Genomic DNA, 230,686 nt, shown 5'->3' with positions numbered 1-230,686 from the left:
CTGTTGGATTTCTCCAGCGCCACCGCCAATTCCTGGCCGGAAATCGGCAAATCGTCCTGCCAGAACGGCGCAATGGCGTGGCGGGTGATGAAATCGGTCAGGTAGCTCTCCGGGCTGCCCTGCCAGTGCGGGTACAGGCGCGCGGCCAGCTCGGCCATCAGCGCGCGTTGCTGCGGCTGTTCGCTGGTTTCCAGCAGGGCGAGGAACGGCAGCAGCAGGCGGCCACAGACTTGGCCGTGGTGGTAGTCGCGCAGCGCGCCGATCTCGCCGGCGATGCCGTGAATGACCCCCAGCCCGGCGGCGCTCAGCGTCAGCCCGCCGAGGTACGAAGCTTGCATAATCGCTTCGCGCGCCGCATCGCTGCGGTTGAGCGCCGGCCAGGCGGCGAGGAAGTGGCGTATGCCGTTCAGCGACATGTCGCGCGTCATGGCGCCGGCGGTTTTCGACAGATAGGCCTCGAACAGGTGGGTGAAGGCGTCGATAGCGCAGTAGGCCAACACTTTGTCCGGCGCGCCCGCCAGCAGCTGCGGATCGAGAATGGCGGTATGCGGCACGAAGTTATTGTGGCGCAGCGAGGCCTTCACTTTGCTGACCTGGGTGTCGGTGATCACCGCGTTCTGCGTCACCTCGCTGCCGGTGCCGGCGGTGGTAGGAATGGCGATCAGCGGCAGGGTGGCGCCGCTGATTTTGCTGTCGCCCACCTTTTCCATATAGCGCAGCGTCGGCAGCGGATGCTCCACCAGCGCGGAGAACGCCTTGGCGGCGTCCAGCACGCTGCCGCCGCCGATGGCCACTACGCGCCGCGCCTGGCCGCGCCAGCGCGCCACCCAGGCGTCTATTTCCTGCGGCGACGCCTCGTGGCTGACGATCTCCGTGCCGATAAGCAGCGGCGTCAGCGCTTCGCGCAGGCCGGCATACACCGGGCCGTTGAGAAAAGATCGACAGCTGAACAGCAGCGTCGGCTGCGGGTCGGCAAGCAGCAGCGGCGGCAGCTGCTGGATGCTGCCGTGGCCGAACCAGGTCTGGCGATTGGCGATGATGTGGCTGACGGACATGAGATCTCCTTGACGACGTTGCAGAGCGCGATGCCACAGCATAAGCCAGCGGGCGCGGAGCGGCCACCGCTTTCCCCGCCGCGGCAACCTGTGAGTTGTTTAACATGTAAACGATCGCGTTCTTGCATTTCGGCGTTTTGGGTGCTTTTTTTAACAGTACCGGCCGTCGTGCGGCCAACCCCATCCGAAATCGGTAGATTGTTAATGTGTTAATAATGGCGAGGCGGGTATGGAAATTCAGGTTGAACGCTTGTCTGCGGTGATCGATGCGGTGGCTAGCCCGCGTTTTTATCCCAGCCTGTTGAATTGGCTGGAGGGATTTTTCGCCTTCGACAACGCCATCGTCTATGCCTTCGAACGCGGCCGGCCGCCGCGCTGCCTGATCAAAACCGAGCGGGAAAACAGCGATGCGGTCAATCAGATCTACCAACAGGGCGCCTACCTGCAGGATCCGTTTTACCGCGCGCTGAGCGACGGCGGCGAAGGCGAGGTGCTCACGCTGCGCCAGCTGGCACCCTGCGGGTTTTATCACAGCGATTATTACCGTAATTTTTATCGCAAGACCGGCTGGCACGACGAGGCCGGCGTGCTGCTGCAGCTGACGCCGGAGCGCGGGCTGGGGGTATTCTTCGGCTCGGTGCGCCGCACGGTGGCGGTACGCTATCCGCAGCGGGCGGATCTGCGCAGTGCGCTGACGCTGGTGAAAAGCGTGGCGCGGCTGCACGGCGAAGTGGTGGCGGCACCGGCCGAGGCCGCGACGGTGAACGATGACGGCGCCCAGGCGCGCTATCTGCTGACGCCGCGCGAGCGCGAGATCGTCGATCTGATCCTCGCCGGCTGCGGTTCGCAGCAGATTGCCGACCGGCTGTTCATCAGCCTCGGCACGGTAAAAAATCACCGCAAGAACATCTACGGCAAGCTGAACATCGGCTCGCAGGCCGAGTTGTTTAGCCTGTTGCTGACCGCCCCGCAGCGGCGCAGCGCGTGAATGTTAATTTTTTGTAGCGAATGTCCCTAAGGGGACATAGCGAACGATCCCACTGCTCCCGATAATCCGATGTCATGGCATAGGCAATCGGGAGTGCGGCAGTGAACAACGAAATCGAGTCCTTAACCTACTACGCGGCGACCAAAAAATACGATCTGCGCTTCCCGACGCTGGAAGAGGATCTGGACGTCGACGTGGTGATTATCGGTGGCGGCTTCTCCGGCATCAACACCGCGCTGGAGCTGGCGGAGAAGGGCATCACCAACATCGCCATTCTCGAAGGCCGCTATCTGGGTTACGGCGGCACCGGGCGCAACGGCGGCCAGGTGATGGCCGGCATCGGCCACGATCTGGAGAAGATCAAGCGCCACGTTGGCCCGGCCGGGCTGGAAACCATCTTCAAAATCAGCAACCTCGGCGCCGGCATTATCCGCGAGCGCATCAAGAAATATGACATCGACGCCGACTTCTGCTTCGGCTACGGCTATCTCGGCAGCAACGCGCGCCAGGAGAAGACCCTGCGCGGCTGGCTGAAGGAGTTCAAGGCGGTAGCGCCGCAGGAGGAGATTGAGCTCTACACCGGAGCGGAGGTGAAGCAGGTCGTGGGCTCAGACGCCTACACCTGCGCGCTGAAGCACATGGGCGGCGGCCACGTGCATTCGCTCAACCTGCTGCTGGGCGAGGCCAAGGCGCTGAGCGGCTACGGGGTGAAAATCTTTGAGAACAGCAGCGTGCTCAACGTGGAGTATGGCTCGCGCATTACGGTGCGCACCGCCATGGGCTCTGTGCGCGCCAACAAGATGCTGTGGGCCTGCAACGGCTTTCTCAACGGCATGGAGCCGCAGATCTACCGCAAGACCATCAATACCTACGCCTTCCAGCTGGCCACCGAGCCGCTGTCTGACGATCTGATCCGTCAGATCAGCCCGATCCGCGGCGCCTACAGCGACATCCGCCCGGTGATCGATTATTACCGGGTGACCAACGAGAACCGGCTGCTGTTCGGCAGCGCCACCCGCCTGATCGAATATTTCCCGTCGGATCTCAAGGCCTGGAACCGCAACCTGATGCTGAAGGTGTTCCCGTACCTGAAAGACGTGAAGATCGATCTGGCCTGGGGCGGCCCGCTGTGCTGTAGCGCCAACCTGTTCCCGCAGATCGGCACGCTGCCGGATCGCGACAACGTGTTTTACGTGCAGGGCTACTCCGGCTTCGGCGTGACGCCGAGCCACATCGTATGCAAGGTGCTGGCGGAGGGCATGAGCGAAGGATCCGATCGGTACGATCTGATGAGCTCGATCCCGCACGTCAACATCTTCGGCAAGGACAAGCTGCGGCGGGTGATGACCACCGCCGGTAAGGTTTGGCACCAGACATCCGGCTACTGGAAAGGCCGCCGTTAACCCTCAGAGGAGAATCACATGAAACCGTTATTGCTTAAACAACCGCTGCCGGAACTGCTGGAGATCGGCAGCGTCAGCAACCTGGGCGCCACGGTGATCGCCGGCACGCCGACCGTCGGCGTGGCCAGCATCTTCGGCGAACCGACCGACAACCTGAACTGCGGCGTGTTCAGCTGCACCCGCGGCAGCTTCGTGATGGAGTATCCGTTCGCCGAGCACGCCACGGTGTGGGAAGGCAGTGCGACCCTGACCAACGAACGCACCGGCGAATCGGTGCAGTATCAGGCCGGCGATTCCTGGTTCGTCGAGAAAGGCACCCCGGTGCGCTGGGACATCACCTCGGATCGCTTCGTCAAACACTACCTCGCCATCGTCGAAGGCTGACGCCGTCATGCCCCCCTCAGCAGGCTGAATGCAGAGGGGGAGCGCCTTAGCCTAACGCCCGCGTAATAAAATCAGTCACCCGCTTGAGGATCTGATCCTTATTGGTTTCGTTAAAGCTCTCGTGCCGCCCGCCCGCATTGATCATCCGTTCGAAATCGTCGCCGCGCAGACGATCGAGCGCGGTTTGCGTTTCGCTCATCAGCACCAGCCGATCGTCGTCGCCGTGGATCCATAGCGTGGGCAGCGCGCCGAAGCCCGGCCCGGCGTTGATGGCGGCGAGGATCCGCTGCATGGCGCGCAGGGTGGGACGCTTGAACGGCCCGTGCCACACCAGCGGATCTTCCTGATACGTCGCGCCAACCGCCGGATCGCGCGCCAGGGTCGCGGTATCCAGCGGCGCGTCGGGGATCGTCGGCAGTTCAGCCAGATCGGAAATCGCCGTTCTGTCGCCGAGCAGCGGGCCGGACAGCACCAGCGCGCGTACCTCCTCGCCATGGCGCTGCACGTAGCGGGTGGCGATCATGCCGCCCATCGAGTGGCCGATCACCACCAGCGGCAAGGTGGGGTATTGCTGCCGGAAATGGCTGACCACGCGCTGCACGTCGTCGACCACGGCGTCATAATCTTCGATCAGCACGCGCTCGCCCTGCGACAGGCCGTGGCCGAGATGGTCGGGGCCGAACACCCGCGCGCCCTGCGCCTGCAGCGTGCGCGCCACGTATTGATAGCGGCCGAGGTGCTCGCCGTAGCCGTGCACCAGCAGCGCCAGATAGCGCGGCTTGTCGTTTCCCCAGTCGTGCACGGCGATGTCGCCGTGACGGCCTTTGATAAAGCTGACGGTTTGTTCGGACATGTTATTGTTCTCATGGTGGTAGGGTTGCCCTTCAGCGTAGCGGCTGGCGGCGAGGTTGTCAGGGGCGCCGGGTGCGGCGCCCGCAGAGAGGGGATTACAGGCCGAACTGGCGCGCCAGCTCGTCGAGCGCTTCGCGCTGGAAGCGGTTGAAGGCGTCGCGCGGCTGCTGCTGTTGGATGAACGTCAGCAGCGGATCCTGCACTTCAGTGCGCACGCCGCTTAGCTGTTCCATCACCGCCAGCCCGCAGAACGGCACGTAGGATTCGGCGTAGCCGCCTTCATGCACCATCACCAGTTTGCCGCCGCACAGCCGTCGGCGGCCTCCTGCACCAGCGCGGTCATGGCGCGGAAGCTGTCGCTGTGCAGCTGCATGCGCGCCAGCGGATCGAGGGCGTTGGCGTCGTAACCGCAGGCGACGATGATCAGCTCCGGCTCGAATTTTTCCAGCGCCGGGATGATGAGGCGCCGCATGGCGTGCAGGTAGCCGTCGTCGCCGGCGCCGGCCAGCATCGGCACGTTAACGTTGCAGCCCGCCCCGTCGCCTTCGCCGCGATCCTGCTCGCCGGAATAGCCCGCCGGGAAGCAGCCGTCCTGATGCAGCGACAGCGTCAGCACGTCGCCGCGCTGCCAATAGATGTGCTGGGTGCCGTTGCCGTGGTGCACGTCCCAGTCGAGCACCGCGACTTTGCCGAGGCCGTAGCGGGCCTTGGCGCGCTCGATGGCGATGGGAATATTGGCCAGGAAGCAGAAGCCCATCGATTGATCCGGCAGGCAGTGGTGGCCCGGCGGGCGCGACAGCGCATAGGCATTATCCAGTTCGCCCTGCAGCACCGCCTCCACCGCCGCGCAGGCCAGCCCGGCGGAGAGTTTGGCGATTTCATAGCTGCCCGGCCCCAGCGGCGCTTCCTCCCCCAGCAGGCCGCCGCCGCTGTCGCTCACCTGTTTGAAGCGCTGCAGGTAGTGGGCGGGGTGGATGCGCAGCAGGTCTTCTTCCGTCGCCGGTTCGGCGCTCAGCAGGGTGAGCTGGCGCGACAGGCCGGATACGTCCATCAGGTTCTTCATACGCCGTTTGGTTTCCGGCGATTCGGCATGGCCGGCGCCCGAGGGCGGTTGCACCCAGCCGCCGACCGGCAGGGTGGTGGCGTGCAGGCCGGTGCTGTGCCAGAAACAGCGTTCATCAAACAAGAAACCGGTTGTTCTTTTCACCTTTCTCCTCCTGTTATACGGCGCGGTGCGCGCGGTGAAGCCAGCGAAATCAACAGCAGCGACAGCAGCGCGCAGCCCAGCGCGCCAAACAGCAAGGCGTTGAAACCGCCGGAAGATTCGATCAGAGAGCCGGCCAGCGTCGGGCCGATGGCCATGCCGCCGCCGATCACCAGGTTGATGCCGTTCATCAGCTTGCCGTCGTTATCCAGCCCGGCGACCCGCGCCAGAATGAACGGCAGCACGAAGGTCCAGGTGAATTTGAACAGCAGGGCGGCCAGGGCGAAGCGCAGGAGCAGGGGCTGGCCTGTCAGCAGCGCCACGCTGGCCAGCAGCAGGGCGTACCCCAGCACGATCAGGCGTCCGCCGCCGAAGCGCGCGCCGATCAGCGCCGCGGCCCCCGCGCCGACGATGCCGAGCAAGGTGGCGACGGCCAGCACCTGGCCGCTGTGGGCCGGCGACAGCCCGGCGCCGGCGGCGATGCCGCCGATAAAGGTCCAGACCGCGCTCAGGCTGATGTAAAAGGTCAGCACCGCCAGCACGGCGCACAGCTTGCGCGCCAGCGAGGCGGCGGGGCCGCTGCGGGCGGTGCGGGCGGCGGTGAAACCGTTGGGGAACGCCGGGATGAGCGGCAGGCAGCACAGCATGATGGCGGCCAAAATCAGGTAGACCGCCATCAGGCCGAAGTGCGCAAACAGCGGTGGCAGCACCAGCAGCCCGACCGCGCCCAGCGCCAGCTGGCCGAGCACCCAGAAGGCATAGACGCGGCTGGGATTGGCGGTGCCGGCAGCGCAGGTGATGCACAGGATCATCAGGGTGCCGCCCGCCAGCGAGGCGATAAAGCGCAGCGGTAGCAGCAAGGTAAAATCTTGTACCAGCGCCGAAGCCAGGTTGCCGGCGATAAACACCAGCGCCGACAGCGTAGCGACCCGCCGCCAGTTGATGCGCCCGATCCACCACCACGCCGGCAGCGTGGCCAGGCTCATGGCGCCGAGTTCGGTGGAGAACAGGTGGCCGATCTGCGCCGGGCCGAGCTGCCACTGAGTAGCGAGCTGGGCGGCCACGGCGGGGGCGGTCATCAGAATGCCCGGCGCGATGGCGGCGAAGACGATAATGGCGGTCAACAGCCGCGGCGGGCAGGGGAGCGCCGTGCCGACGGCGGGCGCGGAAACCGAATCACTGGACATAAACCTTTTCCCCGAGCGTTGAGTGACGATGAATTATCCCGCCCGGCCCGATTGCGGGCAGGGGGAGGCCGCGCCATAAATGGCGAATACGTTTTGGCGTTATTTTCCGGCCGTCGGCAGCGGCGGCCGTTATCGGGCGTTAACCGTGGGCGAGAAAGCCGCCGGCGACCAGCTCGGTGCGGTTCACCACGTCGGTTTTGGCGAAAATATTGCGCATATGGGTTTTCACCGTGGACAGCGAAATGCCCAGCTTTAGAGCGATGCGCTTATTGCTGGCGCCTTCGCGCACCAGGTTGACGATCTCTTGCTCTTTGGCGGTCAACAGCTGCGCCTCGCTGTCGGGCAGCAGATCGCGCGTCGCCAGCTCGATCAGCGGCAGCACCGCGCGCAGGCGGCCGCGCTCCACTTCGGTAAACGGCGTATCGCGGATCAGCGACACCCCGGCGACGATGCGCTTGCGCTGGCGGATGAAGATCTCCGTCATGTCGCGCATGTCGTTCGGCAACATAAAGTCGTGGTAATAGCGGCGGTTGCCGGCGATCGCCGCCGGGCTCATGCCGACCATGGTGATGTCCTGGCGATGGAAATTGGCCGGCTGCAGCGGGTCTATCTGTTGGAAGTGGTTCAGGTACTGCTGATGCGTTTTATCGGGCATGCCGTGCAGGATGTAGTGATCTGGCCGCAGGTCGCGATCGACCAGATAAAACACCCCGGCAGACACCGGGATCAGGTGCGTAATAGTCGCCAAACAACTGTTGATAAAGGCATCGGATGCTGTGCTGTGCATGATTCGTGTTCCTCCCTTTATCGTTCAATCTGGAGAATGTTGGCGGTCAATATATGAACGATACAAGCATAGTTGTAGCAATTTGGCAACACAATAAAAACATATTAACAACGTGAGGCCGATTGCAATAAAACACATAAATAACAAGATGACACTGCGTTAATCAGGGCTTTTCAGGGCGGATTTTCCGCGATTTTCATTAATAGGTTAATGAAATAATTCGCCGCTTTTCCCGCTGAATTTACAGCGCTTTTCACTGCTTGCCTGGACGAAGCCCTCGCCGCCCTGCGCGTGCTACAACCGGCACGACCGTCGCCGCCCCTCGTTCTTAAGAACGATAGCCAGGCTTTTCCACCGCTTCCTACACTGCGAATTGAAGATAGCGCCAGGCGGCGCCAAACGTATAAGACGAAAAAATGATGACCTTTCTCGGGCTGAGGCGTCGGGTTGTTCAGTCCACATGACCATACGGGGAACGAACGATGCAGAAAAAAACGCTGGTGGTGGCGTTGAGCGGTGCCTTATCGGGCCTGGCTCAGGGGGCGGACGCCGATCGCCCCAATGTGCTGATCATTCTGGTGGACGACATGGGCTATTCCGACATCAGCCCGTTCGGCGGCGAGATACCGACCCCCAACCTGCAGGCGCTGGCCGAACGGGGCGTGCGCATGAGCCAGTACTACACCTCGCCGATGTCGGCGCCGGCGCGGTCGATGCTGATGACCGGCAACACCAATCAGCAGGCCGGCATGGGCGGCATGTGGTGGTATGAGAGCACCGCCGCGCAGCCGGGCTATGAAATGCGGCTGACCGACCGCGTGACCACATTGCCGGAGCGTTTTCGCGACGCGGGTTACGCCACCATGATGGCGGGCAAATGGCACCTGGGCTATGTCGACGGCGCCAAACCGACCGATCGCGGCTTCGAGCGCGCCTTCGCCTTTATGGGCGGCGGCACCAGCCATTTCGACGATGCGAAACCGCTGGGCACCGTGGAGGCGTTCCACACCTTCTACACCCTGAACGGCAAACGCGTGCCGTTGCCCAAAGATTTCTACTCCAGCAAGGCCTATGCCGATCAGCTGGAACAGTGGATCCGCGATACGCCGCAGAATAAGCCCGTCTTCGCCTATCTGGCGTTCACCGCGCCGCACGATCCATTGCAGGCGCCGGATGACTGGATCGCCAAATTCGACGGCAAATACGACGCCGGTTACCAGCAGGCCTATCAGCAGCGCATTCAGCGCCTGAAAGCGCTGGGGTTGATTTCCGATCGCACGCCGATGCCGACGCTGGCGCTGGATAAGGCCTGGAACACGCTGACGCCCGAGCAGCAAAAATATGAAGCCAAGACCATGCAGGTGTACGCGGCGATGATTGCCTATATGGACGATCAGGTCGGCGCGGTGCTGAACACCCTGAAGCAGACCGGCCGCGACCAAAATACGGTGATCGTGTTCGCCACCGACAACGGCGCCAACCCGGCCAGCGGCTTCTACTACGGCTCGAAGCCGGAGTATTGGCGGCAGTTCGACAACAGCTACGCCAACCTCGGCCGCAAGGGATCGTTCATCTCTTACGGGCCGCACTGGGCCAACGTCAGCAATGCGCCGTACGCCAACTACCACAAAACCACCAGCGCACAGGGCGGCATCAATACCGATTTCATCATCTCCGCGCCGCGGCTGAAGGGGCGCGGCGGCATCGACCGCACGCCGATGGCGGTGTATGACATCGCCCCGACGTTGTATGACTATGCCGGCATCGACGCCAACAAACCGCTGAAGGCCAAACCGACGCTGCCGATGGTCGGCGTCAGCTTCAAGCGCTATTTCAGCGGCGAGGCCGACGGCGTGCCGCGCGCGACCTACGGCGTGGAGTTGCATAACCAGGCCGCCTATGTAGACGGCATCTGGAAGCTGCGGCGGTTGGTGAAGGCCGGGCCGACGGCGCAGATGGCACCGTGGGGGCTGTTCAACCTGCATGACGATCCGCTGGAAACGCGCGATCTGGCCGCCGCCAACCCGGAACGGGTCAAACGGCTGAGCGAAGCGTATCGCCGCTTTGCGCAGCAGAGCATGATTATTGAAGCTAAAGGCGCAGCGATCGACTATCTCGGCGTTGACGCCAGCACCGGTGACTACATCGGCCTGGATCCGCAGACCCACAAACCGTTGCCGCAGGCGGCACCATGAACCTGGCCCAGCTGCGTGCGCAGCAGATCCCGGTGGAGAGCGAACCGCGCGCGGCGGCGCCTTTTCATTTGCTGGTGAAGCCGATCGGCGCCGGCTGCAACCTGGGTTGCCGCTACTGCTACTATCCGCAGCGCCAGGAAGAACGGACGCGCAAGATGGACGACGACCTGCTGGCGGAATTTATCCGCAGCTACATCGCCGCCCAGCCGCGTTACAGCCGCGAGATCAACTTCGTCTGGCAGGGCGGTGAGCCGCTGCTGGCGGGGATCGGTTTTTACAAGCGGGCGCTGGCGTTGCAGCGCCGCTATGCGCCGCCGGGCGTGCGGATCAGCAACAGCCTGCAGACCAACGGCACTCTGCTGAACGACGCCTGGTGCCGGCTGTTCCGGCAACATCACTTTATCCTCGGCGTCAGCCTGGACGGCGATCGCGAGGTGCAGGACGCCCACCGGCCGGACAAGCGCGGCGGCGCCAGCTATGACGCCGCGCTGCGCGGCATTGCGTTGTTGCAGCGCCATCAGATCGACTTCAACCTGCTGATGGTGGTGCACGACGGCGTCGCGGATCGCGCCGAGGCGATCTACGATCATGCGGTGGCGATCGGGGCGCGTTATCTGCAGTTTCAGCCGCTGATGCTGGAAGGGGATGCGCCCACCGCCGGTTACGGACTGAGCGCCGCCAACTGGGGGCGCTTTATGCTGGCGGTATATCGCCGCTGGCGCAGCCGCGGGCATATCGGCCAGGTCTTCGTGATGAACATCGAACAGGTCTACGCGCAGTATTTCACCCACGTCAGCCCCAGCTGCGTGCACGCCGAACGCTGCGGCGGCAATCTGGTGATGGAGCCGGACGGGCGGCTTTACGCCTGCGATCATCTGATCAATGCGCAGCATCTGCTCGGCCATGCCGATCGCCACACGCCGCTCGCCACCCTGGCGGCAAGGGCGGCGGAGATGCCGTTCGGTAAAAACAAGAGCCTGCGCCGCGAGTGCCAACGCTGCAGCGTGAAAAGCGTCTGCCAGGGCGGCTGCCCGGCGCATGTGGGCGAAGATCGCTATAACCGGCTGTGTGCCGGTTATTACGCCTTCTTTTCCGCGCTGCTGGCGCCGCTGCGCGCCTACCCGCGCAGCCCGCAGGGGGCGATGCAATGGCGCGCCGCCGTGAGCGCCGCCGCAGGTTGAAACCGTCTCGTTCTTAAGGACGATAGTCAGCATTTTCCTTTCCTCTCTATAGTGAGATTACCGCCGCTGGCGGTGAAAAACCTGCAAGCACCTGCATGCATCAGGCCAAAACTATAAGAGGAAATAACCATGAACCTGTCGTCGCGGTTGCACGCCCACCTGGCTCGAGGCAAGGTCGGCTTTCCCACCACCCTGGCCAGTTCGGTCGGGGTGATCATGGCCAGCCCGGTGATCCTGACGGTCACCAGCGGCTTCGGCATCGGCGGCGACACCTTCGCGCTGGCGATGCTGATCGCCTTCATCATGATGCAGGCGCAGCTCACCACCTTCTCCGAAGCGGCGTCGCTGCTGCCGACCTCCGGTTCGGTTTACGACTACATCTCCTGCGGCATGGGGCGCTTTTTCGCCATCACCGGCGCGCTGTCGGCCTACCTGATCGTGCACATCTTCGCCGGCACCGCCGAGACCATTCTCTCCGGCATCATGGCGCTGGTGAACTTCGAGCACCTCAACACCCTGATGGAAAGCCACAATGCCTCCTGGATGGTCGGCGTCGGGCTGGTAATCGTGTTCGGCCTGCTCAACGCGTTCGGCATCGAGGCCTTCGGCAAGGCGGAGATCGTGCTGACCTTCGCCATGTGGAGCACGCTGGTGATTTTCGGCATCGTCGGACTGCTGTCGCCGCATGCGGTGCCGCTCGAGGGCTGGTTCGGCAGCACGCTGAGCCTGAACGATCCGTTCGCGGTGTTCAGCCTGATCGGCATGGCGATGTTCATGTTCGTCGGCTGTGAGCTGGTGACGCCGATGGCACCGGAGATCAAACGCTGCGATCGGGTGATCCCGCGCGCGATGGCGCTCGGGCTGTGCGGCGTGGCGGTGTGCATGGCGCTGTATGGCGCGGCGCTCAGCCATCAGGTGGAAAACGTGGTGATCGACGCCGCCAGCGGCACGCGCCTGCTGGAAACGCCGATGGCCATCCCGGCGTTCGCCGGCCAGGTGATGGGCCAGTTCGGCAAATACTGGCTCGGCGTCGGCCTGCTGTTGGCGGGCGCGGCGACCATCAACACGCTGATGGCGGCGGTGCCGCGCATTTTGTACGGCATGGCGCTGGACGGCGCGCTGCCGCGCATGTTCGCTTATCTGCACCCGCGCTTTAAAACGCCGGTGGTCGGCATTTTGGTGGCGGTCCTGATCCCCTGCGTACACGCCTTCGCCATTCAGGGCAACCTCGACAGGATCATTCCGCTGGTGCTGGCGGCGGTGTGCGCCTGGGGCGTGGCCTACCTGCTGGTGACCTGTTCGGTGGTGATCCTGCGCGTGCGCCGCCCCGACCTGCCGCGCGCCTATAAATCGCCGTGGTTCCCACTGCCGCAAATCGTTTCCAGCGTCGGCATCGTGCTGGCCATCGTCTACATCACGCCGCCGGGGATGAACCCGAGCGACATCTACATTCCCTTCGGCTGGATGATCGGCCTGACCGCCGCCTATGCGCTGTTCTGGACGCTGTGCGTGCAGAAAGTGAACCCGTTCAAGCCGGTGCCGGTCGAGCAGGTGCTGGAGAACGCATTTGCCAAGGGTGAAAACGAGGAGGCGCAGTTTGATCGGCTTACTTCCCTCACTTAATCGCGCCTGGCGGCGCGCGCCGTCGGGCTATCGGCCGGGCGCCGCGCTGGATCGTCTGGCGCGCAATCTGGAACCCTACGCGTGCGAACGCCTGGCGCCGGGCCTGCTGCGGCTGACGCTGCCGCAGGGGCCGCAGATCGAGATCGGCGAACAGGTGCAGGGGCTGTTTATGGCGCATATCGTCAGCCACCGTTTTCGGTTGCAGGGCGCATGCGCAGCGCAGCCTCCGCTGATGCTGGACGTGGTGACCGGCGGCTGGCTGCGGCGGCGCGGGGTGCGCTATCTGTTGCGCCAACGCCATGCAGCCGCGCAGCGAGTGCTGGAAGGGCTGCAGCGCTACCCGCAGATCGGCGAGACGCTGGCGCAGCTGGATTTTCGCCGCGTGCGGCTGACGGTGAACGACGGGCGCTGGCAGGTGGATATCGAGCATTTTGCCGCGTCGGAGGTGGTCAGCCGTTTGCCGGCCGGCCGCCGCTATCTGCGGCTGGATGCCGAACAGCGGCGGCTGCTGTTGAGCAGCCTGATGATGATCGGCCAACTGATGGAGAAGCTGAATCATGAATAGAGTGGTTGTGATTACCGGCGGCGGCACCGGCGTCGGCGCCGCCTGCGCCCGTCTGCTGGCGGCGCAGGGCGATCGGGTGTTCATCATCGGCCGCCGCCCGGAACCGCTGGCGGCGCTGGCGCAAGAGATCGGCGCGCAGGCGCTGGTGGGCGATGCCGCCAGCGGCGAGAGCTGGAACCACACGCTGCTGCCGGCGATTCTGCGCGACGCCGGGCGCATCGACTGCCTGATCGGCAGCGCCGGCGGCATGGGCTTCAAGCGCATCACCGAGATGACCGACGCGCAGTGGCAAGGGGCGATGGACAGCAACCTCAACAGCGCTTTCGCCAGTGCGCGCGCCTGCCTGCCGGAGCTGATTAAAAGCGGCGGCAACCTGCTGTTCGTGGCCTCGATCGCTTCGCTGGCCGCCGGGCCGGAGGTCTGCGGCTACGTTACCGCCAAACATGCGCTGATCGGGCTGATGCGCTCCATCGCCCGCGACTATGGCCCGCTGGGCGTGCGCGCCAACGCGGTGTGTCCGGGCTGGGTGACCACGCCGATGGCGGACGAAGAGATGCAACTGCTGATGGACGCCCATCAGATTTCGCTGGAGCAGGCCTACCAAATGGTCTGTCGCGACGTACCACTGCGCCGGCCGGCCAGCGCCGAGGAGATCGCCCGCGTCTGCCGTTTCCTCTGTTCCAGCGAAGCTTCAATCATAACCGGCGCGGCGCTGGTGGCCGACGGCGGCTCCACCATCGTCGATGTGCCGACCCTGGCTTTCACTTCCCTGTAAGGAGCATTTCCATGAGTTCAGAAGCGGTATTCATTCAGGTTGGCGCGCTGGCGGAAGGCTTTGCGCCGCACAGCAATACGTTGGAACGCCAGCACGGCCTGGCGGGCACCATGCTGACGCTGCGTTTTAGCGACGGTGCGACGCAGCGCTGTCGGTTTAGCGACGAGCAGACGCTGGAGTGGGGGGAGCGGCGCGGCGTCGCCTATCGCGCGACCAGCATTCGCCCTGGCGTGTTGTTCATCGATTTTCTCGATCCTGCCCGCGCTAACGCCAGCATTACGCTGGTATGCGACCGTAATCAAGGCAACTTCACTGCGGTATACGGCCAACTGCCGGACGAAGCGCAGACACGGCTCGATGCCTTCAGCCGGGTGGAGCAGGGGCTGCCGCTGACCGCGGTTGAGGCCGAATTCCGCTTCGGCACGCTGGACGACGCCGACGCGGCACCGCCGGGCTTTACCGACGAGCTGATCGGCATGCGCAATATGTACACCTACAGCCCGACCGAGCGGTACGAGCACATCTACCTGAACGACAACTTCTACGCCTGGCAGTGTCTGGACGGGGTGGAGAAAGGGCTGGCGGACGTCGATCGCTGCCACTACGTGAAGGTGGCGGAGCAGCTTTATCTGTTCGTCTGGCGCGAGAAGATCATCCCGACGCTGGGCGTGGTGATGATCGATCTGCAGGGCATGCGCACCGACGGCAAGATCCTCGGCTATCAGGGCAGCGATTTCAGCGCGCTGAGCAACTTTGCGGTCGGCGCCCACGCTCAGGTGCTGAACACCACGCACCACCCGCGAGGATAGGCCGATGAGCGCAACCTATGCGGCTGATGCCTTCGCGGGGCAGACGGTGCTGGTGACTGGCGGCGCTCAGGGCATTGGGCTGGCGATCGTCAGCGCCTTTGCCCGGCTGGGCGCCGAGGTGACGATCGCGGACGTACAGCTGCCGCAGGCGCAGGCGGCGGCGCAAACGCTGCGGGACGAAGGGCTGAGCGTACAGGCGCTGGCCTGCGATCTGGCCGAGCCGGGGCAGATTGCCGAGTTGGTGGCGGCGGTGGGCGAGCGGCACCAACGGCTGGACGTGGTGATCCACAACGCCGCCTATTTTCCGCTGACGCCGTTCGCCGCCATCGACGCGGCCCTGTTGCAACGCACGCTGAGCGTCAATCTGATGGCGCCGTTCTTTCTGGCGCAGGCGGCGCTGCCGTGGATGCGCCACCGGGGCGGGGGCTGCATTCTGGTGACCTCGTCGGTGACCGGCCCGCGGGTAGCCTACCCGGGGCTGGCGCACTATGCCGCCTCCAAGGCCGGGGTGAACGGGTTTATTCGCGCGGCGGCGCTGGAGCTGGCGGCGGAGAACATTCGCGTCAACGGCGTGGAGCCGGGGATGATCCGCACGCCGGCGATGGCCAACCTGGGCGACGCGCAGGTGAATCAGGCGATTGCCGCCTCAGTGCCGCTCGGGCGGCTGGGGGAACCGGCAGACATCGCCGCGGCGATGGTGTTTCTCGCCTCGCCGGCGGCGGCCTACATCACCGGCCAGACGCTGGTGGTGGACGGCGGCGCGCTGTTGCCGGAAACGAATTCTCTGCTTACTTGACGCTGCAGCGTTGTTGGCTGCAACGCCAATTAATTTGAGCATTCCGGTTGGTTAAATCACTGCTTGGCGGGATGCGCGGCGACGTTGGCAGGCAGGCTGTCACCCAGGGTGATCAGCTCGTCCAGCAACGTCATCAGCTGGTCCATTTTCTGCCGCGAGAAAGCGGCTTCAATCTCGGCGTAGCCCTGTTCCACCTGGTGGCGCGCCACTTCATACAGATCCTGGCCCTGCTGGGTCAGCGACACGTACAGCTTGCGCTGATCGTTAACCGGCTTGAGGCGGAAGATCAGCTTATCACGCTCCATGCGCGACAGAATGCCGGTCAGGCTGGGGCGCAGGATGCAGGTTTCCGCCGCCAGTTCGTGGAATTCGATCGAACGGCTGTTGGCCAGCACGCGGATGATGCGCCACTGCTGCTCGGTCAGGTTGTGGCTTTTCAGGATCGGGCGAAAGAACCCCATGGCGGTTTCGCGCGCCTGCAGCAGGGCGATGGTTAACGATTCATGCATAAGTTTGGCCTTAGCTATCAAGGTGTTCGTTGTCACGGCGCTTACCGCAGGGCTGTTACCCCGCCAGGCCCGATTTTGTTAATAACTTAATAGTAGCCAAAGTTACCCGCAGGGATAAAGCAAAAATGCGCGGGGCAGCGAAAAATGGCGATAAAAATGATTAATACGCTGAATAATCACGCTAATGTTCGTTGTTTGTGAATATTTTGTTATCACGATCACAAATCACTCCAAGCGCGTTGCGTAAAAGCTGCACAGCGTATAAAAGTAATCATTAATATATTAATGAATGCCGGTTGTCATGTTTTGCCATTGGAGGAGTTCGCATGAAAGGCACCGTATTTTCCGTTGCGCTGAACCACCGCAGCCAACTGGACGCCTGGGATCAGGCGTTTCACCAGCCACCGTATCAAACCCCGCCCAAAACCCCGGTGTGGTTTATCAAACCGCGCAACACCCACCTCGCCAACGGCGGGGCGATCCCGTTTCCGGCCGGTGAAACCGTGCAAAGCGGCGGCACGCTGGCGGTGATCATCGGCGATACCGTGCGCAAGGTGCCGGCGGCGCAGGTGAGCCGTTATCTGGCCGGTTACGCGCTGGCCAACGACGTCAGCCTGCCGGAAAGCAGCTTCTACCGCCCGGCGATCAAGGCCAAATGCCGCGACGGGTTCTGCCCGCTGGGGGAGATTGGCCTGCTGGAGAATGCCGATCGGCTGGAGATCGTCACCGAGATCAACGGCGTGGAGCAGGACCGCTGGTCCACCGCCGATCTGGTGCGCTCGGTGCCGGAGCTGATCGCCGCCATCAGCGACTTCATCACTCTGCAGCCGGGCGATGCGGTGCTGATCGGCACCCCGCACCAGCGGGTGGAGATCACACCGGGGGATGAGGTGACGGTGCGCGCCGCCGGCCTGCCCACTCTCACCAACCGCGTCACCCAGGCAGGAGCCGCATCATGAAACATGCCCGTATTCGCCATCATGGCCAGATCGTCAACGTTCAGGTGGACGACCAGCTGCGCGTCACGCTGCCGAACGGCGAGGTGCTGCAGGAGCGCGAAGTGGAATGGCTGCCGCCGGCGCAGGGCACGGTGTTCGCCCTGGGGCTGAACTATGCCGACCACGCCAGCGAGCTGGAATTCAAGGCGCCGGAAGAGCCGCTGGTGTTCCTCAAGGCGCCGAACACCCTGACCGGCCACCGTCAGGTGTCGGTACGCCCGGCCGGCGTGGAGTATATGCATTACGAAGCCGAGCTGGTGGCGGTGATCGGCAAGACCGCGCGCAACGTCAGCCGTGAGCACGCCATGGAGTACGTGGCGGGTTACACCTTGTGCAACGACTACGCCATCCGCGATTACCTGGAGAACTACTACCGGCCGAATCTGCGGGTGAAGAGCCGCGATACCCTAACGCCGATCGGGCCGTACATCGTCGATCGCGACGACGTCGCCGATCCGCACCGGCTGGCGCTCAGCACCTATGTCAACGGTGAGCTGCGTCAGCGCGGCAGCACCGCCGACATGATTTTCGACATTCCGTTCCTGATCGCCTACCTGAGCGAATTCATGACGCTGCAGCCGGGCGACATGATCGCCACCGGCACGCCGAAAGGGCTGGCCGACGTGCAGCCGGGCGATGAAGTGGTGGTGGAGATCGAAGGCATCGGCCGTTTGGTTAACCACATTATCAGTGAAAAAGATTACGAGGAAAGCCTGCGATGAAAACCATCAACCACTGGATTAACGGCAAGAACGTCGCCAGCAAAGAGTATTTCACCACCACCAACCCGGCGAACGGCGAGGTGCTGGCGGAAGTGGCCTCCGGCGGCCAGTTGGAGATAGACCAGGCGGTGGCCGCGGCGAAAGAGGCGTTCCCCAAGTGGGCGAATACGCCGATGAAAGAGCGCGCGCGCCTGATGCGCCGTTTGGGTGAACTGATCGACCAGAACGTGCCGCAGATCGCCGAAATGGAAACCGCCGATACCGGTCTGCCTATCCATCAGACCAAAAACGTGCTGATCCCGCGCGCCTCGCACAACTTCGAATTCTTCGCCGAGGTGTGCCAGCAGATGAACGGCAAGACCTACCCGGTGGACGACAAGATGCTCAACTACACGCTGGTGCAGCCGGTGGGGGTATGCGCGCTGGTGTCGCCGTGGAACGTGCCGTTCATGACCGCCACCTGGAAAACCGCGCCTTGCCTGGCGCTGGGCAACACGGCGGTGCTGAAGATGTCCGAACTGTCGCCGCTGACCGCCGATCGCCTGGGCGAGCTGGCGCTGGAAGCCGGCATTCCGGCCGGGGTGCTGAACGTGGTGCAGGGCTACGGCGCCACCGCCGGCGACGCATTGGTGCGCCATAAAGACGTGCGCGCGGTTTCCTTCACCGGCGGCACCGCCACCGGCCGGCGCATCATCGAAAGCGCCGGGCTGAAGAAATTCTCCATGGAGCTCGGCGGCAAGTCGCCGGTGCTGATCTTTGAAGACGCCGACATCGAGCGGGCGCTCGACGCCGCGCTGTTCACCATCTTCTCGATCAACGGCGAACGCTGCACCGCCGGTTCACGCATCTTCATTCAGGAGAGCATCTACCCGGAATTCGTCAAACGTTTCGCCGAGCGCGCCAACCGTCTGCGCGTCGGCGATCCGCAAGATCCCAACACCCAGGTGGGCGCGTTGATCAGCCCGCAGCACTGGGAAAAAGTCTCCGGCTATATCCGCCTCGGGGTGGAGGAAGGGGCGACCCTGTTGGCCGGCGGCCCGGATAAACCGGCCGGCTTGAGCCACGGCAACTTCCTGCGCCCGACGGTGCTGGCGGATGTCGACAACCGGATGCGCGTGGCGCAGGAGGAGATCTTCGGGCCGGTGGCCTGCCTGCTGCCGTTCAAATCAGAAGAAGACGGCCTGCGCATGGCCAACGACGTGGAGTACGGCCTGGCGTCGTACATCTGGACGCAGGATGTGAGCAAGGTTCTGCGCCTGGCCCGCGGCATTGAAGCGGGCATGGTTTTCGTCAACACCCAAAACGTACGCGATCTGCGCCAACCGTTCGGCGGCGTGAAAGCCTCCGGCACCGGCCGCGAAGGCGGGGAATACAGCTTCGAAGTGTTCGCCGAGATGAAGAACGTGTGCATTTCCATGGGTGATCACCCGATCCCGAAATGGGGCGTTTGAGCCTCAGGCCACAATAATAACGAAAGAGATGAGAACAATGACGACAAAACTTACCACTGATGCTGTCCCTGCTCCCGACGTCGTGCGCTGTGCCTACATGGAAATTCAGGTCACGAACCTTAAAGCCGCACGCGAATTTTACGTCGATATCCTCGGCCTGGTCGTGACCGCCGAAGAGGATAAAACCCTCTACCTGCGTTCGATGGAGGAGTTTATTCACCATAACCTGGTGCTGCGCGAAGGCCCGGTCGCCGCCGTGGCGGCGTTTGCTTTCCGCGTGCGCACGCCGGAAGACGTCGACCGCGCCGAAGCGTATTTCAAGGCGCTTGGCTGCCGCACCGAGCGTCGGGTGAACGGGTTCGCCAAAGGCATCGGCGATGCGGTGCGGGTAGAGGATCCGCTCGGTTTTCCGTATGAGTTTTTCTACGACGTGCAGCACGTCGAGCGTCTGGCCTGGCGCTACGATCTGTATACGCCGGGCGCGCTGGTGCGCCTCGACCACTTTAACCAAATCACCCCTGACGTGCCGCGCGCCGTGGAATACATCCAGGGGCTGGGCTTCCGCGTGACGGAAGACATCCGCGATGAAGACGGCGTGGTTTACGCCGCCTGGATGCGCCGCAAGGCGACGGTGCACGATACCGCGATGACCGGCGGCGCCGGGCCGCGCATGCACCACATCGCCTTCGCCACCCATGAAAAGCACAATATTTTGGCCATCTGCGACAAGCTCGGCGCGCTGCGCAAATCCGATTTGATCGAACGCGGCCCCGGCCGCCACGGTGTCTCCAACGCGTTCTATCTCTACCTGCGCGATCCCGATGGCCACCGCGTGGAAATCTACACGCAGGATTACTACACCGGCGATCCGGACAACCCGACCGTGACCTGGGACGTGCATGACAACCAGCGCCGCGACTGGTGGGGCAATCCGGTGGTGCCGAGCTGGTACACCGAAGGATCGCTGGTGCTGGATCTCGATGGGCAGCCGCAGCCGGTCATCGAGCGCAGTGCGCCCAGCGAAATGGCCGTCACCATCGGCGCAGACGGTTTTTCCTATACCCGCGAGGGCGATACGGAAAAAGGTTTCAAACTTGGCAATACGCTGTAAATGCCGCTGCGCGGGCCTTGCCCGCGCCTATGCGCCGTCTGGAGAACGCTATGCCCCATTTTTACGCTGAATGTACCGACAACATCCGCCGCGAGGCGGATTTGCCCACCCTGTTCGCCAAGGTCAACGAGGCGCTGGCGGCGACCGGCATCTTCCCGCTGGCCGGCGTGCGCAGCCGCGCCATCTGGCTCGATACCTGGCAGATGGCCGACGGCAAGCAGGATTACGCCTTCGTGCACATGACGCTGAAGATCGGCCACGGCCGCAGTCTGGAAAGCCGGCAGCAGGTGGGCGAGATGCTGTTTGCGCTGATCAAGGAACACTTTGCCGCGCTGATGGCGCAGCGTTACCTGGCGCTCTCTTTCACCATGGAAGAGCTGGATCCGGTGCTGAATTACAAACAGAACAATGTCCACGCGCTGTTCAACAAGGCGTGAATAAGGGGTCGTAAATGCTGGATAAAGAGCAGGTTAACCGCGCCGTGCAGCGCCTGCATCAGGCGGAAAAGAGTCGTGAGCAGATCCGCGCGCTGTCGCTCGATCATCCCGAGATCACCATTGAAGACGCCTATGCCATTCAGCGGCAGTGGGTGGCGCTGAAGATCGCCGAGGGGCGCACGCTCAAAGGCCACAAGATCGGCCTGACGTCGCGCGCCATGCAGGTGAGCTCGCAGATCACCGAGCCGGACTACGGCGCGCTGCTGGACGACATGTTCTTCAACGACGGCAGCGACATTCCGATCGACCGCTTTATCGTGCCGCGGGTGGAGGTGGAACTGGCGTTCGTGCTGGCCAAGCCGCTGCGCGGGCCGAACTGCACGCTGTTCGACGTCTACAACGCCACCGACTACGTCATTCCGGCGCTGGAGATCATCGACGCGCGCAGCCACAACGTCGATCCCGAGACGCAGCGGCCGCGCAAGGTGTTCGACACCATCTCCGACAACGCCGCCAACGCCGGGGTGGTGATGGGCGGGCGGCCAATCAAGCCGGATGCGCTGGATCTGCGCTGGATCTCCGCGCTGCTGTACCGCAACGGCGTGATTGAAGAGTCCGGCGTGGCGGCGGCGGTGCTCAATCATCCGGCCAACGGTGTGGCCTGGCTGGCCAACAAGCTGGCGCCGTATGAGGTGGAGCTGGAAGCGGGGCAGGTGATCCTCGGCGGTTCCTTCACCCGGCCGGTGCCGGCGCGGCGCGGCGATACTTTCCACGTCGATTACGGCCCGATGGGCTGCATCAGCTGCCGCTTCGTCTAATAAGCCGGCTCGGCGAACCGGGCCGCAATAATCGGGCGGGGGCCACGCGTCGCGCCCGCTTGTCAGGGAGAATGCGATGTTAACCAACCACTTCAAGCGAGCGCTGCAGGAAAAACGCCCGCAGATCGGGCTGTGGCTCGGGCTGTGCAGCAGCTACAGCGCCGAGCTGCTGGCCGGCGCCGGTTTCGACTGGCTGCTGATCGACGGCGAACATGCGCCCAACAACGTGCAAACGGTGCTGGGGCAGCTGCAGGCGGTCGCGCCTTACCCGAGCCAGCCGGTGGTGCGCCCGCCGTGGAACGACGCGGTGATCATCAAGCAACTGCTGGACGTCGGCGCGCAAACCTTATTGATCCCGATGATTCAGAATGCCGAACAGGCGCGCGACGCGGTGCGCACCACGCGCTATCCGCCGCACGGCGTGCGCGGCGTCGGCAGCGCCTTGGCGCGCGCCTCACGCTGGAACCGGGTGCCCGATTACCTGCAGCAGGCCGATGAGCAGATGTGCGTGCTGGTGCAAATTGAAACCCGCGAAGCGGTGAAAAACCTCGACGCCATTTTGCAGGTGGAAGGGGTGGACGGCGTGTTTATCGGCCCGGCGGATCTCAGCGCCGACATGGGCTTTGCCGGTAATCCGCAGCACCCGGAGGTGCAGCGCACCATCGACGACGCCATCGCGCGTATCCGCGCCGCCGGCAAGGCGCCGGGCATTTTGATGGCCAACAAGGTACTGGCGCAGCGCTATCTGGAGGCCGGCGCGCTGTTCGTTGCGGTGGGGGTGGATACCACCCTGCTGGCGCGGGCGGCGGAAGCCCTGGCGGACGAGTTCAAACAGGGCGGGGCGCAAGCGCCTTCATCGGGAGTCTACTGAACCATGAACCACGTCGATTCGCTGCCGCCGGCCAACCCGGCGCAGCAACATAAAGCGTTAACCGCCGCCGAGCAATCGGTGATTAAAAAGTTGTTTCGGCGCCTGATCATTTTCCTGTTCGTGTTGTTTGTTTTCTCTTTCCTCGATCGTATCAACATCGGCTTCGCCGGGCTGACGATGGGCAAAGATCTCGGCCTCAGCTCGACCATGTTCGGGCTGGCGGCGACGTTGTTCTATGTCACCTACGTGATCTTTGGCATACCGAGCAACATGATGCTGAGCCGGGTCGGTGCGCGGCGCTGGATCGCCACCATCATGGTGCTGTGGGGCATTGCCTCCACCTGCACCATGTTCGCTACCGGGCCGACCAGTCTGTACGTGCTGCGCATGATTGTCGGCATCACCGAGGCCGGCTTCCTGCCGGGCATTCTGGTGTACCTCACCTACTGGTTCCCGGCGTTTTACCGCGCCCGCGCCAACGCGCTGTTCATGATCGCCATGCCGGTGACCATGGCGATCGGCTCGCTGGTCTCCGGCTATATCCTGGCGCTGGACGGGGTGATGAACCTGAAGGGCTGGCAGTGGCTGTTCCTGCTGGAAGGCATTCCATCGGTGCTGCTGGGCGTGGTGGTGTGGTTCTATCTCGACGACACCCCGGCCAAGGCCAAGTGGCTGACCGACGAGGAAAAAGCCAGCCTGCAGGCGATGATGGAGGCCGACAAGCTGCAGCTGGTGCAGCCCAACGGGCCGAGCAGCCACCGCGCGCTGCAGCAGCGCAGCCTGTGGCGTGAGATCTGCACGCCGATTGTGCTGATGTACACGCTGGCCTATTTCTGCCTGACCAACACCCTGAGCGCGATCAACATCTGGACGCCGCAGATCCTGCAGAGCTTCAACCAGGGCAGCAGCAACGTGACGATCGGCATTCTGGCGGCGATCCCGCAGATCTGCACCATCGCCGGCATGGTGTGGTGGAGCAAACGATCCGACAGGCTGCAGGAGCGCAAGCATCACACCGCGCTGCCGTACCTGTTCGCCGCCGCCGGCTGGCTGTTGGCGTCCGCCACCGATCACAGCCTGATCCAGCTGCTCGGGATCGTGATGGCCTCGGTCGGCTCCTTTACCGCCATGGCGATCTTCTGGACCACGCCGGATCAGTCGATCAGCCTGGAAGCGCGGGCGGTGGGGATCGCGGTGATCAACGCCACCGGCAACATCGGATCGGCGCTCAGCCCGCTGCTGATCGGCTGGTTCAAGGACATGACCGGCAGCTTCAACTCCGGGCTGTATTTCGTTTCGGCGCTGTTGATCGTCGGCGCCGTGCTGGTGTGGCGCATTCCGATGAAGGATTCGCGCCCGAGAGCGACGCCTTGATGCGCAAGTGGGCATGATTGCAGGAGGTCATGAGGTGCGGAAAAGTACCGGCTTTATCGCCAACATCGATATTTGCAAAGAGTATGACGCGCGCTACGCCGCCGACGAGGTGCACTACGAAACCTTCGCCGGGCTGGCGGCATTCTTCGGCCGCGACATGCAGGTGCACTGGCACGACTGCTTCTTCCAGGTGCATTTCCTGGAGACCGGCAAGATAGAGTTGCAGCTCGACGATCAGCACTATTCGGTGCAGGCGCCGCTGTTCATCCTCACGCCGCCGTCGGTGCCGCATGCGTTCTTCACCGAACCGGACAGCGACGGCCACGTGCTGACGGTGCGCCAGGAGCTGATTTGGCCGCTGCTGGAGCGCCTGTACCCCGGCAGCAACCTGGCGCTGGACATGCCGGGCATCTGCCTGTCGCTGGCCGATGCGCCGCAGGAGCTGACGGCGCTCAGCCACTACTGGGCGCTGATCCGCCGCGAGTTCGCGCAGAACCTGGCCGGGCGCGAACAGACGCTGGCGCTGTTGGCGCAGGCGGTGTTCACGCTGCTGCTGCGCAACACCGCGCTGGAAGACAGCGCCAACAGCGGCGTGCGCGGCGAACTGCAGCTGTTTCAACGGTTTAACAAGATGGTGGACGAGCGTTTTCGCGAGCATCTGCCGGTGCCGGAGTATGCGCAGGCGTTGGGGGTGACTGAATCGCGGCTCAACGACCTGTGTCGGCGCTTCGCCAACCGGCCGCCCAAACGGCTGATTTTCGATCGGCTGCTGCGCGAGGCCAAGCGCATGCTGCTGTTCAGCGCCTGCACGGTGCATGAAACCGCTTACAGCCTCGGCTTCAAGGATCCGGCCTATTTCGCCCGTTTTTTCAATCGGCTGGAAGGCTGTTCCCCCTCGACCTACCGCGCGGCGCAACACGCCCTTTCGTAACCGCGATCACAGTTTGCCGCGAAAGCGGCAAACTGACCTGAAAAGTACCGGCGATTGCCGCAAAAGTCTCTTCTCGAAACCGGCTTTGGCAGCTTCAATTAAGCAACCAAAAGAAAACATTATTTTAACAAATGGCCGACTCCACGGCCTGAAAAATGCCGATGACGAGGAAGACCCGATGAAACCAGAAGACTTTCGTGCCGACAGCAAACGCCCGTTCACCGGCGCCGAATACCTGAAAAGTTTGCAGGATAGCCGCGAAATCTACATTTACGGCGAACGCGTAAAAGACGTCACCACCCACCCGGCGTTCCGCAATGCGGCGGCGTCGGTCGGCCAGCTGTACGACGCGCTGCACGATCCGGCCAGCCAGGATCGCCTGTGCTGGAATACCGACACCGGCAACGGCGGCTATACCCACAAATTCTTCCGCTACGCCCGCAGCCCGGAAGAGATGCGCCAGCAGCGTGACGCCATCGCCGACTGGTCACGCCAAAGCTACGGCTGGATGGGGCGCACGCCGGATTATAAGGCGGCCTTCGGCTGCGCGCTGGGCGCTTATCCGGAGTTCTACGGCCAGTTCGCCGATAACGCGCGCCACTGGTACAAACGCATTCAGGAAACCGGGCTCTATTTCAACCACGCCATCGTCAACCCGCCGATCGATCGTCATAAGCCGGTCAATGAGGTGAAGGACGTCTACATTCAGGTGGAGAAAGAAACTGACGCCGGCATCGTGGTCAGCGGCGCCAAAGTGGTGGCTACCAACTCGGCGTTGACCCACTACAACTTCATCGGCTTCGGTTCGGCGCAGGTGATGGGCGATAATCCGGACTTCGCGCTGATGTTCGTGGCGCCGATGGACGCCGAAGGAGTGAAGCTGATTTCGCGCGCCTCCTACGAGCTGGTGGCCGGCGCCACCGGATCGCCGTTTGACTATCCGCTCACCAGCCGCTTCGACGAGAACGACGCGATCCTGATCATGGATCATGTGCTGATCCCGTGGGAAAACGTGCTGATCTACCGCGATTTCGACCGCTGCCGCCGCTGGAGCACCCAGGGCGGTTTCGCCCGGCTGTTCCCGCTGCAGGCCTGCGTGCGCCTGGCGGTGAAGATGGATTTCATCACCGCGCTGTTGCAAAAGAGCCTCTCGTGCACCGGCGTGCTGGAGTTCCGCGGCGTGCAGGCCGATCTGGGCGAAGTGGTGGCCTGGCGCAACCTGTTCTGGTCGCTGAGCGACGCGATGTGCGCCGAAGCCACGCAATGGGAAAACGGCGCCTACCTGCCGGATTCCGCCGCGCTGCAAACCTACCGCGTGATGGCGCCGATGGCCTACACCAAGGTGAAACACATCATCGAGAAGAACGTCACCAGCGGCCTGATCTACCTGCCGTCCAGCGTGCGCGACATGAACAACCCGGAGATCGACAAGTACCTGGCGCGCTACGTGCGCGGATCGGACGGCATGGATCACGTCGAGCGCATCAAGATCCTCAAGCTGATGTGGGACGCGATCGGCAGTGAGTTCGGCGGGCGCCACGAGCTGTATGAGATCAACTACGCCGGCAGCCAGGATGAGATCCGCCTGCAGTGCCTGCGCCATGCGCAGGGATCCGGCAATATGGATCGCATGATGCAGATGGTCGACAAGTGCCTGGCCGATTACGATCAGCACGGCTGGAAGGTGCCGCACCTGCGGAACAATGACGATATTAATCAGTTGGATAATCTGCTGAAGTAATTCAGGAGGAGGTTGTATGTCTCAGGAAAATGAACAGCGGCTGCGCTTTCGCGACGCCATGGCCAGCCTGTCGGCGGCGGTGAATATCGTCACCACTGACGGCCCGGCGGGGCGCTGCGGCATCACCGCCACGGCGGTGTGCTCGGTAACCGATACGCCGCCGACGCTGCTGGTGTGCATCAACCGCAACAGCGCGATGAACCCGGTGTTTCAGGAAAACCGCAGGCTGTGCGTCAACGTGCTCAACCACGAGCAGGAGCTGATGGCGCGCCACTTCGCCGGCATGACCGGCGTCAGCATGGAAGATCGTTTCCGGCTGGAAGAGTGGCAGCTCGGCGCACTGGGGCAGCCGGTGCTGCGCAATACCCTGGCCAGCCTGGAAGGGGAAATCGAGCAGATCCAGAGCATCGGTACCCACCAGATGTACCTGGTGCAGATCAAGCAGATCGCGTTGAGCGAAGCCGGCAACGGCCTGATCTACTTCAAGCGCAACTTCCATCCGGTGATCCATCAGATGGCGGTGCTGGCCTGAGACGTGGGGGCGCAGCAGGCTGCGCCCCGCATATCAACTCTTGTTGGCCGCCAGATCGCTCACCAGGCGGTTGACCGGATCGCTCATGTTGGTGAACTTGCTCAGCTCCGAGCGGGTCACCACCACGAACACCCCGACATTTTTCGCCGGGATCATCGCCATGTAGGTAATGAATCCGCCGCCGCCGCCGGTCTTCTGAATGATGCCCGGCAGCCCGTCCTTCGGCGCCATATACACCCAGCCCAATCCTAATGCATCCGCTTGCCCCGGCACGTCCATGCCCTTCAGCGACACCAGATCGTGGCGCTGGAAGTACATGGTTTGTTCGCTGGCAGCGGTGGCTTTGCGCGGGCCGCTGGCGCTGGAGGAGAGGAACTGCTGCATCCAGCGCTGCATGTCGCGCGGGGTGGAGTAGACGCCGCCGCTGCCGGCCGCGGCGGTGGTGTCGCGGCAGGCGCTCGGGCCGGCCGCCGCCACCATCAGGCGCGAACACTGTTCAGGGCTCGGCGTCAGCGTGGTATCCACCATGCCGAGCGGCGCGGTGATTTTCTCTTTCAGCAGCGCGTTATAAGGCTTGCCCGCGGCGCGCGACAGCGCATCGGCCAGCAGATCGTACGCCAGGTTGGAATACGCGGCGTGCACGCCCGGCGGCGTCGTGATGTTGGCATGCGCCAGCCACTGCCAGCGCTGGGCCTTGGTCGGCCAGGTGAACACCGGCGTTTTCGGCGGCTTCTTGCCCGGCTGCTCGCGCGGCAGCGCGCTGGTGTGAGTGGCCAGGTTCAATAAGGTGATCGGCTGGCCGGCGTTGTAAGCCGGCACATAGGCGCCTTTGGGGGCGTACTTGCGCAGCGGATCGGTCAGTTTGACCTGGCCTGCCGCCGCCATTTTTACCATCACTTCGCTGGTCATCAGCTTGGTGATCGACGCGATGCGGATCAGCGAATCCGGGCGCGGGCGCAGGTTGTTGCCGGGCTTGGTGTCGCCGAAGCTGCGGTTAACCACCTGATTGCCGTCGATCACCACCAGCGCCATGCCGGTGGCGCCGCTGTTGTAGAAAATATGTTCGGCATACTGGTCGACGATTTGCGAAGCCAGCTGCGGGGGCGCGGCCTGCACGGCCAGCGGCGCGGCGCACAGGCCCAGCGCCAGCAATAAAGCGGAGACAGAGTTCTTCAACGGTCGTTATCCATTTAACAATGCAGCGGGGAAAGGGCTTATTCGTCGCCCAGTGTAATGCCCCCAGGCCCCGGCTGCATGTAGAAAAAAGAGCGGTGGCGATAAAATTTTTTCACCGCCGGCGGCCTACTGCGCGCGGGCGAAAATGGCGATCACTTCGTCCAGGTGCGCCTTCATCGCCTTGCGGGCGCCGCGCACGTCGCGCGCTTCGATCGCCGCCAGGATCGCCCGGTGTTCCAGCTCGGAGCGGTGCGGCATGTCGTCCGGCGTATAGTGGCGCTGCAGCACGCGGAACATGCTGCCGTAACGGTGGCCGAGCAGGTGGCCGATGATGAACGCATAGGCCGGGTTGCCGCTGGCCTGGGCGATGCGGATGTGGAACAGCCGATCGCCGGGGTGGGTGGCGGAACCGGCGCGGTTATCGCGGCAGTTCTGTTCATAGGCGGCGCGGATACCCGCCAGCTCTTCGTCGGTGGCGTGGCGCGCGGCCAGCGCGGCGGTCTCCGGTTCGATCAGCAGGCGGGTTTGCAGCAGAGAAAACGGCGGCAACTCGGCGTTGAAATCCAGCTCGATGTTCAGTTCGTCGTCGATCTCCGCCCACTGGTTTCGGCCGGCTTGGGCCATCACCGGCTCCTGCGACGGCGCCAGCGGCGTTGGCGAGCGCACGATCACCCCGTTGCCGACCTTGACGTCTACCAGGCCGATCACTTCCAGCGCGATCAGCGCCTCGCGCACCGACGCGCGGCTGACCTGCAATTGCTGGGCGAGATCGCGCTCCGAGGGCAGACGGCTGCCCGGCGGAAATTCGTTATTTTCGATCAGACGTTTGAGTTGGTCAGCTATCTGTCTGTAAATTCTTGGGTTTTCCAGTCGGGTAATCGGCATTTTTGACCTTTGACGATTCGGCGTTCAGTGATTTGGCGCACAATTATGCGATAAGGCGCTTGAGTAATCGTTATTCAAGTGTAAAAAAATGGTTAATTGAAATGCGGTTTCAAGGCTGTTTTTATTAACTTCTTCCCCCAACGATAACGCGTAAAGCGTCTTTTGTCATGTTAGAGGCCTGACCTTTAACCGCCTTTAGTGGCCTGACCATTAGACCTTTAGGCCGGGGAGTCAAGATGGATTTAACCGGGAAACGCGTACTGATCACCGCCGCCGGGCAAGGGATCGGATTCACCACCGCCAGGCTGTTCGCCGCCGCCGGCGCTGAAGTGATCGCCAGCGACATCAACCTCGAGCGCCTGCAGGGCTCCGCCGGGATCCGCGCGCTGACGCTGAACGTCACCGATCCGGCCGCCATCGCGGCGGCGGCGGAAGCGATCGGCCCGATCGACGTGCTGTTCAACTGCGCCGGCGTGGTGCACAGCGGATCGATCCTCGACTGCAGCGAAGATCAGTGGGCGTTCGCGCTCGATCTCAACGTCACCGCGATGTTCCGCATGATCCGCGCCTTCCTGCCGGGCATGTTGGCGCGCGGCAAAGGCTCGATCATCAACATGTCTTCGGTGGCCTCGAGCGTGAAAGGGGTGCCGAACCGCTTCGCCTACAGCGCCAGCAAGGCGGCGGTGATCGGCCTAACGCGCTCGGTGGCGGCGGATTACGTCACCCAGGGCATCCGCTGCAACGCCATTTGCCCCGGCACGGTGGAATCGCCGTCGCTGCGCCAGCGCATCGCCGAGCAGGCGCGCGAACAGGGGCGCAGCGAGCAAGAGGTGTATCAGGCGTTCGTCGCCCGTCAGCCGATCGGGCGCATCGGCACCACCGAGGAAATCGCCCAATTGGCGCTGTATCTGGCCTCCGACGCCAGCTCGTACACCACCGGCACGGTGCAGATCATCGACGGTGGCTGGAGCAACTGAGCTGCCAGTTTTGAGAGAGGAACGCATGAAACTTTTACGTTATGGGGAACCCGGGCAAGAGCGCCCCGGCATGTTGGATGAGCAGGGCCGCCTGCGCGATCTGTCGCAGCATATCGCCGACGTGGGCGGCGCCGCGTTATCGCCGGCGTCGCTCGCCAAACTGCGCGCGCTGGACAGCGCCGCGTTGCCGCTGGTCGAGGGGCAGCCGCGTCTCGGCGCCTGCGTCGGCGGCATCGGCAAGTTCATCTGCATCGGCCTGAATTACGCCGATCACGCGGCGGAGACCGGTGCGGCCATTCCTGAGGAACCGGTGGTGTTCAACAAATGGACCAGCGCGGTGGTCGGCCCCTATGACCGGGTGGAGATCCCGCGCGGATCGCAGAAAACCGACTGGGAAGTGGAGCTGGGCGTGGTGATCGGCCTGGGCGGGCGCTACATCAGCGAAGCAGACGCGATGCGCCACGTCGCCGGTTATTGCGTGATCAACGACGTCTCAGAACGCGAGTATCAAATTGAGCGCGGCGGCACTTGGGACAAGGGCAAAGGCTGCGACACCTTTGGGCCGATCGGCCCCTGGCTGGTGACCGCCGACGAAATCGCCGATCCGCACAGCCTGAACCTGTGGCTGGAGGTGGACGGCAAGCGCTATCAGGACGGCAACACCAGCACCATGATCTTCCGCATTCCACAGATCGTCAGCTACCTCAGCCGCTTTATGAGCCTGCAGCCGGGCGACGTGATCTCCACCGGCACGCCGCCGGGCGTCGGCATGGGGCAGAAACCGCAGCCCATCTACCTGCGGGCGGGCCAGACGATGCGTCTGGGCATTGAAGGGCTGGGCGAACAGCGCCAGCAAACCATACAGGCTTAACCGGGAGCGCCGCCATGACCACCATTACCGCACTGCGGGTTGAAGACATTCGTTTCCCCACGTCGCTGGGGCTGGACGGATCCGACGCCATGAATCCGGATCCCGACTATTCCGCCGCCTACGTGATCCTGGAGACCGATCGCGCGGATCTCAGCGGCCACGGACTGACGTTCACCATCGGCCGCGGCAACGAGATCTGCTGCGCGGCGATCCGCGCGCTGGAGCATCAGATCGTCGGTGAGCGGCTGGAGACGATCGCCGCCGATATGGGCGCCTTCTGGCGGCGCTTCACCAGCGACAGCCAGCTGCGCTGGATCGGGCCGGACAAAGGTGCCATTCACCTGGCGACCGGCGCGGTGGTCAACGCGGTGTGGGATCTGTGGGCCAAATCGGTCGGCAAACCGGTGTGGCGGCTGGTGGCAGAGATGACGCCGGAGGAACTGGTACGCTGCATCGACTTCCGTTACATCACCGACTGCATCACGCCGCAGGAAGCGCTGGCGCTGCTGAAACAGCGGGCCGAGGGCAAAGAACGGCGCCTGGAGCGGCTGCTGCAGGAGGGGTATCCCTGTTACACCACCTCCGCCGGCTGGCTGGGCTACCCGGACGACAAGCTGCGCCGCCTGTGCCAGGAAGCGGTCGACGCCGGTTTCTCCTACCTGAAGCTGAAGGTCGGGCGCGATCTGGAAGACGACATCCGCCGGGTGCGCATCGCCCGCGAGGTGATCGGCCCAGATCGCCGGCTGATGATCGACGCCAACCAGGTGTGGGAAGTGGACGAAGCCATTCCGTGGGTGAAGCATCTGGCGTTCGCCAAACCCTGGTTTATCGAAGAGCCGACCAGCCCGGACGACGTGGAAGGGCATCGCCGCATCCGCGAAGGGGTGGCGCCGGTCAAGGTGGCCACCGGTGAGATGTGTCAGAACCGCATCATGTTCAAGCAGTTCATCATGCGCGGCGCGGTAGACGTGGTGCAGATCGACGCCTGCCGTCTCGGCGGCGTCAACGAAGTGCTGGCGGTGATGCTGATGGCGGCCAAATACCAGCTGCCGGTCTGCCCGCACGCTGGCGGCGTCGGGCTGTGCGAGTACGTGCAGCACCTGTCGATGATCGACTACCTGTGCATCGCCGGCACCCACGAAGGCCGGGTGATCGAGTACGTCGATCATTTGCATGAACACTTTGTCGATCCCTGCGTGATCAACGGCGCGGCCTACATGCCGCCGAGCCGTCCCGGCTATTCGATCGAGATGCATCCGTCGTCGATCGAGCAGTATCGGTTCCGCGGGTGAGGCGGGAGGATCGCATGCCGCGCATCGACGCGCATCAGCACTACTGGCGCTATCACCCACGGCACTACCCGTGGATCGACGAGCGGATGCGGGTGCTGCGGCAGGATTTCGATCCGCCCCGGCTGCGGCCGCTGTTGCAGGAACACGGTTTCGACGGCGCGCTGGCGGTGCAGGCGCGCCCCAGCGAGGACGAGACGCTGACCCTGCTGGCGCTGGCTGAGCAGAGCGAGGGCGTATGCGGCGTGGTGGGCTGGCTGGATATCGCCGCGCCGCAGCTGGCGCAGCGCCTGGAGGCCTTGCGGCCTTACAGCGCGCTGCGCGGGGTGCGCCATCAGGTGCAGGACGAAGCGGATCCGGCGGCCTGGTTGGCGCGGCCGGAGGTGGAACGCGGCATGCAAACGCTGCAGCGCGCCGGGTATGTGTACGAGATCCTGGTGACGCATCGGCATCTGGCGGCCGCGGCGGCGTTCGCCGCCCGCCATGACGAACACTGGCTGGTGCTGGATCACCTCGGCAAGCCGGACATCGCGCGCGGCGTGCGGCACTGGGCGCAGCAAATCCGGCCGCTGGCGGCGCTGCCGCACGTGGCCTGCAAGCTATCGGGGCTGATCACCGAGGCGCCGGGCGGCCGGTGGCGGGCGGAAGAACTGCTGCCGTTCTTCGACGCCGCGCTGGAGGCGTTCGGCCCGGAGCGGCTGATGTTCGGCTCCGACTGGCCGGTGTGCCTGCTGGCCGGCGACTACCGCCAGGTGGTGCAACTGTGCGAACGGGCGCTGTCGACGCTGGGGGCCGCCGAGCAGGCGGCGATTTGGGGCGGCACCGCCTGGCGAATTTACGGTTTAACGGAGTCTGGTTATGGATCTGTATCTGCAAGATAAGGTGGTGCTGGTCACCGGCGGCGGTGCCGGCATCGGCGCGGCGATTGCTCATGTGCTGGCCGAGGAGGGGGCGATCCCGGTGCTGGTCACCAACGCCGCGCCGGAGGCGGCGCTGCTGGCCGATTTGCAGCGGCTGCAGCCGCGCACCGAGGTGATCCTCACCGAATTGTGCGACGAGGCGGCCTGCCGCCGGGCGGTCAGCCAGACGCTGGCGACCTTCGGCCGCATCGACGGACTGGTGAACAACGCCGGGGTCAATGACGGCGTCGGGCTGGAGGCGGGGCGTGAAGCGTTCGTCGGCTCGCTGGAGAAGAACTTGGTGCACTACTACCTGATGGCGCACCTGTGCCAGGCGGCGCTGCAGGAAAGCCGGGGCGCCATCGTCAACATCGCCTCTAAGACCGCGCTCAGCGGGCAGGGGGGCACCAGCGGCTACACCGCCGCCAAGGGCGCGGTGCTGGCGCTGACGCGCGAATGGGCGGTGTCGCTGCGCCATGACGGGGTGCGGGTGAACGCGGTAGTGCCGGCGGAGGTGATCACCCCGCAGTACCAGCGCTGGCTCAACACCTTCGCCGAGCCGCAGCGGCAGATGGAGAAAATCACCGCGCGCATTCCGCTCGGGCAGCGCATGACTACGCCGCAGGAGATCGCCGATACCGTGGCGTTTCTGCTGTCGTCGCGGTCATCGCATACCACCGGGCAGTGGCTATCGGTGGACGGCGGCTACCTGCATCTCGATCGGGCGCTGACGTGAGCGGCGCGGCGGCAGGGCGGCGCCGTTTCTGCCAGGCGCTCGATCTGATTGACTCACCGGCGCTGATTGCGGAGTACCAGCAGCATCATCAGCGCATCTGGCCGGGCATCGCCGCGCATTTGCGCAAGCACGGCATTCTGGACATGGAGATTTACCGGTTGGGCACCCGGCTGTTCATGATCGTGGAGGTCAGCGCCGATTTTGACGCCGCGCGTTTTGACGCCGCCAGCCTGAACAACCCCGAAGTACAGCGATGGGAAGCGCTGATGTGGCACTACCAGGCCGCCACCCCCTGGACGCCGCAGGGCGAAAAATGGGTGGAAATGGCGCGGATTTTCTCTCTGCAACAGCAATAACGCCAACATCATCATCGCCAGACGATACGAGGGTATCACCATGCTTGCTGAAAAAAGTGCGGCCTCCGCGCAGCCGGGCGTCCCCGTGACCGCCAATCTGCGCTGGGCCTTTATCCTGGTCACCAGCCTGTTCTTCATGTGGGGGCTGTCCTATGGCCTGCTGGACGTATTAAACAAACATTTTCAGGAGACGTTGCACGTCACCAAGGCGCAGTCGGGGCTGCTGCAGGCGGCCTATTTCGGCGCCTATTTCCTGGTGGCGCTGCCCGCCGGGTACTTTATGGATCGCAAGGGCTATAAGGCGGGCATTCTGGTCGGGCTGTGCCTGTATGCGCTGGGGGCGCTGCTGTTCGTGCCGGCGGCGTCGGCCAACAGCTTCGGCGTATTCCTGTTCGCGCTGTTCGTTATCGCCAGCGGCCTGGGCTGCCTGGAAACGGCGGCCAACCCGTACGCCACGGTGCTGGGCGATGCGCAGGGCGCCGAACGGCGGCTGAATCTGGCCCAGTCGTTCAACGGCCTCGGGCAGTTTATCGGCCCGCTGATCGGCGGCACGCTGTTCTTCTCCGCCAGCCAGTCCACCGGCGGCGGCGATCAGAGCGCGGTGAAGATGACCTATGTGGCGATCGCCGCGCTGGTGCTGCTGATCGCGCTGTTGTTCAGCCGCACACGGCTGCCGGCGATCCGCGAAGAGGAAAAACCGGTGCACGGCGTGATAGCGCAAGGATTGTGGCAGCATCCGCATTTCGTCGGCGGGGTTATCACACAGTTCTTCTACGTGGCGGCGCAGGTGGGCGTCGGGGCGTTCTTCATCAACTACGCCACCGAGCACTGGCGCGAGGTGTCTAACCAGAGCGCCTCTTACCTGCTGTCGATCGCCATGATCTGCTTTATGGTCGGACGCTTCTTCAGCACCTGGCTGATGGGGCGAGTCAAACCGGCGACGCTGCTGGCGGCCTATGCGCTGATCAACATCGCGCTGTGCGGCGTGGTGATGCTGAGCGTCGACGGCGTATCGGTGGTGGCGCTGATCGCGGTGTTCTTCTTTATGTCGATCATGTTCCCGACCATTTTCGCCCTGGGGGTGAAAAATTTGGGTAAACACACCAAGCGCGCCAGCTCCTTTATGATCATGGCGATCGTCGGCGGCGCCATCATGCCGTACTTTATGGGGGCGCTGGCCGATCGTTACAGCACCGCGATCTCTTATCTGCTGCCGCTGCTGTGCTTCGCGGTGGTGCTGGTTTACGGCCTGCGGCAGCGCCGCGCTTGATTCAACCCGGCGGCGAATCGGCCTTCGCCGCCGTTGCCAGCGTCTGCGGGCGGGTTCGTATCAGGATCGCCAACGCCAATAGCAGCACCATGCCGGACAGCACGCCGTTTATCGTCAGGCCTCCGGTATCCACCACCAGCCCACCCGCCAGCGAACCGCAGGAAATCGCCAGATTAAACAGCGCGATATACAGAGAAGAGGCGACCTCTACCGCGTCGGGGGCCGCCTTGAGCATCCATGCCATCAGTGAAACGGAAACGCCGCCGTAGGCGATGCCCCACAGCAGGAGGAAGGCACTGCCGCTCAGCGGCGCGTGGCCCAGCAGCGGCAGCAGCAGGACGGCGAGCGCCAGCCCGAGGGCGATCAGCGCCAGAGTGCGGCGCAGCCGTTTGGCGGCGGCCTGGCCGGCGATGAAATTCCCGGCGATACCGGCGACGCCGTAGGCGAACAGCAGCGGCCCCACCCAGCGGCCCTCGATGCCGGCGACCGTCTGCAACAGCGGGCGAACAAAGGTGTAAGCCATAAAGTGGCCGGCGACCAGCAGAAACGTCAGCAGCAGCCCAAGGAGCAGTCGGCGATTCGCGCGCTGCGCGGTGAACGACCGCCAGCTTATCGCCTGCGTGACCGGCAGCGACGGCAGCACGCACAGCAGCAACAGCAGGGTCAGCGCCGCCAGGACGGCGACGGCCAGAAACGCCATGCGCCAACCCAGCGCTTCGCCGAGGAGCACCCCGAGTGGCACGCCGAACACCGAGGCCGCCGCTACGCCGCCGAAGATGACGGACAGCGCCAATCCGACGGAGGCCGGCGGCACCAGGCGTTCCGCCAACCCGCCGGCGATGGCCCAGATACCGCCGATGCAAAAGCCTAGCAGGATGCGCGCGGCGAACAGCAGGGCCAGGGAGGTGGCAGCGGCGGCCAGCAGGTTAGCGGCGATCAGCAGCAGCAGAAAGCCCACCAACAGGCTGCGGCGATCCGTGCGCCGGGCGCCCAGCACCACCAGCGGGGCGAACAGCGCGGCGAACAGGGCCGGCAGGGAAATCAGCAGCCCGGCACGGCCTATCGATGCGTTCAAGGTGCTGACGATCGGAGTCAGCAGCCCGACGGGCAGCATTTCTGCGGTGACGACGGTAAAGGTGGACAGGCCGACCGCGAAGGTCGCCAGCCAGGGTTTTGCGCCGCCGTCGGCGTGTAAGGCATTCATAAGGATCCTCCCAACAGATGAATAACCTCAGTGTATCCGCGCCAAAATGGCTGATAAACTGGCCTGATTGCGCAACATTGGGGACAAGTCGTGGCTAATTTACCGTCTATGCCGTTGGATAACCTGACAGACCTGCTGGTGTTCATCCGCGTCGCCGACGCCTGCAGCTTCACGCTGGCGGCCGAGAGGCTGGGTATCTCCCGATCGGCGGCGGGCAAATGCGTGAACCGATTGGAGGAGCGATTGGCGACCCGGCTGCTGCAGCGCACCACGCGCAGCGTCAGCCTGACCGAAGACGGCGCGGTGTTTTACGAGTATGCGCAGCGCATCCTGTCGCAGGCCGAAGAGGCGGAAACGGCGCTCAATACGCGGCGGCAAACCCCGCGCGGGCGGCTGCGGTTGGATCTGCCGGTCTCGCTGGGGCGGTTGCATATCCTGCCGATTTTACGGGAGTTTTTGGCACAGTGGCCGGAGGTGGACGCCGACGTCAGCTTCTCCGATGAGTACAGCGATCTGGTGCGCGACGGCATCGACGTAGCTATCCGGGTCGGCGGCAGCGACGACAGCCGGCTGGTGCGGCGAGTGCTCGCGCCGCATCGCCTGATCACCTGCGCGGCGCCGGACTATCTGGCGCGCTACGGCACGCCTGCGAAACCGGAGGCGTTGGGCGATCACGAGACGCTGGTCTTCAGCCATCAGGGGCTGCCGGCGCCCTGGCGCTATTTGGTCAACGGCCAACTGCACGAACAGCCGGTGCGCGGCCGGATGCGTTTCAACAACGTCGAGGCCTTGCGGGATGCGGCCGTCGCCGGGGCGGGTCTGTGCCAAGTGGGGGCGTTTCTGGTCGGCGAGCAGATTGCGGCCGGCATGCTGGTGCCGGTGCTGGAGCGCTATTGTCGCCCGGGGCCGCCGATCTGCGCCGTCTATCCCAGCCGGCGCCATCTCTCCCCCAAGGTGAAACTGTTTCTGACGGCGATCGAACGGCGCTGGCAGGGCAAGGCGATTTGGGAAACCGCTTAGCGCGGGCGATTCACGCCGCTTTCAAGGCCAGCGTTCGCTGCATTAAGCGGTAGCCGCCGGCCGCCACCAGCAGTACGACCAGGCCGGCCGTGAGCGTGACGCCAAAGCCGGCCGTTATCCCCGCAGCGTCGATCGCCAGGCCCGCCAATGCGGCGCCGAGTGCCACGCCTATCCCCAGGCCGGTGACCATCCAGGTCAATCCTTCCGTCAGCCGGGAGGGCGGCACGATGTTTTCAACCAGCCCCATGGCAACGATCATGGTCGGCGCAAAAAACAATCCGGCGACAAACATCGACGCCGCCAGCGTTAAAACATTGTGCACCCACAGCAGCGGCAAGGTGGTGAAAGCGGTGGCGAACGCCGCGTATAAGAACAGACGAGGCAAGGGGACGGGGATCTTCATTGCGCCGAAAATCAGCCCGGCCAGGCAGGAGCCGAACGCGTAAACCGACAGTACGATGCTGGCGGCGGCCGGCTGCCCTTGCTGCTCGGCGAAGGCCACGCTGATGACGTCCACGGTGCCGACGATGGTGCCGAGGGCGATCAGCGCCAGCACCAGGATCTGCATCGACGGCATGGTCAGGATGGCGCGCTGCCGCTGGTTATTGTGGGCGTAAACCGGGGGCTGGGTGCTTTTTTGCGCGGCGAATGCCGCAACGCCCGCCACCAGAAGCAGCGCGGCCACCAGAGGGCCGGCCTCTGGGAAGAGTGAAACGCTAAGCCCCACGGCGATCGGTGGGCCGACGATAAAGGCCACCTCGTCCAATACGGACTCGAATGAAAATGCCGTGTGCAGCTGTGGCGTGCCGCGATAAATTTCGCTCCAGCGGGCCCTGACCATCGCGGAGATGCTGGGCATGCCGCCCGCGAGCGCGGCGAAGACAAACAGAGTCCAGTCCGGTGCCCGATAGTGGGTGCAGAACAACAGCAGCAGCAGGGCGATCGCGCTGATCCCGGTGGCATACGGCAACACGCGGCTTTGGCCGTGACGATCCGCCGCGCGCGCGATTTGCGGCGCAAGCAGCGCCATGGAAAAGGCGAACGTCGCCGCCACCGCACCCGCCAACCAATAGGAACCGCGTACCTGCGAGAGCATGGTGATGATGCCGATACCGGTCATCGAGACCGGCAGGCGCGCGATTAGCCCGGCAGAGGAAAACGCCTTGCTGCCCGGGGCGTTGAACAGTTTGAAATAAGGATTTGCCATGGAAAGGGCTCCGGAATGTTGGCGGCTCGGTATTCGCTCAATGTCCATCATTGACATACGCCACGTATGTTACGTTAATTGACATACATGGCGTATGTCAATTATAACGTCATCAATATGAGGCGGAGTGGACCCATGGCACGTAAAGCGCGCACCGAAATGATTGAAGAAACCCGACAAAAGCTGGTGGCGGCGGCCCGCCGGCAGTTTGGCAGCGTGGGGTATGCCGAGACGGTGATGGATGATCTCACCGCCCAGGCCGGCCTGACGCGCGGCGCGCTCTATCACCATTTTGGCGATAAAAAGGGGCTGTTCCTGGCGGTGGTGCAGGCGATAGACGCGGAGATGGATGCGCATCTGGCTGACATAACCGCGAGTACTGCGGATGACTGGGAGGCTTTTGCGGCGCGTTGCCGCGGTTATCTGATCATGATGACGGAGCCGCAAGCGCAACGCATTCTGTTGCGTGATTCACCTTCGGTGCTGGGAGCTGAATATCTGCGGGCCAGCAAGCTGGCGTGCATCAGCTGGATGACGGGCGCATTGCAGGCCTTGATGGCGCAGCGGCGCATCGCCGTCGCCGAGCCGGAATCGCTGGCGCATTTAATCAACGGCGGCCTGATGGATGCCGCGCTGTGGGTCGCCCATCATCCGGAAAAAGACGTGGGGCTGGAACAAGCCTTGGTCAGTTTGAATCTGTTGCTGAACGGGCTGCGTTCCACCGCCGTATAGCCGTATAAGTGTTGATGTCAGCCGCCGCGCCGTTACGGCGGCGGCTTAAGGGTGAACGGCGGCGGGCTCGACGTTTTGCGCCAGCTGAATATTGTTGCGGCCGCTGTGCTTCGCCAGATAGAGCGCGGCGTCGGCTGCGCCTATCGCCGATTCGATGTCCAGTTTTTCCAGCGCGGAGATGCCGGCGCTGAGCGTCAGCGTGCCGCTGTGCTGCGGACTGGCGCCGTGCGGGATGTTCAGCTCCGCCACGCGTTGACGCACCCGTTCGGCCAGCTGCGCCGCATAGCCTTCGTGCACGTTGGTCAGCAGCACCAAAAACTCTTCCCCGCCGTAGCGCACCACGATGTCGCGCGAACGTACCGCATCGCGAATGGCGACCGCTACCTGCACCAGCGCCCGGTCGCCCATGGCGTGGCCGTAGCTGTCGTTGTAGACCTTGAAGTGGTCGATATCCAGCAGCAGCACGTAGTGGCGGCCGGTTTGCGGTTCCAGCAGCATAGTGATCTTATTTTCCAGGCCACGCCGGTTATAAAGGCCGGTCAGGGGATCGAGCATGCTCAAATTATTGAATTTGTCCCGCTCGTTATACAGGTTGGCCACCAGCGCGTGGGTAAAGATTTCACTGCGTTTCAACATCAGGTGATGAATGGAGAAAGCGATAATAGGTAATAGCGTGGTGAATAATATCCGCAGGGTATTATGCATGCCGTCTAAAGCCAGGATCACCATTGCGGAAGGCACGGCGTGTAAACAAAAGGCGGTAAAGTTATCCGTCAGAGAAATAGCGCTGATAAAAAAGATGCTGAACAAACTAATTAATAAAAAATCTTGGTTATTCGGCAAGCAATATTGACTTTTAACGTAAATATGTGCGGCCCACAGCAGGCCAAGCACGCTGGAGAACAGGTTGAGTTTGCACAAATATTTACGTGGCGTTTGCAGAGAAAATAGCGCTGCTACCAGACAAAATAGCGGTATACATAATAAAGGTAGGGTAAATGCGGGCGTATCCCTAAAAGGGAACAATAATGTAAATACGGAAGAGGCGGCATTCATTATCAGAAAAAGAAATAATGCCAGGCGCTGCTTGCTGTTCAGTAATTCCTGATAAGAACGGGCGTTCATACGGAGGTCACTCTTTGCAAAGTCGTTCTGTCGAATAATTAAGGTTGAGAAGCATTCCCTTGGCGCGAATATCCACTTGAATTGCATGGTTGAGGATTGTGATTATTATCATGCAAACAGGACTAGGAATTTTCTTATGTCAAATTATCATTTTTTCCTGCTGGTGTCATCTGGGTTTGGTCACCGCAGTGAAAATGATGCGGCGGCCAAAAAAGTGTTATATGATATTGGTTATCATTATCACTTGAAGGGGGTTGTCATGCTCACTGCCATGATTGCCGCGTGTGGACTGTGGGGCGTCAGCTGGTGCCTCGGCGATCGCTTGGCCAGCGCCTGGGGCGTTTTGCTGCCGTGCGCGCTGATGCCGCTGTTGGCCTTGATCGATCTGAATATGATGCAGTTACGCACCCTGATTGTGATAGCGATGTTGGCGACGCTGGTGATGCTGTTCAACAGCCGGCTGCGCCACTATCTGCTGCTGCCTTCCTGCATGGCGCTGGCGGGCGGCCTGGCGGCAATCAGCCTCAACTTCAGCTTCACGTAAACGCCGGAAACGGCAAAACCACGCTTAGGCGTGTTGTTCATCAATGCGTTGGGATTTTTTCGAGGACACTACCGGAGAGATCATCAATTGGTGCGAAGAGAGGGACTTGAACCCTCACGTCCGTAAGGACACTAACACCTGAAGCTAGCGCGTCTACCAATTCCGCCACCTTCGCACAGTCGATGTTGTTGCTTTGATTTATATTACGTCGCCAGCGTGGTGCGAAGAGAGGGACTTGAACCCTCACGTCCGTAAGAACACTAACACCTGAAGCTAGCGCGTCTACCAATTCCGCCACCTTCGCATCGATGCTGAGTGCAATATAAATCATGTGGTTATTTGGTGCGAAGAGAGGGACTTGAACCCTCACGTCCGTAAGGACACTAACACCTGAAGCTAGCGCGTCTACCAATTCCGCCACCTTCGCGTACCAGAAACATTACCGGAGTAACGTTACCACGGAGGCGAATTCTAGAGATTTTGGCGGGCACGTCAACAGTTATTTCCCCGCTTTGCGGGTGTTTGCTGGAAAAACAGCCATATCGCCGCTTTTCTGCTGGTCAAACAGCCAAATCAGCCAATCAATCAACACCCTGACCCGTGGCGCCAGGAAACGGCCAGGCGGATACATGATGTAAATCGGCATCGGCGGGGGCGGCGTGTCCGTCAATACTTCCACCAGTTCGCCCTGTTCCAGGCAGGGGGCAAGCGAATAGCGCGCCGCCTGTATCAATCCCATGCCGGCTCGCGCGCCGGCGATATAGGCGTCGGCGCCGCTGACGCTCAGCCGGGCGGGGAGTTCGCGTAGTTCCAGCTTGCCGCCGCGGCAGAACTCCAGCGGGTAATCGCGGTTGCTGGCCAGCGAAAAATACCCCACCGCGCGGTGCGGCGCCAGGCTATCGATGTCGAGCGGCGTGCCGCAGGCCTGCAGGTAAGCGGGGGAAGCGCAGGTGATCTGTGGCAACTGGGCGATGCGCCGCGCCACCAGGCTGTCGTCTTCGGTTTCCCAGGCGCGCAGCACGCAGTCAACGCCTTCGCGCAACAGATCGACGTGGGTGTCGTTGGCACCCAGCGCCAGGGTGATGTCGGGATAACGCTGGTAAAAGTCGTCCAACGCCGGAATGACGATCTGGCGCGCCAGCGAATGGGGCATATCGATGCGCACCTTGCCGGACGGCTGCAGCTTATGGTGGCTGAACAGCGTGTCCGCCTCCTCCAGTGCCCCCAGCAACTGCACGCAGCGTTGATAGTAGAGGCTGCCTTCGCTGGTCACCTGTACCTGGCGGGTGGTGCGGATCAGCAGGCGAACGCCCAGCCGCTGCTCCAGCCGTTTTAACGCGTTGCTGACCGTGGCGCGCGGCAGCTGCAGGCGTTCGGCCGCCCGGCTGAAGCTGCCCAGTTCGACGATGCGGGTAAAAATGCGCATGGCTTGAACCTGATCCATGTCCACTCCGGATTGTTGGTGATTTTTGAACAGTGATGTGCAATCTGCATTATTTATCTTTGTAGTGTAAACAACCAGACTTTGCTGCGTTATCCATTCACCGCATGAGGGCAGCACAATGCAACAACGTAAACTGGGTTCCCACGGTCCCGTCGTCTCCGCCCTGGGGCTGGGATGCATGGGCATGAGCGACTTCTACTCCACCGGCGCCGATCGGCAAGAAGCCATCGCCACGCTGCACCGGGCGCTGGAGCTGGGCGTCACGCTGCTCGACACCGCCGACATGTATGGCCCGCACACCAACGAAGCGCTGGTGGGGGAAGCGATCAAAGGCAAACGGCAACAGGTGTTCCTGGCCACCAAGTTCGGCATCCTGCGCGATCCGGCGGATCCTTCGGCGCGCGGCGTCAGCAGCCGGCCCGAGTATATCCGGCGTTCCGTCGAGGGCAGCCTGCGGCGCTTGGGCGTGGAGGAGATCGATCTTTATTATCAGCACCGGGTCGATCCGCAGGTGCCGATCGAGGACGTCGTGGGCACGATGGCGGATCTGATCCGCGAAGGCAAGATCCGCCACATCGGCCTGAGCGAGGCGTCGGTCGCCACGCTGGAGCGGGCGCATAAGGTGCATCCGATCACCGCGCTGCAGACCGAGTATTCACTGTGGACGCGCGACGCCGAGCAGGGCGTGCTGGCGGCCTGTGAGCGCCTGGGCATCGGTTTTGTGCCTTACAGCCCGTTAGGGCGCGGTTTTCTTACCGGCGCTATCCGGCGGCCGGAGGATTTGGCCGAGGACGATTTCCGCCGCAGCAACCCGCGTTTCCAGGGGGAAAACTTCGCCCGCAACCTGGCGCTGGTGGAGAAGGTGGGTGAGCTGGCGGCGCAGAAGGGCGTCAAGCCATCACAGCTGGCGCTGGCCTGGGTGTTGGCGCAGGGTGAGCACATCGTGCCGATCCCCGGCACCAAACGCCGTCGCTATCTGGAAGAGAACGTCGCGGCGGCGGAGATAACGCTGAGCGCGGCTGAGCTGGCGGCGATCGACGCGGTGTTCCCACTGAGTGCGGCGGCCGGCGAACGCTACGGCGCCGAGTCGATGACCTACATCAACGGTTAAAAAAAAGCGCGGCCTCAGACCGCGCTCTGTCGTCTTCCGCCAACGGCGAATTATTTCTTCTTCGGCGCGCGCGGCGGGCGGCCGACGGTGGCCTGATACACCTTGAAGCGGCCGTTCTGCGCCAGCACTTCGTGGCTGCCGAAGGTAGCGTCCAGAATGTCCGGGTAGGGCAGGAAGGCGTTGGCGACGATGCGCAGCCGGCCGCCGATCGGCAGGTGCTTCACCGCGCCGCGGATCAGGGTTTCAGCAGCGGTCAGGCTGGTCTGCAGCCCGTCGTGGAACGGCGGGTTGGAGATGATCATGTCGAAACGGCCGGTGATGTCGGAGTAAACGTTGCTGACGATCACTTCGCCTTCGATGCCGTTGGCGGCCAGCGTTGCGCGGCTGGATTCCACCGCGGCGGCGTTGACGTCGCTGAGGGTCAGTTTCACCTTCGGCGACAGCTTGGACATTACCGAGGCCATGACGCCGGCGCCGCAGCCGATGTCCAGCACCTTGCCTTTCATGTGTTTTTCCAGCGTCGACAGCAGCAGCGAGCTGCCGACGTCCAGACCGTCGCGGCTGAACACGCCCGGCAGCGTTTTCACTTCCAGATCGTGCAGCTGATAGCTGTCCCACCAGTCGTTCAGGTCGAACTCGGTCTGCGCGTCCAGGCGGCCATGATACAGGCCGCAGCGGCGCGCACTGTCGATTTTCACCAGCGTGACGTGGCCTTCCAGCGTTGGCTCGGCGCTGCGCACGCCGCTGCGGTTTTCACCGACCACGAACACGTCCGCGCCCACCGGCAGCAGCGCCAGGAGGTTGCACAGCTGGAATTGCGCTTCCTGCTTGCTCTTCGGCCAGTAGTAAACCAGCGTGTCGCAGTCGGCGACGAAAGCGGGATCGACGGTCAAACCGAACTGCACGTTATCGCCCATCGTCCGGTTCAGTAACTGCCAGTGATGGTATTGCTGAGTGTGGACGCGCACGTCCGCGGCCTCGAATTGGGCCGGCAGGCTGTCCTGCAGGTCGCCGGCAAACAGCACGCGGCGTTCGATAAATTCATCACTGTGGCGCAGCATGACTTCACTGGCGGGGGTTAATGCAGACATCAGATATTGGCTCCTGGAAATGAGACCGGGGATTATAGAGCTTTGTGGCGATATGTTCGACGGGTTTGTTGGCGCGGGCTGCGCGGGTTTGTTAGCATAGCGCGGCGCATGGCAGGCATGGCGCACCACAACGGGTAGGAATCGGCATGGCATCAAAACGCGACTGGCTGTTACAACAACTGGGTATTACGCAGTGGACATTGCGCCGCCCGGGCGTGTTGCAGGGCGAAGTGGCGGTCAGTCTGCCGCCCGAGACGCGCCTGCTGGTGGTGGCGCAGACGCTGCCGGCGCCCGACGATCCGCTGTTTTGCGACGTGCTGCACAGCCTGGGGCTGACGCCGGCGCAAACTTACAGCCTGACGCCGGAACAGGCGGCGATGCTGCCTGAAGAGACCGCATGCAACAGTTGGCGGCTGGGCGTGGCGGAACCGCTTGCGGTCGCCGGCGCGCAGCTACACAGCCCGGCGCTGGCCGAGCTTTCCCAAGACGCGGGGGCCAAACGCGCCCTCTGGCAGCAGATTTGTCATCATGAACACGATTTCTACCCTGACGGCGGCCGATCTGGCCACGGCCTTCACCATTGAGCAAGCCAGCCACGCTTTTCCCTGGACGGAAACCACCTTCGCCAGCAATCAGGGCGATCGCTACCTTAACCTGAAGCTGAGCGCCGACGGGGCGATGGCGGGGTTCGCCATCACGCAGATCGTGCTGGACGAAGCCACGCTGTTCAACATCGCCATCCATCCGCAGTACCAGCGCCGGGGCTTTGGCCGCCTGCTGCTCAACGCGGTGATCGAACAGCTGGAGAGCCGCGGCGTGGTTACGCTGTGGCTGGAGGTGCGTGCTTCCAACCAGGCGGCGATCGCGCTGTATGAAGATCTCGGTTTCAACGAGGTCACCGTGCGCCGCAATTATTACCCGAGCGCCCACGGCCGCGAAGACGCGATCGTGATGGCGCTGCCGCTGGGGTAATCTAAAACATCCTGTTTATTGTTTGCATTCCCTTTTACAACTAAAAAGTTGTTTCTTCATTAATTTACATCAAAAAAGTTGTTTTTCACTGTCTCGACAACTAGTTTGTTGTTTATTGCTGGTGAGACAATCAATGCGTTGTTTGGAGGCGCGGATGAGAAAACTATCCGAAATATCAGCGTTGCTGAAAGAAAAACGCAGTGAGTTGGGTTGGAGTCAAAAAGACTTTTTAATGAAGATTGGCATGACCCAACAGCAATATCAGCGTATTGAAGCGGGGAGCGATCTGCGGGTAAGCACGTTGCTACGAATATTGGCGGCGATGAATTTGGAATATGTCATCGTGCCAAAAAAGTCTGCCCGTGATGTGGAGTGCCTGCTGCAACAGGAAGTGAGTAGCGCACCGGAAGTCGGTAAGCCGCAGGATTTTGAAAAAAAACTGAAAGATCTCGAGGACTAGCTGATGAAAGGGCTGCGACAGGTTGAATCGGTACAGGCATTAGCCTTGATATTGCATGGCGTGCGTGTTGGCGTGCTGGCGCATTACAGCGGCGGCAGAAACATCCTGACGTTTGATCCACACTACCTCGCTTTGCCGGAGCGTGTTCGTCCTTTGTTTACGCTCAGGCAGAAGGCGCACGCGGGGTATCTTGAGCAAGTTTTACAGTCATCGCAGCGTCTGCCGCCCGTTTTATCCAACTTGTTACCCGAAGGCGCACTGCGCGCTTGGGTGGCACAGTCGTTGAAAGCCCATGTGAATGAGGAGTTTCCTTTAATTGCCTGGGCCGGTGGAAACTTGCCGGGAGCGCTTGAAGCACGGCCGTTGGCTGCCAGTGACATACCCGCCTGGGCGTTAAGGTCGCGCGGCGAGTTGGAAGCCGTGCAAATTGATGTTGGGATGGAGGCGCAAAAGTTTTCTCTGGCAGGGGTACAAATGAAATTTTCCTCTGTGCGCAAAGAGGGCCGCTTCAACATTTCTTCTCAGGTGGACGCTGATAGCTGGATCATTAAAACGCCTTCAACGGTTCATCGTCATCTCCCTGAAAATGAATATACGGCAATGCGTTTGGCGCAAGCCATCGGCGTGGATATTCCTGATATTGCGCTGGTTGAACTGACACGACTTGAACACTTGCCTGATATTCGCTTGGCGGATGAACCCTATGCTTATGCCACCCGTCGTTTTGACCGCAGCGAAAGCGGGCGAGTGCATGCAGAAGATTTTGCCCAGATATTCGAGATTTACGCGCACGATAAATACCGCGGCAAAAATTACGATCAAATAGCGGCTTATCTCTATGAGTATGGCAGTGAATCTTTAGCGGATGTGCAGCAAATGGCGCGCCGTCTGTTGGCGAATATTTTGCTCGCCAATGGCGATGCGCACGTAAAAAATTGGTCCATGTTCTATCCAAACCAGACTGATATTCGGCTTTCTCCCGCTTATGACATCGTCACTACGTTGGCTTATATTCCTGGTGAGTCTGAGGCTGCGCTCAATATGGCGAAGGAAAAGCGCTGGGATAGGATCTCAATGCAAACCTTCGAACGCTGGGCTGAGCGGGTCGATATTCCCTGGTCTGCGATACGGGTGCACCTGGTGGATGCCATCGACAAGGCGCGAAATTTGTGGCCGGCCTTATTGGAAGAGCTGCCGATGGCGGACGATCACAAATCGGTATTGCGCCGGCATTGGGCCGCTTTGTCTCCCGATTTCCGCCTGCGTTAGCGGGAAATCGGATCCATTGATTGTCACCGGTTGGCAAATCGGCGAAAATGCCCGGCTGTTATCTTTTATTCACCGCTTTGCCCGGCGCCGCGATCGGCGCGTTCTGATGATGTCGCAGGGCGGACTAACCGTAGAACCTGAAAACCATGTCTCCTAGTGAATTTGCCCGCGAAGTCTCCAAAAGAAGAACTTTCGCCATCATCTCGCACCCCGATGCCGGTAAAACCACCATTACCGAAAAAGTGCTGCTGTTCGGACAGGCGATCCAGACCGCCGGTACGGTAAAAGGCCGCGGCTCCAGCCAGCACGCCAAATCCGACTGGATGGAAATGGAAAAGCAGCGTGGGATCTCGATCACCACCTCGGTGATGCAGTTCCCGTATCGCGACAGCCTGGTCAACCTGCTGGATACCCCGGGGCACGAAGACTTCTCCGAAGATACGTATCGCACCCTGACCGCCGTCGACTGCTGTCTGATGGTGATCGACGCCGCCAAGGGCGTTGAGGATCGTACCCGCAAGCTGATGGAAGTTACCCGTCTGCGCGACACGCCGATCCTGACCTTCATGAACAAGCTGGACCGCGACATCCGCGATCCGATGGAGGTGATGGACGAAGTCGAGCGCGAACTGAAGATCGCCTGTTCGCCTATCACCTGGCCGATCGGCTGCGGCAAGCTGTTCAAAGGCGTTTACCACCTGTACAAGGATGAAACCTACCTGTACCAGACCGGTAAAGGCCACACCATTCAGGAAGTGCGCATCGTCAAAGGCCTGAACAACCCGGAACTGGATATCGCCGTGGGCGAAGATCTGGCGGCGCAGCTGCGCGATGAGTTGGAACTGGTGCAGGGCGCTTCCCACGAGTTCGATCAGGAGGCCTTCCTGAGCGGCGAGCTGACGCCGGTGTTCTTCGGTACCGCACTCGGCAACTTCGGCGTGGATCATATGCTGGACGGCCTGGTGGCCTGGGCGCCGGCGCCGATGCCGCGTAAAACCGACACCCGTGAAGTAACGGCGGCGGAAGAGAAATTCACCGGTTTCGTGTTCAAGATCCAGGCCAACATGGATCCGAAGCACCGCGACCGCGTGGCCTTTATGCGCGTGGTGTCCGGCCGTTACGAGAAAGGCATGAAGCTGCGCCAGGTGCGCACCGGCAAAGACGTGGTGATCTCCGACGCGCTGACCTTTATGGCCGGTGACCGTTCGCACGTGGAAGAAGCCTACCCGGGCGACATCATCGGTCTGCACAACCACGGCACCATTCAGATCGGCGATACCTTCACCCAGGGCGAAGACATGAAGTTCACCGGCATCCCGAACTTCGCGCCGGAACTGTTCCGCCGCATTCGCCTGCGCGATCCGCTGAAGCAGAAACAGCTGTTGAAGGGGTTGGTGCAGCTGTCCGAAGAGGGCGCGGTGCAGGTGTTCCGCCCGATCGCCAACAACGATCTGATCGTCGGTGCGGTCGGCGTGCTGCAGTTCGACGTGGTCGTGGCGCGTTTGAAGAGCGAGTACAACGTGGAAGCGCTGTATGAGTCGGTCAACGTGTCGACGGCACGCTGGGTCGAGTGCGACGACGTGAAGAAGTTCGAAGAGTTCAAGCGCAAGAACGAGATCAACCTGGCGCTGGACGGTGGGGACAACCTGTCCTACATCGCGCCGACCATGGTGAACCTCAACCTGACGCAGGAACGCTATCCTGACGTGACCTTCCGCAAAACCCGCGAACACTGATAACTCTGCAGGGCGCCCGGTGCGCCCTGCCAGCTCCCCGTATTCTCACTCCGCTAATTAATAAAACTTCCTCATATTTTATCCTGCGAATCGACATCGCCAAGGCGAGACGCGATTGGCCTGCGTTTTCCGCCGCATGGTCTATCTTTAACGAGATGTCCGCACATTGCTTGAGAGTAAATCACTGCAATACGCTGATTGTTTGGTGAGTTATTCTGATGTGTTGCCGATAGGAGACAGTCTGTTTCCTTAAATATCAATGAGATGGCTATTTTACCGTTTCGTGTCACTTAGTCTGTCGTCAATAGGCGACAGTTTTTTGATTAAAAATCCGGCTCAACGCTTCTTTTGCTTGATTTTAAAGGTGTTTACTGAGTTGGCACGGCTGTTGCAATATTCCTATCGTGAACGCTTAATCGTATAGCGATGATGAAGTATTTACCGAGAGGCCGCGTGAAGGTGGCTGAAGGGTTCCGGCACTCTGGCGCTGCGGGCCCCCAACAAAAGGAAGAGATCGATGAAAAAGACCAAATTTGCACACTCGCTGATGGCTGTTGTTTTGGGTTCTGCTTTGGTGAGCGGCACTGCGCTAGCCGAAGACAGTCTGCTCAACAAGGCGTCTAACGCCGCGGACAGTGCCGGTGCCAAAATCGATAGCTCCATGAAAAAAGTTGACGGTTACATGGATGACAGCGCGATAACGGCTAAAGTTAAAAGTGCGTTGGTGGACGATAAGACCATCAAAAGCACTGACATTTCGGTGAAAACCGAAAAAGGCACCGTGATCCTGAGCGGGTTTGTCGGCAGCCAGGCGCAGGCGGAGCATGCAGTTGCGGTTGCCGGCAAGGTGGAAGGCGTCAAAACCGTTAGCGACAAGCTGCACGTGAAAGATGAAGCCAATCAATCGATCAAATCGTATGCCGGCGACACCGCCACCACCAGTGAGCTGAAAGCCAAGCTGCTGGCCGATGACATCGTGCCGTCGCGCAATGTGAAAGTGGAAACCACCGATGGCGTGGTGCAGCTTTCCGGTGAAGTGAAAACGCAGGCGCAGTCTGAGCGTGCCGAAAGCATCGCCAAGGCTATCGATGGCGTGAAAAGCGTGAAAAACGACCTGGTGGTTAAGCAGTAATCCCGCCAGGCGCCCGTAACAAGTAACAACAAGCCGCATCTGTCGGGCCGTCAAGGCGGCCCGACGTGTACCACCAAAAAAAGAAACTGATTTGCCGTCGATGTCCCGTTGTCGGGGCGGTAGACGGCAGCGAATTTTTTCACAATGGTAAGGAGAAGCTTATGTTTCGTTGGGGCATTATCTTTTTAGTTATCGCGCTTATCGCTGCGGCACTGGGGTTCGGTTCGCTGGCGGGCACCGCCGCCTGGGCGGCTAAAATCGTGTTCGTCGTCGGCATCATCCTGTTCCTGGTCAGCCTGTTCACCGGCCGCCGGCGCCCTTAGCCGGCCGGCATTTTCCCGTAAACTGTAACAAAGCTTAACTCCTTTTCTCACGTCGGGGAGGGCCGGACATGAACAGCGACATCATCGTCGGGCGCTGGAAACAGCTGAAAGGCCAGGTATGGCAGGCGTGGGCCGAATGGTCCGGCAGCGATTGCGCCTGGCTGGCCGGCAGCAACGATTTCCTCGCCGGCGTACTGCAAGAGGATTACGGAAGAGAGCGAGACGCGGTATCCTCGGAGAAAACGTCTCACTGAGGATGCCAAGTTGGGATACAGAATACCCATCACGCTCGGCAATATAGAACCGCTGGCGTCTAAACCCTTTCGGCCAGGCAAAATGGCGCTGGTCTGCGAAGGCGGCGGCCAGCGCGGCATTTTCACCGCCGGCGTGCTGGACGAGTTTCAGCGCGCGGGCTTTAACCCTTTCGATCTGCTGATCGGCACATCGGCCGGCGCTCAGAATCTGTCTGCCTATATCTGCGGGCAGATGGGCTACGCGCGCCGGGTGATCACCCGTTACACCACTTCGGCACAGTTCTTCAATCCGCTGCGCTTCGTGCGCGGCGGGCATCTGATCGATCTCGATTGGCTGGTTGATACGGCGGCGGCGCAGATGCCGCTGGCGATGGACGTGGCGGAACAGCATTTTACCGACGGGCGCGAATTCCTGCTGTGCGCCTGCCGCAGCGACGATTTCGAGCCGACCTATCTGCCGGCGCAGCGCGAACGCTGGCTGCCGGCCATCAAGGCGTCCAGCGCCATTCCCGGCTTCTACCGTCAGGGCGTGGAGCTGGACGGCGTCAGCTATCAGGACGGCGGCATCAGCGATGCGATCCCGGTGGAAGAGGCCTATCGCCGTGGCGCCGACACCATCGTGGTGATCCGCACCGTGCCTTCGCAAATGTACTACACCCCGCAGTGGATGAAGCGCATGGAGCATTGGCTGAGCGACAGCAGCCTGCAGCAGATGGTGCGCATCCTGCAGCATCACGAGCAAAGCTATCACCGCATCCAGCGCTTTATCGAAAAGCCGCCGGGCAAGCTGCGCATCTTCGAGATCTTCCCGCCGAAGCCGCTGGCCAGCAATGCGCTGGGCAGCCGATTGGGGGCGCTCAATCAGGATTATCACCTGGGGCGCCGCTGCGGCCGCTACTTCCTGGCCACCGTCGGCCAGTGGATGGCGCAGCAGGAGCCCGACGGCATGAAGGTGCGAAAAGCGTTGTCGCGCCGCCTGATCCAGCCGGAGAACGTCAGAATGCCTTCGCCGATCGTGACCGACATCGCCATGCCCACCGAGCGGGCGGCGCAGCCGGAGGCCGCGGTGGCGGCGCCGAAAATCATCCTGCCGGGCGATCTGCCGCCGGGTGAAGGGGGCGCGCTGTGAGTTACGCCTTTACTGACACCCACTGCCATTTCGATTTCCCGCCCTTTACCGGGCATGAGGCCGAGAGCCTGGCGCGGGCGGCAAGCGCCGGCGTAAAGCGCATCATCGTCCCGACGGTCACCGCCGATCGCTTCGCGCGGGTGTTGCGGCTGGCGCAGGAGCATGCGCCGCTGTTCGCCGCACTGGGGCTGCACCCGCTGTATATCGCGCAGCATCATGAGCCGCAGTTGGAACAGTTGGCGGCGCTGCTGGCCGAACGGCCGCACAAGCTGGTGGCGGTGGGGGAGATCGGGCTCGATCTGTATATGGATAACCCACAGTTCGAGCGGCAGCAAAGCGTGCTGCTGGCCCAACTGAAGCTGGCGAAACAGCATGACCTGCCGGTGATCCTGCATTCGCGCCGCACCCACGACCAGCTGGCCGCCGCGCTGCGGCGCATGCAGCTGCCGCGCCGCGGCGTGGTGCACGGCTTTGCCGGCAGCCTGTCGCAGGCGCAGGCGTTTATCCGCCTCGGCTATTACATTGGCGTGGGCGGCACCATCACCTATGAGCGGGCGCAGAAAACGCGCGCCGTGATGGCGCAGCTGCCGCTTGAGGCGCTTCTGCTGGAGACCGATGCGCCGGACATGCCGCTGGCCGGCTATCAGGGGCAGCCGAACCGCCCCGAGCGCGCCGCCGAGGTGTTTCACGCGCTGTGCGAACTGCGGCCGGAACCGGCCGACGAGATAGCCGCCCACCTGCAACGCAATACCCAAGCGCTGTTCGCCATGCCGAATTGAGGTCTGTATAACGTGACTTGCGTCACGTTATAAGATTTTCATTTGCGTCTCGTTGTATACATTTGTGACATAAATCGGTGCGAGGGTGACCTCGCTCAGTATAATCCCCCCCGAAACACTCCAATAGCAGACCTCTCTTCATGAGCAGGGATGTATTTTATTTTTTGCAACAGGGAAACTTTGCATGCAACTCATCATGAGTCTGGTCGGGATGGCGGTGCTGATCGCCATTGCGGTGCTGCTCTCCAGCAACCGTCGGGCCATCAAACTGCGCACCGTGGTGTGGGCGTTCATCATTCAGGTCGGTATCGGCGCGCTGGTGCTGTACGTGCCGCTGGGCCGCAGCATCCTCGGCAGTATGTCTAACGGCGTGGCAAACGTTATCGCTTACGGCAATCAGGGCATTTCGTTCATCTTCGGCGGGCTGGTGTCCGACAAGATGTTCGAAGTGTTCGGCGGCGGCGGCTTCGTGTTCGCGCTGCGCGTCCTGCCGGTGATCGTGTTCTTCTCCTCGCTGATTGCGGTGCTGTACTACCTCGGCATCATGCAGTTGGTGATCCGCGTGCTGGGCGGCGGCCTGCACAAGCTGCTGGGCACCTCGCGCACCGAATCGCTGTCGGCGACCGCCAACATTTTCGTCGGCCAGACCGAAGCGCCGCTGGTGGTGCGCCCGTATATCGCCACCATGAGCCAGTCAGAACTGTTCGCCGTGATGTGCGGCGGCCTGGCTTCGGTGGCCGGTTCGGTGCTGGCGGGATACGCGCAGATGGGCGTGCCGCTGGAATACCTGATCGCCGCGTCCTTCATGGCCGCGCCGGGCGGGCTGCTGTTTGCCAAGCTGATGGTGCCGGAAACCGAGCAGACCCACGATAAAGACGATGCGATGAAGCTGATCGCCGAAGAGGATCGTCCTGCCAACGTGATCGACGCGGCGGCTTCCGGCGCGGCTTCCGGCATGCAGCTGGCGCTGAACGTCGGCGCGATGCTGCTGGCGTTTATCGCGCTGATCGCCTTGCTCAACGGCATTCTCGGCGGCATCGGCGGTTGGTTCGATTACCCGCAGCTGTCGCTCGAGCTGATCCTCGGCTGGGTGTTCTCACCGATCGCCTTCCTGATTGGCGTGCCGTGGAGTGAAGCGATGACCGCCGGTTCGTTTATCGGCCAGAAGATCATCGTCAACGAGTTTGTCGCCTATATGAACTTCGGCGCCTATCTGCGCCCGGACGATGTGGTGGCGGCGGAAGGCCTGCAGGTGCTGTCAACGCACACCAAGGCGATCATCTCCTTTGCGCTGTGCGGTTTCGCCAACCTCTCCTCGGTGGCGATCCTGCTGGGCGGTTTGGGCAGCATGGCACCCAACCGTCGCCATGACATCGCGCGTTTCGGTCTGAAGGCCGTGGCGGCGGGCACGCTGTCCAACCTGATGAGCGCCACCATCGCCGGCTTCTTCCTGGCGCTGTAAGCCCTCGCTGAGCCCGCGCCGGCGCGACCGATCGCGGGACTCCGCCTATACTCTAAGCAACGCGGGTGTTCGCCGCACCCGCGATCTTCAGCCGCTTCTTTAGCGAATTTGTGAACGATATCGCGTTATTTTGTGATGTTCTTCACATATAATTCCGGTCTGTTACAGTGCTATTTCATATAGTGTGACGATGAACGCGAATCGCCCTCGGCATTCGTGTTCAAATAGCTATTACTGGCCGGCCGCAAGGCGGGTGGCCATGTGCGGTGAGAAGGATCTCAGTTGCCGCCGCGGGAACGCCGTTCCCCTGCGCTATCTTCATGGAACCAAGTCCGCTCGCCAACACCCAGGTACTCAGTTGGAGAGTTTTATGACCGAATTAACCGCAGCAGCGCAACGTGCGCTGAACTTGATGGATTTAACCACGCTGAATGATGATGACACCGACGAGAAAGTGATCGCCCTCTGTCGTCAGGCCAACAGCCCGGCCGGCCACACGGCGGCCATCTGCATCTACCCGCGTTTTATCCCGGTGGCGCGTAAGGCGCTGCGCGAGCAAGGCACGCCGGACATCCGTATCGCCACCGTGACCAACTTCCCGCATGGCAACGACGATATCGACATCGCGCTGGCGGAAACCCGCGCGGCCATCGCCTATGGCGCGGATGAAGTGGACGTGGTGTTCCCTTACCGCGCGCTGATCGCCGGCAACGAACAGGTCGGCTTCGAGCTGGTGAAACAGTGCAAGCAGGCATGCCAGGCGGCCAACGTGCTGCTGAAAGTGATCGTCGAAACCGGTGAGCTGAAGCAGGCCGATCTGATCCGCAAGGCGTCCGAGATCGCCATCAAGGCCGGGGCTGACTTTATCAAGACCTCCACCGGCAAGGTGTCGGTCAACGCCACCCTGGAGAGCGCCGAGCTGATGATGTCGGTGATCCGCGATATGGGCGTGGCGAAGACCGTGGGCTTCAAGCCGGCCGGCGGCGTGCGCACCGCGGAAGACGCGCTGCATTATCTGCAACTTGCCGATCGTATTCTGGGCGAGGGGTGGGCCGACGCGCGGCATTTCCGCTTTGGCGCTTCCAGCCTGCTGGCCAGCTTGCTGACTGCGCTGGGCCACCAGACCCAGACCGCCGGCGGCGGTTACTGATCGATTTCGTTGGCGGGCGCCAGGCGCGCCCGTCTGCACCGACTCTCGGCGACACAGGGGGATGCCTTGTTCCTGGCTCAAGAAATTATTCGTAAGAAACGCGACGGCCAGCCGTTAAGCGAAGCGGAAATCCGCTTCTTCATCAACGGCATTCGCGACAACGTGGTGTCGGAAGGGCAGATCGCCGCGCTGGCGATGACCATTTATTTCCATGACATGAGCATGCCGGAGCGCGTGGCGCTCACCATGGCGATGCGCGATTCCGGCACCGTGCTGGACTGGAAGAGCCTGGCGCTGAACGGCCCTATCGTCGACAAGCATTCGACCGGCGGCGTGGGCGACGTGACCTCGCTGATGCTCGGCCCGATGGTGGCGGCCTGCGGCGGCTATGTGCCGATGATCTCCGGCCGCGGCCTGGGGCATACCGGCGGCACGCTGGACAAGCTGGAAGCCATTCCGGGCTTCAATATTTTCCCGGACGATAACGCCTTTCGCAAAATTATTCAGGACGTCGGCGTGGCGATCATCGGCCAGACCAGCTCGCTGGCGCCGGCGGACAAACGTTTCTACGCCACCCGCGATATCACCGCCACCGTGGATTCGATCCCGCTGATCACCGCCTCCATTCTGGCCAAGAAGCTGGCGGAAGGGCTGGATGCGCTGGTGATGGACGTGAAGGTGGGCTCGGGCGCCTTTATGCCGACCTATGCCCTGTCGCAAGATTTGGCGCAGGCGATCGTCGGCGTGGCCAACGGCGCGGGCTGCAAGACCACCGCGCTGCTGACCGACATGAACCAGGTGCTGGCTTCCAGCGCCGGCAACGCGGTGGAAGTGCGCGAAGCGGTGCGCTTCCTGACCGGCGAATACCGCAACCCGCGCCTGCTGGAAGTGACGCTGGCGCTGTGCGTGGAGATGCTGCTGTCCGGCGGCCTGGCGCAAGACGAGGCCGATGCGCGCGCCAAACTGCAGGCGGTGCTGGACAACGGCAAAGCGGCTGAGGTGTTTGGCCGCATGGTGGCGGCGCAGCAAGGGCCGATAGACTTCGTCGAACGTTATGATAGCTATCTGCCGGCGGCAACGCTGAGCAAGCCGGTGTATGCTGAAAAGCCGGGCATCATCAGCGCCATGGATACCCGTGCGCTGGGTATGGCGGTGGTGTCGCTGGGCGGCGGCCGTCGCCGGGCAAGCGACGCCATCGACTACAGCGTTGGCCTGACCGAGGTGGCGCGCCTGGGCGATAAGGTGGATACCCAGCAACCGCTGGCGATGATCCACGCCAACGATGAAGAGAGCTGGCAGCTGGCGGCCGATGCGGTGCGCAGCGCAATGACGCTGAGCGACAAGGCGCCGGAAGCGACGCCGGTGGTGTATAAGCGCATCACGGAATAACCCAAGAATCAGGAACGACCGCGGCTTTTTCGCGGCCGTCCAAAGCGTGAGAACACGCAGGAGAGCACAGATGAAACGTACATTTATTATGGTATTGGACTCCTTCGGTATCGGTGCCAGCGAAGACGCCGAACGTTTTGGCGATCGGGGTTCTGACACCCTGGGCCATATTGCCGAAGTTTGCGCGCGTGGTGAGGCCAACGTGGGCCGCCAGGGCCCTCTGACGCTGCCTAACCTGAGCCGTCTGGGCCTTGGCAAAGCGGCGGAAGAGTCCACCGGCAACTTCCCGCAGGGGCTGGATCGCAACGCCGATATCATCGGTGCTTACGCTTACGCCAGCGAACTCTCTTCCGGTAAAGACACGCCGTCGGGCCACTGGGAAATCGCCGGCGTGCCGGTGCTGTTCGACTGGGGTTACTTCAAGGACGAGCACAACAGCTTCCCGCAGGCGCTGCTGGACAAACTGGTCGAACGCGCCAAGCTGCCGGGCTACCTGGGCAACTGCCACTCATCCGGCACCGTGATCCTCGATCAACTGGGCGAAGAGCACATGAAAACCGGCAAGCCGATTTTCTACACCTCCGCTGACTCGGTGTTCCAGATCGCCTGCCATGAAGAAACCTTCGGCCTGGATCGTCTGTATGAGCTGTGCGAAATTGCGCGTGAAGAGCTGACCGAAGGCGGTTACAACATCGGTCGCGTGATCGCGCGTCCGTTCGTCGGCGATAAGCCGGGCCACTTCCAGCGCACCGGCAACCGTCACGATCTGGCGGTAGAGCCGCCGGCGCCGACCGTGCTGAAAAAGCTGGTGGACGAGAAGGGCGGCGAAGTGGTGTCGATCGGTAAAATCGCCGACATCTACGCCAACGTTGGCATCACCAAGAAGGTGAAGGCGACCGGCATCGATGCGCTGTTTGACGCGACCCTGATTGAAATGGAAAAGGCCGGCGATAACACCATTGTGTTCACCAACTTCGTGGACTTCGACTCCTCTTACGGCCACCGCCGCGACGTGGCGGGCTACGCCGCCGCGCTGGAGCTGTTCGACCGCCGCCTGCCGGAGCTGCTGAAGCTGGTGAAAGACGAAGACATCATCATCTTCACCGCCGACCACGGCTGCGACCCAACCTGGCCGGGCACCGACCACACCCGCGAGCACATCCCGGTGCTGGTTTACGGCCCGAAAGTGAAACCGGGCTCGCTGGGCCACCGCGAGACCTTCGCCGACATCGGCCAGACCGTCGCCAATTACTTTGGCCTGTCGCCGATGGATTACGGTAAGACCCTGTTCTAAGCCCTGTCTTTCAAGCCGTAGCGTTGTTAGCTTCACGCGTGAACCCCAGTCGCTTACTCAAGTAAGCTCCTGGGGATTCACCCGCTAGCTGCCTGGCTGCAACTCGACATTCAAGGCTTAGATGTTTGACGTTTTTATTAAATAAGATTTCTAAAGGAAGAAAATTATGGCTACGCCGCACATTAATGCTGAGATGGGTGATTTCGCTGACGTAGTACTGATGCCGGGCGACCCGCTGCGCGCAAAATACATCGCCGAAACCTTCCTGGAAGGCGCGGTGGAAGTGAACAACGTGCGCGGCATGTTGGGCTTCACCGGCACCTACAAAGGCCGCCGCATCTCCGTGATGGGCCACGGTATGGGCATCCCGTCCTGCTCCATCTATGCGCGCGAGCTGATCGCCGAATTCGGCGTGAAGAAGATCATTCGCGTCGGTTCCTGCGGCGCGGTGCGTGACGATATCAAACTGCGCGACGTGGTGATCGGCATGGGCGCGTGCACCGACTCCAAGGTGAACCGTCTGCGCTTCAAGGACAACGACTACGCGGCGATCGCCGACTTCGACATGGTGCGCAACGCGGTCGACGCGGCGGCGGCGCAGGGCATCCCGGCGCGCGTGGGCAACATCTTCTCCGCCGACCTGTTCTACACCCCGGATCCGGACATGTTCCAGGTGATGAAGAAGTACGGCATCCTGGGCGTGGAAATGGAAGCGGCCGGCATCTACGGCGTGGCGGCGGAGCTGTACGAAGAGTTCGGCTGTAAGGCACTGACCATTTGCACCGTGTCCGACCACATCCTGCGTCACGAAGCGACCACGGCGGCGGAACGCCAGACCACCTTTAACGAAATGATCGTTATCGCGCTGGAATCCGTGCTGCTGGGCGACAAAGCGTAATACCGCGGCGGGCGTCGTCATGGCGCCCGCCTGTCAATCTATTCATTCCGCACGGCCATTTTTGGCTAACGCTTTACCTTTCAATTGGTTGTGGATCCCGTTGTTACGGACAATCTATTCACCGAAAGGACAAGAAAACGGCACGAACGCATTCAACGCCTGGCCTGAGTTATTCCTTCTTCGGCGCTTCCTGCTTTGTCTCCGGCGCATCCTCTTCGTCGTCTTCCACCGTATTGCCTTCTGCCAACGGCGTGTTGGCGGTCAACAGGTACGGCGACTGCTGCCAGCGGCTGCGGCGGTGTTGCAGCAGGGTGCGCGCCAGAATGATGCCGATCGCCAGCGCCAGCAGGATCATCAGGCGCAGCAGGTTGGTGGTGTTGTCCACCTGCTTGGATTCGGTCGCCAGCACGTGGGTGTCGAGGGTGATGCGGATAAAGCCGATCGGGCCGTCTTTGCCCTGAATGGATTCGACCAACTGGTGGTTGAAATAGCTGCCGGCGCGCTTGCCGTCGAGCGACAGGCGATCGCGTATACTTATCTGTTCCCCGGCGTGGGAGACCAGCGTGCCATCCTGCTGATACACGCTGACGTCGAGAATGCGGCTGTGATCGGTGAGCTGCTTGAGGATGGCGTCGATGCGCGGGGTGTTGCCGTCGTCGTCCAGCAGCGGCGCCAGGCTGTAGGCGACCTGTTTGGTCAGCGTCTGCGCCAGCTCTTCCACCTGCTCGGATCGCGCCATTTGGTGACTCAGGCTAAAATAAGAGGCGCCCTGCATCAGCAGCACCAGCAAAGCCAGGCAAATCAGGATAATAGCGGTGCGGTGCAGGCGAAATTTCAGTTTAGCGCGAGCCATGCAGGTTCCTTGGGCATCGGGGACACTTTATGTTGCCAGAACCGCTGGCGATAGGATAGCTTGATGCGTCGTTTTATCATGCAGCGTTTTTGTCCATTCAGGAGTCAATGATGTCAAACAGTCTGACCTATTGCGATCTTCCGGCGGAGATCTCTCAATGGCCGGGTCTTCCCCTTTCGCTCAGCGGCGACGAAGTGATGCCGCTGGACTACCGGGCGGGTAATACCGGGTGGCTGTTATATGGCAGAAAGCTGGACAAGGCGCGCATTACCCAATTCCAACGCAAGCTGGGCGCGGCGATGGTGATCGTCACCGCCTGGGGCGTGGACGATTATCAGGTGGTGCGGCTGGCGGGAACCTTGACGCCGCGCGCCAAGCTGCTGGCGGCGGAGAGCGGGCTGGATGTGGCGCCGCTCGGCAAAATCCCGCACCTGCGCACGCCGGGGCTGCTGGTGATGGATATGGATTCGACGGCGATCGAGATCGAGTGCATCGATGAGATCGCCAAGCTGGCGGGCGTCGGCGAGCAGGTGGCGGAAGTCACCGAACGCGCGATGCGCGGCGAACTGGATTTTACCGCCAGCCTGCGCCAGCGCGTCGGCACGCTGAAAGGGGCTGACGCCAATATCCTCAAGCAGGTGCGCGACGAACTGCCGTTGATGCCGGGGCTGACCAGCCTGGTGGGTAAGCTGCAGGCGATGGGCTGGCATGTGGCGATCGCCTCCGGCGGTTTCACCTACTACGCCGAATACCTGCGCAACCGGCTGCGGCTGGTGGCGGCGGCGGCCAACGAGCTGGAGATCCGCGACGGCAAGCTGACCGGCGAAGTGCTGGGGCCAGTGGTGGACGCACAGTTCAAAGCCGATACGCTGCTGCGGCTGGCGGAAAAGCTGGAGATCCCGCTGACGCAGACCGTGGCCATCGGCGACGGCGCCAACGATTTGAAAATGATGCAGGCGGCGGGGTTGGGCATCGCCTACCACGCCAAGCCGAAAGTGTATGAAAAAGCGCAGGTGGCGATCCGGCATGCGGATCTGATGGGCGTGCTGTGTATTCTCACCGGCAGCCTGAAACACGAAGTGCGATAACGAAAGATTGAGGTAAGACGTGGCAAAAGCGGCAAAACGGGCATTTGTGTGCAATGAGTGCGGGGCGGACTATCCGCGTTGGCAGGGGCAGTGCAGCGCCTGCCATGCCTGGAACACCATCACGGAAGTGCGTTTGGCCGCGTCGCCCGCAGCGGCGCGCAACGATCGCCTCAGCGGCTATGCCGGCGACGCCGGCGTCAGCAAGGTGCAGAAGCTGTCGGAAATCAGCCTGGAGGCACTGCCTCGCTTCACCACCGGCTTTCTCGAGTTCGACCGCGTGCTGGGCGGCGGCGTGGTGCCCGGCAGCGCCATTCTGATCGGCGGCAACCCCGGCGCCGGCAAAAGTACCCTGTTGCTGCAGGTGTTGTGCAAACTGTCCGAACAGATGAAAACCCTGTACGTCACCGGCGAGGAATCGCTGCAGCAGGTGGCGATGCGTGCTCACCGTCTGGGGCTGCCGACCGGCGGCCTGAACATGCTGTCGGAAACCAGCATCGAGCAGATCTGCCTGATCGCTGAGCAGGAGCAGCCGAAGCTGATGGTGATCGACTCAATTCAGGTGATGCACATGGCGGACATTCAGTCTTCGCCGGGCAGCGTGGCGCAGGTGCGGGAAACCGCCGCCTATCTGACGCGCTTCGCCAAGACGCGCGGCGTGGCGATCGTGATGGTCGGGCACGTCACTAAAGATGGCTCGCTGGCCGGGCCAAAAGTGCTGGAACACTGCATTGACTGTTCGGTGCTGCTGGACGGCGACGCCGATTCCCGCTTCCGTACCCTGCGCAGCCACAAGAACCGCTTCGGCGCGGTCAACGAGCTGGGCGTGTTCGCCATGACCGAACAGGGGCTGCGCGAAGTCAGCAACCCTTCGGCGATCTTCCTTAGCCGCGGCGATGAAGTCACTTCCGGCAGCTCGGTGATGGTGGTGTGGGAAGGCACCCGGCCGCTGCTGGTGGAGATCCAGGCGCTGGTGGATCACTCGATGATGTCCAACCCGCGCCGCGTGGCGGTGGGCCTGGAGCAGAACCGGTTGGCGATCCTGCTGGCGGTGCTGCACCGGCACGGCGGGCTGCAGATGTCGGATCAGGACGTGTTCGTCAACGTGGTCGGCGGGGTGAAGGTCAGCGAGACCAGCGCCGATCTGGCGCTGCTGATGTCGCTGGTCTCGAGCCTGCGCGATCGGCCGCTGCCGAACGATCTGGTGGTGTTCGGCGAAGTGGGGCTGGCGGGGGAGATCCGCCCGGTGCCGAGCGGCCAGGAGCGCATCTCCGAAGCGGCCAAGCACGGCTTCAAGCGCGCCATCGTGCCGCACGGCAATATGCCGAAGAAGCCGCCGGCCAACATGCAGGTGTTCGGGGTCAAGAAGCTGGCGGACGCGCTGGACGTGCTGGAAGAGTTTTATTAATGTCGCTGACGGCGAGCAAGATATGCTATTTTGTTTAGCATATTAAACGGAGGTGGCCATGCCGCAATTTGATTACCTGAAGACGTCCATCAAGCAAAAGGGTTGTACTCTGCAGCAGGTGGCGGATGCCAGCGGCATGACCAAGGGCTATCTGAGCCAGCTGTTGAACGACAAAATCAAAAGCCCGAGCGCGCAAAAGCTCGAGGCGCTGCACCGTTTTCTCGGGCTGGAGTTCCCGCGCAAAGAGGTTAAAGTCGGCGTAGTGTTTGGTAAATTTTACCCGCTGCACACCGGCCACATCTATCTGATCCAGCGCGCCTGCAGCCAGGTGGACGAGTTGCACGTTATTTTGTGCCACGACGAACCGCGCGACCGCGAGCTGTTCGAGAACAGTTCGATGTCGCAACAGCCGACGGTCAGCGATCGCCTGCGCTGGCTGCTGCAGACCTTCAAGTACCAGAAAAACATCCATATCCACTCGTTCGACGAGCAGGGCATCGAACCGTACCCGCACGGCTGGAACGTGTGGAGCGACGGCATGAAGGCCTTTATGGAACAGAAGGGCATCGTGCCGAGCTTCATCTATTCCAGCGAAGCGCAGGATGCGCCGCGCTACCGCGAGCATCTGGGCATCGAAACCATTTTGGTCGATCCCGAGCGGTCGTTCATGAACATCAGCGGCAATCAGATCCGTCAGGATCCGTTCCGCTATTGGGATTACATCCCGACCGAGGTGAAGCCGTTCTTTGTGCGCACCGTGGCGATCCTCGGCGGTGAGTCGAGCGGCAAGTCGACGCTGGTCAACAAGCTGGCCAACATCTTCAACACCACCAGCGCCTGGGAATATGGCCGCGATTACGTGTTTTCGCACCTGGGCGGCGACGAGATGGCGCTGCAGTACTCCGACTACGACAAAATTGCCCTCGGGCAGGCGCAATACGTGGACTTCGCAGTCAAATATGCCAACAAGGTGGCGTTTATCGATACCGATTTCGTGACTACGCAGGCGTTTTGCAAAAAATACGAAGGGCGTGAACACCCCTTCGTGCAGGCGCTGATCGACGAATACCGTTTCGATCTGGTGATCCTGCTGGAAAACAACACGCCGTGGGTGGCGGACGGCCTGCGCAGCCTCGGCAGCAGCGCCGATCGCCTGGCGTTCCAGCGCCTGCTGGAGGAGATGCTGCGCGCCAACAACATCGAGTACGTGCACGTTGAGTCCAGCGATTACGAAGAGCGCTTCCTGCGCTGCGTCGAGCTGGTGCAACAGCTGCTGGCGGCGGACGCCGGCCGGCTGGCGAATGCACCCGCCCATCGCCACGCCGCAGGCTGAGGGAAATTAGCGTAATGTGCGATCGCGGCGGCAGAAACGGCCGCCCGGGCGCACATTTAACGGCTTGTTTAAACATGGTTCATTCGACAGCGACTAAGTTGAGATTTTCTTTACAATAACGCTCAGAAGAAGTCATGTCTTATCGCTTACTCGCTCTCTGGTTGGTCTGCTATGCCGCAGCCTGGACGCTGCTGACCGTTCATCTCGATCCTACCCTGCCTTACGACGCCGTTGAGGCGCTCAATTGGGGCCTCAACGGCGAGTGGGGCTCACCGAAAAATCCTTGGTTGGTCGGTGCGGCGATGCAGCCTGCGATCTGGCTCTCGTGGCTGCCGCTGAACGTTTACTGGTACGGCGGCCACTTCATCGCCATCGCCATCGGCATGTTGGGCGTCTGGCTATTGGCGCGCCGCCTGAGCGGCAGCACCTCGCTGGCCTGGATGGCGCTGCTGACGCTCAACCTGTCCGGCATCATCAATTTCGACATCATTCCCTACAACGACAACTACCTGTTGGTGATGCTGTGGCCGTGGATGGCGCTGTTCTTCCACCTGGCGATCTCGCGTTCGGCCAACTGGTGGCCGGCCTTCGCATTGGCCGCCGGGCTGGCGATGATGGCGAAGTACTCGACCTTCGCCTTCGTCTATTTCGCGGCGCTGTCGACGCTGTTCGTACCGCAGATCCGCCGCTGCTACCGCCAGCCGCAGTTCTATCTGGCGGTGGCGATCTGGTTGGCGCTGGTGCTGCCGAACGTGTTCTGGCTGTGGAACCACGACTTTGCCGCCTTTAAGTGGGTGGATTCGCAGATCAAGATGCAGCTCAATCTCGACATGCTGCAGTCGCTGCTGCTGGTGTTTTATCCGTCGCTGGTGCTGTGGGGGATCCTGCGGCGCAGCGGGGCGGTGCTGGCCTGGCCATCGGCCTTGCCGATGCGGGTGTTGCTGTGGGTCTACCTGTTGCCGCTCGGCATCATTACCTTCTGGTTCTCTTTCAACGTCGGCGGCCGGCTGACCGAATGGCTGCAGCCGTTCTTCATGCTGGCGCCCGCGCTGCTGGTCGGTTGCGTGCGTCAGCCGCCGGTGCGTTCGCTGCGCGCGGCGACCCTCGGGCTGATGTGCGCAGCGCTGGCGGTCTATCTGGGGTATGCCGCGGTGATGCTGGGCAACGTGCGCAACGCCGGCCAGAAGATGGTGGGTATCAAGGCGTTCAGCGCCGGGGTGGAGCGGCTGTGGCAGGAGCGGTATGGCGTCGACCTACGCTACGTCGGCGGCGAATACCTGTCGCAGTGGATGACGGTGTACGCCGGTTCCCGGCCGCAGACCATTACGCGCTGGTCCAATCATACGCGGCCGAATATCTACAACGTCAACATCAGCTATCCGCAGATTGCGCAGCACGGCGTCGCCCTGTTCGGGCGGTTGGGTGAAGACTGCGCGCATAGCGATTTCGGCGGGGAGCTGGCCCACTGGTCGAAACTGCGCCTCGACTGGCAGCAGACGCTGACCTTCCGCGCCGATCCGCAGGCCGATGAGCAAACGCTGTGCGTCGGTTTCGTTCGTCCGCAATAACGGCGGCGCAGAACGCCGCCGCGATGCGAACTTAGTAAGCGATAACCAGCTTGCCATGCATGTGGCCGCCGAGTAGCTGTTGATGTGCGGCGGTCAGCGTGTCTACCGACAGCCCGTGCAGGGTTTCGCTCAGCGTGGTGCTCAGCTTGCCCTCGTCCAGCAGCTGCGCCACTTGCTGCAGGATCTTGCCCTGTTGCGCGATGTCCGGGGTGGTGAACATGCTGCGGGTGAACATGAATTCCCAGTGCAGTGCGGCGCTTTTCAGCTTCAGCGCGTTTTGATCCAACGGCTGCGCGTTCTCGACGATGGTGCAGATATGGCCGAGCGGCGCGACCAGCTCGGCCATCGCCGGCCAGTGGCCGTCGGTGTCGTTCAGACACAGGATGTAATCCACCTGCTCGATGCCCTGCTGCGCCAGGTTGCCCTTCAGATCGCGGTAATCCACCACCAGATCGGCGCCGCGCTCACGGCACCAGGCGGCGGATTCCGGCCTTGAGGCGGTAGCGATTACTTTCACCTTGCTGCGCAATGCGGCCAGCGGAATGGCCAGCGAGCCGACACCGCCGGCGCCGCCGATGATCAGCAGCGTCTTGTGCTCCGGCGCGTCCTGAATGTTCAGGTGTTCGAACAGCGCTTCCCAGGCGGTGAGGGCGGTGAGCGGCATGGCGGCGGACTCGGCCCAGTTCAGGCTGCGCGGTTTGTGCGCGGCGATGCGTGAGTCGATTAGCTGGTGGCTGCTGTTGCTGCCGGGCCGGGTGATGTCGCCGGCGTACCACACTTCATCGCCGGGCTTGAAGCCGCTGACGCTGCTGCCCACGCCCACCACGATGCCGCTGGCGTCCCAGCCAAGGACGCGTGGCTGCTGCAGGCCGCTTTTCTGCAGACCGGCGTGCACTTTGGTGTCCACCGGATTGACCGACGCCGCTTTCACTTCCACCAGCAGATCGTACTGACCGGGTACCGGCTTCTCCGGTGAGATTTCGATGAAACCGGCGGGGTTCTGCGGGTCTACGGCAATGGCTTTTATCGACATGATTGTACTCCTTTCAAATGATGCCTCCAGTGTAGACCCGCAGCAGTGGGGTGATAAGATGGACAATATCTAACGGAGTGTTCGTTTAAGGTGAACAATGGAATTCAAACAGCTGCAGGACATGGCGCTGTTCGCGCTGGTGGCGGAGTGCGGCAGTTTTACCGCCGCCGCGCAGCGCGTCGGGCTGCCGAAGTCCAGCGTCAGCCAGCGTATCAGCCAGCTCGAACAAACGCTGGGGCTGCGATTGCTCAATCGCACCACGCGCCAGCTGAACCTGACCTTCGCCGGTGAGCGTTATCTGGAGCATTGTCAGGCGATGATGTCCGCCGCCGAACGCGCCGATCTGGCGCTGCAGCGGCTGCGCGATAACCCGAGCGGCCGCCTGCGCATCTCGACGCCTGCCGGGCTAGGGGCAACCCTGGTGGCGCGGCTGGCGGCGGATTTTCAGCGCCAGTACCCGGACGTTTCGCTGGAGGTGTCGGTGTCCGACGCCATGGTGGATCTGGTGCAGGAAGGTTACGACGCCGCACTGCGTACCGGCAAGCCGCAGGATTCTTCACTGATCGGCCGCCGCCTCGGGTACGCGCCGCGCTATCTGTTGGCTGCGCCATCCTATCTGGCGCAGCATCCGCCGATCGAACACCCACAGCAACTGCAGCAGCATCGTTGCATCGCCCATCGGGCTTGGACGGCCTGGAACCTGCGCTGCGGCGACGATTATTACCGCTGGCAGCTGCCGCTGGCGCACACCACCGACAACCTGCTGTATGCACGCGAATGTGCCATTGCCGGTGCCGGCATCACGCTGCTGCCGGCGTTTCTCAGCCGCGAGGTGGTGGCGCAGAAGCTGTTGGTGGAGGTGTTGCCGGCGTGGCGTGCGGAAGGGAACGAGCTGTATCTGGTCTACCCGAGCCGCAAGCTGAATTCCCCGGCGCTGGCCTGTTTCATCGATGTGGTGCTGCAGCATCCGGCGTTCGACGACTACGCGCGCGAGCTGGCGCGGGAGTAAAAAAAAGGCGCCGCATGCGGCGCCTTGCGTATTACTTGGCGATCTTCTTGTACTTGATGCGGTGCGGCTCGAGCGCGTCGGCGCCCAGCGTACGCTTCTTGTACTCTTCGTACTCGGTGAAGTTGCCTTCGAAGAATTCCACCTTGCCCTCGTCCTGGTAGTCCAGGATGTGGGTGGCGATACGGTCGAGGAACCAACGGTCGTGCGAGATCACCATGGCGCAGCCAGGGAATTCCAGCAGGGCGTTTTCCAGTGCGCGCAAGGTTTCGATATCCAGGTCGTTGGTCGGTTCATCGAGCAGCAGCACGTTGCCGCCAACCTGCAGCAGCTTGGCCAGGTGCAGACGGCCACGCTCACCGCCGGACAGCTCGCCCACGCGTTTGCCCTGATCGACGCCCTTGAAGTTGAAGCGGCCGACATAGGCACGGCTCGGCATCTCGGTGTTGCCGATGCGCATGATGTCCTGCCCGCCGGAGACTTCTTCCCACACGGTTTTCGAACCGTCCATGCTGTCGCGGAACTGATCGACGGACGCCAGCTTGACGGTATCGCCCAACACGATGCTGCCGGAATCAGGCTGCTCCTGACCGGACATCATGCGGAACAGCGTGGATTTACCCGCGCCGTTCGGGCCGATGATGCCGACGATTGCCCCTTTCGGCACCGAGAACGACAGGTCATCGATCAGCAGGCGGTCGCCGTAGGACTTGCGCAGGTTGCTGACTTCGACCACTTTATCGCCCAGGCGTGCGCCAGGTGGGATGAACAGTTCGTTGGTTTCGTTACGTTTCTGGTATTCGGTGTTGTTCAGCTCTTCGAAGCGGGCCAAACGGGCCTTGCCTTTGGACTGACGGCCTTTGGCACCCTGACGCACCCACTCCAGCTCTTTCTCGATCGACTTGCGACGAGCGGCTTCGGCGGACGCTTCCTGCGCCAGACGCGCGTCTTTCTGCTCCAGCCAGGACGAGTAGTTGCCTTCCCACGGAATGCCTTCGCCGCGGTCCAGTTCGAGGATCCAGCCGGCCACGTTATCCAGGAAGTAACGGTCGTGGGTGATCGCCACCACGGTGCCTTCGAAGTCGTGCAGGAAGCGTTCCAGCCAGGCCACGGACTCGGCGTCCAGGTGGTTGGTCGGTTCGTCCAGCAGCAGCATGTCCGGTTTTTCCAGCAGCAGGCGGCACAGCGCGACGCGGCGGCGTTCACCCCCGGACAGGTGGGCGATTTTGGCGTCCCAGTCCGGCAGGCGCAGCGCATCGGCGGCGCGTTCCAGTTGAGCGTTGAGGTTGTGACCGTCGTGCGCCTGAATGATCTCTTCCAGGCGGCCCTGTTCGGCGGCCAGCTTGTCGAAGTCTGCGCCTTCTTCCGCGTACAGTGCGTACACTTCGTCCAGGCGTTTCAGCGCGCCGACCACTTCCGCCAGCGCTTCTTCCACCGATTCACGCACGGTGTGTTCGAGGTTAAGCTGCGGCTCCTGCGGCAGATAACCGATCTTGATGCCCGGCTGCGGGCGCGCTTCCCCTTCGATATCGGTATCGATGCCGGCCATGATGCGCAGCAGGGTGGACTTACCGGCGCCGTTCAGGCCCAGTACGCCGATTTTTGCCCCAGGGAAGAAGCTCAGGGAGATGTTTTTCAAAATATGACGCTTCGGCGGTACTACCTTGCCGACGCGGTGCATGGTATAGACGTATTGAGCCACGTTGCTCTAAGCCTCTCTATATCAGTATTTATAGGATGTCTGGCGGCATGAGTGTAGCCCGTTTCGATCTCGGATCCCAGACATCGCTCAGCGATCGCTAAGTATAACCGTTTATGCGCCGATAAAGGCGCATATTGGTGGCTTATGGCGTGACGACGATCGCGACGCGGCGGTTTTCCGCGCGGCCGCTGGAGGTGCGGTTATCGGCAACGGGGTCGCGTTTGCCCATGCCGCGAGTTTCGATATTGGCGCGCGGAATGCCGACGCTGGCCAGCAGATCGGCCACCGCATCGGCGCGGCGCAGGGATAGCTGGTCGTTGTAGCTGTCTTCACCGTAGTTGTCGGTATGGCCGTCCAGGCGGAACTTGGTGATGCCGACGCTCAGCAGCGCACGGCCCATCTTCTGCACCGTCTCGGTGCTTTCCGGGTTCAGCTTGCCGATATTGTTGCCGAACAGCACTTTATCCGACAGGCCGAACTCCCAGCCGTTATCGGTCAGTTTGAAGCCCTGCGATTGCAGCAGTGCAACCTGCTCGGGCGTCAGGCCCTGCGGTTTGCTCTGGCAGCCGGCGAGCGCCAGCAGGGCGACGAACGCCATCGCCAGCAGTGAAAAACGACCTTTAAACAGTTGCTGTATCATAGTCAAAATCCCTAGTTCAAGTGTTATAGCCGGGGCTCTTATTTATGTATAGCCAGCCGCCAGCCTCCGTTATAACGATGCTTTGCCTGATACATCGCATCGTCAGCTTCGTGCAAAAGACCCTGAGGCGTCGACGCGTGATCAGGGTACAGCGCAATACCGATACTCAGAGAGGTAATGACCGTCTCGTCGTTCGGCAAAATGACCGGTTGCGTCATGCAGTCGATGATGTTGTCAGCGATCTGCAAGACATCTTCCGTGCCGTGTACCGGCGCCAGCAGCACGGCGAATTCATCCCCTCCCAGGCGTGCGACCAGATCGGTTTCGCGCAGCTGCGCGCGAATGCGTCCGGCAATGGTGGTCAGCACCGCGTCGCCTGCGGCGTGGCCGTAACTGTCGTTCACCTCCTTGAAACGATCGCCGTCGATAAACAGCACCGCCAATTTCGCCGGCGATTCGATATCGCCCAGCGCCCGGCTCAGCCGTCCTTCGAAGAAGGCGCGGTTCGGCAAACCGGTCAGGCTGTCGTGCGTCGCCCGGTGCGCCAGCGAGTCGTTCTCCTGCTTCAGATGAGCCTGCCAGGCCTCCAGCTCGTCGAGCAAGCCGTTGAAATCGTTGCTGAGTTCATGCAACTCGGCGATAGGCGCCGACGGCACCCGCAGGCCGAAGGTGCGATCGCGGCGCACCGCATGCGCCACATTGGCGATGTCGTCCAGCGAACTGACGATGCCGACCAGCATACGGCGCGACAACACCAGGGCGCACAGGGTGCTGAGCACCAGGCAGGCGATCATACCGACCATGCCGCGCAACAGGAAACGCAGCAAGCTGCCGCCGTTACCGCTCAGCCAGACCTGACCGACCTGCTTGCCCTCGTGGGTGATAGGCAGAATGACCGGCTCGGGCAGCGCCCAGTGCGCGACGATCTGCTCAAGGCCATGCAGCGGCCCATCGGTGGGATGGCGCCAGTTGGCTAGCATCTTGCCGTTGTTGTCGAGGATCCGCACGTCCGATACCTCTTCGTTGGAGGCGATCAGCATCAGCGCCTCGCGCGCGGCAGTGCGATCTTCAAACACTACGGCGGCTTCGACGGTATAGCTGATGGAGCGCGCGATCAGGTGCAGGTTGTGATTGGCATAGGCGCGCAGCGCAAACAGCGCCACCAGCGTCAAAAAGATGCCGGCGGTGCCGACGGCGATCAGCGCCAGCCCAAGATGCACCCGCTGCAGCACTCGGCCCAGCGTCGGGCGCGCATTGCCGGAGCGGTTTCTACGCAACAGCCTCATAGCGGCGGCGCCTGTTTGCGTGCCAGCTGCAGCACGTTGGGGTGAACGCGCACGCCGCTGCGCGCCAGAGCGTCCAGGTTGACCTTGAAACTGGCCTGGTCCCCATCGATCTGCAGGCAAAAAGCGCTGCCGGCGGAGCATTCGCTATCGTTTTCGCTGATGCTGAGAATGGAGTTGCCGGAAATGCGCTGCATGAAATTTTGTCTCTGCGCGGCGGTGATGTTCCCTAAGTAGATGACATCGCAGCCGGTACTCAGCGTTGGGCTGTCGAACGGCACGCGCTCGGCTTTAATCGGGCGCGGCGCGCTCAGCAGGATCGGATCGAACAGCCCTTCGGCATACTGGGTGGGCGCGGTCACGCACAAGCGGATCGGATTGGGTTCACGCGACCAGCGGGCGTAGCTGATGATGCCTACCACCACGGTCGTCACGGCGTGCGTGCGCTTTTGATAGGGATCATCGGCGGCGTGCGCAGGCCCGGACAACGTCAGCAGCGCTAACAAAACGATCAGCAGCAGGCGACCGATATTCAGGCGTGCGCCAAGGAAGCCCGGCTCGGGGCTTTTTGCGCAACGCATTGCTATCGCGGTCTTATTCGCCATCTTCACCCGCCATTCCGGCCTGATCCACCGCCCGCAGGCCGTGGCCTGACAAGGAAAAATCCGGCCCGCTTGAAGGGACTATCGTTTTGCTGAAAGCTGTCAGTCGCACTGCCTAATGAACACTATCTAACCCATAATTGGCGCGGATTGTATTATAAGATGTCTTCGTTGGGCGCTTTATGTGCTGTTTTCTCGGAATTATCCTACTTATTTTTGATAGTATAAAAATGCCTACCCGGGTTTGCCACCGCTTTTCTGCAAAGTTGGCGCGTTTGGCCAGCTGTCAGGCGATTTGCGCAACGGCGGGCTCATATCTCAAATGAAATAATGTGATAGCTAATAATTAAAAAGCATTTTACTTCTTTCATAAACACCGGGCCGGTTAATAAAAATCCGGTGACTGGAAATATCCCTGCGACCTGATTTGTCAGTCAAAGTAAACGTTTTTTACCTGGCTCCCGTCATGGCGATACACTTCTTCTTCTACAGTATTGAATGGATAAGCGATTGCGCTGTCTATGGTAGATATCTGCGTCCGGGCCGTGCGCCCGGCTTTATTTTGTCCCGCGGCGCCGTGCGCGGCGGTCACCGGGGGGGCTGGGCGGCTCCCTCGGTACAACCAGTGAGGAAAGAGCGAGGATGGTCAAGGTGGACAAGCGACGGCTGTTGGCAATGGGGCTGTGCCTGACGGCGTTTTCAGGCGCGGCGCTGGCGGATTCTCTGGATGCGCAACGTCAGCGCTACCAGCAGATCAAACAGGCGTGGGACGGCAATCAGATGGACGTGGTGGCGCAGCTGATGCCGACGCTGCGTGATTATCCGCTTTATCCTTACCTGGAATACCGCGAGCTGACACAGGATCTTAGCCAGGCGGGGTTCTCCGAGGTGAACGACTTTATCAAGCGCAACCCGACGCTGCCGCCGGCGAAATCGCTGGCGCCGCGCTTCGTCAATGAGCTGGCGCGGCGCGAAGACTGGCGCACCCTGCTGGCCTTCAGCCCACAGCCGCCCAAACCGGTGGCGGCGCGCTGCAACTATTACTACGCCAAATGGGCTACCGGCGACCAGCAGGCGGCCTGGAGCGGCGCCGATGAACTGTGGTTGAACGGCAAAACGTTGCCGAGCGCCTGCGATCGGCTGTTCAGCGTCTGGCGCGGCGCAGGCAAGCAAACGCCGCTGGATATTCTGGCGCGTATGAAGCTGGCGCTGAAAGAGGGCAACAGCTCGCTGGTCAGCAACCTTTACAGCCAACTGCCGGCCGACTATCAAACCATGGGCAACGCCCTGGTGCGCTTGCAAAACGATCCGACCACCGTGGAAGCCTTCGCCCGCAGCGTAGGGCCGACCGACTTTACCCGTGCCGCCACCGGCATCGCCTTTGAACGCCTGGCGCGGCAGGATGTGGAAAACGCGCGGGCGATGATCCCGACGCTCGCGCGGCTGCAGAAAATGAGCGACGACGAGCGGCTGGGGCTGGAAGAGTCGGTGGCCTGGCGCCTGATGGGCAGCGACGCTACCTATGAACAGGCGCAGTGGCGCGATCAGGTGATTCTGCGCAGCCGTTCGCCTTCGCTGCTGGAGCGCCGGGTGCGCATGGCGCTGGGTAACGGCGATCGGCAGGGCGTCGCGACCTGGCTGGCCCGTCTGCCGGAAGCGTCGCGCAACAAGGATGAGTGGCGCTACTGGCGCGCCAGTCAGCTGATGGACGAAGGCAAACGCGCCGAAGGCGAGGAGATGTTGCGCAACCTGATGACCGAACGCGGTTTCTATCCGATGGTGGCGGCGCAGAAGCTGAACGCCACTTATCCGGTGATGGTGGCGGTGGCGGCCAAGCCGCGCACGTCGCTGGTCGACGGGCCGGAGGTCGCCCGGGTACGCGAGCTGATGTACTGGAATATGGACAACCTGGCCCGCAGCGAATGGGGCTCCTACGTCGCCAGCCGCAGCCGGCCGGAACAAGAGGCACTGGCGCGCTACGCCTTTGAGCAAAAATGGGCCGATCTGAGCGTGCAGGCGACCATCGTCGGCAAGCTGTGGGATCATCTGGAGGAACGCTTCCCGGTCGCTTGGCCACAGGAGTTCCGCCGCGCCACCGATGACAAGGGGATCACCAGCAGCTATGCGATGGCGATCGCGCGCCAGGAGAGCGCCTGGAATCCGAAGGCGCAGTCGCCGGTCGGTGCCGCCGGCCTGATGCAGGTGATGCCGCGCACCGCGCAGCATACGGTGCAGATGTTCAATATTCCCGGCTATGTCGGCCCGAGCCAACTGTTCGATCCGCAGACCAATATCACCATCGGCACCAGCTATCTGGAGTCGGTCTATCAGCAGTTCGGCCGCAACCGCATTCTGTCGAGCGCCGCCTATAATGCCGGCCCGTCGCGGGTGAATACCTGGCTGGGCAACAGCGCGGGGCGGATCGATCCGGTGGCGTTCATCGAAAGCATTCCGTTCTCTGAAACCCGCGGCTACGTCAAGAACGTGCTGGCTTATGATGCGTTTTACCGTTATCTGACGCACCGGCCGGCCAAGGTGCTGACCGACGCCGAGTGGCAGAGACGTTATTGATTTTGACGGCCCTATGGTATGCTGCTGTACTAGTTAAATAGTATGGTGGCTGCCATGACGCAATTATCGTTAAACGACCCCGCTCTTTCAGAACAAGGCAATGAGGATTGGCTGCGCTTCGTCGCGCTGCTGCAGAATTCGTTTGCGCAAGAACTTCATCAACCGCTGTTGCAGCTGATGTTGACGCCGGACGAGCGCACCGCGCTGGGCACCCGGGTGCGGATCATTCAGGAATTGATGCGCGGCGAGATGAGCCAGCGCGAGCTGAAAAATGAACTGGGCGCGGGGATCGCCACCATCACCCGCGGTTCTAACAGCCTGAAAGCGGCTTCACCCGCGCTGAAACAGTGGCTTGAGCAGCAGTTGCTGCACGACGCGCCCTAGCAGACTCAGCGTTATTGCTGATAGATGGCGTTGTGGAACGGCACCAGCGCCAGCAGCAGCGCCTGGTGGTAAACGCTGGTGCGGCTCAGCCGGCCGTCGGTGAAGACGCCGATGGCGCCGCCCTGACGTTTCACCTCGGCGTTGCCGGTGATCGCCGCCATTTCGCTGCCCAATTCGCGACCGGCGCGAATACCTTGTAAGATGACTTCCGGCAGCATCAGGCTCGCCGAGCGGGATTCGCCACGGATGTGCGGGTTCTCGATGGTCATCCAGGCGAAGGTCATATTCTCTTCAATCCCGGCTTCCACGCCGACCCAAAAATCGGCCTCGGGCCTGACCTGGCGCGCTTCCATGACGCGTTGACGCGAACCGGTGCGGGTTTCGTGGTTGCCTATCGGCTGCAGCGAGACGCCGCTGGCGACGTCAACGGATTCAATGCGGTATTGGCCCGCGCCAAAGACGTCATCGAAGGCGAGTTGAATAGCCTTGATCTTTGCCGGGTTGGTAGTTGCAGCGACAACATGGTACATAACGGGTTTGATATCCTTCTGGCCGATACGCCGGGCAGCGGCAAAAGCGCCGCCGGGCCGGGGATAAACGCAAATTTCACGCAGTATAACGGAAAACAAAAATGTTACAGGTATACCTCGTTCGCCATGGCGAAACGGAATGGAACGCGGCTCGCCGCATCCAGGGTCAGTCCGACAGCCCGTTAACCGCCATGGGTGAACACCAGGCCCGTCTGGTCGCCAGGCGGGTCAGCAAAGAAGGCATTACGCACATCATTACCAGCGATCTGGGGCGCACGCGCCGCACCGCGCAAATCATCGCCGAAGCCTGTGGCTGCGAAGTGATTGGCGATCCGCGTTTGCGTGAGCTGCACATGGGGGTTCTGGAAGAACGCCTGATCGACAGTTTGACGCCGCAGGAAGAGCAGTGGCGCAAACAGATGGTCGATGGTACTCCTGACGGCCGTATCCCTCAAGGCGAATCCATGGAGGAACTCGGCGAGCGCATGCGCGCCGCGCTGGAGAGCTGCCTGATGCTGCCGGAAGGCAGCAAGCCGCTGCTCGTCAGTCATGGCATCGCTTTGGGGTGTTTGATCAGTACGGTGCTGGGGCTGCCGGCCTATGCGGAACGCCGCTTGCGCTTGCGCAACTGCTCACTGTCGCGCGTCGATCATCAGCAGAGCCCGTGGCTGGCTTCCGGCTGGATCGTGGAAACGGCGGGCGATGTCACGCACCTGGACATGCCCGCGTTGGACGAACTGCAGCGTTAACGCCGAATCGGGATCAGGTAATCGCACTTGATCTCGATAGGCGCCTGATGCGGACGGCGCTCGCCTTTCGGGTAGAAGCGTTCGATGTCGTGCCCTTTGCGGCGCGTCAGCTGGAGCGCCGGCAGGCAGGTGCCGTACACCGTCAGAATAAAGTCTTGCAGGTTCTCGGTTGGCCCTTCGTAGCTGAACATCGCAAACTCACCGCCCGGCAACACCAGCGGCTGGCCTTCCTGTACCTTGTCAGGCACCTGATCCGGCTCCAGCGCCGTGGTATACAGCACTTCCTGTTCGTCGTCCTTCTCCTGGCTTGGGCGCGAGTGGTGCAGCCCGTACAGCACCGGCGGCAGGGTTTCGACGTCACCGAGGAACTGACGCCAGAACTGCGAGCGCAGTTCAGTGCGCACGGTGGTGATCTGTTCCAGCGTACAGGAGTAGCTTTGGGTCAGGCCGACCAGGTGTTTGTCTGGCAGCGAGACGAATTCCGGCTGCGGCAGAGTGAAGGCCCCCAGACGGATCGGCGGACAGATGCCGAACGCATTCCAGTCCTCGGCGCGGCGGTACAGCGCCGGCGTTTGCGCAAACTGTTTTTTGAAGGCGCGGGTGAAGGTCTGCTGCGAGTCGAAACGATATTGCAGGGCGATATCCAAAATCGGCCGGCTGGTCAGACGCAGCGCGACGGCGGCTTTGGACAGTCTCCTTGCCCGGATGTAAGCACCGATGGCATTACCGGTAATATCTTTGAACATCCGTTGCAGATGCCATTTGGAGTAGCCGGCCTTGGCCGCCACGTTATCCAGCGACAAGGGTTGGTCCAAATGGCTTTCCAGCCAGCTAAGCAGATCACGAATGATACCGGCTTGATCCATAGATCTTCCTCGTAAAGCTTGGGGGTAGGAACCCGAACTGTTGATTCGTCACGCTGGTGCTGCGCTATCAGACCGATCCATGAGCCATTATGCGTTGCACTCTTTGCCTCTGCTGCGCATGCCGCGCCAGAGTTGGATTGGGGTACACCGTAGTGGGCGCAAAGAAATAACGACGCCGCATCATAGCAACTTTTTTACTCCGCGACTCTCAAAGATTTTTGTCACGCTCTGTGCTAAAACGGACGGTGCGGACCCGTATAAAACCGATTCCGTGAGCTTAGACATAAATAATGGCGATCGCCGAACCTATTTTTGCGGCAAGGTTATATCGGAGTTAAGTAAATGAAAAAAAGCTGGATATTTTTATTCGGTTTGGTTTGCGCAACCGTGGGAAGCGCACAGGCGGAGCAAGTGGGCTCCGTTGATACGGTGTTTAAATTGTTGGGGCCGGACCACAAAATCGTGGTCGAAGCGTTCGACGATCCGGATGTTAAAAATGTAACTTGTTATATCAGCCGCGCCAAAACCGGCGGTATCAAAGGCGGCCTGGGGCTGGCGGAAGACACCGCCGACGCGGCCATTTCCTGCCAGCAGGTCGGGCCTATAGAGCTGAGCGACAAGATCAAAAACGGCAAGGCGGAAGGCGATGTGGTGTTCCAGAAACGCACTTCGCTGGTGTTCAAGAAGCTGCAGGTGGTGCGCTTCTACGACGCCAAGCGCAATTCACTGATCTACCTGAGCTATTCCGACAAGGTGATCGATGGCTCGCCGAAAAATGCGCTGAGCGCGGTGCCGATCATGCCGTGGGCTGAGACGAAATAAAAAAAACGGGGTTCAGCATGCTGAACCCCGTTTTCATGACGGCAGGCGGGAGTTACTCTTCCAGCTCGCCGCAGAAGCGGTAGCCTTCGCCGTGAATGGTGGCGATGATTTCCGGCGTGTCCGGCGTCGATTCGAAGTGTTTGCGAATGCGACGGATGGTGACGTCCACGGTGCGGTCATGTGGCTTCAGTTCGCGACCGGTCATCTTCTTCAGCAGTTCGCCGCGGGATTGGATCTTGCCCGGGTTTTCGCAGAAGTGCAGCATGGCGCGGAATTCACTGCGCGGCAGTTTGTACTGTTCGCCGGCCGGGCTGATCAGCGAGCGGCTGTTGATGTCCAGTTCCCACCCGTTGAACTTGTAGCTCTCGACCAGGCGGCGCTCTTCGCCCAGGCTGCCCAGATTCATGGTGCGCGACAGCAGGTTACGTGCGCGGATAGTCAGCTCACGCGGGTTGAACGGCTTGGTGATGTAATCGTCGGCGCCGATTTCCAGGCCGAGGATCTTATCCACTTCGTTATCGCGGCCGGTCAGGAACATCAAGGCGACGCTGGCCTGTTCACGCAGTTCGCGCGCCAACAGCAGGCCGTTTTTGCCTGGCAGGTTGATGTCCATGATGACCAGATTGATATCATTTTCAGACAGGATATTGTGCATCTCTGCACCATCATTGGCTTCATGAACAATGTAGCCTTCCGCCTCGAAAATGCTCTTCAGGGTGTTACGAGTGACTAACTCGTCTTCGACAATCAGAATGTGCGGGGTCTGCATATTTGCTACCTAAAATTGCCAACAAAATAGAAAATAGGAAGTACAGAAGTCTCTGTTTTCTTAGAGGAGGGCAGAGATAGCGCCACGTTCCCTCTCAGCAAATGACTAAAGTACGTAAACTCGTTCTTGATGCACTTTCCATCTCATGTCAACAAGATCGCTAGCCTGGTGGGGATGCTGTTCCCTACAACCCCTGGGGTGCCAAATCGGCGCATATCCTAACCCCATTAACAGCAATATAACAGCGCGTGCCGAATTCATCACCCAACAAAACTACGCTTTGTTGACATATATCAAATTCAATTGTAGCACGTTAACAGATTTGTGAAAAACACTTACAGAAATGCCAGTTTAAGTCACAGAACCTCAAATTCTGTGAACGATTCAGCATTATCGGGCCCGATAGGATACAATTATTCGCTTATTGATCATCGTCTTGTTTTAACTCATTGATAAATAAATACAGTAAAACATAAGCATGAATAATGACTGTTACGGCGGATTTATTAGCTCAACGAGCCGTTTAATCTTGTTTGTTGCTATTAACGCGTTTATTGTTACGCAATTGTAAATATAAGCGGGCGCTGCGATACCGTCAAAAGCGCAGGCCCGCCTTCGGTGGAAGAGTGATGCAGCTTCATATTGTTTTAGTGGCTCCGGCGCGGCCGGAAAACGTCGGCGCGGCGGCGCGCGCGATGAAAACCATGGGCTTCGCTTCGTTGCGCATCGTCGACAGCGAGGCGCACCTGCAGCCGGCTGCACGCTGGGTGGCACACGGGGCCGGCGAGATCCTCGACGGCGTGCAAACGTTCGCCACGTTGGAACAGGCGCTGGCGGATGTAGACTTCACGGTCGCCACCACCGCCCGCAGCCGCGCGCGTTTTCACTACTACTGCACGCCGCCTGAGCTGCTGGAACAGCTGAGTGAGCGTAAGCAGTGGGTCGGCCAGGCCGCGCTGGTGTTCGGCCGCGAAGATTCCGGCCTGACCAACGAAGAGCTGGCGCTGGCAGATTTGCTGACCGGCGTGCCGATGCAGGCGGACTACCCGTCGCTTAACCTGGGCCAGGCGGTGATGGTGTACTGCTACCAGTTGGCGAGCCTGATGGGCGTCAGCACGCCGCAGGAAAAGGTGGCGTCGGAAGGGCCACTCAAAGCGCTGCGCCACCGCGCCGATGCCTTGTTGAACGCTTTGGATGTCGGCGATGACCAAAAATTGCGCGATTGGCTGCATCAGCGCCTCGGGGCGTTGCAACAGCGAGACACGGCGATGTTGCATACGCTGCTGCACGACATCGAAAAAAAACTCGCCAAGTGATAGCGGCTCCATCAGACGGTTACCCAGCGTGATCCACTAGTAAATCGGCTTTAAGTTGTTTTTTTGTTCTGTCGTTTTGCTTTTCACCTCCGATATCGCGCAATGTCGCCGCTGAACGGAAAATAAGCAAAAAAAAGAAATAGTTTGACTTGGGATAGCGATTGCTTTAACCAATAGAGGGGACAGAGTATTTCATGAGACAGACAGACAACATGCGCAACATCAGCCTGAAAACCACAATTATTACCACCACCGATACCACAGGTAACGGGGCGGGCTGACGCGCACAGGAAACACAGAAAAAAGCCCGCACCTAATCAGTGCGGGCTTTTTTTTCGGCTTAAATTCGGAGAGATGACACATGCGAGTGCTGAAATTTGGCGGAACCTCGGTAGCGAATGCGGAACGTTTTCTGCGCGTCGCCGACATCATGGAGAGTAACGCGCGTCAGGGACAGGTAGCCACGGTCTTGTCCGCCCCCGCAAAGATCACCAACCATCTGGTGGCGATGATCGACAAGACGGTGGCGGGTCAGGACATTCTGCCGAATATCAGCGACGCCGAGCGGATCTTTGCCGATCTGCTGAGCGGCCTGGCGCAGGCGCTGCCGGGCTTTGAATACGATCGCCTGAAAGGCGTGGTCGATCAGGAGTTCGCGCAACTCAAGCAGGTGCTGCACGGTGTCTCGCTGTTGGGGCAGTGCCCGGACAGCGTGAACGCGGCGATCATCTGCCGCGGCGAAAAACTCTCCATCGCCATCATGGAAGGGGTGTTCCGCGCCAAGGGCTATCCGGTCACGGTGATCAACCCGGTGGAGAAGCTGCTGGCGCAGGGCCACTACCTGGAGTCTACCGTGGACATCGCCGAGTCCACGCTGCGCATCGCCGCAGCGGCGATCCCGGCCGACCACATCGTGCTGATGGCCGGTTTCACCGCCGGTAACGACAAGGGCGAGCTGGTGGTGTTGGGCCGCAACGGCTCCGACTATTCCGCCGCGGTGCTGGCCGCCTGCCTACGCGCCGACTGTTGCGAAATCTGGACCGACGTCGACGGCGTGTATACCTGCGATCCGCGCACCGTACCGGACGCCAGGCTGCTGAAATCGATGTCGTACCAGGAGGCGATGGAGCTCTCCTACTTCGGCGCCAAAGTGCTGCATCCTCGCACCATCACGCCGATTGCCCAGTTCCAAATCCCTTGCCTGATTAAAAACACCTCTAACCCGCAAGCCCCCGGCACGCTGATCGGTAAAGACAGCACCGATGACGCGATGCCGGTCAAAGGCATTACCAACCTGAACAACATGGCGATGATCAACGTCTCCGGCCCGGGCATGAAAGGCATGGTCGGCATGGCCGCGCGGGTGTTCGCCGTGATGTCGCGCGCCGGCATTTCGGTGGTGTTGATCACCCAATCCTCTTCCGAATACAGCATCAGCTTCTGCGTGCCGCAGGGTGAACTGCAGCGCGCCCGCCGGGCGCTGGAGGAGGAGTTCTACCTGGAGCTGAAAGACGGCGTGCTGGATCCGCTGGACGTCATGGAACGCCTGGCGATCATCTCGGTGGTCGGTGACGGCATGCGCACCCTGCGTGGCATCTCCGCGCGCTTCTTCTCCGCGCTGGCGCGCGCCAACATCAATATCGTCGCTATCGCCCAGGGCTCTTCCGAGCGTTCAATTTCGGTGGTGGTCAGCAATGATTCCGCCACCACCGGCGTGCGCGTTAGCCACCAGATGCTGTTCAACACCGATCAGGTGATCGAAGTGTTCGTCATCGGCGTCGGCGGCGTCGGCGGGGCGCTGATCGAGCAAGTCTACCGCCAGCAGCCGTGGCTGAAGCAAAAACATATCGATCTGCGGGTGTGCGGCATCGCCAACTCGCGCGTGATGCTGACCAACGTGCACGGCATCGCGCTGGACAGCTGGCGCGACGAGCTGGCCGGCGCGCAGGAGCCGTTCAATCTCGGCCGCCTGATCCGGCTGGTGAAGGAGTATCATCTGCTGAACCCGGTGATCGTCGACTGTACCTCCAGCCAGGCGGTGGCCGATCAATACGTGGACTTCCTGGCGGACGGTTTCCACGTGGTGACGCCGAACAAAAAGGCCAACACCTCGTCGATGAACTATTATCAGCAACTGCGCGCGGCCGCTGCCGGTTCGCACCGCAAGTTCCTCTATGACACCAACGTCGGCGCCGGTCTGCCGGTGATTGAGAACCTGCAAAACCTGCTGAACGCCGGCGATGAGCTGGTGCGCTTCTCCGGCATCCTGTCCGGGTCGCTGTCCTTTATCTTCGGCAAGCTGGACGAAGGGATGTCGCTGTCGGCTGCGACCCTGCAGGCCAGGGCCAACGGCTACACCGAACCGGATCCGCGCGACGACCTGTCCGGTATGGACGTGGCGCGCAAGCTGCTGATCCTGGCGCGCGAGGCCGGTTACAAACTGGAACTGAGCGATATCGAGGTTGAGGCGGTGCTGCCGCCGTCCTTCGACGCGTCGGGCGATGTGGATCAGTTCCTGGCGCGGCTGCCGGAGCTGGATAAAGAATTCGCGCGCAACGTGGCCAACGCCGCCGAGCAAGGCAAGGTGCTGCGCTATGTCGGCCTGATCGACGAAGGGCGCTGCAAGGTGCGCATCGAGGCGGTGGACGGCAACGATCCGTTGTATAAAGTGAAGAACGGCGAGAACGCGCTGGCCTTCTACAGCCGCTATTATCAGCCGCTGCCGCTGGTGCTGCGCGGCTACGGCGCCGGTAACGATGTGACCGCAGCGGGCGTGTTTGCCGATCTGCTGCGCACACTGTCATGGAAGTTGGGAGTTTAATATGGTTAAGGTGTATGCACCGGCCTCGATCGGTAACGTCAGCGTCGGTTTCGATGTGTTGGGCGCGGCGGTTTCGCCGATCGACGGCACGCTGCTGGGCGACTGCGTCAGCGTCGAAGCCGCCGAAACGTTCACTTTGCAGAATGCCGGGCGCTTCGTCAGCAAGCTGCCGGCCGAGCCGAAAGAGAACATCGTTTATCAATGCTGGGAGCGTTTCTGCCAGGAGATCGGCCGCGAAGTGCCGGTGGCGATGCGGTTGGAAAAGAACATGCCGATCGGATCGGGGCTGGGTTCCAGCGCCTGTTCGGTGGTGGCTGGGCTGATGGCGATGAACGAATTCTGCGATCGGCCGCTGGATAAAATGACGCTGCTCGGCCTGATGGGCGAGCTGGAAGGGCGCATTTCCGGCAGCGTGCATTACGACAACGTGGCGCCATGCTATTTGGGTGGCCTGCAGCTGATGCTGGAAGAAGAAGGCATCATCAGCCAGGAGGTGCCGTGCTTCGACGATTGGCTGTGGGTCATGGCCTATCCCGGCATCAAGGTGTCCACCGCCGAAGCGCGCGCCATTTTACCCGCACAATACCGTCGTCAGGATTGTATCAGCCACGGCCGCTACCTGGCCGGCTTTATTCACTCCTGCCACACCCGGCAGCCTCAGCTGGCCGCCAAATTAATGCAGGACGTGATCGCTGAACCGTACCGCACCCGGCTGTTGCCGGGCTTCGCCGAAGCGCGCAAGGCGGCGCAGGACATCGGCGCGCTGGCCTGCGGCATCTCCGGCTCCGGCCCGACGCTGTTCGCCGTCTGCAACGACGGCGCCACCGCGCAACGCATGGCCGCCTGGCTGCAACAACACTATCTGCAAAACGACGAAGGTTTTGTTCATATTTGCCGTCTGGATACCGCAGGCGCTCGACTACTGGGATAACGCATGAAACTGTACAACCTTAAGGATCACAACGAGCAGGTCAGCTTCGCGCAGGCGATCAAACAAGGCCTGGGCAAGCAGCAGGGGCTGTTTTTCCCGCTGGAGTTGCCGGCGTTCGAACTGACCGAGATCGACCAGCTGCTGGAGCAGGATTTTGTCACCCGCAGCAGCCGCATTCTGTCGGCCTTTATCGGCGAAGAGGTGCCGGAAGCGGCGCTGAAGAAACGCGTACAGGCCGCCTTTGAGTTCCCGGCGCCGGTGGCGAAAGTGACGGAAGACGTCTCCTGCCTGGAGCTGTTCCACGGCCCGACGCTGGCGTTCAAAGACTTTGGAGGCCGCTTTATGGCGCAGATGCTGGCGGAAGTGGCCGGCGATCAGCCGGTGACCATTTTGACCGCCACCTCCGGCGACACCGGCGCCGCCGTGGCACACGCCTTCTACGGCCTGAAAAACGTCCGGGTGGTGATCCTGTATCCGCAGGGCAAAATCAGCCCGCTGCAGGAAAAGCTGTTCTGCACCCTGGGCGGCAACATTCATACCGTGGCGATCGACGGCGACTTCGACGCCTGTCAGGCGCTGGTGAAGCAGGCGTTCGACGATCAGGAGTTGAAAGATGCGCTACACCTGAACTCGGCCAACTCGATCAACATCAGCCGCTTGCTGGCGCAGATCTGTTACTACTTCGAAGCGGTGGCGCAGCTGCCGCAGGAAGCGCGCAATCAGCTGGTCATTTCGGTGCCGAGCGGCAACTTCGGCGATCTGACCGCCGGGCTGCTGGCCAAGTCGCTGGGTCTGCCGGTGAAGCGCTTCATCGCCGCCACCAACGCCAACGACACCGTGCCGCGCTTCCTGACCAGCGGCCAGTGGCAGCCGCACGCTACGGTCGCGACGCTGTCCAACGCCATGGACGTCAGCCAGCCAAACAACTGGCCGCGCGTGGAAGAGCTGTTCCGTCGTAAGGTCTGGCAACTGAAAGAGCTGGGTCACGCGGCGGTCAGCGATGAGACCACCAGGGAAACGATGCGTGAACTGGCCGAGCTGGGCTATATCTCAGAACCACACGCGGCCATTGCCTATCGCGCGCTGCGCGATCAGCTGCAGGAAGGAGAGTTTGGCCTGTTCCTCGGTACCGCGCATCCGGCCAAGTTTAAAGAGAGCGTAGAAGCGATCCTCGGCCAGGAACTGCCGTTGCCGAAAGCGCTGGCGCTGCGGGCCGATCTGCCGCTGCTGTCGCACTCGCTGCCGGCCAATTTCGGCGAGCTGCGCAAGTTCCTGATGGGACTGCCGGCCTGAAGTTCAGCAGGCTAAAATGCGAAAAGCCGTCTTGCGACGGCTTTTTTTATGCCTGCTCCGGGCGTTTGAACACCAGTTCATTACCCTGCGAGGCGGCTTCGTCGAAGGCGTAGCCTTCCAGGTTGAAGTCCACCAGCTGTTCGCTACGCGTCAGGCGATTTTTGATGATAAAGCGGCTCATCAACCCGCGCGCTTTCTTGGCGTAGAAACTGATGACCTTGTACTTGCCGTTCTTCTCGTCGAGGAACACCGGTTTGATCAGCGCGCCGTGCAGTTTGGCCGGCTTCACCGCCTTGAAATACTCGTCGGACGCCAGATTGACCACCACGTCATCGCCCTGTTGCTCCAGCGCTTCGTTGAGCTTTTTGGTGATCTGATCGCCCCAGAAGCTGTACAGGTCTTTGCCCTTCGGGTTTTCCAGCTTGATGCCCATCTCCAGCCGGTACGGCATCATCAGATCGAGCGGGCGCAGCACGCCATACAGGCCGGACAGCATGCGCAGATGCTGCTGGGCGAAGTCGAAATCGGCTTCGTTGAAATCCTGCGCCTGCAGGCCGGTGTAAACGTCTCCCTTGAACGCCAGCAGCGCCTGACGGGCATTGTCCGGGGTAAATGTCGGCTGCCACTCGCTAAAGCGCGCGGCGTTCAGCCCGGCCAGCTTGTCGCTGATGCTCATCAGGCTGGCGATTTGCGCCGGCGTCAGCTCGCGGCAAATTTTGATCAGCTGTTTCGACTTGTCCAGCAGTTCGGGCTGCGTGAAGCGTTCTGTCGCCAGCGGGCTTTCGTAATCGAGCGTTTTTGCAGGGGAAATAATAACGAGCATGGCCAGATCCTGTTTATCCAAGTGCGGATACTGTAGCAAAAAGCGCGGGAAAAAGGGGCAATCGGTCCAATAGGCCGGGGCGCGTATCGCAGGCGCCCCGGAAAACTCAGCGCGGCGGCTTTTGGTCGTCCCACACGCCCGGCTCCAGCTGCGACTTCAGCTCCGGATAACGGGTGGCGTCGAAGGTTGGCAGCTTGCCCAGGCGGCGTTGGCGATGGTAGTCGTCGGCCAGTTTCAGCGCCACCCGCGACAGCAGCAGGATCGCCGTCAGGTTGGTGATCGCCATCAGGGCCATGGAGGTATCTGCCATTTTCCACACCAGCGGCAGCTCCGCCAGCGCGCCGAACATCACCATGCCCAGCGCCACGCAGCGGAAAATCAGCAGGCCGCCCGGGTGGTTGTGCTCGAGGAACACCAGGTTGCTCTCGGCATAGGCATAGTTGGCGATGATCGAGGTGAAGGCGAAGAAGAAGATGGCGATGGCGACGAACGGTGCCCCCCAACTGCCGACGGCGGTTGACAGCGCGCGCTGGGTCAGATCGATGCCGCTGATGCTGTCGGTCGGCTGATCGAGTATGCCGGAAGAGAGGATGATCGCCGCGGTGGCGCTGCAGATGACGATGGTATCGATAAACACCCCGAGCATTTGCACATAACCTTGCGAAGCCGGATGCGGCGGATAAGGCGAGGCGGACGCCGCCGCGTTGGGCGCCGAGCCCATGCCGGCTTCGTTGGAGAACAGGCCACGCTGCACGCCCTGAGTCATCGCCTGGGAAATACCGTAACCGACGGCGCCGGCCGCGGCTTCCTGCAGGCCGAAGGCGCTTTTGAAGATCAGCGCCAGGATCGCCGGCATGTGTTCGATGTTATGGCCAATCACCCAGAGAGCCAACAGCAGGTAGGCGCCGGCCATCAGCGGCACCACCAGTTCGGCCACTTTGGCGATGGAACGGATGCCGCCGAAGATCACCACGCCGCTCAGCAACACCAGGCCGATGCCGACGTGCAGCGGCTGCAAATGGAAGGCGACGGCGGAGGCCTGGGCGATGGAGTTGGCCTGCACGGCGTTGAATACCAGGCCGAACGCGATGATCAGGAAGATGGAGAACAGCACGCCCATCCAGCGCATGCCGAGACCTTTTTCCATGTAATAGGCCGGGCCACCGCGGTAGTTGCCGTTATCGTCTTTGGTTTTGTAGAGCTGAGCCAGCGAGCTTTCCACAAAGGAGGTGGCCATGCCGATAAACGCCACCACCCACATCCAGAAGATGGCGCCGGGGCCGCCGGCGGTGAGGGCAATGGCGACGCCGGTCAGGTTACCGGTGCCGACGCGCGCCGCCAGCGTGGTACAGAGCGCCTGAAAAGAGGAGATGCCGGCGCTGTCGCTTTTATTGCTGTTTTTCAACACCGAGAACATGTGGCTGAAGTGGCGAAGCTGGATAAAGCGGGTACGCAACGTGAAGTAGATGCCGGTGCCGAGCAACAGATAAATCAGCACTGACCCCCACAAAATGTTGTTTATAAAATTCATCAGGTCCGTCAAGGGATCCCTCCTCTTATCGAAATGTCATGCGCACCTGGCAGCATCCACCGCAGGTGAAAAACATTGGCCTATTTTTTACAAGAGCTTAGCTGGAATCGGTCCGGCGTCAGTCGATTAAGATTTTTCGCAGATTAGCGGACGAATTGCATCAATTTTTTCGAATTTAACATAATTTATTCGGGCGATAGCACGTTATTGCCTTCCCATCCGCTCGGTTATGGCGAAAGATATCGGCGTAAACGGTTGCTCGCCCAAGGATAAAACAGATGCTTGCGCGCCGCGGTTTTCCAGCCTTGCGCCGGGCTTGGCGCATGTTATTATCAGGGCAGGGCATGGTTGAACAATGCCAAAAGTTCATGCACAAACGATGAGATAATGCCAACATGACCGACAAATTAACTTCCCTGCGCCAGCTGACTACAGTGGTTGCAGATACGGGTGATATCGCGGCAATGAAGCTGTATCAACCGCAGGACGCCACAACCAACCCTTCGCTGATCCTCAATGCAGCCCAAATTCCTGAATACCGCAAACTGATTGACGAAGCCATCGCCTGGGCGCGCGGCCAGAGCAGCGATCGCGAGCAGCAGATCGCCGACGCCGCCGACAAGCTGGCAGTCAACATCGGTCTGGAGATCCTCAAACTGGTTCCGGGCCGCATCTCCACCGAGGTTGACGCGCGTCTGTCTTACGACACCGTTGCCAGCGTGGCCAAGGCCAAGCGCCTGATCAAGCTGTACAACGAAGCCGGCATCAGCAACGATCGCATTCTGATCAAACTGGCCTCGACCTGGCAGGGCATCCGCGCGGCGGAGCAGCTGGAGAAAGAAGGCATCAACTGTAACCTGACGCTGCTGTTCTCCTTCGCTCAGGCTCGCGCCTGTGCCGAAGCCGGCGTTTACCTGATCTCGCCGTTCGTTGGCCGTATCCTCGACTGGTACAAAGCCAACGGCGACAAGAAAGAGTTCGCCCCGCACGAAGATCCGGGCGTGATCTCCGTGACCGAAATTTACCAGTACTACAAACAGCACGGTTACAACACCGTGGTGATGGGCGCCAGCTTCCGTAACGTCGGCGAAATCATCGAACTGGCCGGCTGCGACCGCCTGACCATCGCGCCTGCGCTGCTGAAAGAGCTGGCGGAGAGCGAAGGCGCGCTGGAGCGCAAACTGTCTTACACCGGTGAAGTGAAGGCGCGTCCTGCCGCACTGACCGAACCTGAGTTCTACTGGCAGCACAACCAGGATCCGATGGCGGTTGAGAAACTGACCGACGGCATCCGCAAGTTCGCCGTAGACCAGGGTAAACTGGAAAAAATGATCGCCGACCTGCTGTAATTCCTGCAGATCGCGCAGTAAAAAGGTGGCTCAGGCCACCTTTTTTTATGCCCGACGCTCCCGCCGGCGGGGGAAGCCCTTATACTCTCGGCAATGACAACAGAACGGGAGACGAACCCGTTCGGACCCCATCAGGCTGTAGAGGTTACGCATGGATATTTTACGTATTGGTTTGGTTTCCGTTTCTGACCGCGCTTCCGGCGGCGTTTACCAGGATAAAGGCATTCCGGCGCTGGAGGAGTGGCTGGCCGGCGCGCTGGCGACGCCGTTCAAGCTGGAAACCCGGCTGATCCCCGATGAGCAGACGCAAATTGAACAAACGCTGTGTGAGTTGGTGGACGAAATGGGCTGCCATCTGGTGCTGACCACCGGCGGCACCGGGCCGGCGCGTCGCGACGTCACCCCCGACGCCACGCTGGCGATCGCCGATCGCGTGATGCCCGGCTTCGGCGAGCAAATGCGTCAGATCAGCCTACACTATGTGCCAACGGCAATTCTTTCTCGCCAGGTGGGAGCGATCCGCAAGCAGGCGCTGATCATCAACTTGCCCGGCCAACCGAAGTCGATCAAAGAAACGCTGGAAGGGGTAAAGGATGAGCAGGGCAATGCGGTGGTGCACGGCATCTTCGCCAGCGTGCCTTATTGCATTCAACTGCTCGACGGGCCTTACGTCGAAACGCACGCCGCGGTGGTAGCAGCATTTCGGCCAAAGAGCGCGCGTCGCGAGATAAACCTCTAAATTTCAGCGTTCTGCGAGATCGGCTTCAGCCCGTCTGGTGTGAAAATAATTTGCCGTTATAGTAAGGATTCTTTTACAGAAAGCCTGCGGCTTTTATTTTTACAGCCTTTACCGACGGTGCCCTATGCCTCACGACAATAATCGCCGGCTGAACCGGCAAGACTACAAAACGCTGACGTTGGCCGCGTTGGGCGGCGCGCTGGAGTTTTACGACTTCATCATCTTCGTGTTCTTCGCCGCCGTGGTCGGCGATCTGTTCTTCCCGGCGGACATGCCGGAGTGGCTGCGGCTGGTGCAAACCTTCGGCATCTTCGCCGCCGGCTATCTTGCCCGCCCGCTGGGCGGCATCGTGATGGCGCACTTCGGCGATCTGGTCGGCCGCAAAAAGATGTTTACCCTGAGCATTCTGCTGATGGCGTTGCCGACGTTGGCGATGGGTCTGCTGCCGACCTACGCCAGCATCGGCATCGCCGCGCCGCTGCTGCTGCTGTTGATGCGCGTGCTGCAAGGCGCGGCGATCGGCGGTGAGGTGCCGGGCGCCTGGGTCTTCGTCGCCGAACACGTGCCGCGCCGGCGCATCGGTTTCGCCTGCGGTACGCTGACCGCCGGGTTGACGGTAGGCATCTTGCTGGGTTCGGTGGTGGCGACGGTGATCAACACCACGCTTAGCCCGCAGAGCATCGCCGGTGGCGGCTGGCGTATTCCTTTCCTGTTGGGTGGCATGTTCGGCTTGGTGGCGATGTACCTGCGCCGCTGGCTGCAGGAAACGCCAATCTTTATCGAGATGCAGGCGCGTAAAGCGCTGGCCGAAGAGCTGCCGCTGAAATCGGTGGTGCTCAATCACAAACGGGAAGTGGTGGTGTCGATGCTGCTGACCTGGTTGCTCTCTGCGGGTATCGTGGTGGTGATCCTGATGACCCCAACCTATCTGCAAAAACAGTTCGCCATTGCGCCGGCTTTGACGCTGCAGGCCAACAGTATCGCCACCATCATGCTGATCGCCGGCTGCATTGTCGCCGGTTTGTCGGCCGATCGCTTCGGCGCCAGCAAAACGCTGGTGGTCGGCAGTGTGCTGCTGGCTGGCTGCAGCTGGCTGTTCTATCAAACGGTGGGTGTGCGCCCGGAAATGTTGTTCGCCTGCTATGCGCTGGTGGGCTTCAGCGTAGGCGTGGTGGGGGCCGTGCCGTATGTGATGGTGCGGGCCTTCCCGGCGGAAGTGCGGTTTACCGGCATCTCGTTCTCATATAACGTCTCGTACGCTATTTTTGGCGGTTTAACCCCTATTTTTGTGACGCTGATCATGAAATTGACCCCGTTAGCGCCCGCTTACTATGTGCTGGCGCTGTCGCTCATCGGGCTGCTGCTCGGCGTCTACCTGCATCGCGACCTGAACAGCGAAGCCGGCGAGCGGCGAGCCGATTCCTACAGCTAAAAAAAAGCCCTGCACTGCAGGGCTTTTTCGTCAGGGAAGGGCGATTACGCCGTGACCGGCGAGGCCGCGACGCGGGCCGGAGCCGGCTCGCCAATTGGCAGCACGGTGCGGCCGTATTGCTCGTTGAGCACTTCGGCCATCGCCAGGTAAATGGCGCTGGCACCGCAGATGATGCCCTCATAACCGGCGAAGGTCAGCAGTGCGTGGTTGCCGGTGATATTGCCGACGGCCAGCAAGGCGAACAGCAGCGTGAGGCTGGCGAACACGAACTGCAGCACGCGGTTGGCGGCCAGGGTGCCGAAGAACATGAACAGGGTGAAGACGCCCCACAGCGCCAGGTAGATGCCCAGCACGTGCGCCTCGGTGGCTTCAGCCAGGCCCAGACGCGGCAGCAGCAGCAGGCCGACCAGGCTCAGCCAGAAGCTGCCGTAGGCGGTGAACGCCGTCATGCCGAAGGTGTTGCCCTTCTTGTACTCCAGCAGACCGGCCAGGATCTGGGCCAGGCCACCGAAGAAAATCCCCATGCTGATGATGGCGGAGTTCAGTGGGAAAAAGCCCGCGTTGTGCAGGTTCAGCAAGACGGTGGTCATCCCGAAGCCCATCAGGCCGAGAGGGCCGGGATTCGCCAACTTGTTGGTGTGCATAAGTCCTCTGCGATAACAGAAAATTAACGGAAACAGCGAAGTAAAATCATAAATGGTCTGAATGGCCAAAAAATCGAAGTTTTCCACCAGAGCGCGCGCATCATAATGATCCCCGCAGCCGGAAACAATGATCTGAATGACGATAAAAAAAGAAATTTTTTTCGCCTTGCCCCTTGATGCCGGACGGGATGGCCCCATCTTATTTGCAACCGCAGCTGCTAACCGCGGGTCGCACTGAGATATCGGGCAGTTGAAAAGCAAAAAATCGCCCGCATATAGGTTAGCAACCTGACTGATTATGAATTTTTTAGTGGAGACGTTTAGATGGGCAAAATTATTGGTATCGACCTGGGTACTACCAACTCTTGCGTAGCAATTATGGATGGTGCCAAGGCACGCGTGCTGGAAAACGCCGAGGGCGACCGCACCACTCCTTCTATTATCGCATATACCCAGGACGGTGAAACTCTGGTTGGCCAGCCGGCTAAGCGTCAGGCAGTGACCAACCCTGAAAACACCCTGTTCGCCATCAAGCGCCTGATCGGTCGCCGCTTCCAGGATGAAGAAGCGCAGCGCGACAAAGCGATCATGCCGTACAAAATCGTCGAAGCCGACAACGGCGACGCCTGGCTGGAAGTGAAAGGCCAGAAAATGGCTCCGCCGCAGATCTCTGCGGAAGTGCTGAAAAAAATGAAGAAAACGGCGGAAGATTACCTGGGCGAACCGGTAACTGAAGCGGTTATCACCGTACCGGCTTACTTCAACGACGCCCAGCGTCAGGCGACCAAAGACGCCGGCCGCATCGCGGGTCTGGAAGTCAAACGCATCATCAACGAACCGACCGCTGCGGCCCTGGCCTACGGCCTGGACAAAGAAGTCGGCAACCGCACCATCGCGGTTTATGACCTGGGCGGCGGTACTTTCGATATCTCTATCATCGAAATCGACGACGTTGACGGCGAAAAAACCTTTGAAGTGCTGGCGACCAACGGTGACACCCACCTGGGTGGCGAAGACTTCGACAGCCGTCTGATCAACTACCTGGTGGAAGAGTTCAAGAAAGATCAGGGTATCGATCTGCGCAACGATCCGCTGGCGATGCAGCGCCTGAAAGAAGCCGCTGAGAAAGCGAAGATTGAACTGTCTTCCGCTCAGCAGACCGACGTTAACCTGCCGTACATCACTGCAGACGCGACCGGTCCAAAACACATGAACATCAAAGTGACTCGCGCCAAACTCGAGTCTCTGGTTGAAGATCTGGTTGCGCGTTCTATCGAGCCGCTGAAAGTGGCGCTGAAAGACGCAGGCCTGTCGGTTTCCGACATCCAGGACGTGATCCTGGTGGGCGGCCAGACCCGTATGCCAATGGTGCAGAAGAAAGTCGCAGACTTCTTCGGCAAAGAACCGCGTAAAGACGTGAACCCGGACGAAGCGGTTGCCGTAGGCGCTGCGGTACAGGGCGGCGTGTTGGCCGGTGATGTGAAGGACGTTCTGCTGCTGGACGTGACCCCGCTGTCGCTGGGTATCGAAACCATGGGCAGCGTGATGACGCCGCTGATCACCAAAAACACCACGATCCCGACCAAGCACAGCCAGGTGTTCTCTACTGCGGAAGACAACCAGTCTGCAGTAACCATCCACGTGCTGCAGGGTGAGCGTAAGCGCGCCAGCGATAACAAATCTCTGGGCCAGTTCAACCTGGACGGCATCCAGGCGGCACCGCGCGGCATGGCGCAGATCGAAGTGACCTTCGATATCGATGCTGACGGCATCCTGCACGTGTCTGCCAAAGACAAGAACACCGGTCGTGAGCAGAAGATCACCATCAAGGCATCTTCTGGCCTGAACGAAGACGAAATCCAGAAAATGGTGCGCGATGCCGAGCTGAACGCTGAAGCTGACCGCAAGTTCGAAGAGCTGGTACAGACGCGTAACCAGGCGGATCACCTGATCCACGGTACTCGCAAGCAGCTGGAAGAAGCGGGTGACAAACTGCCGGCGGAAGATAAAACGGCGATCGAAGCGGCGCTGAAAGATCTGGAAGCGGCGGTGAAAGGCGAAGATAAAGCCGAGATCGAAGCGAAGACTCAGGCGCTGGTGCAGGTTTCCGGCAAGCTGCTGGAAATGGCTCAGGCGCAGCAGGCTCAGCAGGGTGCTGACGCCGGCGCGGACAACGCGGCGCAGAAAGACGACGACGTGGTTGACGCTGAGTTCGAAGAAGTTAAAGACAAAAAATAATCGCCCTTAAGCGGGCACGGGGCGGCCGAGATGCCGCTACCGAAAACCAGCACGGGCGTCGAGGCAACTCTGCGCCCGTGCACGCATGTTAAGGGTAAGCGAAAGAATGGCGAAGAAAGACTATTACGAGATTCTCGGCGTCAGCAAGACGGCGGATGAACGTGAGATCAAGAAGGCGTATAAACGCCTGGCGATGAAATACCATCCTGACCGCAACCAGGAACAAGACGCCGAAACCAAGTTTAAAGAAGTTAAAGAAGCTTACGAAGTCCTGACCGACGACCAGAAACGCGCGGCCTACGACCAGTATGGCCACGCGGCCTTTGAACAGGGCGGCATGGGCGGCGGCGGCTTTGGCGGCGGTGCCGACTTCAGCGATATCTTTGGCGACGTGTTTGGCGATATCTTCGGCGGAGGCCGCCGTCAGCGCGCCAGCCGCGGTTCTGATCTGCGCTATAACATGGAGCTGACCCTCGAGGAAGCGGTACGTGGCGTCACCAAAGAGATCCGCATCCCGACGCTGGAAGAGTGCGACGTCTGCCACGGCAGCGGCGCCAAGCCGGGCAGTTCACCGGTCACCTGCCCAACCTGTCACGGTCAAGGCCAGGTGCAAATGCGTCAGGGCTTCTTCACCGTGCAGCAGGCGTGTCCACACTGCCATGGCCGCGGCCAGATCATCAAAGATCCGTGCAACAAGTGCCACGGCCACGGCCGGGTTGAGAAATCCAAAACGCTGTCGGTGAAAATTCCGGCCGGCGTCGATACTGGCGACCGCATCCGCCTGGCGGGTGAAGGCGAAGCCGGCGAGCACGGCGCACCGGCGGGCGATCTGTACGTTCAGGTGCAGGTGAAGGCGCACCCGATCTTCGAGCGTGAAGGCAACAACCTGTACTGTGAAGTGCCGATCAACTTCGCCATGGCAGCGCTGGGCGGCGAGATTGAAGTGCCGACGCTGGATGGCCGGGTGAAACTGAAGGTGCCTTCGGAGACCCAAACCGGCAAGCTGTTCCGCATGCGCGGCAAGGGTGTGAAATCGGTGCGTGGCGGCAGCCAGGGCGACCTGCTGTGCCGCGTAGTGGTGGAAACACCGGTCAATCTGAACGACAAGCAGAAGCAACTGCTGCGTGAGCTGGAAGAGAGCCTGGGCGGCCCATCCGGCGACAAGAACAGCCCGCGCTCGAAGAGCTTCTTCGACGGGGTGAAAAAGTTCTTTGACGATCTGACTCGCTAACCTTCTGTTTCTGTTGGTTTATGTTAGAACCCCGGGCATTTGCCCGGGGTTTTTATTTGCGTGCTACAACGCTCGTTCCCTAAGAATAATGTGATTTACTCGTGCTTTTGATCGGTTTTTTCGAGTTATTTAGCATTTATAAACTTATTTTTTCGAACTAAAACGCCCTCTATACTCACTTCATGACTGTGGTTCGCAGGGCGCTACGTCCTGCACAGATTTGGAGAGGCGTACTGTGACCAACATCATTCGTCAATTTTTACGTCAGGAAGCCGCGGGCGGCATCATTCTGATCGCGGCGGCGATCGTCGCCCTGATCATGGCCAACAGCCCGGCGCAGGGGATCTATCAGGCATTCCTTAACCTGCCAGTGATGGTGAAAATTGCTTCGCTGGAGATCGCCAAGCCGCTGCTGCTGTGGATCAACGACGGCCTGATGGCCATCTTCTTCCTGGTGGTGGGGCTCGAGGTCAAGCGCGAGCTGATGCAAGGCTCGCTGTCCGGGCGTGACAAGGCGGTGTTTCCGGCGATCGCCGCACTGGGCGGCATGCTGGCGCCGGCGCTGATTTACCTGCTTTTCAACGGCGCGGATGAAGTCACTCGCCAGGGTTGGGCAATCCCGGCGGCGACCGATATCGCCTTCGCGCTGGGCGTAATGGCGCTGCTGGGCAACCGCGTGCCGACTAGCCTGAAAGTATTCCTGCTGGCGTTGGCGATCATCGATGACCTGGGCGTGATTATCATCATCGCGCTGTTCTACACCCACGAAGTGTCGATGGTGGCGCTGGGCGTGGCAGCGGCGGCGACGGTGCTGCTGGCGGTGATGAACTGGCGTGGCGTGGGAAAAACCTCGCTGTATATGATGGTTGGCCTGGTGTTGTGGGTGGCGATCCTCAAGTCCGGGGTGCACGCGACGTTGGCCGGGGTGATCGTCGGCTTTATGATCCCGCTGAACGTCAAGAAGGGGCCATCGCCATCGGAAACGCTGGAGCATGAGCTGCACCCGTGGGTCGCGTTTATGATCCTGCCGCTGTTCGCTTTCGCTAACGCCGGGGTCTCTTTACAGGGCGTATCGCTGGAAGGATTGACGTCGCTGCTGCCGGTCGGGATTGCGGCTGGCTTGTTTATCGGTAAGCCGCTGGGGATTTTCCTCTTCAGCCTGCTGGCGGTGAAAATGGGCATCGCCCGTTTGCCTGAAGGCATCGGCTTCAAACAGGTATTTGCCGTTTCGGTGCTTTGCGGTATTGGTTTCACCATGTCGATTTTTATCGCCTCGCTGGCGTTCGGCGAGGCGGATATGGCGCTCAGCACCTATTCCCGTCTGGGGATCCTGTTGGGCTCGACGGCTGCGGCGGTGGTAGGGTATGGATTGCTGCGTCTGGCGTTGCCGCGCGTACGTTAATCCTGAATGTGCCCGGTAAGGGCACATAATAAAATGGCTGGTCGGAGCTGTACGGTATAAAATATGTGCAGCTTCGGCCGTTCTTCGTTGGGACTAATGGGGCTATACGTTGTCTGAAGCAGGGAAAGGAAGTTTGTCGCTCGTCACGGCACACCGTTTGCCGCTGCGAAACGTTGTTAAGGAGAGCCGCTCGTGAGGATGTCGCATATCAACTTTAATCACCTTTACTATTTCTGGCAGGTCTGCAAGGCCGGTTCCGTGGTCGGCGCCGCTGAAGCGTTGTTTCTGACGCCGCAGACCATCACCGGCCAGATCAAGGCGCTGGAAGAGCGGTTGGACGGCAAGCTGTTCAAACGCCAGGGGCGCGGGTTGGTGCCTTCGGAGCTGGGGCAGTTGGTGTTCCGCTATGCTGACAAGATGTTTATGCTCAGCCAGGAAATGCTGGATATCGTCAACTATCGCAAAGAGTCGAATCTGCTGTTCGACGTCGGCGTGGCGGACGCGCTGTCGAAGCGCCTGGTCAGCCAGGTGTTGGAAACGGCGGTGGTGGTGGACAACGAACAGATCCACCTGCGTTGTTTTGAATCGACGCACGAGATGCTGCTGGAGCAGCTCAGCCAGCACAAGCTGGATATGATCCTGTCGGATTGCCCGGTGGACTCCAGCCAGCAGGAAGGGCTGTTCTCGCTGAAGCTGGGCGAGTGCGGCATCAGCTTCTTCTGTCGCCAGCCGGCGCCGGAGTTGCCGTTCCCGGCCTGCCTGGAGCAGCGTAAGTTGCTGATCCCCGGCCGCCGTTCGATGCTGGGGCGCAAACTGCTCAACTGGTTCAATACACAGGGCATCCAGGTGGAGATTCTGGGCGAGTTCGACGATGCGGCGCTGATGAAGGCTTTCGGCATGTACCACAACGCGATCTTCGTGGCGCCGACGCTGTATGCGCAGGATACCTACAACGATGATAACGTGGTGGAGATTGGACGTATAGACAGCGTGCAGGAGGAGTATTACATCATCTTCGCCGAGCGCATGATCCAGCATCCGGCGGTGCAGCGCGTCTGCAACAAAGACTTCTCGGCGCTGTTTTCCTGCTAGCGGTTCACTGAACGCAGGGCGTAAAAAAACCGGCCTGAGCCGGTTTTTTTATCAAGCAGATAACGAAATGCTTACTGCATTGCGTTGATGCGTGCAGTCAGGTTTGACTTATGACGCGCTGCTTTGTTTTTGTGGATCAGGCCTTTAGCTGCCTGACGGTCCACCAGTGGCTGCATTACCAGGAATGCATTTTGTGCTGCTTCTTTGTCGCCAGCTGCGATAGCTGCGTCTACCTTCTTGATGAAGGTACGCACCATTGAGCGACGGCTTGCGTTATGCTTGCGGCGTTTCTCAGACTGTACGGCGCGTTTCTTAGCTGATTTGATATTAGCCAAGGTCCAACTCCCAAATATATTCTATTGAGGACAATTCAAAGGCCGAGGAATATGCCCTTTTAGCCTTCGTTTGTCAATGGATTTGTGCAAATAAGCGCCGTTTGTACAGGCGGCACTCGCTACGTTGTGATGGCGCAGGATTTTACCAGCTTCGCTCTTGGGAATACAGTGTTTCGCGAGAAAATTCGCCAATGATTTGCCGCGGCGGGCGCAAGCCGTTGGCCGCGGTCGAGAATCGGCCCGGTGGCGCCGGATAAACTGCGGTGAAGCCGTTTCACGCGCAGATTATCTCCGGTATGGTATGTCTATTACATAAAGGCACCAATCGCGGGTTAACCTTACCGGCTGTACAAGGTATAATCCGCCGATTTCCACTGTTTTGAGCCAGCTATGGAGCTAATTCGCGGCATTCACAATATCCGGGCGCGCCACCATGGTTGCGTGCTCACCATCGGCAACTTTGACGGCGTACACCGCGGTCATCAGGCGCTGCTGGAGCAGTTGAAGCAACAAGGGCAACGCCTCGGGCTGCCGGTGATGGTCATGATCTTTGAGCCGCAGCCGCTGGAGATGTTCGCCGCAGACAAGGCGCCGGCCCGTTTGACGCGCCTGCGCGACAAGGCCAACTACCTGGCGCAGGCGGGCGTTGATTACCTGCTGTGCGTCAAGTTCGATCCGCGTTTTGCCGCCAACACCGCGCAGGCGTTCGTCGCCGAGCTGCTGGTGGAGAAGCTCGGCGTCAAATTCCTGATGGTGGGGGATGATTTTCGCTTTGGCGCCGGGCGTCAGGGCGATTTTCCGCTATTGCAGCAGGCCGGAAAAGAGTACGGCTTCGACGTGGTCAGCACCCCGACCTTCCGCGAAGGCGACCGGCGCATCAGCAGTACGGCGATCCGCACTGCGCTGAGCGAGGACGATCTGCCGCTGGCGGAGACCCTGTTGGGCCACCCGTACAGCATCTCCGGGCGCGTGGTGCACGGCGATGAGCTGGGCCGCACCATCGGCTTCCCGACCGCCAACCTGCCGCTCAAGCGCCTGGTGGCGCCGGTGAAAGGGGTGTATGCGGTGGAGGTGTACGGCCTGGGGCCGCAGCCGCTGCCGGGCGTGGCCAACATCGGCACGCGCCCGACCGTCGCCGGCGTGCGCCAGCAGCTGGAAGTGCATCTGCTGGATGTCACAATGGATCTTTACGGGCGCCATATTGAGGTGGTGCTCCGCGCAAAATTGCGCAATGAACAACGGTTTGCTTCGCTCGATGCCCTGAAGCAGCAAATCGCCAATGATGTGGTGACGGCCCGGAAGTTCTTCGGGCTACAGACACCGGTTTAATCTCTATAGCCGAAAACGGAACCGAGAATCTAATGAGTGACTACAAGAATACCCTGAACTTGCCGGAAACAGGGTTCCCGATGCGCGGCGATCTCGCCAAGCGCGAACCTGGCATGCTGCAACGTTGGTATGAACAGGATCTGTACGGGATTATTCGTACTGCCAAAAAGGGCAAAAAAACCTTCATTTTGCATGACGGCCCTCCGTATGCGAACGGCAGCATTCACATTGGTCACTCGGTTAACAAGATTCTCAAAGACATTATCATCAAGTCGAAAGGGATGGCCGGCTTCGACTCGCCTTATGTGCCGGGTTGGGATTGCCACGGCCTGCCGATCGAACTGAAGGTGGAGCAGCTGTACGGCAAACCGGGCGAGAAGCTGACGGCGGCCGAGTTCCGCCAGAAGTGCCGCGAGTACGCGGCCGAGCAGGTTGAAGGTCAGAAGAAGGACTTCATCCGCCTGGGCGTGCTGGGCGACTGGGATCGTCCGTACCTGACGATGGACTTCAAAACCGAAGCCAACATTATCCGCGCGCTGGGCAAGATCATCAGCAACGGCCACCTGCTGAAAGGCGCCAAGCCGGTTCACTGGTGCACCGACTGCGGCTCATCGCTGGCGGAAGCGGAAGTGGAGTACTACGACAAGACTTCGCCGTCGATCGACGTGACCTTCCATGCGGCCGACGCGGCTGCCGTGGCGGCCAAGTTTGGCGTGAGCCACTTCAACGGCGCCATCTCGCTGGTTATCTGGACCACCACCCCGTGGACCCTGCCAGCCAACCGCGCGATCTCGCTGCATCCGGACTTCACCTATCAACTGGTGCAGGTTGACGGCCAGTGCCTGATCCTGGCGGCCGAACTGGTGGAAAGCGTGATGAAACGCGCCGGCATCACCGAGTGGACGGTGCTGGGCAGCTGCAAAGGCGCCGATCTGGAGCTGCTGCGCTTCAAACACCCGTTCATGGACTTCGACGTGCCGGCGATCCTCGGCGAGCACGTGACGCTGGACGCCGGTACCGGTGCGGTGCACACCGCGCCAGGCCACGGCCCGGACGACTTCGTGATCGGCCAGAAATACGGCCTGGAAGTGGCCAACCCGGTAGGGCCGAACGGCTGCTACCTGACCGGCACCTACCCGCTACTGGACGGCAAGTTTGTTTTCAAGGCTAACGATCTGATCGTCGATCTGCTGCGTGACAAAGGCGCGTTGCTGCACGTCGAGAAGTTCCTGCACAGCTATCCGTGCTGTTGGCGCCACAAGACGCCAATCATCTTCCGCGCCACGCCGCAATGGTTCATCAGCATGGATCAGAAAGGCCTGCGTCAGCAGTCGCTGGAAGAGATCAAGGGCGTGCAGTGGATCCCGGATTGGGGCCAGGCGCGCATCGAAATGATGGTGGCCAACCGCCCTGACTGGTGCATCTCGCGTCAGCGCACCTGGGGCGTACCGATGTCGCTGTTCGTGCACAAAGAGACCGAGCAACTGCACCCACGCACCGTTGAGCTGATGGAAGAAGTGGCCAAGCGCGTCGAGCAAGACGGCATTCAGGCCTGGTGGGATCTGGACGCGGCCGACATCCTCGGCGCGGAAGCCACCGACTACGTGAAAGTGCCGGATACGCTGGACGTGTGGTTCGATTCCGGTTCTACCCACGCCTCTGTTGTCGATGTGCGCCCTGAATTCAACGGCCACGGCGCCGACATGTATCTGGAAGGCTCCGACCAACACCGCGGCTGGTTCATGTCATCGCTGATGATCTCCACCGCGATGAAGGGCAAGGCGCCTTACAAGGAAGTGTTGACTCACGGCTTCACCGTCGACGGCCAGGGCCGCAAGATGTCCAAGTCGATCGGCAACACCGTCAGCCCGCAGGACGTGATGAACAAGCTCGGCGGCGACATTCTGCGTCTGTGGGTGGCGTCGACCGATTACACCGGCGAGATCGCGGTATCCGACGAGATCCTCAAGCGTTCCGCCGACTCTTACCGCCGCATCCGCAACACCGCGCGCTTCCTGCTGGCCAACCTGAACGGGTTCGAGCCGAGCACCGACTGCGTGGCGCCTGAAGACATGGTGGTGCTGGATCGCTGGGCGGTCGGCCGCGCGCTGGCGGCGCAGCAGGATATCGAACAGGCTTACGCCAACTACGATTTCCACGAAGTGGTGCAGCGCCTGATGCAGTTCTGTTCGGTCGAGATGGGCTCCTTCTACCTGGATATCATCAAGGATCGTCAGTACACCGCCAAGAGCGACAGCGTCGCCCGCCGCAGCTGCCAGACCGCGCTGTATCACATCGTGGAAGCGCTGGTGCGCTGGATGGCGCCGATCATGTCGTTCACCGCAGACGAGATCTGGGGCTTCATGCCGGGCAAACGCGCGCAGTACGTGTTCACCGAAGAGTGGTACGACGGCCTGTTCGGGTTGGCGGAAGGCGAGCCGATGAACGACGCTTTCTGGGCTGAGCTGCTGAAAGTGCGCGGCGAAGTGAACAAGGTGCTGGAGCAGGCGCGTGCCGACAAACGCCTCGGCGGTTCGCTGGAAGCGGCGGTGACGCTGTATGCCGACAGCGAGCTGGCGGCTCGCCTGAACAGCCTGCAGGATGAGCTGCGCTTCGTGCTGCTGACCTCTGCGGCAAGCGTTGCGCCATTGGCGGATGCGCCGGCCGACGCGCAGGCCTCCGAGCTGCTGAAAGGGCTGAAGATCGCCTTCAGCACGGCGCCGGGTGAGAAGTGCCCGCGCTGCTGGCATTACACCACCGATATCGGTCTGGTGGCGGAGCACGCAGACATCTGCGGCCGCTGTGTGAGCAACGTCGCCGGTGACGGCGAGAAGCGTAACTTTGCCTGAGAACTCGCGCCTGATGAGTAAACCAATTTGTTCGACCGGCCTGCGTTGGCTGTGGGTTGTAGTGGCGGTGCTGGCGCTGGATTTCGGCAGCAAGCAGTGGATCCTCGCTAACTTTACGCTGGGCCAGTCCCAGCCGTTGATCCCGTCGTTCAACCTGTTTTACGCGCGCAACTACGGCGCTGCGTTCAGCTTCCTGGCCGATCACGGCGGTTGGCAGCGCTGGTTCTTCGCCGGCATCGCCATCGCCATCGTCGCGGTGCTGCTGGTGATGATGTACCGCAGCGCGGCGCAGCAGAAGCTGAACAACATCGCCTACGCCTTCATCATCGGCGGGGCGTTGGGCAACCTGTTTGATCGCCTGTGGCACGGTTTTGTGGTCGATTTCATCGACTTCTACGTCGGTGACTGGCACTACCCGACCTTCAATCTGGCGGACAGCTTTATCTGCGTGGGTGCGGCGATGATCGTGCTGGAAGGTTTCCTGTCGCCGGCGAACAAAGGCGCAAAGAGTAAAGGTGAGTAACATGACGGCTCAGATTATCAGTGACAGCGCGGTGCTGGTTCACTTTACGCTGAAACTGGAAGACGGTTCGACCGCCGAATCTACCCGCAGCAGCGGCAAACCGGCGCTGTTCCGTCTGGGTGACGGCAGCCTGTCGGCGCCGCTGGAAGCGCAGCTGCTCGGCCTGCGAGCGGGCGACAAGTGTGCCTTTACCCTGCAGCCGGAAGCGGCGTTCGGCGCGGAGAACCCGGATCTGGTCCAGTTCTTCTCGCGCCGCGACTTCGCGGAAACCGGCGTGCCGGACGTGGGTACCATTATGCTGTTTACCGCCATCGACGGCAGCGAAATGCCGGGCGTGGTGCGCGCGGTGGCGGAGGATTCAATCACCGTCGATTTCAACCATCCGCTGGCGGGCCATCCGGTGACCTTCGACATTGAAGTGCTGGAGATCGATCCGCAGCAGGAGGAGACGCATGCAAATATTGCTGGCTAACCCGCGTGGCTTCTGCGCCGGGGTTGATCGTGCGATCAGCATCGTGGAACGTGCGCTGGAGCTGTATGGCGCGCCGATCTACGTACGGCATGAAGTGGTGCACAACCGCTACGTGGTTGACAGCCTGCGTGAGCGGGGCGCCGTGTTTATCGAAGAGATCGCCGAAGTGCCGGACGGTTCTATCCTGATCTTCTCGGCGCACGGCGTGTCTCAGGCGGTACGCGCCGAAGCCAAGGCGCGCGATCTGACCATGTTGTTCGATGCCACTTGCCCATTGGTGACCAAGGTGCATATGGAAGTGGCGCGCGCCAGCCGCCGCGGCACCGAAGCGATTCTGATTGGCCATGCCGGTCATCCGGAGGTGGAAGGCACCATGGGCCAGTACAGCAACCCGAAGGGCGGCATGTACCTGGTCGAATCGCCGGAAGACGTGTGGAAGCTGCAGGTGAAAGACGAAAGCAATCTGTGCTTCATGACGCAGACCACGCTGTCGGTTGATGATACCTCGGACGTGATTGACGCGCTGCGTCAGCGCTTCCCGAGTATTATCGGTCCGCGTAAGGATGACATTTGCTACGCCACCACTAACCGTCAGGAAGCGGTGCGTAACCTGGCCGGCGATGCGGATGTGGTGCTGGTGGTGGGGTCAAAGAACTCTTCCAACTCTAACCGTCTGGCTGAACTGGCGCAGCGCGTGGGCAAACCGGCTTATCTGATCGATTCGGCGGCGGATATTCAGGAGAGCTGGCTGAGCGAAGCGCGCAATATCGGCGTTACCGCCGGCGCCTCGGCACCGGACGTGCTGGTGCAGGAGGTGATCTCTCGCCTGAAAGCGCTGGGCGGCCTGGACGTGCATGAAATCAGCGGGCGTGAAGAGAACATCGTGTTTGAAGTGCCTAAAGAGCTGCGGGTGGACGTTCGTCAGATTGACTGACATGCGCCGGCGGATGACAGCGGGGAGCTTAGGCTTCCCGTTTTTTTTGGAATCGTGCCGCGTTAAAAATAACATGCCATGCATATTCAAATTTTCTGCTAACTAAAGTCAAATTTATTCTGAGTATTTGAAATAACGTCGATGTAATTAATTATAAAGGCTGGCGAAAAGTCATTAATCAGAATATCATTAGGCTGCAATCTAAATGAGGCCCGGTGTTGGCAAAGTGATTACAATAATTACAATAATGGACGTTGCAGATGTTTCTTATTTTATTCCTGTCGAATATGTTCTACGGCCGTTAATCCCTTCTCCTGCAAATAGAGTTTCATATGTTCCAGCAACCGTCTGACTTTTAATGGCTGGATCTCCCTGCGCGGCATAATGGCATAGCAATTAATTTCCGGTAACCGCCAATCAGGCAATATTTCAATCAGCTCACCGCTGCGCAATTCACGTTCAACGTTGGCGAAGAAATTGCGAATGATCCCCTTGCCGGTCAGCGCCAACTCTTTCATCGCCATACCGCTGTTGGTGAACAAACGCCCCGTCATACGCATGCGGTGTTCGCCGCCGTCGCGATGGATAAGACGGACAAACTGCGGGTTGCCGAGCGGTGTAAAGGTGACCCAGTGGTGATGGCTCAGCGCCTGCGGTGAATCCGGCACGCCGTGGTGTGCCAGGTAGGCCGGTGAGGCGCATAACACTTCACGGCAGCGCGCCAGCCGCGTGGAAACGTAGCTGGAGTCGGCCAGCACGCCGCCACGTATCGCCAGATCGATGCGTTGCGTGATGAGGTCTATCTTCTCATCGTGGATTTCCAGTCGCAGCGTAAGCTGCGGGTGTTCATCGAGGAAGCTTTGCAGCGCCGGCACCAGATAGTGGGTGGCGAATTCAGTGGAGGTGGCGACACGCAGTTCGCCGACCAGCTCGCCACGCAGCGCGGCGATCCGTTGTTGGCCACGTTCGGCTGCGTGGATCATCAGCAGGCAATCTTCATAAAAACACAATCCTGCTTCGGTCAGACTCAATGAACGCGTCGATCGCAACAGTAATTGAATGCCCAGATGTTCCTCCAGCTGGCGAATATGTTGGCTGACGGCGGAGGTCGTCATGCCCAATTCTTTTGCCGCCATGCTGAATGCGCCGCAATCGACCACTTTTGAGAAAATGGCCATGCGTTTTAAAATATTGCTCATAGTTTGTTAAGCACAACTTAACCAAGATTGTGAATTATACGGGCTAATAATATAGCACCATCTCTTCTATATTGCCTGAAGCATATAAACGCCGGGCTGATTATTATTTTGCAGAGATTTTTTCTCTTTTTGATAAATCTTATTGCGCTTATCAATAATACACCCGCGCCACATCGCAACAGGAGCTCATTGTGGACAGCGCTCAGAAAGAAGAAATATCGTTAAAGATCCTACGTGAATTATTGCAATACCGCCGCCGTTTCCCCGGCGACGACACCTCGATCGCCGAAGAAGAACGGCGGGTCACTCAGGTGCAATTGCCGCGTATTCGGGCATTCATCGAAAACGAGCAACGTATCGAATTCGTGCTGCCGGCCTTCCCGACCAAGTCGCCCAACACCAACAAGGTGATCGGTGCGGTGCCGGACATGGCGGAGCGGCTGTCGCTGATCTTCCTCAACTCGCTGTGCCAGCGCATTCAGCTCTATTACCCGCCGGGGGCGCATATCGTTATCTGCTCCGACGGTCACGTGTTCGGCGATCTGATCCGCGTCAGCGACGACGCGATCAACCACTATCAGCGCGAGATTGAAAGCCTGCTGCATGAAGTGGGCGCGACATACCTGAGCGTGTTCAACCTCGGCGATGTCAAAGGCCTGGCGGAGCATACCGATGATTATGATCTGCTGCGCCGATTGTTGGTGGAGGGCTATGCCGAATCGGAAGAGGCGATCAAACAGCAACTGATGCAGGACGAACAGGGCCTCTTGCTGTACCGCGCCATCACGCGCTTCCTGTATGAAGACAGCCAACTGCCGGGCTACAGCGGTTCCAACGCCGCGCTGCAGAAAGACGCCAAACAGCGCGCTTGCGGCGTGATCCAGCGCAGCTGGGCCTGGGGCAATCTGCTGGCGCAGCACTTCCCGGCGGCGATCCGTCTGTCGATTCACCCGCAGCCGGTCGACAGTCTGAAAATGGGTATCCACATGATGCCGACCAAAGACGACTGGCTGACGCCGTGGCACGGCGTGGCAGCCAACGTGAACGGCCAGTTCGTGCTGATGAAACGTAAAGACGCGCAGAGCCTGGACGGCGAGCTGGTAGAGATCCGCGGCACGCCGAGCCATTACCTGATCGAACAACCGCAGATGGCCTGAGGCCGCTGCATGCTTTTGCGCCCGAAATCCTGACGGGCGCGTTTTTGACGGCACGTTGCCGTGTGAGCAGCACATTCGATGCAAGGAGAATACTGATGAACAACCAACCGCTTAATTGCCATATCCAACCGAATACCCCGTTCGGCGCGATCCTGACGCCGCAGCATCCGGGGCAAAAGATCGGCGAGCTACCGGTGGCGGCGCTGCGAGCGCTGGCGCAGGAGCACCACTTGCTGGTGCTGCGCGGATTCGACTCCGGTTTCAGCGATGGGGAGGTTCTGACGCGCTACGCCGAGCAGTGGGGCGAGATCATGATGTGGCCGTTCGGCGCGGTGCTGGACGTGAAGGAACATCCTGACGCCAAGGATCATATTTTCGACAGCAGCTACGTCCCGCTGCATTGGGATGGCATGTATAAGCCGACCATCCCCGAGTTCCAGCTGTTCCACTGCGTGGCGGCTCCGTCGCAGGACGAAGGCGGGTGCACTACCTTCGTCGATACCACGCGGCTGCTGGCCAATGCGGACGAAGCGTTGCTGGATCAGTGGCTGTCGGTGTCGATCACCTACCGCATCAAGCAGGTGGTGCATTACGGCGGAGAAGTCTGTTCGCCGTTGGTGGTGCAGCACCCGAACGGCAGGGGCTTGATCATGCGCTACAATGAACCGCCGACGGAGGGGAAAAAATTCCTCAACCAGCATGCGCTGGAATATCACGGCGTGCCGGAACAACAGCAGGAACAGTTCCATCACACTCTGCAGCAGCACCTGTACGATCCGCGTCACTATTATGCCCATCAGTGGCAACAGGGCGACGTGGTGGTGGCGGACAATTTCTCGCTGCTGCACGGCCGTGAGGGCTTTACCGCCCGTTCCGCGCGTCATTTGCAGCGCGTGCATATTCAGAGCAACCCGGTGTGCGCCAATCTGGCGCTGAAGCCGGCAAACGCAGAAGCGTAAAGGAGCATTATGGCAAGGATACTGATGGCGGCGGTCGCCACTCCGGGGCACGTCTACCCGATGTTGGCCATCGCTCGCCACCTGATTGCCCAAGGGCATCAGGTGCGGGTGATGACCGGCGCGCTGTTCCGCGAACGCGCCGAAGCGGCTGGGGCGAGCTTCGTGCCGTTCGACGCGCAGGTGGATTTCGACTATCGCCACCTGGAGGAGCATTTCCCCGAGCGCGCCGCGCTGCCGCCGGGCAATGCGCAGATGGCGCTGGCGCTGAAAGATTTCTTCGCCGCGCCGATCCCGCTGTTGGATCGTCAGCTGCGTGCGGCCATCGCCGCCGAAAAGACCGATCTGCTGATGGTGGAGAACTGCTTCTACGGCGTGCTGCCGCTGCTGCAGTCCGCCGAACGGCCGCCGGTCTTCGGGATCGGCGTCACGCCGCTGTCGTATTCTTCGCGCGACGCCATTTTCTATGGCCCGCGCATCCCGCCGGCGCTGCTGCCGCGGGCGCTGACCCGCGAGCAATTGGTGGATGAAGCGACGCGGGTGTTGCTTGATGAGGTGCAGCAAAGCTTTGATGCCGCGCTGGTGCAAGCGGGCGGGCGGCCGCTGAATCGCCCGTTTACCGATGCGCTGATCGGCGGCTGCGAGCGTTTCCTGCAGTTGGCCACCACGGCGCTGGAATATGAGCGCGACGACCTGCCGAGCGGTGTGCGCTTCGTCGGGCCGCTGCGCAGCGGTGGTCAACCGGCCGCGGAAGAGGCGCTGTGGGAGGAGGACGATCGTCGGCCGCTGGTGATCGTGTCTCAGGGCACGCTGGCCAATGTCGATCTGCATCAGCTGATCGTGCCGACGCTGCAGGCGCTGGCGCATCTGCCGGTGCGGGTGTTGGCCACCACCGGCGGGCGAGCGACCGAAGGGCTGATGGACGCGTTGCCGGACAACGCCCGAGTGCGGGCGTTCATCTCCTTCGAACACTGGTTACCGCAGGCGGCGCTGCTGATCACCAACGGCGGTTACGGCTCGATCAACTATGCGCTGGACAGCGGCGTGCCGCTGATTGTCGCCGGCACCGGCGAGGACAAGCTGGAGGCGGCCGCGCGCGTGGTGGCCGCCGGCTGCGGCATCAGTCTGCACACCAGCACGCCGAGCGCAGAACAGATCCTGGCGGCGGCGTCGCGTATTCTGCAGCAGCCGATCTATCGGCAACGCGCAGCGCTGGTGCGTGAGGACTATGCCCGCCACGATGCGCTCACGGCGATCGCCAACGAAGTGGCCGCCATTACCGCCTGACCTCGCAGTGTTCCTTTCCCCAGGCGCCGTTTTCGGCGCCTTTTTTCTGCATTTTCTTGCCATGGAAACTGCATGATTATGTACAATCGTCGCAGGCCGCCAAATCGGTTGAATGTTAATCTCACGACAGCGCCGCTGATGAAAGCGGGGGAATATCATAATTTTCTAATTATGAAATGAATCCTCTGGCGACGCTGAAGTGGGACGGTTACCCTGAATCGATAGCCTAATGGGATAGGCGTCAAAACAAGAAGAGAGCAAGCATGAGTGATTCACAAATCCGCATTGCGATTGCGGGCGCCGGCGGCCGGATGGGCCGTCAGTTGATCCAGGCGGTGCAGCAGGCGGAAGGCGTGGTGTTGGGAGCGGCGCTGTCGCGCCCGGGTTCAAGCCTGATCGGCGTCGACGCCGGCGAGCTGGCGGGCATCGGCGCGCTGGGCGTCAAGGTGAGCGACAGTCTGGATAACGTGGCGAGCGAGTTCGACATTCTGATCGACTTCACCCGCCCTGAAAGCACCCTGGGCTACCTGGAATTTTGCGTGGCGCACCATAAGGCGATGGTGATTGGTACCACCGGCTTTGATGACGCCGGCAAGCAGGCGATCCGCGATGCGGCGCAGCATATCGGCATCGTGTTCGCCGCCAACTTCAGCGTCGGCGTCAACCTGGTGCTGAAACTGCTTGAGAAGGCCGCGCAGGTGATGGGCGACTATACCGATATCGAAATCGTTGAGGCGCACCATCGCCACAAAGTGGATGCGCCGTCGGGCACGGCGTTGGCCATGGGCGAAGCGATCGCCGGCGCGCTGGGGCGCGATCTGAAAAGCTGTGCGGTCTATGCGCGCGAAGGCCATACCGGCGAACGCGATCCGAAAAGCATCGGCTTTGCCACCATTCGCGCCGGCGACATCGTCGGCGAGCACACCGCGATGTTCGCCGACATCGGTGAACGGGTGGAAATCACCCATAAGGCCTCCAGCCGTATGACTTTTGCCAGCGGCGCGGTGCGCGCGGCTTCCTGGTTGCATAACCGGGATAAAGGCCTATTTGATATGCGCGATGTGCTAAGTTTGGACCAGATATAACTAAATTGAATACCATCGTGATGTGGTTGTGTTGATCATAATGCTATGATAATAGGGCAATAATTTTATTGTCCTTTTTTTTAACATGATAAATATTATGTTTTGTTTGCTTTGTCATTGAAGTGGTTGTTTTTATGTGTTTATCCTGCTGATTACCTCCGTTTTTTCCGCTTACAGCTTTTTTAGCGTCTTTTTCGTCCCATTCTGGCCGCGTTTTCCGTCATTCTTCCCCGCAACCGTTTCCTAGCCCCGGTTTTCTGTGTTTTTATCGCCGCTCACGCCGCATGAGCGCCGAGAACTGCAAAAATAAAACAAAAAATGGCGGTTTGGGTAGACAAGCCAGGCACTCATCATTAAAATGCGCCCAATTTGCCAAAAATTGGCCTCGCGGACGGTTTTTGCATTGATTTAGATCGCGATATCTGAATTAATATGCAAATATTGTGATTGATTATTCCTCGGAGGATGTTTTGATAAAGTCAGCGCTATTGGTTCTGGAAGACGGAACCCAATTCCACGGTCGGGCCATCGGGGCAGAGGGAACGGCAGTGGGGGAAGTGGTCTTCAATACGTCGATGACCGGTTATCAAGAAATCCTCACTGATCCTTCCTATTCCCGCCAGATCGTTACTCTTACTTATCCTCATATCGGCAATGTCGGCACCAATGCTTCCGACGAAGAATCCTCCGCAGTACACGCCCAAGGCCTCGTCATTCGTGACCTCCCGCTGATCGCCAGCAACTACCGCAGTGAAGAAAGCCTGTCCGACTACCTCAAGCGTCACAACATCGTGGCGATCGCCGATATCGATACCCGTAAATTGACCCGCCTGCTGCGCGAAAAAGGCGCCCAGAACGGCTGCATCGTTGCCGCCGATTCGCCGGACGCCGCGCTGGCCCTGGCCAAGGCGCAAGGCTTCCCGGGGTTGAAGGGCATGGATTTGGCGAAAGAGGTCACCACTCAAGAGGCCTACAGCTGGCAGCAAGGCAGCTGGACGCTTGAAGGCGATCTGCCGGAAGCCAAAACCGCCGCGGAACTGCCGTTCCACGTGGTGGCTTACGACTACGGCGCCAAGCGCAACATCTTGCGCATGCTGGTGGATCGCGGCTGCCGCCTGACCGTGGTGCCGGCGCAGACCCCAGCCGACGAAGTGCTGAAAATGAATCCGGACGGCATCTTCCTGTCCAACGGCCCGGGCGACCCGGAGCCGTGCGACTACGCCATCGCCGCCATCAAACAGTTCCTGGAAACCGACATTCCGGTGTTCGGCATCTGCCTGGGCCACCAGCTGCTGGCGCTGGCCAGCGGGGCGAAAACCATGAAGATGAAGCTCGGCCACCACGGCGGCAACCACCCGGTGAAGGATCTGGACAACAACACGGTGATGATCACCGCGCAGAACCACGGCTTTGCGGTAGATGAAAACAACCTGCCGGCGAATCTGCGCGTGACGCACAAATCGCTGTTCGACCACACGGTGCAGGGCATTCACCGCACCGACAAGGCGGCGTTCAGCTTCCAGGGGCACCCGGAAGCCAGCCCAGGCCCGCACGACGCCGCGCCGCTGTTCGATCACTTTATCGAACTGATTGAGACTTACCGTTCTAACGCCAAATAATCAGGAGCAGTAAAAAATGCCAAAACGTACAGACATAAAAAGCATCCTGATCCTCGGCGCGGGTCCGATCGTTATCGGCCAGGCGTGTGAGTTCGACTACTCGGGCGCCCAGGCGTGTAAAGCGCTGCGCGAAGAGGGCTACCGCGTCATTCTGGTCAACTCCAACCCGGCGACCATCATGACCGACCCGGAGATGGCCGACGCGACCTACATTGAGCCGATCCACTGGGAAGTGGTGCGCAAGATCATCGAAAAAGAGCGCCCGGATGCGGTGCTGCCGACCATGGGCGGCCAGACGGCGCTGAACTGCGCGCTGGAGCTGGAGCGTCAGGGCGTGCTGGCCGAGTTCGGCGTCACCATGATCGGCGCGACCGCCGATGCCATCGACAAGGCCGAAGACCGCCGCCGTTTCGACGTGGCGATGAAGAAAATCGGTTTGGATACCGCGCGTTCCGGCATCGCGCACACCATGGAAGAAGCGCTGGCGGTAGCCGCTGACGTCGGCTTCCCGTGCATTATCCGTCCTTCCTTTACTATGGGCGGCACCGGCGGCGGCATCGCCTACAACCGCGAAGAGTTCGAAGAGATCTGCGAACGCGGTCTGGACCTGTCGCCGACCAACGAGCTGCTGATCGACGAATCGCTGATCGGTTGGAAAGAGTACGAGATGGAAGTGGTGCGTGATAAGAACGACAACTGCATCATCGTTTGCTCCATCGAAAACTTCGACGCCATGGGCATCCACACCGGCGACTCGATCACCGTTGCGCCGGCCCAGACCCTGACCGACAAGGAATACCAAATCATGCGCAACGCCTCGATGGCGGTGCTGCGTGAGATCGGCGTTGAAACCGGCGGCTCCAACGTGCAGTTCTCGGTTAACCCGAAAACCGGCCGCCTGATCGTCATCGAGATGAACCCGCGCGTGTCGCGCTCTTCGGCGCTGGCGTCGAAAGCCACTGGCTTCCCGATCGCCAAGATCGCCGCCAAACTGGCGGTGGGCTATACCCTCGATGAGCTGATGAACGACATCACCGGCGGCCGCACTCCGGCGTCGTTCGAGCCGTCCATCGACTACGTCGTGACCAAGATCCCGCGCTTCAACTTCGAGAAGTTCGCCGGCGCTAACGATCGCCTGACTACCCAGATGAAGTCGGTCGGCGAAGTGATGGCCATCGGCCGCACCCAGCAGGAGTCGCTGCAGAAAGCGCTGCGCGGTCTGGAAGTGGGCGCCACCGGCTTCGATCCGAAAGTGAGCCTGGACGATCCGGAAGCGCTGACCAAAATCCGCCGCGAGCTGAAAGACGCCGGTTCCGACCGCATCTGGTACATCGCCGACGCCTTCCGCGCCGGTCTGTCGGTCGACGGCGTCTTCAACCTGACCAACGTCGATCGCTGGTTCCTGGTGCAGATTGAAGAGCTGGTGCGCCTGGAAGAGCAGGTAGCCGAAGCGGGCATCAATGGCCTGGACAAAGACTTCCTGCGCACGTTGAAGCGCAAGGGCTTCGCCGATGCGCGTCTGGCCAAGCTAGCCGGTGTCGCCGAGAGCGAAATTCGCAAGCTGCGTCACAGCCACGGTCTGCATCCGGTGTACAAGCGCGTGGATACCTGCGCGGCGGAATTCGCCACCGACACCGCCTACATGTACTCCACCTATGAAGAAGAGTGCGAGTCCAACCCGACCAACGACCGGCCGAAAGTGATGGTGTTGGGCGGCGGGCCGAACCGTATCGGCCAAGGCATCGAGTTCGACTACTGCTGCGTGCACGCCTCTCTGGCGCTGCGCGAAGACGGTTACGAGACCATCATGGTCAACTGTAACCCGGAAACCGTCTCCACCGACTACGACACCTCGGACCGCCTGTACTTTGAGCCGGTGACCCTGGAAGACGTGCTGGAAATCGTGCGCATCGAGAAACCGAAAGGCGTTATCGTACAGTACGGCGGCCAGACCCCGCTGAAGCTGGCGCGTGAGCTGGAAGCCGCAGGCGTGCCGATCATCGGCACCAGCCCGGACGCCATCGACCGTGCCGAAGACCGCGAACGCTTCCAGCAGGCGGTCAACCGCCTGGGCCTGAAGCAGCCGGCCAACGCCACCGTTACCGCCATCGAGCAGGCGGTCGAGAAGGCGGCGGGCATCGGCTATCCGCTGGTGGTGCGTCCTTCCTACGTGCTGGGCGGCCGGGCGATGGAAATCGTCTATGACGAAACCGACCTGCGCCGTTATTTCCAGACCGCAGTCAGCGTGTCCAACGATGCGCCGGTGTTGCTGGATCGCTTCCTGGACGACGCGGTGGAAGTGGACGTCGATGCTATCTGCGACGGCGAGCGCGTGCTGATTGGCGGGATCATGGAGCACATCGAGCAGGCGGGCGTGCACTCCGGCGACTCCGCGTGCTCACTGCCGGCGTACACCCTGAGCCAGGAAATTCAGGACGTGATGCGTCGCCAGGTGGAAAAACTGGCGTTCGAACTGCAGGTGCGCGGCCTGATGAACGTGCAGTTCGCGGTGAAAGACAACGAAGTCTACCTGATTGAAGTCAACCCGCGCGCCGCGCGTACCGTGCCGTTTGTGTCCAAAGCGACCGGCGTGCCGCTGGCCAAAGTGGCCGCGCGCGTGATGGCGGGCAAAACGCTGGTTGAGCAGGGCGTGACCGAAGAAATTATCCCGCCGTACTACTCGGTGAAAGAAGTGGTGCTGCCGTTCAACAAATTCCCGGGCGTCGACCCGATTCTGGGGCCGGAAATGCGCTCTACCGGGGAAGTGATGGGCGTAGGCCGCACCTTCGCGGAAGCCTTCTCCAAAGCGATGCTGGGCAGCAACTCGGGCATGAAGAAGCAGGGCCGTGCGCTGTTGTCGGTGCGCGAAGGCGATAAAGCCCGCGTGGTCGATTTGGCCGCCAGCCTGCTGAAGCAGGGCTTCGAGTTGGATGCCACCCACGGCACCGCGGTGGTGCTGGGCGAAGCGGGCATCAACCCGCGTCTGGTCAACAAGGTGCACGAAGGGCGTCCGCACATTCAGGACCGTATCAAGAACGGCGAGTACACCTACATCGTCAACACCACGGCAGGCCGCCAGGCGATTGAGGACTCCAAGCTGATTCGCCGCAGCGCCCTGCAGTACAAGGTGCACTACGACACCACGCTGAACGGCGGCTTTGCCACCGCGATGGCGCTGAAAGCGGATCCGACCGAGCAGGTGACTTCGGTGCAGGAAATGCACGCGCGTATCGGTAAGTAACCGCGCGAGAACGTTATGCCAGGGCGCTGCAGATGCAGCGCCTTTTTTTATTCAGCGAATTTGTCGGCTGGTGTTAAAAATTTCCGCTATCAATCAGTGGGCAAACTGTCACTCTGTGTGATTGGTATATGCTTGGTGTATTGGCAAGAAACGAAGGAACGACGATAACAATGATTCTGATAATTTATGCTCACCCGTATCCCCGGCATTCGCATGCCAATCAGCGCCTGCTGCAGGCGGTGAGGGATCTCCCCGAGGTAGAGGTGCGCTCGCTGTATGAGCTGTACCCCGATTTCAATATCGATATCAACGCCGAGCAACAGGCGCTGGAGCGCGCCGACCTGGTGGTGCTGCAGCATCCGATGCAGTGGTACAGCTTCCCGCCGCTGTTGAAGCTGTGGATCGACAAAGTGCTGGAGCACGGCTGGGCCTACGGCCACGACGGCAATGCGCTGGTGGGTAAAGACTGCCTGTGGGCAGTGACCAGCGGCGGCGACGAGCACCACTTCGAGCTGGGCGACTTTCCTAACTTCGCTACGCTGGCGCAGCCGCTGCAGGCTACGGCGATCTATTGCGGCATGAACTGGCAACCTTATTTCGCCGTGCACAACACCTTTACCTGCAACGAGCCGGCGCTGCTCGCCGCCGGCGAAGCCTACCGCCAGCGGTTGGTTGACTACCTGATGGAACATGCTGAAGCGGAAACCCGGGAGGCCAGCCATGGATAACCATCACATGATGATCGAGGGACTGATCTACCTCGGCTCCGCGGCGCTGTTCGTGCCGATCGCGGTGCGACTGGGGCTGGGCTCGGTGCTTGGCTACCTGATCGCCGGCTGTATTATCGGCCCCTGGGGGCTGAAGCTGGTGTCGGATGCCGAGTCGATCCTGACCTTCGCCGAGATCGGCGTGGTGCTGATGCTGTTTATCATCGGCCTGGAGCTGGATCCCAAGCGGCTGTGGACGCTGCGCGCCTCGGTGTTCGGCGGCGGCAGCATCCAAATGGTGGGCTGTGGCCTGGCGCTGAGCGCCTTCTGTTACTTCCTCGGCCTCAACTGGAAGGTGGCGCTGCTGATCGGTTTGACGCTGGCGCTTTCATCTACCGCCATCGCCATGCAGGCGATGAGCGAACGTAATTTGACGCCGTCGCCAATCGGCCGCAGCGCGTTTGCGGTGCTGCTGTTCCAGGATATCGCGGCGATCCCGCTGGTGGCGATGATCCCGCTGCTCGCCAGCAGCGGCGCCACCACCACGCTGGGCGCTTTCGTACTGTCGGCGGCCAAGGTGGTGGGCGCGTTGACGATGGTGGTACTGCTCGGCCGCTACGTCACCCGCCCGCTGCTGCACTTTGTCGCCCGTTCGGGCATGCGCGAGGTGTTCAGCGCCGTGGCGCTGTTCCTGGTGTTCGGTTTTGGCATCCTGCTGGAGATGGCCGGACTGTCGATGGCGATGGGGGCGTTCCTCGCCGGGGTACTGCTGGCGAGCTCGGAATACCGTCACGCGCTGGAGAGCGATATTCAGCCGTTCAAGGGGTTGCTGCTGGGGCTGTTCTTTATCGGCGTTGGCATGTCGATTGACTTCGGCACCCTGTTCCATCACCCGCTGCTGATCGCCTCGCTGCTGCTGGGCTTTATGTTGATCAAGGCGGCGCTGCTGTGGCTGATTGGGCCGCTGCTCGGGGTGCCGAAGCGCCAGCGCGGCCTGTTCGCCATTCTGCTGGGCCAGGGCAGTGAGTTTGCCTTTGTGATTTTCAGCGCCGCGCAGCTGGCCGGCGTATTGCCGGTCGAATGGGCCAAGTCGCTGACGCTGGCGGTAGCGCTGTCGATGGCGGCCACGCCGCTGTTGTTGGTGATCGCCGCGCAGCTGGAAAAAAATGCGCCGAAAGAGGAGCGCCCGGCTGACGTCATCGACGACGAGAATGCCAGCGTGATCATTGCCGGCTTCGGCCGTTTCGGCCAGATCGCCGGCCGTTTGCTGTTGGCCAACGGCGTGCACACCGTGGTACTGGATCACGATCCGGACCATATTGAAACGCTGCGCAAATTCGACACTAAGGTGTTTTACGGCGACGCCACGCGGGCCGATCTGCTGGAGGCCGCCGGCGCCGCTCACGCCAAGGTGCTGATCAACGCCATCGACGATGTGGAAGACAGCCTGGCGTTAACCGAGCTGGCCAGGCAGCACTTCCCGCATCTGAAGGTGGTGGCGCGGGCGCGCGACGTCGATCACTGGTATCAGCTGCGGCAGCTGGGGGTGGAAAAACCGGAGCGCGAAACCTTTGAAAGCTCGCTGCGCATCGGCCGTGAAACGCTGGAGCTGCTGGGGCTGGACGCCTATGAGGCACGCGAGAAGGCAGACACGTTCCGCCGCTATAACCTGAAAATGCTGGAAGACACGCTGGAGAATTATCAGGACACCGAGTTCCGCATCGCCAGCCTGCAGCGGGCCAAAGAGATGCTCAGCGCGGCCATCGAGCAGGATCAGAATCGGCTGTCGCGGGTGCAGCAGACCGGCTGGCGCGGCAGTATCGACGGCAAGGCGCCGGAAGATGAGGTGGTGGAAGCCAAAGGATAACAGCAGGGGCGCCGTAATGGCGCCCCGTTTTTTTGCTTAGCTCAACGCGACCTTGATCCCTAAGGCGATCAGCATGCCACCGAGCAATTTGTCGACGACCTTCTGCGTCTTTTCCAGCCCGCGGCGCACCGGCCCGCTTTGGATCAGGAACACCAGCAGCGGCCACCAGATGACCGACAGGCCGAGAATAATCCCCGCGTACCACAGCTTGTCGCCCAGACCGGAATCGATCTGCAGCACCTGGGTAAATACCGCCAGGAAGAACAGGGTGGCTTTCGGGTTCAGCAGGTTGCACAGGTAGCCTTGCGCAAAGGCGCTCTTCAGGCTGACCTGCTGCTGCGGCAGATTGCTGACGTTCATTTTGCCGCCGCCGCGCGACAGCAGCGCCTGGATGCCGATCCACACCAGATAGACCGCCCCGGCGTATTTCAGCAGGTTAAACAGCCACGGCGTGGTGGTGATCACCACCGCCAGCCCGGCGACGCAGTAGGACATGTGGGTGGCGACACCGCATATCACGCCGAATGCGGTCATCATGGCGGCTAGCCGAGGATAGCGGGCGGCGTTTTTGATCACCAGGAAAAAATCCGGGCCGGGGGAGAGCATGCCGAGGGCGGCAATGCCGGCGACGAACAGCGAAGTTTCAAGCATGGGAGCGTCTCGCGCAAAAGACAGAGTTCTGGCGATAATAACGCCGCTTCCTCTGATGCGCATCAACCCAATGAGGTATTGTTAGGCTCTATGATAATAATTCATCTACCGCCAGCGACGGAGCACCATGCAGCAGACTACCGCCACAGAGAGGCCGGAGCCGCACCGGCAACAGCGTGAAATTACCCGCTTGTGCATTCAATGCGCGCTGCTGCTGTTGCAGCACGGCGCCGAGAGCACGGTGGTGGAACAGCTGTCGACCCGCCTGGGGTTGGCGCTGGGGATGGACAGCGTGGAAAGTTCAATCTCCGCCAATGCGGTGGTGTTGACCACCCTCAGCCACGGCGCCTGCCTGACCACCACCCGCAAGAATGTCGATCGCGGCATCAATATGCAGGTGGTGACCGAAGTGCAGCATATCGTGATCCTCGCCGAGCATCGCCTGGCGGATGCGCACGACGTGGCGCGTCGCTTTGAAAGGATCCGGCCGCTGCGCTACCCGCGCTGGCTGGTGGTGCTGATGGTGGGCCTGTCCTGTGGATGTTTCAGCATGCTCAACGGCGGCGGCGGCGACGCCTTTTTGGTGACCTTTATCGCCAGCGGCGCGGCGATGCTGGTGCGCCAGATCCTCACCGCCCGCCAGATGAATCCGCTGATCAATTTTTGCCTGACGGCGTTTGTCGCTACGTCGATATCTGGGCTGCTGCTGCGCCTACCGGTGTTTAAAGAGACCTCGAGCGTGGCGATGGCCGCCAGCGTGCTGTTGCTGGTGCCGGGCTTCCCGCTGATCAACGCAGTGGCCGATATGTTTAAGGGGCACGTCAACACCGGGCTGGCGCGCTGGGCGATGGCCAGCCTGCTGACGCTGGCGACCTGCATCGGGGTGGTGATGGCGATGTCGCTGTGGGATCTGCGGGGGTGGTCATGAATCTGCTGTGGGCATTGTTGCAGGAGATGCTGTTGGCGGCGGTACCGGCGCTGGGCTTCGCTATGGTGTTCAACGTACCGCTGCGCGCGCTGCGCTATTGCGCGTTGCTCGGGGCAATCGGGCGCGGCTCGCGCATGTTGATGATGCACGCTGGCATGAATATCGAGTGGGCGTCGCTGCTGGCGGCGATCCTGATCGGTATCATCGGCATCTACTGGTCGCGCTGGCTGTTGGCGCATCCGAAGGTATTCACCGTGGCGGCGGTGATCCCGATGTTCCCCGGCATTTCCGCCTATACCGCGATGATAACTGTGGTAGAGATCTCGCATCTTGGCTACAGCGAAGCCTTGATGGAGACCATGATCACCAACTTCCTCAAGGCCAGTTTCATCGTCGGCGCGTTGTCGATCGGCCTGTCGTTACCGGGCCTGTGGCTGTATCGCAAACGCCCCGGCGTGTGAAATTTCCCGGCGGGCGATCGTTGGTTATTAGATATGCTGATAAGAGCTATCTTATATATTCATCTTGCTTGATTAGCCTATCGACGGCACTCAGGCCTTTACGTATAGTGTCACCAATTTTGCTGCCTACACAGGGTTAAACAATGATTATCAGCCTGATCGCTGCCTTGGCGGCGGATCGCGTTATTGGCATGGAAAACGCCATGCCGTGGCACCTGCCGGCGGACCTGGCGTGGTTTAAACGCAACACGTTGAATAAGCCGGTTATTATGGGCCGCAAGACCTTCGAGTCCATCGGCCGCCCGCTGCCGGGCCGCCACAATATCGTTTTGAGCAGCCGCCCAGGTAATGCCGCCGGGGTGACCTGGGTGACCTCGCTGGATGAGGCGCTGGCCGCCGCGGGTGAGGTGGAAGAAGTGATGGTGATCGGCGGTGGGCGCATCTATACCCAGCTGCTGCCGCGCGCCGATCGCCTGTACCTGACGCACATCGACGCCGAAGTCGGCGGCGATACTCACTTCCCGGATTACGAGCCGGACGAGTGGGAAACCACGTTCAGCGAATTCCACGACGCCGACGAGCTGAATTCGCACAGCTACTGCTTCGAAATCCTGCAGCGCCGCTGATTTCAGCGCGTTAGCCAGCTATCCCCGGGGGCGCAAGCAATTGCGCCCCCGGTCTTTTTGCGCCGGTCATTCGTAACCTTTCCGTCACATTACCTGATTAGTATGAAGCCCAACTCCGAGCGCCACGGCAACTCTGGTGAATCTTGACCGCGGCGCCATAACTAAAAAGGTAACCACGTTATGACCAAGCAAATTGAGCAATTAGACGCCGACCGCCTGATCGATCCCACTCGCCGCAAGCTGCTGCTCGGCAGCGCCGGCGCCGTCGGCCTGGCCGGTTTTCTCGGCGGCGGCATCTGGTCGGTCTCCGCCGAGGCGTTAGCCGAGGATCTGCCGCCGAACACGCTGCTGGGTTTCCGGGGCATCGCCGCGTCTACCGCCGATGAAGTGACGATAGCGCCAGGCTACCGCGCCGAGGTGCTGATCTCCTGGGGCGAGCCGCTGGTGGACGGCGCGCCGGCCTTCGATCCGCAGGGCAACAACAGCGCCGCCGATCAGGAAAAACAGTTTGGCGACAACAACGATGGCATGAGCTTCTTCCCTATCGATGACAATCACGGCGTGATGGCCATCAATAACGAATACGTTAACGAGCAGTACCTGTTCGCCCACGGCGGCGCCAAGGCCACCAGCCTGGAAGAGGTGCGCAAATCGCAGGCGGCGCACGGCGTCTCCATTGTCGCGGTCAAGCGGGTCGGCGACGGCCAGCGCTGGGCGGTGGAGCGCCCGTCGCGCTATAACCGCCGCATCACCGCCAACAGCGAGATGCAATTCAGCGGCCCGGCCGCCGGACATCCGCTGTTGCAGACCGCCGCCGATCCGAGCGGCCGCAAGGTGCTGGGCACGTTCGGCAATTGCGCCAACGGCAAGACGCCGTGGGGCACCTACCTGACCTGCGAGGAAAACTTCGACACCTATTTCGGCACCCGTCAGGCCGATTATCGAACCACGCCGGAACAGAAGCGCTACACGCTGAAGGTCAACGAACCGGAGCGCAACTGGCCGGACTATGACGAGCGCTTCGATGTGGCGAAGAATCCCAACGAATTCAACCGCCACGGCTGGATCGTCGAGATCGATCCGTTGAATCCGACCTCGACGCCCATCAAGCACACCGCGCTCGGCCGCTTCAAACATGAAAACGCGGCGGTGACCGTGGCCAAAGACGGCCGTCTGGTGGTGTATATGGGCGACGACGAGCGCGGTGAACATATCTATAAGTACGTTTCCAAAGGCGTGGTCGACGCCGCCAATCCGGCCAACAATCGCACGCTGCTGGACGAGGGAACGCTGTACGTGGCGCAGTTCGACGGCGACGAAGCCGGCACGCCGCTGAAGGGCAAAGGGCGCTGGATTGCGCTCGAGTTCGGCAAGAACGGCCTGACGCCGGAGAACGGCTTCCGCGACGAGGCCGAAGTGCTGATCTTCGCCCGCAAGGCGGCGCAGCAGGTCGGCGCCACCAAGATGGATCGCCCTGAGTGGATCGCGGTCAACCCGCATGACGGGCGCGCGTACTGCACGCTGACCAACAACAGCAAGCGCGGCGAGGAAGGGATGCCGTTGAACGCCGCCAACCCGCGACCGAACAATATCTACGGCCAAATCATTCGCTGGGACGAGGGCGGCGACGCCACCGCCGACGTCTTCGCCTGGGACATCTATGCGTTGTGCGGCAACCCGATCGCCCACCCCGAAGGCGTCAACCGCGGCACGCCGAATATCACGGCGGAAAATACCTTCAACAGCCCGGACGGGCTGGGCTTCGATCGCGCCGGCCGCCTGTGGATCCTCACCGATGGCAAGTACAGCAACAAGGGCGATTACGTCGGGCAGGGCAACAACCAGATGCTGGTGGGCGATCCGGTCAGCGGCGAGATCCGCCGTTTCATGGTGGGGCCAAAGTCCTGCGAACTGACCGGCATCACCTTCACCCCGGACTACAAGACGATGTTCGTCAACGTACAGCATCCGGGAGAAGAGGGCGATTCGCACTTCCCGAACAACAGCCCGCGTCCGCGTTCATCGGTGTTGATGATTACGCGTGAAGATGGCGGGGTGATTGGGGCGTAAGGCAGTAAAGAGAACCAAGGCGGCCCTGGGCCGCCTTTATGTTTTCAGGATGCGGCCAGTCTGCCGGCGTGGTCAGGCGCCTCGCCACGGTTGGCGGGCTGCGTGAAGTAACGACGGTCTTCCCAGCGCAGCATCGTCAGATCGCCGCCCCAGCAGCAGCCGGTATCCAGCCCGATCACGCCCTCCGGCGTACCCTTGCCTTCCAGCGAGGCCCAGTGGCCGAAAATGATGGTGTATTCCGGATCCACCAGGCGCGGCAGTTCGAACCACGGCTTCAGCGGCGCCGGCGCGGTGCCCGGCGCATCTTTGCAGATCATGTCGAGCTGGCCGTTGGGGAAGCAGTAGCGCATACGCGTGAACGCATTGGTGCTGAAACGCAGGCGCGCCAGGCCGCTCAGCTCCGGCGACCAGTTGTTCGGCATGTCGCCGTACATGGCGTCGAGAAACAGCGGGTAGCTGTCGCTGCTCAATACCGCTTCCACTTCGCGCGCGCACATTTTCGCGGTGTCGATATCCCACTGAGGGGTGATACCGGCGTGCGCCATCACCAGCTTTTGCTCATCGTCCACCTGTAGCACCGGCTGGCGACGCAGCCAGTTGATCAGCTCGTCGGCGTCCGGCGCTTCCAGCAGCGGGGTGATGCGATCTTTGGGTTTGTTGCGGCTGATGCCGGCGTAGACCGCCAGCAGGTGCAGATCGTGGTTGCCCAGCACCATGCGCACCGCCGGGCCGAGCGAGCGCACGAAGCGCAGCACGTCCAGCGAGGCGGGGCCGCGTGCCACCAGATCGCCGGTCAGCCACAGCCGATCGCGCTCGGGATCGAAAGCAGCCTGAGCCAGCAGCGACTTCAGTTCATCGTAACAACCGTGAACGTCGCCGATAAGGTATGTCGACATAATTAATGGATCAGCGTTGGAATGGCTAAGCGAAACACGGGAATAGCGGTGCGGAATGGCTGACCCTGATGGTCCACCATTTCGTAATGGCCTTCCATGGTGCCCAGCGGCGTTTCCAGAATGGCGCCGCTGGTATACTGAAACTCTCCGCCGGGCGGAATGACGGGCTGTTCGCCGATCACGCCTTCGCCCTGAACTTCGGTTTGGCGGCCGTTGCTGTTGGTGATCAGCCAGTAACGGCCCAGCAGTTGCACGTCGGTCCGCCCCAGATTGCGGATAGTGATGGTATAGGCGAAGACGTAACGCTCTTCTTCAGGGATCGACTGTGATTCCACATAGATGCTCTGAACCTGAATACACACGCGGGGCGAATCAATCATGACAACAACTCCTTATTGCTGCGGCGTCGGATTGGCTGACAGCCAGTTCGCCAGCTTACAGTACTGCGCCACAGAAATATTTTCTGCTCTGAGCGAAGGATCGACGCCCAGCTCCGTCAGCTGCTCCGGCGTGAACAGGTCGCCCAGGCTATTGCGGATGGTTTTCCGCCGCTGGTTGAATGCCTGCGTGGTGATGCGGCTCAGCATGCGCACGTCGCCCACCGGGTTCGGCAGCTCGGTGTGCGGCACCAGACGCACCACGGCGGAATCGACCTTCGGCGGCGGCGCGAACGCGGTCGGCGGCACTTCCAGCACCGGAATGACGTTGCAGTAGTACTGCGCCATCACGGTCAAACGCCCGTAGGCCTTGCTGTTCGGGCCGGCCACCAGACGGTTGACCACCTCTTTTTGCAACATAAAGTGCATGTCGCGGATTGCCTGAGTATAGCTGAAAAGGTGGAACATCAGCGGCGTCGAAATATTGTACGGCAGGTTACCAAATACGCGCAGCGGTTGGCCAGCTTCCTCGGCCAGTTCGGCGAAATTCACCGTCATGGCGTCCTGCTGGTGGATGGTCAGCTTGTCTTTCAGCCGCGGGTGGTTCTCCAGCCGGGTGGCCAGATCGCGGTCCAGTTCGATCACCGTCATGCGGTCCATGCGCGCGCCGACCGGCTCGGTCAAGGCGCCGAGGCCGGGGCCGATCTCGACCACCGCTTCGCCCGGCTGCGGGTGAATGGCGGAGACAATGCTATCGATGACAAACTGATCGGTTAAAAAGTTTTGTCCAAAGCGTTTGCGGGCAAAGTGCCCTTGGTGGACTCTGTTATTCATTACAATTAATTATCATTTTAATGGCGAGATTCAGGGCCGTTTGGAAACTGCCGACATCGGCGGTGCCGGTGCCGGCCAGTTCCAGAGCGGTACCGTGGTCGACCGAGGTGCGTATGAAAGGCAAACCGAGGGTGATATTCACCGCGCGGCCGAACCCTTGGTATTTTAGCACCGGCAGCCCCTGATCGTGATACATCGCCAGCACCGCATCGGCATCTTGCAGATATTTGGGCTGGAACAGGGTGTCCGCCGGCAGCGGGCCGACAAGATGGATGCCGTCAGCGCGCAGCGCGTCGAGCGCCGGGATGATGGTGTCTATCTCTTCGCGCCCCATATGGCCGCCTTCCCCGGCGTGGGGATTCAGACCGCAGACGTAAATGTGCGGCTGGGCGATGCCAAATTTGGTTTTCAGATCGTGGTCGAGGATGCGAATGACTTCGAATAGGCTCTGCTGCGTGATGGCGCCCGGCACCGCCAGCAGCGGCAGATGGGTGGTCGCCAGCGCCACGCGCAGCTCTTCGGTCGCGAGCATCATCACCACGCGATCGCAGCGGCTGCGATCGGCAAAGAATTCGGTATGGCCGATAAACGGCACGCCGGCGTCGTTGATCACGCCCTTGTTCACCGGGCCGGTGATCAGCGCCGCGAACTCGCCGTTCAGGCAGCCGTCGCAGGCGCGCGCCAGGGTTTCCACCACGTAGGCGCTGTTGCCGACGTTCAACTCACCGGCGGTAACCGGGTGAGCGAGCGGGACCGGTAGCACGGTCAGCGTGCCGGCGCGTTGCGCTTCGGCCGGTTGCTGCGGCTGGTAGTCGCGCAGCGTCAGCGGCAGGCCCAAACGTTGGGCGCGTTCAAGCAGCAGGGCCGGATCGGCGCACACCACCAGCTCAACAGGCCAATCCTGTTGCGCCAGCGCGGCTACCAAATCCGGCCCCACCCCGGCGGGTTCGCCGGGGGTAATGACGACGCGTTTATTGCTGTGCATCGCTGCCATCGAGGATCTTCACGTAAGCCTGGGCGCGCTGTTCCTGCATCCAGGTCTGCGCTTCTTCAGCGAACTTACGGTTGAACAGCATACGGTAAGCACGGTCTTTTTGCGCAGCGTCGGTCTTATCCACCTGACGGGTATCCAGCAGCTGGATCAGGTGCCAACCGAAGGAGGAGTGGACCGGCGCGCTGATTTCACCCTTGCTCAGCTTCAGCAACGCATCGCGGAAGGCCGGATCGTAGATGTCCGGGGAAGCCCAGCCCAGATCGCCGCCCTGCATCGCAGAACCCGGATCTTGCGACAGCTGTTTGGCTTCGTCGGCAAACTTGGCGCGGCCGCTCTTGATCGCTTCCGCCACGGATTGCAGTTTGGCGCGAGCCTGGTCGTCGGTCAGCACCACCGAAGGTTTCAGCAGGATGTGACGGGCGTGCACTTCGGTGACCGACACCGACTGGCTGGCGCCGCGAATGTCGTTCACTTTCAGGATGTGGAAGCCGACGCCGGAACGGATTGGGCCGACGACGTCGCCTTTCTTGGCGCTCACCAGACGTTCCGCGAACAGGGTCGGGATTTCTTGCAGTTTGCCCCAGCCCATGTTGCCACCTTTCAGCGCCTGAGAGTCGGCGGAGTAGGTGATCGCCAGCTTGCCGAAGTCGGCGCCGCTGTTGATCTCACCCACCAGACGTTTGGCCAGCTCTTCGGCTTTGTCGACCTGCTGCTGCGACGGGTTTTCCGGCAGCGGGATCAGGATGTGGCTGATGTTCATTTCGGTGTCGCTGCCGTTCTGTGCGCCCACCTGTTTGGCCAGTGCGTCCACTTCCTGTGGCAGGATGGTGACGCGGCGGCGCACTTCGTTGTTACGCACTTCGGAGATCAGCATCTCTTTGCGGATCTGCGCGCGGTAGGTGTTGTAGTTCAACCCTTCGTACGACAGGCGGCTGCGCAGCTGATCGACGCTCATCTTGTTTTGCGCGGCGATGTTGGCGATCGCTTTGTCCAGATCGGCATCGGACACGGTGATGCCCATTTTCTTGGCCATCTGCAGCTGGATGTTATCCATGATCAGGCGTTCGATGATCTGATGGCGCAGCGTCTTGTCGTCCGGCAGTTGCTGGCCGGCCTGCTGGGCGTTGAGCTTGACTGACTGCAACAGACCGTTGACGTCGCTTTCGAGTACCACGCCGTTATCCACGACGGCGGCGACTTTATCCACTTCTTGGGGTGCTGCGAACGCGGCATTGGCGCAAACCACCAATCCGAGAATAAGCGTTCTCCAGTTCTTCATACTTTTCCCATTATGTAATCCGCAAATGCGGGTGAAAGTTCTCGTTTTCAAAGTGTTGCAAAGCGTCAGAATGCGCGCTGATACGGCAGAATGCCGGAGCGCAGCATTTCTGCGGAGCCGAGACTATGATCGCTGCTCAGGCCGCGCAGTTCGACGTTGAACGAAACTCTGTTGTCGTAAACGCTGGTATTGTTGCTGTTGTTCCAGTCGGTGATCTTGCGCTCATAGCCCAGCGTCACCGCCCAGCAGCAGGTGTTGTACTTCAGCCCCACCAACTGATCGGCGGATTGTTTGGCGCGGGTGTCGTAGTAGTACGCCCCGACCACCGCCCAACGATCGGCGATCGGCCAACTGCCGGTGATGCCCACCTGCGAGATGCCGTCCTGGAAGGCCGGAACCGTTTTGGTGTTCAACGCCGTCTGGATATATTCCGGCGTGGCGTAACGGTAGTTCAACTGCACCACGCGCTCGGCGTCCTGGCGGTATTCCACCACGCCGTTGCCCAGCGAGACGCTGTTCAGGCGGGTGTCGTACTGCAGGCCGCCGCGCAGGCCCCAACGATCGTCGATTTTCCAATAGGTATCGCCGGCCCAGGCTACGCTGCCGGTATCGTCGTTGTTGTCGTAACCGGTCATCTGGTCACCGGTACGCGAACGGCTGAAGTAGTAGATTTGACCCACGGAAGCGTTAAAACGTTCAACCAGGGCGTCATCATAAATGCGGGTGGTCAAACCGGTAGAGACGCGGTTCTGCGAAGCGATGCGATCCAGGCCGCTGTAGGTGCGATCGCGGAACAGGCCGGAGTAGTCGGTCTGCAGCAGCGTGGTGTCGTAGGTGTAGATGTTGCTCTGGTCGCGGTACGGCACATACAGGTACTGCACGCGCGGCTCCAGCGTCTGGGTAGCGCCCTCGGCCCAGATCATCGGCCTCTCGAACACCAGCTTGCCGTCGACTTTGAACTGCGGCAGTACGCGGTTGACCGAATCATCGAGCTCCGGCGCGGCAGCGTTTTTGCGGCTCTGGTAGTTGGCCGCGAAACCGTCAGGAATATCCTGCTGGTAGTGGGTCGCCATCACCTTGGCTTCGGTGTTCAGGCTGGCCCAGCCGTTGGTGAGCGGCAGACTCAGCGTCGGCTCCATATGCAGACGGGTGGCGTCAGGGCTATATGGGTTGACGCTGGTGAACTTGGCCGCCTGGCCGTAAATATGGAAGTCGAACGGGCCGAGGTCGTTCTTGTAGTAGTTCAGGTCCAGCTGCGGCTGAACTTTATACGAGTCCGACTGTGAACGATCGGTGTCGTCGTAGATCTGGAACTGCTTGGAGCTCAGCGTGGCGTTCCAGTTTTCGTTGGCGTAGCCGAGGCTGAATTTCTGCGTGGCGTAGCCGTCGGTGGTGGAACCGTATTTGGAGTCCAGATCGGTGAAGTATTTGGAATCGCTGACCTTGGTGTAGTCGACGTTGAAGCGCCATACCTGATCCATGACGCCGTTATGGTTCCAGTAGAACAGCCAGCGTTTGTTGTCGTCATGATCTTTGCCGTATTCCTTGTCGTCCGGCAGCCAGTCGAACTCCATCAGGCCGAGGCCCGGCTGCACCAGATAACGGAACTCGGTCTGCCACTGCAGGCCGCGCTTGGACATATAGTGCGGTGTGATGGTGGCGTCGTAGTTCGGCGCGATGTTCCAATAGTACGGCAACATGAACTCGAAGCCATTGTTGCTGCCGTACTTGGCGTTCGGGATCAGGAAGCCGGAACGGCGCTTGTCGCCGACCGGCAATTGCAGGTACGGGCTGTAGAACACCGGCACGCCGCCGATGCGGAAGCGGGCGTTCCAGATTTCCGCCACCTGCTCTTCGCGATCGTGGATCACTTCGGAACCGACCACGCTCCAGCTGTCGTCGCCCGGCAGGCAGGAGGTGAAGGTGCCGTTTTCCAGGATGGTGTAACGGTTGGCGCCGCGCATTTTCATCTTGTCGGCGTCGCCGCGACCCTGACGGCCTACCATCTGGTAGTCGCCTTCATAGACGTCGGTATCTTTGGTATTCAGGTTCGACCAGGCCTTCGGGCCTTTCAGTTTGATCTGATTGTCGCTGTAGTGCACGTCGCCGGTAGCGGTGACGGTGCGCACCGGATCCGTCTGGCCGGGGTTTTCCGTCTGGTTTAGCTCAACTTCTTTGGCGGTCAGGGTGCTGTTACCCTGCTCGATATGCACGTTGCCGCTGAACAGGGCGCTTTTCGGGTAGTCGGCGCGCGAGTCATCGGCATTGATGGTCACCGGCTGGCTGTTCGGATCGCCGCTGACCAAAGGCTTGTCGTAAACGGGAACGCCAAGCATGCATTGCTCGGCCAGATCAGCCAGCGCATGCTGACTGTAGAGTGCCGTCCAAATCATCGTGGCCAGCAGTGTTGGGAAACTTTTTTTCATACGCGGTTTTGGTGTTCCGTCATCAGAGGCGTCGTGTCCGGCAAACGGTCAGAGACTATATTACTCATCTGCGTTGCGCTAGTGCTAAATCCAGCCGTTTACTTGCGTCGTCGTTAGGCGCAAAGATAAATGACAGGTATGATAATCCAAATTCTAGGAAAAATCGCCTGCGCCCTTTCCTGAAACGGAGGAGAGCGGGCGGCTTTCGGCATGATAATTGAGGAGTATATGCAGTATTGGGGAAAACTGCTCGGCGTCATCGTCGCCATCTGGTCTGGCGCGGGATTCTGGGGTGTAGTTCTGGGGCTGATTATCGGTCATATGATCGATACGGCGCGCAGCAACAAGCGCAGTCGGGGGTTTTTCACCGACCAGCAAACGCGGCAAACGCTGTTTTTCCGCACCACTTTTCAGGTGATGGGCCACCTGACCAAATCCAAAGGACGCGTCACCGAGGCGGATATTCAGATCGCCAGCCTGTTTATGGATCGCCTTCAACTGCACGGCGAAGCGCGCACCGCGGCGCAGCAGGCGTTCCGCGAGGGCAAACAGAGCCAGTTCCCGCTGCGTGAGACGCTGCAGCAGTTCCGCAGTATCTGTTTCGGCCGCTTCGATCTGATTCGGATGTTTCTGGAAATTCAGATTCAGGCGGCGTTCGCCGACGGCTCGCTGCACCCGAACGAACGTCAGGTGCTGTATGTCATCGCCGAAGAGCTGGGCATTTCGCGCGCGCAGTTCGATCAGTTCCTCAGCATGATGGAGGGCGGGCGTCAGTTCGGCGGCGGTCAGCAGGGCGGGTATTCGCAGGGCGGCTATCAGCAGGCTCAGCGCGGCCCGACGCTCGACGATGCGTGCAAGGTGCTTGGCGTGCGCAGCAGCGACGATGCCGCCACCATCAAACGCGCCTACCGCAAGCTGATGAGCGAACACCATCCGGATAAGCTGGTGGCGAAAGGCTTGCCGCCGGAGATGATGGAAATGGCCAAGCAGAAAGCGCAGGAGATCCAGGCGGCGTACGACCTGATCAAACGCGAGAAAGGTTTTAAATAAGCGATGCAAGCGGGCCCGGCATGCCGGGCCCGTTTAACATGGGGCTCAGAAATCCGGCTCGGCGCGAAAGTGCATCGGCGTCTGGAAGGCGGGGTGGGTGATGCGCAACTCCTGCGCGTGCAGCTGCAGCCGCGGCGCCATCGCTTTGGCTTCCGGCGGGGCATAGAAACCGTCGCCGAGGATCGGGTGTCCCAGCGCCAGCATGTGCACCCGCAGTTGGTGCGAGCGGCCGGTGATCGGCGTCAGCTTCACGCGGGTGCTGCCGTCGGCGTCGCGCGACAGCACCCGATATTCCGTCTGCGCCGCTTTGCCGGTATCAAAACACACTTTTTGCAGCGGCCGGTTCGGCCAGTCGCAGATCAGCGGCAAATCCACTAACCCTTCATCATGCGCCATATGTCCCCAAACGCGGGCGATATAGGATTTCTTCGGTTCGCGTTCGCGAAATTGACGCTTTAGCTCACGCTCGGCGGCCTTGTTGAGCGCCACCACGATCACCCCGCTCGTGGCCATATCCAGCCGGTGCACCGATTCGGCGGCCGGATGATCGGCCTGAATGCGGGTCATCAGGCTGTCTTTGTTTTCCGGGGCGCGGCCGGGTACCGACAGCAAGCCGCTGGGCTTGTTGACCACCATGATGTGTTCATCCTGATACAGGATGTGCAGCGGGTCCTGCGGGGGATTGTAGGGTTCCATCTTGGCTCCGCGAAAAGGGCCGAACGGGGAGACGGTGGCCTCCCCGCATCGCGCCGGTTATTGGTGGGTGACCACCACCAGTCGAATGGCGTCGAGACGCCAGCCGGCTTCATTGAGGTTGGCCAGCACCTGACGGCGGTTGAACTCCAGCGTCTCGACTTCGTCGTCGCGGATGTTCGGGTTGACCGCCTTCAGCGCTTCCAGACGCGCCAGCTCGGCGCTCAGCTTGTCGTCCGCCTCTTGCTTCGCCTGTTCGATAAGCTGGCGCGCCTGCGCTTCCACCAGGCTTTCCGCCTGCTGCAGCATGGCGTGCACGTCTTGTTGCACGGCATTGACCAGCTTGCTGGAGGTGTGGCGGTTGACCGCGTTCAACTGGCGGTTGAAGCTTTCAAACTCGACCTGCGCCGCCAGGTTGGTGCCCTTGCGGTCCATCAGCATGCGGATCGGCGTCGGTGGCAGGAAGCGGGTCAGCTGCAGGTGTTTCGGCGCCTGGGCCTCCACCACATAGACCAGTTCAACCAGCAGGGTGCCAACCGGCAGCGCTTTGTTTTTCAACAGGGACACCGCGCAGCTGCCGGTATCGCCGGACAGGATCAGATCCAGGCCATTGCGGATGATCGGGTGCTCCCAACTGACGAACTGCGCGTCTTCGCGCGACAGCGCCTGATCGCGGTCGAAGGTGACGGTGCAGCCGTCCTGCGGCAGGCCAGGGAAGTCCGGCACCAGCATATGATCGGACGGCGTCAGCACGATCAGGCTGTCGCTGCGGTCTTCCTGATTGATGCCGACGATGTCGAACAGGTTGAGCGCGAAGCCCACCAGGTTGACGTCGTTATCCTGCTCGGCGATGGCGGCGGCCAGCGCCTGGGCCTTGTCGCCGCCGTTGGAGTGCATCTCCAGCAGCCGGTCGCGGCCCTGTTCCAGCTGCGCTTTCAACTGATCGTGCTGCTGGCGGCAGGCGTGGATGAATTCGTCGAAGCCTTCCTGCTCGGTCGGCGCGGCCAGATAGCCGATCAACTGCTCGTAGCAGCTGTCGTAGATGGTGCGGCCGGTCGGGCAGGTGTGTTCGAAGGCGTCCAGCCCCTCGTGGAACCAACGGCCCAGCACCGCCTGCGCGGTGTGCTCCAGGTAAGGCACCATGATCTGGATATCGTGCATTTGGCCGATACGGTCCAGACGGCCGATACGCTGTTCCAGCAGATCCGGGTTGAACGGCAGATCGAACATCACCAGCTGGCTGGCGAACTGGAAGTTGCGGCCTTCGGAGCCGATCTCGGAACACAGCAGCACCTGCGCGCCCTCCTCTTCGGAGGCGAAGTAGGCGGCGGCGCGGTCGCGCTCGATGATCGACAGCCCTTCGTGGAACACCGCGGCGCGGATCGCTTCACGCTCGCGCAGCACCTGCTCCAGCTGCAGCGCGGTGTCGGCTTTGGCGCAGATCACCAGCACTTTTTCGTTACGGTTGGCCAGCAGGTAGTCCAGCAACCACTCGACGCGCGGGTCGAAGTTCCACCAGGTGGCGTTTTCGCCTTCGAATTCCTGGTAGATCTGCTCCGGGTACAGCATGTCGCGCGCGCGCGCTTCGACGGACTTCTTGGCACCCATGATGCCGGAGACTTTGATCGCGGTCTGATACTGGGTCGGTAATGGCAGCTTGATCTGGTGCAGGTTGCGGTGCGGGAAGCCCTTCACGCCGTTACGGGTGTTGCGGAACAGCACGCGGCTGGTGCCGTGGCGATCCATCAGCATGGAAACCAGCTCCTGGCGCGCCTGCTCGGCGTTGTCGCCTTCGCTGTTGGCCGCTTTGAGCAGCGGTTCGATGTCCTGCTCGTCGATCAGCTCGCCCAGCAGGTTCAGCTTGTCGTCGGCCAGGCGTTCACCGCTCAGCAGCAGGGTGACGGCGTCGGCCACCGGACGGTATTTCTGCTGTTCGGCGACGAACTCGCCGTAGTCGTGGAAACGGTTCGGATCGAGCAGGCGCAGGCGCGCAAAGTGGCTCTGTTGGCCCAGCTGCTCCGGGGTGGCGGTCAGCAGCAGCACGCCGGGGATATGCTCGGCCAGCTGTTCGATCACCTGATATTCGCGGCTCGGCGCTTCTTCACTCCAGGCCAGGTGGTGCGCTTCATCGACCACCAACAGATCCCACTGGGCGTCCGCCAGCTCTTCCAGGCGCTGCTTGTTGCGGCGCACGAAGTCCAGCGAGCAGATCACCAGCTGTTCGGTCTCGAACGGGTTGCTGCTGTCGAGCTTGGCTTCGGCGTAGCGGCTGTCGTCGAACAGCGAGAAGTAGAGGTTGAAGCGGCGCATCATCTCCACCAGCCACTGGTGCTGCAGCGTTTCCGGCACCACGATCAGCACGCGTTCGGCGCGGCCCGCCAGCAGTTGCTGGTGGATGATCATGCCGGCTTCGATGGTTTTGCCGAGGCCGACTTCGTCCGCCAGCAGAACGCGCGGCGCATGGCGCTGGCCGACTTCATGAGCGATGTGCAGCTGGTGCGGGATCAGGCTGGCGCGCATGCCGCGCAGGCCGGCGAACGGCAGCCGATACTGCTCGCTCTGGTATTTGCGCGCGCGGAAACGCAGCGCGAAACGGTCCATGCGGTCGATCTGGCCGGCGAACAGACGATCCTGCGGTTTGCTGAAGGTCAGCTTGCTGTCCAGCAGCACTTCGCGCATCGCCACGCCGCCTTCCTGGGTGTCCTGGCGGGTGCCGATATAGGTCAACAGACCGTTTTCCTCTTTCACCTCTTCCACCTGCAGCTGCCATCCCTCGTGGCTGCTGACGGTATCGCCCGGGTTGAACATCACGCGGGTGATCGGCGAATCATTTCTGGCATAGAGGCGGTTTTCACCGGTGGCGGGGAAAAGCAGGGTAACCATGCGCGCGTCCAGCGCCACGACGGTGCCCAGTCCTAATTCGCTTTCCGTATCGCTGATCCAGCGTTGACCAAGAGTAAAAGGCATATATTGTCGGCTCGATTCTTTGTAAGTAAGTCTTGTTACCGGGCGGGAAGGGCCGCGGCACCTGTACTGAACATCGGTTAATCCCGGTTTGTTTTAAATTTGACGGGCAATAGCCGTTCACGCCATGCAGACGTCGCGAGACGGCAGGGCTAAGCGTGGTTCAGTTTTGGGAAGGGCGCTATGGTAATGGAAGGCGGCGCGTTCGTCACCTGCAAAACCGGATGATTTTTCTTAACCTGGCGCAATCTCAAAACAGCCCCATCTGCCCGGTGACCAGCGTAGTGAAATCGTCGTGCAAGAAAGGGAGTATAGCGTCTGCCACCGGTTGCAGCTGGCGTTCGAGGTAATGCTGATAGTCGATGGGCGAATGGCGGGTTTCCAGCGGTTCCGGCCCGGCGACGGTCATCACGTAGCTGATCCAGCCGCCGTTCTGATACTGCAGCGGCCGCCCCTGGCTGCGGTTGTAGTCGTCGGCGATGCGTGCGGCGCGGGCGTGCGGCGGCACGTTGCGCTGATAGTCGTCGAGCTTCCTGCGCAGCCGTTTGCGGTACACCAATTGATCGTCGAAGTCGCCGTTCAGGGTTTTGCCGACGTAGTCGCGCACGTAGTCCTGGTAGGGTTGCCGTTTGAAGATGCGCTGATAGAGCTGCTGCTGGAACTCCTGCGCCAGCGGCGTCCAGTCGGTGCGCACCGTTTCCAGGCCTTTGTACACCATTTCTTCCTGGCCGTCGGCGCGCGCGATCAGGCCGGCGTAGCGTTTCTTGCTGCCCTGCTCGGCGCCGCGAATGGTCGGCATCAGGAAGCGGGAATAGTGGGTTTCGAACTCCAGCTCCAGCGCGTTCTCCAGCCCGAACTGCTGCTGCAGATGCTGTTGCCACCAGGCGTTGACCCGTTGCACCAGCGCCCGGCCGATCTGCGCGGCCTGCTGCTCGTCATGCGGCTGTTTCAGCCAGACGAAGGTGGAGTCGGTGTCGCCGTAAATCACCTGATAGCCTTCGGCTTCGATCAGCTCGCGGGTTTGGCGCATGATCTCGTGGCCGCGCAGGGTGATCGACGACGCCAGCCGCGGATCGAAGAAGCGGCAGCCGCTCGATCCCAGCACGCCGTACAGCGCGTTCATGATGATCTTCAACGCCTGCGACAGGGGCTTGTTGTGTTGGCGCTTGGCGGCCTCGCGCCCCTGCCAGATCTGCTCGACGATCGCCGGCAGGCAGTGTTTGCTGCGCGAGAAGCGGGCGTTGCGAAAGCCGGGCACCGAGTCGGCGTCGCTGGGGTGGCGCATGCCTTCCACCAATCCTACCGGATCGATCAGGAAGGTGCGGATGATCGACGGGTACAGGCTTTTATAGTCCAGTACCAGCACCGAATCGTACAGGCCGGGCTGGGAGTCCATCACAAAGCCGCCGGGGCTGTGCTCCTCCGGCTGTTCGCCGAGGTTGGGGGCAACAAAGCCCAGGCGATGCATGCGCGGCATATAGAGGTGGCTGAAGGCCGCCACCGATCCGCCGCTGCGATCGGCCGCCAACCCGGTGACGGTGGCGCGCTCCAGCAGGAAGTTGAGCAGATCGGCCTTGGCGAAGATGCGCGTCACCAGCTCGCAGTCCTTCAGGTTGTAACGGGCCAGCGCCGGCTTGTCTTCGGCGAAGCGTCGGTCGATCTCCGCCATGCGCTGATAAGGGTTGTCGATAGCCTTGCCTTCGCCCAGCAGTTCCTGCGAAACGTATTCCAGGCTGAAGGAGGGAAAATTCCAGGTGGCGGATTTCAGCGCCTCGATGCCGTCGATGATCAGGCGGCCGGCGGCGGCGGCGAAAAAGTGATTCTGCTTGAAGCCATGCTCGCGCCACTCCAGCAGGTTGCCGCCGCGCCCCAGCCGCAGCGGGATTTGGTAGCGTTCGGCGTGCTTTTGCAGCACCCGCAGATCGAACTGTACCAGGTTCCAGCCGATGATGGCGTCGGGATCGTGACGCTCCAGCCACGCGTTCAGCCGTTCCAGCAACTGAGGACGGCTGGCGCAGTATTCCAGATCGAAATCCAGGGGCTCATCGCCGCCGTTGGCCGGCCCCAGCATGTAGACCTGCCGCTGGCCACAACCTTCCAGCGCGATGGAGTAAAGCTCGCCGTGGGCGGTAGTTTCGATATCCAGCGACACCAGCCTGAGCGCCGGGCGGTAGTCCGGTGCCGGCTTCATCTGGCCGCTGAGCAACGGCCCATCGCCGTTGCCCTGGCCGTTGAACCACACCGGCGCGGTAATGAAGCGTTCCATCAGGTAGCGCTCGGGCGGGCGAATGTCGGCCTCGTAGACCGCAACGCCGCCTTCCCGCAGCAGCTTTTCCAGCTTGATGAGCTGACGGTGCTGGCGGCAGTACAGCCCCAGCATCGGGCGGTGATGAAAATCCGTCAGCGCCAGCGGTTTCAGTTCCACCTGCCGCTCTTCACGCAGCAGCAGTTCCGCGCGCTGCCTTTGTTCGGCGGGGATAAACGCCACCGAGGTCTGCGGCGGCAAGCGCAGTTGGCGCGGGCCTGCGTCGGTCGCCAGCCAAAATTCGACCTCGGTGCCGGCGGGCGTGTCGCGCCAGTGGCGAGTGAGCAGGAAACCCTGTTGCAGTGCTGTCATAACCCCTTCGTTTTCCACCGGGCGGCGTGTGCGACGTTCAGCGTGATGTCGGTTTTGGCGCTAATATAGATATATTATAGTATGGGTTTTTATACAGTGATTGTCCATCGCCGCGCGCGTTGCCAAATACGCATACAATTCATCGATTGACTCGCCAGCGGCGGCGCTGGAAAATCCTCCGCCCCGTTTGGCCCGAATAATCCGCAGAGGTGTAATGGAAGCCTATTTACAAGATTTGATCACCCAGTCACTGGCTTTCACCCTGATGGTCGTTCTGCTGGTCGCTTTTCTCGAGTCGCTAGCGCTGGTGGGGCTGCTGCTGCCCGGCACGGTGATGATGGCCAGCATCGGCGCGCTGATCGGCAGCGGCAAAGTGGACTTTTACTACGCCTGGGCGGCGGGGATCGTCGGCTGCCTGCTTGGCGACTGGATCTCCTATTTCGTCGGCCGCGCCTTTAAGGGGCCTTTGCACCGCTGGTCGTTCCTGAAAAAGAACAAAGCATTGCTCGACAAAACCGAACATGCCTTGCACCAGCACAGCATGGCGACCATTCTGATCGGCCGCTTCGTTGGCCCGACGCGCCCGCTGGTGCCGATGGTGGCCGGCATGCTCGATTTGCCGCCGTACAAGTTCGCGTTGCCGAACATCATTGGTTGCCTGACCTGGCCGCCGGTCTATTTCTTCCCCGGCATCCTGGCGGGCGTGGCGATCGACATTCCCGCCGGCGCCAACAGCGCGATGTTCAAGTGGTTGCTGCTCGCTGCGGCGCTTACCCTCTGGCTGGCGGTGTGGCTGAGCTGGCGCTGGTGGCGTGAGGGCAAGCGCAACGCCGATCGGCTGAGCCGTTGGCTGACGCCGCTGCGGCTGCGCGTGGTGTGCGGATTGAGTTGGCTGGCGGCGTTGGCGGTCGGCTATCTGCTGAGCCAACAGCCGCTGATGCCGGTGTACCGGCACCTGCTGTGGAAAGTGCTGGCCGGGCAATGATTGCGGGGGCGTAAGCCCCCTTCGTATCACTGGAAGAAGGCTTCCAGCTGTTCAAATACCCGCACGTCTTCGCTGTGGCGCTTCACCTGCAGCACGTCTTCCAGCTTTTCTACCTGGCTTATCATTTGCTCCAGCCGCTGATCGTCGGCGACCAATAGCCAAATGCGGCTCTGCTGGCCGTCCTTCAGCGGCAGACACAGAATGCCTTCGACGTTGAACGCGCGGCGGGCGAACAACCCACAAACGTGCGACATGACGCCGGGATGGTTGCGCACGGCCAGCTCCAGGATCACCTGGGGTTTATCTTGTGGTTGCAGCATGGCTTATTCTCCAATCATGTCGATGTTGGCGGCGCCCGGCGGCACCATCGGGAACACTTTTTCGTTGATGTCGATCAGCGCGTGGATCAGGCAAGGACCCGGGCGTTGGATCGCTTCGGCCAGCGCGGCCTGCGGATCTTCCGCGGCGTTCAGATCGCAGGTATCCAACCCGAATCCGGCGGCGATCTTCAGAAAGTCGGTGCGCTTCGGATAGGCGGCGGCGAAGATGCGCTGCTGGTAGAACAGGGTTTGCTGCTGGTGCACCAGCCCCAGCGCCTGGTTGTTCATCAAAATGATTTTCACGTCCAGATCGTGTTCGACGGCGGTGGCCATTTCCTGAATGTTCATCATCAGGCTACCGTCGCCGGAAAAGCACAGCACTTTACGCTCGGGCTCCGCCAGCGCCGCACCGATCGCCGCCGGCAGACCGAAGCCCATGGTGCCCAGGCCGCCCGACGTCAGCCACTGGCGCGGCCGGCTCAGCGGATAGGCCTGCGCCACCCACATCTGATGCTGGCCCACGTCGGTGGTGATAATGGCGCTGTCGTCCAAGCAGCGCGCGGCGGCCAGCACCAGGCCGTAATGGCTCAGCGGATCGTCGGCGTTCGGCATGTTGAACGGGAATTCGCGTTTCAGGTCGTTGACGGTGTTCAGCCATGCGCTGCGTGGCTGCGTGTCGATCTGCGGCAGCAGCTGTTCCAGCACCTGGCCGACGTCGGCATGGATTGCCACGTTGGCCTGTTTGACCTTGCCCAGCTCGGCGCGGTCGATATCCACGTGAATGATGGCGGCGTTAGGGCAGAACTGCTCGGTTTTGCCGATTGCCCGATCGTCGAAGCGTGCGCCCAGCACGATCAGCAGATCGGCCTCCTGCAGAATGAAGTTGGTGCTGCGCGCCGCGTGCATGCCCAGCATGCCCAGCGACAGCGGGTGTTCCACCGGCATCGCGCCCAGCGCCATCAGCGTCATGGTGGTAGGCAGACCGGCGCGCTCGGCCAGTTCCACCGCCTGGCGGTGAGCGTCGGCGCAGATGATGCCGCCGCCCAGGTAGAGGATCGGGCGTTTCGCCTGGTTGATCATCGTGGCGGCCTGAGAAACCAGCGCCGGATCGAAGCTCGGAGCGGCGTCCGGCACGGCGATCGGCGGCAGTTCTTCCAGGGTAATGGTGGCGGTTTGCACGTCTTTCGGCACATCGATCCAGACCGGGCCGGGGCGGCCGGACTCGGCGATGCGGAAGGCGTCGCCAATCACCTGCGGCAGTTCGCGGATATCGCGCACCAGATGGTTGTGCTTGGTGATCGGGATGGAAATGCCGTAGGTATCCACTTCCTGGAAGGCGTCAGTGCCGATCATCGAGGAGGGCACCTGACCGGTGATGCACACCAGCGGAATGGAGTCGAGCTTGGCGTCGGCGATAGCGGTGACCAGGTTGGTGGCGCCCGGCCCGCTGGAGGCGATGCACACCGCCGCCTTGCCGTTGGCGCGCGCCATGCCTTGCGCCATAAAGCCCGCGCCCTGTTCGTGGCGCGCCAGCACGTGGTGAATGCGGGTGCTTTGGCTCAGCGCGTCATACAGCGGCAGCGCCGCACCGCCGGGGATGCCGGCGACGGTGGTGATGCCCTGACGTTCCAGCAAATGAACGATCAATTGTGCGCCGGTGAAGCGGGTACTCGATTGAGGCGTGCCCGAAGTTGCCATGTTCCTGTCCTTTCTCAAGGCCGGTGAGCTTTGCTGGGCAGGGTGCTAAAACAAGAAACCCCGCCCGGTTTGCGCCGGCGGGGTTTGGGAATCGATGCGTTGATTCGGACCCTACGGCGCATTGCCGACGACCACCACCACACGCACGACGACCACCGCGGCTGGTAGCGCGGTAACTAGTAGGGTCGAAGTCAGCGAGGATGCGATCACAGGGAACCTTATCATCAGTAAAAAAAGTCAGGTTTTTATAAAAACACAGGCGCAAAATTCGCACAACAGGTTTATTGGCGCAGCATAAAAAACGCGCGTCAGATCACGCTTTACCCGAAATGCCCAGCACGCGCGCTTCCGGTGCGCTGCCGTCCAGCAGGGCCTGCGTCGGGCCGTCGTAGTAGATGCGGCCGTCGACCACCAGCAGCGTGCGCGGTGCGATGCGTGCGGCGTCGTCGAGATTGTGCGACACCATCAGCAGCGTCAGATTACGCTGTTCGCACACCGTCTGCAGCAGCTGCAACATCTCGTTGCGCAGCGCCGGATCGAGCGCCGAGAAGGGCTCGTCGAGCAGCAGGATCGGCCGTTGGCGAATCAAACAGCGCGCCAGCGCGGCGCGCTGACGCTGGCCGCCGGAAAGCTGCGACGGCAGGCGCTCCAGGTGCTCCTCCAGGCCGACCTGACGGGCGATATGCGCCCGCTGTTGGCGCTGCTGTTCAGTCAAGTGCAGACCGGGATCCAATCCCAGCCCGATGTTCTGCGCCACCGTCAGGTGCGCGAACAGGTTGTTCTCCTGAAACAGCATCGACACCGGCCGTTTGGCCGGCGGCGTTGCGGTATGATCTTCGCCGTTCAGCAGCAGCCGGCCGCTGGCCGCCGGCAGAAAACCGGCGATCAGGCTCAGCAGGGTGCTTTTACCGGCGCCGCTGGGGCCGAGCACCGCGACGCGCTCGCCCGGCTGGATGCGCAGATCAAAGCGCATCGGCAGGTGTTCATACAGGTAGGTCAGTTTTTCAAGCGTCAGCATGGCGCCCCGGTAAGCGTTCGATCAGGGTAAACAGCAGGAAGCACAGCAGCAGCAGCAGCAGCGCGGTCACCGCCCCGTCGTTGCTGCGGTAGGCGCCAATCTGCTGATACAGGTAAAAAGGCAGGGTACGGAAATGCTCATTGCCAAACAAGGCGACCACGCCGAAATCGCCGATCGACAGCACGCAGGCGAAGGCCAGCGCCTGCGCCAGCGGGCGGCGCAGGGCGCGTAGTTCGATCAGCCGCAGCCGCTGCCAGCCGCGGATATCCAGCGACAGGCACAGCGGGTTGTAACGTTCGGCGAGGTCGCGCATCGGGTTCTCCAACACCTTCAGCGCATAGGGCACCGCCATCAGCGCATTGGTGAGGATCACCAGCGCATAGGGCGACTGCGGCAGCCCGATCGTATCGCTCAGCAGCAGGAAGAAGCCAGTGGCCAGCACGATGCCCGGCATCGCCAGGATCACCATGCCGCTCAGCTCCAGCGCCTGGCCGCCGCGCAGTTGCTGTCGCAGCTTCAGCTCGCGGCTGCTCCACAGCAGCATCATCGTGAGCGCCACGCACAATAGCCCGGCGCCGAGGGCGATGCGCAGCGACGTGAACAGCGCCTGCCACAGCACCGGCTGGCGCAGCACGCTGACGACGGCCTGATTGGCGCCGTCGGCAATCACCGCCAGCAGGGGCGGCAGCAGCAGCAGCAGCGCGGCGGCGATCAGCAGAAAATCGCTGATGCGCCGCCACCGGCTGTCTTCCGGGTTGCGCCAGCGCTGGGCGTGGGTATGCCCTACCGGCAATGCCTGGCTCAGGCGTTGGCTGATCAGCACCAGCCCCAGACAACAGCCCAGTTGGATCAGAGCCAGCAGGGCGGCGCGGCCCAGATCGTAGTCGTAACTCAGCGCCTGGTAGATCGCCAGTTCGATGGTGGTGGCCTGCGGTCCGCCGCCCAGCGACAGCACGGTGGCGAAGCTGGCGAAACACAGCATGAAGATCAACGCGCCGCTCGGCAGGATCTGGCGGCGCAGCGCCGGCCATTCGACGAAGCGGAACTGCTGCCAGCCGCTCATACCCAGTTGGGCGGCCAGTTGGCGCTGCTCCACCGGAATGTTCTCCAGCGCCTGCAGCAACAGGCGGGCGGCCAGTGGCAGGTTAAAGAACAGGTGCGCCAGCAGAATGCCCTGCAGCCCGTAGGGCGAGAAGCCATATTCGACGCCCAGCCAGCCGCACAGCGTCGCCAGCCAGCCCTGGCGCCCATAGACGCTGAGCAGGCCGAACACCGCCACCAGCACCGGCAGCACCAGCGTCATGGCGCACAGCCGCAGCAACAGCTGCCGGCCGGGGAAACGGCGGCGATAGAGCGCGCGCGCCAGCAGAACGGCGGGCAGCACCGAAATCAGCGCTGACAGCAGCGCCTGCCAGAAGGTGAAGCGCACCACGTGCCACAGGTAGCTGTCCTGCCACAGGCCGCGCCAGTCGCTGTCCGGCGCATGGCGCCACAGCGAGCCCATCGCCAGTGCGGCGACCAGCAGGATCACGCCGGCGGCCAGCAGCCCCGGCCAGAGCCAGCGGGGGATCAGCGGCTGACGGCGGTTTGCCATGCCCGGATCCAACCGCCGCGTTGTGTGGCCACCTCTTCGGCGCTGTATTGCAGCGCGGTCTGCGGCACGTTCATCTGCTCAAAGCCGACGGGCAGCGGGGTGTTGATCACCGGATACATCCAGTTGCCGGTCGGGATGGTGTTCTGGAACGCCGGCGTCACCATGAACCGCATGAAACGCTCGGCCAGCTCAGGCTGTTTGGCGGCCTTCAGCTTGCCCGCCACTTCCACCTGCAGGTAGTGGCCTTCGCTGAACGTGGCGGCGGCGTAAAGGTCTTTTTTCTCTGCGATCAGGTGATAGGCGGGAGAAGTGGTGTAGCTGAGCACCAGATCGCCTTCGCCTTTTAGGAACAGGCCGTAGGCCTCGCTCCAACCTTTGGTGACGGTGACGGTCTTCTTCGCCAATTGCTGCCAGGCGGCCGGCGCCTTGTCGCCATACACTTTTTGCATCCACAGCAGCAGGCCGAGGCCCGGCGTGCTGGTGCGCGGATCTTCGTAAATCACCTTCCAGTCGCGATCGCTGCTGATCAGCTCCTGCAGGCTCTTCGGTGGATTCTTCAGTTTTTCTTTGTTGTAGACGAAGGCGAAGTACCCGTAGTCGTAAGGCACGAAGGTCGTATCCTGCCAGCCGCCCGGCACCGTCAGTTTGGCGGTGTCGACGCCGCTCGGCGCGAACAGGCCGGTTTGCTGCGCCGCCTGCAACAGGTTGTTGTCCAGTCCCAGCACCACGTCGGCGGCGCTGTTCTTGCCTTCCATGCGCAGGCGGTTGAGCAGTGAGACGCCGTCTTCCAGCGCCACGAACTTCAGCTCACAGTCGCACTCGGCTTCGAAGGCTTTTTTTACCGCCGGGCCAGGGCCCCAGTCGGCGGCAAAGGAATCGTAGGTGTAAACCGTCAGCGTCGGCTTGGCGAACACCGGCGCAGCGCATAGCAGCAATAAGCAGGGCAGATATTTTTTGACCACGTTGCACTCCTGAAAAATAAGGGGGCAAGGGTATCTGAGGGGGCGAGGCGGCGTCGCCGGTTCGCTGGGCTCAAATCCCTCCGCCGGTATTGACCGGATCAGGTTCGACGGGTGTGCTCTCAGCGGAAAATCGGGCTTATGCACACGGCCCGACTCACCGCACCCCGTTGAGACGGCGCTATTGTAAAGATTAACCGACCCGGGCGAAAGGCGCTTATGCCTCCGGCGGGGCAAACCAGGCTGACTTGAAGTCGAACCAGCCGAGGGTGTTCATTCGCACGCCGCGCATGCTGCGCTGGCCGTGCAGCTGCAGCCAGTGGTGGAACAGCGGATGTAGCTGGTGGTTGCTGACTAGCCGCTGGCAAAACTCCGCCAGCGGCAAGCGGTTGGCGCGCCATAACTCCGCGTCCTGCGCCAGATCCTCGTTCATGCAGTGCTGCATCAGCGGCAGTTCGTACAGCGTGGCGAACAGCGAAAACTCCAGCGGCAGATAGAAGTTGGCGCTGCCGAGCCACAGATCGCTGCGCGCGTCGCCCTGGTGCCAGGTGGCGTAATCCACGCTTTGTACGATCAGGCGGATGCCGTGCTGCGCCAACAGCGGTTCGATCGCCTGGCGAATGGCGTGAAACTCCGAATGCTCATTGAAGTGGGTCATCGTCAGTTCAGTCAGCCCCGCCGGTTTGGGTTGCTGCGCCAGCGTGCGGTTGTGGTGCCAGCGCGGCAGCAGGCCGTATGCCGGCGACCAATAGCGCTGGTAGAGCGGCCCGGCGTGGCTCAGCAATGAAATGGGGTTGATCAATTCGCACAGCCAGCTGCGAATGGCGGGGTCGGCGGCCAGCGGGGAACGCTGATCGAACAGCAAGAAATAACAGCCCTCTTCCAGTCGGCTTTCCAGTTCGTTTTTGCCGGTTTCATCGCCCTGCAGCTGCACGCCGGAGTGCACCAGCTCTTCGGAGAACTCCGGCAGCACCCAGATGTTCACCTCGTCGATCAGCGCCCGGTAGCCGAAATAGTCGTCGAAGGCGTGGATCTTCATCTGGCTGGGAAGATTGCGCACCACGCGGTAGGGGCCGGTGCCGACCGGATGGCGGGCAAAGTCCGGCAGTTCGCGCCATTCGCGCGGCAGGATCATGGCCTGCACGCTGCCCAGCAGCCAGGGTAGCCAGTGGTCGGGGCTGCGCAGATGCACGTCGATAACGAACGGCGTCGGCGAGGTGACGCTTTCGATATGTGAGAACAGCGGTTGCGAGGTCAGACGCGAGAGGGAAGTGATGACGTCTGCCATCTCCAGCTCACGGCCGTGATGAAAATGGATCGCCGGGCGCAGGTAAAACCGCCAGTGCAAGGGCGTCAGCGCCTGCCAATGGTGGGACAGATCGGACTCCAGTTCCCCGTTTTCCTCATTTATGCGCGTCAGGCCGTTGAAGATCTGGCGCGCCAAATGGGTTTCCGAACGCCGCAGCGCCGAGCCGGGCAGCAGGTTGTACAACTGCCGGTAGTAGAGCACCCGCAGGATGTGTTTACCCTGGCGGAAGCTACGCCCCAGCTGCGACAGCAGCATTTGGCGCACCACGTTTTTGTCGCCCACCAGCTGCACCAACTGATCGATGCGATCCTGTTCCAACAGCTCCTCGGCCCGCTGTTGCTGCAGCGCCAGGCCGGTGTAGTGGAAGGTTAACCGTGAACGCTTGCCGCGCCCCGACTCCGCCTGCCAGGTGAGCCAGCCTTCCCGCTGCATGGCGCTCAGCAGGGAGCGCACGTGGCGCCGCGAGCAGCTGAGCACCTCCGCCAGATCCTGCAGGGTGGTGTCGGTGGTTTCACCGTGGCAGCGCTGCCACAGGCGGATGAACTGTTGCTGCAATCTGGACGTGGACATAAAAGAGGAACGCTCCCGCCTCAACTCGTCAATTTTTCTTTCCCTATATTACGCCGATAATATTCATCAATGAAAGGGGAGGGCGTAATCATGAAAGCTTTCTTATACAAACAGTTCTATCAGCGCTATTTCAGCGCGGTGCGCCGTCAACGCGCCGACTGGCTGAGCGTGGTGCCCGAACAGGCGCGGCTGGCGATGCTGGCACACCTGACGCAATGGGACATCAAAGAGATGACCGATAAGCAATATCGCGAGCACCTGTAGGGGCTGCGGCAACAAGTTTCTGAGTAATGGTGCTGTTTCACCAGCCAGTGGGGCAACCCACTGGTTTTTTTATGCATGGACATGGCGATGCGCTTGCATTTTTCTTGCCGTGGCCTAAGGTTCTTTCTTCTGCTTTGAGGTCAGGGAAGACGATATGCAACGCCTGAGCCGGTTGTCACTGCGCATTAACCCCATCTTTGCCGCATTCCTACTGATCGCTTTTCTCTCCGGCATCGCCGGCGCATTGCTGACGCCGACGCTCAGCCTGTTTCTGACCACCGAAGTTAAGGTGCGGCCGCTGTGGGTCGGGCTGTTTTACACCGCCAACGCGGTGGCCGGCATCGTCGTCAGCTTCCTGCTGGCCAAACGTTCCGACACCCGCGGCGATCGCCGCAGGCTGATCCTGCTGTGCTGCCTGATGGCGGTCGGTAACTGCCTGTTGTTCGCCTTTAACCGCGACTACCTGACGCTGATCACCGCCGGGGTGCTGATGTCCGCCGTTGCCAACACCGCCATGCCGCAGATCTTCGCGCTGGCGCGGGAATATGCCGATAGCGAGGCGCGTGAAGTGGTGATGTTCAGCTCGGTGATGCGCGCCCAGCTTTCGCTGGCGTGGGTGATCGGCCCGCCGCTGTCGTTTGCGTTGGCGCTGAACTACGGATTCACCGTGATGTTCCTGATCGCCGCCGCCACCTTCGCGGTTTGCGTGCTGCTGGTGGGGTTTATGCTGCCTTCGGTGCCGCGCGCGGCGGAAAATGAGGGGCTGCAGGGTGGGGTGTCTGCGCCGATCGCGCCCGCCAGTGCCTGGCGCAATCGCGACGTGCGGCTGCTGTTCATCGCCTCAATGCTGATGTGGACCTGCAACACCTTGTATATCATCGATATGCCGCTGTATATCACCGCCGATCTTGGCCTGCCGGAAGGGTTGGCCGGGGTGTTGATGGGCACCGCCGCCGGGCTGGAGATCCCGGCGATGCTGCTGGCCGGTTACTACGTCAAACGCTTCGGCAAGCGCAACATGATGCTGCTGGCGGTGGTGGCAGGCGTGCTGTTTTACCTCGGGCTGACGGTACTGGAGAGCAAGCCGGCCCTGATCGCGCTGCAGCTGCTCAACGCGGTGTTTATCGGTATCGTCGCCGGTATCGGCATGCTCTATTTTCAGGATTTGATGCCGGGCCGACCGGGCGCCGCCACCACGCTGTTCACCAACAGCATCTCGACCGGGGTGATCCTGGCCGGGGTGCTGCAGGGCGCGCTGGTGGAGAACCTCGGTCATGGCTCGGTGTATTGGATGGCGGCGCTGTTGGCGCTGGCGGCGCTCGGGATGAGCGCCAAAGTGCGTGAAGTGTGAGGTTAAACGACGGCATTCTTGATGCAAGTCATTGAGAAGGCTGATGCGGACGCCCAAGCTGAAGGCATATGGAGCGCGATCGTTGCGCCCACGCCCGTCTCGCTATTGAGATGCCGCCTTGTTGTTTAGAACAGTGGGAACGTTATGGATAAACTCACACCGCTCAAACCGCTTCCTTCCTTGTGCGCCCTGGCCGCCACGCTGATTATCTGGTTCCTCATTCCCGTGCCGGAGGGCGTTGCGCCCAACGCCTGGCAGCTGCTGGCGCTGTTTATCGGCACCATCATCGCCATTATCGGCAAAGCGATGCCGATTGGCGCGGTCTCGGTGATCGCCATCGCCCTGGTGGCGGTGACCGGCGTCACCAATCCCGGCAAGCCGGGGGCCGCGCTGGACGATGCGCTCAGCGGTTTTTCCAACCAGCTGATCTGGCTGATCGGCTTTTCGATCATGATCTCCCTCAGCCTGAACAAAACCGGGCTGGGCGCGCGCATCGGCTACTATTTTATTTCGCTGTTCGGCAAAAAAACGCTGGGCATCGCCTATGCACTGACGCTGGCGGAAACCACGCTGGCGCCGGTGACGCCGAGCAACACCGCGCGCGGCGGCGGCATCATTCACCCGATCATGAAATCGATCGCCGACAGTTTCGGTTCAAAACCGGAGCTCAATACCTCCGGCAAGATCGGCCGCTACCTGTCGCTGGTGAACTACAACATCAACCCGGTCACCTCGGCGATGTTTATCACCGCCACTGCGCCTAACCCGTTGATCGTCAGCCTGATCGCCAAAGGCACCCATGGCAGCTTCGAGCTGTCCTGGTCGATGTGGGCGATTGCCGCCCTGGTACCTGGGTTGTGTTCGCTGCTCGTGATGCCGCTGGTCATCTACCTGCTGTATCCGCCGGAGGTGAAAAGCACCCCGGACGCGCCGCGCTTCGCGCGCGAAAAACTGCAGGCGTTGGGGCCGGTGACGCTGCCGGAAAAAATTACCCTCGGGGTGTTCGCGCTGTTGCTGATACTGTGGGCCGGCATTCCGGCGATGATCTTCGGCCCGGCGCTGGCGGTCAATCCCACCACCGCGGCGCTGATCGGCCTGGCGGTGTTGCTGGCCACTGGCGTGCTGAGCTGGGAGGATGTGCTGAAGCATAAAGGGGCCTGGGACACCGTGGTGTGGTTCTCGGCGCTGGTGATGATGGCCAGTTTCCTCGGCAAGCTGGGGCTGATCGGCTGGCTGTCGCAGACCGTGGGCAACGGCATTGACCATATGGGTATGAGCTGGGTGGGCGGTACGATCTTGCTGACTCTCATCTACTTGTATTCGCACTATTTCTTCGCCAGCACCACCGCACACGTGACGGCGATGTTCGCCGCCTTCTTCGCCGCCGGCATCGCGCTTGGCGCGCCACCGGCGCTGCTGGGCCTGATCCTGGCGTTTTCTTCTTCGCTGATGATGTCGCTGACGCATTACGGCACCGGCACCGCGCCGATCATCTTTGGCTCCGGCTATGTGACGCTGGGAGAATGGTGGAAAGCGGGATGGGTGATGAGTGTGGTTAACCTGCTGATCTGGATGCTGATCGGCGGGGCGTGGTGGAAGCTGCTGGGCTACTGGTGAGGAAAAAATTCACCCGCCGGGCGGCGGGTGAAGGGGATTAATTCAGAAACGCCGGCTGCTGCGCTTCGTAGCGGGAGATGTCCACTTCGTGCTGCAGCGTCAGGCCGATGCTGTCCAGCCCGTTGATCATGCAGTGGCGGCGGAAGCTGTCGATTTCGAACGGATAGCTTTTGCCGCCGGCGTTGACCGTCTGGTTCTCCAGATCCACCACGAACTCCGTCCCTTCGTTGGCGTCTACCAGTTTGAACAGCTCATCCACCTGCTGCTCGCTCAGCGTTACTGGCAACAGCTGGTTGTTAAATGAGTTGCCGTAGAAGATATCGGCGAAGCTCGGCGCGATCACCACTTTGAACCCGTAGTCGGTCAGCGCCCAAGGGGCGTGTTCGCGCGAGGAGCCGCAGCCGAAGTTCTCCCGCGCCAACAGGATGCTGGCGCCTTTATAGCGCGGTTTGTTCAGCACGAACGCCGGGTTCGGTTGCTGGCCGGCATCGTCGAGGAAGCGCCAGTCGTTGAACAGATGCTGGCCGAAACCGGTGCGGGTGACCTTCTGTAAGAACTGCTTGGGAATAATGGCGTCGGTGTCGACGTTGGCCGCATCCAAAGGCACCACTAAGCCGGTATGTTGAGTAAATTTAGCCACGTTAGCCCCTTAGTGAATATCACGGATGTCGGCGAAGTGACCGGCGACGGCGGCCGCGGCGGCCATCGCCGGGCTGACCAGGTGGGTGCGCCCACCGCGGCCCTGACGCCCTTCGAAATTACGGTTGCTGGTGGATGCGCAGCGCTCGCCCGGATTCAGACGGTCGTTGTTCATCGCCAGACACATTGAGCAACCCGGCAAACGCCATTCGAAACCGGCTTCGATAAAGATTTTGTCCAACCCTTCGGCTTCCGCCTGGGCCTTCACCGGGCCGGATCCCGGCACCACGATGGCCTGCACGCCGCTGGCGACCTTGCGCCCTTTGGCGATCGCCGCTGCCGCGCGCAGATCTTCGATGCGGGAGTTGGTGCAGGAGCCGATGAACACTTTGTCGATCGGCACGTCGGTCAATTTGATGCCCGGCTTCAAATCCATGTAGGCCAGCGCTTTCTCGGCCGAGGCGCGCTCGACCGGATCGTTGAACGATTCCGGCGCCGGGATCGCTTGATTGACGGCGATCACCTGGCCGGGGTTGGTGCCCCAGGTGACCTGCGGCGCGATCTCTTCGGCGCGCAGCGTCACCACGGTATCGAACTGGGCGTCGGCGTCGGACTTCAACGTGCGCCAGTAAGCGACCGCCTGCTCCCAGTTTTCGCCGGTTGGCGCGAACTGGCGCCCCTTCAGGTAGGCGAAGGTGGTGTCGTCCGGCGCCACTAAGCCGGCTTTGGCGCCCATTTCGATCGCCATGTTGCACAGGGTCATGCGGCCTTCCATGCTCAACGCTTCGATCGCCTTGCCGCAGAACTCCACCACGTGGCCGGTGCCGCCGGCGCTGCCGGTTTTGCCGATCACCGCCAGCACGATGTCTTTGGCGGTGATGCCCTCGGCGGCGTCGCCGGTGACTTCAATCTTCATGGTTTTGGCCCGGCCCTGCTTCAGAGTCTGGGTCGCCAGCACGTGTTCCACTTCGGAGGTGCCGATGCCGAACGCCAGCGAGCCGAAAGCGCCGTGGGTGGCGGTGTGCGAGTCGCCGCAGACGATGGTCATGCCCGGCAGCGTCATGCCTTGCTCAGGCCCGATCACGTGCACGATGCCCTGGAAGGGGTGATTCAGGTCATACAACGAAACGCCGAATTCCGCGCAGTTCTTGATCAACTCCTGCATCTGGATACGTGCCATCTCGCCGCTGGCGTTGATGTCTTTGGTCTGGGTCGACACGTTGTGATCCATGGTGGCGAAGGTTTTGCCGGGCTGGCGTACCTTGCGGCCCATGGCGCGCAGGCCGTCGAACGCCTGCGGCGAGGTGACTTCGTGCACCAGGTGACGGTCGATATACAGCAACGGCGTTTCGTTCGGCGCTTCGTATACCACGTGGGCGTCGTACAGCTTCTGATATAAGGTCTTGGCCATGTTATGCCCCCTGAGCTACAAAGCGAGCGATGATGTCGCCCATTTCATCGGTGCTGACGGCTTTGCCGTCACCGGCCAGATCGGCGGTGCGGTAGCCCTGTTCCAACGCCTGGTTGATGGCGCGCTCCACGGCGTCGGCCGCTTCATCGGCGCCCAGGCTGTAACGCAGCAGCAGGGTGGCGGACAGGATCTGCGCAATTGGGTTGGCGATGCCTTTGCCTGCAATATCCGGCGCGGAACCGCCCGCCGGCTCGTACAGGCCGAAGCCTTGCTCGTTCAGGCTGGCGGATGGCAACATGCCCATCGAGCCGGTGATCATCGCGCATTCGTCGGACAGGATGTCGCCGAACAGGTTGGAGCACAGCAGCACGTCGAATTGGGACGGATCCTTGATCAGCTGCATGGTGGCGTTGTCGATATACATGTGCGACAGCGACACGTCCGGGTAATCCTTGGCAACCTGATTGACCACTTCACGCCACAGGATGGAGCTTTGCAGTACGTTGGCCTTGTCGATCGACGTCACCTTGTGGCGGCGCTTGCGGGCGGATTCGAAGGCGATGCGTGCGATGCGTTCAATCTCGAAACGGTGATACACCTCGGTATCGAAAGCGCGCTCCTGCATGCCCTGGCCTTCGCGGCCCTTCGGTTGGCCGAAGTAGATGCCACCGGTCAGTTCGCGCACGCACAGAATGTCGAAGCCGCGGGCGGCGATGTCGGCGCGCAGCGGGCAGAATGCCTCCAGCCCTTGATACAGGCGGGCCGGGCGCAGGTTGCTGAACAGTTTGAAGTGCTTGCGCAGCGGCAACAGCGCGCCGCGTTCCGGCTGCTCGGCCGGCGGTAGGTGTTCCCATTTCGGGCCGCCCACCGAGCCGAACAGGATGGCGTCGGCCTGCTCGCAGCCGGCGACGGTCGCCGCCGGCAACGGGCTGCCGTGGCGATCGATGGCGATGCCGCCGACGTCGTACTCGGCGGTGGTGATGCGAATATCAAAGCGTTGACGCACCGCGTCCAATACTTTGCGCGCCTGAGCCATTACTTCCGGGCCGATGCCGTCTCCGGGCAAGACGGCAATGTGATAAGTCTTCGTCATGTTCACACCGTTTCCTGATTATTTTGATGTTTGTTTTGCTGCAGGCGCTGCTTTTCTTTTTCTACCTGCTGTGAGCGCCAAATATTGTTCAACACGTGCACCATTGCCTTGGCAGAGGATTCGACGATGTCGGTCGCCAGGCCTACGCCGTGGAAGCGGCGGCCGTTGTAAGAGACGACGATATCCACCTGGCCCAGCGCGTCGCGGCCATGGCCCTTGGCGGTCAACTGGTACTTCACCAGCTCGATCGGGTAATCGGTGATGCGATTGATCGCCTGATAGACCGCATCGACCGGGCCGTTGCCGGTGGCGGCTTCGGCTTTCTCTTCGCCGCCGCAGATCAGTTTCACCGAGGCGGTGGCCATGATGCTGCTGCCGGACTGCACGCTGAAGTAGCCCAGGCTGAAGTGCTCCGGCTCTTCCTGCTGTTTATTGATGAAGGCCAACGCCTCCAGGTCATAGTCGAACACCTGGCCTTTTTTGTCGGCCAGCTTCAGGAAGGCGGCATACAGGGTATCCAGGTTGTAGTCCTGCTCCTGGTAGCCCATCTCTTCCATGCGGTGTTTCACCGCCGCGCGGCCGGAGCGGGAGGTCAGGTTCAACTGCACGTCCTTCAGGCCGATCGACTGCGGGGTCATGATTTCGTAGTTTTCGCGGTTCTTCAGCACGCCGTCCTGGTGAATGCCGGAGGAATGGGCGAAGGCGTTGGCGCCGACGATCGCCTTGTTGGCCGGAATCGGCATGTTGCACAGCTGGCTGACGATCTGGCTGGTGCGGAAGATTTCCTGATGATTGATGTTGGTGTGCACGTTCATGATGTCCTGGCGCACTTTAATCGCCATGATCACCTCTTCCAGTGAACAGTTGCCGGCGCGCTCACCGATGCCGTTCAGGGTGCCTTCCACCTGACGGGCGCCGGCCTGGACCGCGGCAATGGAGTTGCCGACCGCCATGCCCAAATCGTCGTGGCAGTGTACGGAAATGATGGCTTTGTCGATGTTCGGCACGCGGTCATACAAGGTGGTGATGATGCCGCCGAACTGGTTCGGCGTGGTGTAGCCGACGGTGTCCGGAATATTGATGGTGGTGGCGCCGGCGTTGATGGCGGCTTCGACCACGCGGCACAGATTGTCGATCGGCGTGCGGCCGGCGTCTTCACAGGAGAACTCTACGTCGTCGGTGTAGTTGCGGGCGCGTTTGACCGAGCGCACCGCCATCTCCAACACTTCGTCGAACGAGCGCTTCAGCTTCGATTCGATATGCAGGGTGGAGGTGGCCAGGAACACGTGGATGCGGAACGCTTCAGCGACGCGCAGCGCTTCGGCGGCCACGTCGATGTCTTTGTCCACGCAGCGGGCCAGGCCGCAGACGCGACTGTTCTTGATCTGGCGCGCGATGGTTTGCACCGATTCGAAGTCGCCCGGCGAAGAGACCGGGAAGCCGACTTCCATCACGTCAACGCCCATTCTTTCCAGCGCCAGCGCAATCTGAATCTTCTCTTTTACGCTCAGGCTGGCCTGCAATGCCTGTTCGCCGTCACGCAGCGTGGTATCGAAAATAATGACTTGTTGGCTCATCGGTGCATTCCTTATCGTGTTGATTTCACGCTAAGCGGGCAAAAAAAAACCCGCGCAGTAGCGCGGGTTTCTTATGGGTGATCGGCTGAGTCAGCTCCGAACTTCATCCACAGGCATACCGCGCAAACAAGATGCGTTGAGTAGTAGGCCTAGTAGACGGTGGGTACGGATCATAAGGGTTCAGCTTCTCTTAAATTGGGTGTCTGCCTAATTTGATACGTGATTGGCCTGGCGATGTCAACACCTGATTGAATGCGGGGACAATGCACCGGCTAAGTGGCCAAACAGAGGAACATTCGGTAAAAATGCGGTGCTCTAGAGAAAAAGTGGGGCGCAGTTTGCGTGTTGCTTAGCATAAACGAATCGAATAGAGACTGCGCTAATTGCTTCTGGATTTTGTTGGGTTAAGATTTGTGATGAAAATTAAGAGAGATTAATCACGGGAGGCAACAAAATAACATTTTTAATTCAAATGATTGAAATTGGATTCATATGATTAATTGATTGTTTTAGTCATAATATAACAAAATAATGCGATTTTACACAAAGTGAGCGGTGTTTTTAGATGGTTTGATTGCTTATGATGTGTTTTTATAGTTTGTCTCATACAGTGCGGTTACGTTGTTTAATTGTATTAATCATTGTTAATACCTAATTGTTGGTACCACCCAGGTAGCATTCTTCCTGCTGACGGGATAAGTGACTGACATGCATTCCATATACGACTTATATCGTGTCGATAACACGAGGTTTTTTATCGGCTCATGACGGTAATAGCAGGATTTGTCGTGCAAAGATAAGACAATGCGGCGTTTCATTGTTTTTCGAGCATAAGGATTAGATTATCTACACAGGATTTAGTGGAGTGAAATATGGCTGAATATGATTCAGAAATCGCCATGGTCAAAGAGCCGGCGGACATCCATTTGCGCAGCGTCGATCTTAATTTGCTGACGGTGTTTGACGCCGTGATGCAAATGCAAAATATTACGCGAGCCGCTAATTCGTTGGGGATGTCGCAGCCGGCGGTGAGTAACGCGGTGGCGCGCCTGAAGGTGATGTTCAACGATGAACTGTTTGTGCGCTGCGGGCGCGGGATTCAGCCCACTATGCGCGCCAGGCAGCTGTTCGGGCCGGTGCGGCAAGCGCTGCAGCTGGTGCAAAATGAGTTGCCGGGATCTGAGTTTGAGCCGCTGACCAGCACGCGAGCGTTCTCCTTGTCGCTGTGCAGCCCGCTCGATTTACGTCTGGGCGCTGGAATAATCAATCACGTCAAACAGATCGCGCCGCAGCTTAACCTGCAAATAAAGTCATACATTAACAATAATATCGAACATCAATTGCGTTATCAGGACGTCGAGTTTGTCATCGGCTACAGCCGTTTCGAGTCGGCGGAGTTTCGCAGCCTGGCAATGTTCGACGACGAATTAGTGCTGGCGGTCGCGCAGGCGCACCCGCGAATAGGGGAGGAGGTGACGCCGGAGAAAATGTTGGCCGAACAGCACGCGGCAGTTTCTCTGGAAAGTTTTGGTTCTTTCAGTAAACCTTTTTATTTAGAGGAACCGATGCTGCGCACCGTGACACAACAGTGCACGGATCTCTACAGCGTGTTGAATATGGTGTCGCAAACGGACATGGTGGCGATTGCGCCCGCCTGGCTGGTGCGGCAACAGACGGAAGCGTTGAAAATAAAGTCGGTTCCTTTATGTGGCAACGATAATAAAGCCACTTGCTATCTCTCCTGGCATGAATCCTCCGAGCGGGATAAAGGCCACCAGTGGATGAAATCCGTTCTGATTGAGGCCGGTAACCCAAAGTAACGCGATAAAAAATGGGGTCATACAAAAATAATATTCAACTGATCGTTTTTTTCTCATGATAAAAGCTAAGAACTATCTGGGTTTTTATTAAGATGTTTCTTGGTTTTACGGCGATAAAATAACTTATTTTCAGGGTGGGCTGGTTCGTTTACCAAAAATAATTAATATAAATTAATATTCTGATTTTTACTTTTCGGCTGGTATTTTAAACTAATTCGATGCGGCGGCCCGGATGGGCCGCGTTTTATTGCTGCCACCCAACCTTTTCCTTCCCGTTCTGTCCAACCCATGAAAGCGCGAAAGCCGGCCTGAGTTTTGGCTCACACTTCTACGCTGAAATCACTTTTCCCTCTGCCTGAGAGTAGGTAGACTGCGCGGAAAAAAGTAAACACGTGTAAGCTGAGATGAGGGCCGCAAGGCGTCGTTCAGGCTTAACTGTATGATTCATTTCAGGCTTAGAGCACTATGATCACTAATCTGCTGCAATACCATTTGATCCATCGTATACAGCATCAAATCACCCATCGAGCCGATCGCACAGCTTTTCGCCAATGGTCGCCCAACGGCGAGTTTCAACTGACCTGGGGAGAGGCTGCCACCCGCATCGATCGCATTGCCGCCGGGCTGTTGGCCCTTGGGGCCGAAGTGCAAGAGCGCATCGGTATATTCGCCAATAACGGCATAGCCTGGTCGTTGGCCGATCTCGCTATCCTGCATCTGCGCGGCGTCAGCGTGCCGCTGTATTCCACCAATACGCCGGCGCAGGCGGCATTCGTCACCAACGACGCCGACATCCGTATACTGTTCGTCGGGGAGCAGGCGCAGCTTGACGCCGCCATCGCGCTGCGCGGCGTTTGCCCACAGCTGCGCCATATTATCGTGTTTGACGAGGATGCCGATCTGCGCGGCTGCGAGATCGCACAGCATCTGAGCGCCTTCGAGCGTGCCGCCGATCCGGCGGCTTTTATCGTTCAACGTCGGCAGCGCATTGAAGAGTGCGACCTTCAGGATCTCTTCACCCTGATCTATACCTCGGGCACCACCGGTGAGCCTAAGGGGGTGATGCTGGACTACCGCAATCTGGCGGCGCAGCTCTACCTGCATGATGAAAGGCTGACGGTCGGCGAAGAAGATGTGTCGCTCAGTTTCCTGCCGCTGTCGCACGTGTTCGAGCGTGCCTGGAGCTTCTTTGTGATGCATTCCGGCGCGCAGAACGTCTTCCTGCCGAACACCGACTGGGTGCGGGAAGCGATGGGGCAGGTCCGCCCGACGCTGATGTGCGCGGTACCGCGTTTCTACGAGAAGATTTTCAGCGCGGTGCATGAAAAAGTGGCGCGGGCCCCTTGGCTGCGCCGCGCGCTGTTCCACTGGGCGATCGTCTGCGGGGAGCGCAAGTTCCTGCAGGAGCGGGCCGGCAAACCGTTGGGCAAACTGTTCGAACTCTCCCATCGCTGGGCCGACAAGCTGGTATTGAGCAAGCTGCGCGGTATCCTCGGCGGCCGGGTGCGCTTTCTGCCGGCGGCGGGTGCCAAGCTGGATGACAATGTGATCCTGTTCTTCCAGGCGATGGGCGTCAACATCAAGTACGGCTACGGCATGACCGAAACCTGTGCGACCGTGTCCTGCTGGGAAGAAGGGCATTTCCGTTTCGGCTCCATCGGCAAACCGCTGCCGGAGGTCGAGGTGCGCATCGGTGAAGAAAATGAAATCCAGGTGCGAGGGCCGATCGTGATGCGCGGCTATTTCAACAAGCCATTGGAAACCGCCGCGACCTTTACCGCAGACGGCTGGCTGAAAACCGGCGATGCCGGGGCGATCGATGAAGAGGGCAATCTGTTCATCACCGAGCGCCTGAAGGATTTGATGAAAACCTCCGGCGGCAAATACATCGCGCCGCAGATGCTGGAAGGTACGCTGGCGCAGGACCGTTTTATCGAACAGGTGGCGATCATCGCCGATGCGCGCAAGTTCGTTTCCGCGCTGATCGTGCCGTGCTTTGAGTCGCTGGAAGAGTACGCGAAGTCAGTCAACCTGAAGTACCAAGATCGTCTGGAACTGCTGCGCAACGGTGAAATTCTCGAGATGTTCGAAAAGCGTCTGCGCGAGATGCAAAAGGAGCTGGCGCGCTTCGAACAGGTGAAGAAGTTCACTCTGCTGCCGGCGGCCTTTTCCATGGAGCTGGGAGAGCTGACGCCAACGCTGAAGCTGCGCCGCAAAGTGATCCTGCAGCGCTATCAGCGTGAAATCGACTCAATGTACCAGGAACAGGCTTGACGCCGCCGCCGGATCGCGCGTCCGGCGAAAAAAACGGCATATACCTCGCCTGATTTAGTTCTGTAATTTTCCCTCTGTTCGAAACAATGCCTAGCCTGACGCCTCTGGGGCTAGCGCATTGTTTTTATAAAGCCGCGATCTCCAGCCGCTTGGCAATAACCCCGCCACTGTTAAGCCATTTTGCCGTTTGCCTGCCCCATCTTCTGACGTTATGTTAATTCGATAGCGACAACCCATAAAAATTTAGGGGCATTGCCCCGCAGCAGGCGCTACGTTCCGGCGCCAGAGAAGAATAAGCAAGCCTGGAGGCAAACCCATGGAGATGTTGTCAGGAGCCGAGATGGTCGTCCGATCGTTGATCGATCAGGGCGTTAAGCATGTATTCGGCTATCCCGGCGGGGCGGTGCTCGATATCTACGACGCCCTGCATACGGTCGGAGGGATCGATCATATTCTGGTGCGCCACGAGCAAGGTGCGGTGCACATGGCCGACGGTTACGCGCGCGCCACCGGTGAAGTGGGCGTGGTGTTGGTGACCTCAGGCCCCGGCGCCACTAATGCCATTACCGGTATTGCCACCGCCTATATGGATTCGATCCCGATGGTGGTGCTGTCGGGACAGGTGCCCAGCTCGCTGATCGGCTACGACGCCTTCCAGGAGTGCGATATGGTGGGGATTTCGCGTCCGGTGGTGAAGCACAGCTTCCTGGTAAAACGCACCGAAGACATCCCGGCGGTGTTGAAGAAGGCGTTCTACCTGGCCTCCAGCGGCCGCCCCGGCCCGGTAGTGATCGATCTGCCGAAAGATATTGTCGGTCCGGCGGTGCGGATGCCTTATGCCTACCCGCAGGACGTGAGCATGCGTTCTTATAACCCGACGGTGCAGGGCCACCGCGGGCAGATCAAACGCGCGTTACAAACCATTCTGGCGGCCAAAAAGCCGGTGATGTACGTCGGCGGCGGCGCGATCAACGCCGGTTGTGAAGCTGAATTACTGTCGTTGGCGGAGCAGCTGAACCTGCCGGTAACCAGCAGCCTGATGGGATTGGGCGCTTTCCCCGGCACCCATCGTCAGAGCGTCGGTATGCTCGGCATGCACGGAACCTATGAAGCCAACAAAACCATGCACCATGCCGACGTGATCTTCGCCGTAGGCGTGCGCTTCGACGATCGCACCACCAACAATCTGGCTAAATACTGCCCGGACGCCACCGTGCTGCACATTGATATCGATCCGACTTCGATCTCCAAAACGGTGGACGCCGATATTCCGATCGTCGGCGATGCCAAGCAGGTGTTGGTTCAAATGCTGGAGCTGCTGGCGCAGGATGAGAAAGCGCAGGATCACGATGCGCTGCGCGACTGGTGGCAGTCTATCGAGCAGTGGCGTGCCCGCGACTGCCTGGGTTACGACAAGCACAGCGGCACCATCAAGCCGCAGGCGGTGATCGAAACCCTGCACCGCCTGACCAAAGGCGACGCCTACGTCACCTCGGACGTGGGCCAGCACCAGATGTTCGCCGCGCTCTATTATCCGTTCGACAAACCGCGCCGCTGGATCAACTCCGGCGGCCTCGGCACCATGGGCTTCGGCCTGCCGGCGGCATTGGGCGTCAAGCTGGCGCTGCCGGAAGAAACCGTGGTGTGCGTGACCGGCGACGGCAGCATTCAGATGAATATTCAGGAGCTGTCCACTGCGCTGCAATATAACCTGCCGGTGGTGGTGGTGAACCTCAATAACCGTTATCTGGGCATGGTGAAGCAGTGGCAGGACATGATTTATTCCGGCCGCCATTCGCAGTCTTACATGGATTCGCTGCCGGACTTCGTCAAGCTGGCCGAGGCTTACGGCCATGTCGGCATCGCCATCCGCACGCCGGATGAGCTGGAAAGCAAGCTGGCGCAGGCGCTGGCGGAAAAAGAGCGGCTGGTGTTCGTCGACGTGACCGTCGATGAAACCGAACATGTTTACCCGATGCAGATCCGCGGCGGAAGCATGGACGAAATGTGGCTTAGCAAAACGGAGAGGACCTGATCATGCGCCGTATTTTATCTGTCTTGCTGGAAAACGAATCCGGCGCCTTGTCGCGCGTGGTCGGGCTGTTCTCCCAGCGCGGTTATAACATTGAAAGCCTGACGGTGGCGCCGACCGACGATCCGACGCTGTCGCGCATGACTATCCAGACCGTCGGCGACGAGAAAGTGCTGGAGCAGATTGAGAAACAGCTGCACAAGCTGGTGGACGTGCTGCGCGTCAGCGAGCTGGTGCAAGGCGCTCACGTCGAGCGCGAGATCATGCTGGTGAAGCTGCAGGCCAGCGGTTATGGCCGTGAAGAGGTGAAACGCTGCGCCGACATTTTCCGCGGCCAGATCGTCGATGTGACGGCGACGCTGTACACGGTACAGCTGGCCGGCACCAGCGACAAGCTCGACGCCTTCCTGAGCGCGGTGCGTGAAGTGGCGGAGATTGTGGAAGTGGCGCGTTCCGGCGTGGTCGGCGTGTCGCGCGGCGACAAAATCATGCGCTGAGCGCGGTTTAGTGGCGAATAATCGGGGCGCGGCATGGCTGCGCCCTTTGTTTTTCGGCATTTTTTTGCCCAATTGCTGGCACCTTTCGGCAAAAGCGGTTGCTAGGTAGTGTTTTCTGCTGTTAGATCGCAGAGGCTGGATTGAATAACCGCACGGGATGTCATGGTTAATCCGAGCACAGCCTTCACTTCTATTTTCAGCGTCATTAAGGGGTTAATGTGAAACTGGATGAAATCGCGCGTCTCGCGGGCGTTTCGCGCACGACGGCCAGTTATGTCATCAACGGCAAGGCGAAGCAGTATCGTGTCAGCGATAAAACCGTCGAGAAAGTGATGGCCGTGGTCAGGGAGCATAACTACCACCCGAATGCCGTCGCGGCAGGGCTGCGCGCTGGGCGCACCCGTTCTATCGGTCTGGTGATCCCGGATCTGGAAAATACCAGCTATACCCGTATCGCCAACTACCTGGAGCGTCAGGCGCGCCAGCGTGGTTATCAATTGCTGATCGCCTGCTCCGAAGATCAGCCGGACAACGAAATGCGCTGTATCGAGCACTTGCTGCAGCGTCAGGTGGACGCCATCATCGTTTCCACCGCCTTGCCGCCGGAGCACCCCTTCTATCAACGCTGGGCCAACGATCCGCTGCCGATCATCGCACTGGACCGCGCGTTGGATCGCGAGCATTTCATCAGCGTCGTCGGGGCCGACGAGGAAGATGCCTTTGCGCTGGCGCAGGAGCTGCGCACCTTCCCGGCGGAGTCGGTACTGTACCTGGGCGCCTTGCCGGAGCTTTCGGTCAGCTTCCTGCGTGAGCAGGGCTTCCGTCAGGCCTGGCAAGAGGATCCTCGCCATGTCGATTATCTGTACGCCAACAGCTATGAGCGTGAGGCCGCCGGCGCGCTGTTTGCCGAATGGCTGAAAACGCACCCGATGCCGCAGGCGCTGTTCACCACGTCGTTCTCTTTATTGCAGGGCGTGATGGACGTGACGCTGAAGCAACGCGGCCGTTTGCCGACCGATCTGGCGATTGCCACCTTCGGCGACCATGAGCTGTTGGATTTTCTGGAGTGCCCGGTGCTCGCGGTAGCGCAGCGCCATCGCGACGTGGCCGAACGCGTGCTGGAGCTGGTGTTGGCCAGCCTGGACGAACCGCGTAAACCCAAACCGGGACTGACGCGGATCCGCCGTAATCTGTTCCGCCGCGGTAGCCTGAGCCGCAAATAGGCCGCTCTACAGGAGCCCGCGTTGTCGGGCTCCTGGTTTAGACGTAACCCGCCACCCGAAACAGCCGTCGGCAATATTCCAGGAAATAGCCATACACCACGCCCATCGCCATGGAGACCAGCGCATTGCTGGTCACCGCCGCCAGCATTTGTTGGCCGTCGGCGCCCACGCTCCACAGAATGGCGGCATAAACCGGCGACTGGAAACTGACGTAAGCCAGCAGATCGGCGAGGTTGCGCAGTAGGAATTGGCCGCGTGGGCAGCGGCGTGCCGTGCGGATAAACAGATCGCGATAGCGGCCGTAAGGCCAGGCGATCAGGATGTTGACCGGGATCGACAGCAGGCGCGAAGAGAGGGATTGCTGGAAGCTCATGCCGGAGATCAACACTTCTATCGCCATGCCGGCGATAAAGCAGTACACCACCAGTGCGAACGTATCGGCAGCGGCGCTACGCCAGTGAGCGGCGGGCGAAAGCATGTGTTATCCCTCCTGGTTAAAATGCTGTTAAATTATTAATAATTGGGTGTTAATTCTGGTTTTTCGCATTATTGTTAGTTTACTAATCTGTATTGTGTTTTTTAACTAGATTTATATTTTTATTTTTAACATTTGTTCGGTTTTTGTCCCGTAGAACGGAGGTTCAGGATGGGGCGGAGAGATTAAAATCGGCATTTCTAAATAAATCGATAAAAAACATGCAGTTGCGATTTTTGGTGTTTGAAGAGGTTTTTTTCCGGCAAAAATTGTGGAAATAAAGGTGTAAGAAAATGAAACCATAATTGTAAACAGGTATTTTGGGAATAATCTTACCAAATTGATTTAAATCGAAATTACTTCTGCTCGTAATATCCGAGCCATTTATTTTTATCGTGCTCTCATCATGGCGGGACAAATTGAAGTAAAATAGCGCGCAGTTTCACGGTGAATAACGATTGAGCGTTATTAACTCAAGGGGTTATGGCCTTATTCTTCGGTCGATTCGCCAGGCGCTGAGCCTTGGCGGGCGCGGGGCGGCAGCGGTTACAGCCCTGAGATTGCCGAGCTGAAAAATGAGACATGGCTTGCAGAAGGAAGTAATGAGTTAATTAATCGCCAGTTCGTCAGGTTTTTAATCAGATTCTTTCCGCTTAGAAAATTCTCTCCGTTTATCATGGTGTTAATTTTTAATCGTCGAATAATCAGAGTTTCTTTCGCGAGTCAGCTCCCAAAATGACCAGAGAAATATTGCCAAAGCGCTGGCGCTCTGGCTTGACAAGGTTTTCATACCCTCCGTAAACTCCATTGTGTGGGAATTTGTGGGGTAAAGTGGTGAAAACGGTCACTAAGGGGTAGCTCAGGAATGTTCCGTGGAGCGACGATGGTCAACCTCGACAGCAAAGGGCGGCTCGCCGTACCTACCCGATATCGGGAATTGCTCAACGAGGAATCGCAAGGCCAAATGGTCTGTACCATTGACCTCCATCAGCCCTGCCTGCTGCTTTATCCTTTGCCCGAATGGGAAATTATTGAACAAAAATTATCACGTCTGTCGAGCATGAATCCCGCCGAGCGCCGCGTTCAGCGCCTGCTGTTGGGGCATGCCAGTGAGTGTCAGATGGATAGTGCCGGTCGTTTGCTGCTTGCCAATACGCTGCGGCAACACGCCGGGCTCACAAAAGAAGTGATGCTGGTCGGTCAGTTCAACAAGTTTGAACTGTGGGATGAACAGACCTGGTATCAACAAGTCAAGGATGATATTGACGCTGAACAGTCGACTCAGGAACCGTTGTCTGAGCGGCTACAGGACTTGTCGCTATAAGCATGTTGGAAAACTATAAACACACCACCGTCCTGCTGGACGAAGCCGTCAACGGCCTCAACATCCGCAGCAACGGCATATATATCGACGGTACTTTTGGTCGCGGTGGCCATTCTCGTCTGATTCTGTCCCAGCTGGGGCCGGAAGGGCGCTTGCTGGCAATTGACCGTGACCCTCAGGCGATTGCAGCCGCCAAATCTATTGAAGATCCTCGTTTCACCATCGTACACGGCCCATTTTCCGAGTTGTCGCACTATGTGCGGGAGCGCGAACTGGTCGGCAAGATCGACGGCGTTCTGCTCGATCTGGGCGTTTCCTCGCCGCAGCTTGACGACGCAGAGCGCGGGTTCTCCTTCATGCGCGACGGTCCGCTGGACATGCGCATGGATCCGTCCACCGGCCTGTCCGCCGCGGATTGGCTGATGAAGGCCGAGGCGGACGATATCGCCTGGGTGCTGAAAACCTTTGGCGAAGAGCGTTTCGCCAAGCGCATCGCACGCGCCATCGTCGAAAGAAACCGCGTGGAGCCGATGACGCGCACCAAAGAGTTGGCGGATCTGATTGCCGATGCCAGCCCGTTCCGTGAAAAGCACAAGCATCCGGCGACGCGCAGCTTCCAGGCGATCCGCATCTATATCAACAGCGAGCTGGAAGAGATCGAGCGTGCGCTCGACGGCGCGCTGGAAGTGCTGGCCCCACAGGGCCGTTTGTCGATCATAAGTTTCCACTCGCTGGAAGACCGCATCGTCAAACGCTTTATGCGTCACCACAGCCGCGGCGCTCAGGTGCCGGCGGGCATTCCGTTGACCGAAGAGCAACTGCGCAGCATGGGCGGACGAACGCTAAAAGCGCTGGGCAAAATGATGCCATCGGAAGCGGAAGTGGCGGACAACCCGCGTGCGCGCAGCTCGGTGCTGCGTATTGCTGAGAGGATGCCCGCGTGATCGGCAACGAACGTCACGGCCTGGTCGGGGTGATTGGCGGCGATCTGCTGCGCAACGCCAAGATCCCCATGATTTTACTGATTGCGTCACTGGTCTCCGCGGTTTTCGTGGTGACCACCGCGCACCGCACCCGCCTGCTGACCGCCGAGCGCGAACAGCTGGTTCTGGAGCGTGATGCGCTGGATATCGAGTGGCGCAACCTGATTTTAGAAGAGAACGCCCTCGGCGATCACAGCCGGGTTGAACGTATCGCGACAGAAAAACTGCAGATGCAACATGTTGATCCATCGCAGGAAAATATCATCGTTAAACAATGAATGGTTTAACCGGAATAATGACACGGAGTAGAAAGGAAACGCATGAAAGCAGCGCGCCCCGGTAAGTTGAGACGCCAGGAAGATCAGGCCAGCTTTGTCAGCTGGCGTTTTGCGTTGCTGTGCGGCTGCATTTTGCTGGCGATGGTTGGCCTGATGCTGCGCGTCGCGTACCTGCAGGTCATCAACCCCGATCGTCTGGTGAAAGAAGGCGACATGCGTTCGCTGCGCGTGCAGGAAGTGCCGACCGCGCGCGGCATGATCAGCGATCGCGCCGGCCGTCCGTTGGCGGTCAGCGTGCCGGTCAATGCGGTGTGGGCGGATCCGAAAGAGCTGAACGAGCGCGGCGGCATCACCCTGGACAGCCGTTGGAAAGCGCTTTCCGATGCGCTCAACATCCCGCTGGACCAGCTTTCCAACCGCATCAACGCCAACCCGAAAGGGCGCTTCGTTTATCTGGCTCGCCAGGTGAACCCGGCGATTGGCGACTACATCCACAAACTCAAGCTGCCGGGGATCTATCTGCGGCAGGAATCGCGCCGTTACTACCCGGCTGGGCAGGTGACGTCGCACATCATTGGCGTGACCAACATCGACGGGCAAGGCATCGAAGGCGTCGAGAAGAGCTTCGACCGCTGGCTGACCGGGCAACCGGGCGAAAGAACGGTGCGTAAGGACCGCTTCGGCCGGGTGATCGAAGATATCTCCTCCGTCGACAGCCAGGCGGCGCATAACCTGGTGTTGAGCGTCGATGAGCGCCTGCAGGCGCTGGTGTATCGCGAGCTGAACAACGCCGTGGCGTTCAACAAGGCCGAGTCAGGCACCGCGGTGCTGATCGACGTGAACACCGGCGAAGTGCTGGCGATGGCCAACAGCCCGTCTTACAACCCGAACAATATGGCCGGTACGCCGAAAGAAACCATGCGTAACCGTGCTATCACCGATATTTTTGAACCCGGTTCAACCGTGAAGCCGATGGTGGTTATGACCGCGCTGCAAAACGGCGTGGTGAGAGAAAACAGCGTGCTGAACACCATCCCGTACCGCATTCAGGGCCACGAGATCAAAGACGTGGCGCGGTACTCGGAGCTGTCATTGACCGGGATCTTGCAGAAGTCGAGTAACGTCGGTGTTTCAAAGCTGGCGTTAGCGATGCCGTCCTCAGCGTTAGTAGATACTTACTCTCGTTTTGGGCTGGGAAAAGCGACCAATTTGGGGCTGGTCGGAGAAAGCAGTGGCATATACCCAAAAAAACAACGGTGGTCTGACATAGAGAGGGCCACCTTCTCTTTCGGCTACGGGCTGATGGTAACTCCGTTACAGTTGGCGCGAGTCTATGCAACGATCGGCAGCCTGGGCGTGTATCGCCCATTGTCGATCACCAAGGTTGACCCTCCGGTCGCCGGCGAACGCGTTTTCCCTGAACCTCTGGTGCGCACCGTGGTGCACATGATGGAAAGCGTGGCCTTGCCGGGCGGCGGCGGCGTGAAAGCCGCCATCAAGGGGTACCGTATCGCCATCAAAACCGGTACCGCGAAAAAAGTGGGCCCGGACGGCAAATACGTCAACCGATATATCGCTTATACCGCCGGCGTCGCGCCGGCAAGTAACCCCCGTTTTGCCCTGGTGGTCGTCATCAACGACCCACAGGGTGGGAAATACTATGGTGGCGCAATCTCCGCGCCGGTGTTCGGCGCCATCATGGGCGGCGTATTACGCACCATGAACGTCGAGCCTGACGCGTTGCCTACCGGTGACAAAAGCGAATTAGTGATTAACAAGAAAGAGGGTTCAGGTGGCAGATCGTAATTTGCGCGACTTACTCGCCCCGTGGGTGCCGACGGCACCCGGGCGCGCGCTGCGGGAAATGACATTAGACAGCCGTGTGGCGGCTGCCGGGGATCTGTTTATCGCCGTTGTCGGCCATCAAACGGATGGACGCCGCTATATTCCGCAGGCCATTGCGCAGGGCGTCGCCGCCGTGATCGCCGAAGCTGACGGTCAGGCCGAAGACGGCGCCATCGTTGAGATGCACGGCGTGCCGGTGATCTACCTGAGCCAACTGAACCAGCGCCTTTCCGCGCTGGCAGGGCGTTTTTACCATCAGCCGGGTGAGCGTCTGCGCCTGGTCGGCGTGACCGGCACCAACGGCAAAACCACCACCACGCAGCTGCTGGCGCAGTGGAGCCAACTGCTGGGCGAAACCAGCGCGGTGATGGGCACCGTCGGCAACGGCCTGCTGGGCCAGGTGTGTCCGACGGAGAATACCACCGGTTCTGCGGTGGATGTTCAACACGTATTAAACGACTTGGCGGAACAGGGCGCGACCTTCGCCGCGATGGAAGTCTCATCCCACGGTCTGGTGCAACACCGGGTGGCGGCGCTGCCGTTCGCTGCGGCGGTTTTCACCAACCTGAGCCGCGATCACCTGGATTACCACGGTGACATGGCCAATTACGAAGCGGCCAAATGGTCGCTGTTCGCCGCCCATAGCGTAGGGCAGGCAATCATCAACGCCGACGATGAAGTCGGCCAGCGCTGGCTGAGCAAGCTGCCGGATGCGATAGCGGTGACGATGCAGGACAACCTGCAGCCGGGCTGCCACGGCCGCTGGCTGAAAACCACGGCGGTCGATTATCACGACAACGGCGCCACGGTTCGTTTCAGCTCCAGCTGGGGCGACGGCGAGATCGAAAGCCGCCTGATGGGCGCGTTCAACGTCAGCAACCTGCTGTTGGCCTTGGCCACGCTGCTGTCGCTGGGCTACCCGCTGGAGGCGCTGGTGGAAACCGGCAGCCGTCTGCAGCCGGTCTGCGGCCGCATGGAAGTGTTTAACGCGCCGGGCAAACCGACGGTGGTGGTGGATTACGCCCACACGCCGGATGCGCTGGAGAAAGCGCTGGAAGCCGCGCGCCTGCACTGCCAGGGGCAGCTGTGGTGCGTCTTCGGCTGCGGCGGCGATCGCGACAAGGGCAAGCGTCCGCTGATGGGCGGTATTGCCGAGCAGTTCGCCGATCGCGTGGTGATCACCGATGACAACCCGCGTACCGAAGAGCCGCGCGCAATTATCAACGACATCCTGACCGGATTGCTGGACGCCGGGCAGGCGCTGGTGATCCACGGCCGCGCCGAAGCGGTAACCAGCGCCATCATGCAAGCGCAGGCGCAGGATGTGGTGTTGGTGGCGGGCAAGGGCCATGAAGATTATCAGCTGGTGGGCAACCGCCGCCTGGATTACTCCGACCGCACGACGGTCGCCCGACTGCTGGGGGTGCTGGCATGATCCCTGTCTCTCTTCAGACACTGGCTGAGGTATTGAGCGCTGAACCGATCGGCGCCGATTGCCAAATTGTCGAGGTGACGACAGACACCCGCAAGGTGACCGCCGGTTGCCTGTTTGTGGCGCTGAAAGGTGAGCGTTTCGACGCTCACGACTTCGCGGCGGATGCCGTAGCCGCAGGCGCCGGGGCGTTGCTGGTCAGTAAGCGCTTATTGGTGGACGTGCCGCAGCTGGTGGTGGAAGACACCCGTTTGGCGCTGGGGCAGCTTGGCGCCTGGGTGCGTCAGCAGGTGCCGGCGCGCGTGGTGGCGCTGACCGGCTCCTCGGGCAAGACATCGGTGAAAGAAATGACCGCCGCCATTCTGCGTGAATGCGGCGAAGTGCTGTATACCGCCGGTAACTTCAATAACGACATCGGCGTGCCGCTGACGCTGTTGCGTCTGGAGCCGCAGCATGATTTTGCCGTGATAGAGCTGGGCGCTAACCACATTGGCGAAATCGCTTACACCACCGCATTGACGCGTCCGCAGACCGCTTTGGTGAATAACCTGGCGGCGGCGCACCTGGAAGGCTTCGGCTCGCTGGCCGGCGTCGCTCAGGCGAAAGGTGAAATCTTTACCGGCCTGCCGGCCGACGGCGTGGCGATCATCAACGCCGATAACAACGATTGGCCGCACTGGCAGAGCATGCTGGTCGGCAAAACCGTCTGGCGCTTCTCGCCGCAGGCCGCCGAAGGTGTGGACTTCTTCGCGGACAACGTGCGGGTGAATGGCGCAGGTACGCAGTTCACGCTGCACAGCCCGTTCGGCACCGCCGAGATCGCACTGCCGCTGCCGGGGCGCCACAACGTGGCCAACGCGCTGGCGGCCACGGCGCTGGCGATGTCGGTGGGCGCGACGCTCGAAGCGGTGCGTCAGGGGTTGAAACAATTGCAGGCGGTGCCGGGGCGCTTGTTCCCGGTGGCGCTGGCCGAAGGCAAGCTGCTGCTGGACGACAGCTATAACGCCAACGTCGGGTCGATGACCGCGGCGGCGCAGGTGCTGGCGGAAATGCCGGGCTACCGCGTGATGGTGGTCGGCGATATGGCCGAGCTGGGCGCAGAAGCGGAAGAGTGCCACCGTCAGGTGGGTGAAGCCGCCCGCCTGGCCGGGGTCGATAAAGTGATCAGCGTCGGCGGGTTGAGCCGCGTGCTGAGCGAAGCGTCCGGCAACGGCGAACATTATCAGGACAAGACAGCAGTGATCGCGCGCGTGGCGGAATTACTGTCGGAACATGCGGTCATCACCGTGTTAATCAAAGGTTCACGTAGTGCCGCAATGGAGCAGGTAGTACGCGCGTTACAGGAGAAAGCACCATGTTAGTTTGGCTGGCCGAACATTTGGTCAAGTATTACTCAGGCTTCAACGTCTTTTCTTATCTGACGTTCCGAGCCATTGTCAGCCTGCTGACCGCGCTGTTCCTGTCACTGTGGATGGGCCCGCGGGTGATCAAGCGCCTGCAAGAAATGTCCTTCGGTCAGGTGGTGCGCAACGACGGCCCCGAGTCGCACTTCAGCAAGCGCGGCACGCCGACCATGGGCGGCATCATGATCCTGACCTCCATCACCATTTCGGTGCTGATGTGGGCCTACCCGTCCAACCCATATGTCTGGTGCGTGCTGTTTGTGCTGGTGGGTTACGGCATCGTCGGCTTCGTCGATGACTACCGCAAGGTGGTGCGTAAGGACACCAAAGGGCTGATCGCCCGCTGGAAGTATTTCTGGCAATCGGTGATTGCGCTGATTGTCGCATTCGCCATGTACGCCGTAGGAAAAGACACGCCAGCCACCGAGCTGGTTGTGCCGTTCTTTAAGGACGTGATGCCGCAGCTGGGCCTGCTGTACATCCTACTGGCCTATTTCGTCATCGTCGGCACCAGCAACGCGGTCAACCTGACCGACGGCCTGGACGGCCTGGCAATTATGCCAACGGTATTCGTGGCGGCCGGCTTCGCGCTGGTGGCCTGGGCGACCGGTAACATGAACTTCGCCAACTACCTGCATATTCCGTATCTGCGCCATGCCGGTGAGTTGGTGATCGTGTGTACCGCCATCGTCGGCGCCGGCCTCGGGTTCCTGTGGTTCAACACTTACCCGGCTCAGGTGTTTATGGGCGACGTCGGTTCGTTGGCGCTGGGCGGCGCGCTGGGCACCATTGCGGTGCTGCTGCGCCAAGAGTTCTTGTTGGTGATCATGGGCGGCGTATTCGTGGTAGAGACGCTGTCGGTGATCCTGCAGGTGGGATCGTTCAAGCTGCGCGGGCAACGCATTTTCCGCATGGCGCCGATTCACCACCACTATGAATTGAAAGGCTGGCCGGAACCGCGCGTGATCGTGCGCTTCTGGATCATTTCGCTGATGCTGGTGCTGATTGGCCTGGCAACGCTGAAGGTGCGTTAATCATGGCAGACTATCAGGGTAGAAAAGTCGTCATCATCGGGTTGGGCCTCACCGGCCTGTCCTGTGTCGATTTCTTCATGGCGCGCGGCGTGACGCCGCGCGTGATGGATACCCGTATCGCGCCGCCAGGGTTGGACAAACTGCCTGAAAGCGTGGAGCGCCATCTGGGCGATCTGAATCAAGACTGGCTGCTGGCGGCGGATCTGATCGTCGCCAGCCCGGGCGTCGCGCTGGCGACCCCGGCATTGAGCGCCGCGGCGGAAGCCGGCGTGGAAATCGTCGGCGACGTCGAACTGTTCTGCCGCGAGGCGCAGGCGCCGATTGTGGCGATTACCGGCTCCAACGGCAAGAGCACCGTCACCACCTTGGTGGGCGAGATGGCGAAAGCTGCCGGTTGGGCGGTGGGCGTGGGCGGCAATATCGGCCTGCCGGCGCTGAGCCTGTTGCGCCAGGAATGTCAGCTTTACGTGCTGGAGCTGTCCAGCTTCCAGCTGGAAACGACGTATAGCCTGCGGGCGGCGGCGGCGACCATCCTGAACGTGACCGAAGATCATATGGATCGCTATCCGTTCGGTCTGCAGCAGTATCGCGGTGCCAAGCTGCGCGTGTATGAAAACGCCGCGGTGTGCGTGGTGAACGCGGACGACGCGCTGACCATGCCGGTGCGCGGCGCCGACGAACGCTGTGTCAGCTTCGGCGCGGACGTAGGCGACTATCACTTGAACCGCCAGCAGGGGGAAACCTGGCTGCGGGTGCGCGGTGAGAAGGTGCTGAATACGCGCGAAATGAAGCTGACCGGCCGCCACAATTACACCAACGCCCTGGCGGCGCTGGCGTTGGCGGATGCGGTCAATATCCCGCGTGCGTCCAGCCTGAAGGCGCTGACCACCTTCACCGGCCTGGCACACCGCTTCCAGCTGGCCTGGGAGCACAACGGCGTGCGTTGGATCAACGATTCCAAAGCCACCAACGTCGGCAGCACCGAAGCGGCGCTGAACGGCCTGCAGGTGGACGGCACGCTGCATCTGCTGCTGGGCGGCGACGGCAAGTCCGCCGATTTCTCGCCGCTGGCGCGCTATCTGCAGGGCGACAACGTGCGTCTGTATTGTTTTGGCCGTGACGGCGCTCAGCTGGCACAGCTGCGGCCGGAAGTGGCGACGTTGACCGAGACCATGGAGCAGGCGATGCGCACCATCGCCGGCCGCGTACAGCCCGGCGATATGGTGCTGTTGTCGCCGGCCTGCGCCAGCCTCGATCAGTTCCGTAATTTTGAAGTGCGCGGCGATGAGTTCGCCCGCCTGGCGCAGGAGCTTGGCGGATGAAACTACGCTTGCCGAACTTCGGGCTGACAGAACGGCTGAAAGACTGGGTGACCGGCGCGCGCGACAACGACGCGGTCAACATGGTGCTGTACGATCGCACCCTGCTGTGGTTGACCTTCGGCTTGGCGATCATCGGCTTCGTGATGGTGACCTCGGCCTCGATGCCGATCGGCCAACGCCTGGCGGACGATCCGTTCCTGTTCGCCAAACGTGACGCGCTGTACCTCGGCCTGGCGTTCGGCCTGTCGCTGGTGACGCTGCGCATCCCGATGGAAATTTGGCAGCGCTACAGCAACGTGATGCTGCTGATGTCGATCGTGATGCTGCTGATCGTCCTGGTGGTGGGGAGCTCGGTAAACGGGGCCTCGCGTTGGATCGCACTCGGCCCGCTGCGTATTCAGCCCGCGGAGCTGTCCAAGCTGTCGCTGTTCTGCTACCTGGCGAGCTATCTGGTACGCAAGGTGGAAGAGGTGCGCAGCAACTTCTGGGGCTTCTGCAAGCCGATGGGCGTGATGGTGGTGCTGGCGGTGCTGCTGCTGGCGCAGCCGGATCTCGGCACCGTGGTGGTGCTGTTCATCACCACGCTGGCGATGCTGTTCCTGGCCGGCGCGAAAATGTGGCAGTTCCTGGCGATCATCGGCTCCGGCGTGTTCGCCGTGGTGCTGCTGATCATCGCGGAACCGTACCGTATGCGCCGCGTGACGTCGTTCTGGAACCCGTGGGCCGACCCGTTCGGCAGCGGCTACCAGCTGACCCAGTCGCTGATGGCGTTCGGCCGCGGCGAGTTCTGGGGGCAGGGGCTCGGCAACTCGGTGCAGAAACTGGAGTATTTGCCGGAAGCGCACACCGACTTCATCTTCTCCATTTTGGGTGAAGAACTGGGCTATATCGGTGTGGTTTTAGCCCTGTTAATGGTATTCTTCGTCGCTTTTCGCGCGATGTCCATCGGGCGCCGCGCGCTGGAGATCGACCAACGCTTCTCCGGCTTCCTGGCCTGCGCGATCGGCGTGTGGTTCAGCTTCCAGGCGCTGGTTAACGTCGGCGCCGCCGCGGGCATGCTGCCGACCAAAGGTCTGACGCTGCCGTTGATCAGTTACGGCGGTTCGAGCTTGCTGATTATGTCGACGGCGATCGTGCTGTTGCTGCGAATTGATTATGAAACGCGCCTGACCAAGGCTCAGGCGTTTGTGAAGAGGTAAGGGATGAGCGGGAAACCTAAGCGTTTAATGGTGATGGCAGGCGGTACCGGTGGGCACGTGTTCCCGGGGCTGGCGGTCGCGCATCATCTGATGGCGCAGGGCTGGCAGGTGCGCTGGCTCGGAACCGCAGACCGAATGGAAGCCGATCTGGTGCCGAAGCACGGGATCGAGATCGATTTTATCCGCATCTCCGGCCTGCGCGGCAAGGGCCTAAAGGCTCAATTGACCGCACCGCTGCGGATCTGGCAGGCGGTGCGCCAGGCGAAAGCCATTATGCGCAGCTATCAGCCGGATGTGGTGCTGGGAATGGGCGGCTACGTCTCCGGTCCCGGCGGCCTGGCAGCCTGGCAGTGCGGCATCCCGGTGGTGCTGCACGAGCAGAACGGCATCGCCGGTTTGACCAACCGCTGGCTGGCGCGCATCGCCGCCAAAGTGATGCAGGCCTTCCCCGGCGCGTTCCCGAACGCCGAGGTGGTGGGCAACCCGGTGCGTACCGACGTGTTGGCGCTGCCGTTGCCGGCAGAGCGGTTGCAAGGGCGCGAAGGCCCGATCCGCGTGCTGGTGATTGGCGGAAGTCAGGGCGCCCGCGTGCTGAATCAGACAGTTCCTGAAGTCGCGGCGCGTTTGGGCGATAGAATTACGCTCTGGCATCAGGTTGGCAAGGGCGCGCTGGAAACGGTGCTGCGCGACTACGAAAGGGTAGGGCAGACGCAGCACAAAGTGACCGAGTTCATCGACGACATGGCCGCCGCCTATGCCTGGGCCGACGTGGTGGTCTGCCGCTCCGGCGCGTTGACCGTCAGTGAAATCGCGGCGGCAGGGCTGCCGGCGATCTTCGTGCCGTTTATGCACAAGGATCGTCAGCAGTACTGGAACGCGCGTCCGCTGGAAGAAGCCGGCGCGGCGAAGATTATCGAACAGCCGCAGTTTAACGCCGATGTGGTGGCCGAACTGCTGGCGAGTTGGGATCGCAAGACGCTGCTGGCCATGGCCGAGAAAGCGCGTGCGGTCGCCATTCCGGATGCCACCGAGCGCGTGGCGGCGGAGCTGGTGCGGCTCGCCAAGTAACGAGTGCAGGGGTTCGGTGCGCCGAACCTGAATAAAAGCAATGTGATGTAGGGCCGGGGTACCGGATCCGGATTAGAGAGAGTGATGAATACACAACAACTGGCGAAACTACGTACTATCGTGCCCGAGATGCGTCGCGTCCGGCACATTCACTTTGTCGGCATCGGTGGTGCCGGCATGGGTGGTATCGCCGAAGTGTTGGCAAACGAAGGGTATCAGATCAGCGGCTCCGACCTGGCGCCGAATCCGGTCACCCAACAGTTGAGCGCGCTCGGGGCGACGATTTATTTCAATCACCGTCCGGAAAACGTGCTGGATGCGAGCGTGGTGGTGGTGTCTACCGCCATCTCCGCCGACAACCCGGAGATCGTCGCCGCTCGTGAAGCGCGCATCCCGGTGATCCGCCGCGCTGAAATGCTGGCGGAGCTGATGCGTTTTCGCCACGGTATCGCTATCGCCGGCACGCACGGCAAAACCACCACCACGGCGATGGTCTCGAGCATTTACGCCGAAGCCCGCCTGGACCCGACCTTCGTCAACGGCGGGCTGGTGAAGGCGGCGGGGACCCACGCACGACTGGGGTCCAGCCGTTATCTGATCGCGGAAGCGGATGAGAGCGATGCGTCGTTCTTGCATCTGCAGCCGATGGTGGCCGTGGTCACCAACATCGAAGCCGACCACATGGACACCTACCAGGGCGACTTCGAGAACCTGAAGCAGACGTTTATCAATTTCTTGCACAACCTGCCGTTCTACGGTCGCGCGGTAATGTGCATCGACGATCCGGTGGTGCGTGAGCTGCTGCCGCGCGTGGGTCGCCACATCACCACCTACGGCTTCAGTGAAGATGCCGACGTGCGCATTGAAGACTACCGGCAGATTGGGCCGCAGGGGCACTTTACCCTGAGCCGTCAGGACAAACCGTTGCTGACGGTGACGCTGAACGCGCCGGGCCGCCACAATGCGTTGAACGCAGCGGCGGCGGTGGCGGTAGCGACCGAAGAAGGCATCGACGACGAAGATATCCTGCGCGCGCTGGCGGGCTTCCAGGGCACTGGGCGCCGCTTCGATTTCCTCGGCGAGTTTCCGCTGGAGCCGGTCAACGGCAAAGCGGGCAGCGCGATGCTGGTGGACGATTATGGCCACCATCCGACCGAAGTGGACGCCACGCTGAAAGCGGCGCGCGCCGGCTGGCCGGACAAGCGTCTGGTGATGATCTTCCAGCCGCACCGCTACACGCGTACTCGTGATCTGTACGACGATTTCGCCAACGTGCTGTCGCAGGTGGATGTGCTGCTGATGCTTGACGTGTACGCCGCCGGTGAAGCGCCGATCCCGGGCGCGGACAGCCGCTCGCTGTGCCGCACCATCCGCAGCCGCGGCAAGCTGGATCCGATCCTGGTTTCCGATGCCGATACCGTGCCGGAAACGCTGGCGCAGCTGCTGCAGGATGAAGACCTGGTGCTGGTGCAAGGCGCCGGCAACGTGGGCAAAATCGCCCGTAAACTGGCCGAGCTGAAGCTGCAGCCGCCGAAGAAAGAGGAGGAGCACCATGGCTGATAAAGTTGCAGTTCTGCTGGGCGGCACCTCCGCTGAACGTGACGTTTCTCTGCAGTCCGGCGCCGCGGTGCTGGCCGGGTTGCGCGAAGCCGGCATCGATGCGCACGGCGTCGATACCCGCGATTTCCCGGTGACCCAGCTGAAAGATCAAGGGTTCACCAAAGTGTTTATCGCGCTGCACGGCCGCGGCGGCGAGGACGGCACCCTGCAGGGGCTGCTGGAGTTCCTCGAGCTGCCTTATACCGGCAGCGGCGTGATGGCCTCGGCGCTGACCATGGACAAATGGCGCACCAAGATGGTGTGGCAGTCGATGGGCTTGCCGGTGGCGCCTTACGTGGCGCTGAATCGCCAGCTGTATCTCGGCGCCGAAAAAGCGGCGCTACTGGCGCGCGTGGCGGATCTCGGCCTGCCGGTGATCGTCAAGCCGAGCCGTGAAGGCTCCAGCGTCGGCATGAGCAAGGTCACCGAAAGCGCGGCGTTGGCAGCGGCGCTGGAAGAAGCCTTCCGCCATGACGACGATGTGCTGGTGGAGAAGTGGTTGAGCGGGCCGGAATACACCGTGGCGATGCTGGGCGACCAGGTGCTGCCGTCGATCCGTATCCAGCCGGCCGGCGTGTTTTACGACTACCAGGCCAAGTACATTTCGGACGATACGCAGTACTTCTGCCCGAGTGGTTTGAGCGCCGAGCAGGAAGCCGAGATGGCGGCGTTGGCGCTGCGCGCCTACCGCGGTCTGGACTGCAGCGGCTGGGGCCGCGTCGACGTAATGCAAGACAGCGATGGCAGCTTCTATCTGCTTGAGGTGAACACCTCTCCGGGCATGACCAGTCATAGCCTGGTGCCGATGGCAGCGCGCCAGTTTGGATTAAGCTTCTCGCAGCTAGTGGCGAGAATTTTGGAGTTGGCCGACTGATATGTCGCAAGCTGCCCTGAATGCGCGCGATCGCGAGGTGGATAACGGCCCGCGCCGCAGCAATGGAACCCAGTTGGCGGGAATGATTTTCCTGCTGATGGTGTTGGGAACGGTCGTGTGGAGCGGTTGGGCGGTGCTTGGCTGGATGAAAGACGCCAGTCGCCTGCCGCTCTCAAGGCTGGTGGTGACCGGCGAACGCCATTACACCACCAACGATGATATTCGTCAGGCGATCCTGGCGCTGGGCGCACCCGGCACCTTTATGACGCAGGATGTGGACGTCATCCAGCAGCAGATCGAACGTCTGCCGTGGATCAAGCAGGCCAGCGTGCGCAAACAATGGCCGGATGAGCTGAAGATCCATCTGGTGGAGTACGTCCCGGTGGCGCGCTGGAACGATTTGCACATGGTGGACGCCGACGGCAAAGCGTTCAGTGTGCCGGCGGAGCGGGCGGGCAAGCAGAAGTTGCCGCTGCTCTACGGGCCGGAAGGGAGCGAACAGGATGTGCTGGAGGGCTATCGGGCGATGAGCGCCACGTTGGCGGCCAGCAAGTATACGCTGAAAATGGCGGCGATGACCGCGCGCCATTCCTGGCAGCTGGCGCTGGACAACGATGTCCGGCTTGAGCTGGGGCGCGATGACCGCAACGGGCGTTTGCAGCGGTTTATCGAGCTTTACCCGGTATTGCAGCAGCAGGGTCAGGCGGAGAGCAAGCGTGTCAGCTATGTCGATCTGCGCTACGAGTCCGGCGCTTCGGTAGGGTGGGCTCCGGTGTTGGTCGATCCGCAGGCGCTTGGCGGTCAGCAAAACAGTAATCAGCAACAGAATCAGGCACAGGCAAAACAACAATGATCAAGTCGACGGACAGAAAACTGGTAGTTGGACTGGAGATCGGTACTGCAAAAGTCTCCGCATTGGTAGGGGAAGTTCTGCCCGATGGCATGGTCAACATTATCGGGGTGGGCAGCTGCCCGTCTCGCGGCATGGATAAGGGCGGCGTAAACGACCTGGAGTCGGTGGTGAAGTGCGTACAGCGCGCCATCGATCAGGCCGAGCTGATGGCGGACTGCCAGATCTCGTCGGTGTACCTGGCGCTGTCGGGCAAACACATCAGCTGCCAGAACGAAATCGGCATGGTGCCGATCTCGGAAGAGGAAGTGACGCAGGACGACGTGGAGAATGTGGTGCACACCGCCAAATCGGTGCGCGTGCGCGACGAACACCGCATCCTGCACGTGATTCCTCAGGAATACGCCATCGATTATCAGGAAGGCATCAAAAACCCGGTTGGGCTGTCCGGCGTGCGCATGCAGGCCAAGGTGCATCTGATTACCTGCCATAACGATATGGCGAAGAACATCGTCAAGGCCGTGGAACGTTGCGGCTTGAAAGTTGACCAACTTATTTTCGCCGGTCTGGCCGCGAGCTACGCGGTGCTGACCGAAGATGAACGCGAACTCGGCGTTTGCGTGGTGGATATCGGCGGCGGCACCATGGATATGGCGGTGTACACCGGCGGTGCGCTGCGCCACACCAAAGTGATCCCTTACGCCGGGAACGTGGTCACCAGCGATATCGCCTACGCCTTCGGCACGCCGCCGACCGACGCGGAAGCGATTAAAGTTCGACACGGCTGTGCGCTTGGGTCGATTGTTAGCAAGGATGAGAATGTAGAGGTGCCTAGCGTCGGGGGACGTCCTCCGCGCAGTCTGCAAAGACAGACGCTGGCTGAAGTCATTGAGCCACGCTACACCGAACTGTTGAATCTGGTTAACGATGAAATTTTGCAATTGCAGGAGCAACTGCGTCAGCAAGGGGTGAAGCATCATCTGGCGGCAGGTATCGTGCTGACCGGTGGCGCCGCCCAGATTGATGGCCTGGCAGCCTGTGCGCAACGGGTGTTCCATACCCAGGTACGCATCGGCCAACCCTTGAACATCACGGGTCTGACGGATTATGCGCAGGAGCCTTACTACTCGACGGCGGTAGGTCTGCTGCACTATGGAAAAGAGTCTCACCTGAGCGGTGAGACAGAAGTAGAAAAACGCGCCTCGGTGGGCAATTGGTTTAAACGCATCAATAGCTGGCTGAGAAAAGAGTTTTAATGTTTCAACAAAGAGATCATGCTGAGTAATCTTTTTATGATCTCGCAGCGACAGGCACAAAACGGAGAGAAACTATGTTTGAACCAATGGAACTAACCAATGACGCGGTGATTAAAGTCATCGGCGTCGGCGGCGGCGGTGGCAACGCCGTTGAACACATGGTGCGCGAGCGCATCGAAGGTGTTGAATTCTTCGCTGTGAACACGGACGCCCAGGCGCTCCGTAAAACGGCGGTTGGCCAAACCATCCAGATTGGTAGCGGTATTACCAAAGGTCTGGGTGCGGGCGCGAACCCTGAAGTGGGTCGCAATTCAGCGGAAGAAGACCGCGAAGCCCTGCGCGCAGCGTTGGACGGCGCAGACATGGTCTTCATCGCAGCCGGCATGGGCGGCGGTACCGGTACCGGTGCGGCGCCAGTGGTGGCTGAAGTGGCTAAAGATTTGGGTATTCTGACCGTGGCCGTGGTGACCAAGCCTTTCAACTTCGAAGGCAAGAAGCGCATGGCATTCGCGGAGCAGGGTATCGCTGAACTGTCCAAACACGTGGACTCGCTGATCACCATCCCGAACGACAAATTGCTGAAAGTTCTGGGTCGCGGCATCTCTCTGCTGGACGCGTTCGGCGCGGCCAACGACGTGCTGAAAGGCGCGGTGCAGGGTATTGCCGAGCTGATCACCCGTCCGGGCCTGATGAACGTCGACTTCGCCGACGTGCGCACCGTGATGTCCGAAATGGGCTACGCGATGATGGGTTCCGGCGTGGCTTGCGGTGAAGACCGCGCCGAAGAAGCGGCCGAAATGGCGATCTCCAGCCCACTGCTGGAAGACATCGACCTGTCCGGCGCGCGCGGCGTGTTGGTCAACATTACCGCTGGCTTCGACCTGCGTCTGGATGAGTTCGAAACCGTGGGTAACACCATCCGCGCGTTCGCTTCCGACAACGCTACCGTGGTTATCGGTACCTCGCTGGATCCAGAAATGAACGACGAACTGCGCGTAACCGTGGTTGCAACCGGTATCGGTATGGACAAGCGTCCTGAAATCACCCTGGTGACCAATAAGCAGGCCAGCCAGCCGGTGATGGATCACCGTTATCAGCAGCACGGCATGTCGCCTCTGCCGCAGGAAGTGAAACCTGCCGCGAAGGTGGTCAACGACCAAGCTGCGCAGCCGAATAAAGAGCCCGACTATCTTGATATTCCAGCCTTCCTGCGTAAGCAGGCAGACTAAGAATATCCTGAGAATTTGGAATCTCCGCTCTTTGTGCTAAACTGTCCCGCCAGCCATGCTGTATGCTTGGCTGGTAGGATGGATAACATTGCGAGATAAAACGATGATCAAACAAAGGACATTAAAACGTATTGTTCAGGCGACTGGCGTCGGTTTGCATACCGGCAAGAAAGTCACGCTGACAATGCGCCCAGCGCCGGCTAATACCGGGGTCATCTATCGTCGCACTGACTTGAATCCACCGGTTGATTTTCCGGCTGATGCAAAATCCGTGCGTGATACCATGCTCTGTACTTGCCTGGTGAATGAGCATGACGTGCGTATTTCGACCGTTGAGCACCTCAACGCCGCGCTGGCTGGGCTGGGCATCGACAACATCGTCATTGAAGTCGACGCCGCTGAAATCCCAATCATGGACGGCAGCGCCAGTCCGTTCGTGTTCTTGCTGCTGGATGCCGGCATCGAAGAACTGAACTCGGCGAAGAAATTCCTGCGTCTGAAAGAGACTGTGCGTGTTGAAGATGGCGATAAATGGGCCGAGCTGTCCCCGCATAACGGGTTCCGCTTGGACTTCACCATCGATTTCAACCACCCGGCTATCGACGCCAGCTCTCAGCGCTATCGCCTTGATTTCTCGGCTGAGTCGTTCGTGCGTCAAATCAGCCGCGCGCGCACCTTCGGGTTTATGCGTGACATCGAATACCTGCAGTCCCGTGGCCTGGCCTTGGGCGGCAGTTTCGATTGCGCCATCGTGGTAGATGATTACCGCGTGCTGAACGAAGACGGTCTGCGTTTCGAAGACGAATTCGTACGTCACAAAATGCTGGACGCCATCGGCGACCTGTTCATGTGCGGCCACAACATTATTGGCGCGTTCACCGCGTTCAAGTCTGGCCACGCGCTGAACAACAAACTGCTGCAGGCCGTGCTGGCCAAGCAGGAAGCGTGGGAATACGTGACCTTCCAGGACGAAGCCGAAATGCCATTGGCATTCAAGGCACCGTCTACCGTATTGGCGTAAGGTCTGAATTCCTCGCCTGCGAATAACGGCAGGCGCATCCCCTGAGAGCCTGAGAATTCAGGCTCGCGATGGTGTGATGCCGGCTGTCGGGTGTTTTGCAGTTCGTGTCGCTGATTACTTATCACGACTGGTTGTGTTGGTACCCTCTCCGGCCAATGCAGCCAGCCGTTCCAATATTTTGCGCAGCTTCTCCGGGCTACGGCTTGCCAATCCTCTCAGTTCCTCCGCACTTTCCAGACTCAAATGCCGCATTGGCACGGGTTTTTCCGGCGCTTTTTCGGCGTTTTGCACCTGGTTGCTGCCTTTCGCCATCAAGGCCGGATTAATCCTGATGTCGATCGACGACAATGATGGTAGAATTTGCGCTCGTAGTGCAGACAGCAAAGCGGGTTGTTCGTAGCGCAAGCGCATCATCCAACTGGCATTTGCCGTTTCGAGCACTAAAATACCCTGTCGGAAATTCGCGACGCGGCACCAGGGATGCAGGGGAGCGGGCAACAGGCCCTTCACTGCACGGTTAAGCTTGAGCAGCGCCACCGCGCGTTGCTGGACGTTTTGCAGCGTCCCTTTGCTGCCGGCAGACGCGTCGTCGAACAGGACATCTAATAATTGTGGACGGCTATCGCGCATAATGGGCTCCGGCGGATTATAAACTCGTGATCGGTATTCTAAATCGTTGGCGACAATTTGGCAGACGTTATTTCTGGCCCCATCTCCTGTTAGGGATGGTTGCGGCCACGCTTGGCGCACCTTCCAATTTGTCCGGCGCCCCCGATCAGGCCGCACTGCCGAGCACATCGTCCAGCCTTAACCGGCAAAATTCGGCCAACGGCACCTTCAACAGCCTGGCCCTGCTGCAGGACGCACATCGCCGTCCTACCTTCAGCGTAGATTATTGGCAGCAACATGCGCTGCGCACCGTCATTCGTCACCTCTCTTTCGCGCTGGCGCCGCAGGCGGTTTATGCGCGGGTGCAGGAAAGCGAAGCCGAAGCGGAACCCCCTTTGCAGGTAGCGCAACTGGCGCTGCTTTCTACTCTCAACGCGCTGCTGACGCACGAGCCGAAGCCGCCGACCATCATTCGCCACACCCACCTTGAGGTGCTGCCCACGCTGGCGCGCCACCAGACCGGCCTGTGGGTGGCGCAGGTGCAAGGCATTCGTGCCGGGCCCGCCGCACTCGTCTGACTTCGCCCTTCGGGCACAAAAACCATAAATAATAGCAAGTTGACTGCCGTGCTCGGCCGTCATGACAGAGATATCAAACATCATGTTAGTGAAATTATTAACCAAAGTTTTTGGCAGCCGTAACGATCGTACCCTGCGCCGCATGCGCAAAGTGGTTGAGCAGATCAACCGCATGGAACCGGACATGGAAAAACTGTCCGATGACGAGCTGAAAGCGAAAACCAACGAGTTCCGCGCGCGCCTGGAGAAAGGCGAGTCGTTGGACAGCCTGATCCCGGAAGCCTTCGCCGTGGTGCGTGAGGCGAGCAAGCGCGTGTTCGGCATGCGTCACTTCGACGTGCAGCTGCTGGGCGGCATGGTGCTGAACGATCGCTGCATCGCCGAGATGCGCACCGGTGAAGGTAAAACCCTGACCGCGACGCTGCCGGCTTATCTGAACGCCCTGAGCGGCCGCGGCGTGCACGTCGTGACCGTCAACGACTATCTGGCGCAGCGTGACGCCGAAAACAACCGTCCGTTGTTCGAGTTCCTCGGCCTGAGCATCGGTATCAACCTGCCGGGCATGCCGGCGCCGGCCAAGCGTGAAGCTTACGCCGCCGACATCACCTACGGCACCAACAACGAATACGGCTTCGACTACCTGCGCGACAACATGGCGTTCAGCCCGGAAGAGCGCGTGCAGCGCAAACTGCACTATGCGCTGGTGGATGAGGTGGACTCCATCCTGATCGATGAAGCGCGTACGCCGCTGATCATCTCCGGCCCGGCAGAAGACAGCTCCGAGATGTACATCAAGGTCAACAAGCTGATCCCTAAACTGATCCGCCAGGAAAAAGAAGACTCCGACACCTTCAAGGGTGAAGGGCACTTCTCGGTGGATGAGAAGGCGCGTCAGGTCCACCTGACCGAACGCGGTCTGATCCTGATCGAAGAGATGCTGGTGGAAGCTGGCATCATGGATGAAGGCGAATCGCTGTACTCGCCGACCAACATCATGCTGATGCACCACGTTACCGCCGCGCTGCGTGCCCACGTGCTGTTTACCCGCGACGTGGACTACATCGTGAAAGACGGCGAAGTGATCATCGTCGATGAGCACACCGGCCGTACCATGCAGGGCCGCCGCTGGTCCGACGGTCTGCACCAGGCGGTGGAAGCCAAAGAAGGCGTGGAGATCCAGAACGAGAACCAGACGCTGGCTTCGATCACCTTCCAGAACTACTTCCGTCTGTACGAGAAGCTGGCCGGGATGACCGGTACCGCCGATACCGAAGCCTTCGAATTCAGCTCGATCTACAAGCTGGACACCATCGTGGTGCCAACCAACCGTCCGATGATCCGTAAGGATATGCCGGATCTGGTGTACATGACCGAGAAAGAGAAGATCGGTGCCATCATCGAAGACATCCGCGAGCGTACCGCCAAAGGCCAGCCGGTGCTGGTGGGTACCATCTCAATCGAGAAATCCGAAGTGGTTTCCCATGAGCTGACCAAAGCGGGTATCGAGCACAAGGTGCTGAACGCCAAATTCCACGCCATGGAGGCGGACATCGTCGCCCAGGCGGGTCAGAGCGGTGCGGTGACCATCGCCACCAACATGGCGGGCCGTGGTACCGATATCGTGCTGGGCGGCAGCTGGCAGGCCGAAGTGGCGCTGCTGGAAGAACCGACAGAAGAGCAAATTGAAGCCATCAAAGCCGCCTGGAAAGTGCGCCACGACGCGGTACTGGCGGCGGGCGGTCTGCATATTATCGGCACCGAGCGCCATGAATCGCGCCGTATCGATAACCAGCTGCGCGGCCGTTCCGGTCGTCAGGGCGACGCCGGTTCATCTCGCTTCTACCTGTCGATGGAAGATGCCCTGATGCGTATCTTCGCCTCGGATCGCGTGTCTGGCATGATGCGTAAACTGGGCATGAAAGAAGGCGAAGCGATTGAGCACCCGTGGGTGACCAAGGCGATCGCCAACGCCCAGCGCAAGGTGGAGAGCCGCAACTTCGATATCCGTAAGCAGCTGCTGGAATACGACGATGTCGCCAACGATCAGCGCCGCGCTATCTACAGCCAGCGTAACGAATTGCTGGACGTGTCCGACGTGAGCGAAACCATCGCCAGCATCCGCGAGGACGTGTTCAAGAGCACCATCGACAACTACATCACGCCGCAGTCGCTGGAAGAAGAGTGGGACATTCAGGGGCTGGAAGAGCGCCTGAAGAACGACTTCGATCTGGAGATGCCAATTGCCCAGTGGCTGGACAAAGAGCCGGAGCTGCACGAAGAGACGCTGCGCGAACGTATTCTGGAGAACGCCAAAGAGCAGTACCTGCGTAAGGAAGACGTGGTCGGCAGCGAAATGATGCGCAACTTCGAGAAGGGCGTGATGCTGCAGACGCTGGATTCCCTGTGGAAAGAGCACCTGGCGGCGATGGACTACCTGCGTCAGGGCATCCACCTGCGCGGCTATGCGCAGAAGGATCCGAAGCAGGAGTACAAGCGCGAATCCTTCAACATGTTCGCCACCATGCTGGAATCGCTGAAATATGAAGTGATCAGCGTGCTGAGCAAGGTACAGGTGCGGATGCCGGAAGAAGTGGAAGCGCTGGAACAGCAGCGTCGTGAAGAGGCTGAGCGCCTGGCGCAGCAGCAACAGCTGAGCCACCACGACGAGAACGCGCTGGTGACCGAAGATCCGAACGCGCCGGCCACCGCCGAGCGTAAAGTGGGCCGCAACGATCCTTGCCCATGCGGCTCCGGCAAGAAATACAAGCAGTGTCACGGCCGCCTGCAGTAATGCCGGCCGCGGTTAACCGATAACACCCAGGGGTTCAGCTTGCTGAGCCCCTGTTTTTTGGCACCCATCAGGAGGGTGAGATGAAACATCTGAATATCGCCGTGGGCATCATCCGCAATGCTCAACGGGAGATCTTTATTACCCGCCGCGCCGCTGACACGCACATGGCCGGATTTTGGGAGTTTCCCGGCGGCAAGATCGAACCGGGTGAGACGCCGGAACAGGCCCTGAGCCGCGAGTTGCGTGAAGAGACCGGTATCGAAGCCGAACGTGCCGAACTGTTGGAGGTGGTGGAGCATCGTTTCAGCGATCGCATCGTGACACTGAATTTTTATCTGGTGGAGCGTTGGGCGGGCGAGCCGTTTGGCCGTGAAGGGCAGCCGATGCGCTGGGTAAAACAGGCCGATCTGCGTGAAGACGACTTCCCGGAAGCCAACGTCGGCATTATTCAACTGCTGGTGGCGCAGGCTAACGCCGCGCAATAACAAGATTGGCCTGGCGTCCGCCAGGCCTTCAACCGGCGGCTAGCGGTCGTCGAGTTCGCTCCAGTCTTCGCTTTCCGACAGATCGCTGTTGCTCGGAATGCGCTTCTCTTCATCGGCCCACTCGCCAAGATCAATCAGCTGGCAGCGCTTGCTGCAAAACGGCCGGAACGGGCTGACTTCACCCCAAACCACGCCGGTGCCACAGGTTGGGCATTTCACTACGGTCGTCATAACGGTTCCTTACGCCTTCTGTCAGTGCTGAGAAGGCTTGCTTTCATGAGTTCAACAACAGGCCAATTCGAACGTCAGGCGTTCAGGCACCACGCCATTTTCGCTGTCCAGCGGCAGGAAACGAATGGCATAACGCGTCTTGTGGCCAGAAATCTGCGGATAAAGCTGCGGCGCCAGATGGAGGCGCAGGCGTAGCAGATCCGCCCCTTCGGCGTTGTCCTGGAAAAAGCCGTTCAGGCTGATTTGATTGCGGAACGGCCCCGACTGACGGATCAGATCCAGCACCATGATCAGCGCCTGGTTCAGCGGATCCAACGATTGCAGCCAGGCGGCGACGTCGGCGTCGCGATCCTGCTGCGGCGCGTGCATCCACATGTGCAGGGTTGGCAGATCGAAGCTGCAGCAGCCGCCGGGAATGTTCAGCCGCTGGCGCACCAGGCCGATCAGCCGGTCTTCACGCAGCGCCTGACCGAGGCGCGGCGCCGCCATCAGCGCCGATGAGCGCGACTTCAACTGGCCGCGCAGCTGATCGATCAGCGCCATATCCACGCCCGGCACATCGGCCCAGGCCAACAGTTTTTGCTGCTGGCGCTCCAGCTCTTTGAGCAGTTCGGTGCGCACTTCGCCGCGCTCCAGCACGTCCAGCAGGTCGGAGACGGTGCGAAAGAAGGTAAGGGCGATGGCGGTTTCGCTCAGGGCGCGCTGGCCGTGTAGCTGTTGCAGCAGAAATTCGATGCGCAGCCAGGTGCGCATTTTTTCGTTAAGCGGGTGTTCAAAGAGAACGGTTGGGGAAACATCACTCATGCAGTTTAATCCTGTTGGGGCGCTGTTGCCGCCAGTTCAAGGTAGCGACGATGCAGTGCGGCGACCTGTGGCTCTATCCCCTGAGCGGCGCCGCTGTTGTCAATAATGTCATCCGCCACGGCGAGGCGCTGCTGGCGCGTGGCCTGGGCGGCGAGAATGCTCTGCGCTTGCTCGCGGCTGACGCCGTCGCGCGCGATGGTGCGAGCCAACTGGGTCTCAGCGTCGACATCGATCACGAGCACCCGATCGGCGCGATCCTGCAGGCGGTTTTCCACCAGCAGCGGCACCACCCACAGTGCGTACGGGCTGGCAGCCTGCGCCAGTTGGCGTTGGGTCTCGCGGTGTATCAGCGGATGCAGTAGTTGGTTCAGCCAGGTTTTATCATCGGGGTGGCTGAAGATGCGCTGACGCAGAGCAGCGCGGTTGAGCGCGCCGTCCGGCAGCAACATTTCATTACCAAATCGCTCGGCGATCGCGGCCAGAGCAGGGGTGCCCGGCTCGACGACCTGACGGGCGATCACGTCGGCATCGACAATGGCTGCGCCGTGGCGCGCAAAGGCGTTCGCAACGGTCGTTTTGCCGCTGCCTATGCCCCCGGTCAACGCAACAATGTAGGCCATGGTGTTAGGTGCATCCGATGTTCATAAAAAAATAATAGACGAATCATAAAGCGATCGCGCAGAAGTGCAAGTCGGCAGGCGGCGCTTGCGCGTCGGCCCCGTTCGGGCGGCGAGAAAAAGCGCAGCGGCACGGCAAAAATGAGCGGGCAATCACACTGCGATTATGCAGGTAAATTTGTCGGATTGTAGCGTAAATAAAGGCGAATTCGCAGTCTTGTTCGGCGATTATTAGCGCGTATTATAACGTCACTGGAACTGGCATTAATCTCGCCGCCGTCTTTTTGCGCCACTGGAAAGCCGTCGGGCAGAGGTTCGAACATCCTCCTTGCGATCCGTCGCCATTAACCAGGAAATCATAAGTCATGCGTATTGAAGAAGATTTGAAGTTGGGTTTTAAAGACGTGTTGATCCGCCCTAAGCGCTCCACGCTGAAAAGCCGTTCCGAGGTTGAACTGGAACGTCAGTTTACCTTCAAGCATTCAGGTTGCAGCTGGTCCGGCGTGCCGATTATCGCCGCCAACATGGACACGGTGGGCACCTTCCGCATGGCCGAGGCCCTGGCTTCTTTCGACGTTCTCACCGCCGTACACAAACATTACAGCGTCGAGCAATGGGCTGACTTCGTGCAGCGCATGCCGGAATCGGTGCTGCGCCACGTGATGGTGTCCACCGGCACCTCCGAAGCCGACTTCGCCAAAATGCAGCAGATCCTGGCCCTGTCTCCGGCGCTGAAATTCATCTGTATCGACGTGGCCAACGGCTACTCTGAACACTTCGTCGCCTTCCTGCAGAAAGCGCGCGAAGCCTGCCCGAATCACGTGATCTGCGCCGGCAACGTAGTGACCGGCGAGATGGTGGAAGAGTTGATCCTCTCCGGCGCCGACATCGTTAAAGTCGGCATTGGCCCGGGGTCGGTATGCACCACCCGCGTGAAAACCGGCGTGGGCTATCCGCAGCTGTCGGCGGTGATCGAATGCGCCGATGCGGCCCATGGGCTGGGCGGCCAAATTGTCAGCGACGGCGGCTGCTCGGTGCCGGGCGATGTCGCCAAAGCCTTCGGTGGCGGCGCGGACTTCGTGATGCTGGGTGGCATGCTGGCCGGCCACGACGAGTGCGAAGGCACCGTGGTGGAAGAGAACGGCGAGAAGTTCATGCTGTTCTACGGCATGAGCTCCGAGTCAGCGATGAAGCGCCATGTCGGCGGCGTAGCGGAGTATCGCGCGGCCGAAGGGAAAACCGTCAAGCTGCCGCTGAGGGGCGAGGTGGAGTTTACCGTGCGCGATATCCTCGGCGGCCTGCGTTCCGCCTGCACCTACGTCGGCGCCGAGCGTTTGAAAGAGCTGACCAAGCGCACCACCTTTATCCGCGTGGCAGAGCAGGAAAACCGCGTCTTCGGCAGCAAATAAGCCGCACCTTGCATTCGGGCGCAGCACACCGCGGCGCCCGCTATCCTCTTCCCTTTATCCCAACACGCTGCCCAGTTGAAAGATAGGCAGGTACATGGCGATCACCAAAGCGCCGACAATCCCGCCCACCACCAGCATCAGCAGCGGCTCCAGCGTTTGCGCCAGCGTATCGGCCAGCTCGTGCGTCTGCCGTTCATACCACTGCGCCAATTTATCCAGCAAGGCGTCCAGCGAACCGGACTCTTCGCCCACCCGCACCAACTGCCGGCACAGCGGCGGAAACAGCGGTTGCAGGCCCATGGCATGATGAAAGGCTTCTCCTTCGGCGATCTGCCGTCGCACCTGCTCCAGCGCCTGTCGGTACAGCAGATGGTCAGCCGCCAGCGCCGCCGCGCTCAAGCCTTCCACCAGCGTCAGCCCGGCGCGTTGGGTCATGGTCAGGATGCGAAATGTTTGGCTCAGCGCGCCGCCGCTCACCAGCCGGGCGATCAGCGGCAGGCGAAGCAAGAGTGCCTGTTCACGTCTGCGCCACGGCGGGCGCGGATGCAGCCAGCGGCAGTAGCCGAACAGCGATGCGCCGAGCAGCAGCGCCAAATAGGGGCCAACGGCGATCAGCAGCGCGGACAACTTCAATAGCCCTTGGGTAAACCAGGGCAGTGGCGCATCGAACGATTGATAAACCTTGGCGAATTCTGGCAGCACCATCACCAGCATCAGCACGCTGACCAGCAGCGCCACCGCACAGATGAAGAGGGGATACCGCAGCGCCTTGGTCACCTTGCGGCGCAGCAGCAGCTGGGCTTCTTGCTGTTGTGCCAGCTGCAGGCAGCAGCGATCGAGGTTACCGGTCAGTTCGCCGATGGCGATCAGCTGGCGGTAGATCAGGGGAAAAATCCCCGGTTGTTCGGCGAGGGTTTCGGAAAGCGGTTGCCCTTCGCGCACCTGGTCGGCCAGCTGGCGCAGCAGGCAGCGCCAGGCTGCCGAAGGATGCTCTGCTGCCAGCAACTGCAGCGCATTGACCAGCGGCAACCCCGCCTGCAGCAGAGTGGCGAGCTGGCGGGCGAAATGGATTAACGGTTCTCCACGCCATTGGTCGGGCGTAACGCGTTTGCCGTGCCCGATTCGGTACGGTTGCAGGCCTTGTTCGATCAGCAACCGGCTCACCTGCCGTTTTTCTTCGCTCATCAGTTCGCCGCGGCGTAAGGCGCCCTGTGCGTCGAAAGCCTGCCAAAGAAACAGCCGGCGCGCTTTCATGGCGCGGCTATGCCAGGCTGGACGACGTCGATCACGCGGTACAGTTCTTCCAGCGAGGTCGTGCCTTCGGCGGCCAGCGCCAGGCCCGCCTGCAGCAGCGAAAGCTGCCCCTGTTCGCGAGCGATATCCGCCAGCAGACTGGGAGTGGCGTTCGCCAGCAATGCCGCCTGTATTTCCGGCGTAATGGCTAACAGTTCATACACGCCGATGCGCCCATAGTAACCGCCGAAGCAATGCTCGCAGCCATCGGCGCGCCAGACGGTTAGCGGTTCCGGCCAGATCGCGCTGGGAAAATGCGTCGGCTGGCTTTGCGGATAGCGGCAGTGGCGGCACAGCCTGCGCACCAACCGCTGCGCGACGACCAGCTTCAGGCAGCCGGCGAGCAGGTAGCCGGGGATCCCCATGTGCATCAGCCGCGTCAGGGTTTCGCCGGTGGAGTTGGTATGCAGCGTCGACAGCACCAGGTGGCCGGTTTGCGCGGCCTTGACCGCGATCTCGGCGGTTTCCGCATCGCGGATCTCGCCGACCATGATGACGTCCGGATCCTGGCGCAGCAGGGCGCGCAGCACCCGGGCGAAGCTCAGCTCGGTTTTGGCGTTGATCTGGGTCTGATTAACGCCGAACAGCGGGATCTCGACCGGATCCTCGACGCTGCATAGGTTGCTCTGCGCATCGTTCAACTGGCGCAGACCGCTGTACAGCGTCACCGTTTTGCCGCTGCCGGTCGGGCCGGTCACCAGGATTAACCCTTGCGGGCAGGCCAGCGCCGTCGCGTAGCGCGCCAGATCCGCCCGGCTCATGCCCAACTGATCCAGCGGCAGTTCTTGTTGCTCGCCCTGCTGAACGCGTAGCACCACCTTTTCGCCGTGCAGCGTCGGCAGAGTGGCGATACGCATGGCATAGCGCGCGCTGTCCAGCGTCAGGCTGAGCTGCCCATCCTGAGGCTGACGGCGCTCGGCGATATCCAACTGGCCGAGGATCTTCAGCCGGGCGATGAGGCGCGCGGTCAGCTGCGGCGGCGGTGAGGCGAGGGTTTGCAGTACGCCGTCGATGCGCAGACGAATGCGAAAATGCTGTCGAAAGGGCTCGAAGTGGATGTCCGAGGCGCGGCGCTGGATGGCCAGGCGCAGCGTCTGGTTGATGAATTGCACCACCGGCGCATCGCCGTCGTCGGGGTAGGCGATGTCGGTTGTGTCCTCTTCGGCCGCCAGCGGCGCCGAGAGCGGTTCGTGGCGCTGGTTAAGCGCCAGCTCCAACCTGGCCGCCGGCCATTGTTCCAGATGGATGCGTTTACCGGTGGCGAAACGCAGCGCCGCCAGCAGCCCCTGCGGCGCTTCTTCGCTGAGCGCGACCGTCAGTGTGGTCGGGTCTTCGCTCAGCGCCAGCGCCTGATAGCGCCGACACAGGGTGTGAACCTCTTCGCTGATTTGCGCGTTCATCGCCGTTACTCCGCCGCGTCGTCGAAGCGGAAGACTTCCCGGCATACCTCAACCAGCGTCGCGTTTTCACTGCTGCACAGCCGGGTCCAGCGGGTCAGCCCATCGGCGTTCGACTTGGGGGTTAACGCCACTGCCAGCCCCTGCAGCGTTTGGGCGCCGGTCAGCGTGATGACGCCTTTAACGACTTTCACCCCGCTGACGTAACGCGACGCGCCGCCGGTGGGAATGCCTTTGCTGCCGGCTTCACAGCCGGCGGGCGCGCCTTCATCCAGTACGCACAACTCGACCGCCAGCTTATACGGCGCCATGGTTTGCAGCATGTCGGTCATCGCCGCTTTCTGGATGTAGCGCTGGTAGGCGGGAATGCCGATGGCGCTGAGGATGGCGATGATGGCGATCACCACCATCAGTTCGATCAGGCTAAAGCCGCGTTGCGTTTCCATGCGTTGTTTCCTCCATAAGGGTGTGGAAAACAACGGTAGCGGTTTGCGCGGGGGAACGGCGAGCGGGTTTTACGCGTTTCTCGGCGTACTTCCATCAGTATTGATGTCGTTTGCAGCGGAGGGAAAAACGGTGCGAGGGGCTTCGCAAATCTGCGGTAACGCCCCCGGCGGCGGCCGGGGGCGAGGGGATCATTTGAAGCGCATCGACAGATCGAGCGCGGTCACATGTTTGGTCAGCGCGCCGACCGAAATGTAATCCACGCCGGTCTCGGCGAAGGTGCGCAGCGTCTCGCTGGTGACGTTGCCGGATACCTCCAACTGGGCGCGGCCCTGGGTTTGGGCGACCGCCTGACGCATCATCTCGACGCTGAAGTTGTCCAGCATGATGATGTCGGCGCCGGCGTCCAGCGCCTGCTGCAGTTCATCAAGCGATTCGACTTCCACTTCCACCGGCACGTCGGCGTGCAGCCAGAAGGCTTTTTCCACCGCGTTTTTGATCGAGCCGGAGGCGATGATGTGGTTTTCCTTGATCAGGAAGGCATCGGACAGCCCCAGCCGGTGGTTGCTGCCGCCCCCGCACAGTACGGCATATTTCAACGCGGTGCGCAGGCCGGGCAAGGTCTTGCGGGTATCGAGCAGGCGAGTCTGGGTGCCTTCCAGCAGAGCCACATAGCGGCTGACCTCGGTCGCCACGCCGGAGAGCATCTGCACGAAGTTCAGCGCGGTGCGCTCGCCGGTCAACAGCACCCGTGCAGGGCCGCGCAGCCGGCAAAGCGGTTGGTTCGGTATCAGACGGTCGCCGTCTGCCACCAGCCACTCCACCTGCACCTGGTTGCCCAACTGAATAAAGACTTCGTTCAGCCAGCGGCGGCCACAGAACACGCCGGCTTCGCGGGTAATGACGGTGGCTTCGGCCTGCTTGTCCGCCGGTAACAATTGCGCGGTAATATCGCGCCCGGCGTCAACTTCACCTCCCAGGTCTTCGCGCAGCGCCTGGGCGACGGAATAGGGAATATCACTTTCAATACGTTCAAGAAGCTCGGTACGGCGACGGTCGGCACTGTAGCGGCGTGTCGGCATGGAAAACTCCGAAATGGACGGTTAGATCGTAGGGGAACATGCTACTCTGTTGCAGGAATAAGTACCACCGCAGAGAGGTGTCTGATGCAGTTGGAAAATGGCTGGATTGTCGGGGTGACGCGAGTGGTTTCGCCGCACTGCGATCGTCGCCCGGATGACGAGCCGCCCTCGCTGCTGGTCATCCATAACATCAGCCTGCCGCCCGGCGAATTCGGTGGCCCCTATATCGACCAGCTGTTCACCGGCACGCTCGATCCCGCGCAGCACCCTTATTTCGCCGAGATCCATCAGCTGCGAGTGTCTGCGCACTGCCTGATCCGCCGCGATGGGGAGATCGTGCAGTATGTGCCCTTCGACCAGCGCGCGTGGCACGCGGGCGTTTCTCTGTATCAGGGGCGCGAACGGTGCAACGATTTCTCCATCGGCATCGAGCTGGAAGGCACCGACCAGTTAGCCTACACCGAGGCGCAATATCGCACGCTGCAGGCGGTCACCGCGCTGCTGGCCGAACATTATCCGCCGTTGGCGGCGCATATCGCCGGGCATTGCGATATCGCCCCCGGCCGCAAAACCGATCCCGGGCCGGCGTTCGATTGGGATCGCTATCTGGCATCTCTGGAACAACGCGGCGCGCCTGCCGACGCTATGCTTGAGACAAGAAAAAGGGAGAGGAATCGCTAATGACGCTGTTTACGCTGTTGCTGGTTTTGGCCTGGGAGCGCCTGTTCAAGCTGGGGGAACACTGGCAGCTGGATCATCGCCTCGAAGTGGTATTTCAGCGGCTGCATCGGGTTTCGCTGGCGCAGACGCTGGCGATGACCGCCGCCTGGATGGTTGTCGTCTGGGGCGTTCTGTGGTTGTCGCACGGGTTATTCTTTGGCGTGGTGACGCTGCTGCTGTGGATCGTCATCGATCTGCTGTGCGTCGGCGCCGGCATCAAGCGCAAACACTACCGCGCCTACCTGAAAGCGGCGCGGCAGGGGGATACCCATGCCAGCGATCAGATGGCGGAAGAGCTGGCGTTGATCCACGGTTTGCCGGTGGACTGCAGTGAAGAGCTGCGTCTGCGCGAGCTGCAAAACGCGCTGCTGTGGATCAACTTCCGCTATTACCTGGCGCCGCTGTTCTGGTTCGTGGTCTTTGGGCCGTACGGGCCGATCGCGCTGGCGGGATATGCCTTCCTGCGCGCCTATCAAACCTGGCTGGCGCGCCACAATACGCCGCTGGAGCGTTCGCAGTCGGGCATCGATCACCTGCTGAACTGGCTGGACTGGATCCCGGTGCGTTTGGCCGGGGTGGCCTATGCGCTATTTGGCCACGGCGAGCGGGCGCTGCCGGCCTGGTTCGCCTCGCTGGGGGATCGGCATTCGTCGTCGTATCAGGTGTTGACGCGGCTGGCGCAGTTCTCGCTGGCGCGCGATCCGCATATGGATCCGGTGCAAACGCCGCGCGCGGCGGTGACGCTGGCGCGCAAGGTGACGATGATCATCGTGGTGGTGGTGGCGCTGTTGACCATTTACGGCACGCTGCTGTAAACCGCAGCGAAAAACAAAACGGGCGCCGAGGCGCCCATTTTTTTGGCCATCCGGCCGGGATTACAGCTTGGCGAAGCAGCGACGCGCGGCGTCGATGGTGCGCTGGATGTCTTCTTTGCTGTGCGCCACGGACATGAAGCCCGCTTCGAAGGCGGACGGTGCCAGATACACCCCTTCTTCCAACATCAGGTGGAAGAAGCGCTTGAAGCGTTCCACGTCGCACTGCATCACGTCCTGGTAGCAGGTGACCGCCGGCGCGTCGGTGAAGAACAGGCCGAACATGCCGCCGACGTTGTTGACCACCAACGGGATATTCTCTTCCTGCGCCGCATGCAGCAGGCCTGCGGCCAGCATCTCGGTCAGTTCGGTCAGCGTCTGGTGCACGCCAACCTGCGACACTTCGGTCAGGCAAGCGTAGCCCGCCGCCATGGCGATCGGGTTGCCGGACAGGGTGCCCGCCTGGTAGACCGGACCGGTCGGCGCCAGCGCCTCCATCACATCGCGACGGCCGCCGAAGGCGCCCACCGGCATACCCCCGCCGATGATTTTGCCGAGGCAGGTCAGATCCGGCTCAACGCCGTAATAGGACTGCGCGCCGGCCAGCGCCACGCGGAAGCCGGTCATCACTTCGTCGATGATCAAGAGCGCGCCGTACTTGTCGCACAGGGCGCGCAGGCCCGGCAGGAATTCCGGCAGCGGCGGCACGCAGTTCATGTTGCCGGCGACCGGCTCGACGATGATACAGGCGATCTCTGACGGGTACTGTTCGAAGGCGGCGCGCACCGAATCCAGATCGTTATAGGTGCAGGTCAGAGTGTGTTTGGCGAAGTCGGCTGGCACGCCCGGTGAGTTCGGCTGGCCGAGGGTCAGCGCGCCGGAGCCGGCTTTCACCAGCAGGCAGTCGGCGTGGCCGTGGTAGCAGCCTTCGAACTTGATGATTTTATCGCGGTTGGTGTAGCCGCGCGCCAGGCGGATGGCGCTCATGGTGGCTTCGGTGCCCGAGTTCACCATGCGCACCATATCCATCGTCGGCACCAGCTCGGTGACCAGCTGCGCCATTTTGACTTCCATCTCGGTCGGCGCGCCGAAGCTCAGGCCGCGCTGCGCCGCTTCGATCACCGCGTCGCGGATCGCCGGGTGGTTATGCCCCAGCACCATCGGCCCCCAGGAACCGACATAGTCGATATAGGCCTTGCCGTCGGCATCGAACAGGTAAGCCCCGTCTGCGCGCTCGATAAACAGCGGCACACCGCCTACGCCGGTGAATGCACGCACCGGAGAGTTTACCCCGCCGGGGATCAACTGTTGCGCCTGGGCGTACAGACTTTCGGACTTGCTGTGTAGGCTCATAAATCGGCTCCTGGATTCTCTTTTGAATGATTTGACCGCGCTATTCTAGAGGAGAGCGCCGCGTTATGAAACGATCACAGTCAGATACCATTAACGGCAGCGCCCGCCGCCGGGTTGGGGTAGAATTATCGCCCTGCCTATTTGTATTACAAATTACCTGACGAATTATTCGCGATGACAGAATCACACTCACAGCCCGTCGGGACGTTGAGCCCGCGCCTTAGCCGCAGCGATGCGGTGCGCCAGTTTATCCGCCGCGATAAAACGCCGGTGGCGATCTTGTTGATGGCCGCGCTGGTGGGGACGCTGGCTGGTTTGCTTGGCGTGGCCTTCGATAAAGCGGTGGAGTGGGTGCAGCAGCAGCGGCTGGCTTCGCTGGCGCAGGTCGCCGACTCCTGGATCCTGGTGTGGCCGCTGGCGTTTATCCTGTCCGCCGCGCTGGCGGCGCTGGGCTATTACCTGGTGCGGCGCTTTGCGCCTGAGGCGGGCGGCTCGGGCATTCCGGAGATCGAAGGCGCGCTGGAGGAGCTGCGGCCGGTGCGCTGGTGGCGCGTGATACCGGTGAAATTCATCGGCGGCATGGGCACGCTGGGGGCGGGCATGGTGCTGGGGCGCGAAGGGCCCACGGTGCAAATGGGCGGCAACGTCGGGCGCATGGTATTGGACGTGCTGCGCATTCGCGGCGCCGAGGCGCGTCATTCGCTGCTGGCGACCGGGGCCGCCGCCGGGCTGTCCGCCGCGTTCAACGCGCCGCTGGCCGGCATTCTGTTTATCATCGAAGAGATGCGGCCGCAGTTTCGCTACAACCTGATCTCGATTAAAGCGGTGTTTATCGGCGTTATCATGTCGAGCGTGGTGTACCAGCTGTTTAACGGCCAGGGCTCGGTGATCGCGGTCGACAAACTTTCTTCGGCGCCCATCAACACCCTGTGGCTCTATCTGGTGCTGGGGGCGATATTCGGCGCGGTGGGCGTGGGGTTCAACGCGCTGATCTTCCGCACCCAAGACATGTTCGCGCGCCTGCACGGCGGCAGAATGCGCAATATCTTGTTGATGGGTGGGTTGCTCGGCGGCGTGTGTGGCATTCTGGGGTTGATTCAGCCAGAGGCGGCGGGCGGCGGCTTTGGGCTGATCCCGATCGCCGCGGCGGGCAATTACAGCGTCGGCATGTTGATGTTTATCTTCATTACCCGCATCTTCACCACGCTGCTGTGCTTCGGTTCCGGCGCGCCGGGTGGCATCTTTGCGCCGATGCTGGCGCTGGGCACGCTGTTCGGCACCGCCTTCGGGCTGGCGGGGGCGCATCTGTTCCCGCAATACGGCATCGAAGCGGGCACCTTCGCCATCGCCGGTATGGGGGCGCTGTTCGCCGCCACGGTGCGGGCCCCGTTGACCGGCATCGTGCTGGTGCTGGAAATGACCGACAACTATCAGCTGATTTTACCGATGATCATCACCTGCCTCGGCGCCACGGTGGTGGCGCAGCTGCTCGGCGGCAAGCCGCTGTATTCGTCGATCTTGGCTCGCACCCTGCAAAGGCAGGAGGTGCAGCTGGCACGGGAAGCGGCGGAGAAAACAGGTAAGGAAAATACAACAAATGCGGTGAATACTTGAACGCAACACTCAGGTATCGGATAATCGTTAATATTAATCAGGCAGCCATAGTCGCGATCTGATGCTGAACAATGTTGGGAGTAAAGAGTATGAGTGATCAAACGGCACTGCCCCTGCAATTTACCGAGGCAGCAGCAAACAAGGTTAAGTTCCTGATTGCTGACGAAGAAAACCCGAACCTGAAGTTGCGGGTTTACATTACCGGCGGCGGCTGCAGCGGATTCCAGTACGGCTTCACTTTTGACGACAAGGTCAACGATGGCGACATGACCATCGAGAAGCAGGGCGTGGCGCTGGTGGTCGATCCGATGAGCCTGCAGTATCTGGTCGGCGGTTCGGTGGATTACACCGAAGGGCTGGAAGGGTCGCGCTTCGTGGTGACCAACCCGAATGCCAAAACCACCTGCGGTTGCGGTTCGTCGTTCAGCATCTGAGTTTGCCTGTCAGAACATCAACCCGCTCGCCTTACGGCCGGCGGGTTTTTTTATGTCTACCATTCCACGAGGATCACTTCCGCATTGCTTTCCTGCGCCGGTGGGGTGCGGATGATCTTCGGCTGCGCCGTCGCGTGGCTGCATTGGGCCTGGGGGACGGCGGCTTCGAGGCGCACGGCGCATTGCGGTTCAATGGTCAGGGTAACGCCGATCTGGCCGCTGACGGCATCGGCATACGCGGCGCCACTCAGCAGGGCGCCACAGCAGGCAAGCAGAATTTTTTTCATCATTGCGGGAATAGTCATCCGTAAGCCATCTTGTGATGACTTATCGGCAAAAAGTTAAAAAGTTTTAACAGCGTGGGGAAGGGATTAACCTGCGGGTAACAGAATTTCACATCGATACTACGCTATTTTTTGGACGAAAATAATACCACTAGACCCATTTTTAGTCTAATAAATCACCCGGTGCGGCGTTGCCACGCGTCGCCCCGCAGGGCGACGGCTCAGCGTTCGAGAATAAAGGCGGGCAGCTTGAGGTGCCAGCGGATGGCCGCCAGCCGAATGGCCAGCGTGATGACCATGCCCAGCATCATGGCCTGTTGCAGCGGCATGTGGAAGGTGTAAAACGCCGTAGCGTGCACGATGCCGCCGATGATGCAGGCGGTGGCGTAAATTTCGGTGCGCAGGATCATCGGGATCTCGCGCGCCAGCACGTCGCGGATAATGCCGCCGCCGACGCCGGTGATCACTCCCATGCAGATCGCCACCAGCGGGCCGGTGCCGGCCGCGAAAGCCTTGTTGACGCCGATGCCGACGAACACCGCCAGCCCGACGGCGTCGAGCACCGGCAGCACCCATTTCGGCAGGCGGCGCGGCTGGCGCACCAGCAGCAGCGTCAAGACGCAGGTGATCATCGCCACCACCAGATCGGTGGGATCCTTGACCCAGAACACCGGGCCGTTGGCCAGCGCCATATCGCGGATGGTGCCGCCGCCGACCGCGGTGACCACGCCCAATACCAGTACGCCGAACGGATCCATGCGCAGCTTGCCGGCTAACAGTACGCCGGAGACGGCGAACACCGCCGTGCCGAGAATATCCAACCAGAACACCAGCATTAGCGGATCTCCGCCAGCTGGCGGCACAGCTGCTGCGCCGCCAACAGCAGGCGCGGCCCGCCGCGATTGAACCAGTCTTCGTTCAGCGCGATCACCGGCACCTGCAGCTGCGGCGCCCAGAAGGCTTTCACATTGGCGGCCTCTTTCGCGCCGCCGGTGATGACGATGGCCTGGGGTTGACGCGCCAGCACCTGCTCGCGGCTGATCTGCGGCCAAGGGGTGCGGCTATCGGCGAAGACGTTCTGCCCGCCGCACAGCGCCAGCACCTGGCTTTGCAATGTGGCGCCGGAGCTGGTGAACAGCGGCTGGGTGCCGAACTGCAGCAGCACGCGCCGTGGTGAGTTAGCGGCGTATTGTTGCTTGAGAGCGGCGAACTGTCGGCGAAGGTCGTCTGCCGCCTGATGCGCCTGATCCGGGTGCGGGCTGTATTGCGCCAGCTTATCCAGCAAGCCGGCGATCCCCCCGAGGTTGTCGGCGTCCGCATAGAAGATCGGGATGCCGAACGCGGCGAGCTGATCCAGCACGCGCTGCGGATTGCCGCCGCGCCAGGCGAGGATCAGGTCCGGCTTGAGCGCCAGCACCCGCTCCAGGTTGATGCCCTGCCAGGAGGCCACCTGCTCCAGCTTGGCGGCCTGCGGCGGGTAATCGGAATAGGCGCTCGCCGCCACCAGCACCTCGCCCATGCCGGCGGCATAGGCGAGCTCGGTGGCGCTGGGCGCCAGGCTAATCACCCGCTGGGCGGCGCCGACCGGCAGGGCCAGCCAGAGCGCCAACAGACAGAGCATCGAGGTGAAGCGCAGCCTCACATCAACCGCGCTTGGCCAGGGTTTGCAGCATGGCATTGACCATCAGCGTAGACTGCTTGGCCGCTACCACCAGGAACTCTTCAAAGCTCATGTGCGACTCGCTGTCGGCGACGTCGGAAATGGCGCGCACCACCACGAACGGCGTGCCGAACAGATGGCAGACGTGGGCGATCGCCGCGGCTTCCATTTCCACGGCGGCGACGCGCGGGAAAGTGGCGCGGATGCGCGCCAGCGGCTCGGCGCCGTTGATGAAGGCGTCACCGCTGCAGATCAGGCCGCGCACCGCGTGCAGATCCAGCTGTTTGATGCAGCTTTCCGCCAGCGCGATCAGCGCGTCGTCGGCGACGAACGCCGCCGGGCAGCCGGCCATCTGGCCCGGCTCGTAGCCGAAGGCGGTGACGTCGGCGTCGTGGTAGCGCACTTCTTCCGACACCACGATATCGCCCACGCGCAGGGTGCTGGCCAGGCCGCCGGCGGAACCGGTGTTGATCACCAGATCCGGGCTGCAGTGTTCCAGTAGCAGGGTGGTGCCCATGGCCGCAGAGACTTTGCCGATGCCGGATTTCAGCAAGGCCACGTCAACGCCGCCGATCTGGCCGGTGTAGATTTCGCAGCCCGCGCGCTGGATGGTTTGACGGTTTTCGATTTGATCGCGCAGCAGGGTGACTTCCTGCTCCATTGCGCCGATGATGCCTACTTTCATAAATAACACTCGCTGATTGGCCGTGAGAATTGCGGCATAGTCTATCATGGCTGTGTATCAGAGATAATGCGTTGCATCCGCTGCCGGGAATTGTTATCACGGGGGCAGGGCGCAACGGCGGAGAAACAGATGTCCGGGATCGACTTCAAGCAAAAAATCAGCTTCCAACGGCCTTTCAGCAAACCGATCGAGGCCGAGGAAGAGTACGACATCGTGCGGCAGTTCGAGAGCGATCGCGGGCGCATCGTCAACTCGGCCGCCATTCGCCGTCTGCAGCAAAAAACCCAGGTGTTTCCGCTGGAACGCAACGCGGCGGTGCGCAGCCGCCTGACGCACTCGATGGAGGTGCAGCAGGTTGGGCGCCACATCGCCAAAGAGATCCTCAATCGCTTCAAACAGGCGGGGAGAATTGATGAGCTCGGCTTGACCCGGCTGCTCGATCCGTTTGAAAGCATCGTGGAAATGGCCTGCCTGATGCACGACATCGGTAATCCGCCGTTCGGGCACTTCGGCGAGTCGGCGATCAACGACTGGTTCGCCCAGCGGCTCGATCCCGCCAGCTGCGGCAGCGAGCCGGGCAGCCACGATCGCTGCCAGGTGGCGACGCTGCGCCTGCATGAAGGGGAGAGCGATCTGAACCGGCTGCGCAGCAGGATCCGTCAGGATCTCAGCCATTTCGAGGGCAACGCCCAGGCGATCCGCATGGTGTACAGCCTGCTCAAGCTCAACCTGACCTACGCGCAGGTCGGCTGCATTTTGAAATACACTCGCCCGGCCTACTGGGCGAGCGACATCCCTGCCAGCCACAGTTACCTGATGAAAAAGCCCGGCTACTATCTGGCGGAAGAGGCCTTCGTCGATCGGTTGCGGCGCGAGCTGCACATGGGCGAGTTCGATCGTTTCCCGCTGACCTATATTATGGAGGCCGCCGACGATATCTCGTACTGCGTGGCCGATCTGGAAGACGCGGTGGAGAAGAGCATTTTCACCGTCGAGCAGCTGTATCAGCACCTGATTCAGGAGTGGGGCGAGGTGGTGCCGGGCGATCTGTTCGACAAGACCGTCGCCAGCGCGTTTCGCAAGATCGATCGCGGCGGCGCGCGGCGCAGCGCGGAAGATCAGTTCTTCATGTATCTGCGGGTGTTTACCGTGGCGCGGCTGGTGCCGCATGCGGCGCAGCGCTTTATCGACAATCTGGACGCGGTCTATCAGGGCAGTTTCAATCAGGCGCTGCTGGAGGATTCCAGCCCGGCCTATCGGCTACTGAAGATATTTAAAAATGTGGCGTTCAAGCACGTGTTCAACCACCCTGAGGTCGAGCAGCTCGAGCTGCAAGGCTATCGGGTGATCAGCGGCCTGCTGGACATTTACAGCCCGCTGTTGGCGATGTCGCTGGCGGACTTCAGCCAGCTGGTGCGCGAGGACAGCCATCGCGCTTATCCGATTGAAACACGCCTGTTCCACAAGCTGTCCACCAAGCATCGGCTAGCGTATGCGGAGGCGGTAGAAGGGCTGCAGCATTTATCGCCGGAGCAGCAAGGCATTCGGGAATATTATTTCCGCGCGCGTTTATTGCAGGACTATATCAGCGGAATGACCGACCTGTACGCCTATGATGAATATCGTCGATTGATGGCGGCGGAATAATTGAGCTGAAGAATAATTGCCAGCAATTCCAACCGGTTGGCTGTCTCGAGTTTTGTAAAGACGGACAATATTTGTTTACTATTGCCAATCATCTGTGCCGGAACTTCGGGCTATTAATTAACTCTGAATAAGCACGCAAGACGGCCATTCTTTTTGAACGACTTTATAAGAGACACACAGATGAAAAAAACCGCATTAGTTCTTAGCGCACTGGCATTCAGTATCGGTATGGCGATGGGCCCGGCGACGGCCAGCGCCGCTGAAACCGCCTCTTCCAGCACCCAACAGCTGCCGAGCCTGGCACCGATGCTGGAGAAGGTGATGCCTTCCGTCGTGAGCATTAACGTTGAGGGCAGCACCACGGTCAATACGCCGCGCATGCCGCAGCAGTTCCAACAGTTCTTCGGTGAGGATTCGCCGTTCTGCCAGGACGGTTCGCCGTTCCAGGGCTCGCCGATGTGTCAGGGCGGTGAACAGCCAGGGCCGGATGGCCAGCCGCAGGGCACGCAGCAGAAATTCCAGGCGCTGGGCGCCGGGGTGGTCATCGATGCCACCAAGGGCTATGTGGTGACCAATAACCACGTGGTGGACAACGCCAACAAGATCCAGGTGCAGCTGAGCGACGGACGCCGCTTCGACGCCAAAGTGATCGGCAAGGATCCGCGTTCCGATATCGCGTTGATCCAGCTGAAAGACTTCAAGAACCTGACGGCGATCAAGATGGCGGACTCCGATCAGCTGCGCGTCGGCGATTACACCGTGGCGATCGGCAACCCGTACGGGTTGGGTGAAACCGCCACCTCGGGCATCGTGTCCGCCCTGGGGCGCAGCGGCCTGAACATCGAAAACTACGAAAACTTTATCCAGACCGATGCGGCGATCAACCGCGGTAACTCCGGCGGCGCGCTGGTTAACCTGAACGGCGAGCTGATCGGCATCAACACCGCGATCCTGGCGCCGGACGGCGGCAATATCGGTATCGGCTTCGCTATTCCGAGCAACATGGTGAAAAACCTGACGGCGCAAATGGTCGAGTATGGCCAGGTGAAACGCGGCGAGCTGGGCATCATGGGCACCGAGCTGAACTCTGAGCTGGCCAAGGCGATGAAGGTCGATGCGCAGCGCGGGGCCTTCGTCAGCCAGGTAATGCCGAAATCTTCCGCCGCGAAGGCGGGCATCAAGGCCGGCGACGTGATCGTCACCATGAACGGCAAGGCCATCTCCAGCTTCGCCTCGTTCCGGGCGGAGATCGGCACGCTGCCGGTCGGCAGCAAGATGTCGCTGGGCATTATTCGCGACGGCAAGCCGGTAACGATTGACGTCACGCTGGAGCAAAGCGCGCAGACCCAGGTGGCCTCGGGCAATATCTACACCGGCATTGAAGGCGCCGAGCTGAGCAATACCCAGGTCGGCAACGTGAAAGGCGTCAAGGTCGACAGCGTGAAAGCCGGCAGCGCCGCCGCGCGCATCGGCCTGAAAAAGGGCGACGTGATCCTGGGCGTGAACCAACAGCCGATCCAGAACCTGGGCGAGCTGCGTAAAATCCTCGACAGCAAACCGTCGGTGCTGGCGTTGAATATTCAGCGTGGCGATAGCCAACTGTACCTGCTGGCGCAGTGATAAACGTCAGGCGCTAAAAGCAACAAAGGCACGCTACGGCGTGCCTTTTTGCATTATGGCCTGAGGATTCAGGCCGGTTGCGCCAGATGCGCGCGCGCCGCGTGGATCACCAGTTCAATCTCATCCAACAGCTCCAGCCACTCCGGCTCCAGTTCGTCGTTGGTGATGCCCTGGCGCAGCTGCCGCTCGAGGTAGAAACACAGCTGCTTGAGGCGCGGCACGCCGCTGTAGCTGCAGCTGCCGTGCAGCTTATGGACCAGGTCGAGGATCTCGTCGTCGTGTTGCCCCTCGAGCAGCGCCTGCACCCGTTCGCGCACCTGCGGCAGGAAATCGAGCAGCATTTGCAGCAGATCGCGCGCCAGATCCGGTTTATTGGCCGCCTGGCGCAGCGCCAGCGGCCAGTCGAGCGACAGCGGGGCATCGTCGGCGACGGCGCTTTCCACGTCGCCGCTGTGGTAGCGCGACAGCACGCGGGTCAGCATTTTCTCGTCGATCGGCTTGGCCAGGTAGTCGTCCATCCCGGCCTGCAGCAGATGCTCGCGTTCGCCGCTGGCGGCATGGGCAGTGACGGCGACGATCGGCGTAGAGTTGTGGTGCGGCAGTTGGCGGATCAGTTCGCTGGCGTGAATGCCGTCCATCTTCGGCATTTGAATGTCCATCAGGATCAGATCCAGCACGTTGTTGCGCGCCAGCGCCAGCGCTTCCTCACCGCTCTCGCACAGCAGCGTTTTTTCCACCTGTTCGCCCAGCAGCGTGCCGATCAGCTTCAGGTTGGCCGGGTTGTCGTCCACCGCCATCACCGTCAGCGGCAGACGTTTACGCTCAGGTGGGGCGGCGAGCCGATCGGGCGTCTCCATTCTCAGCAGCGGGAACAGACGCGTGCTGGTGATAGGCTTGATCAGGCAGCCAAGCGCACCTTGTTGCTTGAGCAGTTCGGCGTCGATCTGCGCCTGGCACGGCAGCGCCAGAATCACCCGATCGGCCAGCTTCAGCGAGGCCAACAATTTGTCCTGGTGCTGCGCCATGTTGTCGCGGAACGGGATCGGCACGCCGGCCAGCAGGAAGTCATAGTGGCCTGGCGGCAGCTGGCCCAACGTCGGCGAGTGGGTGATCACCAGCTGCGTGACGCTGAGCATGTTGAGCGTCGCCTGCGCCGCCGTCGGGTTGGACTCGATATAGGCCAGCGTTTTGCCGTTCAGATCCGGCAGGCTCGGCGCCAGCGACAGCATGCCCTCGTTCAGATCCAGCGTGATGTGGAACCAGAAGGTCGAGCCGCGATTCAGCTGGCTGTGGAAGCAGATGTCGCCGCCCATCTCCTTCACCAGCTTTTGCGTGATCACCAGCCCCAGCCCGGTGCCGCCGTGGCGGCGGGAGATGCTGGCATCCGCCTGACGGAACGCCTGGAACAGCTGTGACTGCTGGCGTTCGGAGATGCCGATGCCGGTGTCGTGGATCTGCACTTCCACTTCCACCCGGCGATCCAACTGTTTGCGCAGCTCGACGCGGATATCGATATTGCCGGTTTCGGTGAACTTGATGGCGTTCCCCAGCAGGTTGGTGATGATTTGCTGCAGGCGCAGCGAGTCGCCGATCACCTGCTCCGGCACGTCGTTGTGCACATCCAGCGTCAGCTCCAGCCCTTTGTCGTGGGCGCTGGGGGCCAGCAGCACCACCACTTCGTCCAGCGTTTCGCGCAGGGCGAACGGAATATGCTCCAGCACCAGCTTGCCGGCCTCCAGCTTGGAGAAGTCCAGCACATCGTTGATGATGGTCAGCAGGTTGTTGGCCGAGCGTTCGATGGTCTGCAAATAATCGGTTTGGGTTGCGCTCAGATCGGTTTTCAGCATCTGGCGGGTAAAACCGATCACGCCGTTGAGCGGGGTACGCAGCTCGTGCGACATGTTGGCCAGGAATTCGGACTTGATGCGCGCTGCCTCCTGCGCGCGTTTTTTCGCCAAATCCAGCTCGACGTTCTGGATCTCCATTTGCTCCAGCGTTTCACGCAGGTCAGACGTGGCCTGATCGATGTTCTGCTGCATCTCTTCGTGATAGGCGGTAAGCGACATCGCCATCGAGTTGATGCCGTTCTTCAGCATGTGCAGCTCGCCGAGCATGTAGCCCTCCACGCGGCTGTCGAGCTGGCCGCGGCGGATGCGGTCGACGGTGTTCACCATGTTGCGGATCGGGCCGGTCACGTCGCGCATCAGCCGGTAAGCAAACAGGATGGCGATACACATGCACAGCAACAGCAGCAGGGTGGAGACGAACACCTCTTTATATTGCTGCAACCGCACCGACTGCAGATCCAGCTCGATCGCCACATAGCCCAGGTTGTTGTCGGGGTGGCTGCCGCCGTCAGCGGTTTCATCCGGATATTGGTTTTCCGACAGGATCGGCGTGCGCAGGATCAGCGAATCGCCGCGTCGGGTGAGCATCAGCTCGGTGGGCAACGGCACGCCTTTCGGCAGCTGCAGCTGAGCGAAGTTGTGGTGATAATTAGAGGTAACGAACAGATTGTTCTGCGCATCGAACACGGTGATCGAACGCACGATGTCCGAATGGCGGCGGTGCAACAGACTGACCAACTGCCTGACCGATTCGCGGCTGCGGAACGTCATGCCGTACTCGCTGGCCACCGCCAGCGGCTCGATGATGCTGGCGCCGGCGTCGACCAATTGCTCCTGCAGCTCGTTATAGCGGTGCACCACGAAGAAGGTGCTGAGCAGCAAACCAATCAGCAAGGTCGGGGCCAGAATCAGGATCATCATGCGCGCACGCAGGCTGTATTTGGTCATGGGATTCCAATGTGGGAGAATTGACAGCTGACACTAGCTTAATGAACCAGCACACAATCGACAAATATGGCGCAATTCTACTCTCCCAAACGCCGCGTGACGACCCGGCAGAGCTCACAAATCTTCACCGTGACGGTGAGCGATCTCGATCCTTTCGGCCAGGGCGTGGCGCGCCACGACGGCAAAGCGGTGTTCGTGCCGGGCGTATTGCCGGGCGAGCAGGCGGAAATCCAGCTGACCGAAGACAAGCGCCAGTTCGCCAAAGGCAAGCTCAAGCGCCTGCTGAGCCGCAGCCCGCAGCGGGTGGCACCGCGCTGCCCGCATTTCGGCGTGTGTGGCGGCTGCCAGCAGCAGCATGCGGATGAGGCGCTGCAGCAGCAGAGCAAGGCGGCGGCGCTGGTGCGCATGATCGCCCGCGAAACCGGGGTGACCCCGCAGCAGGAACCGGTGATCGCCGGCCCGGAATACGGCTATCGCCGCCGCGCCCGCCTGAGCCTGGCGTGGCAGCCGAAGCTGCAGCGCCTGATGATGGGGTTTCGACAGGCGGCCTCCAGCGAGCTGGTAGCGGTGGAGCACTGCCCGGTGCTGCGCCCGGAGCTGGAACAGCTGCTGGCGCCGGTGCGCGCCTGCCTGAGCGGGCTGCAGGCGGTGCGGCGGCTGGGGCATGTGGAGCTGGTGCTGGCGGATAACGGCCCGCTGCTGGTGCTGCGCCATCTCGATGCCCTGAAAGAGGCGGATCGCCAGGCGCTGTTGGCGTTTGGCGAGCGGGAAAACGTCGCTGTTTATCTGGCGCCGGACAGCGACCGCGTGGAAAAACTGTGCGGTGAAACGCCGTATTATCAGGTTGACGGGCTACGCTTAGACTTCAGTCCGCGCGACTTTATTCAGGTCAATGACGCCGTAAACCAACAAATGGTGGCGCAGGCCCTTGAATGGCTCGACATTCAACCCAATGATCGGGTGCTGGACCTGTTCTGCGGCATGGGGAATTTCACCCTGCCGCTGGCGCGCCGCGCCGCTGCGGTGGTGGGCATCGAAGGTGTTGCCACGCTGGTAGCGAATGGGCAATATAATGCACATAAGAATAAGCTGAATAATGCGTCGTTCTTCCATGAGAATCTGGAGGACGACGTTGAGCGGCAACCTTGGGCAGCACAAGGGTTTGATAAGGTGATGCTGGATCCCGCCCGCGCCGGTGCGGCCGGGGTGATGTCACACATTGTAAAACTGGCGCCGGCGCGGGTGGTGTATGTTTCCTGTAACCCCACCACGCTGGCTCGCGACAGCAAAGTGCTGTTGAACGCCGGTTATCGTCTTGCGCGCGTGCGGATGTTGGATATGTTTCCGCACACGGGGCATCTTGAATCAATGGCGCTGTTTATCAACGAGCGCGCGCCAGAGGTCGCTGCAAAGTAGGGAGAAGTTATGGTTGCGGTAAGAAGTGCACATCTGAATACGGCGGGTGAGTTCGCTCTCGATGAGTGGATCGCCGGCTTGGGGCTACCCAACCCGCAGTCATGTGAGCGATTGGCCGCAACCTGGCGTTATTGTGAGCAGCAGACCCAAAACCATCCCGACGCCTCGCTGCTGCTGTGGCGCGGCCTGGAGATGGTGGAAATCCTCTCGACGCTGAGCATGGACAACGACAGTATGCGCGCCGCGCTGCTGTTCCCGCTGGTGGACGCCGGCATCGTGCAGGAAGAGACCCTGACCGAAGCGTTCGGCAATGGCATCGTCGCGCTGGTGCACGGCGTGCGCGACATGGACGCCATTCGTCAACTGAAAGCCACCCAAAACGACTCGATGGCCTCCGAACAGGTCGACAACGTGCGCCGCATGCTGTTGGCGATGGTGGAGGATTTCCGCTGCGTGGTCATCAAGCTGGCGGAACGTATCGCCCACCTGCGCGAGGTGAAAGACGCGCCGGAAGACGAACGCGTGTTGGCGGCGAAAGAGTGTTCCAACATCTACGCCCCGCTGGCTAACCGGCTCGGCATCGGCCAACTGAAGTGGGAGCTGGAAGATTTCTGCTTCCGCTACCTGCACCCGGAAGAATACAAGCGCATCGCCAAGCTGTTGCATGAGCGCCGCATCGATCGCGAACAGTTCATCGACGACTTCGTCGCCGGGCTGCGCGCCGAGATGGCCAAAGAAGGCATTCGGGTGGAGATTTACGGCCGGCCGAAACACATCTACAGCATCTGGCGCAAGATGCAGAAAAAGCACCTGGCGTTTGACGAACTGTTCGACGTGCGCGCGGTGCGCATCGTGGCGGAGCGTCTACAGGATTGCTACGCGGCGTTGGGCATCGTGCATACCCACTTCCGCCACCTGCCGGACGAGTTCGACGACTACGTCGCCAACCCGAAACCCAACGGCTACCAGTCGATCCACACCGTGGTGCTGGGGCCGCGCGGCAAAACCGTCGAGATTCAGATCCGCACCCGGCAAATGCATGAAGACGCCGAGCTGGGCGTGGCCGCACACTGGAAGTACAAAGAGGGCGCGGGGGTGACCGTGCGCTCCGGCTACGAAGAGCGCATCGCCTGGCTGCGTAAGCTCATCGCCTGGCAGGAAGAGATGGCGGACTCCGGCGAAATGCTCGACGAAGTGCGCAGCCAGGTGTTCGACGATCGGGTCTATGTCTTTACCCCGAAAGGCGACGTGGTGGATCTGCCGGCCGGCTCCACGCCGCTCGATTTCGCTTACCACATTCACAGCGACGTCGGTCACCGCTGCATCGGCGCCAAGATCGGCGGCCGCATCGTGCCGTTTACCTATCAGCTGAAGATGGGCGATCAGATTGAGATCATCACCCAGAAACAGCCAAACCCGAGCCGCGACTGGCTGAACCCGAACCTGGGCTACGTGACCACCAGCCGCGGGCGCTCGAAGATCCACAACTGGTTCCGCAAGCAGGATCGCGACAAGAACATTCTCGCCGGCCGCCAGATGCTGGACAACGAACTGGAGCATCTCGGCATCAGCCTGAAAGAGGCTGAGAAGCTGTTGATCCCGCGCTACAACATGAACTCGCTGGACGAGGTGTTGGCGGCGATCGGCGGCGGGGACATTCGCCTGAACCAGATGGTGAATTACCTGCAGGGCAAGTTCAACAAGCCGAGCGCCGAAGAGCAGGATCGCGAGGCGCTGCGCCAGCTGGTGCAGCAGAAAGCGCCGCCGCCGACCCGCAACAAGGATAACGGCCGCGTGGTGGTGGAGGGCGTGGGCAACCTGATGCACCACATCGCCCGCTGCTGCCAGCCGATCCCGGGCGACGACATCGTCGGTTTTATTACCCAGGGGCGCGGTATTTCGATCCACCGTGCGGACTGCGATCAGCTGGTCGATCTGCAATCGCATGCGCCGGAGCGCATCGTCGATGCGGTGTGGGGCGAAAGCTACTCCAGCGGTTATTCGCTGGTGGTGCGCGTGATGGCCAACGATCGCAGCGGGCTGCTGCGCGATATCACCACCATTCTGGCCAACGAAAAGGTCAACGTGCTGGGCGTCGCCAGCCGCAGCGATACCAAGAAGCAGTTGGCCACTATCGACATGGATATCGAAATCTACAACCAGCAGGTGTTGAGCCGGGTACTGGCGAAATTGAATCAGCTGCCGGACGTGATAGACGCCAAGCGTTTGCACGGCAACTAAGCCCATATCGCCTTTCGGGCCGTATCGATAGCGGATGCGGCCCGAAATCCATGAACTCTGCGGGCGCTCCCCTGCGCCCCCATTCTTTCTCAGAGATTTTTTATGACCCAATCCACTCCGCTGCAGCGTCTGCTGAACATCATGAAAACGCTGCGCGACCCGCAGCTCGGCTGCTCGTGGGACCGCAAGCAAACCTTCGCCACCATTGCGCCTTATACGTTGGAAGAGACTTACGAAGTGCTGGACGCCATCGAACGGCAGGACTACGCCGATCTGCGCGACGAGCTGGGCGACTTGCTGTTTCAGGTGGTGTTCTACGCCCAGATGGGGCAGGAGCAGGGGCTGTTCGATTTTGATGAGGTGTGCACCGCCATCAGCGACAAGCTGGAGCGCCGACATCCGCACATCTTCGGCGACGCCAAGGGCGGAGACAGCGAAGCCGTGGCGGCGCGCTGGGAACAGTTGAAGGCCGGCGAGCGCGCCGAAAAAGCGCTGCACTCGGTGCTGGACGATATTCCGCAGGCGTTGCCGGCGTTGATGAAAGCGCACAAGATCCAAAAACGCTGCGCCTCGGTCGGCTTCGACTGGAACACTTTGGGCCCGGTGCTGGACAAAGTGTATGAAGAGATCGACGAAGTGATGCACGAAGCCCGCCAGGCGGTGGTTGATGAGAGCAAGCTGGAAGAGGAGATCGGCGATCTGCTGTTCGCCACCGTGAACCTGTCGCGCCATTTGGGCCACAAGGCCGAGAACGCGCTGCAGGCGGCGAACCGCAAGTTCGAACGCCGCTTCCGGGAGGTGGAGGCGATCGTCCAGCAACGCGGGCTGCGGCTTGAAGACGCCACGCTGGAGCAGATGGAAGACGCCTGGCAGCAGGTGAAGCGCAAGGAAAGTTGAATCGCTGCAACGACAATGTTGATCGCAAACAAGGTTCACTCAGGCTGAAACGGTTAAGCTTACGGTCAGGTCACAGGCGCAGGGCTGCCGTCGGCAGCAAAAGGCCAACAAACTGAAATCTAAGGCGTTTTATCGCTCGATAGGGGCGGTAAAAAGAAATTTTCTCCGCTAACTCTTTGTATTTCCTAGAGGGTTTAGGCGGCGCCGGCGGAGTAAACCCTGATGAACACGGGAGGGCGGCCGAGATGATGGACAGCAAAACGATCGTTTGTAGGTCAGGAGAGGTTCGGGTATACTACTTTCCCGTCCTGGTTCTTCCATCGTCTTTAAACCTAAACTCTCAGGTTCAGCATGACAACTAATTATATTTTTGTGACCGGCGGGGTCGTATCCTCTCTGGGTAAAGGCATTGCCGCAGCCTCTCTGGCGGCTATTCTTGAAGCCCGTGGCCTCAACGTTACCATCATGAAACTGGACCCGTACATCAACGTGGATCCGGGCACCATGAGCCCGATTCAGCATGGGGAAGTTTTCGTCACCGAAGACGGCGCAGAAACCGATCTGGATTTGGGTCACTACGAGCGCTTCATCCGCACCAAAATGTCGCGTCGCAACAACTTCACCACCGGCCGCATCTACTCCGACGTGCTGCGTAAAGAACGCCGCGGCGACTATCTGGGCGCGACCGTGCAGGTCATTCCGCACATCACCAACGCGATCAAAGAACGCATCATCGAAGGCGGCGAAGGCCACGATGTGGTGCTGGTGGAAATCGGCGGCACCGTCGGCGATATCGAATCGCTGCCGTTCCTCGAAGCCATCCGTCAGATGGCGGTGGAAGTGGGCCGCGAGCACACCCTGTACATGCACCTGACGCTGGTGCCTTACATGGCGGCGGCGGGCGAAGTGAAAACCAAGCCGACCCAGCATTCCGTAAAAGAGCTGCTTTCCATCGGTATTCAGCCTGATGTGCTGATTTGCCGTTCCGATCGCGCGGTTCCTGCTAACGAACGCGCGAAAATCGCGCTTTTCTGTAACGTGCCGGAAAAAGCGGTTATCTCTCTGAAAGACGTTGATTCTATTTATAAAATCCCAGGCCTATTGAAATCTCAGGGGCTGGACGATTATATTTGTAAACGATTCAGCTTGAACGCACCGGAAGCCAACCTGGCCGAATGGGAACAGGTGATCTACGAAGAAGCCAATCCGGGCGGCGAAGTGACCATCGGAATGGTCGGCAAATACGTTGAGCTGCCGGATGCCTACAAGTCGGTGATCGAAGCGCTGAAACACGGCGGGCTGAAAAACCGTCTGACCGTGAACATCAAGCTGATCGACTCGCAGGACGTAGAAACCCGCGGCGTGGAAGTGCTGAAAGGGCTGGATGCGATCCTGATCCCGGGCGGCTTCGGCTACCGCGGCGTGGAAGGCAAAGTGATGACCGCACGCTATGCGCGCGAGAACAACATTCCTTACCTGGGCATTTGCCTGGGCATGCAGGTGGCGTTGATGGAGTTCGCTCGCAACGTGGCCGGCATGGAAAACGCCAACTCCACCGAGTTTATGCCAGACTGTAAGTACCCGGTGGTGGCGTTGATCACCGAATGGCGCGACGAAGACGGCAACGTCGAAGTGCGCAGCGAAGAAAGCGATTTGGGCGGCACGATGCGCGTAGGTGGCCAACAGTGCAACCTGAGCGACAACAGCCTGGTGCGTCAGCTGTACGGCGAACCGACCATTGTCGAGCGTCATCGTCACCGTTACGAAGTTAACAACATGCTGTTGAAGCAGATCGAAGCCGCAGGACTGCGTGTCGCCGGTCGTTCCACCGACAACAAGCTGGTCGAGATCATTGAACTGCCGAATCACCCGTGGTTTGTAGCCTGTCAGTTCCACCCGGAATTTACGTCTACGCCGCGTGATGGGCATCCGCTGTTCGCCGGCTTCGTGAAAGCCGCAGGCGAGCATCAGAAGCGCCAGGTGAAATAAAATATTTGGTGGGCGGCGCGCGGTGAGAACCGCGCGCTGTTTGTCTGGAGTTTTAGTTTAACTTGTACTGAGGAAAACCTAATGTCCAAAATCGTTAAAGTCATCGGTCGTGAAATCATCGACTCCCGCGGTAACCCGACTGTTGAAGCCGAAGTTCATCTGGAAGGCGGTTTCGTCGGCTTGGCTGCTGCGCCGTCAGGTGCTTCTACCGGTTCCCGCGAAGCGCTGGAACTGCGTGACGGTGACAAGTCTCGTTTCCTGGGTAAAGGCGTACTGAAAGCCGTTGCTGCAGTAAACGGTCCGATTGCTCAGGCAGTACTGGGTAAAGATGCCAAAGACCAGGCGAACATCGACAAGATCATGATCGATCTGGACGGCACCGAAAACAAATCCAACTTCGGCGCCAACGCCATTCTGGCGGTTTCCCTGGCAGCAGCGAAAGCGGCCGCAGCCTCTAAAGGCATGCCGCTGTATGAGCACATCGCTGAACTGAACGGCACCCCAGGCAAATTCTCCATGCCACTGCCGATGATGAACATCATCAACGGCGGCGAGCACGCTGACAACAACGTCGACATTCAGGAATTCATGATTCAGCCGGTTGGCGCGAAGACCCTGAAAGAAGCGGTGCGCATCGGTTCTGAAGTGTTCCACCACCTGGCGAAAGTTCTGAAAGCCAAAGGCATGAACACCGCCGTGGGCGACGAAGGCGGCTACGCGCCAAACCTGGGTTCCAACGCCGAAGCGCTGGCCGTTATCGCTGAAGCGGTAAAAGCGGCGGGCTACGAGCTGGGCAAAGACGTTACTCTGGCGATGGACTGCGCGGCTTCCGAATTCTACAAAGACGGTAAATACGTGCTGGCCGGCGAAGGCAATAAAGCCTTCACTTCCGAAGAGTTCACTCACTTCCTGGAAGAGCTGACCAAACAGTACCCAATCGTGTCTATCGAAGACGGCTTGGATGAATCTGACTGGGCGGGCTTCGCTTACCAGACCAAAGTGCTGGGCGACAAAATTCAGCTGGTGGGCGACGACCTGTTCGTGACCAACACCAAGATCCTGAAAGAAGGCATCGAGAAAGGCATCGCTAACTCCATCCTGATCAAATTCAACCAGATCGGTTCTCTGACCGAAACGCTGGCTGCAATCAAGATGGCGAAAGACGCTGGTTACACCGCGGTGATCTCTCACCGTTCCGGTGAAACCGAAGACGCGACCATCGCCGACCTGGCGGTAGGGACTGCGGCTGGCCAGATCAAAACCGGCTCCATGAGCCGTTCTGACCGCGTTGCTAAATACAACCAACTGATCCGTATCGAAGAAGCGCTGGGTGACCGTGCGCCATTCAACGGCCTGAAAGAAGTTAAAGGCCAGTAAGTTCGACCGATTCGGTTGTTAAATAAAAACCCGCTGCGGCGGGTTTTTTTATAGCTATAACCGATATATTAACCAGTAGTTATTTATTAAAAACGGTAGTTTTTAACGGGGTAAATTTATTCCGATATCTCTCTTTCCCGTTTTTATATTCCCATTTTATTTGCTTTATAACTATTCGTTACTAGACTGCCAATAAGGCAGTTTATTTCTCGCCGTTCTGCCGTAGAACTTCATCATCACCATACCTTAATACTGCCGGCTTGCTGGCCGGTTGAGCGGGGGCTTGATGCGACAGCGAATCATCATTATCGGCGGTGGAACCGGCGGCACCATCCTGGCCAATTTATTGGCCGCAAAATTACACCAAGAGATTATTAATAATAAAGTCGAGTTATTAATGATATCGGATTCGCCGCTGCATTATTACAAGCCGGCGTTTATGTATGTGGCGTTCAATGCTTTTTTCAAGCAAGAGCTCACGCGTTCACAGCGGAGTTTATTGCGGCCTGAAATACAGTTTATTGTTGATAAAGCGCAATCTTTCGATTTAAAACAGCGAAGTATAGCTACGCAAAGCGGTAAAATTTATTCCTATGACTTTCTGGTCTTTGCTACCGGCTGTGTCCCTTGGCCAGAACGCATCGAAGGATTGGCGCAGGCGGGCGATCATTTTTATCAGTATCAGGCCGCCAGGCGGCTGGCGCATAAGCTGGCGACGATCGAAAAAGGCCGAATTTTCATCACCGTGTCCTTCCCCGAAACGCCCAACGTGCCCCATCAGTGCGGCATTGCGCCGATCGAAACCACCTTGATGCTGGACGACTACCTGCGGCGGCGCGGCGTGCGCAAGGCGGTAGAGATTGTGTACACCTACCCGACCATTTCCCAACTGCTGCGCAACTGCCTGTTTTTGCAGCGGCCGACCGGCGAAGCGCTACCCGCCATTTTTGCCGCGCGCGACATTCGCCACCAGCGTGGGTTTACCCTCAGCCGGGTAGACGCCCAGCGTAACATCGCCTATTCCGCCGAAGGGGAAGAACAGCCGTTCGACATTCTGATGGCAACGCCGCCGATTCGCGCAGTCGAGGCGGTGCGCAATACCGGGTTGAGCGAGAGTCAAAACGGCGAAGGCTGGCTGCCAACCGATCATCAAACGCTGCAGGTCTACGGCCAGCAGGGCGTATATGTGATCGGCGATACCGTGGATTTGCCGGTCAGCAAGGCCGGCGGCTCTTGCCATAATCAGGCGCCGGTCATTGCCGACAACATCGTGGCGGAAATGCGGCTGGGCCAGCCCGTGAGCCATTACGATGGCAAGGTGCAGGCGGTCGCGCAAATGGGGCTGAATGCCGGCATGCCGCTGGTCTACGACTACCGGCATGACGTACTGCCGACGCCCGCCACCAAGGTAGGCGGCATGCTGCGCAATGGGTTTAACCGTGGCCTTTACTGGGCCACGGTAAGGGGGCTGATATGACGGAAAGCACGGTGCATGCGGCGGACCTGCAATCATTGGCGGCGTTGCTCGAGAAATTGCAGCCGCTGCTGGCGGGCGGGCGGTTGGATAACGTGGTCGATCTGTTGTCGCTGTTGTCGGACGTGGTGGATATCGCCGACAACGCGCTGGTGGAGAAACTGGCCGGCGTGTTTGAAGGGCTGGTTACGGTCGGTTGGGAGGGGGGGACTGCGTTGCAGATGGCGCACAGCGAGCTGCAATTGAATCCTCCGCCGGCCAGTTTTCGCGCGCTGTACGCCTTGCTGAAGCAGCCGGATACCCTGCTGGGGTTGACGCTGCTGCTGCGTACTTTACAAATCATCGGCCAGCGCACGCGAGACAGCGCATTGCCGCCGGCCCTTTCGGATGAATCAACGAATTAAGCTTCACCCACTCAGGTAAGGAGTTGTGTTATGTCCGCTACAGCAGTTGGCCACGACTTTGCCACCCGGGCTATTCATTACGGCTACGATCCGCAGCGGTATCAGGGGGCACTGTCTCCGCCGGTGTTTATGAGCTCTACGTTTGCTTTTCCCACCGCGGAATACGGCGGTGCCTGCTTTGCCGGCACCGAGCCGGGGTACTTTTATTCGCGCATCGCCAATCCGACGTTAACCCTGCTCGAGCAACGCATCGCCAACCTGGAGGAGGGGGAGGCGGCGGTGGCGTTCGCTTCCGGTATGGGGGCGATCACCGCGTGTTGCTGGACGCTGCTCAGACCGGGCGATGAGCTGATTGTCGATGAAACCGTCTATGGCTGTACCTTCAGCTACTTTCATCATGGCTTGGCACGCTTCGGCGTCAAGATAACCCACGTTGACCTGACCCGGCCGGAGCGGCTAGCGTCGGCCATGGGTCCGCATACCCGACTGGTGTATTGCGAAACCCCGGCCAATCCCAATATGCGCTTGGTCGATATCGCCGCCGTAGCGGAGATTGCCCATCGGCATCAGGCGCTGCTGCTGGTGGACAACACCTACTGCACGCCCTATCTACAGCGGCCCTTGGCGTTAGGTGCCGATATCGTGGTGCACTCGGCGACCAAGTACCTCGGCGGGCACGGCGATCTCTTGGCCGGGATAGCGGTGACGCGCCAGGCGTTGGCCGAGGCGATCCGTCTGGAGGGGCTAAAGGACATGAACGGGGCGGTACTGTCGGCGCAGGATGCCGCGCTGGTGCTGCGTGGGATGAAAACCTTGCCGCTGCGCATGGATCGTCATTGCGATAACGCGCAGCGCCTGGCAGAGATGTTGGCGGAGCATCCGGCGGTCGAGCGGGTGTATTACCCCGGCCTGGCGAACTTCCCGCAGTATGCGTTGGCGCAGCGGCAAATGGCGCGCCCCGGCGGCATGCTGGCGTTTGAACTGCGGGGCGGCATGCGTGCAGGCATTTGCTTCCTCAATGCGCTGCAGCTCATTTTGCGCGCGGTCAGCCTGGGCGATTGCGAAAGCCTGGCGCAACACCCGGCCAGCATGACGCACTCGGCCTACACGCCGGAAGAGCGGAAACGGCACCACATCAGCGAGGGGCTGGTGCGGCTGTCCGCCGGGCTGGAGGCGTTTGACGATCTGCAGGCCGATATCCTGCAGGCGCTGGCGCAAGCGCAATAAAAAAACCCGCCGCAGCGGGTTTTATCAACAGCGGGCGTTACATCTGTTGCGTCGCCGCGGTCACCGGCGAGCCGCCGCCTTTTTTGCGCACCCACAGCCAGTAAGCCACGGTGAGTAAAGCGATCCACACCAGCCCGACGTACAGCGCGATGCGGCTCTCTTCGAAGTAGCCGAGCAGACCGATGACGAACGCCATAAAGGCGGTCGCCAATGCCGGCGCCACCGGCCACCACGGCACCGGGAAGCTCAACTGACGAGTTTCTTCCGGCGACAGCGTGCGGCGCATGACGATCTGCGACAGCAGGATCATCAGCCACACCCAGACGGTGGCGAAGGTGGCGATCGAGGCGATGATCATGAAGACCTTCTCCGGGATCAGGTAGTTGAGCACCACCGCCAGCAGCAGGGCGACTGACATCACCAGCACCGTCATCCACGGCACGCCGCTGGCGGTCAGTTTGGTGAAGCTGCGCGGCGCCTGGCCGTCCTGCGCCATGCCGTACATCATGCGGCCGGCGCCGAAGATGTCGCTGTTGATGGCCGAAATGGCCGCGGTGATCACCACCACGTTCAGCACGTTGGCGGCGGAACTGATGCCAAGGTTGCTGAAAATCTCGACGAACGGGCTGCCGTTCTGGCCGATACTGTTCCACGGATAGATCGCCATCAGCACCGTCAGCGTCAGCACGTAAAACAGCAGGATGCGCACCGGTACGGCGTTGATCGCCTTCGGCAGCACTTTGGCGGGGTCTTTCGCCTCGCTGGCGGTAATGCCGATGATCTCGATGCCGCCGAAGGCGAACATCACCACCGCTAATGACGCGACCACGCCGCCGAAGCCGTTAGGCATAAAGCCGCCGTGTTGCCACAGGTTGCTGATACCGGTGGCGTGTTGGGTTTGCCCGAAACCGAACAGCATCACCGCCGCACCGCCGACGATCATCGCCACGATGGCGGCGACCTTGACCAGCGACAGCCAGAACTCCAGCTCGCCGAAGACCTTGACGCTGCACAGGTTGAGCGCGCCAATAAACAGGATGATGCTGAGCACCCAAACCCACTGAGCGACGTCCGGGAACCACAGCCCCATATAGATGCCGAAGGCGGTGACGTCCGCCAGGGCGACGATCACCATTTCAAAGGTGTAGGTCCAGCCGGTGAGGAACCCGGCCAGCGGGCCGAGGTAGTGGCTGGCGTAGTGGCCGAACGAGCCGGAAACCGGCTGGTGCACCGCCATTTCACCCAGCGCGCGCATCACCATGAACACCGCCGCGCCGCCCACCAGGTAGGCCAGCAGCACGGCCGGGCCGGCCAGCTGGATGGCGCCGGCGGAGCCGTAGAACAGGCCGGTGCCGATCGCCGAGCCGAGAGCCATGAAACGGATATGCCGCGCGTTTAGTCCGCGTCTGAGTTGTGTCGTTTCGTTACGCATGTTGTTTCCCGTTAAGTGTTTGCCGAACAGGCACGCGCTGCCCGCGCCGGGTGGAATGCACCCGGCGGGGCAGAACAAACTGCGTGATTCAGTGTGTGATGATTATGCCTGGCTAGGCAGCAGCGCCGCAGGCAGCAGCGATGTCAGGTGACCGGCCGCCAAAAGTTGGCTGGCGGCTTCAATGTCGGGGGCGAAGAAACGATCCTTGTCGTAGAAACTGACATGCTCGCGCAGCAGACGGCGCGCCTGCTCCAGACCTTCCGAGGTCTTCAGGCCGTTGCGGAAATCCAGGCCCTGGCAGGCGGCCAGCCATTCGACCGCCAGAATGCCGCGCACGTTGTCCGCCATGCTCCACAGGCGGCGACCGGCGGCCGGCGCCATGGAGACGTGGTCTTCCTGGTTGGCGGAGGTCGGGATGCTGTCGACGCTCGACGGATGCGCCAGCGCTTTGTTTTCGCTGGCCAGCGCCGCGGCGGTGACCTGGGCGATCATGAAGCCGGAGTTCACGCCGCCGTTTTCCACCAGGAACGGCGGCAGTTGCGACATGTGTTTGTCCATCATCAGCGAGATGCGGCGTTCGGACAGCGAACCGATTTCGGCAAACGCCAGCGCCAGGTTATCGGCGGCCATCGCTACCGGTTCGGCGTGGAAGTTGCCGCCGGACAGCACGTCGCCCTGTTCGGCGAACACCAGCGGGTTATCGGAGACGGCGTTGGCTTCGATTTCCAGCACCTCGGCGGCCTGGCGGATCTGCGTCAGGCAGGCGCCCATCACCTGTGGCTGGCAGCGCAGGGAGTAAGGATCCTGCACTTTTTCACAGTTGCGGTGCGAGTCGGAGACTTCGCTGCGCGCGCCGAGCAGGTGGCGATAGGCGAGGGCGGCGTCGATCTGGCCGCGCTGGCCGCGCACCTCGTGGATACGCGCATCGAACGGGCTGCGAGAGCCCAGCGCCGCTTCCACCGTCAGACTGCCCGCCACGGTCGCCGCGGCGAACAGATCTTCGGCATCGAACAGGCCGCGCAGCGCGAAGGCGGCGGAGACTTGGGTGCCGTTCAGCAGCGCCAGGCCCTCTTTCGCCGCCAGCGTCAGCGGTTTCAGGCCGGCTTTGGCCAGCGCTTCGGTCGCCGGCAGCCATTGGCCCTGATGGCGCGCCTGGCCTTCGCCCAGCAACACCAGGCTCATGTGCGCCAGCGGCGCCAGGTCGCCGGAGGCGCCGACTGAGCCTTTCAGCGGAATATGCGGATAAACTTCGGCGTTGACCAGCGCGATCAGCGCCTGAATGACTTCCAGACGAATGCCGGAGAAGCCGCGCGACAGGCTGTTGATCTTCAGCACCATGATCAGGCGCACCAGGTTGTCGTCGGTCGGCTCGCCCACGCCGGCGGCGTGTGACAGCACGATCGAACGCTGCAGGTTTTCCAAATCGTCGCGGGCGATGCGGGTCGAAGCCAGTAGGCCAAACCCGGTGTTGATGCCGTAAGTGGTGCGGTTTTCTTCAACGATGCGTTCCACGCAGGCCACGCTCTGTTGGATAGGGCCGTAGGCGTTGTCGTCCAGCGTCAGCGTCACCGGATGTTGATACACGTCGCGTAGCTGGGCCAGCGTCAGTTTGCCCGGGCGAATAGTCAGCGCTTTCATGCTTTTTCTCCTTGGGTCGCGGCAACCATCGGCAGGTTCAGGCCTTGCTCGCGGGCGCAGTCGATAGCGATATCGTAACCGGCGTCGGCGTGACGCATGACCCCGGTAGCCGGGTCATTGTGCAAGACGCGGGCGATGCGCTCGGCGGCCTCGTCGGTGCCGTCGCAGACGATCACCATGCCGGAGTGTTGGGAGAAGCCCATGCCGACGCCGCCGCCGTGGTGCAGGGAAACCCAGGTGGCGCCGCTGGCGGTGTTCAGCAGGGCGTTCAGCAGCGGCCAGTCGGAAACCGCATCGGAACCGTCTTTCATCGCTTCGGTTTCACGGTTCGGGCTGGAAACGGAGCCGGAATCCAGGTGGTCGCGGCCGATGACGATCGGGGCGGACAGTTCGCCGCGGCGCACCATCTCGTTGAACGCCAGGCCCAGCTTGGCGCGCTGGCCGAGGCCAACCCAGCAGATGCGCGCCGGCAGGCCCTGGAAGCTGATGCGCTCGCGCGCCATGTCCAGCCAGCGGTGCAGGTGTTCGTCATCCGGGATCAGCTCTTTCACCATGGCGTCGGTTTTGTAGATGTCCTGCGGATCGCCGGACAGCGCCGCCCAGCGGAACGGCCCGATACCGCGGCAGAACAGCGGACGGATGTAGGCCGGCACGAAGCCCGGGAAGTCGAAGGCGTTGTCGACGCCGGTTTCTTTCGCCATCTGGCGAATGTTGTTGCCGTAGTCGAAGGTTGGCACGCCCATCTGCTGGAACGCCAGCATGGCTTTGACGTGATCGGCCATCGACTGCTTGGCGGCGGCGACCACTTTGGCCGGCTCGGTTTGCGCGCGCTGGCGATATTCTTCCCAGCTCCAGCCCTTCGGCAGGTAGCCGTTCAGCGGATCGTGGGCGCTGGTCTGGTCGGTGACCATGTCCGGGCGCACGCCGCGGCGCACCAGCTCAGGCAGGATTTCCGCCGCGTTGCCGCACAGAGCGATGGAGATGGCTTTGCCTTCTGAGGTGTATTTCTTGATGCGGGCCAGCGCGTCGTCCAGATCTTTGGCCTGCTCATCGACGTAGCGGGTTTTCAGACGGAAATCGATGCGGCTCTGCTGACATTCGATGTTCAGCGAGCAGGCGCCCGCCAGCGTCGCGGCCAGCGGCTGCGCGCCGCCCATGCCGCCCAGACCGGCGGTCAGCACCCAGCGCCCCTGCAGGCTGCCGTCGTAGTGCTGGCGGCCCGCTTCAACGAAGGTTTCATAGGTGCCCTGAACGATGCCCTGGCTGCCGATGTAGATCCAGCTGCCGGCGGTCATCTGGCCGTACATCGCCAGGCCTTTGGCGTCCAGCTCGTTGAAGTGTTCCCAGGTTGCCCAGTGCGGCACCAGGTTGGAGTTGGCGATCAGCACGCGCGGCGCGTTGCTGTGGGTTTTGAAGACGCCGACCGGTTTGCCGGACTGCACCAGCAGGGTTTCGTCTTCTTCCAGCGTTTTCAGGGTTTCGACGATCTTGTCGTAGCAATCCCAGTCGCGCGCGGCGCGGCCGATGCCGCCGTACACCACCAGCTCGTGTGGGTTCTCCGCAACTTCAGGATCGAGGTTGTTCATCAGCATGCGTAACGGCGCTTCGGTCAGCCAGCTTTTTGCGTTTAATTGTGTGCCGCGTGGCGCGCGTACATCGACATTGCGAACTTTGTTATTTGTAGTCACAGCAGTTTCCTCAAACAGTATCGGTGCAGATTCCATGCCGCGGTGGGGATGAGTACCACGGCATAACAATGCATAGGGCTTATTAACATATACTTGTATGTACAAGCATATGCAACACTGACCAGTTGCCGCTGAAAAGTGGCATAAGAAAAAGTTATTTTCTTTTTATATCAGGTTGATATGCGATTTTTTATCGCCGGTCTCAGGTACGGAAAGCCGGAGAAAAGTGAGCTGTTCGGCAAAAATGAATTAAAATTGACTCATTTTTGGGCGGCTAGTCACAATATTTTTACAGTCTGATTACAGTTGACGGCGGAGAATAAAAAAGCCCTATCACCGCAGGAAGAAAGCCCGCCGTGGGCGGGCTTGCAAGGGTCAGGCGGCCGGCTGCAGCGTCGGTTTGCGGCTCATCTTGCACACCGTGGCGATGGCGGCGATCAGCGCCGGCACGCACAGGAACATCAGGATGCTCTGCACTTCCCACTGCATGGCCAGCAGTTGGGCGCCCATCATGGTGCCGGCGACGCCGCCGAAGCGGCCGATGCCCTGCATCCAGGCGATGCCGGTGGCGCGGCTGTGGGTCGGGTAGAATGTCGCCGCCAGCGTTTGCAGCCCGGACTGCGCGCCGTTCATGGTGACGCCCATCAGGAAGATGAAGGCGCCTAGCAGCACGATCTGTTTATCCTCGGTGGCCATCGCCACGATCAGCAGGGCGGTGACGACAAAGCCGCTCGAGACCACTTTGTGCGCATTCCAGCGGTCCATCAACCAGCCGGCCACCAGGATGCCCAGCGTGCCGCCGAAGGTGAACAGCGAGGTGAGCATCGCCGATTGCTCCAACTGATAGCCCAATCCCTGCATCAGGATTGGCATCCAGCTCAGCAACACGTAGTAGATCACCAGCCCCATAAAGTAGGTCAGCCACAGCATCAGCGTGCCGAGCAGATAGGGGCGGCTGAACAGCAGGCCGACGCTGGTCTTGGTCTGCGCCAGCTTCTCTTCGTACAGATAAAAACGCGTCACGCCGTCGAGGCTCCGGCTAACGAAGCGCTGCGCGATGCGCTTGATCTTCGCCGCATCCTGGCCGCGGTTAACCATATATTTAACCGACTCCGGCAGCAGCAGGATCAGCAGAACCGTCAATACCAGCGGCGCAATGGCGCCGAGCAGCAGCACACTGTGCCAGCCGTAGCTCGGGATCAGCCACGATGAAATGGCGCCGCCGCCGGCCGCGCCCAGCGGAAAGCCGCAGTACATGGTGTTGATCGCCAGCGAACGGCAGCGCTGCGGCGCGTATTCGGAGATCAAGGTAATGGCGTTGGGCATCGCCGCCCCCAGCCCGAGGCCGGTGAGGAAACGCCACAGCGTCAGGCTGTTGAGCGAACCGGCGTAGGCGGTGGCCAAACTCGACAGGCCGAAGAACAGGCAGGAAAACACCAGCACGCGCTTGCGGCCGATGCGGTCGGAGATCGGCCCGGCGATCAGCGCGCCGAGCGACAGCCCCAGCAGCGCGGCGCTCAGCACCGGCCCCAGATCCTGTTTGACGATGCCCCAGTCTTTGGCGACCGAGGGGGCGATATAGCCCATGGCGGCGGTATCGAAACCGTCGATGGCGAGGATCAGGAATCCGAGAATGATCAGGGTCCAGTGAAACAGCGAAAACTTGCTGTCGTCGATGGCCTGTTGAATGTTTAACTCGCTGGTGGAATGAGTCATGGCACCCTCTAAACGCAGATGTAGTCGTGATGGAACGTGGCCGAAACTGGCGCTCGGCTTGTGTTTGCTTGTATATACATCTGCGCGTCAGCGCTTTATGTCAAATATAATTATCTTATTTGTTAACTGCGTGTTGTTTTCTGTGGAGCAGGTTGCACCGCCGATGAAAGGCCAAAGACCGGTTAACAAATTAAATGAACGCCATTGGCGGTGAGATATGCTGATGGCGGCGCGGAGGATAAAATTTAATACAATTTTGGCCGTTTGGTCGCCGGGCCGGAATCTGCGATAATCGCTTTTTACTTTTCCAGATTGAGAAACCGATGCAGTACCCGATCAACGAGATGTTCCAAACCTTGCAGGGCGAAGGCTTTTTCACCGGCGTGCCGGCCATTTTCATCCGCCTGCAGGGCTGCCCGGTAGGGTGCAGTTGGTGCGATACCAAACATACCTGGGAAAAGGAAGCCCATCGGGAAGTCGACCTGCAACGGATCCTGGTCAAAACAGAAGAGAGCGACGCCTGGGGCAATGCCAGCGCCGAGCAGCTGTTGGCGGTGATGCGCCAACAAGGCTACACCGCGCGTCATGTGGTGATCACCGGCGGCGAACCCTGCATTTACGATCTGGCGCCGCTGACCGAGCTGTTCGAACAGCACGGCTACCGTTGCCAGATTGAGACCAGCGGCACCCACGAAATTCGCTGCTCCGCCAACACCTGGGTGACGGTTTCGCCCAAGGTGAATATGCGCGGCGGCATGAAGGTGCTGGATCAGGCGCTGCGGCGCGCTGACGAGGTGAAGCATCCGGTGGCGCGCGAGCGCGACATCGAGGCGCTGGATGCGCTGCTGGCGACGTTGCAGGATGACAAGGCGCGGATTATCGCGCTGCAACCGATCAGCCAGAAAGAAGAGGCGACCCGCCTGTGCATCGAAACCTGCATTGCGCGCAATTGGCGGCTGTCGATGCAGACCCACAAATATCTGAATATCGCCTGAGTTTTTTATTGGCCGCGGGCCTTCGAACGGGACGGGAGTTACGGTGAAAATTGTATCGCGTGCATTCGAGGCGGTGACGGAAGCGGAATTGCGGTCGATTCGCTCGCTGTTGTCCGACGCTTTCCCCGAGATAACCGACGGATTTTATCGGCGGCAGGTGCCGGTTTGCCTGGTGACCGCCGCGGAAGGCGAGGCGATCGTCGGCCAATTGGCGGTGCATAAGCGGCCGGTGTTGATTGACGGTGAGACCGAGGTGATCGGTATCATCGGGCTGGTGGCCGTGGCACAAACGCATCGGCGCCGCGGCGTGGCCGCAAACATGCTGGTGAAGGCGCATGACTATTTGCGCAGTAAAGGGATCGCGTATTCCATACTGTTTGCGGTAAGCGAAAAGTACTATACCGGCGCCGGCTATCGGGCGATGGAAAACGAGACGGCGTTCATTGAGGATGGCGAGAGCAAAACGTTTGTCTATCGCGGGGGAATGGTGCTGAGCCTGTCGGAAAGGCCCTGGGTGGCGCGGCGCCTGGATCTGCAAGGCGAGGTAGTGTGAGGGTATCTGCACATACCCTCACGGCATCAACCTTTATATACGCATCCCGCCGTACAGGTCTCTTTCACCATCACCGCAGTCAGTTCCGGTAACTGAGGCTTGAGCTGCTGCCAAATCCAGGCGGCGAGCACTTCGCTGGTGGGATTTTCCAATCCTGGAATATCGTTCAGATAATGGTGATCCAGCCGCTCCCAGATCGGGGAAAACACAGCCTTGAGCTCGGCGAAATCCATCACCCAACCGGTGTGGGGATCCACGTCACCGGTCACTTCCAGACGCACCATAAACGAATGCCCATGCAGACGGCCGCATTTGTGGCCCTCCGGTACATGCGGCAAACGGTGTGCGGCTTCAAACTGAAAATCTTTAAACAGCGTGGTTGCCATTATTACGGCCTCATTGACTCAAAAACCGCCGCATAGTACCGGAAAGCGCGCCTGCTTGCCATTTATACCGTTATGGTCTACCGCCACGGCAAACGCACCCGGTTAACACTTTTTTTGTTTGGTGTCTGCGGCACCTATCGGCTGGGGTTATGAGCCGAAATGTTGAACGGTGAAAAAATGATGAAAAAAAGTGCTTTATTTTCATCTGGATAAAAAACTTTGTTTAACGGTTTAAGCGTTATCCCTTACCAGAAAAACAGCTTAGTCATTTTGGTTATGATTTATTGCTATCCCTTATTTAATCGTTGCTATTCTGCTCGGTAACCTTACAAACTCTCCTGATCTTTTCCGCACACCCGACGCAGCGAAGAGACAGCGACTGGCACTGGCGCGCGCCTGGCAGGAAAGGCGCTAAGTATAGGAAATAAGTACAGCAATGACGACTCAGGCTCCTCCAACATCTTTGCTCCCGCTGACGCCCGAACAGCTGGCGCGCTTACAGGCGACGATCGGCGACTATTCGCCGACGCAGCTGGCGTGGCTGTCCGGTTATTTTTGGGGCATGGTCAATCAACAGCCCGGAGCCGTGGCCATTGCGCCTGCCGCCCCTGCGGCTGCGGCCGCCATCACCATCATTTCCGCTTCGCAGACCGGCAATGCGCGCCGCCTGGCGGAGCAGTTGCGCGACGATCTGTTGGCCGCCAATCTGAGCGCCACGTTGGTCAGCGCCGGCGACTACAAGTTCAAACAGATAGCGCAAGAGCGCCTGTTGGTGATCGTCGCCTCCACACAAGGGGAAGGCGAACCGGCGGAAGAAGCGGTGGCGCTGCATAAATTCCTGTTCTCGAAGAAGGCGCCGAAGCTCAATGACACCGCGTTTGCGGTGTTCGGGTTAGGCGACACCTCTTATGAGAATTTCTGCCAGTCAGGTAAAGATTTCGACGGCAAGCTGGCCGAGCTGGGTGCCGAGCGCCTGGTGGAGCGCGTAGATGCCGACGTGGAGTACCAGGAGCTGGCCGCCGCCTGGCGCAAACAGGTGGTGTCGGTGCTGAAGGCGCGCGCGCCGGCGGAAAGCGCTGCGCCGGGCGTGTTGGCCAGCGGCGCGGTTAACCTGATCGACAGCAGTCCGTACAGCAAGGAACAACCGCTCACCGCCCAACTGGCGGTCAAGCAGAAAATTACCGGCCGCGCGTCGGATAAAGACGTGCGCCATATCGAGATCGATCTGGGCGACTCCGGCCTGCGCTATCAGCCGGGCGATGCGCTCGGCGTATGGTTCGACAACGATCCGGCGCTGGTGGACGAACTGGTGCAGCTGTTGTGGCTGAAAGGCGACGAGCCGGTCGAGGTGGAAGGGCAGACCCTTCCGCTGGCGCAGGCGCTGCGCAGCCATTTCGAACTGACGCAGAACACCACGCCGATCGTCGATAAATACGCCGCGCTGTCGCGCGACGAAACGCTGATCGGTCTGTTGGCGGATAAGGCTGCGCTACAGCAGTATGCGCACAACACGCCGATCGTCGACATGGTGCGCCAGGCGCCGGCGGATCTGAGCGCCGAACAGCTGGTCGGGCTGCTGCGTCCGCTGACGCCGCGCCTGTACTCCATCGCCTCTTCGCAGGCGGAGAACGAAAGCGAAGTGCACATCACCGTGGGCGTGGTGCGTTACGACATCGACGGGCGCGCCCGCAGCGGCGGCGCCTCCGGCTTCCTGGCAGATCGCCTGGAGGAAGACGGTGACGTGCGGGTGTTTATCGAGCACAACGACAACTTCCGCCTGCCGGCCAATCCGGAAGCGCCGGTGATCATGATCGGCCCGGGCACCGGCATCGCGCCGTTCCGCGCCTTTATGCAGCAGCGCGACGCCGACGGCGCCGGCGGCAAGAACTGGCTGTTCTTCGGCAACCCGCACTTCACCGAAGATTTCCTGTATCAGGTCGAATGGCAGCGCTACGTGAAAGACGGCCTGCTGACCCGCATCGATCTGGCCTGGTCCCGCGACCAGCAACATAAAATATACGTACAAGACAAACTGCGCGAACAGGGCGCGGAAGTGTGGCGCTGGATTCAGGAAGGCGCGCACATTTACGTCTGCGGCGATGCCAATCGCATGGCGAAAGACGTGGAAAACACATTACTGGAACTGGTGGCCGAGCACGGTGGCATGGATACCGAGCAGGCGGATGAATTTTTAAGTGAGCTGCGCCTTGAGCGCCGTTATCAGCGAGATGTTTACTGATGAGTGATAAACACCCCGGGCCTTTGGTAGTCGAAGGCAAACTGGCCGATGCGGAGCGCATGAAGAAGGAAAGCAACTTCCTGCGTGGCACCATCGCCGAAGATTTGAACGACGGCCTGACCGGCGGCTTCAACGGCGACAACTTCCTGCTGATCCGTTTTCACGGCATGTACCAGCAGGATGACCGTGACATTCGTGCCGAACGCGCAGAGCAGAAGCTGGAGCCGCGCCACGCCATGATGCTGCGCTGCCGCCTGCCGGGCGGCATCATCAGCCCGCAGCAGTGGCTGGGCATCGACAAGTTCGCGCAGGAGAGCACGCTGTACGGCAGCATTCGCATCACCAACCGCCAGACGTTCCAGTTTCACGGCATCCTGAAAGGCAACGTCAAACCGGTGCACCAGCTGCTGAACCGCCTGGGGCTGGACGCGCTGGCGACCGCCAACGACGTGAACCGCAACGTGCTGTGCACCTCCAACCCGGTGGAGTCCGAGCTGCATCAGGAAGCCTACGAGTGGGCGAAGAAGATCTCCGAACACCTGCTGCCGCGCACCCGCGCCTACGCCGAGGTGTGGCTGGATCAGGAAAAGGTGGCCACCACCGACGAAGAACCGATTCTGGGGCCGACCTACCTGCCGCGCAAATTTAAAACCACGGTGGTGATCCCGCCACAGAACGACGTCGATCTGCACGCCAACGACATGAACTTTGTGGCGATCGCCGAAAACGGCAAGCTGGTAGGCTTCAACCTGCTGGTGGGCGGCGGGCTGTCCATCGAACACGGCAACAAGAAAACCTACGCGCGCCAGGCCAGCGAGTTCGGCTACATTCCGCTCGAACATACGCTGGCGGTAGCGGAAGCGGTGGTGACCACGCAGCGCGACTGGGGCAACCGCACCGATCGCAAGAACGCCAAGACCAAATACACGCTAGAGCGCGTCGGGGTAGATGTTTTCCGCGCCGAAGTGGAAAAGCGCGCCGGCATTACTTTCGCGCCGATCCGGCCGTATGAATTCACCGGCCGCGGCGATCGCATCGGTTGGGTGAAGGGCATCGACGATCAATGGCACCTGACGCTGTTTATCGAGAACGGCCGCCTGCTGGACTATCCGGGGCGCCCGCTGAAGACCGGCATGGCGGAGATCGCCAAGATCCATAAAGGTGACTTCCGTCTGACGGCGAACCAAAACGTGATCATCGCCGGCGTGCCGGAAAGCGAGAAGGCGAAGATCGAAGCCCTAGCGCGCGATCATGGCCTGATCGACGACGAGATCAGCGAGCAACGCAAGAATTCGATGGCCTGCGTGTCGTTCCCGACCTGTCCGCTGGCGATGGCGGAGGCCGAGCGCTTCCTGCCGCAGTTCGTCACCAAGGTGGAGGGGATCATGCATCGGCACGGGGTGGGCGACGAGCATATCGTGCTGCGCATTACCGGCTGCCCGAACGGCTGCGGCCGCGCGCTGCTGGCGGAGCTGGGGCTGGTGGGCAAGGCGGTCGGCCGTTATAACCTGCATTTGGGCGGCAACCGCGAAGGCACGCGCATTCCGCGCATGTACCGCGAGAACATCAACGAAGACGAGATCCTGAGCGAGATCGACCTGTTGGTGGGGCGCTGGGCGGAGGAGCGCAACGGCGGCGAAGGCTTCGGCGACTTCACCGTGCGTGCGGGCATCGTCAAACCGGTGCTGGATCCGGCGCGAGATTTCTGGGAGTGAGGCCGGGCGGCCTCTGGGCAGAGGGGCCGCGCAGGTAATTTCAAGCATCAGGAGAGACAACATGGCTGAATTCGATCTGGCGGCGCTGAACGCGTTGCCCAAATCCGGGCAGGCGCTGGCATTGGCGGTAGTCAACGGCCAACTGGAGACCCTCAGCGCCGAACAGCGCGTTGCATGGGCGCTGGAGCATCTGCCCGGCGAGTTCGTACTCTCGTCCAGTTTCGGCATTCAGGCGGCGGTATGTCTGCACCTGGTGACGCGCATCCGGCCGGATATCCCGGTGATCCTGACCGACACCGGTTACCTGTTCCCGGAAACCTATCGCTTTATCGATCAACTGACCGACCAGCTGAAGCTGAATCTGCAGGTGTTCCGCGCCGAACAGTCTCCCGCCTGGCAAGAGGCGCGCTATGGCAAGCTGTGGGAACAGGGCGTGGAAGGGATTGAAAAGTACAACCAGATCAACAAGGTTGAGCCGATGAACCGCGCGCTGGAGACGCTGGGGGCGCAGAGCTGGTTCGCCGGTCTGCGGCGCGAGCAGTCCGGTAGCCGCGCCAATCTGCCGGTGCTGGCGGTGCAGCGTGGGGTGTTCAAGATCCTGCCGATCATCGACTGGGACAACCGCAAGATTTACCAGTATCTGACCGAACACGGGCTGAGTTATCACCCGCTGTGGGAACAGGGCTACCTGTCGGTAGGCGATACCCACACCACCCAGAAATGGGAGCCGGGCATGAGTGAGGAAGAGACGCGTTTCTTCGGCCTGAAGCGCGAGTGCGGTCTGCACGAAGGCTAAAAGAGGCGAATCACCCGACAGGGCTCAGCAATGCTGGGCCCTGTTTTTTTGTAGGCTACTTTTTCTTTTGTGCTTTCGGCGGGTGCGCCTGCGCCAACTCTTTGATCAGCGGCAGCAGGATCTGCACGCTGTCGCGGCTGCGTTTGTCGATCCGCCCCGGCAGATAGCGATCCAGATACTGCAGGTTGTCGTATTGCGGGCGGTGCCAGGTGATGCCCTGCGGGAAGTGCGGGCTGACGGCGCGCTGCTGATAGCCGTCCTTCTCCCCCAACGACCAGTTGGTGGCCTCTACCGACAATACCGGGATGCCTGCGGCATCGAACACCTCTTGATCGGAGCAGCAGCCGGTGCCCTGCGGATGCTGTGCGCTGCCTGGATTGGTGGCGGCGGCGATGCCGTAGCGATGGGCGATATCCAGCGCGCGATCGCGGGAGCGCTTCGCCATCTGCGGCGGCGTGTTGCGCCCGGCGTTGAAGTACAGCCGATCGCCAGTGATCAGGCTGTCGAGATTGATCACCAGCACGGTGTTGCTTTTCTCTTCCGCACTCATTCGCTGCAGGTAGTTCTGCGCCCCCAGCGAACCGAGCTCTTCGGCGCTGGTGGCGACGAAGCGCAGGCCGTAGGCGGTTGGGATGTTCTTCAGGCGTTCCGCCAGTTCCAGCATTACGCCGATGCCGGAGGCGTTGTCGTCGACGCCCTGCAGCGTCAAGCCACCGAGGTTGTTATCCAGATCCTCGTCGCTCTGCGGCGTATAGGTGTCGAAGTGGGCGACGACCACGATTTGTTTCGGGCTGTCGCCGTTGCGGGCGGCGATCACCGAGCTGGCGGTGACGTTGTTCCAGTTCTTCTTGCCATCTTTGCTGGTGTAGAGATAGCGCGTATTGACGCTGCGAATATCGCTTTGGTAACCCATCTTGCTGAATTGCTGCTTCAGGTAGTCGGCGGTGAGCAATTCGGCCGGGCTGCCCGCCATGCGGCCGGGGAAGTAAGTGGCGATGTGGCGGGTCTGTTCGGCGGCGAAACGGCCCATTGGCGCGTCTTTTACGGGCTGTGCGGCACACACGCTGAAGACGCCGCCGAGTGCGAGGGCCAGCAGGCTGGTCTTCAGGTAAAAACGGGAAAACATACCGAAAAATCCTTCTTTGCTATCGGCGCTGCCGATCATTTTTCTTCGGCACCCAGTATGAGACGCCGGGCGGCATTACACAATTTCCCTGTCTCTTAATTTTCGTGCCAACGCGCAAACTGCTGTCGTGAGTATCACCGTTTGCCTTCGGCGTTGCGGCCTATATTCCATAAAGGAACTAATCATTCCTTTTCGTCATTTCAGAGGCTAAATCTCAGCCCGTATAGTCACACTATCTTTCTGTTATATGAAAAGGCTGTTGTGGACTATCTACCAATATTCGCCGACCTGAAACAACGTCCGGTACTGGTCGTTGGCGGTGGTGACGTGGCGGCGCGCAAAGTCGATCTGCTTCAGCGCGCCGGGGCTGAAATACGGATAGTTGCGCAGTCGCTCTCACCGGAACTGGAACAACAACGTCAGCAAGGGCAGGTGCTCTGGCTGGGGAAAAGCTTTGATCCGCAGCAGCTGGACGACGTGTTTCTGGCGATCGCCGCCACGGACGACAACGCGCTGAACGCCGCGGTGTTCGCCGAGGCGGATAAACGCCGGGTGCTGGCCAACGTGGTGGACGATCAGCCGCGTTGTTCGTTCATCTTCCCGTCGATCATCGAT

Annotated in this window: 203 protein-coding genes, 3 tRNA genes, 1 pseudogene, 1 riboswitch and 1 other annotated feature (2 of these 209 only partly in view); of the genes and pseudogenes, 135 read left to right on the top strand and 72 right to left on the bottom strand. The window is 60.9% G+C overall.

From position 1 onward, the window contains the following. Positions 1–1,055 carry the 5' portion of an iron-containing alcohol dehydrogenase gene (locus tag ACJ8J4_RS15660; protein WP_164095933.1) on the bottom strand. It extends 73 nt beyond the left edge of the window, so the window shows 1,055 of its 1,128 coding nt (coding positions 1–1,055); the start codon lies at positions 1,053–1,055; the stop codon falls past the left edge of the window. A 229-nt stretch (positions 1,056–1,284) separates the two neighbouring features. Between ACJ8J4_RS15660 and ACJ8J4_RS15655 the strand changes: the two genes are divergently transcribed. From ACJ8J4_RS15655 to ACJ8J4_RS15645, 3 genes are all read left to right on the top strand, one after another. Continuing rightward, entirely contained in the window at positions 1,285–2,043 is a 759-nt protein-coding gene (locus ACJ8J4_RS15655) for a helix-turn-helix transcriptional regulator (protein ID WP_089181644.1), read from the top strand. 101 nt (positions 2,044–2,144) lie between these two features. After that, positions 2,145–3,446: an NAD(P)/FAD-dependent oxidoreductase gene (locus ACJ8J4_RS15650; RefSeq protein ID WP_151428307.1), complete on the top strand. Its 1,302-nt coding sequence runs from the start codon at positions 2,145–2,147 to the stop codon at positions 3,444–3,446. A gap of 18 nt (positions 3,447–3,464) precedes the next feature. Continuing rightward, complete coding sequence (locus ACJ8J4_RS15645; RefSeq protein WP_019454941.1) at positions 3,465–3,830, top strand: cupin domain-containing protein; 366 nt, start codon at positions 3,465–3,467, stop codon at positions 3,828–3,830. A gap of 46 nt (positions 3,831–3,876) precedes the next feature. Here ACJ8J4_RS15645 and ACJ8J4_RS15640 read toward each other — a convergent pair whose 3' ends face one another. The 4 genes and pseudogenes from ACJ8J4_RS15640 to ACJ8J4_RS15625 all read right to left on the bottom strand — a co-directional run bounded on the left by ACJ8J4_RS15640 (position 3,877) and on the right by ACJ8J4_RS15625 (position 7,860). Further along, the gene (locus ACJ8J4_RS15640) at positions 3,877–4,683 is read right to left on the bottom strand and encodes an alpha/beta hydrolase (protein ID WP_049294792.1); all 807 of its coding nucleotides are present in this window, start codon (positions 4,681–4,683) and stop codon (positions 3,877–3,879) included. A gap of 94 nt (positions 4,684–4,777) precedes the next feature. Beyond that, a pseudogene (locus ACJ8J4_RS15635) lies at positions 4,778–5,889 on the bottom strand (class II histone deacetylase). After that, entirely contained in the window at positions 5,886–7,073 is a 1,188-nt protein-coding gene (locus ACJ8J4_RS15630) for an MFS transporter (RefSeq protein WP_197821752.1), read from the bottom strand. Before ACJ8J4_RS15630 ends, ACJ8J4_RS15635 begins: the two are co-directional and overlap by 4 nt. 139 nt (positions 7,074–7,212) lie before the next feature. Then, positions 7,213–7,860, bottom strand: coding sequence for a helix-turn-helix transcriptional regulator (locus ACJ8J4_RS15625; RefSeq protein ID WP_049294794.1), 648 nt, complete (start codon positions 7,858–7,860; stop codon positions 7,213–7,215). Between the two features lie 482 nt (positions 7,861–8,342). Here ACJ8J4_RS15625 and ACJ8J4_RS15620 point away from each other — a divergent pair, with 482 nt between their 5' ends. The 7 genes from ACJ8J4_RS15620 (at position 8,343) to ACJ8J4_RS15590 (ending at position 15,804) form a co-directional block, all read left to right on the top strand. Beyond that, a complete protein-coding gene (locus ACJ8J4_RS15620; protein WP_197821751.1) occupies positions 8,343–10,055 on the top strand; it encodes an arylsulfatase in 1,713 nt (570 codons plus the stop codon). Then, entirely contained in the window at positions 10,052–11,236 is a 1,185-nt protein-coding gene (locus ACJ8J4_RS15615; protein ID WP_049207834.1) for an anaerobic sulfatase maturase, read from the top strand. The genes ACJ8J4_RS15620 and ACJ8J4_RS15615 overlap by 4 nt, the downstream gene beginning before the upstream one ends. 129 nt (positions 11,237–11,365) lie before the next feature. Further along, positions 11,366–12,859, top strand: a complete 1,494-nt coding sequence (locus ACJ8J4_RS15610; RefSeq protein ID WP_141971123.1) for an APC family permease — start codon at positions 11,366–11,368, stop codon at positions 12,857–12,859. Continuing rightward, positions 12,834–13,424 carry a DUF3156 family protein gene (locus ACJ8J4_RS15605; protein ID WP_197821750.1) on the top strand — a complete coding sequence of 197 codons (591 nt, stop codon included), beginning with the start codon at positions 12,834–12,836 and terminating at the stop codon, positions 13,422–13,424. The genes ACJ8J4_RS15610 and ACJ8J4_RS15605 overlap by 26 nt, the downstream gene beginning before the upstream one ends. Continuing rightward, positions 13,417–14,199, top strand: a complete 783-nt coding sequence (locus tag ACJ8J4_RS15600; RefSeq protein ID WP_043136148.1) for an SDR family NAD(P)-dependent oxidoreductase — start codon at positions 13,417–13,419, stop codon at positions 14,197–14,199. Before ACJ8J4_RS15605 ends, ACJ8J4_RS15600 begins: the two co-directional genes overlap by 8 nt. A gap of 11 nt (positions 14,200–14,210) precedes the next feature. Continuing rightward, positions 14,211–15,008, top strand: coding sequence for a MoaF C-terminal domain-containing protein (locus ACJ8J4_RS15595; RefSeq protein ID WP_197821749.1), 798 nt, complete (start codon positions 14,211–14,213; stop codon positions 15,006–15,008). A gap of 4 nt (positions 15,009–15,012) precedes the next feature. Beyond that, a complete protein-coding gene (locus ACJ8J4_RS15590) occupies positions 15,013–15,804 on the top strand; it encodes an SDR family oxidoreductase (RefSeq protein WP_025305182.1) in 792 nt (263 codons plus the stop codon). Positions 15,805–15,860: 56 nt separating this feature from the next. On the opposite strand, the gene hpaR is transcribed toward ACJ8J4_RS15590, so the two are convergent. Next, complete coding sequence (gene hpaR, locus ACJ8J4_RS15585) at positions 15,861–16,313, bottom strand: homoprotocatechuate degradation operon regulator HpaR (RefSeq protein WP_049204618.1); 453 nt, start codon at positions 16,311–16,313, stop codon at positions 15,861–15,863. Between the two features lie 326 nt (positions 16,314–16,639). Here hpaR and ACJ8J4_RS15580 point away from each other — a divergent pair, with 326 nt between their 5' ends. The 11 genes from ACJ8J4_RS15580 to hpaC all read left to right on the top strand — a co-directional run bounded on the left by ACJ8J4_RS15580 (position 16,640) and on the right by hpaC (position 27,299). After that, entirely contained in the window at positions 16,640–17,272 is a 633-nt protein-coding gene (locus ACJ8J4_RS15580; RefSeq protein WP_197821748.1) for a fumarylacetoacetate hydrolase family protein, read from the top strand. Next, positions 17,269–18,033, top strand: coding sequence for a fumarylacetoacetate hydrolase family protein (locus tag ACJ8J4_RS15575; RefSeq protein ID WP_043136132.1), 765 nt, complete (start codon positions 17,269–17,271; stop codon positions 18,031–18,033). Before ACJ8J4_RS15580 ends, ACJ8J4_RS15575 begins: the two co-directional genes overlap by 4 nt. Beyond that, complete coding sequence (gene hpaE, locus ACJ8J4_RS15570; protein WP_025305185.1) at positions 18,030–19,484, top strand: 5-carboxymethyl-2-hydroxymuconate semialdehyde dehydrogenase; 1,455 nt, start codon at positions 18,030–18,032, stop codon at positions 19,482–19,484. Before ACJ8J4_RS15575 ends, hpaE begins: the two co-directional genes overlap by 4 nt. Positions 19,485–19,521: 37 nt before the next feature. Then, positions 19,522–20,595: a 3,4-dihydroxyphenylacetate 2,3-dioxygenase gene (gene hpaD / locus ACJ8J4_RS15565; RefSeq protein WP_089180517.1), complete on the top strand. Its 1,074-nt coding sequence runs from the start codon at positions 19,522–19,524 to the stop codon at positions 20,593–20,595. A 50-nt stretch (positions 20,596–20,645) separates the two neighbouring features. Continuing rightward, positions 20,646–21,032 (top strand): 5-carboxymethyl-2-hydroxymuconate Delta-isomerase, encoded by a 387-nt coding sequence (locus ACJ8J4_RS15560; RefSeq protein ID WP_004933172.1) that lies wholly within the window; start codon positions 20,646–20,648, stop codon positions 21,030–21,032. 14 nt (positions 21,033–21,046) lie between these two features. Further along, positions 21,047–21,850, top strand: coding sequence for a 2-oxo-hept-4-ene-1,7-dioate hydratase (hpaH, locus tag ACJ8J4_RS15555; RefSeq protein WP_049204624.1), 804 nt, complete (start codon positions 21,047–21,049; stop codon positions 21,848–21,850). A gap of 76 nt (positions 21,851–21,926) precedes the next feature. Next, positions 21,927–22,721, top strand: a complete 795-nt coding sequence (hpaI, locus tag ACJ8J4_RS15550; protein ID WP_060448193.1) for a 4-hydroxy-2-oxoheptanedioate aldolase — start codon at positions 21,927–21,929, stop codon at positions 22,719–22,721. A gap of 3 nt (positions 22,722–22,724) precedes the next feature. Next, positions 22,725–24,095, top strand: coding sequence for a 4-hydroxyphenylacetate permease (gene hpaX / locus ACJ8J4_RS15545; RefSeq protein WP_089181649.1), 1,371 nt, complete (start codon positions 22,725–22,727; stop codon positions 24,093–24,095). A 34-nt stretch (positions 24,096–24,129) separates the two neighbouring features. Continuing rightward, the gene (hpaA, locus tag ACJ8J4_RS15540) at positions 24,130–25,026 is read left to right on the top strand and encodes a 4-hydroxyphenylacetate catabolism regulatory protein HpaA (protein WP_004933161.1); all 897 of its coding nucleotides are present in this window, start codon (positions 24,130–24,132) and stop codon (positions 25,024–25,026) included. A 178-nt stretch (positions 25,027–25,204) separates the two neighbouring features. Further along, positions 25,205–26,767, top strand: coding sequence for a 4-hydroxyphenylacetate 3-monooxygenase, oxygenase component (gene hpaB / locus ACJ8J4_RS15535; RefSeq protein WP_043136111.1), 1,563 nt, complete (start codon positions 25,205–25,207; stop codon positions 26,765–26,767). A 16-nt stretch (positions 26,768–26,783) separates the two neighbouring features. Further along, on the top strand, positions 26,784–27,299 hold the full coding sequence (gene hpaC, locus ACJ8J4_RS15530; RefSeq protein ID WP_025305188.1) for a 4-hydroxyphenylacetate 3-monooxygenase, reductase component: 516 nt from the start codon (positions 26,784–26,786) through the stop codon (positions 27,297–27,299). A 33-nt stretch (positions 27,300–27,332) separates the two neighbouring features. On the opposite strand, the gene ampH is transcribed toward hpaC, so the two are convergent. Beyond that, on the bottom strand, positions 27,333–28,475 hold the full coding sequence (gene ampH / locus ACJ8J4_RS15525; RefSeq protein ID WP_025305189.1) for a D-alanyl-D-alanine-carboxypeptidase/endopeptidase AmpH: 1,143 nt from the start codon (positions 28,473–28,475) through the stop codon (positions 27,333–27,335). A gap of 126 nt (positions 28,476–28,601) precedes the next feature. Continuing rightward, entirely contained in the window at positions 28,602–29,360 is a 759-nt protein-coding gene (locus tag ACJ8J4_RS15520; RefSeq protein WP_025305190.1) for a FadR/GntR family transcriptional regulator, read from the bottom strand. 236 nt (positions 29,361–29,596) lie between these two features. Between ACJ8J4_RS15520 and ACJ8J4_RS15515 the strand changes: the two genes are divergently transcribed. The 7 genes from ACJ8J4_RS15515 to fucP are packed head-to-tail and all read left to right on the top strand — an operon-like array spanning position 29,597 to position 35,758. Beyond that, complete coding sequence (locus ACJ8J4_RS15515; protein ID WP_043136107.1) at positions 29,597–30,337, top strand: SDR family oxidoreductase; 741 nt, start codon at positions 29,597–29,599, stop codon at positions 30,335–30,337. Positions 30,338–30,362: 25 nt separating this feature from the next. Beyond that, positions 30,363–31,208, top strand: a complete 846-nt coding sequence (locus ACJ8J4_RS15510) for a fumarylacetoacetate hydrolase family protein (protein ID WP_264383794.1) — start codon at positions 30,363–30,365, stop codon at positions 31,206–31,208. Between the two features lie 14 nt (positions 31,209–31,222). Next, positions 31,223–32,500, top strand: a complete 1,278-nt coding sequence (locus tag ACJ8J4_RS15505; protein WP_025305193.1) for an L-fuconate dehydratase — start codon at positions 31,223–31,225, stop codon at positions 32,498–32,500. Between the two features lie 14 nt (positions 32,501–32,514). Continuing rightward, positions 32,515–33,378, top strand: a complete 864-nt coding sequence (locus ACJ8J4_RS15500; RefSeq protein WP_089196494.1) for an amidohydrolase family protein — start codon at positions 32,515–32,517, stop codon at positions 33,376–33,378. Further along, positions 33,356–34,132, top strand: a complete 777-nt coding sequence (locus tag ACJ8J4_RS15495) for an SDR family oxidoreductase (RefSeq protein WP_043136096.1) — start codon at positions 33,356–33,358, stop codon at positions 34,130–34,132. Before ACJ8J4_RS15500 ends, ACJ8J4_RS15495 begins: the two co-directional genes overlap by 23 nt. Beyond that, positions 34,129–34,488 (top strand): L-rhamnose mutarotase, encoded by a 360-nt coding sequence (locus tag ACJ8J4_RS15490; RefSeq protein ID WP_043136092.1) that lies wholly within the window; start codon positions 34,129–34,131, stop codon positions 34,486–34,488. The genes ACJ8J4_RS15495 and ACJ8J4_RS15490 overlap by 4 nt, the downstream gene beginning before the upstream one ends. A gap of 40 nt (positions 34,489–34,528) precedes the next feature. Continuing rightward, positions 34,529–35,758 (top strand): L-fucose:H+ symporter permease, encoded by a 1,230-nt coding sequence (fucP, locus tag ACJ8J4_RS15485; RefSeq protein WP_025305197.1) that lies wholly within the window; start codon positions 34,529–34,531, stop codon positions 35,756–35,758. A 1-nt stretch (position 35,759) separates the two neighbouring features. Here the strand turns inward: fucP and ACJ8J4_RS15480 are convergent, their stop codons facing one another. Further along, positions 35,760–36,962 carry an MFS transporter gene (locus ACJ8J4_RS15480; protein WP_049204627.1) on the bottom strand — a complete coding sequence of 401 codons (1,203 nt, stop codon included), beginning with the start codon at positions 36,960–36,962 and terminating at the stop codon, positions 35,760–35,762. A 108-nt stretch (positions 36,963–37,070) separates the two neighbouring features. Here ACJ8J4_RS15480 and ACJ8J4_RS15475 point away from each other — a divergent pair, with 108 nt between their 5' ends. Then, positions 37,071–37,982: a LysR family transcriptional regulator gene (locus tag ACJ8J4_RS15475; protein ID WP_197824233.1), complete on the top strand. Its 912-nt coding sequence runs from the start codon at positions 37,071–37,073 to the stop codon at positions 37,980–37,982. A gap of 10 nt (positions 37,983–37,992) precedes the next feature. Here the strand turns inward: ACJ8J4_RS15475 and ACJ8J4_RS15470 are convergent, their stop codons facing one another. Continuing rightward, positions 37,993–39,189 (bottom strand): MFS transporter, encoded by a 1,197-nt coding sequence (locus ACJ8J4_RS15470; RefSeq protein ID WP_025305200.1) that lies wholly within the window; start codon positions 39,187–39,189, stop codon positions 37,993–37,995. A 135-nt stretch (positions 39,190–39,324) separates the two neighbouring features. Between ACJ8J4_RS15470 and ACJ8J4_RS15465 the strand changes: the two genes are divergently transcribed. Continuing rightward, on the top strand, positions 39,325–39,921 hold the full coding sequence (locus ACJ8J4_RS15465) for a TetR/AcrR family transcriptional regulator (RefSeq protein ID WP_016929176.1): 597 nt from the start codon (positions 39,325–39,327) through the stop codon (positions 39,919–39,921). A 45-nt stretch (positions 39,922–39,966) separates the two neighbouring features. On the opposite strand, the gene ACJ8J4_RS15460 is transcribed toward ACJ8J4_RS15465, so the two are convergent. Then, a complete protein-coding gene (locus ACJ8J4_RS15460) occupies positions 39,967–41,046 on the bottom strand; it encodes a GGDEF domain-containing protein (protein ID WP_025305202.1) in 1,080 nt (359 codons plus the stop codon). A gap of 259 nt (positions 41,047–41,305) precedes the next feature. Here ACJ8J4_RS15460 and ACJ8J4_RS15455 point away from each other — a divergent pair, with 259 nt between their 5' ends. Beyond that, positions 41,306–41,590: a DUF1435 domain-containing protein gene (locus ACJ8J4_RS15455; RefSeq protein WP_141971089.1), complete on the top strand. Its 285-nt coding sequence runs from the start codon at positions 41,306–41,308 to the stop codon at positions 41,588–41,590. 88 nt (positions 41,591–41,678) lie between these two features. Here ACJ8J4_RS15455 and ACJ8J4_RS15450 read toward each other — a convergent pair. From ACJ8J4_RS15450 to ACJ8J4_RS15435, 4 genes are all read right to left on the bottom strand, one after another. Then, a tRNA-Leu gene (locus tag ACJ8J4_RS15450) sits at positions 41,679–41,765 on the bottom strand. A gap of 42 nt (positions 41,766–41,807) precedes the next feature. Next, a tRNA-Leu gene (locus ACJ8J4_RS15445) sits at positions 41,808–41,894 on the bottom strand. A gap of 36 nt (positions 41,895–41,930) precedes the next feature. Further along, positions 41,931–42,017 (bottom strand) — tRNA-Leu (locus ACJ8J4_RS15440). A 72-nt stretch (positions 42,018–42,089) separates the two neighbouring features. After that, complete coding sequence (locus tag ACJ8J4_RS15435) at positions 42,090–43,034, bottom strand: LysR family transcriptional regulator (protein ID WP_197836242.1); 945 nt, start codon at positions 43,032–43,034, stop codon at positions 42,090–42,092. Positions 43,035–43,152: 118 nt separating this feature from the next. Between ACJ8J4_RS15435 and ACJ8J4_RS15430 the strand changes: the two genes are divergently transcribed. Then, the gene (locus ACJ8J4_RS15430; protein ID WP_197836240.1) at positions 43,153–44,145 is read left to right on the top strand and encodes an aldo/keto reductase; all 993 of its coding nucleotides are present in this window, start codon (positions 43,153–43,155) and stop codon (positions 44,143–44,145) included. A 50-nt stretch (positions 44,146–44,195) separates the two neighbouring features. Here the strand turns inward: ACJ8J4_RS15430 and rsmC are convergent, their stop codons facing one another. Then, positions 44,196–45,236 (bottom strand): 16S rRNA (guanine(1207)-N(2))-methyltransferase RsmC, encoded by a 1,041-nt coding sequence (gene rsmC, locus ACJ8J4_RS15425; RefSeq protein WP_025305205.1) that lies wholly within the window; start codon positions 45,234–45,236, stop codon positions 44,196–44,198. Positions 45,237–45,382: 146 nt separating this feature from the next. On the opposite strand from rsmC, the gene ACJ8J4_RS15420 reads away from it, so the two are divergent. From ACJ8J4_RS15420 to deoD, 15 genes are all read left to right on the top strand, one after another. Continuing rightward, the gene (locus tag ACJ8J4_RS15420) at positions 45,383–45,820 is read left to right on the top strand and encodes a DNA polymerase III subunit psi (protein ID WP_197836238.1); all 438 of its coding nucleotides are present in this window, start codon (positions 45,383–45,385) and stop codon (positions 45,818–45,820) included. Then, a complete protein-coding gene (gene rimI, locus ACJ8J4_RS15415; RefSeq protein ID WP_049294806.1) occupies positions 45,765–46,208 on the top strand; it encodes a ribosomal protein S18-alanine N-acetyltransferase in 444 nt (147 codons plus the stop codon). The genes ACJ8J4_RS15420 and rimI overlap by 56 nt, the downstream gene beginning before the upstream one ends. Before the next feature lie 154 nt (positions 46,209–46,362). After that, positions 46,363–46,668, top strand: a complete 306-nt coding sequence (locus ACJ8J4_RS15410) for a helix-turn-helix domain-containing protein (protein ID WP_060434177.1) — start codon at positions 46,363–46,365, stop codon at positions 46,666–46,668. 3 nt (positions 46,669–46,671) lie between these two features. Beyond that, a complete protein-coding gene (locus ACJ8J4_RS15405) occupies positions 46,672–47,937 on the top strand; it encodes a type II toxin-antitoxin system HipA family toxin (protein ID WP_197836236.1) in 1,266 nt (421 codons plus the stop codon). A 146-nt stretch (positions 47,938–48,083) separates the two neighbouring features. Continuing rightward, a complete protein-coding gene (gene prfC, locus ACJ8J4_RS15400; RefSeq protein WP_025305208.1) occupies positions 48,084–49,673 on the top strand; it encodes a peptide chain release factor 3 in 1,590 nt (529 codons plus the stop codon). A 517-nt stretch (positions 49,674–50,190) separates the two neighbouring features. After that, positions 50,191–50,805, top strand: coding sequence for a molecular chaperone OsmY (gene osmY, locus ACJ8J4_RS15395; protein WP_025305209.1), 615 nt, complete (start codon positions 50,191–50,193; stop codon positions 50,803–50,805). 161 nt (positions 50,806–50,966) lie between these two features. Then, complete coding sequence (locus ACJ8J4_RS15390; protein WP_004857650.1) at positions 50,967–51,128, top strand: DUF1328 domain-containing protein; 162 nt, start codon at positions 50,967–50,969, stop codon at positions 51,126–51,128. Between the two features lie 68 nt (positions 51,129–51,196). Beyond that, positions 51,197–51,382, top strand: coding sequence for a CsbD family protein (locus ACJ8J4_RS15385; RefSeq protein ID WP_025305210.1), 186 nt, complete (start codon positions 51,197–51,199; stop codon positions 51,380–51,382). A 10-nt stretch (positions 51,383–51,392) separates the two neighbouring features. Beyond that, on the top strand, positions 51,393–52,511 hold the full coding sequence (locus ACJ8J4_RS15380) for a patatin-like phospholipase family protein (protein ID WP_033651706.1): 1,119 nt from the start codon (positions 51,393–51,395) through the stop codon (positions 52,509–52,511). After that, positions 52,508–53,290 (top strand): TatD family hydrolase, encoded by a 783-nt coding sequence (locus tag ACJ8J4_RS15375; protein ID WP_072626698.1) that lies wholly within the window; start codon positions 52,508–52,510, stop codon positions 53,288–53,290. Before ACJ8J4_RS15380 ends, ACJ8J4_RS15375 begins: the two co-directional genes overlap by 4 nt. 184 nt (positions 53,291–53,474) lie before the next feature. Beyond that, positions 53,475–54,752, top strand: a complete 1,278-nt coding sequence (locus tag ACJ8J4_RS15370; RefSeq protein WP_004933076.1) for a NupC/NupG family nucleoside CNT transporter — start codon at positions 53,475–53,477, stop codon at positions 54,750–54,752. Positions 54,753–55,122: 370 nt separating this feature from the next. Further along, positions 55,123–55,902 (top strand): deoxyribose-phosphate aldolase, encoded by a 780-nt coding sequence (deoC, locus tag ACJ8J4_RS15365; RefSeq protein ID WP_197836234.1) that lies wholly within the window; start codon positions 55,123–55,125, stop codon positions 55,900–55,902. Positions 55,903–55,968: 66 nt separating this feature from the next. Next, on the top strand, positions 55,969–57,291 hold the full coding sequence (gene deoA, locus ACJ8J4_RS15360) for a thymidine phosphorylase (RefSeq protein WP_043136047.1): 1,323 nt from the start codon (positions 55,969–55,971) through the stop codon (positions 57,289–57,291). Positions 57,292–57,361: 70 nt separating this feature from the next. Continuing rightward, positions 57,362–58,585, top strand: a complete 1,224-nt coding sequence (deoB, locus tag ACJ8J4_RS15355; RefSeq protein WP_043136044.1) for a phosphopentomutase — start codon at positions 57,362–57,364, stop codon at positions 58,583–58,585. 166 nt (positions 58,586–58,751) lie between these two features. Then, entirely contained in the window at positions 58,752–59,483 is a 732-nt protein-coding gene (gene deoD, locus ACJ8J4_RS15350) for a purine-nucleoside phosphorylase (RefSeq protein ID WP_004933059.1), read from the top strand. A 169-nt stretch (positions 59,484–59,652) separates the two neighbouring features. On the opposite strand, the gene ACJ8J4_RS15345 is transcribed toward deoD, so the two are convergent. Further along, complete coding sequence (locus ACJ8J4_RS15345; protein ID WP_025305217.1) at positions 59,653–60,336, bottom strand: YtjB family periplasmic protein; 684 nt, start codon at positions 60,334–60,336, stop codon at positions 59,653–59,655. A gap of 110 nt (positions 60,337–60,446) precedes the next feature. Between ACJ8J4_RS15345 and serB the strand changes: the two genes are divergently transcribed. From serB to ACJ8J4_RS15325, 4 genes are all read left to right on the top strand, one after another. Beyond that, complete coding sequence (gene serB, locus ACJ8J4_RS15340; protein WP_025305218.1) at positions 60,447–61,424, top strand: phosphoserine phosphatase; 978 nt, start codon at positions 60,447–60,449, stop codon at positions 61,422–61,424. A 19-nt stretch (positions 61,425–61,443) separates the two neighbouring features. Further along, positions 61,444–62,829, top strand: coding sequence for a DNA repair protein RadA (radA, locus tag ACJ8J4_RS15335; RefSeq protein WP_025159617.1), 1,386 nt, complete (start codon positions 61,444–61,446; stop codon positions 62,827–62,829). A gap of 58 nt (positions 62,830–62,887) precedes the next feature. Beyond that, a complete protein-coding gene (gene nadR / locus ACJ8J4_RS15330) occupies positions 62,888–64,162 on the top strand; it encodes a multifunctional transcriptional regulator/nicotinamide-nucleotide adenylyltransferase/ribosylnicotinamide kinase NadR (protein WP_025305219.1) in 1,275 nt (424 codons plus the stop codon). A gap of 134 nt (positions 64,163–64,296) precedes the next feature. After that, positions 64,297–65,730, top strand: coding sequence for a glycosyltransferase family 39 protein (locus tag ACJ8J4_RS15325; RefSeq protein ID WP_043136041.1), 1,434 nt, complete (start codon positions 64,297–64,299; stop codon positions 65,728–65,730). A 31-nt stretch (positions 65,731–65,761) separates the two neighbouring features. On the opposite strand, the gene ACJ8J4_RS15320 is transcribed toward ACJ8J4_RS15325, so the two are convergent. Beyond that, positions 65,762–66,763, bottom strand: a complete 1,002-nt coding sequence (locus ACJ8J4_RS15320) for a zinc-binding alcohol dehydrogenase family protein (RefSeq protein WP_043136037.1) — start codon at positions 66,761–66,763, stop codon at positions 65,762–65,764. A gap of 97 nt (positions 66,764–66,860) precedes the next feature. On the opposite strand from ACJ8J4_RS15320, the gene ACJ8J4_RS15315 reads away from it, so the two are divergent. Continuing rightward, the gene (locus tag ACJ8J4_RS15315) at positions 66,861–67,772 is read left to right on the top strand and encodes a LysR family transcriptional regulator (protein WP_025305222.1); all 912 of its coding nucleotides are present in this window, start codon (positions 66,861–66,863) and stop codon (positions 67,770–67,772) included. Between the two features lie 31 nt (positions 67,773–67,803). On the opposite strand, the gene ettA is transcribed toward ACJ8J4_RS15315, so the two are convergent. The 4 genes from ettA to ACJ8J4_RS15295 all read right to left on the bottom strand — a co-directional run bounded on the left by ettA (position 67,804) and on the right by ACJ8J4_RS15295 (position 72,005). Then, on the bottom strand, positions 67,804–69,471 hold the full coding sequence (gene ettA / locus ACJ8J4_RS15310) for an energy-dependent translational throttle protein EttA (RefSeq protein WP_025159620.1): 1,668 nt from the start codon (positions 69,469–69,471) through the stop codon (positions 67,804–67,806). A 142-nt stretch (positions 69,472–69,613) separates the two neighbouring features. Then, a complete protein-coding gene (locus tag ACJ8J4_RS15305; RefSeq protein ID WP_016929155.1) occupies positions 69,614–70,111 on the bottom strand; it encodes an OmpA family protein in 498 nt (165 codons plus the stop codon). A gap of 38 nt (positions 70,112–70,149) precedes the next feature. Then, positions 70,150–71,397, bottom strand: coding sequence for a diguanylate cyclase domain-containing protein (locus tag ACJ8J4_RS15300; protein ID WP_025305223.1), 1,248 nt, complete (start codon positions 71,395–71,397; stop codon positions 70,150–70,152). Then, positions 71,394–72,005, bottom strand: coding sequence for a YfiR family protein (locus ACJ8J4_RS15295; RefSeq protein WP_025305224.1), 612 nt, complete (start codon positions 72,003–72,005; stop codon positions 71,394–71,396). Before ACJ8J4_RS15295 ends, ACJ8J4_RS15300 begins: the two co-directional genes overlap by 4 nt. A gap of 633 nt (positions 72,006–72,638) precedes the next feature. Here ACJ8J4_RS15295 and sltY point away from each other — a divergent pair. Both sltY and trpR read left to right on the top strand, forming a co-directional pair. Further along, entirely contained in the window at positions 72,639–74,567 is a 1,929-nt protein-coding gene (sltY, locus tag ACJ8J4_RS15290; RefSeq protein ID WP_038630194.1) for a murein transglycosylase, read from the top strand. 54 nt (positions 74,568–74,621) lie between these two features. Continuing rightward, entirely contained in the window at positions 74,622–74,951 is a 330-nt protein-coding gene (trpR, locus tag ACJ8J4_RS15285) for a trp operon repressor (protein ID WP_016929152.1), read from the top strand. Between the two features lie 11 nt (positions 74,952–74,962). Here trpR and yjjX read toward each other — a convergent pair whose 3' ends face one another. Beyond that, complete coding sequence (gene yjjX, locus ACJ8J4_RS15280) at positions 74,963–75,481, bottom strand: inosine/xanthosine triphosphatase (protein WP_004933015.1); 519 nt, start codon at positions 75,479–75,481, stop codon at positions 74,963–74,965. Positions 75,482–75,582: 101 nt separating this feature from the next. On the opposite strand from yjjX, the gene gpmB reads away from it, so the two are divergent. Continuing rightward, entirely contained in the window at positions 75,583–76,230 is a 648-nt protein-coding gene (gene gpmB / locus ACJ8J4_RS15275) for a 2,3-diphosphoglycerate-dependent phosphoglycerate mutase GpmB (RefSeq protein WP_025305227.1), read from the top strand. Here gpmB and robA read toward each other — a convergent pair. After that, positions 76,227–77,096, bottom strand: coding sequence for an MDR efflux pump AcrAB transcriptional activator RobA (robA, locus tag ACJ8J4_RS15270; RefSeq protein WP_025305228.1), 870 nt, complete (start codon positions 77,094–77,096; stop codon positions 76,227–76,229). The two genes, gpmB and robA, sit on opposite strands and share 4 nt — an antisense overlap. Positions 77,097–77,438: 342 nt before the next feature. Between robA and creA the strand changes: the two genes are divergently transcribed. Further along, entirely contained in the window at positions 77,439–77,918 is a 480-nt protein-coding gene (gene creA / locus ACJ8J4_RS15265) for a protein CreA (RefSeq protein WP_004933005.1), read from the top strand. Between the two features lie 52 nt (positions 77,919–77,970). Here the strand turns inward: creA and arcA are convergent, their stop codons facing one another. Continuing rightward, positions 77,971–78,687, bottom strand: coding sequence for a two-component system response regulator ArcA (gene arcA, locus ACJ8J4_RS15260; protein WP_025305229.1), 717 nt, complete (start codon positions 78,685–78,687; stop codon positions 77,971–77,973). Between the two features lie 629 nt (positions 78,688–79,316). On the opposite strand from arcA, the gene ACJ8J4_RS15255 reads away from it, so the two are divergent. The 5 genes from ACJ8J4_RS15255 to thrC all read left to right on the top strand — a co-directional run bounded on the left by ACJ8J4_RS15255 (position 79,317) and on the right by thrC (position 85,048). Next, entirely contained in the window at positions 79,317–80,003 is a 687-nt protein-coding gene (locus tag ACJ8J4_RS15255; RefSeq protein ID WP_043136020.1) for a tRNA/rRNA methyltransferase, read from the top strand. 194 nt (positions 80,004–80,197) lie between these two features. Further along, positions 80,198–80,284, top strand: a complete 87-nt coding sequence (gene thrL / locus ACJ8J4_RS15250; RefSeq protein ID WP_071525951.1) for a thr operon leader peptide — start codon at positions 80,198–80,200, stop codon at positions 80,282–80,284. After that, positions 80,223–80,340: a sequence feature (Thr leader region), on the top strand. (Overlaps the previous gene by 62 nt.) 24 nt (positions 80,341–80,364) lie before the next feature. Next, positions 80,365–82,824 carry a bifunctional aspartate kinase/homoserine dehydrogenase I gene (gene thrA / locus ACJ8J4_RS15245; RefSeq protein ID WP_043136016.1) on the top strand — a complete coding sequence of 820 codons (2,460 nt, stop codon included), beginning with the start codon at positions 80,365–80,367 and terminating at the stop codon, positions 82,822–82,824. Position 82,825: 1 nt separating this feature from the next. After that, a complete protein-coding gene (gene thrB, locus ACJ8J4_RS15240) occupies positions 82,826–83,755 on the top strand; it encodes a homoserine kinase (protein ID WP_043136013.1) in 930 nt (309 codons plus the stop codon). A 3-nt stretch (positions 83,756–83,758) separates the two neighbouring features. Beyond that, positions 83,759–85,048 (top strand): threonine synthase, encoded by a 1,290-nt coding sequence (gene thrC / locus ACJ8J4_RS15235; RefSeq protein WP_043136010.1) that lies wholly within the window; start codon positions 83,759–83,761, stop codon positions 85,046–85,048. A 46-nt stretch (positions 85,049–85,094) separates the two neighbouring features. Here the strand turns inward: thrC and yaaA are convergent, their stop codons facing one another. Together yaaA and ACJ8J4_RS15225 are read right to left on the bottom strand one after the other, a co-directional pair. Beyond that, positions 85,095–85,871, bottom strand: coding sequence for a peroxide stress protein YaaA (yaaA, locus tag ACJ8J4_RS15230; protein WP_043136008.1), 777 nt, complete (start codon positions 85,869–85,871; stop codon positions 85,095–85,097). A 106-nt stretch (positions 85,872–85,977) separates the two neighbouring features. Continuing rightward, complete coding sequence (locus ACJ8J4_RS15225; protein ID WP_025301518.1) at positions 85,978–87,414, bottom strand: alanine/glycine:cation symporter family protein; 1,437 nt, start codon at positions 87,412–87,414, stop codon at positions 85,978–85,980. Positions 87,415–87,797: 383 nt separating this feature from the next. Here ACJ8J4_RS15225 and tal point away from each other — a divergent pair, with 383 nt between their 5' ends. The 3 genes from tal (at position 87,798) to ACJ8J4_RS15210 (ending at position 90,922) form a co-directional block, all read left to right on the top strand. After that, positions 87,798–88,751, top strand: a complete 954-nt coding sequence (gene tal, locus ACJ8J4_RS15220; RefSeq protein WP_004932982.1) for a transaldolase — start codon at positions 87,798–87,800, stop codon at positions 88,749–88,751. Between the two features lie 151 nt (positions 88,752–88,902). Continuing rightward, the gene (gene mog, locus ACJ8J4_RS15215) at positions 88,903–89,490 is read left to right on the top strand and encodes a molybdopterin adenylyltransferase (protein WP_015376607.1); all 588 of its coding nucleotides are present in this window, start codon (positions 88,903–88,905) and stop codon (positions 89,488–89,490) included. Between the two features lie 124 nt (positions 89,491–89,614). Then, the gene (locus tag ACJ8J4_RS15210; RefSeq protein ID WP_049205425.1) at positions 89,615–90,922 is read left to right on the top strand and encodes an MFS transporter; all 1,308 of its coding nucleotides are present in this window, start codon (positions 89,615–89,617) and stop codon (positions 90,920–90,922) included. Between the two features lie 44 nt (positions 90,923–90,966). On the opposite strand, the gene satP is transcribed toward ACJ8J4_RS15210, so the two are convergent. After that, positions 90,967–91,566, bottom strand: coding sequence for an acetate uptake transporter (gene satP, locus ACJ8J4_RS15205; RefSeq protein WP_025301520.1), 600 nt, complete (start codon positions 91,564–91,566; stop codon positions 90,967–90,969). A 324-nt stretch (positions 91,567–91,890) separates the two neighbouring features. Between satP and dnaK the strand changes: the two genes are divergently transcribed. The 4 genes from dnaK (at position 91,891) to nhaR (ending at position 97,529) form a co-directional block, all read left to right on the top strand. Then, positions 91,891–93,804 (top strand): molecular chaperone DnaK, encoded by a 1,914-nt coding sequence (gene dnaK / locus ACJ8J4_RS15200; RefSeq protein WP_004932972.1) that lies wholly within the window; start codon positions 91,891–91,893, stop codon positions 93,802–93,804. Between the two features lie 106 nt (positions 93,805–93,910). After that, positions 93,911–95,035, top strand: a complete 1,125-nt coding sequence (gene dnaJ / locus ACJ8J4_RS15195; RefSeq protein ID WP_004932969.1) for a molecular chaperone DnaJ — start codon at positions 93,911–93,913, stop codon at positions 95,033–95,035. A 235-nt stretch (positions 95,036–95,270) separates the two neighbouring features. Further along, positions 95,271–96,437, top strand: a complete 1,167-nt coding sequence (gene nhaA, locus ACJ8J4_RS15190) for a Na+/H+ antiporter NhaA (RefSeq protein ID WP_025301521.1) — start codon at positions 95,271–95,273, stop codon at positions 96,435–96,437. A 192-nt stretch (positions 96,438–96,629) separates the two neighbouring features. Next, the gene (nhaR, locus tag ACJ8J4_RS15185) at positions 96,630–97,529 is read left to right on the top strand and encodes a transcriptional activator NhaR (protein WP_004932962.1); all 900 of its coding nucleotides are present in this window, start codon (positions 96,630–96,632) and stop codon (positions 97,527–97,529) included. A gap of 71 nt (positions 97,530–97,600) precedes the next feature. On the opposite strand, the gene rpsT is transcribed toward nhaR, so the two are convergent. Next, positions 97,601–97,864, bottom strand: coding sequence for a 30S ribosomal protein S20 (gene rpsT / locus ACJ8J4_RS15180; RefSeq protein ID WP_004932960.1), 264 nt, complete (start codon positions 97,862–97,864; stop codon positions 97,601–97,603). Between the two features lie 390 nt (positions 97,865–98,254). Here rpsT and ribF point away from each other — a divergent pair, with 390 nt between their 5' ends. The 5 genes from ribF to ispH are packed head-to-tail and all read left to right on the top strand — an operon-like array spanning position 98,255 to position 103,971. Then, entirely contained in the window at positions 98,255–99,193 is a 939-nt protein-coding gene (gene ribF / locus ACJ8J4_RS15175) for a bifunctional riboflavin kinase/FAD synthetase (protein WP_049207243.1), read from the top strand. A 32-nt stretch (positions 99,194–99,225) separates the two neighbouring features. After that, on the top strand, positions 99,226–102,042 hold the full coding sequence (gene ileS, locus ACJ8J4_RS15170; RefSeq protein WP_025301523.1) for an isoleucine--tRNA ligase: 2,817 nt from the start codon (positions 99,226–99,228) through the stop codon (positions 102,040–102,042). A 13-nt stretch (positions 102,043–102,055) separates the two neighbouring features. Further along, positions 102,056–102,565, top strand: coding sequence for a signal peptidase II (lspA, locus tag ACJ8J4_RS15165; RefSeq protein WP_025301524.1), 510 nt, complete (start codon positions 102,056–102,058; stop codon positions 102,563–102,565). A 1-nt stretch (position 102,566) separates the two neighbouring features. Next, entirely contained in the window at positions 102,567–103,037 is a 471-nt protein-coding gene (gene fkpB, locus ACJ8J4_RS15160; RefSeq protein ID WP_038628869.1) for an FKBP-type peptidyl-prolyl cis-trans isomerase, read from the top strand. Then, positions 103,018–103,971, top strand: a complete 954-nt coding sequence (ispH, locus tag ACJ8J4_RS15155) for a 4-hydroxy-3-methylbut-2-enyl diphosphate reductase (protein ID WP_025301526.1) — start codon at positions 103,018–103,020, stop codon at positions 103,969–103,971. The genes fkpB and ispH overlap by 20 nt, the downstream gene beginning before the upstream one ends. A 272-nt stretch (positions 103,972–104,243) precedes the next feature. On the opposite strand, the gene ACJ8J4_RS15150 is transcribed toward ispH, so the two are convergent. After that, on the bottom strand, positions 104,244–105,149 hold the full coding sequence (locus tag ACJ8J4_RS15150; RefSeq protein WP_225735560.1) for a LysR family transcriptional regulator: 906 nt from the start codon (positions 105,147–105,149) through the stop codon (positions 104,244–104,246). Positions 105,150–105,361: 212 nt separating this feature from the next. Between ACJ8J4_RS15150 and pvcA the strand changes: the two genes are divergently transcribed. The 8 genes from pvcA (at position 105,362) to kefC (ending at position 117,089) form a co-directional block, all read left to right on the top strand. Beyond that, positions 105,362–106,327, top strand: a complete 966-nt coding sequence (gene pvcA, locus ACJ8J4_RS15145) for an L-tyrosine isonitrile synthase (protein WP_025301528.1) — start codon at positions 105,362–105,364, stop codon at positions 106,325–106,327. Positions 106,328–106,422: 95 nt separating this feature from the next. Further along, entirely contained in the window at positions 106,423–107,286 is an 864-nt protein-coding gene (locus tag ACJ8J4_RS15140; RefSeq protein ID WP_049207249.1) for a TauD/TfdA dioxygenase family protein, read from the top strand. Between the two features lie 24 nt (positions 107,287–107,310). Then, positions 107,311–108,570: a glycosyltransferase gene (locus ACJ8J4_RS15135; RefSeq protein WP_049294815.1), complete on the top strand. Its 1,260-nt coding sequence runs from the start codon at positions 107,311–107,313 to the stop codon at positions 108,568–108,570. Positions 108,571–108,833: 263 nt separating this feature from the next. Beyond that, the gene (gene dapB / locus ACJ8J4_RS15130) at positions 108,834–109,655 is read left to right on the top strand and encodes a 4-hydroxy-tetrahydrodipicolinate reductase (RefSeq protein ID WP_025301531.1); all 822 of its coding nucleotides are present in this window, start codon (positions 108,834–108,836) and stop codon (positions 109,653–109,655) included. A 470-nt stretch (positions 109,656–110,125) separates the two neighbouring features. After that, positions 110,126–111,274 carry a glutamine-hydrolyzing carbamoyl-phosphate synthase small subunit gene (gene carA / locus ACJ8J4_RS15125; protein ID WP_071826157.1) on the top strand — a complete coding sequence of 383 codons (1,149 nt, stop codon included), beginning with the start codon at positions 110,126–110,128 and terminating at the stop codon, positions 111,272–111,274. Positions 111,275–111,290: 16 nt separating this feature from the next. Then, entirely contained in the window at positions 111,291–114,515 is a 3,225-nt protein-coding gene (gene carB, locus ACJ8J4_RS15120; RefSeq protein ID WP_025301533.1) for a carbamoyl-phosphate synthase large subunit, read from the top strand. Positions 114,516–114,685: 170 nt separating this feature from the next. Continuing rightward, a complete protein-coding gene (gene kefF, locus ACJ8J4_RS15115) occupies positions 114,686–115,243 on the top strand; it encodes a glutathione-regulated potassium-efflux system oxidoreductase KefF (RefSeq protein WP_025301534.1) in 558 nt (185 codons plus the stop codon). Continuing rightward, positions 115,236–117,089, top strand: coding sequence for a glutathione-regulated potassium-efflux system protein KefC (gene kefC, locus ACJ8J4_RS15110; RefSeq protein ID WP_025301535.1), 1,854 nt, complete (start codon positions 115,236–115,238; stop codon positions 117,087–117,089). Before kefF ends, kefC begins: the two co-directional genes overlap by 8 nt. 36 nt (positions 117,090–117,125) lie before the next feature. Here the strand turns inward: kefC and ACJ8J4_RS15105 are convergent, their stop codons facing one another. Further along, entirely contained in the window at positions 117,126–117,740 is a 615-nt protein-coding gene (locus tag ACJ8J4_RS15105; protein WP_025301536.1) for a LysE family translocator, read from the bottom strand. A gap of 127 nt (positions 117,741–117,867) precedes the next feature. On the opposite strand from ACJ8J4_RS15105, the gene ACJ8J4_RS15100 reads away from it, so the two are divergent. From ACJ8J4_RS15100 to ACJ8J4_RS15085, 4 genes are all read left to right on the top strand, one after another. Further along, the gene (locus ACJ8J4_RS15100; protein ID WP_043135990.1) at positions 117,868–118,668 is read left to right on the top strand and encodes a threonine/serine ThrE exporter family protein; all 801 of its coding nucleotides are present in this window, start codon (positions 117,868–117,870) and stop codon (positions 118,666–118,668) included. After that, a complete protein-coding gene (locus ACJ8J4_RS15095) occupies positions 118,665–119,129 on the top strand; it encodes a threonine/serine exporter (protein ID WP_015376621.1) in 465 nt (154 codons plus the stop codon). The genes ACJ8J4_RS15100 and ACJ8J4_RS15095 overlap by 4 nt, the downstream gene beginning before the upstream one ends. Before the next feature lie 143 nt (positions 119,130–119,272). Next, on the top strand, positions 119,273–119,755 hold the full coding sequence (gene folA, locus ACJ8J4_RS15090; protein ID WP_025301539.1) for a type 3 dihydrofolate reductase: 483 nt from the start codon (positions 119,273–119,275) through the stop codon (positions 119,753–119,755). A gap of 180 nt (positions 119,756–119,935) precedes the next feature. Further along, positions 119,936–121,825 (top strand): PhoX family protein, encoded by a 1,890-nt coding sequence (locus ACJ8J4_RS15085; protein WP_049207251.1) that lies wholly within the window; start codon positions 119,936–119,938, stop codon positions 121,823–121,825. 44 nt (positions 121,826–121,869) lie between these two features. Here ACJ8J4_RS15085 and apaH read toward each other — a convergent pair whose 3' ends face one another. The 6 genes from apaH to lptD all read right to left on the bottom strand — a co-directional run bounded on the left by apaH (position 121,870) and on the right by lptD (position 128,631). Continuing rightward, on the bottom strand, positions 121,870–122,721 hold the full coding sequence (gene apaH, locus ACJ8J4_RS15080; RefSeq protein ID WP_141971002.1) for a bis(5'-nucleosyl)-tetraphosphatase (symmetrical) ApaH: 852 nt from the start codon (positions 122,719–122,721) through the stop codon (positions 121,870–121,872). 2 nt (positions 122,722–122,723) lie between these two features. After that, positions 122,724–123,101, bottom strand: a complete 378-nt coding sequence (apaG, locus tag ACJ8J4_RS15075; protein WP_016929119.1) for a Co2+/Mg2+ efflux protein ApaG — start codon at positions 123,099–123,101, stop codon at positions 122,724–122,726. Between the two features lie 12 nt (positions 123,102–123,113). Then, positions 123,114–123,932 (bottom strand): 16S rRNA (adenine(1518)-N(6)/adenine(1519)-N(6))-dimethyltransferase RsmA, encoded by an 819-nt coding sequence (rsmA, locus tag ACJ8J4_RS15070; protein ID WP_197836232.1) that lies wholly within the window; start codon positions 123,930–123,932, stop codon positions 123,114–123,116. Next, positions 123,925–124,917, bottom strand: a complete 993-nt coding sequence (gene pdxA, locus ACJ8J4_RS15065) for a 4-hydroxythreonine-4-phosphate dehydrogenase PdxA (RefSeq protein WP_043136304.1) — start codon at positions 124,915–124,917, stop codon at positions 123,925–123,927. Before pdxA ends, rsmA begins: the two co-directional genes overlap by 8 nt. Further along, positions 124,904–126,205, bottom strand: coding sequence for a peptidylprolyl isomerase SurA (surA, locus tag ACJ8J4_RS15060; protein ID WP_025301544.1), 1,302 nt, complete (start codon positions 126,203–126,205; stop codon positions 124,904–124,906). Before surA ends, pdxA begins: the two co-directional genes overlap by 14 nt. Before the next feature lie 65 nt (positions 126,206–126,270). After that, entirely contained in the window at positions 126,271–128,631 is a 2,361-nt protein-coding gene (gene lptD, locus ACJ8J4_RS15055) for an LPS assembly protein LptD (RefSeq protein WP_043135981.1), read from the bottom strand. Positions 128,632–128,859: 228 nt separating this feature from the next. Here lptD and djlA point away from each other — a divergent pair, with 228 nt between their 5' ends. Then, complete coding sequence (gene djlA, locus ACJ8J4_RS15050; protein WP_025301546.1) at positions 128,860–129,681, top strand: co-chaperone DjlA; 822 nt, start codon at positions 128,860–128,862, stop codon at positions 129,679–129,681. A gap of 45 nt (positions 129,682–129,726) precedes the next feature. Here the strand turns inward: djlA and rluA are convergent, their stop codons facing one another. From rluA to ACJ8J4_RS15035, 3 genes are all read right to left on the bottom strand, one after another. Then, complete coding sequence (gene rluA / locus ACJ8J4_RS15045; protein ID WP_043135978.1) at positions 129,727–130,377, bottom strand: bifunctional tRNA pseudouridine(32) synthase/23S rRNA pseudouridine(746) synthase RluA; 651 nt, start codon at positions 130,375–130,377, stop codon at positions 129,727–129,729. Between the two features lie 57 nt (positions 130,378–130,434). After that, positions 130,435–133,341, bottom strand: a complete 2,907-nt coding sequence (gene rapA, locus ACJ8J4_RS15040) for an RNA polymerase-associated protein RapA (RefSeq protein WP_197781128.1) — start codon at positions 133,339–133,341, stop codon at positions 130,435–130,437. Positions 133,342–133,588: 247 nt separating this feature from the next. After that, positions 133,589–135,955 carry a DNA polymerase II gene (locus ACJ8J4_RS15035; protein WP_197781130.1) on the bottom strand — a complete coding sequence of 789 codons (2,367 nt, stop codon included), beginning with the start codon at positions 135,953–135,955 and terminating at the stop codon, positions 133,589–133,591. Positions 135,956–136,169: 214 nt separating this feature from the next. On the opposite strand from ACJ8J4_RS15035, the gene ACJ8J4_RS15030 reads away from it, so the two are divergent. After that, positions 136,170–136,940 carry a DedA family protein gene (locus ACJ8J4_RS15030; protein ID WP_060448171.1) on the top strand — a complete coding sequence of 257 codons (771 nt, stop codon included), beginning with the start codon at positions 136,170–136,172 and terminating at the stop codon, positions 136,938–136,940. Between the two features lie 26 nt (positions 136,941–136,966). Here the strand turns inward: ACJ8J4_RS15030 and ilvN (ACJ8J4_RS15025) are convergent, their stop codons facing one another. The 7 genes from ilvN (ACJ8J4_RS15025) to sgrR all read right to left on the bottom strand — a co-directional run bounded on the left by ilvN (ACJ8J4_RS15025) (position 136,967) and on the right by sgrR (position 144,408). Next, positions 136,967–137,260: an acetolactate synthase small subunit gene (ilvN, locus tag ACJ8J4_RS15025; RefSeq protein ID WP_016929110.1), complete on the bottom strand. Its 294-nt coding sequence runs from the start codon at positions 137,258–137,260 to the stop codon at positions 136,967–136,969. 3 nt (positions 137,261–137,263) lie between these two features. Continuing rightward, on the bottom strand, positions 137,264–138,958 hold the full coding sequence (gene ilvB / locus ACJ8J4_RS15020) for an acetolactate synthase large subunit (protein ID WP_197836226.1): 1,695 nt from the start codon (positions 138,956–138,958) through the stop codon (positions 137,264–137,266). Between the two features lie 111 nt (positions 138,959–139,069). Beyond that, entirely contained in the window at positions 139,070–139,183 is a 114-nt protein-coding gene (ivbL, locus tag ACJ8J4_RS15015; RefSeq protein WP_154747116.1) for an ilvB operon leader peptide IvbL, read from the bottom strand. Positions 139,184–139,271: 88 nt separating this feature from the next. Further along, positions 139,272–139,976 (bottom strand): thiamine ABC transporter ATP-binding protein ThiQ, encoded by a 705-nt coding sequence (gene thiQ, locus ACJ8J4_RS15010; protein WP_122016520.1) that lies wholly within the window; start codon positions 139,974–139,976, stop codon positions 139,272–139,274. Then, entirely contained in the window at positions 139,963–141,570 is a 1,608-nt protein-coding gene (gene thiP, locus ACJ8J4_RS15005) for a thiamine/thiamine pyrophosphate ABC transporter permease ThiP (RefSeq protein WP_197836224.1), read from the bottom strand. Before thiP ends, thiQ begins: the two co-directional genes overlap by 14 nt. Next, positions 141,546–142,532, bottom strand: coding sequence for a thiamine ABC transporter substrate binding subunit (gene thiB / locus ACJ8J4_RS15000; protein ID WP_089180559.1), 987 nt, complete (start codon positions 142,530–142,532; stop codon positions 141,546–141,548). The genes thiP and thiB overlap by 25 nt, the downstream gene beginning before the upstream one ends. A gap of 57 nt (positions 142,533–142,589) precedes the next feature. Continuing rightward, a riboswitch (TPP riboswitch) is annotated at positions 142,590–142,709 on the bottom strand. 37 nt (positions 142,710–142,746) lie between these two features. Beyond that, positions 142,747–144,408: an HTH-type transcriptional regulator SgrR gene (gene sgrR, locus ACJ8J4_RS14995; RefSeq protein ID WP_043135953.1), complete on the bottom strand. Its 1,662-nt coding sequence runs from the start codon at positions 144,406–144,408 to the stop codon at positions 142,747–142,749. Between the two features lie 90 nt (positions 144,409–144,498). Between sgrR and sgrT the strand changes: the two genes are divergently transcribed. From sgrT to ACJ8J4_RS14980, 3 genes are all read left to right on the top strand, one after another. Continuing rightward, positions 144,499–144,672 (top strand): glucose uptake inhibitor SgrT, encoded by a 174-nt coding sequence (gene sgrT, locus ACJ8J4_RS14990; RefSeq protein ID WP_127146497.1) that lies wholly within the window; start codon positions 144,499–144,501, stop codon positions 144,670–144,672. 154 nt (positions 144,673–144,826) lie between these two features. Beyond that, entirely contained in the window at positions 144,827–146,023 is a 1,197-nt protein-coding gene (locus tag ACJ8J4_RS14985) for a sugar efflux transporter (RefSeq protein ID WP_060434222.1), read from the top strand. 144 nt (positions 146,024–146,167) lie between these two features. Then, entirely contained in the window at positions 146,168–147,640 is a 1,473-nt protein-coding gene (locus ACJ8J4_RS14980; protein ID WP_025301557.1) for a DASS family sodium-coupled anion symporter, read from the top strand. 37 nt (positions 147,641–147,677) lie between these two features. Here the strand turns inward: ACJ8J4_RS14980 and leuD are convergent, their stop codons facing one another. From leuD to leuA, 4 genes are read right to left on the bottom strand one after another with little or no spacing between them, the layout of a single operon-like run. Further along, a complete protein-coding gene (gene leuD / locus ACJ8J4_RS14975; RefSeq protein WP_043135950.1) occupies positions 147,678–148,280 on the bottom strand; it encodes a 3-isopropylmalate dehydratase small subunit in 603 nt (200 codons plus the stop codon). 9 nt (positions 148,281–148,289) lie between these two features. Beyond that, the gene (gene leuC, locus ACJ8J4_RS14970; RefSeq protein WP_025301558.1) at positions 148,290–149,690 is read right to left on the bottom strand and encodes a 3-isopropylmalate dehydratase large subunit; all 1,401 of its coding nucleotides are present in this window, start codon (positions 149,688–149,690) and stop codon (positions 148,290–148,292) included. A 1-nt stretch (position 149,691) separates the two neighbouring features. Then, positions 149,692–150,783 carry a 3-isopropylmalate dehydrogenase gene (gene leuB, locus ACJ8J4_RS14965; RefSeq protein ID WP_025159635.1) on the bottom strand — a complete coding sequence of 364 codons (1,092 nt, stop codon included), beginning with the start codon at positions 150,781–150,783 and terminating at the stop codon, positions 149,692–149,694. Between the two features lie 2 nt (positions 150,784–150,785). Next, entirely contained in the window at positions 150,786–152,360 is a 1,575-nt protein-coding gene (gene leuA, locus ACJ8J4_RS14960) for a 2-isopropylmalate synthase (protein WP_033641848.1), read from the bottom strand. Positions 152,361–153,232: 872 nt separating this feature from the next. Here leuA and leuO point away from each other — a divergent pair. The 5 genes from leuO to cra all read left to right on the top strand — a co-directional run bounded on the left by leuO (position 153,233) and on the right by cra (position 160,206). Further along, complete coding sequence (gene leuO, locus ACJ8J4_RS14955; RefSeq protein ID WP_025301560.1) at positions 153,233–154,180, top strand: transcriptional regulator LeuO; 948 nt, start codon at positions 153,233–153,235, stop codon at positions 154,178–154,180. Between the two features lie 465 nt (positions 154,181–154,645). Further along, a complete protein-coding gene (locus ACJ8J4_RS14950) occupies positions 154,646–156,454 on the top strand; it encodes an AMP-dependent synthetase/ligase (RefSeq protein ID WP_197836220.1) in 1,809 nt (602 codons plus the stop codon). A 316-nt stretch (positions 156,455–156,770) separates the two neighbouring features. Continuing rightward, positions 156,771–158,489 carry an acetolactate synthase 3 large subunit gene (gene ilvI / locus ACJ8J4_RS14945; protein WP_043135936.1) on the top strand — a complete coding sequence of 573 codons (1,719 nt, stop codon included), beginning with the start codon at positions 156,771–156,773 and terminating at the stop codon, positions 158,487–158,489. Between the two features lie 2 nt (positions 158,490–158,491). Beyond that, entirely contained in the window at positions 158,492–158,983 is a 492-nt protein-coding gene (gene ilvN / locus ACJ8J4_RS14940; RefSeq protein WP_004932806.1) for an acetolactate synthase small subunit, read from the top strand. A gap of 218 nt (positions 158,984–159,201) precedes the next feature. Then, positions 159,202–160,206, top strand: coding sequence for a catabolite repressor/activator (gene cra / locus ACJ8J4_RS14935; protein WP_025301563.1), 1,005 nt, complete (start codon positions 159,202–159,204; stop codon positions 160,204–160,206). Positions 160,207–160,243: 37 nt separating this feature from the next. On the opposite strand, the gene ACJ8J4_RS14930 is transcribed toward cra, so the two are convergent. Then, positions 160,244–160,684 carry an L-alanine exporter AlaE gene (locus ACJ8J4_RS14930; RefSeq protein ID WP_127146500.1) on the bottom strand — a complete coding sequence of 147 codons (441 nt, stop codon included), beginning with the start codon at positions 160,682–160,684 and terminating at the stop codon, positions 160,244–160,246. An 862-nt stretch (positions 160,685–161,546) separates the two neighbouring features. Here ACJ8J4_RS14930 and mraZ point away from each other — a divergent pair. The 16 genes from mraZ to lpxC all read left to right on the top strand — a co-directional run bounded on the left by mraZ (position 161,547) and on the right by lpxC (position 179,398). After that, the gene (gene mraZ, locus ACJ8J4_RS14925) at positions 161,547–162,005 is read left to right on the top strand and encodes a division/cell wall cluster transcriptional repressor MraZ (protein WP_025159638.1); all 459 of its coding nucleotides are present in this window, start codon (positions 161,547–161,549) and stop codon (positions 162,003–162,005) included. Positions 162,006–162,007: 2 nt separating this feature from the next. Then, on the top strand, positions 162,008–162,949 hold the full coding sequence (gene rsmH, locus ACJ8J4_RS14920) for a 16S rRNA (cytosine(1402)-N(4))-methyltransferase RsmH (RefSeq protein WP_025301565.1): 942 nt from the start codon (positions 162,008–162,010) through the stop codon (positions 162,947–162,949). After that, on the top strand, positions 162,946–163,266 hold the full coding sequence (ftsL, locus tag ACJ8J4_RS14915; protein ID WP_025301566.1) for a cell division protein FtsL: 321 nt from the start codon (positions 162,946–162,948) through the stop codon (positions 163,264–163,266). Before rsmH ends, ftsL begins: the two co-directional genes overlap by 4 nt. 42 nt (positions 163,267–163,308) lie before the next feature. Further along, the gene (locus ACJ8J4_RS14910; protein WP_004932790.1) at positions 163,309–165,072 is read left to right on the top strand and encodes a peptidoglycan glycosyltransferase FtsI; all 1,764 of its coding nucleotides are present in this window, start codon (positions 163,309–163,311) and stop codon (positions 165,070–165,072) included. After that, complete coding sequence (murE, locus tag ACJ8J4_RS14905; RefSeq protein ID WP_025301567.1) at positions 165,059–166,546, top strand: UDP-N-acetylmuramoyl-L-alanyl-D-glutamate--2,6-diaminopimelate ligase; 1,488 nt, start codon at positions 165,059–165,061, stop codon at positions 166,544–166,546. Before ACJ8J4_RS14910 ends, murE begins: the two co-directional genes overlap by 14 nt. Further along, the gene (gene murF, locus ACJ8J4_RS14900; protein ID WP_025301568.1) at positions 166,543–167,904 is read left to right on the top strand and encodes a UDP-N-acetylmuramoyl-tripeptide--D-alanyl-D-alanine ligase; all 1,362 of its coding nucleotides are present in this window, start codon (positions 166,543–166,545) and stop codon (positions 167,902–167,904) included. The genes murE and murF overlap by 4 nt, the downstream gene beginning before the upstream one ends. Next, entirely contained in the window at positions 167,898–168,980 is a 1,083-nt protein-coding gene (gene mraY, locus ACJ8J4_RS14895; protein WP_004932782.1) for a phospho-N-acetylmuramoyl-pentapeptide-transferase, read from the top strand. The genes murF and mraY overlap by 7 nt, the downstream gene beginning before the upstream one ends. Before the next feature lie 2 nt (positions 168,981–168,982). Continuing rightward, positions 168,983–170,302, top strand: a complete 1,320-nt coding sequence (gene murD, locus ACJ8J4_RS14890) for a UDP-N-acetylmuramoyl-L-alanine--D-glutamate ligase (protein WP_193402615.1) — start codon at positions 168,983–168,985, stop codon at positions 170,300–170,302. Then, positions 170,299–171,501, top strand: a complete 1,203-nt coding sequence (gene ftsW, locus ACJ8J4_RS14885; RefSeq protein ID WP_025301570.1) for a cell division protein FtsW — start codon at positions 170,299–170,301, stop codon at positions 171,499–171,501. Before murD ends, ftsW begins: the two co-directional genes overlap by 4 nt. A gap of 3 nt (positions 171,502–171,504) precedes the next feature. Beyond that, complete coding sequence (gene murG / locus ACJ8J4_RS14880; protein WP_004932773.1) at positions 171,505–172,569, top strand: undecaprenyldiphospho-muramoylpentapeptide beta-N-acetylglucosaminyltransferase; 1,065 nt, start codon at positions 171,505–171,507, stop codon at positions 172,567–172,569. A gap of 84 nt (positions 172,570–172,653) precedes the next feature. Continuing rightward, complete coding sequence (gene murC, locus ACJ8J4_RS14875) at positions 172,654–174,129, top strand: UDP-N-acetylmuramate--L-alanine ligase (protein WP_025301571.1); 1,476 nt, start codon at positions 172,654–172,656, stop codon at positions 174,127–174,129. Beyond that, positions 174,122–175,042 carry a D-alanine--D-alanine ligase gene (locus ACJ8J4_RS14870; protein WP_043135922.1) on the top strand — a complete coding sequence of 307 codons (921 nt, stop codon included), beginning with the start codon at positions 174,122–174,124 and terminating at the stop codon, positions 175,040–175,042. Before murC ends, ACJ8J4_RS14870 begins: the two co-directional genes overlap by 8 nt. A 1-nt stretch (position 175,043) precedes the next feature. Beyond that, complete coding sequence (ftsQ, locus tag ACJ8J4_RS14865; protein WP_197836218.1) at positions 175,044–175,895, top strand: cell division protein FtsQ; 852 nt, start codon at positions 175,044–175,046, stop codon at positions 175,893–175,895. Next, positions 175,892–177,148 (top strand): cell division protein FtsA, encoded by a 1,257-nt coding sequence (gene ftsA / locus ACJ8J4_RS14860; RefSeq protein WP_004932758.1) that lies wholly within the window; start codon positions 175,892–175,894, stop codon positions 177,146–177,148. Before ftsQ ends, ftsA begins: the two co-directional genes overlap by 4 nt. A gap of 74 nt (positions 177,149–177,222) precedes the next feature. After that, on the top strand, positions 177,223–178,377 hold the full coding sequence (gene ftsZ, locus ACJ8J4_RS14855; protein ID WP_004932757.1) for a cell division protein FtsZ: 1,155 nt from the start codon (positions 177,223–177,225) through the stop codon (positions 178,375–178,377). Positions 178,378–178,480: 103 nt separating this feature from the next. After that, positions 178,481–179,398 (top strand): UDP-3-O-acyl-N-acetylglucosamine deacetylase, encoded by a 918-nt coding sequence (gene lpxC, locus ACJ8J4_RS14850; RefSeq protein ID WP_004932754.1) that lies wholly within the window; start codon positions 178,481–178,483, stop codon positions 179,396–179,398. Between the two features lie 114 nt (positions 179,399–179,512). Here the strand turns inward: lpxC and ACJ8J4_RS14845 are convergent, their stop codons facing one another. Further along, complete coding sequence (locus tag ACJ8J4_RS14845; RefSeq protein WP_025301574.1) at positions 179,513–180,028, bottom strand: DUF721 domain-containing protein; 516 nt, start codon at positions 180,026–180,028, stop codon at positions 179,513–179,515. 26 nt (positions 180,029–180,054) lie between these two features. Between ACJ8J4_RS14845 and secM the strand changes: the two genes are divergently transcribed. The 3 genes from secM (at position 180,055) to mutT (ending at position 183,861) form a co-directional block, all read left to right on the top strand. Beyond that, complete coding sequence (secM, locus tag ACJ8J4_RS14840) at positions 180,055–180,585, top strand: secA translation cis-regulator SecM (RefSeq protein ID WP_049204789.1); 531 nt, start codon at positions 180,055–180,057, stop codon at positions 180,583–180,585. A gap of 82 nt (positions 180,586–180,667) precedes the next feature. Then, positions 180,668–183,376 carry a preprotein translocase subunit SecA gene (secA, locus tag ACJ8J4_RS14835; protein WP_025301576.1) on the top strand — a complete coding sequence of 903 codons (2,709 nt, stop codon included), beginning with the start codon at positions 180,668–180,670 and terminating at the stop codon, positions 183,374–183,376. Positions 183,377–183,456: 80 nt separating this feature from the next. Continuing rightward, on the top strand, positions 183,457–183,861 hold the full coding sequence (mutT, locus tag ACJ8J4_RS14830; RefSeq protein ID WP_264383796.1) for an 8-oxo-dGTP diphosphatase MutT: 405 nt from the start codon (positions 183,457–183,459) through the stop codon (positions 183,859–183,861). Between the two features lie 39 nt (positions 183,862–183,900). Here the strand turns inward: mutT and yacG are convergent, their stop codons facing one another. From yacG to coaE, 3 genes are read right to left on the bottom strand one after another with little or no spacing between them, the layout of a single operon-like run. Continuing rightward, complete coding sequence (gene yacG, locus ACJ8J4_RS14825) at positions 183,901–184,092, bottom strand: DNA gyrase inhibitor YacG (RefSeq protein ID WP_025301578.1); 192 nt, start codon at positions 184,090–184,092, stop codon at positions 183,901–183,903. Positions 184,093–184,143: 51 nt separating this feature from the next. Then, positions 184,144–184,896 (bottom strand): cell division protein ZapD, encoded by a 753-nt coding sequence (gene zapD / locus ACJ8J4_RS14820; RefSeq protein WP_025301579.1) that lies wholly within the window; start codon positions 184,894–184,896, stop codon positions 184,144–184,146. A 5-nt stretch (positions 184,897–184,901) separates the two neighbouring features. Beyond that, on the bottom strand, positions 184,902–185,516 hold the full coding sequence (gene coaE, locus ACJ8J4_RS14815) for a dephospho-CoA kinase (RefSeq protein ID WP_043135914.1): 615 nt from the start codon (positions 185,514–185,516) through the stop codon (positions 184,902–184,904). Between the two features lie 362 nt (positions 185,517–185,878). Between coaE and ACJ8J4_RS14810 the strand changes: the two genes are divergently transcribed. Beyond that, a complete protein-coding gene (locus tag ACJ8J4_RS14810) occupies positions 185,879–186,922 on the top strand; it encodes a GMP reductase (RefSeq protein ID WP_015376656.1) in 1,044 nt (347 codons plus the stop codon). 54 nt (positions 186,923–186,976) lie between these two features. Here ACJ8J4_RS14810 and hofC read toward each other — a convergent pair whose 3' ends face one another. The 4 genes from hofC to nadC form a co-directional block, all read right to left on the bottom strand. After that, positions 186,977–188,176 carry a protein transport protein HofC gene (gene hofC / locus ACJ8J4_RS14805; protein ID WP_197836216.1) on the bottom strand — a complete coding sequence of 400 codons (1,200 nt, stop codon included), beginning with the start codon at positions 188,174–188,176 and terminating at the stop codon, positions 186,977–186,979. Continuing rightward, a complete protein-coding gene (gene gspE / locus ACJ8J4_RS14800; protein WP_197836214.1) occupies positions 188,173–189,615 on the bottom strand; it encodes a type II secretion system protein GspE in 1,443 nt (480 codons plus the stop codon). Before gspE ends, hofC begins: the two co-directional genes overlap by 4 nt. A gap of 5 nt (positions 189,616–189,620) precedes the next feature. After that, positions 189,621–190,058: a prepilin peptidase-dependent pilin gene (gene ppdD, locus ACJ8J4_RS14795; RefSeq protein ID WP_047025208.1), complete on the bottom strand. Its 438-nt coding sequence runs from the start codon at positions 190,056–190,058 to the stop codon at positions 189,621–189,623. Between the two features lie 189 nt (positions 190,059–190,247). Further along, positions 190,248–191,138, bottom strand: a complete 891-nt coding sequence (gene nadC / locus ACJ8J4_RS14790; protein WP_025301584.1) for a carboxylating nicotinate-nucleotide diphosphorylase — start codon at positions 191,136–191,138, stop codon at positions 190,248–190,250. An 84-nt stretch (positions 191,139–191,222) separates the two neighbouring features. On the opposite strand from nadC, the gene ampD reads away from it, so the two are divergent. Further along, positions 191,223–191,819: a 1,6-anhydro-N-acetylmuramyl-L-alanine amidase AmpD gene (gene ampD / locus ACJ8J4_RS14785; protein WP_025301585.1), complete on the top strand. Its 597-nt coding sequence runs from the start codon at positions 191,223–191,225 to the stop codon at positions 191,817–191,819. Next, positions 191,819–192,673 (top strand): beta-lactamase regulator AmpE, encoded by an 855-nt coding sequence (gene ampE, locus ACJ8J4_RS14780; protein WP_025301586.1) that lies wholly within the window; start codon positions 191,819–191,821, stop codon positions 192,671–192,673. Before ampD ends, ampE begins: the two co-directional genes overlap by 1 nt. A 60-nt stretch (positions 192,674–192,733) precedes the next feature. On the opposite strand, the gene hemL is transcribed toward ampE, so the two are convergent. Next, positions 192,734–194,023 (bottom strand): glutamate-1-semialdehyde 2,1-aminomutase, encoded by a 1,290-nt coding sequence (gene hemL / locus ACJ8J4_RS14775; protein WP_025301587.1) that lies wholly within the window; start codon positions 194,021–194,023, stop codon positions 192,734–192,736. Positions 194,024–194,197: 174 nt separating this feature from the next. On the opposite strand from hemL, the gene clcA reads away from it, so the two are divergent. Both clcA and erpA read left to right on the top strand, forming a co-directional pair. Further along, positions 194,198–195,637: a H(+)/Cl(-) exchange transporter ClcA gene (clcA, locus tag ACJ8J4_RS14770; RefSeq protein WP_169541261.1), complete on the top strand. Its 1,440-nt coding sequence runs from the start codon at positions 194,198–194,200 to the stop codon at positions 195,635–195,637. A gap of 89 nt (positions 195,638–195,726) precedes the next feature. Beyond that, on the top strand, positions 195,727–196,071 hold the full coding sequence (erpA, locus tag ACJ8J4_RS14765) for an iron-sulfur cluster insertion protein ErpA (protein ID WP_004932708.1): 345 nt from the start codon (positions 195,727–195,729) through the stop codon (positions 196,069–196,071). 56 nt (positions 196,072–196,127) lie between these two features. Here the strand turns inward: erpA and ACJ8J4_RS14760 are convergent, their stop codons facing one another. The 4 genes from ACJ8J4_RS14760 to mtnN all read right to left on the bottom strand — a co-directional run bounded on the left by ACJ8J4_RS14760 (position 196,128) and on the right by mtnN (position 198,700). Beyond that, positions 196,128–196,376 (bottom strand): hypothetical protein, encoded by a 249-nt coding sequence (locus tag ACJ8J4_RS14760; protein WP_197836212.1) that lies wholly within the window; start codon positions 196,374–196,376, stop codon positions 196,128–196,130. 200 nt (positions 196,377–196,576) lie between these two features. Then, entirely contained in the window at positions 196,577–197,191 is a 615-nt protein-coding gene (locus ACJ8J4_RS14755; protein WP_025301590.1) for a TRIC cation channel family protein, read from the bottom strand. Further along, a complete protein-coding gene (gene btuF, locus ACJ8J4_RS14750) occupies positions 197,191–197,976 on the bottom strand; it encodes a vitamin B12 ABC transporter substrate-binding protein BtuF (RefSeq protein WP_197836268.1) in 786 nt (261 codons plus the stop codon). The genes ACJ8J4_RS14755 and btuF overlap by 1 nt, the downstream gene beginning before the upstream one ends. A 22-nt stretch (positions 197,977–197,998) precedes the next feature. Then, a complete protein-coding gene (mtnN, locus tag ACJ8J4_RS14745; RefSeq protein WP_197836210.1) occupies positions 197,999–198,700 on the bottom strand; it encodes a 5'-methylthioadenosine/S-adenosylhomocysteine nucleosidase in 702 nt (233 codons plus the stop codon). Positions 198,701–198,829: 129 nt separating this feature from the next. On the opposite strand from mtnN, the gene dgt reads away from it, so the two are divergent. Both dgt and degP read left to right on the top strand, forming a co-directional pair. Beyond that, positions 198,830–200,347 carry a dGTPase gene (dgt, locus tag ACJ8J4_RS14740; protein WP_060448158.1) on the top strand — a complete coding sequence of 506 codons (1,518 nt, stop codon included), beginning with the start codon at positions 198,830–198,832 and terminating at the stop codon, positions 200,345–200,347. Positions 200,348–200,527: 180 nt separating this feature from the next. Further along, positions 200,528–201,967: a serine endoprotease DegP gene (degP, locus tag ACJ8J4_RS14735; protein WP_049294833.1), complete on the top strand. Its 1,440-nt coding sequence runs from the start codon at positions 200,528–200,530 to the stop codon at positions 201,965–201,967. A 68-nt stretch (positions 201,968–202,035) separates the two neighbouring features. Here degP and barA read toward each other — a convergent pair whose 3' ends face one another. Then, the gene (gene barA, locus ACJ8J4_RS14730; protein WP_025301595.1) at positions 202,036–204,762 is read right to left on the bottom strand and encodes a two-component sensor histidine kinase BarA; all 2,727 of its coding nucleotides are present in this window, start codon (positions 204,760–204,762) and stop codon (positions 202,036–202,038) included. A gap of 66 nt (positions 204,763–204,828) precedes the next feature. Between barA and rlmD the strand changes: the two genes are divergently transcribed. The 8 genes from rlmD (at position 204,829) to ACJ8J4_RS14690 (ending at position 215,787) form a co-directional block, all read left to right on the top strand. After that, on the top strand, positions 204,829–206,178 hold the full coding sequence (rlmD, locus tag ACJ8J4_RS14725; protein WP_025301596.1) for a 23S rRNA (uracil(1939)-C(5))-methyltransferase RlmD: 1,350 nt from the start codon (positions 204,829–204,831) through the stop codon (positions 206,176–206,178). A 9-nt stretch (positions 206,179–206,187) separates the two neighbouring features. Then, positions 206,188–208,419, top strand: coding sequence for a GTP diphosphokinase (gene relA / locus ACJ8J4_RS14720; protein ID WP_025301597.1), 2,232 nt, complete (start codon positions 206,188–206,190; stop codon positions 208,417–208,419). A 102-nt stretch (positions 208,420–208,521) separates the two neighbouring features. Next, complete coding sequence (gene mazG, locus ACJ8J4_RS14715) at positions 208,522–209,316, top strand: nucleoside triphosphate pyrophosphohydrolase (RefSeq protein ID WP_197826318.1); 795 nt, start codon at positions 208,522–208,524, stop codon at positions 209,314–209,316. 351 nt (positions 209,317–209,667) lie between these two features. Further along, complete coding sequence (gene pyrG, locus ACJ8J4_RS14710; protein WP_197836208.1) at positions 209,668–211,305, top strand: glutamine hydrolyzing CTP synthase; 1,638 nt, start codon at positions 209,668–209,670, stop codon at positions 211,303–211,305. Between the two features lie 81 nt (positions 211,306–211,386). Continuing rightward, positions 211,387–212,682: a phosphopyruvate hydratase gene (eno, locus tag ACJ8J4_RS14705; RefSeq protein ID WP_025301599.1), complete on the top strand. Its 1,296-nt coding sequence runs from the start codon at positions 211,387–211,389 to the stop codon at positions 212,680–212,682. Between the two features lie 286 nt (positions 212,683–212,968). Next, positions 212,969–214,159 carry an NAD(P)/FAD-dependent oxidoreductase gene (locus ACJ8J4_RS14700; protein ID WP_025301600.1) on the top strand — a complete coding sequence of 397 codons (1,191 nt, stop codon included), beginning with the start codon at positions 212,969–212,971 and terminating at the stop codon, positions 214,157–214,159. Next, on the top strand, positions 214,156–214,560 hold the full coding sequence (locus ACJ8J4_RS14695) for a hypothetical protein (RefSeq protein ID WP_080271238.1): 405 nt from the start codon (positions 214,156–214,158) through the stop codon (positions 214,558–214,560). The genes ACJ8J4_RS14700 and ACJ8J4_RS14695 overlap by 4 nt, the downstream gene beginning before the upstream one ends. 30 nt (positions 214,561–214,590) lie before the next feature. Beyond that, positions 214,591–215,787, top strand: a complete 1,197-nt coding sequence (locus tag ACJ8J4_RS14690) for a methionine gamma-lyase (protein WP_197836206.1) — start codon at positions 214,591–214,593, stop codon at positions 215,785–215,787. A gap of 37 nt (positions 215,788–215,824) precedes the next feature. Here the strand turns inward: ACJ8J4_RS14690 and ACJ8J4_RS14685 are convergent, their stop codons facing one another. The 4 genes from ACJ8J4_RS14685 to ACJ8J4_RS14670 all read right to left on the bottom strand — a co-directional run bounded on the left by ACJ8J4_RS14685 (position 215,825) and on the right by ACJ8J4_RS14670 (position 222,261). Next, positions 215,825–217,219 carry an amino acid permease gene (locus ACJ8J4_RS14685; protein WP_025301603.1) on the bottom strand — a complete coding sequence of 465 codons (1,395 nt, stop codon included), beginning with the start codon at positions 217,217–217,219 and terminating at the stop codon, positions 215,825–215,827. A gap of 102 nt (positions 217,220–217,321) precedes the next feature. Next, complete coding sequence (hutH, locus tag ACJ8J4_RS14680; protein ID WP_025301604.1) at positions 217,322–218,857, bottom strand: histidine ammonia-lyase; 1,536 nt, start codon at positions 218,855–218,857, stop codon at positions 217,322–217,324. Continuing rightward, entirely contained in the window at positions 218,854–220,545 is a 1,692-nt protein-coding gene (gene hutU, locus ACJ8J4_RS14675) for a urocanate hydratase (protein WP_025159649.1), read from the bottom strand. Before hutU ends, hutH begins: the two co-directional genes overlap by 4 nt. 375 nt (positions 220,546–220,920) lie before the next feature. Further along, a complete protein-coding gene (locus ACJ8J4_RS14670; RefSeq protein ID WP_025301605.1) occupies positions 220,921–222,261 on the bottom strand; it encodes an MFS transporter in 1,341 nt (446 codons plus the stop codon). 323 nt (positions 222,262–222,584) lie between these two features. Here ACJ8J4_RS14670 and queE point away from each other — a divergent pair, with 323 nt between their 5' ends. After that, complete coding sequence (gene queE, locus ACJ8J4_RS14665; RefSeq protein WP_004932641.1) at positions 222,585–223,256, top strand: 7-carboxy-7-deazaguanine synthase QueE; 672 nt, start codon at positions 222,585–222,587, stop codon at positions 223,254–223,256. Between the two features lie 43 nt (positions 223,257–223,299). Beyond that, positions 223,300–223,809: a GNAT family N-acetyltransferase gene (locus ACJ8J4_RS14660; RefSeq protein ID WP_053085969.1), complete on the top strand. Its 510-nt coding sequence runs from the start codon at positions 223,300–223,302 to the stop codon at positions 223,807–223,809. Positions 223,810–223,835: 26 nt separating this feature from the next. Here the strand turns inward: ACJ8J4_RS14660 and queD are convergent, their stop codons facing one another. Next, positions 223,836–224,195, bottom strand: a complete 360-nt coding sequence (gene queD, locus ACJ8J4_RS14655; RefSeq protein WP_025301608.1) for a 6-carboxytetrahydropterin synthase QueD — start codon at positions 224,193–224,195, stop codon at positions 223,836–223,838. Positions 224,196–224,631: 436 nt separating this feature from the next. On the opposite strand from queD, the gene cysJ reads away from it, so the two are divergent. The 3 genes from cysJ to ACJ8J4_RS14640 all read left to right on the top strand — a co-directional run bounded on the left by cysJ (position 224,632) and on the right by ACJ8J4_RS14640 (position 228,945). Continuing rightward, positions 224,632–226,434, top strand: a complete 1,803-nt coding sequence (gene cysJ / locus ACJ8J4_RS14650; protein WP_099816573.1) for an NADPH-dependent assimilatory sulfite reductase flavoprotein subunit — start codon at positions 224,632–224,634, stop codon at positions 226,432–226,434. Continuing rightward, positions 226,434–228,149: an assimilatory sulfite reductase (NADPH) hemoprotein subunit gene (cysI, locus tag ACJ8J4_RS14645; RefSeq protein WP_148123136.1), complete on the top strand. Its 1,716-nt coding sequence runs from the start codon at positions 226,434–226,436 to the stop codon at positions 228,147–228,149. The genes cysJ and cysI overlap by 1 nt, the downstream gene beginning before the upstream one ends. 61 nt (positions 228,150–228,210) lie before the next feature. Next, complete coding sequence (locus ACJ8J4_RS14640) at positions 228,211–228,945, top strand: phosphoadenylyl-sulfate reductase (RefSeq protein ID WP_016929052.1); 735 nt, start codon at positions 228,211–228,213, stop codon at positions 228,943–228,945. Between the two features lie 55 nt (positions 228,946–229,000). Here ACJ8J4_RS14640 and ACJ8J4_RS14635 read toward each other — a convergent pair whose 3' ends face one another. After that, a complete protein-coding gene (locus tag ACJ8J4_RS14635; protein WP_025301612.1) occupies positions 229,001–230,071 on the bottom strand; it encodes an aminopeptidase in 1,071 nt (356 codons plus the stop codon). Positions 230,072–230,332: 261 nt separating this feature from the next. On the opposite strand from ACJ8J4_RS14635, the gene cysG reads away from it, so the two are divergent. After that, positions 230,333–230,686 carry the start of a siroheme synthase CysG gene (gene cysG, locus ACJ8J4_RS14630; RefSeq protein ID WP_043135853.1) on the top strand. It continues 1,077 nt past the right edge of the window, so 354 of the gene's 1,431 nt are visible here — the first part of the coding sequence; it begins with the start codon at positions 230,333–230,335; the stop codon falls past the right edge of the window.

Source organism: Serratia sp. CY47280 (assembly GCF_052168655.1).
In the GTDB taxonomy this organism is placed as follows: Bacteria; Pseudomonadota; Gammaproteobacteria; order Enterobacterales; family Enterobacteriaceae; genus Serratia; species Serratia bockelmannii.
The sequence above is the reverse complement of the archived record's forward strand: the minus strand, read 5'-3'. Positions and strand labels throughout refer to the sequence as shown.

Bases quoted from the DNA above. Each gene is read 5' to 3' on its own strand.
- ACJ8J4_RS15100 (WP_043135990.1), top strand. From the start codon at position 117,868: ATGCAGCAGACTACCGCCACAGAGAGGCCGGAGCCGCACCGGCAACAG.
- ACJ8J4_RS15645 (WP_019454941.1), top strand. From the start codon at position 3,465: ATGAAACCGTTATTGCTTAAACAACCGCTGCCGGAACTGCTGGAGATC.
- thiQ (WP_122016520.1), bottom strand. From the start codon at position 139,976: ATGCTGACGCTTGAAAAACTGACCTACCTGTATGAACACCTGCCGATG.
- ACJ8J4_RS15465 (WP_016929176.1), top strand. From the start codon at position 39,325: ATGGCACGTAAAGCGCGCACCGAAATGATTGAAGAAACCCGACAAAAG.
- ftsA (WP_004932758.1), top strand. From the start codon at position 175,892: ATGATCAAGTCGACGGACAGAAAACTGGTAGTTGGACTGGAGATCGGT.
- thiP (WP_197836224.1), bottom strand. From the start codon at position 141,570: ATGGCAAACCGCCGTCAGCCGCTGATCCCCCGCTGGCTCTGGCCGGGG.
- ACJ8J4_RS14810 (WP_015376656.1), top strand. From the start codon at position 185,879: ATGCGTATTGAAGAAGATTTGAAGTTGGGTTTTAAAGACGTGTTGATC.
- dnaK (WP_004932972.1), top strand. From the start codon at position 91,891: ATGGGCAAAATTATTGGTATCGACCTGGGTACTACCAACTCTTGCGTA.
- prfC (WP_025305208.1), top strand. From the start codon at position 48,084: ATGTCTCCTAGTGAATTTGCCCGCGAAGTCTCCAAAAGAAGAACTTTC.
- zapD (WP_025301579.1), bottom strand. From the start codon at position 184,896: ATGAGTGATGTTTCCCCAACCGTTCTCTTTGAACACCCGCTTAACGAA.
- ACJ8J4_RS15430 (WP_197836240.1), top strand. From the start codon at position 43,153: ATGCAACAACGTAAACTGGGTTCCCACGGTCCCGTCGTCTCCGCCCTG.
- ACJ8J4_RS14685 (WP_025301603.1), bottom strand. From the start codon at position 217,219: ATGCGTAACGAAACGACACAACTCAGACGCGGACTAAACGCGCGGCAT.
- eno (WP_025301599.1), top strand. From the start codon at position 211,387: ATGTCCAAAATCGTTAAAGTCATCGGTCGTGAAATCATCGACTCCCGC.
- coaE (WP_043135914.1), bottom strand. From the start codon at position 185,516: ATGGCCTACATTGTTGCGTTGACCGGGGGCATAGGCAGCGGCAAAACG.
- mutT (WP_264383796.1), top strand. From the start codon at position 183,457: ATGAAACATCTGAATATCGCCGTGGGCATCATCCGCAATGCTCAACGG.
- gpmB (WP_025305227.1), top strand. From the start codon at position 75,583: ATGTTACAGGTATACCTCGTTCGCCATGGCGAAACGGAATGGAACGCG.
- relA (WP_025301597.1), top strand. From the start codon at position 206,188: ATGGTTGCGGTAAGAAGTGCACATCTGAATACGGCGGGTGAGTTCGCT.
- ACJ8J4_RS15315 (WP_025305222.1), top strand. From the start codon at position 66,861: ATGGAATTCAAACAGCTGCAGGACATGGCGCTGTTCGCGCTGGTGGCG.
- fucP (WP_025305197.1), top strand. From the start codon at position 34,529: ATGCTTGCTGAAAAAAGTGCGGCCTCCGCGCAGCCGGGCGTCCCCGTG.
- mazG (WP_197826318.1), top strand. From the start codon at position 208,522: ATGACCCAATCCACTCCGCTGCAGCGTCTGCTGAACATCATGAAAACG.
- ACJ8J4_RS15095 (WP_015376621.1), top strand. From the start codon at position 118,665: ATGAATCTGCTGTGGGCATTGTTGCAGGAGATGCTGTTGGCGGCGGTA.
- yjjX (WP_004933015.1), bottom strand. From the start codon at position 75,481: ATGTACCATGTTGTCGCTGCAACTACCAACCCGGCAAAGATCAAGGCT.
- hpaI (WP_060448193.1), top strand. From the start codon at position 21,927: ATGTTAACCAACCACTTCAAGCGAGCGCTGCAGGAAAAACGCCCGCAG.
- thrL (WP_071525951.1), top strand. From the start codon at position 80,198: ATGAGACAGACAGACAACATGCGCAACATCAGCCTGAAAACCACAATT.
- ACJ8J4_RS15325 (WP_043136041.1), top strand. From the start codon at position 64,297: ATGTCTTATCGCTTACTCGCTCTCTGGTTGGTCTGCTATGCCGCAGCC.
- pdxA (WP_043136304.1), bottom strand. From the start codon at position 124,917: ATGCACAGCAATAAACGCGTCGTCATTACCCCCGGCGAACCCGCCGGG.
- murD (WP_193402615.1), top strand. From the start codon at position 168,983: ATGGCAGACTATCAGGGTAGAAAAGTCGTCATCATCGGGTTGGGCCTC.
- ACJ8J4_RS15140 (WP_049207249.1), top strand. From the start codon at position 106,423: ATGAACAACCAACCGCTTAATTGCCATATCCAACCGAATACCCCGTTC.
- sltY (WP_038630194.1), top strand. From the start codon at position 72,639: ATGGTCAAGGTGGACAAGCGACGGCTGTTGGCAATGGGGCTGTGCCTG.
- hpaH (WP_049204624.1), top strand. From the start codon at position 21,047: ATGCTGGATAAAGAGCAGGTTAACCGCGCCGTGCAGCGCCTGCATCAG.
- ACJ8J4_RS15590 (WP_025305182.1), top strand. From the start codon at position 15,013: ATGAGCGCAACCTATGCGGCTGATGCCTTCGCGGGGCAGACGGTGCTG.
- ACJ8J4_RS15640 (WP_049294792.1), bottom strand. From the start codon at position 4,683: ATGTCCGAACAAACCGTCAGCTTTATCAAAGGCCGTCACGGCGACATC.
- lptD (WP_043135981.1), bottom strand. From the start codon at position 128,631: ATGAAAAAAAGTTTCCCAACACTGCTGGCCACGATGATTTGGACGGCA.
- ACJ8J4_RS15085 (WP_049207251.1), top strand. From the start codon at position 119,936: ATGACCAAGCAAATTGAGCAATTAGACGCCGACCGCCTGATCGATCCC.
- rimI (WP_049294806.1), top strand. From the start codon at position 45,765: ATGAACACGATTTCTACCCTGACGGCGGCCGATCTGGCCACGGCCTTC.
- kefC (WP_025301535.1), top strand. From the start codon at position 115,236: ATGGATAACCATCACATGATGATCGAGGGACTGATCTACCTCGGCTCC.
- dapB (WP_025301531.1), top strand. From the start codon at position 108,834: ATGAGTGATTCACAAATCCGCATTGCGATTGCGGGCGCCGGCGGCCGG.
- ampE (WP_025301586.1), top strand. From the start codon at position 191,819: ATGACGCTGTTTACGCTGTTGCTGGTTTTGGCCTGGGAGCGCCTGTTC.
- rsmA (WP_197836232.1), bottom strand. From the start codon at position 123,932: ATGAATAACAGAGTCCACCAAGGGCACTTTGCCCGCAAACGCTTTGGA.
- ACJ8J4_RS14870 (WP_043135922.1), top strand. From the start codon at position 174,122: ATGGCTGATAAAGTTGCAGTTCTGCTGGGCGGCACCTCCGCTGAACGT.
- ACJ8J4_RS15520 (WP_025305190.1), bottom strand. From the start codon at position 29,360: ATGCCGATTACCCGACTGGAAAACCCAAGAATTTACAGACAGATAGCT.
- ftsQ (WP_197836218.1), top strand. From the start codon at position 175,044: ATGTCGCAAGCTGCCCTGAATGCGCGCGATCGCGAGGTGGATAACGGC.
- kefF (WP_025301534.1), top strand. From the start codon at position 114,686: ATGATTCTGATAATTTATGCTCACCCGTATCCCCGGCATTCGCATGCC.
- lpxC (WP_004932754.1), top strand. From the start codon at position 178,481: ATGATCAAACAAAGGACATTAAAACGTATTGTTCAGGCGACTGGCGTC.
- ACJ8J4_RS15255 (WP_043136020.1), top strand. From the start codon at position 79,317: ATGCAGCTTCATATTGTTTTAGTGGCTCCGGCGCGGCCGGAAAACGTC.
- cysJ (WP_099816573.1), top strand. From the start codon at position 224,632: ATGACGACTCAGGCTCCTCCAACATCTTTGCTCCCGCTGACGCCCGAA.
- clcA (WP_169541261.1), top strand. From the start codon at position 194,198: ATGACAGAATCACACTCACAGCCCGTCGGGACGTTGAGCCCGCGCCTT.
- ACJ8J4_RS15035 (WP_197781130.1), bottom strand. From the start codon at position 135,955: ATGACAGCACTGCAACAGGGTTTCCTGCTCACTCGCCACTGGCGCGAC.
- ACJ8J4_RS15495 (WP_043136096.1), top strand. From the start codon at position 33,356: ATGGATCTGTATCTGCAAGATAAGGTGGTGCTGGTCACCGGCGGCGGT.
- ACJ8J4_RS15370 (WP_004933076.1), top strand. From the start codon at position 53,475: ATGCAACTCATCATGAGTCTGGTCGGGATGGCGGTGCTGATCGCCATT.
- lspA (WP_025301524.1), top strand. From the start codon at position 102,056: ATGAGTAAACCAATTTGTTCGACCGGCCTGCGTTGGCTGTGGGTTGTA.
- tal (WP_004932982.1), top strand. From the start codon at position 87,798: ATGACCGACAAATTAACTTCCCTGCGCCAGCTGACTACAGTGGTTGCA.
- ACJ8J4_RS14950 (WP_197836220.1), top strand. From the start codon at position 154,646: ATGATCACTAATCTGCTGCAATACCATTTGATCCATCGTATACAGCAT.
- ACJ8J4_RS14845 (WP_025301574.1), bottom strand. From the start codon at position 180,028: ATGCGCGATAGCCGTCCACAATTATTAGATGTCCTGTTCGACGACGCG.
- ACJ8J4_RS15630 (WP_197821752.1), bottom strand. From the start codon at position 7,073: ATGTCCAGTGATTCGGTTTCCGCGCCCGCCGTCGGCACGGCGCTCCCC.
- ilvI (WP_043135936.1), top strand. From the start codon at position 156,771: ATGGAGATGTTGTCAGGAGCCGAGATGGTCGTCCGATCGTTGATCGAT.
- queE (WP_004932641.1), top strand. From the start codon at position 222,585: ATGCAGTACCCGATCAACGAGATGTTCCAAACCTTGCAGGGCGAAGGC.
- trpR (WP_016929152.1), top strand. From the start codon at position 74,622: ATGACGCAATTATCGTTAAACGACCCCGCTCTTTCAGAACAAGGCAAT.
- ACJ8J4_RS15595 (WP_197821749.1), top strand. From the start codon at position 14,211: ATGAGTTCAGAAGCGGTATTCATTCAGGTTGGCGCGCTGGCGGAAGGC.
- ACJ8J4_RS14910 (WP_004932790.1), top strand. From the start codon at position 163,309: ATGAAAGCAGCGCGCCCCGGTAAGTTGAGACGCCAGGAAGATCAGGCC.
- ilvN (WP_004932806.1), top strand. From the start codon at position 158,492: ATGCGCCGTATTTTATCTGTCTTGCTGGAAAACGAATCCGGCGCCTTG.
- carB (WP_025301533.1), top strand. From the start codon at position 111,291: ATGCCAAAACGTACAGACATAAAAAGCATCCTGATCCTCGGCGCGGGT.
- ACJ8J4_RS15390 (WP_004857650.1), top strand. From the start codon at position 50,967: ATGTTTCGTTGGGGCATTATCTTTTTAGTTATCGCGCTTATCGCTGCG.
- deoD (WP_004933059.1), top strand. From the start codon at position 58,752: ATGGCTACGCCGCACATTAATGCTGAGATGGGTGATTTCGCTGACGTA.
- serB (WP_025305218.1), top strand. From the start codon at position 60,447: ATGTCAAACAGTCTGACCTATTGCGATCTTCCGGCGGAGATCTCTCAA.
- mtnN (WP_197836210.1), bottom strand. From the start codon at position 198,700: ATGAAAGTAGGCATCATCGGCGCAATGGAGCAGGAAGTCACCCTGCTG.
- apaG (WP_016929119.1), bottom strand. From the start codon at position 123,101: ATGATTGATTCGCCCCGCGTGTGTATTCAGGTTCAGAGCATCTATGTG.
- ACJ8J4_RS14670 (WP_025301605.1), bottom strand. From the start codon at position 222,261: ATGACTCATTCCACCAGCGAGTTAAACATTCAACAGGCCATCGACGAC.
- leuA (WP_033641848.1), bottom strand. From the start codon at position 152,360: ATGAGCCAACAAGTCATTATTTTCGATACCACGCTGCGTGACGGCGAA.
- ACJ8J4_RS15600 (WP_043136148.1), top strand. From the start codon at position 13,417: ATGAATAGAGTGGTTGTGATTACCGGCGGCGGCACCGGCGTCGGCGCC.
- ACJ8J4_RS15320 (WP_043136037.1), bottom strand. From the start codon at position 66,763: ATGTCGATAAAAGCCATTGCCGTAGACCCGCAGAACCCCGCCGGTTTC.
- hpaR (WP_049204618.1), bottom strand. From the start codon at position 16,313: ATGCATGAATCGTTAACCATCGCCCTGCTGCAGGCGCGCGAAACCGCC.
- ileS (WP_025301523.1), top strand. From the start codon at position 99,226: ATGAGTGACTACAAGAATACCCTGAACTTGCCGGAAACAGGGTTCCCG.
- murC (WP_025301571.1), top strand. From the start codon at position 172,654: ATGAATACACAACAACTGGCGAAACTACGTACTATCGTGCCCGAGATG.
- ACJ8J4_RS15030 (WP_060448171.1), top strand. From the start codon at position 136,170: ATGGAAGCCTATTTACAAGATTTGATCACCCAGTCACTGGCTTTCACC.
- ACJ8J4_RS15615 (WP_049207834.1), top strand. From the start codon at position 10,052: ATGAACCTGGCCCAGCTGCGTGCGCAGCAGATCCCGGTGGAGAGCGAA.
- ACJ8J4_RS15435 (WP_197836242.1), bottom strand. From the start codon at position 43,034: ATGGATCAGGTTCAAGCCATGCGCATTTTTACCCGCATCGTCGAACTG.
- ACJ8J4_RS15470 (WP_025305200.1), bottom strand. From the start codon at position 39,189: ATGGCAAATCCTTATTTCAAACTGTTCAACGCCCCGGGCAGCAAGGCG.
- ilvN (WP_016929110.1), bottom strand. From the start codon at position 137,260: ATGCTGCAACCACAAGATAAACCCCAGGTGATCCTGGAGCTGGCCGTG.
- cysI (WP_148123136.1), top strand. From the start codon at position 226,434: ATGAGTGATAAACACCCCGGGCCTTTGGTAGTCGAAGGCAAACTGGCC.
- ACJ8J4_RS15300 (WP_025305223.1), bottom strand. From the start codon at position 71,397: ATGAGGCTGTTGCGTAGAAACCGCTCCGGCAATGCGCGCCCGACGCTG.
- surA (WP_025301544.1), bottom strand. From the start codon at position 126,205: ATGAAGAACTGGAGAACGCTTATTCTCGGATTGGTGGTTTGCGCCAAT.
- mog (WP_015376607.1), top strand. From the start codon at position 88,903: ATGGATATTTTACGTATTGGTTTGGTTTCCGTTTCTGACCGCGCTTCC.
- ACJ8J4_RS15480 (WP_049204627.1), bottom strand. From the start codon at position 36,962: ATGAATGCCTTACACGCCGACGGCGGCGCAAAACCCTGGCTGGCGACC.
- ACJ8J4_RS14700 (WP_025301600.1), top strand. From the start codon at position 212,969: ATGCGACAGCGAATCATCATTATCGGCGGTGGAACCGGCGGCACCATC.
- rapA (WP_197781128.1), bottom strand. From the start codon at position 133,341: ATGCCTTTTACTCTTGGTCAACGCTGGATCAGCGATACGGAAAGCGAA.
- ACJ8J4_RS15500 (WP_089196494.1), top strand. From the start codon at position 32,515: ATGCCGCGCATCGACGCGCATCAGCACTACTGGCGCTATCACCCACGG.
- hpaE (WP_025305185.1), top strand. From the start codon at position 18,030: ATGAAAACCATCAACCACTGGATTAACGGCAAGAACGTCGCCAGCAAA.
- ACJ8J4_RS14985 (WP_060434222.1), top strand. From the start codon at position 144,827: ATGCAACGCCTGAGCCGGTTGTCACTGCGCATTAACCCCATCTTTGCC.
- leuO (WP_025301560.1), top strand. From the start codon at position 153,233: ATGGCTGAATATGATTCAGAAATCGCCATGGTCAAAGAGCCGGCGGAC.
- ampD (WP_025301585.1), top strand. From the start codon at position 191,223: ATGCAGTTGGAAAATGGCTGGATTGTCGGGGTGACGCGAGTGGTTTCG.
- btuF (WP_197836268.1), bottom strand. From the start codon at position 197,976: ATGCTCTGTCTGTTGGCGCTCTGGCTGGCCCTGCCGGTCGGCGCCGCC.
- ACJ8J4_RS15655 (WP_089181644.1), top strand. From the start codon at position 1,285: ATGGAAATTCAGGTTGAACGCTTGTCTGCGGTGATCGATGCGGTGGCT.
- ftsZ (WP_004932757.1), top strand. From the start codon at position 177,223: ATGTTTGAACCAATGGAACTAACCAATGACGCGGTGATTAAAGTCATC.
- ACJ8J4_RS15625 (WP_049294794.1), bottom strand. From the start codon at position 7,860: ATGCACAGCACAGCATCCGATGCCTTTATCAACAGTTGTTTGGCGACT.
- ACJ8J4_RS14760 (WP_197836212.1), bottom strand. From the start codon at position 196,376: ATGACTATTCCCGCAATGATGAAAAAAATTCTGCTTGCCTGCTGTGGC.
- nadC (WP_025301584.1), bottom strand. From the start codon at position 191,138: ATGCCGACACGCCGCTACAGTGCCGACCGTCGCCGTACCGAGCTTCTT.
- nadR (WP_025305219.1), top strand. From the start codon at position 62,888: ATGCCGCAATTTGATTACCTGAAGACGTCCATCAAGCAAAAGGGTTGT.
- pyrG (WP_197836208.1), top strand. From the start codon at position 209,668: ATGACAACTAATTATATTTTTGTGACCGGCGGGGTCGTATCCTCTCTG.
- thrC (WP_043136010.1), top strand. From the start codon at position 83,759: ATGAAACTGTACAACCTTAAGGATCACAACGAGCAGGTCAGCTTCGCG.
- ACJ8J4_RS15135 (WP_049294815.1), top strand. From the start codon at position 107,311: ATGGCGGCGGTCGCCACTCCGGGGCACGTCTACCCGATGTTGGCCATC.
- ACJ8J4_RS15385 (WP_025305210.1), top strand. From the start codon at position 51,197: ATGAACAGCGACATCATCGTCGGGCGCTGGAAACAGCTGAAAGGCCAG.
- yacG (WP_025301578.1), bottom strand. From the start codon at position 184,092: ATGACGACCGTAGTGAAATGCCCAACCTGTGGCACCGGCGTGGTTTGG.
- ACJ8J4_RS15610 (WP_141971123.1), top strand. From the start codon at position 11,366: ATGAACCTGTCGTCGCGGTTGCACGCCCACCTGGCTCGAGGCAAGGTC.
- ispH (WP_025301526.1), top strand. From the start codon at position 103,018: ATGCAAATATTGCTGGCTAACCCGCGTGGCTTCTGCGCCGGGGTTGAT.
- leuB (WP_025159635.1), bottom strand. From the start codon at position 150,783: ATGACGAAGACTTATCACATTGCCGTCTTGCCCGGAGACGGCATCGGC.
- mraY (WP_004932782.1), top strand. From the start codon at position 167,898: ATGTTAGTTTGGCTGGCCGAACATTTGGTCAAGTATTACTCAGGCTTC.
- ribF (WP_049207243.1), top strand. From the start codon at position 98,255: ATGGAGCTAATTCGCGGCATTCACAATATCCGGGCGCGCCACCATGGT.
- apaH (WP_141971002.1), bottom strand. From the start codon at position 122,721: ATGTCGACATACCTTATCGGCGACGTTCACGGTTGTTACGATGAACTG.
- queD (WP_025301608.1), bottom strand. From the start codon at position 224,195: ATGGCAACCACGCTGTTTAAAGATTTTCAGTTTGAAGCCGCACACCGT.
- barA (WP_025301595.1), bottom strand. From the start codon at position 204,762: ATGACCAAATACAGCCTGCGTGCGCGCATGATGATCCTGATTCTGGCC.
- ACJ8J4_RS15575 (WP_043136132.1), top strand. From the start codon at position 17,269: ATGAAACATGCCCGTATTCGCCATCATGGCCAGATCGTCAACGTTCAG.
- secA (WP_025301576.1), top strand. From the start codon at position 180,668: ATGTTAGTGAAATTATTAACCAAAGTTTTTGGCAGCCGTAACGATCGT.
- ACJ8J4_RS14690 (WP_197836206.1), top strand. From the start codon at position 214,591: ATGTCCGCTACAGCAGTTGGCCACGACTTTGCCACCCGGGCTATTCAT.
- ACJ8J4_RS15405 (WP_197836236.1), top strand. From the start codon at position 46,672: ATGAAAGGGCTGCGACAGGTTGAATCGGTACAGGCATTAGCCTTGATA.
- leuC (WP_025301558.1), bottom strand. From the start codon at position 149,690: ATGGCCAAGACCTTATATCAGAAGCTGTACGACGCCCACGTGGTATAC.
- gspE (WP_197836214.1), bottom strand. From the start codon at position 189,615: ATGAACGCGCAAATCAGCGAAGAGGTTCACACCCTGTGTCGGCGCTAT.
- ACJ8J4_RS15420 (WP_197836238.1), top strand. From the start codon at position 45,383: ATGGCATCAAAACGCGACTGGCTGTTACAACAACTGGGTATTACGCAG.
- ACJ8J4_RS15455 (WP_141971089.1), top strand. From the start codon at position 41,306: ATGCTCACTGCCATGATTGCCGCGTGTGGACTGTGGGGCGTCAGCTGG.
- ACJ8J4_RS15150 (WP_225735560.1), bottom strand. From the start codon at position 105,149: ATGGCCATTTTCTCAAAAGTGGTCGATTGCGGCGCATTCAGCATGGCG.
- arcA (WP_025305229.1), bottom strand. From the start codon at position 78,687: ATGCAGACCCCGCACATTCTGATTGTCGAAGACGAGTTAGTCACTCGT.
- ACJ8J4_RS15475 (WP_197824233.1), top strand. From the start codon at position 37,071: ATGCCGTTGGATAACCTGACAGACCTGCTGGTGTTCATCCGCGTCGCC.
- creA (WP_004933005.1), top strand. From the start codon at position 77,439: ATGAAAAAAAGCTGGATATTTTTATTCGGTTTGGTTTGCGCAACCGTG.
- osmY (WP_025305209.1), top strand. From the start codon at position 50,191: ATGAAAAAGACCAAATTTGCACACTCGCTGATGGCTGTTGTTTTGGGT.
- ACJ8J4_RS15505 (WP_025305193.1), top strand. From the start codon at position 31,223: ATGACCACCATTACCGCACTGCGGGTTGAAGACATTCGTTTCCCCACG.
- ACJ8J4_RS15560 (WP_004933172.1), top strand. From the start codon at position 20,646: ATGCCCCATTTTTACGCTGAATGTACCGACAACATCCGCCGCGAGGCG.
- ACJ8J4_RS15410 (WP_060434177.1), top strand. From the start codon at position 46,363: ATGAGAAAACTATCCGAAATATCAGCGTTGCTGAAAGAAAAACGCAGT.
- ACJ8J4_RS15460 (WP_025305202.1), bottom strand. From the start codon at position 41,046: ATGAACGCCCGTTCTTATCAGGAATTACTGAACAGCAAGCAGCGCCTG.
- sgrR (WP_043135953.1), bottom strand. From the start codon at position 144,408: ATGTCCACGTCCAGATTGCAGCAACAGTTCATCCGCCTGTGGCAGCGC.
- ACJ8J4_RS14980 (WP_025301557.1), top strand. From the start codon at position 146,168: ATGGATAAACTCACACCGCTCAAACCGCTTCCTTCCTTGTGCGCCCTG.
- deoB (WP_043136044.1), top strand. From the start codon at position 57,362: ATGAAACGTACATTTATTATGGTATTGGACTCCTTCGGTATCGGTGCC.
- ACJ8J4_RS15515 (WP_043136107.1), top strand. From the start codon at position 29,597: ATGGATTTAACCGGGAAACGCGTACTGATCACCGCCGCCGGGCAAGGG.
- hpaD (WP_089180517.1), top strand. From the start codon at position 19,522: ATGACGACAAAACTTACCACTGATGCTGTCCCTGCTCCCGACGTCGTG.
- hemL (WP_025301587.1), bottom strand. From the start codon at position 194,023: ATGAGCCTACACAGCAAGTCCGAAAGTCTGTACGCCCAGGCGCAACAG.
- rsmH (WP_025301565.1), top strand. From the start codon at position 162,008: ATGTTGGAAAACTATAAACACACCACCGTCCTGCTGGACGAAGCCGTC.
- hofC (WP_197836216.1), bottom strand. From the start codon at position 188,176: ATGAAAGCGCGCCGGCTGTTTCTTTGGCAGGCTTTCGACGCACAGGGC.
- ppdD (WP_047025208.1), bottom strand. From the start codon at position 190,058: ATGGAAACGCAACGCGGCTTTAGCCTGATCGAACTGATGGTGGTGATC.
- ACJ8J4_RS15210 (WP_049205425.1), top strand. From the start codon at position 89,615: ATGCCTCACGACAATAATCGCCGGCTGAACCGGCAAGACTACAAAACG.
- ACJ8J4_RS14930 (WP_127146500.1), bottom strand. From the start codon at position 160,684: ATGCTTTCGCCCGCCGCTCACTGGCGTAGCGCCGCTGCCGATACGTTC.
- dgt (WP_060448158.1), top strand. From the start codon at position 198,830: ATGTCCGGGATCGACTTCAAGCAAAAAATCAGCTTCCAACGGCCTTTC.
- ivbL (WP_154747116.1), bottom strand. From the start codon at position 139,183: ATGATAAGGTTCCCTGTGATCGCATCCTCGCTGACTTCGACCCTACTA.
- fkpB (WP_038628869.1), top strand. From the start codon at position 102,567: ATGACGGCTCAGATTATCAGTGACAGCGCGGTGCTGGTTCACTTTACG.
- ACJ8J4_RS14755 (WP_025301590.1), bottom strand. From the start codon at position 197,191: ATGCTGGTGTTCTGGTTGGATATTCTCGGCACGGCGGTGTTCGCCGTC.
- ACJ8J4_RS15620 (WP_197821751.1), top strand. From the start codon at position 8,343: ATGCAGAAAAAAACGCTGGTGGTGGCGTTGAGCGGTGCCTTATCGGGC.
- rsmC (WP_025305205.1), bottom strand. From the start codon at position 45,236: ATGTCTGCATTAACCCCCGCCAGTGAAGTCATGCTGCGCCACAGTGAT.
- ACJ8J4_RS15580 (WP_197821748.1), top strand. From the start codon at position 16,640: ATGAAAGGCACCGTATTTTCCGTTGCGCTGAACCACCGCAGCCAACTG.
- degP (WP_049294833.1), top strand. From the start codon at position 200,528: ATGAAAAAAACCGCATTAGTTCTTAGCGCACTGGCATTCAGTATCGGT.
- murG (WP_004932773.1), top strand. From the start codon at position 171,505: ATGAGCGGGAAACCTAAGCGTTTAATGGTGATGGCAGGCGGTACCGGT.
- thrA (WP_043136016.1), top strand. From the start codon at position 80,365: ATGCGAGTGCTGAAATTTGGCGGAACCTCGGTAGCGAATGCGGAACGT.
- thrB (WP_043136013.1), top strand. From the start codon at position 82,826: ATGGTTAAGGTGTATGCACCGGCCTCGATCGGTAACGTCAGCGTCGGT.
- ACJ8J4_RS15510 (WP_264383794.1), top strand. From the start codon at position 30,363: ATGAAACTTTTACGTTATGGGGAACCCGGGCAAGAGCGCCCCGGCATG.
- rluA (WP_043135978.1), bottom strand. From the start codon at position 130,377: ATGGAACCCTACAATCCCCCGCAGGACCCGCTGCACATCCTGTATCAG.
- satP (WP_025301520.1), bottom strand. From the start codon at position 91,566: ATGCACACCAACAAGTTGGCGAATCCCGGCCCTCTCGGCCTGATGGGC.
- ACJ8J4_RS14635 (WP_025301612.1), bottom strand. From the start codon at position 230,071: ATGTTTTCCCGTTTTTACCTGAAGACCAGCCTGCTGGCCCTCGCACTC.
- hpaX (WP_089181649.1), top strand. From the start codon at position 22,725: ATGAACCACGTCGATTCGCTGCCGCCGGCCAACCCGGCGCAGCAACAT.
- hutH (WP_025301604.1), bottom strand. From the start codon at position 218,857: ATGAAAGCGCTGACTATTCGCCCGGGCAAACTGACGCTGGCCCAGCTA.
- ACJ8J4_RS15345 (WP_025305217.1), bottom strand. From the start codon at position 60,336: ATGGCTCGCGCTAAACTGAAATTTCGCCTGCACCGCACCGCTATTATC.
- ACJ8J4_RS14695 (WP_080271238.1), top strand. From the start codon at position 214,156: ATGACGGAAAGCACGGTGCATGCGGCGGACCTGCAATCATTGGCGGCG.
- yaaA (WP_043136008.1), bottom strand. From the start codon at position 85,871: ATGCTCGTTATTATTTCCCCTGCAAAAACGCTCGATTACGAAAGCCCG.
- hpaB (WP_043136111.1), top strand. From the start codon at position 25,205: ATGAAACCAGAAGACTTTCGTGCCGACAGCAAACGCCCGTTCACCGGC.
- rlmD (WP_025301596.1), top strand. From the start codon at position 204,829: ATGGCGCAATTCTACTCTCCCAAACGCCGCGTGACGACCCGGCAGAGC.
- robA (WP_025305228.1), bottom strand. From the start codon at position 77,096: ATGGATCAAGCCGGTATCATTCGTGATCTGCTTAGCTGGCTGGAAAGC.
- mraZ (WP_025159638.1), top strand. From the start codon at position 161,547: ATGTTCCGTGGAGCGACGATGGTCAACCTCGACAGCAAAGGGCGGCTC.
- ACJ8J4_RS14640 (WP_016929052.1), top strand. From the start codon at position 228,211: ATGGCTGAATTCGATCTGGCGGCGCTGAACGCGTTGCCCAAATCCGGG.
- ACJ8J4_RS15105 (WP_025301536.1), bottom strand. From the start codon at position 117,740: ATGCTTGAAACTTCGCTGTTCGTCGCCGGCATTGCCGCCCTCGGCATG.
- murF (WP_025301568.1), top strand. From the start codon at position 166,543: ATGATCCCTGTCTCTCTTCAGACACTGGCTGAGGTATTGAGCGCTGAA.
- ilvB (WP_197836226.1), bottom strand. From the start codon at position 138,958: ATGGCAACTTCGGGCACGCCTCAATCGAGTACCCGCTTCACCGGCGCA.
- sgrT (WP_127146497.1), top strand. From the start codon at position 144,499: ATGAAAGCTTTCTTATACAAACAGTTCTATCAGCGCTATTTCAGCGCG.
- erpA (WP_004932708.1), top strand. From the start codon at position 195,727: ATGAGTGATCAAACGGCACTGCCCCTGCAATTTACCGAGGCAGCAGCA.
- ftsW (WP_025301570.1), top strand. From the start codon at position 170,299: ATGAAACTACGCTTGCCGAACTTCGGGCTGACAGAACGGCTGAAAGAC.
- deoC (WP_197836234.1), top strand. From the start codon at position 55,123: ATGACCGAATTAACCGCAGCAGCGCAACGTGCGCTGAACTTGATGGAT.
- ACJ8J4_RS15305 (WP_016929155.1), bottom strand. From the start codon at position 70,111: ATGATACAGCAACTGTTTAAAGGTCGTTTTTCACTGCTGGCGATGGCG.
- hpaC (WP_025305188.1), top strand. From the start codon at position 26,784: ATGTCTCAGGAAAATGAACAGCGGCTGCGCTTTCGCGACGCCATGGCC.
- dnaJ (WP_004932969.1), top strand. From the start codon at position 93,911: ATGGCGAAGAAAGACTATTACGAGATTCTCGGCGTCAGCAAGACGGCG.
- djlA (WP_025301546.1), top strand. From the start codon at position 128,860: ATGCAGTATTGGGGAAAACTGCTCGGCGTCATCGTCGCCATCTGGTCT.
- folA (WP_025301539.1), top strand. From the start codon at position 119,273: ATGATTATCAGCCTGATCGCTGCCTTGGCGGCGGATCGCGTTATTGGC.